This window comes from Burkholderia glumae LMG 2196 = ATCC 33617, from assembly GCF_000960995.1.
GTDB lineage: Bacteria > Pseudomonadota > Gammaproteobacteria > Burkholderiales > Burkholderiaceae > Burkholderia > Burkholderia glumae.
Window position 1 is genome coordinate 2,407,284 of the sequence record NZ_CP009434.1, and the last position, 230,686, is coordinate 2,637,969.

The following is a 230,686-nucleotide window of genomic DNA, read 5'->3' on the forward strand; positions in this document are numbered from 1 at the left end:
GCCGTGCTCGAACTGCGCCCCGACAAACCCGTGATCTGCGCCGGTCTGGACGAGGGCGCAGCGGTGCCGGCCGAGTACATCGAACAGATGCGCGAACTGGGCATCCCATACTTCCCCGGCACGGAACGCGCATTACGGGCGGTGGCCCGGCTTGTCGAGCTCGGAGGCCGAGACTTCAGCGAGGTAGATCACGCGCCGGTGGAGATTGGCCTGCCTTTGCAGGAAGGCGTGATCCCGGAGCACCGTGCGAAAGCGATGCTCGCTCCGCTGGGTATCCCGTTCGCACGCGGCGCACTGGCGGCCGACATCGACGATGCGCTCGCGATTGCCGGGCGCGTCGGTTATCCCGTCGCCCTCAAGGTGCAGTCGGGTGATATCAGCCACAAGAGCGATGTCGGTGGCGTGATGCTTGGCATCGATGATGCGCAGGCTCTCCGGGCGGCGTGGATGCAGTTGGGCAGCAACGTGAAGCGCCATGCACCGTCTGCCGTGATCGAAGGCGTACTGGTCGAAGCGATGGGCGATCGCGGCCTCGAGATGATCGTGGGCGCGCGTAACGATCCGCAGTGGGGCCCCGTGATTCTGGTCGGTTTCGGTGGCGTGGCAGCGGAGGTCATGCACGACGTCCGCCTGCTGCCGCATGACCTGCCAAGGGATGGCGTGATACGCGAGATCAGCCTGCTGAAGGGGGCTGCACTGCTGCGCGGCTTTCGCGGTGAGCCTGCACGCGATGTCGGTGCGCTCGCGGATATCGTCATGCGTCTGGGCGCGTTGCTGCAGTACGAGCCGGGCATCCGCGAGATCGACCTGAATCCGGTGGTCCTCTATCCGGAAGGACGCGGCGCGCTTGCGCTCGATGCGCTGATGCTGGTCGAACCCGCGTCGAACTGAGCGTTCTTGAACCGGCCGGGGCGCGGTCGAAGCCCCGGCCGGCTTCCCACCATTCAGCCGGCGAAAATTTTTGTCAGGAGGGATTTGAGTTGTTCGCGCCCGGCACCGGAAAGCATCTGCACGGCAACCTCGTCCGCCTTCTGGGCGGACTTGAGTGCCTGGCCATGCAGGCGCGTGCCCTGCGGAGTCAGCGAGACATGCTGAATGCGTCTGTCGTCGAGGCTGCGCTGTCGTGTCAGCAGGCCACGCGACTCGAGCCGGTCCAGCAACGTGGCCAGGTTGGGCGGTGCAATGGCCAGTGCGTCGGCAAGTGCCTTCTGGTTGATGCCTGGGTTATGGCGCAACGTAGACAGTACCGCGAAATCGGCCTGACGCAGTTCGAGCTTTTCCATCTGCGCGTCGAAGGTCGACTGGATGACGAGATAGGCGCGGCGGATGTTGTAGCCGAGAAGATCGAGCAATTCCGACTGGTCGACCCGATCCGCGAGATCGTCGGCGGAGTTATTGGAAACGGACTTGGTCGACATTGCAATGGGCCAATTCTCTGTAAGGGGCGTCTTGGATCATAGCACGTCGACGGAAGGTATTTTCAGGTGGAATTCCGGGCGGAGCACGCCGCCCGTATGCCCGCCCCTGCCCAGGAAAAGGCGCGAGCGGAGTTCGAAAAGCGCGGGATGGCGCGGTCTGCCGTCAACGCCTGCTCATGCGGCCGCTACCGCGATTCGAGACATTCGTTCGTCCCGTCCCACAGGACCGCCAGCGGGCTGCGCCGATTCATCGTTTCCCCCTAAGCGCTGATTGTTGCAATTTCCGGAAAACAAATTATTATAGATAACAAATATAACCAATAACAAATATTGGCCCATCAACAGGAGACACTCATGCAATCTCATTTATCCAACGAGCCAGCGCATCGCCTGAAACATGATTCGGCATACGAAATAAAAACGCTGGTCCTGCTGGGGCTCGGCTTCGGTCTGGTAGGCCTGGACCGCTGGATCGTCGCACCGCTGTTCCCGCACATGATGCGCGATCTCAATCTCAACTTTCAGCAGCTCGGCAGCCTGATCGGCATTCTGAGCGTTGCCTGGGGCATCTGGGCGATCGCAATGGGCTCGGTGTCCGACCGGATCGGTCGCAAGAAGATTCTGGTCGTCTCGATGGTCGCGTTTTCGCTGCTGTCGAGTTTGTCGGGCCTCGCTTCCGGGTTCGCGAGCTTGATGCTGATCCGTGCGGTGATGGGCGTGGCCGAGGGTGCGTTTACGCCCGCCAGTGTTGCTGCCACCGGCGAAGCGTCCCTGCCCTCGCGGCGCGGCTTCAACCAGGGCCTCCAGCTGAGCATGTTCTCGCTGCTCGGCCTGGGCTTTGCGCCCATTCTGGCGACGCAGTTGCTGCGCATCGTGCCGTCGTGGCACTGGGTGTTCATGATTTCGGCTGCTCCGGGCCTGATCGTCGCCGTCCTGATCTCGCGCGTGCTGCGCGACAAGCCCAAGAGCGAGCTGCAGGGTCCTGCATCGGCCCAGGCTCGCCCGCGCTGGACCGGGCTCTTCGGCAGCCGCAACGTGTGGCTGGCGATGCTGGCGATCTTGTGCGCGATGAGCGGCATTTTCGTGGTCAGCGCGATGGTGCCGACTTATCTCGTCGAGGTGCTGCATCTCGATACGCAGCAGATGGGGTTCGTCGTCTCGGCGATCGGCTTCGGTGGCTTCGTGGGCTCGTTCGGCGTGGCCGGCATATCGGATTCCATCGGCCGGCGCAACGCCGCGCTGATCGCGTTCATCGGGGCGGCGGTCTTCCTGTATCTGTTCGCTCGGACGGGCGCCAACCAGCTGGCGTTGTTCGGGCTGCTGTTCGGTGTCTCGGTTTTTGCACTGGGACTGCTGGGATTGCTCAGCGGACCGATTGCAACCGAGGCCGCGCCGGCCGGACTCGTTGCGTCGTCGATCGGCTTTGTCTCGGGTGCAGGTGAAATCTTCGGGGGAGGTCTGGCACCGGCCGTTGCGGGTTTCGTTGCTCAGCATTTCGGCCTGCCGTCCACGCTGACTTTCGCGCTCGGCGGACTCATCGCCGGCGCGGTGGTGTCGCTGTTCCTCGTCGAGACGTCGCCACGCCGGCGCGATAGCGCAATTCCCGTCGCTGCCGCCGGTGTGCCGGAAGACGTCGTCTAAGGCACCGGCCCGGGCGCCCGCCCCCTCCCCCCGGATCGATTCAATTCCTACACACAGGTGGCGTCGGCGTGACGCGAAACCTGGAACACCTCAAACAAGGAGATCGTCAATGAGATTGAAAAACCTCTGTTTTGCCGCGAGCCTGCTGTTCGCGTGCCATGCCAACGCCCAGAGCAGCGTCACGCTGACTGGCATGATCGACGGCGGCGTGTCCTATGTCAGCAATGCAGGCGGCAGCCACGCCGTCAAGTTCGACGACGGCATTGCCGTGCCGAACCTGCTGCGCTTTCTAGGCAAGGAGGATCTCGGTGGAGGTCTGCACGCCGTGTTCGATCTGACGAACCAGTTCCAACTGGGCTCGGGGTCGCTCATGCCGGGCGGCAGCCTGTTTACCCGCACCGCCTTCGTCGGCCTGGATGATGATCGCCTTGGCCGTCTGACGCTCGGCAACCAGTACGATTTCCTGATCGATTCACTGTTCTTCGGTCGCAATGATGGCGCGATGTATGCCCAGGGCATCTACGACTTCCGCAATGGGCCGTTTGCGAAACTCGCGCTGCCGAACAATCCGACCGGCGCCTTCGACTGGGATGGCATGGCGGGATCCAGGCCCATCAAGAACTCGGTCAAGTATGCGAGCCCCAGCTTCGGAGGCTTCTCCGCCGGCGCGATGTACGGCTTTGGCGGCGTGGCGGGATCGTTCGGCTCGGATAGCGCGATGAGTTTTGGCCTGAACTATGTCCACGGCGCCTTCGGTGCGAATGCAGCCTATACGCAAACGAAGACCTCGGTCGCCGGCGTTCAGGACAGCGTGCGCAACTGGGGGCTCGGCACCCACTACAGCTTCGGGCCGGTGACCGCCACCGCGCTCTACACGGCGGTGCGCAACGAGCTGAACGGCGCGGCCGTGTGGCAGGCCGAGCTGGGCGGAAGCTGGCTGATGGCGCCGGAGTGGGCATTGAGCGGCACGTACATGTACATGAAGGGCAACCAGGTCGTCGACAACAACCACGCGCACCAGCTCAGCACGATGCTGACATACTTCCTGTCGAAGCGAACCAGCGTGTATGTAGCCGGTATCTATCAACGCACGAATCAAGGCGCGAATGCCCAGATCAACGACGTGATGGTCGCCTCGAGCAGCCCATCGCAGTTCATTGGCCGGGTGGGCTTGCAGACGCGATTCTGAATGCGTCGAGCGAGTCCATGCAGATCGCGCCCTTCAGGCCGCTGGCCCTGGCGCGGGAGGTGAGGGAGCTGCTTGCGGCGAGCGCCGCAAGCGCCAAGACTCCGCCTGCGTCGCGAGTCGCTGCCGCTTACGCAAAGGCAGGGGGCGTGTGGGCGGATCGGAGCGAGGCGCGGCGGCGAGCCCGCGCCGGTGTCCGAGGGGCGTGAACCGGAAGCGCAGGGGCCGGCCCCGCCGATCCCGCGGTGCCGGCATCTTCGTTAGACACGACCGCGGAAAGCCAAGGCCGCTGGCCAGCGGCCGGCCGCGATGATCGGTATCGCAGGCATCGCACAAGCAGTTGGACGGCGCGGCGGCACTGCACGGGCACCAGCGCTTGTCGTCCATGCGCCGCTCGCGGCGGCCCGCTCATTCCCAAGGCATGTCTTACTGCAATTCGCCGGACCAGCTCTTGACCGTGTGGTTGCTGCTGTTGAATTCGAATTGCATCGTCTTGGTCTTGGTCGGCCCGGACGTGGCATCTACCATCTGTCCGGCGTTGGTCGCTTGGGCAAGCAGCCCGGCGCCGGGAATGAAGCCGGCGGCCATGCCGGCCATCGACAGAAACCGGCTTCGCTGGCCCGGCATATGGATGTTGGAGTACACCCACATGTCCAGACCCTGTTGCGGGAAGCTCTGCTTCTGGAAGGGCTCGCCGAACATTTGCGCGATGTCGCTTTCGGTGGTCTTGCCTGGAATGACATGGGACTTCAGATAGGCGCCATCGAATGGGGAGGGACGATTGGCATCGTCACCCCCCATCCCGGCACAGGCGGTCATCCCGACACAGAGGCTGATACATACGGCTTTGCGGAACATGATGTTTTCCCTGAATCAACGTACCTCGCGGCGTGGCGTTCGCGCGCTCGGACGAACCCGTGATGGTCCCGCCGCAAGATACGAACAAACACCTGCCGCAGCCGCTCCCGCGCGCAGCAGCAGGTTCGCATGGTCGGTTATCGTCCTGGAGTGTAAAAACTGGTTTGCAGTTGGGGGCCGACGTCCAGACTGGCGTTTTGCCAGATGAGCGCCATCGAACCGGCCGCATTGACGGCAAGCGCAGGCCACGACGACGACTGCGGGTTCTGACCGAAAGTCGTCGCAGTCCACGTCCCATTGCGATAGCTGCTCGCGATGACGTCCGATGAATTCACCGTGCCCATGTCCTGCCAGGCGGCGGTAACATTGCCGGCGCCATCGATCACCAGCGGCGGAAGCTGCCCCGCCAGCGAATTCAGATGCTCCGTGAGCGTCTGGAGCGGCCCCCAATTTCCAGCGGTGTCCGCCACGCTCGCCTTCAAAACGGCGCCCCCCTCCGCCCACATGACGCCGGCCGCGCCGTTCTCGCTGACAGCCAGCATCGGTTTGGCGATGAAGCCCGACGCTTCCGTGATTTCCGGGGCCACCGGCTTCGCGGTCTGCCATCCGGTGCCCGCCACGTAACGTTGCGACATGGTGGTCGTCATGATCTTGCCGTTGGCAACGTCGAGCTGTCCCCACACGAGCGTGATGTTGCCCTTTGCATCCATACCGGCTGTCGGCGCATCGATGTTCGTGAAAAGGCTCGTGTTCGTCACGGCCGGGGCGACGTTCGTCCAGCCGTTGCTTGCGTCATAGGTCGCCGTCCAGATCGCCGATTGCGTGCCGTTGGTTTGTCCCCACGCCAGCACCGCGCTACCGGACGACAGGACCGAAATCATGGGGCGCACGTTCGTGGTATCGCCCGTCACGGCTCCCGGTCCGGTCTGCGATGGCATCTGGATCTGCGCGGTGGCCGACCACGTTCCGTCCGGCGTGTATCGCGTCCACGCGATCCGGGAATCGAGAAGGCTGATCGACTGCGGGAACGCGACAAGGGCATTGCCCTGTCCGTCGATACCCGCCGTGTAGGTCGAACTCGTGACATCCGGCGCCACTTCATAAGGCGTTCCCCAACCGGCGCTCGGGCTAAACGGCCGCGCCCACAGCGCGTAAGTGTTCGGACCGGGCATCCATTCGGTCCAGAACGCAACCGCCTGGCCCGCTGCATTGCCGACCAATTGCGGCTGAATGGTGCCCGGCCCGGTCATCGCGTGCGTTCCATCACCAGTATCGAGCCGCGTCGCCGTGCTCCAGCCTGCGCCGGGCACGTACCGCGAGCCCCACATTTCATTGCCAACCCCGCCCGCAGGACCGTTGGTCATCCAGGTCACCAGGGTATCGCCGTTCGCATCGATCGTCGTGCTGGGCTCGAACGCGAGCGTCTTGCCGTCGAGTGCGGCCACCTGGCTCCAACCCGCCTGGGTCTGAGACGTCCCACCGCTCGTCGTTACCCCTCCTGCAGAAGACGAGGAGCCGGACGACGAGGCACTTCCCGTCGTCGAACCGTCGTCGCCGCCACACGCGCTAAGAGGCCAGTTCAAAAACTCCCGAGAGGGGCTGTTTACTTCCTCGGCAAGCTGTTAACCTTGGGCATCAGAACAACGGAAGTCCAAGGATGGAAGCGCCAATCATTGACGACGAACTGTGGATACTGATCGAACCATTGCTGCCACCTGCGAAGCTTCGAGCGAAGAGCGATCCTGGTCGCCCGCGCGTGTCCGACCGTGCGGCTCTCAACGGCATCCTGTTCGTGTTCAAAACGGGAATTCGTTGGAACCACTTGCCGACTCGTCTGGGCTTTGGCTCGGGCGCCACATGCTGGCGGCGATTGAGCGACTGGCAAAAGGCTGGTGTATGGGACCAACTGCACGAGTTGCTACTCGACAAGTTGCGTGCGGCCGGCCAAATCGATCTGTCATACGCTGCGGTCGATTCGTCGTCCGTGCGCGCCGTTGGGGCGGGCGAAAAACTGGCCCGAACCCCACCGATCGCGCGCGACCCGGTTCCAAGCACCACGTCCTCGTAGACGCCAACGGCGTTCCTCTCGTTGCGATCCTGACTGGCGCGAACACCAACGACGTCACGCAGTTGCTGCCGCTCGTTGATGCGATTCCACCCATTCGCGGCGTTCGTGGCCGACCGCTTCAGAAGCCCGGCGTCGTCTACGCCGATCGTGGCTACGATTCCACCCGACATCGTCGCGCGTTGCGCGAACGCGGTATCAAGCCCGTGATCGCCAAGCGCCGGACCGAGCATGGCAGTGGTCTGGGCAAGTATCGTTGGGTAGTCGAACGTACGCATTCCTGGCTCCACAATTTCCGGCGCCTACGCACTCGCTTCGAGCGACGTGCCTACATTCACGAAGCATTCCTCAAACTTGGCTGCTCGATCATCTGTTGGAACATCTTCAGACGAGCTGAGCAGGGTTTTTGAACTGGCCTCTAAGCGAGAGGCAGGCAGCCATGACCATCCATGCAATGGGTTTCATAAAAGTCCTTTTTTGAGTCGATCGCCGACCGGCGTTTCCATGCTCTTCAACCCTGCAAACACACCATCCAGCGTCGGGGCGTCCGCCACCCGGTACCGCTTTCCGACGCTTTACCTCACGCGACAAAACGCATCAGGCACGCCACATTGCATGGGTGCCTCGATATTCGATAAGGAATCCTCTTCTTCTTGTTGAAAAACCGACCGAATCTATCGCCCGACAGCGACTTCGTGGATGTCAGTGACTTTTCATCTATCGACGCGACACGACAACAACGTTCTTCTTACCGGACACAAGATTACCGGCGACAAAGACGCCTGTCGTCTCTCATTTGGGGGAGAAAGTGTTTTCCGCAGGTCGGAACAAGGCCACGCTTCGCGCCACCAGCACCGCCACTTCCGCCTGTCGGTTCGTGCCCGTCTTGGCAAGGACTCGTTTCAGACGAGACCTTACGGTTCCCATACCGATACCCTTGCGCCGGGCGATCTCTTCGAGCGAAAGCCCCATGGCGAGGTCGGCGGCAATGGCCGATTCGGTCGGGGTAAAGCCGAACAACTCTTGCAGATAGCGCACGCTCGCGGTCGGATATTCCGGATCGCGCAGCATCACGAGGGCAAGCGGTGTAGCCGTCTTGATCAGGCCGCTCGGCTTTAACGGACTGACGCTCAATGTCAGCGGCAGCCGGCCGGCACGCGGCACCCTCAACATCGGGCCCAGCGCCTTGGCCCGGCCCGACGCTGTTGACATCGACGCCTGGATCAACTGCACCAGCCGCTCATGCAATGCACCGTGATTGAGGCGGACACGGCCGGCGTGACTACGAATCGCCTGCCCCGAACCGAGCAGATATTCCGCCATCGCGTTCGCATACAGCACTTGGCACGATTGATTCGTGACCAGTACGCCGGTATCGACGCGATTCAGCACCTCCAGCGCGACATCGTGCTGGAGGGAAGACAGGCGCTGACTCAACTGGAAAGCGCGTCGGAGATGCGGAAGAAGGAAGGCGGCTCGATGACGGTCCCTGGTACTGAAATGCCGCGCCGCTTTGGGCCGGTGGACACCCAGCACACCAAGCGTACCGTTACCTACAGGAAACAGCGTGCCGACCACATGATAGATGTCGAGTTCGCGCAGCCACTCCCGATAGAAGCCGCTTTCACGCTGCTCGCGCGGCGTGACGAGATCGCGGTCCGTGAAAATCGTCTCGACGCTGCGGGCCACCGCGCGATGAACCCAAAGGTCGTTCTGGTGCCAATGCGTTGCCCAGTCCAGGCGCGCCGGTGGTACCTGCAGGTTATCGGTCGTCTCCAGCAGTTGCACGTTCGCGCCGTCATGGAGCTTCAAGACGGCGCTGTTGCCATTGAACGCTGCGGCGATCGTCGAGGCCATTCCCGCCCACTGTCGGCTATCGAGAGAGGCGTCGTATAGCTGACCAACCAGACTGGATAGATCGTTGTCGAGGTATGTCATATGCCTTGCTTGTCCGATGGGCTTGCGATCCGTTGCGTCGGGCTGCGCGAGCCTGGACGAAAACGAGTGCCGCCATGCCCACCGCACCCCAGACCGTTTCCTGTCAAATGGCTCGCAACGAATTCGTGCGTGTCACGCTGGCCCCCTACGGAATTTACCTGTGTCGATCATCCGGTGTATGAGTCGAATCCGCCTTCCATATTTACAGTCCAACCGGTGGCATTCCGCTCTTCCATGACGTCGGCGTCCGTGACTGTTGGCTAGGCGCTGACGCACGGCACAGCCGCGCTCGCCGCCCATGGGTGCCGAAGACCGCACGCCGAGATCGACGACCGTGCGGATAGGGCAGCGGAGGCATCTTAAGCCATAGCACTTTCAGGGAAGGCGGAGCGGCGTTTATATCCGGTGGATTTGTGTCTTAAATAACGAATTACATGTCATAAGGCACATTTTTTTGTGCAACCGATTGGAGCAGCCCCCTGAAACACCGGACACAGTCACCCACTTACAATAACGGGTAGGTATAAGACCGTGTTTTTGACTCACACCAGGCAGGAAGTGATGGACGTGTTGACGGGCCCGGAGCGTCGGCGGCGCTGGACGGCAGAGCAAAAGCTGGCGATGGTTCGCGAGAGTTTCGAGCCGGGGAAATCGGTTTCGATGGTAGCGCGCCAGCACGGCGTGAATCCGAACCAGCTCTTTCACTGGCGCAAGCTGTACCAGGATGGAAGCCTGTCGGCGGTCAAGGCTGGCGAGGAAGTGGTTCCGGCCTCGGAGTTGGCCGACGCGCTCAAACAGATTCGCGAGCTGCAGCGCATGCTCGGCAAGAAGACGATGGAGAACGAGATTCTTCGCGAGGCTGTCGAATACGGCCGGGCAAAAAAATGGATAGCGCACTCGCCATCGTTGCCGGAGGACAGCCAGTGAAACTGGTCTGCGAAGTCCTCGGCGTGTCGCGCTCGAACGTATCGGCACGCAGGTCGCGCGAGGCGACTTGGCGCGACGGGCGGCAGCCCAGATCGACCCACGATGCACCGGTGGTCGAGGCTATTGAGCGGGTTATCAGCGACTTGCCCAGCTACGGATATCGACGCGTATGGGGGACGTTGCGCCGCGAGCGTATCGCGGCGGGACAGGCACCGCTGAACGCCAAGCGCATTTACCGCGTAATGCGCACGCATGGCCTGCTGATGCAACGCAGAGCGGCACCGGTTCGGCCGCAGCGCCGTCACGATGGCAAGGTTGCGGTGGAGCGCAGCAATCAGCGCTGGTGTTCCGACGGCTTCGAGTTTCGCTGCGACAACGGCGAGCCGTTGCGCGTGACGTTCGCGCTCGACTGCTGCGACCGCGAAGCGATGAGCTGGGCGGCCACGACGGCCGGCCATAGCGGCGACATCGTGCGCGACGTGATGCTGGCTGCGGTGGAAAGCCGATTTGGGGATGTGCTGCATACCGAGTCCGAAATCGAGTGGCTGAGCGACAACGGCTCGGGCTATACGGCCGAGGAGACGCGTCAGTTTGCGGCGCTGCTCGGCCTGAAGCCGTTGACCACGCCGGTGTGCAGCCCGCAGAGCAACGGCATGGCGGAAAGCTTCGTGAAGACCATGAAGCGCGATTACGTCGCTATCATGCCGAAGCCGGACGCAGCGACCGCGGCCAGGAATCTGGCCATCGCATTCGAGCACTACAACGAAAAGCATCCCCATAGCGCGTTGAAGTACCGCTCGCCTCGCGAGTTTCGACGTTCGACGGATTCAGCAACCTAAGTGGGTGCCGTGTCCTGAGTTACGGGGGCAACTCCACCGATGCCGATTAACGCCGAGACGGAAATGAAATTTACGAAGCCGAAAGGTATAAGCTTTCCGCGAGGAGAGAGGTGGTCGCGCAAATCTGGACCGTGTGATAAGACAGCATGACCCGCAGTGAGGCGGGTGCCGGCCTGGGGAGGCAAACGCGGGTTAGCATCGCTGCCAGGAGCCATCGTCAGGACTGGTGTACGCGGGCCGGGCGGCATGATCGGGCGGTGCGCTGCTGATTACGGGAGTGCCGTCTTTGAAGGGGATGCCTTTCAGCAGCGGTTCGTTCTTGTCCGAGCCGCGGATCTTCCTCCAGTCTGCCCGGCCGTTTCGCTCAGCCAGTGTTCGGCCGGGAAGTCGTAAGAGCGCGAGCAGTGCGCTGCTGGCAGAGCCCTCCGCTCGATCCAATGTATCCGGTAGTGTGCTTCGACGCGCTGTGGGTCGAGTCCGCCACGACGGCGTGGTCAGCAACCAGGCCGTCTATCTGTCCTGGGCATCCAGGCCGACGGCCAGCACGACATGCTGGGCCTCCGAAGCTTCGACGGATCGTGCACACCGCGCGCCCCATGGAGAGCCTGAATAGGCACTCGCGCACGCTGATCAAGACGCGCAGCCGCTTTCCAAATGACGAGGCCGCGGTCAAACCGCTCTGGCGCGCGCTGCGCAACGGGCTGGCCAAGACCGTGCGGGCCGCCTTCGCCTGAAAATCAGCGATGCATCCGCTTGCTACCCTGCCCGGTGCGGACCTTACGCAGGCGCGCGGATAACCGGTGGTTCCCCCTCGCCCACCACGATGCGGATAGGTTCCACCTCGCCCTCGCCTCAGGGCGCGCCCTCGAACCGCGCCAGGATCCGCAGGTCCTCGCCTACCCGCTCGACTTCGTGAAAGCGCAGCTTCACGCGCGACTCCAGCGAGATCGGCGCGCTGAGCTCGAACATCGCCGCCGCATCGGCGCCCAGCAGGCTCGGCGCGACATAGACCAGCAACTCGTCCACCAGCCCCGCGCGCAGCAGCGCGCCGCTCAGCGTGCGCCCCGCTTCCACGTGCAGTTCGTTGTCGCCGCGCCCGCCCAATTCCGCCAGCACGGCGGCCAGGTCGACCGAGCCGCGTGCGCTGGCCAGCGACACCACCTCGGCGCCTCGCGCGCGCAGCGCATCGGCACGCGCCCGCGCCGATGCGTCGAGTTCGCCGCAAAACACCAGCGGCGGCGGGCCGGCCATCAGCCGCGCCTCGTGAGGCAGGTCGAGCCGAGCATCGATCAACACGCGCCGCGGCTGGCGCGGCGTGTCGATGCCGCGCACGTTCAGCTGCGGATCGTCGCGGCGCACGGTGCCGATGCCAGTCAGGATCGAGCAGGCCCGCGCGCGCCAGGCATGGCCGTCGGCGCGTGCGGCCGAGCCGGTGATCCACTGGCTCGCGCCGTCGGGCAGCGCGCTGCGGCCGTCGAGCGAGGCGGCCATCTTCATGCGCACCCAGGGCCGAGCGCGCGTCATGCGCGACACGAACCCGATATTGAGCTCGCGCGCCTCATCCTCCAGCACGCCGCCGCGCACCTCGATGCCGGCCTCGCGCAGCATCGCGTAACCGCGCCCCGACACCTGCGGGTTCGGGTCCTCCATCGCCGCCACCACGGTGGCGATGCCCGCCTCGACCAGCCCCTTCGCGCAGGGCGGCGTGCGGCCGTAATGGCTGCACGGTTCGAGCGTCACGTAGGCGGTCGCGCCGCGCAGTTCGTGGCCGCGCGAACGCGCATCCTTCATCGCGCGCACCTCGGCATGATCGTGGCCGGCCGGCTGCGTGTAGCCCTCGCCGATCAGCATCCCGTGCTTGACGATCACGCAGCCGACCCGCGGATTCGGCGTGGTCGTATAAAGCCCCCGCGCCGCCAACTCCAGCGCCTTCGCCATCCAGGCGCGATCGAGCGCGTCGCGCGATGCCTCGTCGTGCACCTCGATACTGCGCAGCGCCCCGTTCATCAGAGCGTCTCCGCGAGCCGGAAGCCCATCGCGTAGATGTCGCGCTGGTAGCGCCCGTGGCGGCGCGCGCAGCGCGCCAGGTCGCCGAAGCGCGTGAAGCTGCCGCCTCGCGCGACGCGATAGGCGCCCTGGGTCACGGCGAGATCGTCGTCGATCGCGTTGCCGCCGGGATAGGCACGATAGTCGTCGGCGACGTATTCCTCGACATTGCCGCCCATGTCGTCGATGCCGAACACGCTGCGGCCGGCCGGAAAGATGCCGACCGGCGTGGTGCTCAGCGGGCCCGCCTCGACCGTGTTCGCGGCGGCAGGATCGAACGCGTCGCCCCAGGGATATTCGCGCGCCGCGCCGCCGGCCGCCGCGTATTCCCATTCGGCCTCGCTCGGCAGCCGGAACGCGCGCCCGGTCTTCTGCGCGAGCCAGCGCGCATAGTGGTCGGCCGCCTCGGCCGATACCGACCACACCGGATGATTCGAACGCTCGGCCGGATAGACGCCGAAGGCCCAGGAACTGGGCAGCTCGGTCGAGCCGGTGTCCTCGAGGAACAGGCGGTATTCGAGGTTGCTGACCGGATAGCGCATCAGCGCATAGGCCGCCAGCTCGACGGTATGCGCCGGGCATTCCTTCGCGATCCACGGCTCGATCACGCCGACCCGCTCCCACTCGGCCAGCACGCGCCCGAGCGCGGCCGGATCGAGACCGATCCGCGCCCGCGCCGCCTCGATGCGTCGCATCGCCGGCTCGAACGGACGAATGCGGGGGTCGCCAAGCAGGCCGAGCAAGGCGCCCGCCGCGTGACGGCGCGCGAACGGCTGGGCGGGATCCTCGGCGATTTCGACCAGGCACGGCGCGCCGGCGCCGAGCAGGTCCTCGTGGCCGGCCAGCAGCGCGACCGGCGTGCGCGCGACGAAGGTTTCGGGCAGGCCCATTGCCTCGCGATCGGTGAGGCGGTTCGGATTGTCAGCCAACTTGATGGTCATGATCGGTAGCAGTCGATTGCAGGATCGGATGGGCAAATCGCGCGCAGCGCGTCAGCCGTCGCGCGCTTGAACGAAAGTCCGGCCGGCAGCCGCCGGCCGGACCGGCTTCAGCGCGGGATCGCCGGCACGCGGTAAACCTGGCCGTCGTAGGAGCTGGCGAGGAAATGCCCCGACAGCGGATCGAAGCTCAGCGAGGACACGCCCGCCGTGCTCACGCGCGCATCGAAGCTCCAGCGCCGCTCGACGCGGTCGTAGATCGCCACGCGCCCGTAGTAGCTGCCGGTGGCGATGTAACGGCCATCGCCGCTCGCACTCACGCACTTGATCGAATGCGTATGCGGCGTGTCGATCGATTCGACCTGCTGGTCGGGCGACCAGATCCGCAGCTTGAGATCGCGGCTGATCGAGGCGAAGTAGCCCTCGCCGAGACCGGCGCAGCCGTTGGCGATCTTGTCGTGCGCATCGGGCAGCGTGGCGACGATCTCCAGCGTCGAGCAGCGCACCCAGGTGGCCGAGGCATCGGCCGCCACCGAGAACAGCAGGTCGCCCGAGCGCGCCACGCCCTTCACCGCATTCGGATGCAGCGGCAGGTCGCGCACGTGGCGCACCTTGTCGCCCTCGATGCGCAGCACGATGCCCTCGCCGGTATAGGCGCCGACGATCGCATGCGTCACGCCCTCGTGCTCGAAGCTGGCCGCGCAGTTGAGCGGCGAGCGATGCTGGTAGAGCTCGCGCCCGTTGCGCGCATCGAACACCTTGCCGAGCTGGCCGCCGGTGAGCACCACGTCGCCCGCCACCGTGAGGAAGTTGCAGAGGCTGTGCGTGTTCGCATGCTCCACGCCGTCCACGCGCACCACGCCAGCATCGCCGACGGTCCAGACCTTGCCGTCGATCGCGATCGCCGCGTTGGCACCGTGGGTCGGCGCGATCTCTCTGGTGTCCCAGCGCGAGAGCTTCCAGTTGTAGCGGCGGTAGGTGGAATGGAAGGTCGAGAACACGATGTGGTCGTCGCCCTCGAACGAGCAGGAACGCGGCCATACCTCGGGCGGCAACTGCGTGCTGCCGCTGGCCTCGGGCACGCCCTCGCCGACCTTCCACAGCCGCATGGTGCGGTCGTAGGAGAGCGACACCAGCAGGCCGCGCCGGCCGTCCAGCACCAGCCGCTTCACGCCGGCGTCGTGCGCCTTGAGGGTGGTGCGCCGATCGCCGTCGATCATGATGATCTCGCCTTCGTCGTTGCCGGCGAAGATGCGGCTGTCCGGGGCGATCACGATGGTGTCGGTTTCGATGCCGTTCAGGTCGATGTCGCCGACCAGGCCGCCGGTGGCAAGTGACCAGCGCTTGATGGTGCCGTCGTCGCTCGAGGAGACCAGCTCGTCGGCATCGCTCATCCACTCGACCGAGATCACGTCGGCCGTGTGCCCCTCGAAGGTCTGCACCAGCCGGCCGGAGAAGTCATAGACGCGCACGCGATGGTCCCGTGAAGCGGTGGCCACCAGCGGCTTGGACGGATGGAACACGCTCATCTCGACGTCGTCCTCCTGGTCGGCGAACACCGCGACCAGGCGCAGGTTCGGCACGGTCCAGAGACGCGCGGTGTAGTCGGACGAGGAAGTCACCACGTAGTCGCCGTTCGGCGAGAACGCGCCCTGGTTGGCGAGATGATCGTGCATCGCGCGCGCCAGCGGCTGTTGCGTCTTCGCGTCCCACAGGATCACCTGATTGTCGTAGCCGGCCGTCAGCACGTACTGGTCGCGGTGAGCGGCGATGCCGCTGATCGGGCTGCGATGGGCAATCATTGCATTTCTCCGTTGAGCTTGATGGCATGCCGGTGCTGGGTCGCCTTCGCATGCAGATAACCAAAGTTGACGCTGTTGGCGAACACGCCGGTCGACTTCACCTGGCGCACCTTGATGCCGTGACGGGTCAGTTGCGCGGTCTTGTCGGGGTTGTTGGTGACCAGCGAGACCTCGCCGACGCCGAGCGCCTTGAGCATCTGGGCCGCCACGCGGAAGTCGCGCAGGTCGTCGGGGAAGTTGAGCGCGCGATTGGCAGCGAAGGTGTCGAGTCCCTGCGAGATCTGCAGGCGATAGGCGTCGAGCTTGTTGTAGAGCCCGATGCCGCGCCCTTCCTGGCGCAGGTAGAGCAGGATGCCGCCGCGCTCGCCGAACAGCGCGATCGACTCGTCGAGCTGCTCGCCGCAGTCGCAGCGCGCGGAGCCGAACACGTCGCCCGTCAGGCACTCGGAATGCAGGCGCACCAGCGGCGCCTCGCCGATCTTGCCGAACACCAGCGCGATATGTTCGGCGCTGTCGCAAAGACCGTTGAAGGTCACCATCTCGGTTTCAAATGCCGTCGCGCTCGAACGCGGACGAATCGGCACCTTGATGCGTGTGCGGATGCTCACACCGGAATGATCATCGGATTGATTCATGGCTCGGCCTCTCAGGTTCGGGAGATACGCGCGCATCGATAGACACGCTAACGGGCTGGTATGCCCTGGCGATTTGCGCAGAGTCTGGACGAATGGGGCGGATCGAACCGCCCCTGGCATATCAAGGCTTGCAGACCAGGCCGGTCTGCAGGCAGTTGTTCTGGAACACGTCCCAGAAGCCGGGCGGATGGGTGGCGATGTCGTCGGCCTCGAGCAGCGGCTTTTGCCATTCGAAGTGGCTGAAACCCGCATCGGCGATCGCGCTTTCGTAATCCGCGCGGCTCCAGCGGTAGAAGCTGAACTGGCTGGGCGGATCGGTCACGAACTCGGCATCGTGGCGATAGCCCGGCCCCCAGGCGCGCTCGTTGAGCACGTTCACGCCGTATTTCGCGAAATTGCCCTTGGCCAGCGAAAAATCCGGGTCGACGGTATAGGCCACCAGCTTGCCGTCCGGCTTCAGGCTCGCGCGCACCACCTTGAACATCTTGCGCAGATTCTCGACCGAATCCGCGTAATTGAAGAGCCAGGCGGCATTGACCAGGTCGAATTGCCCGAGCGGCTCCATGTTGGCCACGTCGCGCACGTGGAATTCGAGCGGATCGCCGTATTTGCGCGACTCCTCACGGGCCAGCTCGATCATCTTCTCGGAGATATCCACGCCGACCACCTTGGCCGCGCCGCGCCGATAGATTTCACGCCCGAAAAAACCGAATCCGCAAGCCAGATCCAGCACCGACTTGCCGGAAACGTCACCAATCATGTGGAAAATCGTGCGGACCTCGATGGCCCGCTGCGCGGCGGATTGCGTGAAATCCTCAAACAATCCGCCAATCGAATCGTATCGAGCTGTCGTACTCATTCGTAACCTTTCAATATCAACGGAATCACTATCGATGGGCCAATCGGCTGCTTATCCAGAACTATCGATATTCGCCTCCTCCTTTATCTAGCAGATTCATGATTCAGCAAGTTCGCCATGAATATTCATAACAAAATGCCACTATGTTCCCTCGGAATGGGCTGGAATTTTAATTATTTCATCCAATGGAAGCGGATTATATCCACGTGAATTGCACCCTTGAAATTCTTTGAATGAATTGCCGCCATTCATTTCGAGAATTTTCATAGCCAGCCATACTTTCACTATTCACGACGCGGATTTCCCCAATCGAATCCGGGGGTTCGCACCGGCATCGGCGTGAGATGCCGGATAGCCGCATTGCAATCCACCCACTCCCGACATCAACTCACGACGCTTGCGTCTTCATGCGAAATGCATAACAAAAAGCATGGCCCGCAAATATCCAATTCAAGATCAGAAATAATTAGAAATGGCAAAGCCCCGTGCAATTACCTCGCACGGGGCCGGCTATTCAATACGGCCCGGGAAAGCGGCCGCGGTGGAAAAGCGAAGGGAAAGCCCGCCCGCAGCGGCGGGCGGGAATCAGCGGTCGCGCACCACCCGCGCGATCATCTGGCGCAGCCAGCTGTGCGCGGGGTCGCCCTGCCGGCGCTGATGCCACATTTGCTGAAACTCGAAGGATTCGACCGGAAACGGCGGATCGAATACGCACAGCCGTGCGTCGTCGCGCACCGCGTCGAGGTTGCGCCGCGCCACCGTCAGCACCAGGTCGGTATCGACGACCAACTCGTTGGCCACGCCCCAGTGCGGCAGGATCACCGCGATGCGGCGCTCGGCGCGCAATTGCGCGCCGAGCGCGCGGTCGATCTCGTTGTCGGTGCCGGCGCGCATCGCCACCAGCGCATGCGGGCGCGCCAGCCAGGCCTCCAGGTCGAGCATGCGCGAGGCCGGCATGCTGGCCGCGTCGGCCAGGCAGGCGAAGGTCTCGACGAACAGCGTCTCGGTGTGCAGCTCGGGGGACGGCGGCGGGAACACGCCGAGCGCGAGGTCGACCTCGCCGTCCATCACCTGCATGCGCATCGCCTCGCGATTGGCCTGGCTGACCACCAGCTCGATGCCCGGCGCGTTCGCGCGCAGCATGCGCACCAGCTTGGGCAGCACGATGCGCGCGCCGTAATCGGACATCGACACGCGAAACACGCGCTGCGCCTGCGAGGGATCGAACTCGGGCGGCTCGAGCAGCGCGCTGAGCTGGTCCAGCGCGTCCGACAGCGGCTGCATCAGTTCGCTGGCGCGCGAGGTCAGCTCCAGCCCCCCGCCGCGCCTCACCAGCAGCGGGTCGTTGAAGATGTCGCGCAGATGCGCCAGCGCATGGCTGATCGCCGGCTGGCTCTTGTGCAGGCGCATGGCGGTGCGAGAGATGTGCTTCTCCGTCATCAGGGCCTGCAGGGTCACCAGCAGGTTGAGGTCGATCCGCTTCAGATTATTCATGATTTGAATTGCCAGGATGATTACTAAGAATTTTAATTCAGATAGCTAATATAAGAGAATCGGCCCGAACACAACCACTGCGTGATGGACGAACGATGCCAACCTCTCTTTCGCTCTCGACCGCCACCCTCGCCGGCGCCGCCCTGGTGGCGGGCGCCCTGGTGCCACTGCAGGCCGGCAGCAACGCCGCGCTGGGCCGCGCGCTCGGCCATCCGCTGTGGGCCACCGTCGCCTCCCTGCTGGTCAGCCTGCTGTGCGTGCTGCCGGCGCTGTTCGTGTTCCACGCGCAGGCGCCGCTGCTCGGCCGCGCGGCGCAACTGCCGGTGTGGATCTGGTTCGGCGGCGTCGCCGGCGTGATCTACATCACCTCGGCCCTGGTGCTGACGCCGCGCCTGGGCGCGACCAGCTTCATCGTCAGCGTGATCGCCGGCCAGATGCTGACCTCGCTGCTGATCGACAACTACGGGCTGATGGGGCTGCCCGTGAAGCCCGCCAATCCCGGACGGGTGGCCGGCGTGCTGCTGATCCTCGCGGGCATGCTGCTGGTGCAATGGTTCACGCCGGCGACGCGGCCGGCCGCCGGCCAAGCCGGCGCAGGCGCCCGCCCCAGCGCCGAGGCCGGCCCCCACGCCGCCCGCGAGATCGAGCCGAACGCGCATCCCCACACCTGATCCGGCCTGCGGGCCGATTTCCGCGTACTCGAGACACCCATGAAATCGTCACAACTGATTCTTGTCGGCACCGCCATGGCGGTGGTGTTCGGCGGCCTGTTCCTGTGGCACGGCCGCCGCGAGGCGGTCGCCAACGAGGCGCCGCCCCCTTCCCCCCCGATGAGCGTGACGGCCAGCAAGGTGCGCGTGGGCACCGCGCCCTCCACGCTCGACGCGGTCGGCACCCTGCTGGCGGTGCGCCAGGTGATGATCGCGCCCGAGGTGGCGGGCCGCGTCACCGCGATCCACTTCACGCCCGGCAGCCAGGTCCGCCAGGGCGAGCCGCTGGTGCAGCTCTACGACGATCCGGAGCGTGCCCAGCTCGCCAGCCTGCAGGCCAAGGCGGTATTCGCGAAGAGCCAGCTGGCGCGCTCGCAGACGCTCGCGCCGGTCGGCGCGGAGCCGCGCAGCGTGTTCGACCAGCACCAGTTCGACTATCGATCGGCCAGCGCCGACGCACGCCAGGTCGAGGCGGTGATCCGCCAGAAGCTGGTACGCGCGCCGTTCGCCGGCGAGATCGGGATCCGCCAGGTCAATCTCGGGCAGTACCTGAACGCCGGCGAGGCGATCGCCACGCTCACCGACCTCGACACCCTTTACGCGAACTTCACCCTGCCGCAGAAATACGTGGGGCAGCTGCGCGTCGGCCAGGCCGTGCATCTGGCCACCGATGCCTATCCGGGCCGCGATTTCGTCGGCAAGGTCACGACCATCGAGCCGCGCGTGGGCGACGCCACCCGCAACGTGACGGTGCAGGCCACCCTGGACAACCGCGGCCATCCGCTGCGGCCCGGCATGTACGCGCATGTCACCCTGGATCTGCCGTCGCGGCCCGACGTGCTGAGCGTGCCCGACACGGCCGTGCAGAGCTCCCAGGACGGCGATATGGTCGCGGTGGTCGAGAAACCGAACGCGCAGGGCATCGGCACCGTCGCGCTCCGCAAGGTGCGCACCGGGATCGCCGGCGGCGGGCGCATCGAGGTGCTCGAGGGGCTGCGCGCCGGCGAGGTGGTGCTGACGGCGGGCCAGGTGCGCGTCGCGCCCGGCGCGCGCGTGAAGATCGCCTACGACCGGCACGACGGCGACCAGGCCAGCCTGGCGGCGGGCTCCCGCGACGTCGCAGCGGAGACGGCGCAATGAACACCCACCGCTCGCAGCCGGCCTTCACCGACCTCTTCATCCGCCGCCCGGTGCTGGCCCTGGTGGTCAGCATGCTGATCCTGCTGGTCGGCCTGCGCGCGCTGATGTCCCTGCCGATCCGCCAGTACCCGACGCTGGAGAGCGCCACCATCAGCGTCGAGACCGACTACCCGGGCGCCTCGCAGGCGCTGATGCAGGGCTTCGTGACCACCCCGATCGCGCAATCGATCGCGACCGCCGACGGCATCGACTACCTGAGCTCGAGCACCACCCAGGGCAAGAGCGTGATCAAGGCGCGCCTGCGCCTGAACGCCGACTCGAATCTCGCCATGACGGAAATCATGGCCAAGGTGCAGGAGGTCAAGTACAAGCTGCCCGCCGACGCCTACGACTCGATCATCACCAAGCTGACCGACGCGCCGACCGCGGTGATGTACCTCGGTTTCGCGAGCGACACGCTGTCGATCCCGGAGATCACCGACTACATCGTGCGCGTGGCGCAGCCGCTGGTGACCACCGTGCCGGGCGTGGCCTCGGCCGACATCCTGAGCGGCCAGAACCTCGCGATGCGCGTCTGGCTCGATGCCGACCGGCTCGCCGCGCACGGCCTGTCGGCCGGCGACGTCGCGGCCGCGCTGAAGGCCAACAACGTGCAGGCCGCGCCGGGCCAGATCAAGGGCTCGCTGACGCTGGCCGACATCAGCGCCGACACCGACCTGCAGGACGCCCGCGCGTTCGGCAACCTGGTGGTGCGCGCGGCCGACAACGGCTACAGCCTGGTTCGGCTGCGCGACGTGGCCACCGTCGAGATCGGCGGCCAGAACTACGACTCCAGCGCGCTGATGAACGGCCGGCGCGCGGTCTACATCGCCGTCAACGCGACGCCCTCGGGCAACCCGCTGGAAATCGTGCGAGGCATCGACGCGCTGCTGCCCGCGATGGAGCGCAACAAGCCGGCCGGCCTGACCATCGCCGACGGCTTCGACGTCGCCCGCTTCATCCACGCCTCGATCGACGAGGTGCGCGCCACGCTGGCCGAGACGGTGCTGATCGTGGTGGTGGTGATCTTCCTGTTCCTCGGCAGCTTCCGCGCGGTGCTGATCCCGATCCTCACGATCCCGCTGTCGCTGGTCGGCACCGCCTTGCTGATGCTGCTGTTCGGCTTCTCGCTGAACATCCTGACCCTGCTGGCGATGGTGCTGGCGATCGGCCTGGTGGTGGACGACGCGATCGTGGTGGTCGAGAACATCCACCGCCATATCGAGGCGGGCGAGCCGCCGGTGCGCGCCGCGCTGATCGGCACCCGCGAGATCGTGATGCCGGTGATCGTGATGACCGGCACCCTGGTGGCGGTCTATGCGCCGATCGGCCTGATGGGCGGGCTGACCGGCTCGCTGTTCAAGGAGTTCGCCTTCACGCTGGCCGGTTCGGTGTTCGTGTCGGGCGTGATCGCGCTGACGCTCTCGCCGATGCTGGGCTCGCTGCTGCTGACCGCGCAGCTCTCCGAAGGGCGCATCGTCAAGCGCATCGAGCAGGTGATGGCGCGCCTGACCGGCTGGTACCGGCGCGGCCTGCGCGCCAGCCTCGGCGCGGGGCCGCTGGTGCTGCTGGTCGGCCTGGGGGTGCTGGCCGGCATCGTGCTGCTGTTCTCGGGCGTCAAGCGCGAGCTCGCGCCGCCCGAGGACCAGGGCTCGATCATGGCCGTCATGAAGGCGCCGAAGTACGCCAACCTCGACTACATGGAGCGCTACGCGCCCGAGCTCGAGCGCGCCTTTCGCGCCTTCCCCGAAGCCGATACCAGCTTCATCCTGAACGGCTACAACGGCAGCAACCTGGGCTTCGCCGGCGTCAACCTGGTGGACTGGTCCAAGCGCCAGCGCAGCGCCGCGCAGTTGCAGGGCATCGTGCAGAACGGCGCGAACGCGATCGAGGGCGAGCAGATCTTCACCTTCCTGCTGCCCTCGTTGCCGGCTTCCAGCGGCGGGCTGCCGGTGCAGATGGTGGTGCGCGCGCCGGCCGACTATTCCCAGCTCTACAAGACGGTGGAAAAGCTCAAGGCCACCGCCGGCAAGAGCGGGCTGTTCTCGACCGTCGACAGCGACCTCAGCTTCGACAGCCGCGCCGTCAGGCTGACGATCGACCACAGCCAGGCCAACGCGCTCGGCGTCACCATGCGGGACATTGCCGACACGCTGGCCGTGCTGGTGGGCGAGAACTATGTGAACCGCTTCAACTTCAAGGGCCGCTCCTACGACGTGATTCCGCAGGTCGCGCGCGGCGAGCGGCTCACGCCCGAGACGCTGGCGCGCTACTACGTGAAGACCCGCAGCGGCGCGATGATCCCGCTCTCGACGGTGGTGCGCGTCACCACCGGCAACCAGGCCAACATGCTGAACCAGTTCAACCAGATGAACGCGGTCACGCTGTCGGCCGTGCCGGCGGCCGGCGTGACGATGGGCCAGGCGGTCGACTTCCTGGCCGCGCAGTCGCTGCCGCACGGTTATTCGATCGACTGGCTGGGCGAATCGCGGCAGTACGTGCAGGAAGGCAATCGCCTGACCGTCACCTTCGTGTTCGCGCTGATCGTGATCTTCCTGGTGCTGGCCGCGCAGTTCGAGAGCCTGCGCGATCCGCTGGTGATCCTGGTGTCGGTGCCGCTGTCGGTATGCGGCGCGCTGGTGCCGCTCTACCTCGGTTATGCCACGCTGAACATCTACACGCAGATCGGCCTGGTCACGCTGATCGGCCTGATCACCAAGCACGGCATCCTGATGGTCAGCTTCGCCAACGATCTCCAGCGCGACGAAGGGCTGGACCGGCTCGCCGCGATCGAGCGGGCCGCCGCGGTGCGCCTGCGCCCGATCCTGATGACCACCGCGGCGATGGTGGCCGGCCTGGTGCCCCTGGTGTTCGCCAGCGGCGCCGGCGCGGCGAGCCGCTTCGCAATCGGCATCACCGTCTCCACCGGGATGCTGGTCGGCACGCTGTTCACGCTGTTCGTGCTCCCCACCGTCTACACCTTCCTCGCGCGCAATCACGGTGCCGCGCGCGCATCCGAGCGCGAGCGCCTGCTCGCCACCCAGCATTGAGACGCCTCGTGTCCGCCTTCGCTCGCCTATTCGTCCGCTGCTCCGTTCCCGCGCCCACCCTGAAGCGGTCCGTGCCGGCCGGCGCGGCGGCCCTGCTGCTCGCCGCCTGCACGATGGCGCCGCATTACCAGCGGCCCGCCGCCCCCGTGTCGGACCGCTTCCCGTCCGACGGCGTCTACGCGACGCAGCCGGGCGCGGACGCCGCGCACAGCGCCGATGGCCGGGCCGCCGCCGACCTCGGCTGGCGCGACTTCTTCGCCGATCAGCGCCTGCAGGCGCTGATCGAGATCGCGCTGAAGCACAACCGCGATCTGCGTGTCGCGGTGCTCAACATCGAGGCGGCGCGCGCGCAATACCGGATCACGCGGGCGGGGCTGTTGCCGAGCCTGGATGGCAGCGGCACCGGCAACATCCAGCGGCTGCCGGCCGGCGTGTCGACCACCGGGGCGGCGGACATGACGCGAACCTACAACGTCGGCGCGTCGGCCTCGTGGGAGCTGGACCTGTTCGGCCGGGTCCGGAGCCTGAAGGACGCGGCCCTGGCGCAGTACCTGTCGACGGCCCAGGCGCGCAAGGCGGCGGAAATCTCGCTGATCTCGCAGGTGGCGGACCAGTACCTGACGCTGCTGTCGACGGACGACCTGCTGAAGGTCACCGAGGACACGCTGAAGACGGCCCGGGATTCGTACCACCTGACCAAGCTGCAGTTCGACAACGGCACCGGCTCGGAACTGGACCTGCGCCAGGCACAGACGGTGGTCGAGCAGGCGCTGGCGAACCAGCAGGCCCAGGCGCGCGCTCGCGCGCAAGCCTTGAACGCGTTGGCGCTGCTGATCGGCCAGCCGCTGCCCGACGATCTGCCGGCCGGCCTGCCGCTGGATTCGCAGGGCCTGCTGGCCGACATCCCGGCCGGCCTGCCGTCGGATCTGCTGACGCGCCGCCCGGACATCATGGAAGCCGAGCAGACGCTGCTGGCAGCCAATGCGAACCTCGGGGCGGCCCGCGCCGCCTTCTTTCCGAGGATCTCGCTGACGGCGGCGTTCGGCACGGCGAGCCCGACCCTGGGCGGCCTCTTCAAGGCCGGCACGGCGGCCTGGTCGTTCGCGCCGAACCTCGCCCTGCCGATCTTCGAGGGCGGTTCGAACCTCGCGAACCTGGATCTGGCGCACGTGCGCAAGCGCATCGAGATCGCGAACTACGAGAAGGCGATCCAGACGGCGTTCCGGGAAGTGTCGGACGGGCTGGCGGCACGCGGCACGTATGACCAGCAGATCGCCGCGCTGTCGCGCAACGAAGCGGCGCAACGGCGCCGCTACGCGCTGTCGGATCTGCGTTACCGCAACGGCGCGGACAGCTACCTGGCGGTGCTGACGGCCCAGACGGATCTGTACACCGCGCAGACCACGCTGATCTCGGCGCGCCTGGCGCGCTGGACCAACCTGGTGGACCTGTATCGCGCGCTCGGCGGCGGCTGGATCGAGCACAACGGCGATCAGCCGCGCGAAGCCGATGCACCACCAGCAGGGGCGAGTGAAAAAGGCGCGGCGCCGGACGTGGGGCAAAATGATTCCGCCACGCCGGAGCGCCGCTGAATCGAGGCCCGCGGCCGGCTCACCGCGCAGAGTACGGTGACGGGGTGGCGCCCGTTCGCGGCGGGGTACGCATGGATCGCCGATCATCGCGAACCGTCCGGCGTCAACCGGGCAGGCCGGGCTCCGGGCGTTTCGCGCCGCGGATATTGCGTCAGGGCCGGCGAAGGCTGGCGATATCTCGCGGCGATTCTCGATCCGGCGAATCGGCGCCTGGCGGGCCGGTCCAGGTCCGGACGCATCGACGCCGAACGGGCTTGCCAGGCACTGCGCAGCGTGTGCCGGCAACGCAAGCCGGCACCGACCAGCGATGCGGGTCTGATACGGGTCTCGACAACATCCTCCCGAGCTACGTCCGTCACGCCTTCCCTGCCGTTCGAGGCCATGGAGACCGCGGACGGCCGGCGGGCCGGCGTCAGGCCGGCGCGTCGAGCACGCCGGCCGGCTCCTCTCGGTTCGCCGCCGGCGCATCGGCCGTGACGGCGCACGGCGCGGCCACCTCATGCGCCGTCACGGCTTCGGTCCGCACCACGCCGCCGCGATGCCTGGCGCCGCCCGCCGGGGCCGCGCGATGCCAGAGCATCGCCACGATGTCGCGCGCCTCGCGCAAGCTCACCTCCGGCATGTCCTGCTGATCCATGGCCCGGCTCTCCTGATCCTGATGATGGGGGTTGCGCGCCCGGCCGCGATCGCCGGACCGGGCGCCCTCGCGCCGCGGCGGGAGCCGCCGGGCGTGCCTGTCGACCTGCGCCGGCCCGGGCAAGCCCGCGCGGGGCACGCGCGGCAGCCCTCGTCCGGCCCGCCGCGCTCACGATTCGTCGAGCACCCACTTCACGAGGCCGTGGCGCCCCTTGAAGCCGAGCTTCGCCGCTGCCCGCTTGATGTACGTCTCGATCGTGCTGTGCTTGACGCCGAGCGCGTCGGCCATCTCGCGAAACGTGCTGCCGGTCAGCAGGCCGACGCACACCTCGATCTCGCGCTCTGACAGCACCACGGAGGCACTCGTCAGCCGGCGCTCGAACTCGCGGCGCAGCGACTCGTGACGCGTGCTGGAATCGCCCGCGCTGTCCGCCGACGCGGCCGGGCGGCCCGGCATCGCATAGCGGCGGTGCGAGGCGTGCATCTCGACGAGCGGCATCAGTATCTCCGCGCAGCTCTTGAGGAACGTCATTTCCTGCAGCGTGAAGTCGTAGGCCTGGTCGGGCCGGTACAGCGAGATCACGTAGCGGCGGTTCGCCTTGCGCGATACCAGATGACACTGGAAGCCGAGCCGGCCCGGCTGGATCGCGTCGAACGCGCCCTCGCCGGGGCGCGCCGTGTTCATGTGGATCAGCTGCGTGTCGGAGGCGGCCAGGATGCGCTTGGACAGCGGGTCCTCGGCCATGCCGCGGTACAGCTCGTCCTTCAGGACGGCGGGCGGCGGTGCCTGATTGGGGCGGATGTCCTGATCGTGGGACGCGAACGCGCCCAGCAGATGGACACCGACGATCTCGCCCTTCACCTCGTTGACGGACCAGGCGGTGATCCGGGTCGACTCTACGTTCACGGATCCGACGAGCAATGCGTGCAGATCCGAGGTAAAGCGCTCGGTACCGGTGCTGGATATGATTTTCCCAAGCTTGCCAAATATCTCGACCACGTCGTTTTCCTCGGAATGTGTTGTTGTTGAGTCCGGCGTGACACCGCCGGCCGCCGCCCTACCCGCGGCGAAGACCGCCTCACGCCGGCGCCCTGCGCCGGCCGCGGCGATCGTGCCCACGATCGCGACGGCTTGCGCCCGGCGCCGAATACGGCTACTGCCGCGCTGACCGGTCAGACCGCACGGCAAACGATCCTGACCCACGCGGCAATCGATGCGGGACGCGCCGGGCTCCATCGCCCGGCCCCGCCATGTCCTGCCATGTCCCGCTCGCGCCCCGCTCTCACAAGGCGCGCCGGAAGCCCGCCTGGCCGCTCGTCTCGGCGGCCGGTCCGGCACTCCCACCGGTGGCTCCTCTCAAAACCTCCGGCCCAAAAAAATCCTGGGTCCTGTCATGCGGCACCGATCCAGGCCGCGCCGCCCATCCAACGGCACAGGAGCGGCTCGCCTGTACCGAGCCTGTTGGTATCAGGACTCGACATGGCGAGAATGTACTGGATTTTCGGTGACAGCAACATTGCAATCAAACTAGCCCGCCTGAATCATACCGTTATGCACCAAGTGTGACAGCAAATGATCCACGCGGCGAAACAAAACGGAATTCTACAGAAGAATAAACGGAGATTTGCTGCCGTCGAAAATTACCGGCGTCGAATAGGGTCAATCGCGATGCGCTGCGGAGCCGCTAACGGCAAATGTCGGATCAAACGGCACGGCGGGATGCCGGATGGCGTGAAGCACGCAAACAAGAAATCGGGCGCGGCGCCCGCTGGGCGCCGGAAAGGCGCGTATCGGCGGCGCCGCGGGCGCGGCGAGCCAGCTAAAGAAAAATGCAAGCATCACCCGCCTGCCGGAGCGGGTGATACTCGTTTCAAACCGGTTTCATGAGGTATTTCGGTGCGATTTTAGCCGGCGCCGAATACATGCATTTACGGAATGCAGGTATTCGGCGTGGTAATGCCAAAAATCGGCACGCTTCGCGCCGATACCATTCGCGATTGCGCATCAAGGTTGGTTCAGCAGCCGGTTTGCGCAAAACCGGCTCGCTCGATCGGGCAAACGCCGCGGTCTTGCCGCGCACCGGCACCTTGCATGCCGGCATGGTTCGCCAACGCTTTACCGCCGCCGCGGCTTCGCGGCGGCTACCGGTCAATCCCGCCCCAGGTCGGCGAGCGGATGCGCATCGCGCTTCCACGGCGAGGACAGGAAGTGCCGCACGCGTTCGCCGCGCACCTCCGCGAGCGAGGCGGGCGCCCAGCGCGGCCGGCGGTCCTTGTCGACCAGATGCGCGCGCACGCCCTCGATGAAATCGCCGTCCTCGATCGCGCGCGTGGCGATCGACAGCTCCATCCGGAACGACTCGGCGAGCGTCATCTGCCGGCCGCGCAGCAGCGCGTCGCGCGTGACCAGCAGCATCGTCGGCGAGTGGCCGAGCAGCGCGTCGAGCGTGGCCTGCAGCCATTGCCGGTATTCGCGGCTGCTGTCCTCGCGGCCCAGGTCCTGGCGCAGCGTCGCGACGATGCGCTCGACCCCCGAGCGCCGGTCGAAGTGGCGCACGATCCAGGGCAGCTGGCCGTCCAGCATCGCATGCGGGACGATATTGCAGGGCGGCTCGAACAGCGCGCGCAGCGCGCCCGGTACGTCTCCCGCCGCCCAGTCGGTGCGCTCGAGCCGCTGCTCGAAGGTGTCGAGCCAGGCAGCCGGCACGCACAGGTCGGCGAGCCGCGCCACCAGCGCGTCGGCGCCCGACAGCGTGACGCCGGTCAGCCCGATGTAGAGCGCGAGCTCCACGGGCAGCGCCGACAGGAAATGCGTGGCGCCCACGTCGGGCACGAAGCCGATGCGCGTCTCGGGCATCGCGATCTTGCTGCGCTCGGTCGCCACGCGCAGCGCGGCGCCCTGCGCGAGGCCCATGCCGCCGCCCATCGTGATGCCGTCCATCAGCGCGACGAGCGGCTTGGCGAACGTGTGCAGCGCGTAGTCGAGCCGGTACTCGTCCACGAAGAAGTCGAGCCAGTCGCGCGAGCCGGCCTTCGCCCCGTGATAGAGCGCGCGCACGTCGCCGCCCGCGCAGAAGCCCTTGCCGCCGGCGCCGCGCAGCACCACGGCGACGATCTCGTCGTCGGTGCGGCAGCGCTCCAGCAGCACGGCCAGCTCGCGCACCATCGCGTGCGAGAGCGCATTGAGCGCGGCCGGACGATCGAGCGTGATCACGGCCACCCGGTTGACCACGCGCATCGTCACCTCGGGGCCGGACGGCGCCCCGGCTTGCGAGGCGGCCGCGCCGGCCTGGCCGGCCGGCGGCACGGCGGCGTCGCCCGACGCCTCGGGCAGCGTGCTCATCGCGTCTCTCCCTGGCCGCCGGCGCGCCAGTCCGGGCGCCGCTTGCCAAAAAACGCGGCCACGCCCTCGCGCGGCTCGCCGGTCTCGAACAGATCCACGAAGCGCTCGCGCTCGATCGCCACCGCCGCCTCGAACGGCACGCCGTTGCGCGCGAGCGCGATCAGCCGCTTGCTCGATTCCACCGCGTGCGGCGCGAGCCCGGCCACGCGGCGCGCCAGCGCGAGCGCCGCCTCGCGCGCGCCGCCGGTGTCCACCACCTCCTCGACGAGGCCGATGCGCAGCGCGGTCTCGGCGTCCACGCGCTCGCCCGCCAGCACGATGCGCTTGGCCCAGCCCTCGCCGACCAGCGCCGGCAGTGTCTGGGTGCCGAGCCCGCACGGCAGCAGGCCCACCGACGGCTCGGGCAGCGCCATCTGCGCATGCCGCTCGGCGATCCGCATGTCGCAGGCCAGCGCGCATTCGAGCCCGCCGCCCATCGCATAGCCGTTGATCGCGGCGATCGTCACGCAGCGCGCGGCGCGCAGCTTGGCGAACGCGGCGCCGAAGCGCGCCGCCATCTCGCGCGCCACGGCACGGTCGCCGCTCGCGAAGGTGTCGAGATCGGCACCGCCGCTGAAGAATTTCGGCCCGGCGCCGGTCACCACCAGCGCGCGCACGCGCGGCGCGGCGTCGAGCTGCGCCACGGTGCGTTCGAGCGCGGCGAGGCCGTCGGCATGGAACGCGTTGGCGGGCGGCCGGGACAGGGTGACGAGCGCGATCGCGCCGTCGTCGTGTTCGCTCAGTTCGATCATCGCGGCTCCTCGTTCGCGGGTTGCTGATAAAGGCGGATCACCGCCGAGAAATCGAGCTTGCCGTCGCCGCGGCTGCTGAGCGCCTGGTAGAGCTGCTGCGCGAGCGCGCCGAGATAGACCGGCTGGCGCGCCTGCTTCGCGGCGTCGCCGGCAAGGCCCAGGTCCTTCAGCATCAGGTCGGTGCCGAAGCCGCCGGTGTAGCCGCGCGAGGCCGGCGCGGTCTCGATCACGCCCGGGTAGGGGTTGTAGGTGTCCGCGCTCCAGCAGCGCCCGGTGGAGGTGCTGAGGATGCCGCCCAGCACTTTCGGATCGATGCCGAGCGCGGCGCCCAGCGCCATCGATTCGGCCACGCCCGCCATCGAGATGCCGAGCACCAGGTTGTTGCAGATCTTCGCCACCTGCCCCATCCCCACCGCGCCGCAATGCACGAGGTTCTTGCCCATCGCGCCCAGCACCGGGCCGACCCGCGCGAAATCGGCCGCCGCGCCGCCCACCATGAAGGTCAGCGTGCCGGCCGCCGCGCCGCCCGTGCCGCCCGACACCGGCGCATCCACGAACGCGCCGCCGCGGGCGCGCACCAGCTCGCCGAACGCCTGCGCGCTGGCCGGATCGATGGTGCTCGAATCGATCACCGTCGCGCCGGCCGCGAGGCCCGCCAGCACGCCGTCGGCGGCCGTCAGCGCGGCGCGCACGTGGGCCGCGGCCGGCAGCATAGTGATCACGAACGCGGCATCGGCGCTGGCCTCGCGCGCCGTGCGCGCCGGCATGGCGCCGCCGTCGGCCACCCGCCGCAGCGCGTCGCCGTTCATATCGAACGCCTGCACGTCGTGGCCCGCCTTCACCAGGTTGAGCGCCATCGGCGCACCCATGTGGCCGAGGCCGATGAATCCGATCTTCATGATGTCCTGTCCTCGTCGCGGCTCAGCGCAGGCTGATGGTGGTGTTCACGCCGTCGTTGACGGTCGCGTCGTCGAACCAGCGCGCCGTCACGGTCTTGGTCTGGGTATAGAACTGCACCACCTGCTTGCCGTAGGGGCCCAGGTCGCCGAGCTTCGAGCCGCGCGAGCCGGTGAAGCTGAAGTACGGCACCGGCACCGGGATCGGAATGTTGATGCCCACCTGGCCCACGTCGATCTCGCTCTGGAACTTGCGCGCCGCCGCGCCGCTCTGCGTAAACAGGCCCACGCCGTTGCCGAACGGGTTCGCGTTCACCAGCGCGATCGCCTCGTCGAGCGTGGCCGCCGTCAGCACCACCAGCACCGGCCCGAAGATCTCCTGCGTGTAGATCGACATGTCGGGGGTGACGTCGGTGAAGATGGTCGGGCCGACGAAGTTGCCCTGCTCGTAGCCGGGCACCGTCACCTCGCGGCCGTCCAGCGCGAGCGTCGCGCCGGCCGCGATGCCTTCCTCGATCAGCGACAGCACGCGCGCCTTGGCGGCCTTCGAGACGAGCGGGCCGACGTCGGTGCCGGCCTCCACGCCGGCGTTCACCTTCAGCGTCCTCGCCTTGGCCACCAGATCGGGCAGCCAGTCGCGCGCGGCGCCCACCAGCACCACCGCCGAGGTGGCCATGCAGCGCTGGCCGGCCGCGCCGAAGCCGGCGCCCGCCAGCGCGTTGAGGGTCTGCTCGCGGTGCGCGTCGGGCAGCACCACCGCGTGGTTCTTGGCGCCCATCATCGACTGCACGCGCTTGCCGTGCTCGCTGCCGAGCCGGTACACGTGGGTGCCCACCGCGGTCGAGCCGACGAACGAGATGGCCTTGACGAGCGGATGCGTGCAGATCGCGTCCACCACCTGCTTGCCGCCGTGGACCACGTTGAGCACGCCCTTGGGCACGCCGGCCTCGATGGCGAGCTTGACGAGCTCCATGGTGGAGAGCGGGTCCTGCTCGGAGGGCTTGAGCAGGAAGGTGTTGCCGCAGACCAGCGCCATCGGGAACATCCAGAGCGGGATCATGGCGGGGAAGTTGAACGGCGTGATGCCGGCGCATACGCCGAGCGGCTGGCGCAGCGTGTAGGTATCGACGCCGCCAGCCACGTTCTCGGCGAATTCGCCCAGCTGGAGCGTGCCGACCGAGCAGGCATGCTCGACCACCTCGAGGCCGCGGAAGATGTCGCCCTCGGCGTCGGGCAGGGTCTTGCCCTGCTCGGCGGTCAGCACCGCGGCGATGCGCGCCTGGTTGGCGCGGATCAGCTCCTGGTACTTCAGCATGATGCGCATGCGCGTGCCGATCGGGGTGGTTTTCCACTTCGCGAACGCGGCGTGCGCGGCGCGGGCGGCCGCGTCGACCTCGTCGACGGTGGCGAACGGCACGCGCGCGAGCACCGCCTGCGTGGCGGGGTTGACGACGTCGCGCCACTCGCTCGTGCTCGACTCGACGAACTCGCCGTCGATCAGCAGCTTGACGGTCGGCACGGCTTGCCCGGCACCGGGCATCGGCGTTGCATTCATGGTTCGGCTCTCCTTGAAGGCCGCCGCGCCGCGCGCGGCCGGCCGGTAACACGGAACCGCGCGCCGCGGCGCGCGGCGATCGATTACGACTGGCTCGGGAAATCCTCTTCCCAGTACTCGTGGGGCATGCGCGCGGCCGGATCGGCATCGCGCTCGATCTCGCGGCGCCGCAGCTCGACGCGGCGGATCTTCCCCGAGATGGTCTTCGGCAGCTCCGTGAACTGCAGGCGGCGGATGCGCTTGTACGGCGCGAGCTTCTCGCGCGAGAAGCGGAAGATGTCGCGCGCGAGCGCCTCGCCCGGCTCGAAGCCGGCGCGCAGCGTGATGAAGGTCTTGGGCACCGCGAGCCGCAGCGGGTCGGGGCTCGGCACCACGGCCGCCTCGGCGACGGCCTCGTGCTCGATCAGCACGCTCTCGAGCTCGAACGGGCTCAGGCGATAGTCGGACGACTTGAAGACGTCGTCGGCGCGGCCGATGTAGAGGTAGTAACCGTCGTCGCGGCGCAGCGCGATGTCCGAGGTGCGGTAATGGCCGTCGCGCATCGCCCAGGCGGTGGCGTCGGGGTGATTCGCGTAGCCTGTCATCAGCCCGCCGGGGCGCTCGCCGTCGAGCGGCAGCGCGATCTCGCCCTCCGTCACCGGCGCGCCGTCGGGATCGAGCAGCGCGATCCGGTAGCCCGGCATCGGCCGCCCCATCGAGCCCGCCACCACCGGCTGGCCCGGCGAGTTGCCGATCAGGCAGGTGGTTTCGGTCTGGCCGTAGCCGTCGCGGATCGTCACGCCCCAGGCGCGCCGCACGCGCTCGATGATCTCGGGGTTCAGCGGCTCGCCGGCGCCGATGATCTCGCGCAGCTTCACCGGGTAGGACGCGAGCGGCTGCTGCACCAGCATGCGCCAGACCGTGGGCGGCGCGCACAGCGTGGTCACGCCGTAGCGCACCAGCGCCTCGAGCGCCTGCTGCGGATCGAAGCGCGGGTAGTTGAACGCGAACACGCAGGCCCCGGCGTTCCAGGGCGCGAACAAGCAGCTCCAGGCGTGCTTGGCCCAACCGGGCGAGCTGATGTTCCAATGGATGTCGCCGGGCTGCAGCCCGATCCAGTACAGGGTCGAGAGGCTGCCCACCGGGTAGGTGAAGTGGGTATGCTCGACGAGCTTCGGCTTCGAGGTGGTGCCCGACGTGAAGTAGAGCAGCAGCGGGTCGTGAGCGTGGGTGGGCGCGTCGGGCGTGAACGCGGCATCGGCCGCGTAGCCATCCTCGAAGCGCAGCCAGCCGGCACGCTCGCCGCCCACGATCAGCCGGGTCAGATCGACGCCGGCCTGGTCGAACTTCTCGGCCTCGGCCGCGTCGACCACGGCGAAGCGGGCCTCGCCGATCATCACGCGGTCGCGGATGTCGTCGGCCGACAGCTGCGTGGTGGCCGGCAGCACGACCGCGCCGAGCTTCATCGCGGCGAGCATGGTTTCCCACAGCTCGACGCGGTTCGGCAGCATCAGCAGGATGCGCTCGCCACGGCCCACGCCGAGCGCGCGCAGGTGGTTCGCGATCCGCGAGGACTGCGCCGAGATGCGCGCGAACGATACCGGCTCGCCCTCGCCCGTGACCGCGTCGACGATCCACAGCGCGGGGCTCGCGTTGTCGCGCGCCATCACGTCGAAGTAATCGAGCGCCCAGTTGAACGCGTCCAGTTGCGGCCAGCGGAATTCGCGGTACGCCGTGTCGTAATCGGTGCGGTGCCGCAACAGAAAATCGCGTGCCTCGAGAAAAGCCTGCGCCGTCATCGTCTCGTCTCCTTCCGTCTCGCGCAGCGTGTGATCGTGCGTCGTGTGAGGGTGATCATACCGCCGTGGGAATGCGCACGGCGCGTCAGGCCAGCAGCTGCCGCGCGATCACCATGCGCTGCACTTCGCTCGTGCCCTCGTAGATCTGCGTGATGCGCGCGTCGCGGTAATGGCGCTCCACCTCGTAGTCGGCCAGATAGCCATAGCCGCCGTGGATCTGGATCGCGGCGCTGCACACGGCCTCCGACATCTCGGAGGCGAACAGCTTGGCCTGCGAGGCTTCCGACAGGCACGGCAGGCCCGCCGTGCGCAGCCGCGCGGCGTGATGCACGAGCAGGCGCGCCGCGTTCAGCTGGGTGGCCATGTCGGCGAGCTTCTCGGCGATCGCCTGATGCTCGGCGATCGGCTTGCCGAACTGGGTGCGCTCGGCCGCGTAGCGGCGCGCCTTGTCGAACGCCGCGCGCGCGATGCCCACCGCCTGGGCGGCGATGCCGATGCGCCCGCCCTCGAGGTTCGACAGCGCGATCTTGAGGCCCTCGCCGCGCGCGCCGAGCAGGTTCTCCTCGGGAATCTCGCAGTGCTCGAGCGTGATCGGGCAGGTGTCCGAGGCGCGGATGCCGAGCTTCTTCTCGGGCTTGCCGACCTGGAAGCCCGGCGTGTCGGTGGGCACGATGAAGGCCGACAGGCCGCGCTTGCCCAGCTCGGGATCGGTCATGGCAAAAACGATCGCCACCGCGGCGCGCGACGCGTTCGAGATGAACTGCTTGCTGCCGTCGAGCACCCAGCGGCCGTCCTTGAGCACCGCGCGCGTGCGCAGGTTGTTGGCCTCCGAGCCGGCCTGCGGCTCGGTCAGGCAGAACGAGCCGATCATGCGGCCCGAGGCCAGCCCGCGCAGCCAGCGGTCGCGCTGCGCGTCGGTACCGTAGGAAAGGATCGGACCGCAGCAGACCGAGTTCTGCACGCTCATCAGCGTCGAGCAGGAGGCGCAGCCGGCCGCGATCTCCTCCACCGCGAGCGCATAGGCGGTGTAGTCGGTATAGGAGCCTTCCCATTCGGCGGGCACCACCATGCCGAGCAGGCCGAGTTCGCCGAGCTGCGCGACCACGCCGTCGGGCAGCGCGCCGTCCTGGTCCCATTGCGCCGCGTTCGGCGCCAGCACTTCGGTGGAAAAATCCCGGACCGTATCGCGAATCATCCGCTGGTCTTCGGTATAGAGCGCATCCATGGCGGGCGAGTCTCCTGTCGGCGGCCGGGCGCCGCCGTCGTGGGACGACGCGGCCTGATCGTTGATGGCGCGGGTGCGCGGTGCAGCGATGCCCTCAGTGTAGGCAAGCGCGCGCGCCGTATCGATGCTCGCCGCACTCAATTACAATGATCGTTTTTGCCATACCGCCATCGCGCACCGCCACGCCGAGCCCCGCATGAAAGCCACCGACAAGGGAACCGTTTCCGCCCGCCTCGTCGAGACGAGCCTCGCGCTGGCGCAGCGGCGCGGCGCGGATCGCGACCGGCTGCTCGCGCAGGCCGGCATCGCGGCGGCGGCGCTCGCCGTGCCCGACGCGCACGTGAGCGCGCGCCAGTACGGCGCGCTCTGGAATGCGATCGCACGCACGCTCGACGACGAATTCTTCGGCCAGGATTCGCACCCGATGCGTAGCGGCACGTTCGTGGCGATGAGCCAGGCGGCGCTGGGCTCGCGCACCGGGCTCGGTGCGCTGGCGCGCGCGATCGGCGTGATGCGCGGCGTGCTCGACGACCTGCACGCCGAACTCGACGCCGACGCCACGCGCGTGCGCCTGCGCTTCGTGCATCGCGACGCCGCCGCGCCGCCGGCGTTCACCTACGCCACCTATTTCATCCTCGTCTACGGGCTCACCTGCTGGCTGATCGGGCGCCGCATCCCGGTACTGAGCGCGTGCCTGCGCAGCGCCGCGCCCGAGGTCCCGCGCGATTACCGGCAGATCTTCTGCGACGACCTGCGCTTCGGCGAGCCCCATTCCCACGTCGATTTCGATCCGGCCTTCGCGACGCTGCCGGTGGTGCAGACGCCCGCCTCGCTGAAGACGTTCCTGCGCAACGCGCCGGGCAACTTCATCGTCAAGTACCGCAATCCCGACTCGCTGGCGAGCCGCGTGCGCGCGATACTGCGCGCGCTGCCGCCCGCCGACTGGCCCGACGCGGCCGGGCTGGCCGCGCGGCTGCACGTGGCCGAGGCCACGCTGCGGCGCAAGCTGCGCCATGAAGGCGCGTCGTATCAGGACATCAAGGATGCGCTGCGCTACGAGATCGCCTGCGAGGCGCTGGCCGACCCGGCGCTGACCGTGGCCGACGTGGCCACGGCCGCCGGCTTCGCGGAGCCGAGCGCGTTCTACCGCGCGTTTCGCGGCTGGAGCGGATTGAGCCCGGCCGCGTGGCGCGAGCGCGGGGCGGCGGGACGCGGCTGAGCATGCCGCCAAGCGGCAAAGCAGGCGGCGCAACGCGCGACGCATCTGCCGTGGGAGGCAGGCTGCACGGCGCGCGCCGGGTGCGATGCAAGCCCGGGCGCGCGCCGCACGGGCGGCCGCGGCAAGCACGTCGCCGCGGGGCTCGCGGACAGGCCCGGAGCGCGGCGAGGCTCAGGTGCTGGTCGCCAGGCGCGGGCCGTTCTGAGCGCGCGAGGCCGGCGCCGCGGCCGACGTCGCGGATGCGGCAGGCGTGGCGGGCGTCACGCCCACCCAAGGCTCGATGCCTTGCTTTTCCACCTGCTCCAGGAACGAAACGCGGGTGCGCCAGTAGTCGGACTGCAGCTTCGCGTCGATCACGCGCTGCTCGGCGGTGAACAGTTCCATGCGGGCCGTGACGAGCATCGAGGCGGCGGTTTTCTCGGGGGTGGGCGCTTGCCGCATCACCCAACGACTGATCCAGTTCAACATGCTGACCTCCGTATCGACCGATGAATCGGAATGCGATGCCGGACCATGCCGGTCCGGCGACTGAGGATGTTGCAAGCTGCGCGCCGTGTCGTGCCCGGGCCCTGACGTCGTTCGACCCGCCTTGTCATCGTAGAGTCCCGACCTCGTTTCGGCGATGGCACCTTGCAATCTTTTACATCCGAAACCCATTTTTTCCGGCGCGGATTCGGCGCCATGCCCGCCGTGCGCGCCGCAAGGCCCCGCGGGACGGCGCTGCGCCGGGCCGGACCGGCAGCCGGGCACGGCAGCGGCAGGATAGCGGCGGCAGGAAGCATGCCCGGCGCGCGGCGAGCGCTTGCACAAGCGCGGTGCAATGCCTGCGGCCGCGATGCACGGCGCTGGCGAGCGCCGGCGCGGCGGGCCAGCGGTAGCCCTCGCGGGGCGCCCCGGGCCGGCCCGGCGCGTGTCACGGCGGCCTTGGCAAACGCGGCCGGCGGCGCCGGCCGGGCGTGATCGATGCGCGCGCAACGACCGGCGCATCGGCCCGGCCATTGCGGCCGACGGCACGCCGGCGGGCGCGGACGGGCCGGGCATGATCTCGCGGCTTTTTTGGCGACTTATCGTAGCGGAGGCCGGCGCGCGGGGCGGCCCGTGCGCCATCGCGGGCCGGCGCCGCGCCGGCCGCGGCATGCGCCGCATCAAGGCCGCGCGGCGGCAGGCGTGATGCGGTGCAGCGCGCCCGATAGGCGCGCGGTCGCACTGCGTTTACAATCCAGCCGCGCAATTCAGCCGTGCCGCCCTGCTCGTGCCCCGGCCCGAGGCAGCCGGCCATGCACGTCACGACACACCAACGAGCGTCGCGCACCACGACCAACGACCGGAGAATGCCCTTCATGGACTCGATCAAACGGTATTTCGGCTTCGCCGAGGCCGGTACCGACCTGCGCACGGAACTGCTCGCGGGCGTCACCACCTTCCTGACGATGGCCTACATCATCTTCGTGAATCCGGCGATCCTCGGCGACGCGGGCATGCCGAAGGAGTCGGTGTTCGTGGCGACCTGCCTGGTGGCCGCGCTCGCCTCGCTGATCATGGGCCTCTACGCGAACTACCCGGTGGCCTGCGCGCCCGGCATGGGCCTGAACGCCTATTTCGCCTACGCGGTGGTCAAGGGCATGGGCTTCACGTGGCAGGCCGCGCTCGGCGCGGTGTTCATCTCCGGCTGCCTGTTCCTGCTGGTCACGCTGTTCCGCGTGCGCGAGGCCATCATCAACGGCATCCCGAAGACGCTGCGCGTCGCGATCACGGCCGGCATCGGCCTGTTCCTCGGCATCATCTCGCTGAAGACGGCGGGCGTGATCGTCGGCAGCCCGGCCACGCTCGTCACGCTCGGCAACCTGCACGAGCCCACCACCCTGCTCGCCATCGTCGGCTTCTTCGTGATCGTCACGCTCGACGCGCTGCGCGTGCGCGGCGCGATCCTGATCGGCATCGTGACGGTCACCGTGCTGTCGTTCTTCTTCGGCGGCAACCAGTTCCACGGCATCGTCTCGGCGCCGCCGTCGATCTCGCCCACGCTGTTCCAGCTCGACATCCACGCCGCGCTCGCCACCGGCGTGATCAACGTGATCCTGGTGTTCTTCCTGGTCGAGCTGTTCGACGCCACCGGCACGCTGATGGGCGTGGCCAATCGCGCGGGCCTGCTGGTGGAAGGCAAGATGGATCGCCTGAACCGCGCGCTGCTGGCCGACAGCACCGCGATCGTCGCGGGCTCGGTGCTCGGCACCTCGTCCACCACCGCCTACATCGAAAGCGCCTCGGGCGTGCAGGCGGGCGGGCGCACCGGGATGACCGCGGTGACCGTGGCGGTGCTGTTCCTGGCGTGCCTGTTCATCGCGCCGCTCGCGGGCGTGGTGCCCGCCTACGCCACCGCGCCCGCGCTGCTCTACGTGTCGTGCCTGATGCTGCGCGACATGGTGGACGTGCCGTGGGACGACGCCACCGAGGCCGTGCCCGCCGCGCTGACCGCGCTGCTGATGCCGTTCACCTACTCGATCGCCAACGGCGTGGCGTTCGGCTTCATCGCCTACGCCGGGCTCAAGCTGCTGACGGGCCGCCTGAAGGAAGTGAAGGCGGTGGTCTGGATCATCGCGATCGTGTTCCTGTTCCGCTACTTCTACCTCGGCGCCGACTGAGTCCGGCGCGGCCGCTGCAACGGGTGCCGCGTTTTGCGGCCAGGCCGCCGCCGGGGTGGCTATACTGTACGCCCCGGCTGCCTTTCCCGAGACCCATGCGGCGCGTCCCCTGTTCGATCGTTCTCCTGCTCGGCTACGCCTGCGCGGCACCCGCGGCGTTCGCCGAGGCAGCCGTGCCCGCGCCCGCGTCGCTCACGCAGGCGAACGCGCCGGCCAGGGGGCCGGTGTCCGCCTACCTGATCCGCAAGTTCGGCGTCGCGAAGCGCAAGGCCGAGCAGATCTCCGATGCCGTCTCGCTGGCCGCGGCGAAGTATTCGCTGCCGCCCGCCGTGCTGCTCGCGATCATCTCGATCGAGTCGCGCTTTCGCGAAAAGGCAAGGGGCGCGAACGGCGCCACCGGGCTGATGCAGGTCGTGCCGTCCGCGCATCGCGGGCTGCTGCGCAGCGTGAAGGATTTGACCGAGCCCACCGCCAACATCAACGCCGGCTCCGCGATCCTCTACGGCTACATGCAGGCCGCCAACGGCGACCTCGACATCGCGATGCGCCGCTACGGCGGCTCGCAGGCCTATGCGCAGAAGATCCGGCTGCGCGCCGAGGAGTTCGACAAGGACCTGCGGCCCGCCGGGCCGGCCACGCCCGACGCGGACGCTGATGCGGATTCGAGCGAGCCGCGCGAGACGGTACCGCGCTCCCGCGCGAAATAGGGCGCCGGCGCCGTCAATCCAGATTCGCCTCGTAGAAGCGCACGTAACCGCTGCGCAGCGTCACGCAGCGCGCCCGCGTGTCGGCGAGCAGCCGCCGGGCGGCGGCCTCGATGCGCGGCCGGTGCGTCGAGAATGCCCCCACCATGTCCTCGAAACGCGGCGAGGCCGCACCGAAATGCGATTCGAGCGCCTCGGCCGTGATCTGGCACTGCACCGGTTCGCCATCGACCAGCGCCGTGAAGGCCAGCGTCAGCTCGCGCCCCGAGTAGGCGGGAGCTTCGTTCGGAAAGTGGATCTGCATGGGTGCGCCTTTGCCGTGACGGGAATGCCAAAGGCCGCGCAGAGCGCCGTCGGCCGCATCGGCCCGGCCTGCGCGGGACGGCCGGCGAGCGGCCCGCGCGGGCAGCAGGATCGCGCGGCGGGCGGCGCCGGTTGTCTCCACTGTAGACGCTTTCGCCGCACACGCAAGGCGCAAACCAGGCAACCGGCGCGCCGCCGGATGCGGCGCGCCCCGCACCGCGGCTCGTGCCGGCGCCCGCCACGCGGGCGGCCGGCATGGTGCGGTGCGCAAGACGCGTTGCCCGCAGGCGCGAGCCCGGCTGCGGACGGCCGGCCGGCGGCATCGGCGGAATTGCGGTCGCGCGAGGCGCCGCGCGCTTGTATCATGACGCGTGCCGGCGCGGGCCTCCCGCGCCGGCACCACAATCGGAGTGCCGCCCACGGCTCCCTGGAGACAGACATGCCGCAATCCACCGTGCTGCCCGCCGCCGACAGCCGTCTCGACCTGCTCGCGCAGGCGCATGCGCGTTCCACATCGGGCGGCCTGCGCGCCTCCGACCGCCCCGACTACGCTCCGCTTTCGCCGCGCGCGATGCGCGAGCTGATCGACGGCAACCGCTCGCTCTACACGCACGCGCTGCCCGTGATGGAAGCGCTGCATGCGCAGATCGCCGACACCGAGAGCCTGGTACTCCTGACCGATCGCGAAGGCCTGGTCCTGCACAGCATCGGCGACGCCGATTTCGTCGAGAAGGCGAACCGCGTCGCGCTGCGGCCCGGCGCATCGTGGGCCGAGGGAACGCGCGGCACCAACGCGATCGGCACCGCGCTGGCCGCGAAACAGGCCGTCACCGTGCATGGCAACGAGCACTTCCTGCGCGCGAATCACGTCTTGTCATGCTCGTGCGCACCGATCACCGACCCGTTCGGGCGCCTGCTCGGCGCGCTCGACGTGAGCGGCGACCCGCGCGGCTTCGGCCCGCACACGCTCGCGCTCGTGAAGATGTCGGCGCAGCTGATCGAGAACCACCTGTTCGCGAACGCCTGCGACGCCGCCCTGCGGGTCCGTTTTCACGCGCATGCCGAATTCGTCGATTCGCTGTTCGGCGGGCTGGTGGCGTTCCGGCCCGACGGCACGCTGCTGGCCGCCAACCGCAGCGCGCAGTTCCAGCTCGGCGCGACCCTCGACACGCTGCAGGACCAGGGCTGCAACGCGCTGTTCGGCGTGCCGTTCGCGCGGCTGGCCGACCACGCCGCGCGCGACGCCGGCGCGACGCTGGCCCTCACGCTCGCCTCCGGGGTGCGCGTGTTCGCGCGCTGCGAGTACGCCGACGCGCCGCGCACCGGGGCCGCCGCCGCGCGGCCGGCCGCCCCGGCCGCCCCGGCCACTCCGGCGGCGGCACGCCCGGCCGGCACCGTGCCCGCGCTGCCCGATGCCGGCGATGCGCCCCCGGAGGCGATCACCTTCGCCACGCTCGATACCGGCGATGCGCGGCTGGCCGCGATCCTGCAGCGGGTCGGCAAGATTCGCGGGCGCGACCTGCCGGTGCTGATCCTCGGCGAGACCGGCACCGGCAAGGAGTGGCTCGCGCGGGCGCTGCATCATGCTTCGCCGCGCCGCGACGGCCCGTTCGTGGCCGTCAACTGCGCCGCGCTGCCCGATTCGCTGATCGAGGCCGAGCTGTTCGGCTATGAGGACGGCGCGTTCACGGGCGCGCGGCGGCGCGGCAACCCGGGCCGGATCGTGCAGGCCGACGGCGGCACGCTGTTCCTGGACGAGATCGGCGACATGCCGCTCGCGCAGCAGGTGCGGCTGATGCGGGTGCTGCAGGAGCGCGCCGTGGTGCCGCTCGGCGGCGGCCGCGCACTGCCGGTGGACATCCGGGTGGTCTGCGCCACGCACCGCGACCTGCGCGCGATGATCGCCGAGCAGACGTTTCGCGAGGATCTCTACTATCGGATCAACGGGCTCGCCGTCACGCTGCCGCCGCTCGCCCAACGCAGCGATCAGGCCGAGCTGGTGCGGCGCATGCTGGCCCGGCTCGCGCGCAGCGAAACGCTGCCCACGCGCGTGTCCGACGCCGTCATCGAGGCGTTCGCGCGCTGCCGCTGGCCCGGCAACCTGAGGCAGATGGCCAACGTGCTGCGCACCGCCGGCATGCTGGCCGACGATGCGCCCGAGATCGACGTGGAGCACCTGCCGGACGACTTCTGGCTCGACTGCCCCGCGGAACCGGCCGGGCCGGCCGGCATCGCGGCGCGTGCCGCCGCGCCGGCCGCGTCCGCCTCGCCCGCCCCCGCCACCACGCTCGACGCGCACCAGGCCTCGTTGATCGACAGCACGCTCGCGCGCCATCGCGGCAATGTGTCGGCGGCCGCGCGCGAACTGGGGCTTGCACGCAACACCGTCTACCGGCACCTGCGGCGGCGCCGCGCCCAGCCCTGAGGACGGCGGGCGCTTCGGGTATGCTGACGGTCCCGCCGCCCGCGCGGCATCGACCGTTGCGCCGCCGATGACCACCGATCCGTCCGAACCCGCTTACCGCGTGCGTGTCGAGCCGCTTGGCGCGAGCTTCGACGCGCCCGACTCGCTGTCGCTGCTCGAGGCCGCCGGCTTCGAGGGCGTGTCGCTGCCGCGCTCGTGCCGCAACGGCACCTGCCGAACCTGCCTGTGCCGGCTGCGCGAGGGCAGCGTGCGATACCGGATCGAATGGCCCGGGCTCAGCGCGCAGGAGAAACGCGAGGGGTGGATCCTGCCTTGCGTGGCCGTCGCCGAATCGGATCTGGTGATCGAGTACGAGGGGATGGAGGCGTTTTCGCGGTAGCGGGCCGTCACTCGAACGGCACCACGGCCGCTCCCCATCCCCGCCCTCCTGTTTCGCCCGCCGCGCGAATCGGCGAGAATCGCGTGTCCACTCCCGCCCCTCACGCCCATGGATTTCGACGTCATCGTCCTCGGCGCCGGCATCGTCGGCGTCAGCGTTGCCGTGCATCTTCAGGATCGCGGCCGGCGCGTCGCGCTCGTCGATCGCCAGGCGCCCGGGCTCGGCACGAGCTTCGGCAACGCGGGGCTGATCGAGCGTTCGTCGGTCATGCCCTACGCGTTCCCGCGCAGCCCGCTCACGCTGCTGCGCTACGCGGCCAATCAGGCTACCGCGATGTACTGGCATCCGCCCTCGCTGCCCGGCTTCGCGCCATGGCTGCTGCGCTTCTGGCACGAATCCGCGCCGGCACGCCACGCCGCGGCGGCACGCGACATGCGCGCGCTGATCGAGCGCAGCGTGATCGAGCACGACGCGCTCACGGCACGCAGCGCCGAGGCCGCCGCCCTGGTGCGCGCGAGCGGCTGGATCGAGGCGTTCCGTTCGCCGCGCGCATTCGAGCGGGGCGCCGCGCAGGCAGCCGCGCTGGCCCGCTCGCACGGCCTGCGTTACGCGGCGCTCGACGGCGCCGCGCTGCGCGCGCAGCAGCCCTCGCTGCGCGCGGGCTTCGCGGGCGGCATCCACTGGCTCGATCCGAAGGCCGTGTCGAACCCGGGCGCGCTGGTCGGTGCCTACGCCGCGTTGTGCCGCCAACTGGGTGGCACGCTGCTCAGCGGCGACGCGACCACGCTGGCGCCGCTCGGCGACGCTCAGGGCAGCCGCCGCGGGTGGTGCGTGCAGACCACCGACGGCGAGGCGGTCGCACGCGACGTCGTGATCGCGCTCGGTCCGTGGTCCGACACCGTGTTCGCACGCTTCGGCTACCGCATTCCGCTGCGCGACAAGCGCGGCTATCACATGCACTACGCGCCGCCGGCCGGCGAGCCGGGGCTCTCGGCGCCCGTCGTCGACATCGAGCAGGGCTACGTGATCGCGCCGATGCAGCGCGGCCTGCGGCTGACCACCGGCGTCGAACTCGCCGCGCGCTCGCTGCCGCCCACCGGCATCCAACTCGCGCGCGCCGAGCGCATCGCGCGGCCCACTTTCGGTCTCGGCGAGCGGCTCGATCCGGCGCCGTGGCTGGGCATGCGGCCCTGCACGCCCGACATGCGCCCGGTGCTTGGCGCCGCGCCGCGGCACCCGGGCATGTGGTTCGCGTTCGGCCATAATCACCACGGCCTGACGCTGGGCCCGATCACGGGGCGACTGCTCGCGCAGGCGATCTGCGGCGAGCCTCCCGACATCGATCTCGCGCCGTTCGACGCGCGCCGTTTCGAGCGCTGAGCACCACGCCCGCGCGAAACCCGCGCAAGGCCTGCCGGCACCGGCCGGCTACCCGGGCGAGCGGCCTCGAGCACGGCCCCGCCGCCGAATGCCGATGCAAGTAAGGCGCCTGCCGTGCGGCCCGCGCCTTTTCGAGCCCAGGGCCGTCCCGGTTTTTTTCTTTGCACGGCCGCACGAAATGACTCGATTGTTTCTGAATCGACAAAATGTAATTCGATCCAGACAGGATGTTTTTTCTTGCCGCGGGCGCTTACATTTAGCCCCAGATTCTTATTGGAAACCGCTACGGAATCGACAAAACGCAGTTGCAAATACTGCCTAGGCCGATACCGCACGAGCTTTGGGAAACGGCAAATGAAATCCTCCAAATCAATGCCTGCGCTCGACTCCGACGATGTACACGTCGAAATCCTCGAGCGCTCCGATACGCTGCTCGTCGTCCGCTGGGTCGAACCCGGCCGCTGCCACTACGGCGAGCAACGCTGGCGGCGGCGCTTCGCGCAGCGCACCGGCACCTGTGCGCTGTCGCGCCAGGTGATCCAGCGCGGCGAGGAAGTGTTCCGCCCCGCCGAGCGCCCCGCCCCGGCCAACGCCAGCGCGATGATCTCGGCCGCGCAGGTGCTCGGCATGCAAGGCGGCAAGTAGGCCACACCCGAGGCCGCCGCGAGAGTTCGCGGCGTTTTTCGTGACACGCGCTGCCGGCGCGGCGGCGTCGCGCGAATGCGGCGGTGCCGCGGGCGCGCGGCGCGCTCGCGGCCGCGCGCGTCACCCGCCTGGGCGCCCCGCATCGGGCCGCCGGGCCACGTGCCGGCTGCGCCGGCCGGCTTCCCGGCGCGGTCCGCTCGCCGCGCAACAGGCGGCGCCATGCCGCTGGCGCGAAGTCCCCGCTCTCGTCTCCCTCCCCCGTCTGGCTTGCCGGCGTTGCAAAAGTTGCAATGCTTCGGCGATTGTTTCCGCTGAATTTGCTCGATTTCAGCAACGATCTATGCTCAAAACTAGTATTTACCCTAGGTCTTCGGGCGACTACGATTCACCTCAACCGCTGACGACAAACAGTCGCAGCGACAAACTAAGCAAGAAACGGAGGTCATCATGAAGTCGCTCATTACCGCAGTCGCTGCCGCAACCGCCCTGACCGCTTCGTTCGCCGCCTCGGCGCAGACGAACGGGCCGGTGACGCGTGCCCAGGTTCGCGCGGAACTGGTCCAGCTCGAACGCGCCGGCTACCGCCCGGGCGTCGCGAGCCCGTACTATCCGGACGACATCCAGGCGGCCCAGGCCCGCGTGGCCGGCACCGACACCAGCGGCTACGGTCCGCAGGCCGCCCCGACGGTGCGCTCGGGCAGCCCCGGCGCACCGGCGCCGGTCGCGCGTGATTCGATCTACCGCGGTCATTGACCGGCCAGGCTGCCGTGGCGGCAGCCCGGTCCGGCGGCGGGCCCTCGCGGGCTGACGCGCCCTTGGCAGCCCCCAACCTCCGCCGCCCCAGCCGGGACGGCTTAGCCCGGGCGCCTGGCGCCCGGGCCTTTTTCGATCCTGGCGTGAACCGGAATCGCGGTGCCTCGCTCGAAACGGATCAATAAGTGGCTTGTATTGCAACGCTCTGTTTCACGTAACGCGTTAATGGCGTGGAAAGGATTCAAGCCCTCGGTATTGAAAAAAACCGGCGCGGCCTCTCATGAGGTCGCGCCGGTTTTTATCGGTCGGCCGATAACGGCATTTCAGACCATTCGCCGCCGCGTCGCGCCCCGCAGATTCGCCAATCTGATTGCGATATTCAATAAGAGGCGTAATCGTGCTAATCGGCGATATTGCGCGCGATTATTCGGTTTTTCCGGCGCGGGCGCGCCGCGCTCGATGCGTGCGATCAGATTCGCGAGGCCGGCGGGCGCCGAGCTTTCGCCCTTGACCGTGCTGAGCATGTCGCCGGACAGCCCTACCGAGCCCATGCTGATGGTGGCCGCGCCCGTGAGCTTGTTGGCCCAGCCCGCGACATTGAGGCCACGCTCGCCGTCGAGCTCCGGTCCAGGCACGCTACGCCGGCACGCCCGAACCTCTGCCCGAGGTCGAGTGCGCGCCACGAAGCCGGCGGGCTGCGCCCCGCGGGCCATCGCCGCCCTCAGCGCACCGCGCGCGGCGGCGGCAGGCCGATCACGCGGCCGGCATGAGCGGGCGCCGGCCGGTTGCGCTGCGCGGCCACCAGGCCGGCCAGCCGCGCGGCCACGTCGGCGTCGAACGGCGCGCCGCGCGACACGCGCGTGTCGATATGCATCAGCATCTGCTCGCTCGCGGCGACGGCGCCGCCGCAGCCGTCCGCGAACATCTCCAGGTACAGATGCACGCGCTTCGCATCCACGGCCAGGACCCTCGCGTCGACGCGCACGGCCGTGCCGAGCCGGATCTCGCGCAGGTAGCTCACGTGTGCCTCCAGGGTGTAGACGGAACGCTGCCGAGCGAGCCGCGCCGCGCCGTCCAGGCCGATCCGCTCGATCAGCGCATCGGTCGCGAAGCTGAAGATCAGCAGATAGAACGCGTCGCGCAGGTGCCCGTTGTAGTCGACCCATTCGGCGCGCACGACGTCGCGATGGAGCGTCGGGCCGATAACGGGCGCGTCGGGGGTGCCGGTGGCCATCGTCAGTCCTCGTCGCGCATGCCGTGGCGCGCCTTCACGCGCGCGACCGCGGCGATCACCTCGGTGATGCAGTCGTCGCGATAGCGTTCGAGTGCCTTGATGCTGCGCTCGCCCTGCTGCCGGGCGGTGCCGTCCACCACGCGGTCGATCAGCGCGTCGCTCAGCGCCGGCGCCGCCAGCCTGGTCCACGGCAGTGCCAGCGCCGGCCCGAACTGCTTCATGAAATGGCGCATGCCGGGCTCGCCACCCGCGAGCGTATAGGTCAGGAAGGTGCCCATGAACGACCAGCGGATGCCGGCGCCGAAGCGGATCGCGTCGTCGATCTCGCCGGTGGTCGCCACGCCGTCGTTGACCAGATGCAGCGCCTCGCGCCACAGCGCTTCGAGCAGGCGGTCGGCGATGAAGCCCGGCACTTCCTTGCGCACCTTCAGCGGCCGCATGCCGAGCCCGGCGTAGATCGCGATCGCGGCGTCCACCGCCTCGGCCGAGGTGCGTTCGCCGCCGAGCACCTCGACGAGCGGCAGCAGATAGACCGGGTTGAACGGATGGCCGACCACGCAGCGCTCGGGATGGGTCGCGCGCGCGTAGAACCCGGTGGGCAGCAGGCCTGAGGTGGACGACGCGATGATCGCCCCGGGCCGCGCGGCGCGGCTGATCCGTTCGTGCAGGTCGAGCTTGAGCGCCTCGCGCTCGGGCGCGCTCTCCTGGATGAAGTCGGCGTCGGCCACGCAGGCCTCGACGGTGCGCGCGAAACGCAGCCGCTCGGGCGCGGCGCCGGGCTTCAGGCCGGCGCGCTCCAGCGCGGGCCACGCGTTCGCCAGGTTGGCGCGCAGCTGCGACTCGGCGCCCTCGGCCGGGTCCCACACCACCACGTCGAGCCCGTTCGCGAGCGCGCGCGCCGCCCAGCCGCTGCCGATCACGCCGGTGCCGATCACGGCGAAGGTCCTGATGTCGGTAAGCAAGGTCATGAATGATCGTCCTTCGTTGTCCCGATGAGGTGATGACGGATTGCCGGGCACCGCGAGCGGCGCCGCCCGGCGCATGCGTCACGCGTAGACGGCGGGCGCGCGCCGTTCGAGCGCGCGCGCCCCGCGCGGCGGCAGGCCCAGCTTCGCGCGGCCCTCGGCCGGCGTCAGCACGCGGCCGCCGAGCCGCTCGACGATTTCGCGCGCGCGCTGCACCAGCGAGCCGTTCGAGGCCGGTACGCCGCGCTCGAGCCAGAGGTTGTCCTCCAGGCCCACGCGCACGTGGCCGCCCAGCAGCATCGCCTGGGCCACCATCGGCATCTGCATGCGGCCGATGCCGAAGCCGGCCCAGTGCGCCCCGGGCGGCATGTTGTCGACCATCGCCTTCATGGTGCCGGTGTCGGCCGGCGCGCCCCACGGAATGCCGAGGCAGAGCTGGAACAGCGGCGGCGCGTCGAGCAGCCCTTCCTTGAGCATCTGCGTGGCGAACCACAGGTGGCCGGTGTCGAAGATCTCGAGCTCCGGCTTCACGCCGAGCTGCTGGATCCGCTGCGCGCCGGCGCGCAGTTGCGCCGGCGTGGAGACGTAGATGGTGTCGCCGTCGCCGAAGTTGAGCGTACCGCAGTCGAGCGTGCAGATCTCGGGCAGCAGCTCCTCCACGTGCACCAGCCGCGCGAGGCCGCCCACCAGGTCGGTGCCCTGCCCGAACTGCAGCGGCGCCTCGCCCGGGCCGATCTCGAGATCGCCGCCCATGCCGGCCGTCAGATTGATGATCACGTCGACGTCGGCCGCGCGGATCCGGTCCACCACCTCGCGGTACAGGTTCGGATCGCGGCTGCCGCGCCCGGTGCGCGGGTCGCGCACATGGCAGTGCGCCACCGTCGCGCCGGCCTTCGCCGCCTCGATCGCCGCCTCGGCGATCTGCCTGGGCGTGACCGGAATCGCGGGGTGCCGGCCGACCGTGTCGCCGGCGCCCGTCACTGCGCAGGTCACTATCACGTCATGGTTCATGGTGTTCGCCTCATGGGTTGCGTGGACGCCGCGCGTCCGTTCGCTAGGGAAAGGGCGGGCCGCCGGCGCCGGCCCGCGTCAGGGGCCGAGCGCGGCCTTCACGGTGGCGAGGCCGTCCCTGCCGTCGTAGCTCGTCACGCCGGCCAGCCAGCCGTCGAGCAGCTGCGGATGCTTGCGGATGTAGTCCTTGGCCGCCTCGGCGGGCCGCGTCCGGTTCATCACGGCGAGCATCAGCTGGTTTTCCATGTCGGTGGTGAAGCGCAGGTTCGACACCAGCCGGCCCGCGTTCGGGCAGCGCTCGGCGAAGCCGTTCGCGGTCAGCGTGTAGACGCGCGCCTCGCCATAGTTCGGGCCGAACGACGCGTCGCCGCCCGCCAGGTAGTGCATCGGCAGCTGGATGTTCATCGGGTGCGGCTCCCAGCCGAGGAACACCACCCATTGCTTCTCGCGCACGGCACGCGCCACCGTCACCAGCATGCCGGCCTCGCTCGACTCGACGAGCTTGAAGCCGGCCAGGCCGTACTGATTGGTGTCGATCATCTTCTGGATCGTCGCGTTCGCGCTGCTGCCGGCCTCGATCCCGTAGATCCTGCCGCCGAGTTCGGCGCGATGCCCGGCGATGTCGTTAAAGCGCTTGAGCCCGGCCTGATAGGCATAGTCCGGCACCGCCAGCGTGGTCTTCGCGCCGGACAGGTTCGGCGGCTGCAGCACCGTGATCGACTTCGCGTCGAGGAACGGCTGGATCTGCTTTTGCTGCACCGGCCACCAGTAGCCGAGGGAGACGTCGATCTGCCCGGACTTCAGGCCCGCGAACGAAATCGGCACCGAGGCGATGGTCGTGCTGGGCCGGTAGCCGAGCGCCTCGAACAGCACCGACGCGAGCGCCGTGGTGGACGTGATGTCGGTCCAGCCGATATCGGCGAACCGCACCGCTCGGCAAGCGGCGGCATCCCGGGCAAACGACGGCGACGGCAGCGCGACGGCCAGCGCCGCGGCCAGCACTAGGGTCTTGCACGGCTTCATGATGGCTCCCTGTTCGGCGGTTCCAGGCAGGCCGTCGTGAGGAGGGGGGATGCGGCCTGCACCGTGCAGGCAAGATAACGGGCCATATTCGCCGCGAGGCGACCGGCCGCGACGCTTTATTGACTGTCGGCGACCCCCGGGGGAAACCATGAGGCCGGGCGCCGCGCCAAACGGGGCGGCGATCTGCGTCGGATCGCGGGCGCCGCGCGCTTGCCTCGCCGCGGCGCGACGAACGGCGCGCGCGGCGAGTCCATCCGGAGCCGGGACGGCGCTTTTTCCCGTAACATCGCACTGGCGGAACGCCGCGACACCACGCGCTCGCCCTTTCCCTCACTTCCGAGACGAACCCCATGGCAAAAGCATACTGGCTCAGCATTTACCGCAACATCTCCGACACCGACAAGATGGCGGCCTACGCCAAGCTGGCCGCGCCCGCCGTGGCCGAAGCGGGCGGCCGCTATCTGGTCCGCAACACGCCGGCCGAAGTGTTCGAGGGCGGCCTGCGCGAGCGCGCCGTCATCATCGAGTTCGACAGCCTCGAAGCCGCGCTCGCCGCGCGCCACAGCCCGGCCTACCAGGCCGCCCTGAAGGCGCTCGACAACGGCGCGGAGCGCGACTTCCGCGTGGTCGAAGGCGTCTGACGCGCGGGGCGCGCGGCGGCGCCGCCGTCGCGACGCCCCCCGCTTCCACCATGAACGAGCGCAGCCCGCTCCGTGCGATTGCCCCGCTGATGCCGGAAACCTTCCACTTCCTGCTGCTGCCCGGCTTCTCCGCGCTCGGCTGCATGTCTGCGATCGAGCCGCTGCGCGTGGCCAACCGCTTTCGCCCCGAGCTCTATCGCTGGCAGTTGCTCAGCATCGACGGCGCGCCGGTGACGGCCAGCAACGGCGTCGCGCTCAATGCCGACGCCGCGTTCGGCGAGGTTGCGCGCACCGGCATGGTGTTCGTGATCGCCGGCTTCGAGCCGCTCGCCTGCTACACGCGCGCGCTCGGCGACTGGCTGCGCCGCCAGCACCACGGCGGCGCCACGCTCGGCGCGATCGATACCGGCAGCTTCGTGCTGGCCGAGGCGGGGCTGTTCGAGGCGGGCCATACGCTGACGCTGCACTGGGAGGCGCTCGCCGCGTTCCGCGAGCGCTATCCGCGCCTCACCGCCACGCAGGAGCTGTTCGAGACGGGCGCGCGGCGCATCACCTGTGCGGGCGGCACCGCCTCGATCGACATGATGCTGGAGCTGATCGGCCGGCGCCACGGTGCGGACCTGGCGGCCAGCATCTCCGAACAGTTCGTGGTGGGCCGCATCCGCGCGCATTCGGACCGCCAGCGGCTCGAGATCGCGGCGCGCTACGGCGTCCACAACCGCAAGCTGATCCAGGTGATCGGCGCGATGGAGCGCCATACGGAAACGCCGCTGTCCTCCGAGGCGCTGGCGCGGGACGTGGGCATCACGCGGCGCCAGCTCGAGCGCCTGTTCAGCGCGATGCTCGGCGACACGCCCACGCGCTTCTACATGAACCTGCGGCTCGACCGCGCGCGCGAGCTGCTGCAGCAGACCGACATGACGATCACCGCGATCTGCGTGGCCTGCGGCTTCGAATCGCCGTCGCATTTCTCGCGCAGCTACCGCATGCGCTTCGGCGCGAGCCCGCGCAACGATCGCCACGCGCTGCGCTGAGGGGCGCGGCGCGTCCAGGAAACGGCACGGGCCGGGGCGGCACCCTCGCGCCGCCCCGGCCCGCCCTTGCGAAGCGCTTGCCCGTGAATCAGAACGAATGGCGCATGCCGACCCGCAGGTCTGCCTGGGTCGGCGTGGTGGACGGCGTGAAGCTGTAGCCGATCACGGCGTCCACGCCGCGCGAGGCACGCAGGTAGTCGCCCGAGAGGTAGACGTCGGTGCGCTTGGAGAGCAGGTAGTGCAGGCCCGCCGAGCCCTGGTTCCAGTGATGGCCCTCGAAGCGCGTGTGCTGGTAGCCGCCGACGAGGCTCAGCGCCGGCGTGAACTGGTAGCTCGCGCCGCCTTCGTAGACCTGCATGTGCGAGGATTGCCCGAAGCCCTTGATGGTGGTGTAGGTGAGGTTGCCGATCAGCGTGAGCTTGCCGATCGCGTAGCTCGCCCCGGCGCCGAAGGTGCCCTGCTTGTCGATGGCCATCGGCGTGCTCGCGAACAGATCGGTGCGCGCGCCGCTGGCCGGATCGATGCGCACGGTGGGCTGACCGAGAAAGGTCCTGGTGCCGATCATGGCGTAGGGGTCGAACGCATAGATGCCGCTCGGGTCGTTCAACTGCGTGTAGGCCGCGCCGGCCGAGAAACCGCCACGCGCGTAGCTGGCGCCCACGCTGTAGGCGCTGTTGCGATGGAAGTTGCCGGCCACGTTGCCGAACGAGTACATCGCGCCGAGCCTGAAGCCGCCGAAAGGGTTCGACAGGAACTTCACCGAGTTCGGCAGGCGGTCGCCGTTGAAGCGGTCGAAGTCGCCCTGGTGGATCGCGTAGCCGCTCGCCCAGGCCGACACGTTGGTCAGATAGACCATTTCATCGGTCATGTCGAGCTGGTCGCCGAACGACAGCGTGCCCCACTCGTTCTGCAGTCCGACATAGGCCTGGCGGCCGAACAGCGCGCCGCCGAAACCGAGCTGCCCGTTGCCGAGCCGGAACCCCGTCTCCAGCGCGAACACGGCCTTCAGGCCGCCGCCGAGATCCTCGCTGCCGCTGAAGCCGAGCCGGTTGCCATAGGACACGCCGTCGTCGAACTTGGCGAGGTGCGCGCCGCCCGCATTGCTCGCATAGGTGACACCGGCATCGATGATGCCGTAGAGCGTCACGCTGCTTTGCGCGTGGCTGGCCGGCGCCGCGCCGGCCATCGCCAGCGCGGCGGTGCTCGCCGCGGCGAGCTTGATTTTTCTTTTCATCGTGACAACCCCAGACCTGCATCGTTGTTGGAAGATCGACCCACGCGACGCGCGAGCCGGACGCCTTGCATGAAACGGGTATCGCCGGCAGGGCCGTTTCGTTCCGGTTCACGATCGGCACCCGTCGAGCAAAAATACAAACCCAATTTTTTGCCCACTCGCCTGCAGACGACCTGGACTGGTCTGTGCGCGACGGTGCTGCCAAACACCGGGCAGCGTCGCGCCTGCCGCCGTGCCGGCAGGCATCGCTCTGCAATCGGTAGCGAAGCGGCGCTCGATGCAGCGCGGGCGCGGCCTGCGCGACATCGAGGAATGCGGTTCGAGCGCGGCGTCGTAATCGGCTACGAAACGATTCGCCGCTGGCTCGACAAGTTAGGGACGGCCTTCGCCTGTCGCGTCAAGGCTGCCCGGCGCAAGCGCGGCAGCAGCTGGCATTTCGACGAAATGGCGGTGGCCCTGCGCGGCGAACCCAATCTAATGCCGACATGGGACGCTTGGTTGCGGGACGATGATGGAATCACGGCGAGATGGGCCGGCGCATGAAACACAACTTCCAAGGATGGAACCTCCAATCATTGACGACGAACTGTGGAAACTGATCGAACCGTTGCTGCCTGTTGTGAAGCCTCGCGCGAAGAACGATCCGAGCCGTCCGCGTGTTCCCGATCGCGTGGCGCTCGGCGGCATCCTGTTCGTGCTGAAGACTGGCATTCGGTGGAACCACTTGCCGACCCGGCTGGGCTTCGGCTCGGGCGCGACATGCTCGCGTCGACTGGACGACTGGCAAAAGGCTGGCGTGTGGGACCGGCTGCACGAATTGCTGCTCGACAAGTTGCGGGCGACCGGCCAGCTCGACCTCTCATATGCAACGGTCGACTCATTGTCGGTACGCGCTATTGGGGCGGGCGAAAAACTGGCCTGAACGCCACCGATCGCGTGCGTCCCGGTTCCAAGCACCACATCGCAACCGACGCCAACGGAACGCCGGTCGCGGCAATCCTGAGCGGCGCCAATCGCAACGATGTCACCCAACTGGTTCGCTGATCGAGGCCATCGTGCCGATCGGTGGCAAGCGTGGACGGCCGCCGAGCCGTCCTAGCCGCGTCTATGCCGATCGTGGTTACGACCACGATAAATATCGACGCATCCTTCACGAGCGCAACATCCCCACCTGCATTGCGCGGCGCGGTCACCCGCACGGTAGTGGCCTTCGAAGAGTCCGGTGGGTCGTCGAACGTACTCACGCCTGGCTGCATCATTTCCGCCGTCTGCGCATTCGCTTCGATCGTCGCGTCGACATTCACGAAGCGTTCCTCAAACTCGGCTGTTGCTTGATCTGCTGGAATACCCTGCGGCGAGCACAACCGTCTTTATGAAACCGTTTCTTAGAGGCCAGTTCAAAAACCCTGCTCAGCTCGTCTGAAGATGTTCCAACAGATGATCGAGCAGCCAAGTTTGAGGAATGCTTCGTGAATGTAGGCACTTCGCTCGAAGCGAGTGCGTAGGCGCCGGAAATTGTGGAGCCAGGAATGCGTACGTTCGACCACCCAACGATACTTGCCCAGACCACTGCCATGCTCGGTCCGGCGCTTGGCGATCACGGGCTTGATACCGCGTTCGCGCAACGCGCGACGATGTCGGGTGGAATCGTAGCCGCGATCGGCGTAGACGACGCCGGGCTTCTGAAGCGGTCGGCCACGAACGCCGCGAATGGGTGGAATCGCATCAACGAGCGGCAGCAACTGCGTGACGTCGTTGGTGTTCGCGCCAGTCAGGATCGCAACGAGAGGAACGCCGTTGGCGTCTACGAGGACGTGGTGCTTGGAACCGGGTCGCGCGCGATCGGTGGGGTTCGGGCCAGTTTTTCGCCCGCCCCAACGGCGCGCACGGACGACGAATCGACCGCAGCGTATGACAGATCGATTTGGCCGGCCGCACGCAACTTGTCGAGTAGCAACTCGTGCAGTTGGTCCCATACACCAGCCTTTTGCCAGTCGCTCAATCGCCGCCAGCATGTGGCGCCCGAGCCAAAGCCCAGACGAGTCGGCAAGTGGTTCCAACGAATTCCCGTTTTGAACACGAACAGGATGCCGTTGAGAGCCGCACGGTCGGACACGCGCGGGCGACCAGGATCGCTCTTCGCTCGAAGCTTCGCAGGTGGCAGCAATGGTTCGATCAGTATCCACAGTTCGTCGTCAATGATTGGCGCTTCCATCCTTGGACTTCCGTTGTTCTGATGCCCAAGGTTAACAGCTTGCCGAGGAAGTAAACAGCCCCTCTCGGGAGTTTTTGAACTGGCCTCTTAGCGCAACACGTTCCTTCTCCCCGCTCGGTTTCACGCCGATGATCATCAGCAAGCACTGACCGTCGGCATCCTCGGTGCGCGCTTGCGTATGGATGCCTTCGGCCCACCAGTAGACCCAGCGCGACGCTGACAGGTCGCGCCTGTTCCACTGCGCGTACTCGTCCGACCACACGGCCTTCAGGCCGCTCACGGTGTTCGCCGACAGGCCCTTGGCCTGCTCGCCGAGCAGCTCGGACAGCGCCTCGCTCTTGTCGCCCGTCGAGACCCGCGCAGGTACAGCCACAGCAGCGATGACGATACGCGTGGCGACTTGCGCACGTAGGGCGGCACGATTGCCGAATTGAACTTCACACCCGAGCCCGAGCGATCGCGGACCTTGGGCACCTGGACCGGCACCGGACCGACGGCAGTGACGATCTGACGCTCCGGCACGTAGCCACTGCGCACGACCGCCCGTCGGTCGTCAATCGTTCTCTCGTTCGAATACTGCTCGAGCAACGTCGCCAATTCCGCCTCGATCGCCTGCTGGATGATCTGCCGGGCACCTTGCTGGATCAAATCGTCCAGGCCTGGTGCGCCCTTGATGTCTGTTTCTGTTGCTTGACTGCGGTTCGCTTCATGCGTACTTTTCGCCATGGTGGTGGGGTTCCGATTGTCGGGCTGTTACCTTGGAAAGCAACATTCTCCTTCAATCGCCACCGCCTTCTCCCGCTCCCTCCTGTACACCAGATTCGACAATAACTCGCTGGGAGCAGCATGTGACCGGTGTATTCATAGCAGCCGTGGTCATGCGTTGCTTCATCAATGTTCCGTGCCCAGTTCAATCTGGTTGCCCGTTACGATGAGCTTCACGGGATCCGTCTTCTTCCACTGCGACTTCGGAATTACCAGTTGCCACGAGGCGCCGCCCTGATCGCGAAAAAAACCCACGACGCCCACAGCCTGCACATCGTCCGCCATTGGCGCCGACAGCGTTACCGTTGCGCCGGGGCCGAGTATGGCCTCCATGCTGCCGGTGAGGTCGGCCTTTAGCAACGCGCGATCATCGTCAAGTAGCTGACCATAAGCCGCATTTTCAAAGGTCTTCGTATCCTTCAATTGATAGACGCGTAGTACGACCGGCAGTGACCGGCCCTGCTCGTTCGGGTTCAGCGCAGCGTGGCTTTCGATCACAAGGTTCATCTGTTTCACCTTCTCGACGAATACCGCGCGCGTGGCGTCGACGGTCGTTTCCTTGATCGACTGCCACATGCCGCAGCCGACAAGCAGTGCAGTGGCCGCCGCCAGTCCACCTGTCAGCCGGATTCCGCGCAGCGTCCGATGCGTTTGCCGTGTCACAACCAGTCTCCCGTCTTGAGTACGGGCGGATAACGCCGAACCGCCCCGCCTACACCCTGATATAAAACGAGCCGCACCGCGTAATGGAAGCAGGCATAGCGGCCAACGAAGCGGCTCAGCACGTCGCCGAAGAGTGCGACATCGCCGGGACCGGCAAAACCCGATGGCTCGATGCCGACGTTCACGTTCACGATCCTGTCGACTCGCGTACCGATGATTTCAGTGTCTTCGTCCAGCCAAACATAGTGGATCGCCTCGATGCGCCGCATGTTGTCGTCCTGCGGCGACCAGTCGTACAACGACAGCGCACCACGCAAGACGCTCGCATCCATCATGTTCAGTTCCGTCGAACCAGCCGCATTGAAGTGTGAGACTACCTTCCAGTCGTATTCGCCGCCGCGCGGTGGATACAGCGGCATCGTGGGAGCCGTGAGATTGCGCACCCGCTCGACGCCGGAGAACGCCGATACAGGCTCGGTAATCATCGATTCGCTTAGCGCCATGCGCGGCAGGCGGCCATTATTTGCCAGCACGCGGACCGTCACGTGCCCGTCTGGCACGCTACCAGGTTCATCCCATAGATGGCCACCTAACGTCACCCACATCTCACGCTGCCCCGTGACACCATGGCGGATGGATGAGTGGTAATAGCGCTCGGGCGACTCGTAGCGCATCATCCCGCCACGGTGCCGGAATTCCTTGAAAGACTGGTATTCGTGGTACATCGCGTTGCGGGGATCGGCTGCCACGACCGACTGTGCGTCATATGGCTCGATATGATCGCCGGCTGACGCGGGCGGACGTACCGGATAGTCCCGATCATGCGCGTTGGGTCGAATCGCCTGTGCGTCCAGCTCGAACAGGTTGATCACCGGCGTGCAGAACAAACGGATGTTGTTCGCGCCGAACGTCACGTCCCCGGCAATGCGGCCGTTAAGCACGATCTCGAATTCGATGCGAGTCTCGCCGGGCGGCACGCCCGCCGTGTTGAATCCGCAGAGGTCAACGAAGTGGAATTTTTCCGGGAACGCGAAATACTCAAGCATGGTCTGCTCGCGATCGAGTTCAGCGTCACGCGCGTCGCGGTCAACCGGCCACAGCCGAGTATCCGGCCCGAAACCGGCCGCCTCGAACCGCATGGCCGGTTGCGGCTGCAGCTGACAGTCGAGCAGGCGCGGCATCCGCATGCCGATCGACTCGACCTGTTGTGTGAGGACTGCGTACAGCGCCGACGCGGTAGGCCGATCTCCGTGGAGATACAGGCGGATGCGCGACAGGTCGTCCAGCAGGCGCTGTTCGCGATGCAGCAGATTGAACGCGAGCCGGATCACCGTGCGGCCGTCCTCGCGCATCCGCACGCCTGCCTCACAGACTTCGAGCGGCAGCAGACGCACCGGTTGGGTGGTGCGATAAACGCATACCGTGCCGTCGGAGCCGATCGGCGTCGAGCGCACCTGCAGGCCTGCTGGCAGGATGTCCAGAATCCGTGCTTCGCCCGTGCGAGGCTTGCACTCGAGAATCGCCAACGACGGGATGGTGCGGCCTGCATGTGGCCACAGGTGATCGATCAACGGGTCGGTGATTTCCGGCAGCGCGTCATCGAGTTTCATGCGCAGCCGGCTCGTCAGGAATGCGAAGCCCTCGTAGACCGCTGCGACGCGATCGTCCGGCGCGCCGGGTGTTGTCATCCCCAACTGCCGCGCGGCCTGCGGCTGCGCTTCGGCGAATTCTCTGCCCGCTTCGCGCAGGTAGCGCATTTCCGAATCGAAATACCGCAGGAACGGATCGTCTTGCGAGACCCTCCGCTCCTCATCCAGGCGACCTGTCATCTCATGGCCAACGGACACTTTCTGCGGAGCGTTGAGACTTCTGTCGGGCGCCAGCGGCCTGTTTCTGTTTTCGTTCATGGCTGAAGCTCCGGTGGCAGAGGCGGCAGTACCGGCACGACACCTGCCTTTCCGACGATAAAAATCCGCTCGGGCATCCGGAAGCCTCGCAGCTTCAGCAATTCGAGCGGTCCTGCGCCGATCTGCGTGCGCATCACGTAGGACAATGGTTCGGCGTTCGCCGTGTTCCACGTCACCTGGTAGCGGGTACTGTCGAGTTGCTTCATGTCGGCCTTGGCCAGAAGGCGCAGGAACGCCCAGTCGCCGGTCGAATCGAACGCTTGCCGAAGGCCGGCGTCGAGTGTCTGCCATGTCAGCCCCGCGTGCCCGTTCAGGCCGGTACCGGGCCACGCGAGCGGCGTCCAGTTTTCCTGCTGATTGAAGTAGACGATCTGCTTGCCGTCAACCGACAACTCCGAGCGTGTCACGTTGGGCGTCGGTAGTGCCATCATCTCGAAGCGCTCTCGCGCATCGCCCTGCACATATAGCTGCGCGCCAACGGTCGACAATTGCCGGATACCAGTCAGGAACGTCGGGTCGAACTGCAGCGCCTGCGGCGCCAGCTCGTTCGGCGTCCAGTGATCGCCCTCGAGCTTCAGCACGCCAGCAAGCTGCGTGGCAAAGAAGCGTGCGATCAGGCCCGTGTCGGGCCGCACATAGCGCCCGAGTTCGGCAAATGACGCATCGGCGTTCGTGTCGAAGAACGGATACCTGCCGCTCATCGCCGCGTTGAACGGCGCCGCCACGCTCGCCCGCCACGCCTCGTTCAGGCTTGCCGCAGCCGGCTGCAGGATCGTCTGCCAGGCGGCCTCGAGCGGTTGCGCGAATACCGCATCGCCGAAACCGGACCACGCCGTCCCGAGACTCGCGGCTGTCAGCGCCGCGTCGTCGCGTGCCTGTGACAGCTCCGAGAGCTTGCCCTGGAACACCGCCTGCGCGAGCGAGCGCGCCATCGTCTGCGCGTCAGGACTGCCTGCGATCTGCTGTAGCTTCAGGCGCATCGTCGTGACTGCGGTCAGGTACCGCGAGAGACTCACGCCGTTCAGCGCGATATTGGCCGCCGGGTTGCCTTTGCCGCCTGCAGCCGGTACGGCAGCGGTGTCGCCCATCAGCGCGAGCAGCGGGCCGAATGACTTGTCGAGCGGGTTGACAGTCGGCGCGGCCGCCTGATCGTCCCTGCCAATCAGGCTCTGCGCCTTGCGCACCAGCGTGTCGGCCAGGGCCTGCGACGGCCGTCCTGCCTGTGCCTGGTATTGAATCGCCTTCATCAGTGCGATGAGCGGCGATGTCTGTGCGTCGGCGAGGCGTGTCAGTTGCTCGATCGAGCCGTTCAGGTTCGCCGCCGGCTGCCAGCGGACGCTGTTGAGCATGCCCTGCCAGGCTGCCGTGTACTCGGCGAAGTACCGCGCTGTCAGGCGCTGTTTCAGGTCCTCGGCCGCATGCTTTTCGTCGATCACGGCTGCGGTTCTGATGGCACCCCGTGACAGCATATTGCCGATGGTTTGCGCCGGCGGGGCGCCGGTCAGCACCCAGTCGCCGCTCGTGCGACGCTCGCTCGCAGCCTTGTTGATCGCTGCGGCGATCATTCCGTCCCAGGCGGCACGGGTATAAATACCTGGCACGGTCTGCGAGGTCGTGAACAGACCTCGAGCGTCCGCGCCAGCGAGCAGCGTTTCAAGCGACGCGTCCGCGTACCTGCCTCTCGCCTCCTCGATGATGCCTTGATAGACCGTGTCGTCAGATGACGCGAGCCCCATCTGTGTGACCAGCATATTGCGGGTCGACGTCACGAGACCGTTGTTCAATCCGATGCGCCATCCAGGATGCGCCTTGAGGTGATCGGCATAGAAACCAGCAAGCCGCAGGCCGGTGTCATCGCGCTCGCCCAAGGGCATCTCGACCGGGCGCGGCCATTGGGATACCAGCATGCGTTTGAGGAACGCAGGTTCAGCACGCGACGGATCGCCGAGCATCAGGTACGTCTTGAGCGCGTTGTAGGTGCTGCTACGCGTATCCTGCGACTCGAGGCTGTCGGCCCGGGTCTGACCAGCAGCCTTGAGCAGGTCGCCAATCGTCTGCACGACGGGCGTCTGCAGGTTGCGGGTCGCCGCGATCCGGTATGGCGGCCAGAGCCCGGCGAGCACTTCGTCGTTGCGCGAGAGTCCGCCGCGTAAATACCACGGCGCACCGTGTTGCTGGCGATACTCAAGCTTTTCGATTAGCTGCTGCAACGCCAGTTGCGCGCGCCAGGCCACTGCGGTCTGAGGCCGGGCCTCGGCCGCGGCATTCGCCGTTGCGCGCGCTTCGCGCGCGAGCTGCCGGTTGCCGACGAACGAAACGGTCATCCACGCGCACCACGTGACCGCGGCGACAGTCACGAACCAGGCCAGCACATTGGGCCAGTAGAAGCCGACCCGCCGGCCGGTATCGCGCCGGCGCGCGATCGTGCGCCACGCGGGCAGCAGTGCGGCAGGCTGGTGCTGGAACATCACCGGTTGCTGCGTCCCCGTCGGCACGACAGCCGCCGCTTCTGCTCCGGCTGGCGCGATCGGTACCACCGGAACGGGCGTTGGCACTGCGGCGGAAGTCTCGAAAACAGGTGCGAATATTACGCCGGCCAACCGGGACCGATACCAATGCGAGGCGAATAGGGCATTCCAGCCCGAGATGATGCTTTCGCGCTGCTCGTCGATGTACTGGGAGATCTGGGCCAGATAGGTGATCCGCGTGGGCGTGACGCAGAGCCGCACGCCAGCGTCCGCCGTATGCCGCCCGATCACGGCGAGCTGCTCGCGCAATACCGAAGCCGGTTGCGTGCCGCCGAGCGACGGACCCGGGAACGCGCCGATTGCCTCGAACGTCTCGGGGTGGCCGCCCGTGGCCGGCACCGCGTGCAGGAGCGTGACGGGCGCAGCCCATCCCAGATCCGTCGCAAGCGTGGCCAGTGCGCGCGGTAGTTCGGTTTCGGGTGCGTTTGCGTCAGTGACATGGACGACGCTGTCGACGGGACGTCGGCGGCGTAGCTGCCGGATCTGGCGGCGCCATGCCCCGACATCGATGCCATCCGGTGCGGCATGCACAAGGATCGCGTCGGCAACGGGCATTACACCCGCGCGCTTCAGGCCGGGCGCGACATCTTCGATCAGAGCGTCCGTGCCGGTCAAAAGCAGCCAACGCGTTCGATAACGCCACCACCAGCCGCGCGTGGCGCGCAGTTCATCACAGACGGTCTGCAGGCGAGCGTCGCACTTGAGCGTTTTCGTCTGCGTTACTGCGGCGTCCCGATCGCCGACTTCGGCGCGAAACACCCTCCCAACGAGGCGGTATGCGCCACCGAACAGCAGCCCTATGTGCAACAGAAGCACCGCCACGAGCGCCAGGAAAATCCAGACCGATGCGCCGAGCTTCGCCTCGCGCGTGAGCACGCCAAACAGCGCACCCTTGAACCACACAAGCGCGAACGCGACCCCGGCCAGGATCAGTGCCAGAAATATGGGACCCCAGGCGAGCAGCCGGCTGGTTTCGGTCGTCTCAGCCTCGGCCGTCCCGAGAATCTGCATGTTATTGCGAGCGTTCATCATCAGGTTCTTTGTGATTCATTCGGTCGTTGACGTGCAGGATCGCGGCTTGCGCGATCGTCGTAAGCAACGGTGCATGGAGGATCAGTTGCGTTCCGGCGGCCGCCTCGAGCGCCGCAGCAACCGACAGCCACCCGCCGGCTGCGCCAGCTTGTCCGATAAGAGCATCGGGCCGGCGCTGGGCCTCCTGCTTTGCGATGCCCGCAAGGCCGGCAGCTCGCAACGCAGCGAGCAGTTTCGTGTCGTGCGAGCCGTCCAGGCCGCTGATCCACGCCGTAGCGACACTGGTCACATCGCTCTTGCCCCATAGCACGCCGTTCTGCAGTACTGCGTCCAGACCGTCGAGCTCGTCGGTGACCGGACGGTGCAGCAGGCCGAGCACGCTAACGGGTTTGGGCAACTGGAACATGCCCGGGCCGAGCAGCACGGCGACCGCGCCCTCGGTGCTGCCCGGCGATGGAGTGTCATGCCATTCCGCCGCGACGACCAGCAACGGCCGCTGTTCGCCCGCGTCGAGCCAGGCGTCAGCCACCATCAAGCCATCCGTCGCCGGCACGGCGAAGCACTCGAGATCCGGCAGACCATTTCGTTGCAGTGCCTGCCTGACCTGATCCACACGCACATCTGCCATTTCGGGAGCCGACAGTACGCGCACCGCAGGCGCATACTTCGCGCCGTACTGTGTGAGCGCGACCAGGCTTTCCACGAGAGGTGCCAGCGCCTGCGCGATCATGCGCACGGCGGGTGGTACAGGCGCACGCGGATCTGGCGCGTCGATCGGCGCGAAAGCCTCGACATGCTCGGCGTCGTCACCGTCTGGCAGATCTGTATCAAATAAACCGGGCGCATCCGGGTCTTCGCCGAGCATGGGGTCGTCATCGGCAAAACGGCTATGCAAGACACGACCGGTGCCGCTACGAGGCACGCGCGCCTCCAGCAAGGACGTCTTCCCGGCGAGTACTTCACCGAGCGGCTTGCCGTCCAATGGCAGACAGTAGCCGGCGCCGAGCACCTGCAGTGGCCGCTGCGCCGTAAGGATGCGGCCCCGGAGCCAGGCTGCGCGATGCCGGTTTCGGAACAGCGCGTGGAGGTAGTCCGCCTCGTAGATCGTTCGCGCAATGGCAAGCGCCGCGAAAAATACCGCGTTCGGGATGCCGAACAGGCAAAGCCAGAACCGCGCGCCACGCGCGGGCGTGCCCGTCGGCCACAGCAACAGCACCACCGCCGCGCCTAGCCCGCAGCACAACAGCCAGCCGAGCAGCCACGGCCAGAAGCGCGGCCCGTGCGCCGGATACGCCGATGGCAGTCCTGCTGGAGAAAGGTCGACGGGCATGCTCAGCCGATGTGTACGTTTTGCAGCGACGAGATCAACCGGCAGCCGCACGCACAGCGATGCAGATGCATCGCCACGGGTTTGCCGTCTTGGTCAGGAAACGATTCGTCGCCTTCATCGCTCACGGTTTCGCCGTGCAGGTCGCAGTGCGCGGCATCGCTCTTGCGCGCCAGCGGTCGGCCCATGAACTCCATGGTCGAAGAACCACCCGTGACCCGGCCGCCGTGCTCCAGTTCATCGTCTTTGCGAATGGGGGAATTCATTTACTCTCCAGACGATGTATCAGCGCCTTGCCGAGAAAAGCTCTCTCCACACCTAAATTTTTTTGATCTCGAAGAGGGGTCGCAAAAAATTCCGGTGTGCGCATCATAAAATAGATCAAACCACATATCATTCAGTGGACTATCATATGACTGCCTGATCTTCCCCTTAAATCTTATACTGGAGGATTTTCTATTAAATTCACCTGACGAACTGGAAAGCCAACAGAATGGCTGACCATTCACTAATTCAAAAACAGAATTTCCGATTTTTTCATAAATTGCGCACCCCGCGGATCTGCCTACCCCCTCGCGATCCGCGACGATCATTCCCGGCCCTGCCGCTCCGTCCCACGTAAAGACTTGCATCACCTTATTGTCTTTGGCATCAAAATCAGGTAGTTCCTTTAGCGCATGCTCTATTTCTCGACGAGCGGCGTTACTTACTCCTCTGCCTTTTTTGATATTCATATTGCCGGGAACTGTGGGTGTCGAGGCTGCGGCATCAGCAAATGCCGTGGTCGACAGCATGAGAAAAAATCCAAATAGTGATGCTGCCAAAATTCTCACCAAATTGCCGCCCATAGGAATCCTCTGAACAAAGTTATTCGATTTCCTTAAAATCAACCCTAATTGTACCGACCGGCGTATTTATGGTCTCTTCTCGCCCATTAATCGTCGAGTCGAGCAAAATATGGGCCGCAAACGCGGAATATGCTTGCCTTTCGATCTTTCCATTGCTACCTCCGTTTACACCGCGACTTATATTCTGAACGGTTTGGTAGCCCCACGCTTGGTCAGCCTTTCTGCTGATATTTATGCCTGTTTGAAAAGGCTTCGAAATCCAATAAAACCCTGCAGAGTTACATGCATGGAATGGATCATCAGCAACGACATTGGGATCGAACCTTGGAGCCCAAGTGATCTGAGTACCGTGATCCGATGGCGCAACCGTCCAATGCGTTGAGGTGCCGGTAATTCGGGGCGCGTTAGACAAGCGATCGGAATAAACTCCGACATGGTTTGGCAACCTTACGGTCCCGCAAAAATTTCCGTAGTCTCGATAATTTGCAGCCCAGGTCAATTGCATCGCACCGCGCCCATAAAAGGTCGCGTAAAATTGCGTCGCGGGATTGCCGGCGTTATAGGCGCCGTATCCCCACTCATGCATAATTGGATGAGCCGTGATATTTCTCCACTGCGCCGTTTCCCAATTTGCTTGCGCCAAGAATAAGGCGCGCCTATGCAATGGGGCCAGTCCGTACTTGATGATCGCTTGACTTAGATGATTAACAAAAGGTCGCTGCGCGGTCTTGATGCTTTCCCCATCCATGGTATAGATGGCACTGCCCTTTAGTGCAATATAAATATTCCCCTGCCTTCCGTAGAATGGGAATTTCGGCATTGTTTTTGCCAGTTCATTCGCACTTAGCCATCCACATCTTCTGAAATGTCGAATAAACGCGAGCGGGTGGAAAAACCAGACCTTCCCGCCTGCGGGCAAGCCGGTCTTGTCCCAAAACTGAAGCTTTTTGACGAAGTCCAGAAACTTGTTGTACGCGTCCTGGTTTCCCTCGAAATGCTCCCCTTCGTCCAGTAGGTTTCGATAGCGAGGATCCAGATTGGCACTGTCCCATTCACTCGGAGCTTCGCAGACGAAGCCATGTAGCAGCGCTTGCACGGCCTTGTGGTCCGGATCGCTGATGTAATGCCGCATGGCCTCGCTTTTCTGCTCTGCGGTTTGCTGTGCCGCCGCTGCGCCGCTCCCGGCGGCCTCGACATTCCCGATCGAAGTGCGGACCAGGGCTTTGAGCTTGTCGAGGTCCCAGAGCCCGTTCGGATCAACTGGCGCGGTCTGCGCCTGGATTTTCCGCCACCCCATAAAGAACGGGAAATCCGCGTCCGAAACTTTCTTGATGCTCGGTTTGCTGATGTCAATATAGCCCTGCTGTCCGCTAGCGAACGGAATGCAATACCATGTCGCGCGCGGATTCGGAGCGGCGGACGTTTCCTGATCTGGAGCGGGTGGCAGCGTTGCCGGTTGGCTCAGAATCCGCCCGAATCGCAACATCTCGTACCCGTCGCTTGCGCAAGTCGAGTACAGCGCACTCGCACGCTTGTACATCTCATATTCAAACTGTGGCTCACCCACCGGGTCAGGGGTGAGGAGTGTGCGGCTACCGTCGGTCGCGACGCTCCAGACGTTCGTGAATTTGTCCCCCTTGTGGAAGTACACTTCAACGTACAAGGGATGCTCATTCTGCCCCTCTTGTCTAGGAGCGAATTTAATCCCGTGCAATTTGCTGTGCGCGTCCACGCCGGGTGGCTGCGCGCGGAAAGTTTGGTTCGCGGGAATCACGTAGTAACTGTGGCCCCAGCAGTCGCTCCCCTGCGGCGTCTCGACATGCGGGTGCCCAAGCTGCGTCGCACCAAAATAGGCATCGAAATCGCCGGGTGTCATGAAGATCTCGAAGTGCAGATGCCGTTTCCCTTGGCAATCGCCCGTATACCCCAGGATATCCTTGCGCCGCACCTTCCTGCCACCGCCGGATACGGCCGCGCCGGTCGGATAACGCAGCCAATCGGGCATGCTGTGAGGCTCATTGACCGCCGGCGGCTGAATACCGTCGGTTGTCATCCCGGCCAAATCGAGCAGATGCATGTACAGCGAGTAGAACGTCAACTCGCGGTTTTCGCCTGTCTCGGTCGTGTGCCTGAGGAGCACAAATCCTGCATTGGTATTCTTGTCGTCGAACACATCGGCTACCGGTGTCTGGTACACACCATAGGCAGCAACCTCCCCGTCGGCGATGGCTCGCACGGGCAGCGAGGCGTTGCTTCGTGGAACGAGATGCAGCCCCGTATGCCAGCGGCGATCAAACGCGATCGGATAGATGCCCCCGCTATCGGTCATCTTGTCGAGTTCGTCCATCAACGGATCGTCCTTGGACCGAGCGTCCGGAGCCGAGCCGGTGGAGACAGGCAGCAGAAAAGGCGGACTGATAATCATGGGCTTCAGTGCGAAAGCGAGTAGTCGTCGGGGGAATTCAGATTACTTTTGGGCAGCACGGGCAATGGCGGATTGACATTACCAGGACCCTGGAACACGAACGAGCCGGCCTTGATCTTGAAGGCTCCCGGGCTGATGAATTCGAATGTGCCGTCTTCGATCTTGAGTGCGGCGCCGCCGCTGGCCAGCACGATCTTCTTGCGCGCAACCACCAGCACGTCCTCGTCCGCGCTTGCCAGCTTCAGCTGTTTTGCCGCAGCCAGCTCCATCGCATCGCTCTGCGACTGGATTTCGACCTTGCCATGCGTGGCAAAGATTTTCAGGCCGAGCTTATGTGCGCACAGCGAGATGAGCTCGCCGGCCGCTACGGTAAACCGCTTGAGCACGCTCACGTCCGCGTGCTGGCCAGCCGTCACGATCACGTTCTCGCCGGCCGCCTGCTGGATCGACTTCGATGTGACGAACGCCATGCCGGCCGGTGCGCTGGCAAGCAGTCCGGCGTTCTTCAACTGGTCGAGCACGTCCATCAGACTCGATTGCGTCGTCTTGTCGGCCGGGGTGGCACGTGCCTGCGCGGTCGCATTGGCCAGCGCGGTCACGCGCTGAATAGCGGCTTGCAGCTGCTTGATCGCCGCCTGCATTTCGAGATGCGGAGCGGTCGGGTTTACGGGGTCTGCCGACCAGAACAACCCCTTTGCCGCGCGCGTTACGCCCCAACCTTGCGTGGTGAGCTCGTAGCCTTCGCCGCGCTTGTTCTTCTCGCCGTCAACGAGATAGCCCATATTGAGCGCCGTCTTGCCGAAGACCGTTGCAAGCCGAATGCCCTCGTGGCTCTTCAAGTCCTCGAAGCGCAGCTTGTTGCCCAGCAGCGGCGAGCGGAACACCGCACGGCTGTACCAGCCCTCCTTGCCATGTACTAGATCCCGCCGCGCATAGTCATGGGCGGCACCGGCGATCAGTAACCGATCGCAATTGCCGTGGGTCGCAATGACGCGGACTTCCGTGTTCGGCAGCAATGGGACGTGCAGACCACCCTGATACGAGGCCGACGTACGCAGTAGGCGCAACGACATACTGTTCGTGCCGCGCTTGCCGGTGTGCCGTGTGAAGAGAAGCCTCACCCGGTAACCGCCATACTCGTCCATCCATGCATACGGCTGGTCGTCGCCGGATTCCACGATGCCGATAAGTGCACCGCCTATCCAGCGCCAATGCTTTTCCGGTACATACTCGGGCCGGTAGGTCAGATGCGACGGGATCGCCTCGAACTGATTGGTCACCGACTGCTTGCGGCTACCCGTCGTAACGAGCTTGGTGATCACGATGCCGTGTGGCGCTTCGGGCACGGTGTCGTTGATCACCCGCACCACCATGCCCGGCATCATGCCCATCACGTTGCTCTTGCCCGAGATCCGTGTCTGACGCGTGATCAGCTCGTCGCGTCGTGCATCGGCAAGCACCTGTCCCTCCTCGGCGGAGTGGAAATGCTCGATGCTACAGTTGACGCTGCCGTACACCGAGCGGTCCCCCTTCTCGGCCACGACCGATTCGACCTGCAACGGACCGTCCGGCTGCCGGTAGTTGTGGTCCCATTCACGCACGGTCTGCGGCACGAGCGAGCGCGTCACGTTCAGCTCAAGAATGGCCTCGTGCCAGCTGACGAGACCCGAATTCGGCAGCAGCGGCACCTCGAGCGCCCGCATGTAGCCGCGCGCGGTATTGCTGAACACCAGCGTGTCGCGCTGCGGTCCGTCTTCCTTCTTCGCATGTTTGAAGTAGTAGAAGACGCCAGCGCGCCTGCAATGCCTGTCGATGAAATTCGCGATCGTCTCCTCGTACATGACGGTTTGGTGCAGTTTCGCGTCGAGCCCGTCCAGTTCGAACTCGACGTCATAAGACTGGAACAGGTCGCGATCGACAATCGTGTCGGTGAGCAGCTCGCGAAACGAGCGGTCCAGGAATACGGCCGAATCATGTACCTGCTCGAGCAGTGCGAGTCGCGGCTTGAGATGCAGCTGGTAGGTCGCCTCGTCGCGCGACGTCTTGACCCGCGTCCACTGCGTCACAATGCCGTGCACAGTGCGTGTCGCCTGCTGGACCGGGTTGATCAGACCGGGCAACGACGGCACCGACGCGTGTTCCTCGATCGAGAAGATGGCCGGGCGCCCGATCACGGCCGCGCCGTCAATGTGCTTGTCCTTCGACGTAACGGTGATGTCCGCGACAAACGGTGTGTTCATTTCTTCCGTGAGGACAAACGAAAACACCGATATCGGTGACCGCAGCGTCGCTATCTCGAGATGGAGAGGCTGGGTGACGATCGCGCTTGGGTGCTTGAGCACATCCTGGAGAGTTTGCATGGTCGCCATAGGATCGAGAGTTTTCACACTGACAAAGTCGCCCACTCAAAGCTCGGGGACGATGCCTTCAGGTTCGCACAAGTAGATCAAGGCAACAGCGATGTCCATCAGACCGACCTGAATTTGATGATGTCTGACAGTGATGCCGCAGGGAGCAAGAAGTTCACGCAGAGAACTACGTCGCTTCTTAGAATTTTGCACAACGAATAGTACTGTCAGGTAATTCGGCAGCCATACGAGGAAGGTCAAGGTGAGCCCGCCAGCGATTCACTTACGTGGCCAAGCGGGCGCACGATGCCCGTTCCCAAGCCGCCTTCGCCTGGGCTCGGGCCACACGCTTGCGTTTCGCATCCCGATGATAGCGGTAGCCCATGAACAGATTGGAAACCTGGCCGTGCACGGACGCGAATCGCTGCAGCTGACACGCTGATTTGAAACGGCGCATCCCGTTCTCGCGCACGCGAGTCGGTTGGTGCGAATTCTCGGCGCGGTTATTCAGCCCCTTGCGCTGGCGGTGCTCGACGCTCAGGCCAAGTACGTTGTTGGCCGCCGCGTAGCTGCGCAATTTGTCCGTCACGATGACCCGCGGGCGCCCGTGGCGCTTGAGCAGCTTGCGCATCAGTCGCTTGGCCGCCGTGGTGTCGCGCTGGCGCTGAACCAGGACATCAAGCACGGCACCGTGTTGATCTATGGCTCGCCAGAGCCAATGCTTCACGCCGCGAATGGTCACCGCGATCTCGTCGAAGTGCCATTTGTCACTGCGGCTCGAGGCCGCGGAACGGATGCGCCGTGCGATCGCCAGACCAAACTTCGTGGCCCAGCATCGCACCGTCTCATAGGTCAGCTCGATGATACAAGCCTTCGCGCAGCAACCTGACAATACCAAGCCGGCGCGTACTAGAAAGCCTCTCCCCCACCTCACGGCGCTCGTCATCGGGTTGGAGTATTTAAAAAAATTCAATGCTTTTTAACTATATTGAGAGCCGCTAACATAACCTAGACATGACGTAGCAGAAATCGTATCGTCTGCGATCTGGCAAGACGCAAAATCAGCAACGAGTTGTGGGTGGAGCCGGAACCGCTGATTCCGGAATTCACCCCATCGCCCAAGGGCGGACGGCGGCGCACGGTCGATGACCGAGCTGCGCTCAACGGCATCCTGTATGTGCTGCAAACCGGCATCCCGTGGGAAGACCTCCCGCAAGAGCTGGGTTTCGGCAGTGGCATGACGTGTTGGCGACGTCTGCAAGACTGGCAAGCGGCCGGTGTATGGCATCGGCTGCATCTGGCGATGCTGCGTCGGCTGCGTGAGCACGACCAGATCGATTGGGAGCGTGCGAGCATCGATGGAGCCAGCGTCTCCAGCCCCCGGAGGGCCAGGAAACCGGCCCCAACCCGACCGACCGCGGCAAGCTCGGATCGAAACGACACATCATCGTAGATGCACGCGGCATTCCTCTGGCCGTCACGATCACGAGAGCCAACCGCCACGATGGCATTCGAGTCCACGCTCGATGCCATTCCTGCGGTACGCGGACTGAACGGTCCGCCACGCAAGCGCCCGAGCAAACTGCACGCTGACAAAGGGTATGACTTCGGGCGTTGCCGACGTTATCCGAGACAGCGCGGCATCAAGGCTCGTATTGCACGCCGCGGTATCGAAAGCAGCGAACGGCTGGGCAGGCATCGTTGGGTCGTCGAGCGTACGCATGCCTGGTTCGCCGGATTCGGCAAGCTTCGAATTCGCTTCGAACGACGCCTCGATATTCATACCGCTCTGCTTGTCCTGGCTGCCGCCGTCATCTGCTCCACACACAAGCGCTACGCGCGTGCCTTTATGGAAAACAGCTGGTAGCCCGCTTCGAGGCTTGGCGCTTGCTCACTGGTCTCGTCCAAAATCCGTCCGATGCCATCTGACAGTCTAGCTCCGCTGTTCTTGATGTCCGTCCGAACGGCAACGTGACAAAGCCGGAGCAAACGCTCGGCGCGCCGCTGTTCGAGCGCGGCCTGCGCGGCCTGAATCGGGCGGCCCCTTGGCGGCGGTCCGATCTTGCCGACGCAAGGGCCGGAGCCGGCCCCGCGCAGCCGGACGGCATCGCAAGCTGGCGCACAGATACCAGCATCTCGGCGTTTCGATTCTATCCACCGAGGCGCGCAACTGGTCTACTGGAAACCGGCCGCTTCGGTGCGGCCGCGTGCGGCGCGCCGCGCCGCCGTGATCCGAGGAAAGCATGACCGGCTCCGAACGCAATTCCCGATTCCTGCTGACGCTGTCGTGCCCGAGCGCGGCCGGCCAGGTGGCCGCCGTGGTCGGCGTGCTCGACCGCCACCAGTGCTACGTCGACGAGCTGACCGTGTTCGACGACGACCTGAGCGGGCGCTTCTTCGTGCGCTGCGCGTTCCATCCGGCCGCCGCGGGCAGCACGCCCGACATCGACGCGCTGCGCGCCGAGTTCGCGCCGATCGCGGCGCGCTTCGACATGCAATGGGCAATCCACGACGCCGGCGCGCGCCCGAAGGTGATGATCCTCGTCTCGAAGCTCGAGCACTGCCTAGCGGACCTGCTGTTCCGCTGGAAGATGGGCGAGCTGAAGATGGACATCGTCGCGATCGCCTCGAACCACCCCGATCTCGAACCGCTCGCGGCCCAGCACGGGCTGCCGTTCCGCCATTTCCCGATCACGCCCGAGACCAAGGCGCAGCAGGAGGCGCAGTGGCTCGACCTGTTCGAATCGAGCGGCGCCGAGCTGGTGATCCTCGCGCGCTACATGCAGGTGCTCTCGCCCGGCACGAGCGCGCGGCTGGCCAACCGCGCGATCAACATCCACCACTCGTTCCTGCCCGGCTTCAAGGGTGCCAAGCCCTACCACCAGGCGCACGCGCGCGGCGTGAAACTGATCGGCGCCACCGCTCATTTCGTGACCGACGATCTCGACGAAGGCCCCATCATCGAGCAGGTGGTGGAGCGCGTCGATCACGCCTATCGGCCCGAGCAGTTGCTGACGGTGGGCCGCGACGTCGAATCCATCACGCTCGCGCGCGCCGTGAAGGCGTTCATCGAGCGCCGCGTGTTCCTGAACGGCGACCGCACCGTGGTGTTCGGGCAGTAATTCGGGCAGCAAGGCCCCCCGCCTTCCGGCGGCCGTCACGCCGTGTGCCGGCCACCGGCCCGCGATTCACGATGTTTCCTCGTCTCTCACCCTGAAGGCCCGCGCGCAGCGATGCGAGCGGGCCTCTTTTTGAGCGGCGCGCGTCAGCCGTGGACGGCCGGGCAGGCCCGTGCGGCACCGCGGAACAGGCGGGCGAGCAGCGCGGCCACCGCGCGACGCCCGACGGCCCGGTTCGCGGCCGCCAGCGCGGCAGCCTGGGTGACGACGCGCAGCGCCGGGTGGCCGTGCGCATCGAGGCACGGCACCCACCGCGCGGTGATCTCGCCGTCCAGCACCCATGCGAAACCGGCGTCGGCGCCCAGCGCCGCCGGCTCGCCGCGCGCGAGCGCGGCGCCGATCGCGGCGTAATCGCAGTCGAACGCCTCGCGCAGCAGCAACGCCGCGCGCTCGTCGGGCGACAGCCGTTCGAGCAGCAGCATCAGGCCCTAGGGCTGATCGACGAGGTGCTCGCCACGCGGCACGCGCCGGCCTGACCCGGCAAGGCGTGGCGCGCGGCGCGCGCGGGCTCAGCCCCAGGCGAGCAGGTAGGAGATCGCGACGGTCAGTGCCGCGGCGATCAGCGCCGCATACGGCGCCGCGTCGTAGAGGCGGTGCCGGCTCGGCACGGCCAGCGCCATGTCGCGCTGCATCGGCGCCGGGAAGCGGCCGCGATCCTGCCAGTAGTGGCGGTAGAGGAACACCGGCACGATCAGCAGCATCGCGATCAGCCCGTTGCGCAGCGTGCCCTCGCCCTGCAGGTCCGCGCCCGCGCCCACATAGACGAGGTTCAGGTAGCCGCACACCGAGCCGGCCACCAGCAGCCAGGTCGGGCAGCGGAACGGGCGCTCCCAGCCGCCGCGATCCATGCGGTGTATCCAGCCCGACTGCAGGTTCAGGAACACGAAGATCATGTAGCAGACGTTCGAGATCGACAGCACCGTCATGTAGTCCGACATCATCAGCAGCACGAGGTTGAAGCCGAGGTCGGTCCACATCGCGCGCGTGGGCGCGCCGTGCTCGTTGACATGCGAAAGGTACCGGGGCAGCCAGCCGTCCACCGAGGCCTGGTAGAGCGTGCGCGACGAGCCCATCATCGAGGTCATCACGATCAGCAGGATCGACAGCATCAGCATCACCACGATCGCGTTGGCCACCCAGGCGCCGCCGCCCACCATGCGCGCCATCGCGGCGGCCACGCCGGTGCCGTCGCCGATCCTCGGGTCGAGCATCGCGCCGGTGCCGAGCGCGCCCTGGAACGCCATCGGCACGAGCGTCATCACCACCAGGCACAGCGCGCCGGACCAGAAGATCGCGCGGGCCGTGTCGCGGCGCGGGTCGCGAAACTCGCGCGTGTAGCAGACCGCCGTCTCGAAGCCGTAGGAGGCCCAGCCGGCCATGAACATCGCGCCGAGCGCCATCACCACGCCCTGCCCGTTCCAGGTGCCGAAGCGCGCGGCGGTGAGGTTGCCGTGCGCATCGTGGCCGAGCGGCAGCAGCGGCAGCAGGTGGGACATCGGCACGTCGCCCGTCACGAACGGGACGATGCCGACGATCAAAAGCGGCGTGAGCGAGGCGATGCCGAGGATGCGCTGGGTGCGGGCCGCCTTCGAGACGCCGCTGTGCTGCAGCCGGAACGTGATCAGCAGCAGCGCCGCCGCGATCACGAAGGTCGCGTTGATGCGCAGCGTGAGGCCGGGCTTGATGAAGCCGAGATTGGCGACGGTCCACTGCCAGTGCTGGATCGCCGCGTCGGCGGGGAACAGCGAGGTGAGCGCGTAGCTGGCGGCGAGCCCGCAGCCGAGCGCGAGCATCGGCGACCAGGCGAGCCAGTTGCACCAGACCGATACCGGCGCGATCAGCTTGCCGTAGCGCACCCAGCCGATCGCGCCGTACACCGACGCGCCGCCCGACTTGTGCGGAAACAAGCCCGAGATTTCCGCGTAAGTCGCACTCTGGATCAGGCCCATCGTGATCGCGCCGATCCAGACGGCCCACGCGGGCTGGCCGATCGTGGCACACACGCCGCCGATCGTGAACAGCACGCCGGCCGGCACGCCGCTCGTCACCCAGAATGCATCTTTCCAACTGAGGCCGCGGTGCAGCGTGCGGCCGTTTTCTTCATGCGAGACGGTCGTATCGACCTCGCTGGTGCTGCGCGCGCGCAGTCCGGCTTGACCCATCCAGAACCTCCTAGCAAGAGTCCGCACAAGGGGCGTAGTGTACCAACGCTTTCGCGAAAAGCCCGTCGAGCATGCGGTTTTTCAAAAAACGAAGCCCGTCCGACCCCCGGTCGGACGGGCATTTTTACTTCGCCTTCCTCAGCAGCGGCGCAATCGTGCCGCTTTGCGGCCTACTGCGCGCCGTCGGTCCAGGCCTTCACGCGTTCGCCATGCGCCGCGATCCACTTCCCGGCGGCCACGTCAGGCTTCGCGCCGCCCTGGATGGCGAGCATCACCGAATCGAGCTCGCCCGGCTTCCATTGGAATTTCTTCAGGAACGCCACCACCGGCTTGGCCTTGGTTTCCAGCGCCGGGTTCGCGACGCTGTCCACGTGCTCGGCATCGCCGTACACCTTCTTCGGATCGTCGAGGAAGCGCAGGTCCCACTTCGCGAACATCCAGTGCGGCACCCAGCCGGTCACCACGATCGGCTTCTTGGCGTTCTCGGCGCGCGCCAGCTCGGCCGTCATCGCGCTGCCGGAGCTGGCCATCAGCGTATAGCCGAGGCCGTAGGCCTTGATCGCATCGTCGGTCTTGCGCATCACGCCCGCGCCGGCGTCGATCCCAACGATGCGGGCGCCGAAGTCGGCCTTCTCGCCTTCCAGGTCGGCGATGCTCTTGGCCTTCACATAGGTCGGCACGATCAGGCCGATCTTCGCGCCCGGGTAGTTGGTGCCGAGATCGACCACCTTGGTCTTGAACTGATCCCAGTATGCGCCGTGCGTGACGGGCAGCCAGGCCGACAGCGTCGCGTCGAGGTCGCCGCGTGCCACGCCCTGCCACATCACGCCCGCGGCCACCGGCACCAGCTGCACCGGATAGCCGAGTTTCTTCTCGATGATCTGCGCGGCGACGTTGGTGGTCGCGACGCTGTCGTCCCAGCCCTCCACGTAGCCGATCTTCAGCGTCGGCTTGGTGTCGGCGGATGCGGGGGAACAAACCGTCAGCAGCGCGGCGAACGCGCCGCACCAGGCCAGCTTTCCGATGAACTTCATGGTCGATCTCCTTGGGGTGGTCGTGGGCATGCCGAGGGCATGTCTGATTGGGGTGTCTCTAGGTTCCGCGGCCACAATTCCCCGGTATCGTCGTTTTCCGACACGCGCTTGCCCATAAGCGACAGCCGCGTGCCGGCCCCGGAACGGCAGGCGTCACTTGTCGACCACGAGGTCCGACAGCGGCTTGCTGCAGCAGAGCAGCACCATGCCCTGGTCGATTTCGCGCTGGCGGATGCCGCCGTTGTGCTTCATCTCCACCTGCCCCGACACGAGCTTGACCTTGCAGGTGCCGCACATGCCCTGCGAGCACGAGGAGGGCAGCCGCACGCCGGCCTGGCGCGCCGCGTCGAGCACGTGCTGGTCGGCGCCGCAGCTGATCTCGCGGTGGCTCCTCGTGAAGGTGACGGTGTGATGCGTGGTGGCGGGCACCGGCACGCCTTCCTCGACCAGCGTCTCGACCACCTCGGGCGCGGCCTCGTCGAGCAGCGTCTCGAACGAGAAGCTTTCCTCGTGATACTGCCTGCGGTCGAAGCCGGCCTCGTCGAGCAGCTCGCGCACCGCCTTCATGTACGGCGCCGGCCCGCAGGTGAACACCTCGCGCTCCATGAAGTCCGGCGCGATCAGCTTGAGCAGCGGCAGCGACAGGTAGCCCGTCACGCCGTGCCAGTTGGTGCGCGTGCCGATCCGCTCGCAGACGAACGAGGTGCGGAAATTGGCCTGGCTCGCGGCCATCAGGTCGAGCTCGCGCGCGAAGATGATGTCGTCGGGCGTGCGCGCGCTGTGGACGAACACGATGTCGCGATCCTCGGCGAGATCGTAGTGCGCGCGGCTCATCGACATCAGCGGCGTGATGCCCGAGCCGGCCGACAGGAACAGGTACTTGCGCGCCGGGTGGCGCGCGCAGGTGAAGTCGCCGGCCGGGCCGAGCACGCGCACCGCGGCACCCGCCTGCAGGTTGTCGTGCAGCCAGTTCGACACGCGCCCGCCCGGCACGCGCTTGACCGTGATGGACAGCGTGTGCGGGCGCGCCGGCGACGACGAGATCGTGTAGCAGCGGTTGATCGTCTCGCCGTCGATCTCGAGTTCGAGCGTGACGAACTGGCCCGGCTCGAAGGCGAACGAGCGGCCGGTGGGCGAGCGGAAGAAGAAGCTCTTCACGTCGTGCGTCTCCTGCCGCACGTGGCAGCAGGTCAGCGTCTCCTCGGCGTCGCTGCTCCAGCGCTCGGGCAGCGCGCGCCAGAAATCGGGCTGCGTCACGCGGCTGTCCACCGGTTCGAAATTGGCGGCATCTCGCATCATGTCTCGCTCCGCGTCGCGTCAAGCGCCCAGATAGGCGGCCATGCGGCCGATGTACCAGGCCGAGAACTTCTCGACCAGCCCTTCCGTGTACGGCGAATACGGGCCCGGCTGGTAGGCGCTGCTGGCCGCGCCGCGCTGCGAGAACTCGACGAGCGCGCGGTCCTGGTCGTTGGTGGCGTTCCACACGGCGGTCAGGTTCTTCACGTCGTAATCGATGCCTTCCTTGGCGTCCTTGTGCACCAGCCACTTGGTGCGCACCAGCGTCTTGCCCGCCGACAGCGGGATCACCGAGAACGTCACGATGTGGTCGCTCATGAAGTGGTGCCACGAGTTCGGCTGGGTCCAGAACGACAGGCCGCCGAGGTCGGCGCGCTGGAATTCGCCGAGCAGCTTCTTCGAGGCGACCTTCGCGTCGAGCGTCTGCGATTCGCCGCTGCGGTCCAGCGGCAGGCGCTGGGTGCGAAAGCCGGTGACGTCGAGCAGGCGCTCGACCTCCACCGACGGCAGGCCCAGCTCGCCCCACTGCTGCTCGCGCTCCACGCAGGTGCGCTCGAACGCGGCCATGCCCTCGGCGGTGGCCGGCGAGGGCTGGTAGCCGAAGCCGTATTCGTACAGCGAGATGGTCAGCTCCGGATGGTTCGCGACGCAGTGATAGCACTCGCGATTGTTCTCCATCGTCAGCTTCCAGTTGCCTTCCTCGATGATGTCGACCTGCGCGGCGATCTTGGTGTTCGGCAGATCGTGCGGCAGCAGGTACGGCTCCATCGCCGCGCGCAGCGTCGCGAAATCGGCGGGCGGCTCCTCGGCGAGGCAGACGAACAGCAGGCCGCCCAGGTTCTGCAGATGCACCGGCTTCAGGCTGTGCTTGCAGCGGTCGAACTTCTCGCCCATGTGCTCGGCGAACATCAGCGCGCCGCTCAGGTTGTAGGTCCAGCTGTGGTACGGGCAGACGATGTTGCCCACCGAGCCCTTGTCCTCGTTGCACAGGCGCGCGCCGCGGTGACGGCACACGTTGTGGAACGCGCGGATTTCCATGTCGTCGTCGCGCACGATCAGGATCGAGTCGCTGCCCAGCTCGACCGTCACGTAATCGCCCGGCTCCGGCACGTCCGGCTCGATCGCGACCTGAATCCAGTGCCTGCGGAAGATCGCCTCCATGTCGAGCCGGAAGATCTCCTCGCTCAGATAGAACGGGGCTTCCAGGCTGTAACCCGCTTGGCGGCGCGCCACCAGCGCACGAATGTCTGCCGTTTGATTCATCGTTTGCTCCGGACTCTATCCTTGTTTCCTGCCGACCGGCACGGGCCGGATGTCAGTAATCGATCAGTTGATGCTCGCGCAAATACGCCAGGATCACTTGTGCTTTTTCGACCGAACTCCCCTCAATTACGACGTTCCCGCCACGGCTTTCGGTGGTGGTCGCCGACAGCATCCGCGCGTGCCCCGAGCGCTTCTCGGCGGCCGCCAGCCGGACCGGCTTGCGCTCGGCCGGCGCGCTGCGCCAGGCCTCGAGCCCGGCCGACGGCGAGGCCGCCGCCGGCCGCGCCTCGATGCGGCCCTCGCGCAGCCGCGCGTAGGCGTAGCGCGGCTCGACGCCGGCGAGCGGATGCACGGCCACCACCGCCGGCAGCTTCACCGCCACCTTGCGGCGCAGGCCCTTGGGCAGGAACTGCCGGATCTCGGCGCAGCCGTCGCGCAGGGCGACCGCCACGGCGGTGCCGGCCAGCCCGAAATCGAGCCGCGCGGCGATCTGATACGGCAGCATGCCGGTGTCGAACGCGCCTTCGGCGCGGGTGCCGGTCAGCACCAGGTCGCAGCCGGCCAGGCGCTCGGCGAGCGGGCCGATGGCGTCGTCGCCGGGGCCGCATTCGAGCACGTCCACCTGGCTCGCGCCGAGCGCGAGATAGTCGGCGAGCGCCGGATTCGCGGGGTCGCCCGCGTGCAGCACCTCCAGCCGCGCGCCGTGTTCGGCGGCCAGCGCGCGGCCGATTTCGAGCGCGGCCGCGTCGTTGCGGCTGTAGCGCGGCGCGCCGCTCACGGGATGGCGGCCCACCGACACCAGCACGGCGATGCGCGACGGCCTGCGGAAGCTGTTCATGCGGCCACTCCTTCCAGATGCCGTGCGCGCGGCTCGTCGGCATGGCCGCGGGCCGCGCGCGCGGCGTTGACTTGTTCGATCAGCGCGGCGATGGTCGCCTGCGCGTCGCCCACCACGGTCAGGTTCGCGCGCTTGGCGATCGGCGCGCTCGCGTCGAGGTTCACGGCGATCACGTGCCGGCAGTCCTTGATGCCCTGCAGATGCTGGACCGCGCCCGAGATGCCGAAGGCGATGTAGACGCTCGCCTCGACGGTCTTGCCGGTCGCGCCCACCTGCTTGTCGCGCGTGAAGTGGCCGTTGTCCACCGCCACGCGGCTCGCGCCGATCGCGGCGCCGAACGCGGCGGCCAGCCGCTCGAACGCGCCGATATCGGTCACGCCGTTGCCGGCCGAGACGATGAAATCGGCCTCCTCGAGCGCGACCTGCGCCGCGTCGATCTCCTCCACGCCGAGATCGCGATAGCGCCCGGCGCCGCCGGCCCGGCCCGCGGCGTCGGGCGCGAACGGCGGATCGAGCCGCTCGCCCGCGCCGACGAACGGCAGCTTCGGCTCCACCGCGTTCGGCGCCAGCAGCACCACGTCGGGCAGCGCGCGGGTGGCGAACTGGCGCTTCGCGTCGGCGTAGACGCCGACGTGCTGCGCATCGATCTCGACCACGTTGGCGGCCACGCTCGCGCCGAGCGCGGCGGCGTAGCGGCGGCCGAGGTCGCCGTCGCCGGTGGCGTTGTCGGGCAGGAACACGTGGCGCGGCGCGAGCGCGGCGGCACAGCCGAGCAGCGCGTGAAGTTCGTCGTCGGGCGCGAACGCGCGGCGGTCGAAGCCGCGCAGCTCGATGAGCCGGTCGATGCCGAGCGCGGCCGGGTCGTCCTTCAGCTCGCCGAACGACAGCAGCACCACGGCGGTGCGCGCGTCGGCGATCAGCGCCGCGGCGGCCACGGCCTGCCGCGCGTGATCGTCGAGCGCGCCGCGCTCGGGATGCGCCGCCACCAGCAGCACCTGGTCGGCCGCCTCGAGCGTGCGCCGCGGCTTGGCCGCCTCGCGCCCGTGGGCGTGGCCGGTCCAGCGCGCGAGATTGGCGCCCGCCGCGGCGGTCTCGCCGAGCGTGATGCGCTTGAGTCCGGCCGCCGTGACCACGAACGGCCGGCGCGGATCGAGTCGTTTGATCGGGTTCATCGATTCACTCCAGCGAGGCGGCGACCAGTTCGGCCAGGTCGAGCACGTCGGGGCGCGGCCCCACCACGCCCTCAAGCATCGCGGTGCAGTTGGGGCAGCCCACCGCGACGATCTCGGCGCCGATCGCACGCGCGTCGGCGATCCGGATGTCGGGAATCCGCGCCTTGCCGGGGATGTCGGTGAGCGGCGCGCCGCCCCCGCCGCCGCAGCAGCGCCCGCGCATGCCGTGGCGCTCCATTTCCACCACCTGGATGCCGACCGTCCTGAGCAGCCTGCGCGGCGCCTCGGTCTCGCCGTTGTAGCGGCCGAGATAGCACGGATCGTGGTAGGTGACGGTCTTCTCGCGCAGCGTCTCGCTCGCCTTCGGCGCGATCCGGCCGGCCTCGGCCAGCTCGGCGAGGAACGCCGTGTGATGCTTGACCGTGTAGCGCGCGCCGAGCGCGCGGTACTCGTTGCGCAGGCTGTGCATCACGTGCGGGTCGGCGGTGACGATCTGCTTGAACGACAGCGCGTCGAGCGTGGCGATCAGGCGCTTCGCCATCTGCTGGAAGGTGGCCTCGTCGCCGAGCCGGCGCGCGGTGTCGCCGGTGTCGGTCTCGGCGCGGCCGAGCACGGCGTAGTCCACGCCGGCCTTGTTGAGCACCTTCACGAAGGCGCGCAGCGTGCGCTGGTAGCGCATGTCGAAGGCGCCCTCGCCGGCCACGATCAGCACGTCCACCGGGCGGCCCGGCTGCGCCACCGGCGCTTCGAGATCGACCGACCAGTCGTAGCGCGCGGCGGTGTCGAAGCCGCCCATGGTGCCGGTCTCGCGCAGGTTCGCGATCACTTCCGCGCCCTTGCCGGGCACCGTGCCGTGCACCAGCGTCTGGTTGCGCCGCATGTCGACGATCGCGTCCACGTGCTCGATCAGCATCGGACACTCCTCCACGCAGGCACGGCAGGTGGTGCAGGACCACAGCGTGTCGGCCTCGATCAGCCCCGAGACGATCGGGCCGTCCGGGCGGCCGCCATGGCGGCCGACGGCGATGCCCGGCGTCGGGCTGCCCGCGTAGCCGGCATCGGTGCCGCCCGCCATGCCGGTCACCAGATCCTGGATCAGCTTCTTCGGGTTGAGCGGCTGGCCCGCGGCGAACGCCGGGCAGGCGGCTTCGCACTTGCCGCACTGCACGCAGGCGTCGAAGCTCAGCAGCTGGTTCCAGCGGAACTCCACCGGCTTGCTCACGCCGTACTCGCGCTGCTCGATGTCGGGCAGCTTCAGCGCGGTGGGCGGCACCGCCGTGCCGTTGCCGGTATAGCTCTCGCGGCTCGCCGCGAAGCGCTCCTGGCGCGGATGGAACGCCAGGTGCAAGAGGCCGGCGATGGCGTGCTTCATCGGGCCGCCGCGTGCGGCGCCGAACGTCATCGCGAACGCCCCCACGGCGATCAGCAGCGCGCAGAGCACCGCGAACGCGCCCGACATCGCCCCGGCCGGCACCAGCGCGAACAGCACCAGGCCGAGCGCGAACGAGCCGAGCAGCCAGGGCAGCGTATTCCAGGGCCCGCGCGACAGGCGCGCCGGCACCTCGCGCGCCGCGCGGCGGCGCCAGACGAACACCGCGCCCACCAGCATCGCCAGCGCGGCCAGGAAGATCAGCCGGTCGAGCCACGGCGAGTAGATCGCCAGGCCGTAGTTGACGAACACCAGCGCGAGCGCGGCAATCGCGCCGCCGGCGGTGGCCACGTGGGTCTTGGCGATGTACGGATCGCGCGCCACCACGTGGTGCAGGTCGACGAAATAGCGCTTCGGGATGGTGAACAGGTGGCCGATGCCGAACGCGCCGGGCGCCGTGGCGCGCCCGCCGCGCCAGTAGGCCGAGCGCCTGGCCACGGCGAACGCGAGCCCCGCCACCGACAGCCACAGCAGCGCGGTAATCAGGAAAGCCGGATTCATGGTCAGAAGTCCTTCACGAGGCGCAGCGCGTCGTAGATCGCGCCGTGGATGTTGTGCATCGAGATGCAGTCGCCGACGCGGAACAGCAGGAAGCGCCCGTTGCCGAGTTCTTCCGACAGGCTCGGCTGCGGCTCGGCGGCGAACAGCTTGTGGACGTCCACCTGCCCGCGGTTGACCGATTCGGGCTTGAGCGTCCAGTAGAGCTGGTCGTTCGGCGTCGAGCCGTTCTCGATCACCACCTGGTCGACCGCGCGCTCCTCCTGCTCCTCGGTGTACTCGTTGCGCAGCACGGCGATGATCTTGCCGTTGTCCTCGTAGACGCGATCGAGCCAGTAGTTCGGCGTATGGATCACGCCCTGCGCGTAGAGCCGGCGGTAGAAGATCGGGAAGGTGGTGCCGCCGCAGTCGTCGGCCACCTTCACGTCGGGCGTGACGATCTCCACCTGCGCGCCGCGGCTCGAGATGAAATCGGCCACGCCCGCACCCGCGTGCGTGCTCACGCCGTCGTAGACCAGCACGTTCTGCTTGGGCTCGACGCGGCCCGTGAGGATGTCCCACGAGCTGACCGCGAGCCCCTCGGCCACGCCCCAGGCCGGCACCTGGCCGGTGAAGCTGGCGCCGCCGGTGGCCAGCACCACGATGTCGGGCTTCTCGGCCATGATCTGCTTCTCGTCGGCGGCCACGCCGAGCCGGCGGTCCACGCCGAGGCGCTTGGTTTCCATGTCGAACCAGCGCACGATGCCGGCCATCTGCTCGCGCTGCGGTGCCTTGGCCGCGATCATGACCTGGCCGCCCACTTCCGTGTTCTTCTCGAACAGCACCACGTCGTGGCCGCGCAGCTTCGCCACGCGCGCGGCCTCCAGCCCCGCGGGGCCGGCGCCCACCACCACCACCTTGCGCTTCGGCCCGCGCGACTTCTCGATCACGTGCGGCATGGTTGCCTCGCGCGAGGTGGCCGCGTTCTGCACGCAGAGCACGTCGAGGCCGTTGTACTGGCGGTCGATGCAGTAGTTCGCGCCCACGCACTGCTTGATCTCGTCCTCGCGGCCGTCGCGGATCTTGATCACCATGTGCGGATCGGCGATCTGCGCGCGCGTCATGCCGACCAGGTCGACCATGCCGCTGGCCAGCAGCCGCTCGGCCTGGCCCGCGTCGCGAATGCTCTGCGCGTGCATCACCGGGATCTTCACCACCGACTTGATGCCGGCCGCCAGATGCACGAACGGCTCGGGCGGCAGCGCCATCGGCGGCATGCAGTTGGCGAGCGTGTTGTGGGTGTCGGCGCCCGAGCCGATCACGCCGAGATAGTCGATCAGGCCGGTCTCGGACATCGCCTGCGCGATCTCCCTGAGCTGCTCGTGGTCGAGCCCGTCCTCGTGGAATTCGTCGCCGCACATGCGCAGGCCCACGCAGAAGTCGCGGCCCACCGCCTCGCGCACCGCCGTGAGCACTTCCACGCCGAAGCGCAGGCGGTTCTCGAGGCTGCCGCCCCATTCGTCGGTGCGGAAGTTGGTGCGCGGGCTCCAGAACTGGTCGATCAAATGCTGGTGGGCGGCCGAGATCTCGATGCCGTCCATGCCGGCGTCCTTCACGCGCTTCGCGGCGGCCGCGAAATCGCCGATGATGCGGCGGATCTCCTCGACCTCGATGATCTTCGCGTTGCCGCGATGCACCGGCTCGCGCACGCCCGAGGGCGTCATCAGGTGCGGCCAGTGCTCGCCGTGGAAGGCCGAGCGGCGGCCCATGTGGGTGGCCTGGATCATGATCTTCGCGCCGTGCCGGTGCATTGCCTCGGCCAGCCGCGCGAGCGGATCGACGATCCGGTCGGTCGACAGATTGACCGACTTCCACCAGCCCTGCGGGCTGTCGATCGACACCGGGCTGGAGCCGCCGCAGACGGCCAGGCCCACGCCGCCCTTGGCCTTCTCTTCGTAGTAGCGGATGTACCGGTCGCCCGGCAGGCCGCCCGGCTCCGCATAGACCTCCGCGTGCGCGGTGCTGACGATGCGGTTGCGCAGCGTGAGCTGGTTGAGCGTCAAGGGCTTGAACAGGTTCGGATAACGCATCGCGGGCGACCTCTGGGAGGGGACTCTAGTCGGGTGGGGGATCGGGAATCAGGCCGCCAGCGGCGACACGTCGAACACGCAGTGGCCCTGGTGATCGGGATGCTCGCCGGCGCACTGCGTTTCCTGCGAAAACGCGCGCGGCGCGCCGCGGCCCTCCGGGGCGGTATCGTTGACCCAGTCCATCGCGCCGGCGAACCAGCCCGCGAACATGTAGCAGAGCTTGCCCACCTTCTCCGGCTGCTGCAGCACGAACGACGAGTGGCGCAGCTCGATGCGCGCGCGCGCGAGCTGCGGGTCGGCCTCGACCAGGCGGAACAGGCCCCAGCCGCGCTGCGAGAGCCGGTTCAGGTAATGCTCGAACACCGCCATGCCGGTGAGGCCGTGCTGCACGGCTTCCTTGTCGCACCAGTGGTAGGCGGACTTGTAGCCGGCCTGGTAGAGGATCTCGGCATAGGCCTCGCGGCCCAGCGCCTGCTCCACGGCCACGTGGTTGTTGGTGAAGAAGTGGCGCGGCACGTACAGCATCGGCAGCGCGTCGGTGGTCCAGACGCCGGTGTTCGGATCGACGTCGATCGGCAGTTGCGGTTGCATCGTTGACTCCAGGCAATGACGGGTTGCGCCGTGAGCGGGGCGCGACCCGGCCCGCGCGCCGCCGCCAGGCGGCAGCGCGGACCGGATGATATGAAGGGAGCGGGCCGGCTGGCCGCGGGCGGCGGGCGGCTCAGGCGCCCCAGACGTCCTTGAACACGCGCACCCAGTTCTCGCCCATGATCTTGCGGATGCGCGAGGCCTTCCAGCCGGCGCGCTCCATCGCGGCGGTCAGGTTCGGAAATTCGCCGATGGTGCGGATGCCTTCCGGGTTCACCACCTTGCCGAAGTTGGTCAGGCGGCGGTAGCGGCCCTTGTCGTGGGTGAGCATGTCGAAGAACTCGGTGCTGTAGCCCTGCGTGAAGTCGGTGCCGATGCCCACCGCGTCCTCGCCGATCAGGTTCACCACGTAATCGATCGCCTCGACGTAGTCGTCGATCGTCGCGTCGATGCCGCGCTTGAGGAACGGCGCGAACATCGTCACGCCGACGAAGCCGCCCGCGTCCGCGATCTCGCGCAGCTGCGCGTCGCTCTTGTTGCGCGGGTGCTCCTTGAGGCCCGAGGGCAGGCAGTGCGAATAGGTGACCGGCTTCTTCGAGAACGCGATCGCCTCGGACGAGGTGTTGCCGCCCACGTGCGAGAGGTCGACCATGATGCCGACGCGGTTCATCTCGGTGATCACCTCGCGTCCGAAGTCCGACAGGCCGCCGTCGCGCTCGTAGCAGCCGGTGCCGACCAGGTTCTGGGTGTTGTAGCAGAGCTGCACCACGCGCACGCCCATGTCGGCGAACGCCTCGATGTAGGACAGGTTGTCCTCGAACGCATGCGCGTTCTGGAAGCCGAGGATCACGCCGGTCTTGCCCTCGCGCTTGGCGCGCGCGATGTCGTCGGTGGTGCGCACCAGCGTGAGCAGTTCGCTGTTCTCGCGGATCTGCCGCTTCATCGTGCCGATATTGTCGACCGTCTTGATGAAGCTGTCCCACACCGACACCGTGCAGTTCGCCGCCGTCACCCCCCCCTTGCGCATGTCCTCGAAGACCGACCGATCGAATTTCGAAATGTTCAGGCCATCGATGATGATGCTGTCCTGATGCAGCGTGCTCATGCGTTTCTCCAGAATGTCGCGTGGGGTGGGACGACCCGGTCTCGAACCGGTGGGCGCCGTTGCCGCCAGACGCCCGCCCTGCAAGGCCTCTGAGCGGGTTTCACGGGCTCTTTTGCCGACGGCTCTATTCTTGTCGTTCGGATTTTTAGCCGATTGATGAATTCAGACGCTTTCTTTGCCTTTTCCGACATGCGCGTCCGTTTTGTACAAGTGCGCCATGCGCCCGGTGCCGGCGGCCCCCGCGAGGTGCAACCGGCCCGCACGCGGCGCCACCGTCACGCAAGCGAGCTGCCCGCCGCCGGCAGGCGCCCGCCCAGCGCGGGCGCCCCGGCACCGGCGCGGTGCCGGCCGCGCACGCGGCGGTGCAGTCCGGCCCCGGCACGGTGCGCTGCAGCATGAGAGGCGAGCCCCGAAAGCACGGCCCGCTCAGGGTTTAGCCGTATGGCACGCTTGTTGCGCACGATCCCACAATAGCCGTGCCGTGTTCCCCGGCCGCACAGAGTCCCGATTCAAGGAACGCTTCCCCATGTCACCCGACCGTACCGCGTCGCTGTCCCACTTCGCGTTCATTCCCCTGCCCAATTTCACGATGATCGCGTTCACGAACGCGATCGAGGTGCTGAGGATGGCCAACTACCTGAGCGGCCAGCCGCTCTACCGCTGGTCGATCGTGACGCCGGCGGGCGGCCCGGTGACCGCGAGCAACGCACTGAGCGTCGACACGGTGCCGGCCGACAGCATCGGCGCGCCCGACATGGTGTTCGTCTGCGGCGGCGTGGACGTGCAGCACGCCACCAGCGCCGAGCACCTTGCCACGCTGCGCCGCTTCGCGCGCGCCGGCGTCGCGCTCGGCAGCCTTTGCACCGGCACCTACGCGCTCGCCAAGGCCGGCCTGCTGGCCGGCTATGCCTGCGCGATCCACTGGGAGAACATGTCGGCGCTGAAGGAGGAGTTTCCCGACACGCGCTTCCTGAAGGAATTGTTCGTGGTCGACCGCGATCGCGTGACCTGCACCGGCGGCGTCGCGCCGCTCGACATGATGCTGAACCTGATCGCGCCGCGCGTCGGCACGGCGCGCGTCACGCAGATCGCCGAGCAGTTCATCGTCGAACACGTGCGCGACACCAGCGCCCAGCAGCGCATGCCGCTGGTGGCCCGGCTCGGCTCCGCGAACAAGTCGCTGTTCGAGGTGATCGCGCTGATGGAGAACAATATCGAGGAGCCGCTCTCGCGCGAGGAACTGGCGCGGCTCGCGAACATGTCGCAACGCCAGCTGCAGCGGCTGTTCCGCGAGCACCTGGGCATGACGCCCACCCATTACTACCTGACGCTGCGGCTGCGCCGCGCGCGCGAGCTGCTGCTGCAGACCGACATGTCCATCATGCACATTACAATGGCATGCGGTTTCCAGTCGGCCTGCCATTTCAGCAAGAGCTACCGCGACGCGTTCGGCACCGCGCCGACCCGCGAGCGCCGCAAGCAGGTCGCCCCACTCGCGCAACCGATGCTGCCGATCGGCGCATCGCAACCGGTGCTCGCGCTGCACGCCTGACGCTCCGCCGCGGCCGGACGCGGGGGCTCGGCAAGGCGCCCGAGGACAACCCACGTGTCAGACGACGCCGCGCTGGCGAGCGCCTATCTCGCCTACCTGCACACCCCGAACGACGACACCGGCCTGGCGCTCGCGCGCGGCCTGCGCGAGGCCGGCCATGCCGCCGCCGCGTCCGCGCAGGCCACGCGCTGCGCCGCCGATGCGGCCACGCCGCTCGCGCTCGCGCTGGCCGGCATCGAGATGAACCACCTGGGCCGCTTCGCCGAGGCCGAGGCGCTGCTCGCGCGCGCCGAGGCCGGCCTCGGCGGCGACCCGAACCGCTACGTGGTGCGCTTCGAGCAGACCATCGCGCGCTACGGCCAGGGCCGCTATCGCGACGCGCACCGGCTGTTCCGCGAGCTGCGCGACGCGCCGCACCGCGCGCGCGTGGTCGAGACGCTCTATCCGGGCCACGGCGGCAGCTTCGACTGGGCCGAGCGCAAGTTCCTCGGCCATCACGATCCGGTGGCCGGCAAGCGCGTGCTGGTGATGATGGAAGGCGGCGCCGGCGACCTGTTCATGCATTCGCGCTACCTCGCCTGCCTGCGCGAGGAAGGCGCGGCCTCGGTGGACGTGCAGGTTGCCGAGGCCGCGCGCGGCGTGCTGCGCGAGGACGGCTTCGTGCGCGAGAGCGGGCCGCATGTGGGTGCGCTGGCCGACCAGTGCGATTGCGTGACCTGGCTGTTCAATTTGTTCGCGCGCTACCAGACCAGCCCCTACCAGCCGCGCTTCGACACGCCCTACCTCGACACGCCGCCGCCCTCGGCGCTGCCCGAGGCCGTGCGTGCCGCGCTCGAGGCGCCGGGGCTCGCGCGCGTCGGCCTGGTCTGGCGCAGCCAGTCCGCCGTGCGCCACGAGCCCTATCGTTCGCTCGCGCTCGACGCGCTCGCGCCGCTTCTCGCGCAGCCGGGCTGCCGCTTCTATTCGCTGCAGGTGGGCGAGGCCGGCCAGGCGCGCGGCGAGGCCGAGCGCGCGGCGCTGGCCGCGCACCGCGTGGTCGATCTGGCGCCGGCGCTGCACCGCTTCGCCGACACGGCCGCCGTGCTCGGCCAGCTCGACCTGCTGATCTCGATCGACACCGGCACCGCGCATCTGGCCGCGGCGATGGGCCGGCCCGTCTGGCTGCTGCTCTCGCACGCGGGCGACAGCCGCTGGCTCGACCACGTCGATTTCACGCCCTGGTATCCGTCCATGCGGCTGTTCCGCCAGCCGGTGCTGGGCGATTGGCGCACGCCGGTGGCCGAGGCGGCCGCGGCGCTGGGCGCGGGGGACCATGCAGGGCGGGCAGCCTGAAGCGGCGGCCCGCACCCTCACCGCCGGCTCCAGCGCGGCCCCGCCTGGTTGCATCCGCAACAAAATGACGACGGCCCGCGCGCACGCGGGCCGTCGGCCTTGCCGCGCGGCCGCTCCGGGCCGCCCGAATCACGCTCAGGCCGCGATCAGCCCGTGCGGATCGATCACGAACTTGCGCGGCGCGCCGCCATCGAACTTGCGGTAGCCCTCCGGCGCCTGATCGAGCGAGATCACGGTGACGTTGACGATCTCGGCGATCGGCAGGCGGTCGAACAGGATCGCCTGCATCAGGTTGCGGTTGTACTTCAGCACCGGCGTCTGGCCGGTATGGAAGGTATGCGACTTGGCCCAGCCCAGGCCGAAGCGGATGCTGAGGCTGCCGTGCTGCGCGGCGGCATCCTTCGCGCCCGGATCGTCGGTCACGTACAGGCCCGGGATGCCGATCGCGCCGGCCGGGCGCGTGATTTCCATCAACGAGTTCAGCACCGTGGCGGGCGCCTCCTCGGCATGGCCCGAGGAGCCGTGGCCGTGTGCCTCGAAGCCGACGCAATCGACGGCGCAGTCGATCTCGGGGCGCCCGACGATGCGCGCGATCTGCTCGCCGAGCGGCGTGTCCTGCGAGAGGTCAACCGTCTCGAAGCCGACCTTGCGCGCGTGCGCGAGGCGCTCGGCGTTCATGTCGCCGACGATCGTCACCGCCGCGCCGAGCAGCCGCGCCGAGGCGGCCGCGGCCATCCCCACCGGGCCCGCGCCCGCGATGTAGACGGTCGAGCCCGGCTTCACGCCGGCCGTGACGGCGCCGTGGTAGCCGGTGGGCAGGATGTCGGACAGGCAGGTCAGGTCGCGGATCTTGGCCATCGCCTGGTCGCGGTCCGGGAACTTGATCAGATTGAAGTCGGCATACGGCACCAGCACGTACTCGGCCTGCCCGCCGATCCAGCCGCCCATGTCCACGTAGCCGTAGGCGCCGCCGGCGCGCGCCGGGTTCACGTTCAGGCACACGCCGGTGCTCTGCTCGCGGCACATCGGGCAGCGCCCGCAGGCCACGTTGAACGGCACCGTGACGATGTCGCCGATCTTCAGCGTCTCGACGTCGCTGCCGAGCTCGATCACCTCGCCGGTGATCTCGTGGCCGAGCACGAGGCCGACGGGCGCCGTGGTCCGGCCGCGCACCATGTGCTGATCGGAGCCGCAGATGTTGGTGCTGACCACCTTCAGGATCACGCCGTGGCCGATCTTGCGCCCGCTCGGGTCCACCATCCGCGGGTAATCGATCTTCTGCACCTCGACCTTGCCCGGCCCCTGATACACGACTCCTCGATTGCTGCTCATCGCTTCGTCTCCTGTCTGTCTGGCTTCGTGCTGCGCGTCGCCCGGCGCGGCCGCGCGCGGGTCGGGCAGCGAACCCTCAGAGGGTAGTCTGCGAAGCGGGGCGCCAGATGTCCAAAACCCGACACGCGGTTGACCAGCGCCGACACGCAGCGGCGCGCGAGTGCCGGCATCGCGTTACAGGCCGGTGGCACCGCCGTTCGTGTCGGTGTTCGTGCCGGTGTTCGTGACGGCCGTTCGTACTATCGCCACGCGCGCTCAGGACCGCTCATCTGGCGGGCTGCCGGACGGCAAGCGGGTTGGGCCGGACAAAGGCAACGGAACGACGCGCAGCCGCGCCGGTTCTCACCGGACCGGCGCCACGCTCCACGCAGCCCGGCACCGCTCACGCGGCGCCGGGCGGTGCCGGCGCATCGGCATCGCGCCGCTGCGCGCCCCGCCCCAGCGAGAACCCCAGGCCGGCGAGCACGAACACCAGCCCGGCGGCCGGCAGCACGAAACGCACCACCGGCAAGCCGAGGGCGCCGAAGCAGAGCGGCCACAGCGACGCGCCGACGTTGAGCAGGATCGTGCGCACGCCGATCAAGCGGCCGACGTCGCGCTCGGCGGCCACGTCATGGACCAGCGCGAGCAGGTTGGGCTGCGCGGTGCCGAGCGCCAGGCCCAGGCAGATCGCCAGCACGCACATGGTCTCGTAGCTCGTGTGCCACGGATAGACCGCGAAGCCGAGGCCCACCACGATTAACGCGCCACGGATGATCCAGATGCTGGACAGGAGCCGGACCAGCCCGGGCAGACAGACCCGGATCACGAACGTGGCGCCGGAAAAGAGCCCGAGCACGATGCCGATCTGCTTCGCCGACAGTCCAACGCTGCGGCTGATGAACGGCACGAGGAACGTGTGCAGGTCCCACGCCATCGCGAGCAGCGCGCCGGCCACGAGCACCTTGCGCACGTCGCGCTGGCGCAGCAGGCTCAGTGTCGCGCGATCGCGCGTGCGCGGCCGGCCGGCCTGCTCGGCGGCCGCGGCGCCCTCGGCCGCGGGCCGCGCCGGCCGACTCGAACGGAACACCCGCCGCCGTGCGGCGAGCAGCGCGAGCAGCACTGCCCCCATCAGCGCCGCGAGCCGCAGCGGCGCATGGACCCCCCATTGTCCGGACAGATAGCCGCCCAGCAGCGCGGCCAGCGAGGTGGCGGCCGACTGCGTCAGCGAGAAGAAACCGAAGCGGCGCACCCGTTCGCCCGGCGCCCCGCATTCGCCGATGTGCAGTTGTAATGCAATCTGCATCAAGGTGAAGCCGACCCCGCACAGCAGCGCCCCGGGAAACAGCAGCACGGCGGGTCCCGGCACCGCCTGCAGCAGCGCGCCGCCCAGCAGCACCGCCCCGCCGCCGACCAGCATCGAACGCGGGCCGAGGCGCGTTGCGACAGCGCCGGCGTGCACCGCGATCAACAACGGGGCGAGCGAATACATCGCCATCACGATGCCGAGTTGGATCGAGGGACGGTTTTCGCGCACGATCAGGATCGTCGCGCCGACGCGGCTCACGCCGAAGGCCAGATACAGGAAGAAGCCGAGCGCGAGCGCAACCACCAGCGGCCCGGCCGCCGCCGGCGGCTTCGCGAACGCGGCGTCGAGCCGCGCCGGCTCGCGCGCGGGGCGACTCACCGGCACGCGGCGCTCAATGCGACGCCTGCCATTCGATGCGCTCGCCGAGCCAGGCGCTGGCCTGCGCGACGCGCTCGCTCGTCTCGGCCTCGCTCTCGCCACTGACGATCACGCTCAGCACGTCGTCGGTATAGGACGCCGCGCGGCCGTTCACGACGCCCTGACGTCCGTTCACGTAGACGTTCGTGCACCACTCGAACGGCAAGGTCAACGGCAGCGCGCGCAGGACCGCCTCGCGAGTCGGGAACATCAGCGACGCCGAATAGCGTGCCGGGCGCCGCACCTCACCGATGCCGCTGTCGAGCCCGCACTGCGCGCGCACCCAGGCGCGGCTCAGGTTGAAGCCGTAGTCCTGCTCGATCAGCTCGATGATCAGCGAGCCGGCGGTACGGCTCGCGATTTCGTTGAGCAGCAGCGTACCGTCGGGCGCACAGAAGATCTCGGCATGGAACGCGAGCGGATCGGTGGCCGGCAGCGCCGCGATCACCCGCTTGCAGAACGTCACCAGCCGCTCGCCGAGCTCGGTGTCGGGCTGCATCGTCAGGCTGCCGTAACAGCCGGCGGCCTGGTAGTCGAGCGACGAATTCACGTAGCGGTAAGGCACGATGAACTCATAGCGCCCGCCGCGCAACAGCCCGTTGACATGGAACATCGTGCCTTCGACGAAGGTCTCCACCATGTATTGCCGCGCTGTCTGCTCACGCTGGAAATCATGCAGATCGCGCGCCTCGCGCAGCACGCGCACGCCGCGCGAGCCGGCGGCGTCCACCGGCTTGACCACGACCGGATAGCCGTGCTCCTCGATGAAGCCGGGCAGATCGGGCGCCAGCGCCAGGCGCCGGTAGCGCGCCGTCGGAATGCCGGCGGCCGCCATGTGGTCCTTCATCAGCACCTTGTCACGATAGGCGCGCGCGCTCTGCACCGATTGCCCCGGCAGGCCGAGCGCCTCGCGCAGCGCCGCGACGCGCAGCATGTCGTATTCGGACTGGGAAGCGATGAAACCGATCGGCGCGGTCCGGCCCAGCTCCAGGGCGAGCTGGTCGGCCAGCGGCGCGCCCAGGTCGTCGAACTTGCGGATCATCCGGTACTTGCCGGGCCGGTTCATCGGCTTGCTCGTCAGCGCATATACGTCCTGCTGCGCATCGGCAAGCCAGTTGTAGAAATCGAACTTGGTGGAACGGTTGAAGACCAGAAATGCCATGATTGTCATTGCCTCGGTTCGAACCTGTTGTGACGACTGCCAGCGCGAAACGAACGTGGACCTGGATCGCGCCCCCCCCCTTGCCTCGCGCCGCGCGCTCAGCAGACCTCGCGCACGATGCCGACCAGCGGCACGGCGGGCTCGATCACGCATTCGCCCGCCACGCGCCATGCGCCTGCGGACGGCGACACGACGAGGCGCGCGAGGCCGCAAGCGGGTCCGCCCTGGTCGATCACGACAGCGGCGCCGGCAGCAGTGCCCGCCTCGGCGAGGCGCGCGTAACGGACCACGGTGGGCGCGATGCCGCCGGTGGCCATGTCCTCCTGCGTGCCCACGCGATGCGGGAAATGCCGCGCGGCCAGCCGCGGCGCGACCCGGTCGCGGACGGCGAAGACATAGATGCCGGTGGCCCCCAGCCGCTCGCAAAGCGCATCGCGCTGCGCGGGGTCGATCGAGATCGCGGCCAGCAGCGCCGCATCGGGCAATTCGAGCAACAGCTTCTCGCGCGGCGCGCCGACCGAACGCGCCAGCGTCGCGCCGGCCGCACGCAGCGCGTCGATCCGCGCGATACCGAGCGCTCGCAGCGCGTCGTCGAGCAGCCCCGCATCCAGGGGTTCCGAGCCCCCTCCATCCTGCGCATAGGACCAGCGCCGCGCACCGTCGCCGAGGACCGACACCGGCTTGCCGCCGATCTCGAACACCCGGCTCGCGCGCGGGCCGTCGTGCGCGTCGGCCCAAGCGGCGGCGGCCAGCAGGCCGTGCCCGCAGAACGCGATCTCGCCGCCCGGGGTGAAGAAGCGCAGGCCGGCATCGGCCGAGCCGGCGCCGCGACGCAGCCAGGTGACTTCGCCCTGCTGACGCCGCGCCAGCGCCACGCATGCCTCGAAGTCGACCTGCGCCGCCGCCTCGGTAGCGAACACGAAGGCGGCATTGCCGTGCTCGCCATCGACCGTGAATGCCCTAGCGGGCGTGCCATGCCGGATCATCTGCCGTTGCCTCCCTGGCCCGCCAGTCCGTCAGGCCAGCAGCGGCGCCACCGCCGGGAAGGCGCGCTGGAACGCTTCCGCATGCGTGATCGTCTGCGTCGCACGACGGCTCGCCTGCGCACCGCGCTGCAGCGCGACCCGCTCGTAGTAGGCCCATACGCCCTGCTGCGACGCAATGCACTCGAACACTTGGCGCTTGCGCTCCCAGAGCTTCGAGATGTCGACGAACAGATTCGCCTGGAAGTCGCACAGCTCCGGCTGATGGGGTTCGAAATAAAACAGGCTCGACGGCGCCACCATGTCGGGCCCATGGCCCGGCGCGGTCGCGAACACGCGAGCCTGCTGCACCATCTCGCAGCTGTTGGCGTGATCGACGTTGCCGGGATCGACCGGGGGATGCGTGACGATGGCATCGGGACGGAATTGCCGGATGATCCGGTTCAGCCGCACCGTGCTCTCGCGCGTGACCTCGAGCGGATAGTCGTCGAGATCGAAGCATTCGAGTTCGACGTCGAGCAGTTCGGCCGCCCGCCGCGCCTCGGCTTCGCGCGCGCGCTTGACCGTGGCGTGCGTGGCGTGCGCTTCCTTCCAGAGCCTGCCGGCCTCGCCCATCACGCCGAACGACAGGCAGACGACCTTCACGTCGTGCCCCTCGGCGCGATGGCGAAGCATGGTGCCCGCGGCACGCCAGACGAAATCGCCCGGGTGCGCCGCGACGACGAGCAGACGGTTACTCATGGTGATCCTCCCTGACGAGATCGAAATAGCGGTCGACGAGCCGCCGTGTAACGGGTCGCGGAGCATGGTTGCGCAGCACGGACGAATCGACTGACGCGATCGGCGCGATCTCGAGCCCGGTGCCGCACAGAAACGCCTCGTCGGCCAAGTGCAGCTCGTGCGGCATCAGCCGCTCCTCCGAAATCGTCAACCCTTCCTGCGCGCCGATTTGCAGGATCGCCTCGCGCGTGATGCTTGGCAGGATCGCCTGGTCGAGCGCCGGCGTGCGCAGCCGCCGGCCCGTCACCAGGAACAGCGCGGCCGTCGGTGCCTCGCTGAGATAGCCCTCGTCGTTCAGGAATACCGGGAAATCGAAGCCGGCCGCGCGCGCGGCGTGATCGGCGACGAACGGGATCGAGTACGCCGAGATGCACTTCAACGCGGGCGGAAACACGTCGTGGCGCGCCTTGCGCCAGCTCGAGATCGTCACCTTCGCGGCCAGGTCCTCGCCGAGCCACTTCTTGCGGCCCATCGGCTTCACGTCCACGGTCAGCGCCGCCTCAAGCTTCGCGCCCATGTCGCCGACGTTGACGGCATGGATGCTCGGCCGGATGTAGCAGTCCTCGCGCAGACCGTTCGCTTCGATCAGCCGTTCGACGATTTCCGGAATCCGCTCGATGCCGGGGTCGGGCAAGCCGAGCGTGCGCGCCGAGCTGGCGAGCCGCTCGAGGTGCGCCGCCATTCTGAACGGCCGCAACCGGCCCTCACGCGACAGGTAGGCACGCACGCCCTCGAACACGGACAAGCCGTAACGCATCGCCAGCGACGAGACGCGCACCGTCGCCTGCGATGCGTCGACGTAATCGCCGGCATGGAAGATGATTTTTGCCAAACCGAATCTCCTCGTCCTGGCTCAGGCTGCGTAGCGGAACGGCTCGGCCGCCGGATCATGGAACTGCTCGTAGATCGCGTCGAAGTGCGCGTGGCGCCGGTCGATCGCGCGATCGAGATAGCGATGCGCCTGGATGCGCAGCTCGTCGGTCGTGCAGTAGGTATCGAGCAAGATCTCGGCCGTCTCGGCATGATCCTCCTCGAGGTCGCTGACGGCCGTGTGGTCGCCGCCCGCACGTTCGACCGCGCTCGCATGGTGAACGAAGAACTCGTAGCCCTCGGGCGGCAAGCGGTAAACGTCGCGCATCACCGACAGCATCGACTGGTTGCCGGCCGACACGACGGGCGGCTGGCCTTCCATCAGCAGCAGCACCGAGGCCACCCCGGCCGTGAAGTGGACCGTGGTGTTGCAGGCCTCGACGTTGTGGTCGATCACGGCCTGCGTCTGCGGCAGCATCGGCGCGGTGTCGATGTCGCGCTGCGTCACGCCGAGCGCCTTGCCGAAGTCGACGAAAGTTTCGAGGTGACGTTTCGAGTGGCTGAAATGGCCGGTCTCCTCCTCGAATACGTTCTCCACCAGTTCGACGCGCAACTGGTGGTCGGGAATGCGCGACGCGATGCCGAGAATGTTGCGCGTCCAGTGGTTCTTGATCGGGAAGCGGTGAATCACGAAATTCTGCAGCAGGTGCTTGCTCGCCTTGCCGGCCAGCACCGTCTGGTAGAGCCGGCTGGTCATCTTCTTTCGGCTGTTGATCTTGTCGCGCAGGGATTGAACGAATTCGCTCATGGTGCGGTTCCTGTCAGTGGGAGGGTCGGGACTCGAGGGACTTGATCTTGTCGATGTTCAGGTTGTTGCGGCCGTAAAAGACGTTGTCGAGGCGCTCCTTGAAACGCACCGGAAAGAAGTCGTGCGGAAAGCTCGCCGGCATCTGCGAGAATCCGGCGATGTCGATCGGCCGTGAATCGGCCTTCGCGAGCTCCGAGAGCAGCACCTCGATCGCCGCGTTGCCGCCACCCTTGCCGACTCCGCCGATCGTGCCGTCGACCCACGACGCGCCCGCGCGCATCGCGGCCAGGGCGTTCGCGAACGCCAGATGCAGCGAGTCGTGCGCATGAAAGCCGATCTGGCCGGTGAAATGACGGCGCATCTCGCCGACGATCGCGGCGACCTCGTCCGGGTAGAGCGCGCCGTTCGAATCGGCCGCGTAGACCGTGTCGAAGCCGGCCTCGGCCAGGGCGCGCGTGAGCGCGGCGAGCTGCGAGTGCGAGCGCTCGCTCACCCGCGTGATGTTGGCGCAGACCACGAGACCGAGCCGCGCGGCGCGCTCGCCGAGCGCGAGCACCTTCGGCAGGTTCTGGTCGGTGCAGGTGAAGCGGACCACCGAGACCGGCAACTCGGCGAGTTCGTCGAGATCGGCCGGCTCGGCGTCGCCGGGCGGCACCATCACCGCATAGCGGACAGCTTGCGTGCGCGCCAGCGAAGCGAGGAAGGCGGGCGGGCAGCGTGCGATAACCGTGGACGGGTGCCGTTCGACGTTGCGCCGCCGGAAATAGCCGACCTCGATCACATCCACGCCCGAGGCGAGCAGCCGCGTCAGGATCGCGTCGATCTGCGGCGCGGAAAAATCATGGCCATTGAGGTAACCGCCGTCCCGCAGGGTGCAGTCGAGCAGCGTGACGGCGCGCGCGCAATGCGCCTGATTCGACAGCAAGGTCATAGCCTGAACTCCACTATTCGAACGCGCGTATTACGCGCATCATCATGCATGCCGAGTGCAATACCTCACTCGCCGGCCGCAAACAGACGGAAAGTTGAGCACCTGACGCGGAAGATCATCATGCCGGCGAAAATGGTATTTCGCGACGACACCGGATCGGCCTGACACCGACCGAATTGACATTCACATTCGAACAGAGCAATAGACGCTATTGCCGATTAGGTTCCGAAACGACGCAAGACTTGCCGAACAAGCGTATGAAAAAGCCATGAAGCGCACCGGATGTGGGGCCGCGAAACAACGCGATTTGGTTTTCAACAGTGTGGCACAACCATCGATAAATATAAGAAAACAAAATAAATATTCCCGGATCATGGAATGCCATGCCCTTTCGGTCTATTTTTTGAATGATCTTTCCGAGATTTTCATATTCGAGGCGATTCCGCCATTCGCACCGCGCGCTCGATAAGACGTACGTCCTCATCTTCCGCGCCTGGCCAAATTGGGCAGCGGCAAGGCACACCGCCATCCATCTCACCGACGAGACGTCATCCATGTTTGGCGAAAGGCAATGCGCGCCGGCCGGCATCGGCGGTCCGGAGCGCGCTGCCGCTCAGAGGCCGAGCGCGGAGATGAAGCGGTTCGTGAAGCCGAGCGTGCCGGCCTGGCCGTAGCTGTTGCAGGTCGGCGAGGCATAGCGCTGCGTGCAGTCGTTGTCGCGATCGAGCGACCAGAAATGCACGCCGGCCAGGCCGTTGCGCTGCACGAACGAGGCGACGGTGTCGACGTCGGCCAGCGTGAAGGTCTCGTCCTGCGTGTCGTTGCCGCCGATCATCGGGGTCAGCTCGATCTGGCTGTACGGCACGCCCCAGTAGTCGTGCAGGCTGTTGGCCGCGGCCACCGCGGATTGGCCCATCTCGCAGGCGCCGTTCACCACCGTGCAATTGCTCGCGATCGCGCTGCCGTAATCCATCACCATCAGGTTGATGATGTAATCCTTGAGGCCGGCCGCCTGGATCGCGTTCATCACCGACACGCCGGTCGAGCCGAGGCTCTGGGCCGCGTTGCCGCCGAGCGTCGCGATCGTGAAGCTGAAACGCAGGTTCGGGAAGCGGGCCTGCGCCGCCTTCACGCGCAGCACGAGGTTGTTGATGTCGGTCTGGCTCTGGCCGGCCTCGATGTCGAAATCGATGCCCTTCAGGCTGGCCGAGCGGTAGGTGTTGATGAACTTCGTGAAGTTCGCGTCCGAGCCGCAGGTGAACGAGCCGGCCGCGCCGCCCGTCGAGATGATGTAGTTGCGGCCCGCGGCCACCCAGCTCTGCACGTTCGCGCTCGCGACCTGCGCGGCGCTCAAGCCCGACCAGGTCTCGCTGCCGCATTCGCCGGTGGCGAACGCCCAGGTCACCGTCTTGTCCCTCGCCGGCAGCACGTTCAGCAGCGGCTGCAGCGACCCGGTCACGGCCGTCGAGATGAGGTTGGTGTTCCAGTTCAGGCTGATCGTGAGGTCCTTGTACGGACCGAACACGAAGTTGGCCGGCAGCGCCGCGGCGGCGGGCACCGGCTCCTGGGCGCCCACTCCGGCGGCCAGTGCATGACCGGCGCTGCACAGCGTCAGGACGGCACCGCACAGCGCGGCGCCCAGGCCCTTTATCATCGTGGTTTTCAAAGTGAACTCCCGAGAGTAGGGAAAAATCCTTCCTTGATTATCGATTCGACTTGCCGCGCCACCGGCAATTTCGCGAGTCGATTCGGCACCCCGATTTCGAAATCACCGGATTCGCGGCATCAACACCTCGCTCCGAACGACTCGTCACCAGGCACCGGCGCTGCGCGCTGTTCAATCACAAGCCACATGCAATGAGCCGGGCGAAGCGGGCGCGGCGGCACGCACGGCAACGCGGCACACCGCAAGCAAGCATAGTATGTTCGACGGGGAATACACCTGTCCGGACTGATAGGGAATTCAAAAAATCAGGATTCTTGATTTTAAAGATAATTTATGTAGTTACACCAAAATACGTTTATCGAATCGAAATAGCGAATTGCAATGACCGGAGGCATGCCATGCGGCAGCCTGCTTGCGCTTGGGCCGCGGCGCCTCCTGCAACACGATTCGGCACCGCGCGGCGCGGGCCGGATGGAAATCGCCGGGAACGACGCAGCTCGCGCGTGCCCGGCGAGCGGGCACGCGATGCGAGGCGCGGCCGCGCTCGCCTACCGGTTCGCGCGGATTACCGCGGCGGCGGCCGCGGCGGCTTCGGCCGCCACGTCGTCGTGCACGCGCGTGCTCTGTCCCGGCAGCGGCTGCTCGTTGTCGAGCAGGTGGCCGCCGCGCTGGTGCGTGTCCACCACCACGCGCATCGACAGCCCGATGCGCAGCGGATGCGCGGCGAGATCGGCCGCGTCGATCGACACCACCACCGGCACGCGCTGCACCACCTTGATCCAGTTGCCGGCCGCGTTCTGCGACGGCAGCATCGAGAACGCGCTGCCGGTGCCGGCCGAGAAGCCCTCCACGCGCCCGTGATAGACCACCTTCGCGCCATAGATGTCCGACACGATGCTGACCGGCTGGCCGGCGCGCATGTTGCGGATCTGCCCTTCCTTGAAGTTCGCCTCGATCCACAGCGCGTTGAGCTGGATCAGCGACAGCAGCGGCACGCCCGGGCCGACCTGCGCGCCCACCTGCACCGAGCGCTGCGCCACCGTGCCGTCCACCGGCGCGACGATCGCGGTGCGCTTCAGGTTGCGCCAGGCGAGCTTGAACTGCGCGGCGGCCTGCACCACGGCGGGGTCGTCCTCCACCGCGAGCCGGCTGCCGAGCGCGCGCGCCGATTCGAGCTGCGCGCGCGCCGCCGCCAGTTGCGCCTGCGCGCCGATCATCTGAGCCCGCGCGCGCGCGAGTTCCTCGGGCGAGACCACCTCGACGCTGGCATTGGCGCGTGCCTCGTAGGCACGCCGCGCGACTTCGAGATCGGCCTCGCGCGCGCTGACCGCGTCGGCATACATCGCATTCGACACGCGCGAGCTGGCGGCCTGGCGCACCGCCTGCGCGAGCTGGGCCCGCGCCTGCGCGAGCGCCACCGACGCCTCGGCGTCGTCCAGGCGCACCAGCGTCTGGCCCGCGCGCACGCGCTGCGTGTCGCTGACCAGCACGTCGACCACGGTGCCCGGCACCTGCGCGGCCACCTGCACGATGTTGCCGGCCACGTAGGCGTCGTCGGTCTCCTCATGGTAGCGGCCGCTCAGATACCAGTCGGCGGCCGCCGCGATCGCGGCCACCGCGACCACGCCGAAGAACAATGCGAAATGGCGGCGGCGCGCGGCGCGCCTGGCCTGCAGCCCGCCCGCCTCGGGCGTGGCGCTCGCGCCGTGGCGGGGCGCCTCGTGGTTGTCGTCGTGCATGCGCTCAGTCGAAATGCGAATCGGTCGGTCGGTCGTGGGGGGCAGAAGCGGGGGCGGAGCCGACGATGGCGGGCCCCGGCAGCTGGCTCGCGTCGAAGCCGCCGCCGAGCGCGTCGATCAAGCCGATGCGCAGCGCGCGGCGCCGCGCGAGCAGGTCGATCATGCGGGTGCGCTCGTCGGCCAGCGTCAGGCGCGCGTTGTTGACGTCCTTCTCCATGCCGAAGCCGCGGCGGTGGCGCTCCTCGGCGATCCCGACGATGCGCTGCGCGGCGTCCACCGCCTTCTGCTGCCCGGCCAGCAAGGTATCCATGGTGCGCAGTTGCGTCAACTGCCGCGCGACCTGGCCGAGCGCCTGGTCCACGGTCTGGTTGTAGAGCGCGATGGCCACGTCGGCGTTGGCCACGTTGCCGGCCAGCTTCGCCTTCAGCCGGCCGCGCTCGAAGATCGGCAGCGACACGGCCGGCCCGATCGAGCCGCCGAAGGCGCGGCCGCGCAGCAGCCCGGCCGGCGTCAGCGCGAACAGGCCGCCGATCGCCGAGAGGTTCACGTTCGGGTAGAAATCGGCGCGCGCGCCGTCCACCGAGGCGAACGCGGCCTGCACGCGCAGCCGCGCGGCGACGATGTCGGGGCGCCGCCCCAGCAGCTCGGCGGGCAGCTGCGCCGGCAGCGGCGCGTCGACGAGTTGGCCCGGATGCGGGCGCGCGAGCGCGAGCCCGCGCTCGGGGCCCTTGCCCGTCATCACGCCGATCTGCACCTCGATGAGCCGGATCTGCTCGTCGGCCGAGGCGATCTGGGCCAGCAGCCGGCTGCGCTTGATGGCGGCGTCGCTGGCGTCGTAGGCGTTGTCGATGCCGCGCGCGGCGCGCTCGCGCAGCACCGCGTCGATCTGCTCGCTGGCCGCGCGCTTCTGCTCCAGCTGATCGCGCTGCGCGTAGACCTGGTCGAGCTCGCAATAGAGCGTGACGAGCGAGACCGCCAGCGTCAGGCGCGCCTGCTCGGCATCGACGCGCGCGGCGTCGCGATTCGACAGCAGCCCGCGCGTGGCGGCAGCGTGGGCGCCCCAGAGATCGAGCTGGTAGTTGAGCCCGGCGTACAGCGACGACGACGAGATGGCCGGATCGCCGAACAGCTCGACCGGCACGTTGAAGCCGCCGGCATTGACGTTGGCCACGCCGTCGCTGCGCGGCACGCGCGCCTTGGTGACCGAGGCGCCGGCCGTGCCGACCAGGCCGGTCATCGCCGAATACTGCTGCAGTTGCGCCTGCGCGATCGCGATGCGCGCCTTGGCCGCCTGCAGCGTCGGGTTGTTCTCGTAGGCCTCGGCCACCAGCGCGTCGAGCTGCGCGTCACCGAGCTGGCGCACCCAGTCCGGCGCGGGCCACGCGCCGCCCTCGGCCACCGGGCCGGTCACGCTGGCGAGCGCATCCGCGCCCGGCGTGCGCGGCGTCACGGTGGTCCGGAAACCGGACGGCACGCAAGCGCCCAGCAGGATGCCGGCCGCGAGCATGCCGCCCGCCAGTGCCGCGCGCGCCGGCCGCGCGAATCGAATCCCTCGGCTCATCCGTGGCGCACCCGCTTCGGGTTCACGCGCGCGGCCCAGCCGGGGCGCGCCTCGTCGAGCGGGCCGAGGCGGCCGAACAGGCCGTCGGCCACCCCGAACGCGATGCCCTTGAGCTTGGCGCGCTTGTCGTCCTCGCACAGCACGATCTGGATGATCTGCCAGAGCGTGAGCAGGTTCGGCACGATCGCCACCGGGAAGCGCAGGCCGTACTGCATGCCGAGCTGCACGGCGTTGCGCGCGCTGTAGTAGCGGCGATACCAGGGGTGGTGCATCGCCGAGATCTCGAACGGCCCGACCCGGTGGCGCCGCTTCGAGCCGATCCGGTGCGCCAGCACCAGCGACGGCACGAGATAGACGGGCACGCCGCGCGCCAGTGCGCGGAAGCAGTACTCGGTATCGACGTGATCGATGAAGAGGGACTCGTCGAAGCGGCCGAGACAGGCGAACGCCTCGCGCGAGATCACGCTGCCCGACGAGATCAGGAACGCGCAGCGCAGCGCCGGGGCGTCCGGCGCGATCGCCAGCCGCCGCACGGTCACGCCGTTGCTGGCGAGTTCGGGCAGGTAGCGCCGCTCGTTCTCGTCGAAGATGCGCGGGCCTGCCAGGAACGGCTGCGCGCCGAGGCGCCCGCACAACTCGCGCATGGTCGGAAAGAACGGCTCGGGCACGGTCGAGTCCTGGTCGAACAGCGCGACCGCGTCGACGCCGCGCGCGAACAGCGCGGCCAGCCCCGCGTTGTAGGCGCCCGCGATGCCGCGGCGATTGCCGTGATGGATCAGCTCGACGCCGGCGCGCAGCGCCGCCTCTCGCGCGCGCGGGTCCGGGGCCGGCGTGTTGTCGACCACCACCAGCGCGTCGCAGGCGCGCGCCACCTCGCCGATCCGCGCGAGCTGCTCGTCGCGCGCGTGATAGAGGATGATCAGTGCCCCGAGCCTCATCGCCTTGCTCCGCATCTCATGCCACCAGGGTTGGCCCGCGCCGCGGCGGGCATGTGTTCCGGCAGGGTCCGGCTGCTCACCTCGCCTCCCCGCCTCAATGTCCGATCGTCATGGCCGCGCCGCGCCTGGGCCGCGTCAGCCACATCAGGCAGGCCAGCGTCAGGCACGTCATGCTGGCCATGAAATACATGTCGCCGGTGGCCATCATGTAGGCCTGCTTCTGCACCACGTTGCTCAGCGAGACCAGCTCGCGCGTGCCGGTCATGCCCATCGCGTGCAGCGCGTCGACATAGCGCTGCGTGTTGCCGTCCGACTTCGTCACCGCCTGCGAGACCACGTCGTAATGGTAAGTGGCGCGGTTCTGCCATAGCGTCACGCTCATGGCGGTGCCGAACGCGGCCGACAGCGTGCGCAGGAAGTTCGACAGGCTGGAGGCCGCCGCGAGCTTGTCGTCGGGAATCCGCGACAGCGTGGCGGCCGTGAGCGGAATGAAGAAGCACGGCAGCCCCATGCCCTGGATCAGCCCCGGCGTGATGATCTGCGTGAAGGTCATGGTCAGCGTGAAGTGGGCGTTGTTCCATTGCACGCCGGCGAACACCAGGAAGCCGAAGGTGGCCAGCACGCGCGCGTCGAAGCGGCTCGAATAGAGCCCCACCAGGATCGAGAACACGAACGCGAGGATGCCGAGCGGTGCGGCCGCGAGCCCGGAATGGAACGCGTTGTAGCCCATCACGGTCTGCAGCCAGAGCGGGAACACCACCCCCACCACCGAGAACGCCATCATGCCGAGCGAGATGATCAGCACGCAGAACGAAAAGGTGCGGTCGCGGAACAGGCTCAGGTCCACCACCGGATGCGCCTCGCCGCGCTCCCAGATCAGCAGCGAGGCGATCGCGATGCCGGCCGTGACGGCCAGCGCGCAGATCAGCGTGGAATCGAACCAGCCGCGGTCGTGGCCCAGGTCGAGCATGGCCTGCAGCGCGCCCACCCCGATCACCAGCAGCACGATGCCCACCACGTCGATCGGGCCGGCGTGGCCGCCCTCGCGGGCCGGCTTGAGCAGGGTCACGCAGACCGTGAACGAGAACAGCCCGATCGGCAGGTTGACGAGGAAGATCCATGGCCAAGAATAGTTGTCGACGATCCAGCCGCCCGCCACCGGACCGAGGATCGGCGCGAGCAGCACCGTCATCGCCCACAGCGCGAGCGCGAGGGTGCGCCGCTCGGGCGGGAACGCACGCATCAGGATGGTCTGCGAGAGCGGCACCATCGGCCCCGAGAACAGGCCCTGCAGCGCGCGGCAGGCCACCAGCACGCGCAGGTCGCCGGCCAGCCCGCACAGCAGCGAGGTCAGCGTAAACAGCACGATCGAGGTGACGAACAGGCGCCGCTCGCCGACCCGGCGCGCGAGCCAGCCGGTCAGCGGCACCGCGATCGCGGCGGCCACCGAGTACGAGCTGATCACCCAGGTGCCCTGGCTGTTCGACACGCCGAGACTGCCCGAGATCGACGGCACGGCGACGTTGGTCACGGTCGAATCGAGCACCTCGATGAAGGTGGCGAGCGACAGCGCGAAGGTCAGCAGCGCGAGCCGCGCGCCGCGCATGGGCGGCGCGGCGTCGGCGGGCTCGGGCCCGGCAGGCGGCGGCAGCGCGGCGTTCATGCCGCTCACGCCGCCGATGGCGCCGGTGGCATCGGGCAGGGCCGCTTCGGGCGGGGCGCTATCGGCAGCGGCCAGCGGGGAGACACTCATGCGCCCGACGCCTCCGGTGCGGCCAGGCCGGGGCCGGTGGCACCGCGGCAGCCTCGCGGCGCAGGTTCGCCGTCGATGCCGCCGCCCGGCGCGATCCGCTCGGCCGGCGCGGCCGGCTCCGGAACGAAGCGCTCGATGAAGCGCGCGGCCTCCAGGCAGCCGTCGGGCGCGGCCGCCAGCGCGGCGGCGAGCTGCGCGCAGCGCAGCGCGACACCCTCGTCGCGGAGCACGTAGCCGAGCGCCGCGGCGAGCGCCGCGCTCTCCACCGGCGCGTCCAGGCGCACCCCGCAGCCGCTGTCGGCCACGCGCTGCGCGTTGTCGAACTGGTCGTGCGCCGACGGCATCACCACCTGCGCGATGCCGGCCTCGTAGGCAAGCGAGGCCGTGCCGATGCCGCCGTGATGCACCAGCGCGCGGCAGCGCGGCAGCAGCCGGCGCAGCGGCAGGTAGCGGCGCGTGAGCAGCCGCGGCATGTCGCGGCCGTCGTGGTGCTCGGCCGGATCGTGCGGCGCGGCATCGGGCGTGATCAGGATGCCGCGCGTGCCGGTCACCCGCATCGCCTCGGCGGTCGCACGCGCGAAGCCGGCACCGTCCACGCGCGTCGAGCCGGCCGTAAACACCACCGGCGGCTCGCCCGCCGCGAGGAACGCCTCGAGTTCCGGGTCCGGCAGCGGATCGTCGATGTCGTTGAACAGCGGAAAGCCGGTCTGCCGATGATTGGCCGGCCAGTCGGGCTGCGGCGCCGCGAACCAGTCGGGAAACAGGCACAGCACGCCGTCGGTGGAGTGCAGCCAGCGGCCGAGGATGCGGCGCGCCGGCGCGAGCCCGAGCTCCGCGCGCAGCGCGTTGAGCGCCGGCCCGCAGATCCGGTCGAGCACGCCGCGCTCGATCAGCGTGATGAGCCCGGCCTTCAGCGCGAGCGGCAGCCGGCGCGGCACGGTCAGGCGCTTGTGGGTGGGCGGCGCGTGCGCCGAGAGCAGCGTGGAGGGCGACACCTGCACCGACACGTAGGGCGTGCCGTTGCGCTCCTGCAACAGCCGCGCGGAGAACGCCCAGAGCGTGCCGATCAGCACCGTGTCGCCGTCCACCAGCGCCGAGAGCTGCTCGAAATGCGGGCGCAGCGACGGCGCGATCACGCTCCAGAGCGTGCGCAGCGAGGTGCGCGGATTCCACAGCGCCGGGTTCGCCATCGCCTGCGCGTACTCCTGCGCGGTGCCGATCGGCACGAACGCGAAGCCGCAGCGCCGCGCGCTCGCCTCGAATTGCGGATGCGTGCAAAACACCACCTGGTGCCCGCGGGCCGCGAGCGCGCGGCCGATACCGAGCAGCGGGTACACGTCGCCCGCCGACCCGATCGCCGTGATGATCATCTTGGACATCGATACCGCCTCTGATGGGCTCGAAAGAGATAGGCGCCGCGCGCCGCGCGATCCGCAGATGGCGCGCGCGGCGCATGCCTTGCCGCCGGCATCGCCGCCTGGCGCGGCGGCGCGCGCCGCACCGGGCGCCGGGACGGCGCGGTTACGACATCAGCGGCATCGGCGACAGCGAATCGAACGATCCGTCGGACGGGGACGCGCTGCGCGCCTCGTCGCAGAAGTAGCCGAGGATCGCCGCGCGCACGTTCTCCTGCTGCTGGCGCCCTTCCAGGTCGAGGAAGTGGCCGGTCTTGGCGATCGTCTCGAACTCGGCGCGCCGCACGTAGCTGCCGAGCCGGCGCACGTCGGCGGGGGTGGTGTATTCGTCGAGCTCGCCGTTGATGAACTTCACGCCGCATTGGATCCGCGTGAACTCGTCGAGATAGGCCTCCGGCTTCATCTCCAGGATCTGGTTCACGTGGAAGGCCACCTGATCCTGCTCGTCACGCGGCAGCTTGGTCAGGTAGCGGTAGTTGTAGAGCTTCATGATGCGCGGCAGGTAGCGGCCCACGGTGTCGTTGAGCAGCTGCGCGGCGTGCAGGTTCTCGCCCGCCGCGATGTGGTCGCGCGCGCGCGTGACGTAGTCGATCATCGCGTCGTTGAGAAACGGCGAGAACGAGGCCACCACCGCGCGGCGGATGCTGGTGCAGCCGCGCGAGAGCGCGAACAGCGACGCCACCCCGCCCCACGACACCGACAGCAGGTAGCTGGGCCGAAAGCGCTCGGTCAGGTACAGCAGGATGTCGACCTCGTCGTCCTTGGTCAGTACGAACTTGCCGGGATTGTGCTGGCGCGACTGGCCCGCGTAGGGCAGGTCGAAGCAGATGGAATTGAGCCGCTCGCCGAGGTAGCGCACGGTCTGGCCGAACGAGGCGGTGGTCGCGAGCGCACCGTTGATCAGGATGACCGTCTCGAACGAAGGATCGTAGACGTGATGTTCGACGTAGACCTGCAAGCCATTCGGCAGCGGGACGACCTGTTTTTCGATAGGCATGGCGTACTCCGGCAGTGACCCGGCAATCAATGCGACACACGCTCGCTCACGCGAAGCGCTCCCCATAGCCCGCCCGCGAGCCAACATCCCCGTGGCGGCTACCCTGCGCGCCGGAAATCCGCGGCCCTCTGCCGACGGATGCAGCCGCCATGAGTGCGCGACGCAACGCGTTGCGCGCCCCACCCTACGACCCCGGCCCTCTAAAAATGACACGCGATGCTGTCGTTATTTCCGATTTCAGCGTTGTGCCGCAACTGCATGACACATCGCGGCTCGCTTGCGCATGGGTATGAATACTAATACGCGGTATCGCAGAAACTCAACCAATTCGATTTAATTTTCGACATCTAAAAATTTGGCTTGCCTTTTTCGTGATCCTCAAAATTGCCAAAAAATGCTTGCCGAAAAGGCAGCGTCACATTAGCGCCATGCTTGCCGTGATATAACGCACCGCTTGCCCTGTCAGTTCTATCAGGCGCAGCATGGCGGACCGGATTCCTCAGCAAAATATCTTTCCTTTCAATGATATCGCGGCATGATGCACGACAGCAGCCGGACGCCCCAAGATAGTGCCGCGCCGTCCGCGCCGGGGCGGCCAGGGTCTCGCGCGAGGCGCCAGCGCAGCGGCGCGCTGCAATTTCGTCATTGATAGCGCATTTAAAACGGGAAAAATTCCAGGCTTTAAAGATCTTAAAAAATAATTAACCGTTTTACCAGGCAAGACGGTATCGGGAATTGAACAGGAACGAGTAATGCCGACCGCCGTCGGCGCGCGGTCGCCGGTAAAAATTTCAGCGATCGCACTCTCGTGCCCGCCCCTTCCATTGGCCGCGCGTTGCTGCCCGAGCGATTATTGATTGAACGATCAATAAAAAACCGCTACCCTGCCTGCTTTCCCGACCTCGCCGACGTGCCATGCCCAAACTCGGAATGCGCGAAGTGCGCCGCGCGCAGCTGATCGACGCGACGCTGCGCGCCATCGACGAAACCGGCCTGCCCGGCACGACGCTCGCGTCGGTCGCGCAGCGCGCGAACATCTCGACGGGCATCGTGAGCCATTACTTCGGCGACAAGGACGGCCTGCTCGAGGCCACCATGCGCCACGTGCTGCGCGACCTGTGGGCCGCCACCGCGCGCCGCCGCGCCGCCGCGCGCCGCGAGCCGCGCGCCCGGCTGCGTGCGATCGTGGCCGCGAACTTCGACGCCACGCAGGTCAGCACGCCCGTCATGAAGACCTGGCTCGCGTTCTGGTCGCAGAGCATGCATGCGCCGGCGCTCGGCCGGCTGCAGCGCGTAAACACGCGGCGGCTGCACTCGAACCTGTGCGCCGAGTTCGCGCGGGCGCTGCCGCGCGAGCGCGCCCGCCACGCGGCGCTCGGCCTCGCCGCGCTGATCGACGGGCTCTGGCTGCGCGGCGCGCTGGCCGGCGCGCCGGTCGACACGCGCTCGGCGCAGCGGCTCGCCAACGACTACATCGACCTGCAGCTCGCGCACGGCGCGGCTGGGGGCGCCACCGATTGATCGATCAGGAGGATTGAATGACGGCTTATGGTCTGCAACGGCTTTACATCGGCGGCGGCTACGTCGACGCGACGAGCGGCGCCACCTTCGACAGCCTCGACCCCGCCACCGGCGAGACGCTCGCCGTGGTCCAGCAGGCCGCCGCGGCCGATGTGGACCGCGCGGTGGCGGCGGCGCGCGAGGGCCAGCGCGAATGGGCCGCGCTCACGGCGATGCAGCGCTCGCGCATCCTGCGCCGTGCGGTCGAACTGCTGCGCGAGCGCAACGACGCGCTCGCCGAGCTCGAGACGCGCGACACCGGCAAGCCGATCGCCGAGACGCGCGCCGTGGACATCGTCACCGGCGCCGACGTGATCGAGTACTACGCGGGGCTCGCCACCGCGATCGAGGGGCAGCAGATCCCGCTGCGCGAGGATTCGTTCGTCTATACGCGGCGCGAGCCGCTCGGCGTGTGCGCCGGAATCGGCGCCTGGAACTATCCGATCCAGATCGCCTGCTGGAAGAGCGCGCCCGCGCTCGCGGCCGGCAACGCGATGATCTTCAAGCCGAGCGAGGTCACCCCGCTCACGGCGCTCAAGCTCGCCGAGATCTACACCGAGGCCGGCGTGCCGGCCGGCGTGTTCAACGTGGTGCAGGGCAACGGCGTGGTGGGCGCGCTGCTGGCGGGCCATCCCGGCATCGCCAAGGTGTCGTTCACGGGCGGCGTGGAGACCGGCAAGAAGGTGATGTCGCTGGCCGGCGCCTCGTCGCTGAAGGAGGTGACGATGGAGCTGGGCGGCAAGTCGCCCTTGATCGTGTTCGCCGACGCCGATCTCGACCGCGCCGCCGACATCGCCGTGACCGCCAACTTCTTCAGCTCCGGCCAGGTCTGCACCAACGGCACGCGCGTGTTCGTCGAGCGCGCCGTGAAGGACGCGTTCGTCGCGCGCGTGCTCGAACGCGTGGCGCGAATCCGCGTGGGCCACCCGGCCGATCCGGCCACCAACTTCGGCCCGCTCGCGAGCGCCGCGCAGCTCGCCAAGGTGCTCGACTTCATCGAGAGCGGCAAGGCCGAGGGCGCGACGCTGCTGGCGGGCGGCACGCGGCTCGTGGGCGGCGATCTCGCGCGCGGCCAGTACGTGGCGCCGACCGTGTTCGCCGGCTGCCACGACGGCATGCGCATCGTGCGCGAGGAAATCTTCGGGCCGGTGATGAGCCTGCTCGACTTCGCCGACGAGGACGAGGTGGTCGCGCGCGCCAACGATACCGCCTTCGGCCTCGCGGCCGGCGTGGTCACCGAGAATCTCGCGCGCGCGCACCGCGTGATCCACCGGCTCGAGGCCGGCATCTGCTGGATCAACACCTGGGGCGAATCGCCGGCCGAGATGCCGGTGGGCGGCTACAAGCAGTCCGGCGTCGGCCGCGAGAACGGCATCACCACGCTCGAGCACTACACGCGCATCAAGTCGGTGCAGGTCGAGCTCGGCCGCTACCACCCGGTGTTCTGATGTTCCGACGACAGGAGGCAAGGCGATGACGACCACGCTCGAATACGACTACATCATCTGCGGCGCCGGCTCGGCCGGCAACGTGCTCGCCGCGCGGCTGACCGAGGACCCCGGCGTGACCGTGCTGCTGCTCGAGGCGGGCGGCCCCGACTACCGTTTCGACTTCCGCACCCAGATGCCGGCCGCGCTCGCCTATCCGCTGCAGGGCCGCCGCTACAATTGGGCCTACGAGACCGATCCCGAGCCGCACATGGACAACCGCCGCATGGAATGCGGACGCGGCAAGGGGCTCGGCGGCTCGTCGCTGATCAACGGCATGTGCTACATCCGCGGCAACGCGCTCGACTACGACAACTGGGCGACGCACGCGGGACTCGAGGACTGGACCTATCTCGACTGCCTGCCCTACTTCCGCCGCGCCGAGACGCGCGACGCGGGCCCCAACGACTACCACGGCGGCGACGGGCCGGTGTCGGTCACCACCAGCAAGCCCGGCGTGAATCCGCTGTTCGAGGCGATGGTGGAGGCCGGCGTGCAGGCCGGCTACCCGCGCACCGACGACCTGAACGGCTATCGGCAGGAAGGCTTCGGGCCGATGGACCGCACCGTCACGCCGCGCGGGCGCCGCGCCTCCACCGCGCGCGGCTACCTGGACCAGGCACGCGCGCGGCCGAACCTGGAGATCGTCACGCACGCGGTGGCCGACCGCGTGCTGTTCTCGGGCAAGCGCGCCTACGGCGTGGCCTACCTGCGCCGCGGCCAGCCCGTGACGGCGCACGCGCGCCGCGAGGTGCTGGTATGCAGCGGCGCGATCGCCTCGCCGCAGCTGCTGCAGCGCTCGGGCGTGGGTCCCGGCCAGTGGCTGCGCGAGCTCGACATTCCGGTGGTGCACGAGCTGCCCGGCGTGGGCCAGAACCTGCAGGACCATCTGGAGATGTACATTCAATACGCCTGCAAGGAGCCCGTGTCGCTGTACCCGGCGCTGAAGTGGTGGAACCAGCCGAAGATCGGCCTCGAATGGATGCTCAACGGCACCGGCCTCGGCGCGAGCAACCATTTCGAGGCGGGCGGCTTCATCCGCACCCGCGACGAAGACCTCTGGCCGAACATCCAGTACCACTTCCTGCCGGTGGCGATCAACTACAACGGCTCGAACGCGATCGAGATGCACGGCTTCCAGGCCCACGTCGGCTCGATGCGCTCGCCGAGCCGCGGCCGCGTGAAGCTGACCTCGCGCGATCCGAACGCGCATCCGAGCATCCTGTTCAATTACATGTCCGAGCCGCTCGACTGGCGCGAGTTCCGCGACGCAATCCGCGTCACGCGCGAGATCATGCGCCAGCCCGCGCTCGACCGCTTCCGCGGCCAGGAGCTGAATCCCGGTGCCGAGCTGAAATCGGACGCACAGCTCGACGCGTTCGTGCGCCAGCGCGCCGAGACGGCCTTCCATCCGTCGTGCTCGAACAAGATGGGCTACGACGCGATGGCGGTGGTCGACAACGAGGGGCGCGTCCACGGCCTGGACGGGCTGCGCGTGGTGGACGCGTCGATCATGCCGATCATCACGACCGGCAACCTCAACGCGCCCACCATCATGATCGCCGAGAAGATCGCCGACCGGATTCGCGGGCGCGTCCCGCTGGCGCGCGCGACGGCGAAATACTTCGTCGCGAACGGCGCGCCGGCGCGCGGCAAGCCGCTGCGGGAAGCGCAAGCCGCCTGACGCGCGCGGCGGCGCGGCAGCCGGGCGCCCCAGCGCGCGGCATTGCCGGACGCCGCGCCGTCGTCACACTCCAGCCCCCCCCTCGCGGGGCGGGACGCGCGCCGCACGACGGCCGCGCCTCCCCGCCACGCCAGCCAGCCAGCCGGTTTTACAGGCGCGCCGGGCTCGATCTGAAAAAACTACAAAAAAGAACGAGCCGGCCGGCCAGGCGCGCCGCATCGAGGCGCGCGCGAGCCCCGCCGCAGGCGCGCGTGCCGTCCGCGCCGCAGGCACGACCCGCATGGCACGAAACATGCTTTCTATAGCGCCGACGATGCCGTCGGTGCGGCGCGCGAGGCGAGCCTCGCCGCACCAGCCGCGGCGTCGAATCCGGCCGGCGCGCCCAGGCGACACACCCGGCCTCAACGATTTGGAGAAGCCAGCTTGGCAGGTCTTACCCATTACTCACGCCGCGAGTCGGGCCACCGGGGCGCCATCGAGCTTCACCGCGATCAATCGCCCTGGATCGGAATTGTCGAAATGAACAAAGCTGCCGGAAACATCTTGCTGGTCGAGGATTCACCGCTGGACGCCGAACTGACGGAAACGGCACTGTGGTCGATCGGCGTACACAACCCGCTCGTCACGGTCGGCGACGGCGAGGCCGCGCTCGACTATCTGCTGCGCCGCGGCGCCTGGTCCGCGCGCGCGCCGGGCAACCCCGACTTCGTGCTGCTGGACCAGGGCCTGCCGAAGCTGGACGGCTTCGAGGTGCTCGCGGCGATCCGCGCCGAGACCGCGCTCGACAGCCTGCCGGTGATCATGCTGACGGCCTCGACGAGCGAGGGCGACCTGAACCGCTGCTTCGAACTCGGCGCCGACGCGCACATCATCAAGCCGCTGAAGCTGGCGAACTTCCTGGCCGCGGTGGAGTGTGTCAGCGGCAAGTGGGCGCTGCCGAACTATCTGTTCCCGGCCTTTTTCGGCGGCAGCGCGGCCTGACGCGCGCGCCGGCGGCGCGGGCGGCGACGATTCGCGCCATGCCACGAACAAAGCGCGCGAATCGGCCGGGATTGTTCGCCTGCGGCCGCGCCAAGCGCCCCCGCATCGGCCGGCGTGCCGTGCACCTGACGGCCGCCGGCCGCATCGCTATCCTGTTTCACGCATAGGCTTAGCACGATTGCTACCATAGCGTTCCCGAAACCGGCCGGCATCGGGGTGCCTCGCGGGTCGTTCCGCCCGGGTTCCTGCCACCGCGCCGCCGCCATCCGATCAGCCGACCCGTGACTCCAGAACCGATCCTCACCGTCTCTCATCTGTCGAAAACCTACGCGTCGGGCTTCAAGTCGCTCGACGACGTGAACCTGTCGATCCGGCCCGGCGAGATCTTCGCGCTGCTCGGCCCGAACGGCGCCGGCAAGACCACGCTGATCAGCACCATCTGCGGCATCGTCACGCCCACCGAGGGCAGCGTGACGGTGGGCGGCCACGACATCCGGAGCGGCTTTCGCGCCGCCCGCGAGATGATCGGCCTGGTCCCGCAGGAGCTGACCACCGACTCGTTCGAAACGGTCTGGGCCACCGTCTCGTTCAGCCGCGGCCTGTTCGGCAAGGCGCCGAATCCCGCGCATCTCGAGAAGGTGCTGAAGGACCTCTCGCTCTGGGACAAGCGCGACAACAAGCTGATGACGCTGTCGGGCGGCATGAAGCGCCGCGTGCTGATCGCCAAGGCGCTCTCGCACGAGCCGCGCATCCTGTTCCTCGACGAGCCGACCGCCGGCGTGGACGTGGAGCTGCGCCGCGACATGTGGAAGCTCGTCGATCAGTTGCGCGCGAGCGGCGTGACGATCGTGCTGACCACCCACTACATCGAGGAAGCCGAGCAGATGGCCGACCGGATCGGCGTCATCAACGGCGGGCGGATCGTGCTGGTGGAGGAGAAGTCCGAGCTGATGCGCAAGCTCGGCCGCAAGCAGCTCACGCTGCAGCTCGACACGCCGCTCGCGGCGATTCCCGACGCGCTGGCCCGGTTCCGGCTCGAACTGGCCAAGGACGGCGCCGAGCTCGTCTACACCTACGAGGCCGAGCGCGAGCAGGCGATCGCCGCGCTGCTCGGCGCGCTGGCCGAGGCCGGCATCCGCTTCCGCGACCTGCAGACCTCGCAGAGCTCGCTCGAGGAAATCTTCGTGAGCCTCATCGACGGCGGCCGCCCCGCCCCGACGAGCGCCGCTTCCGCCTGACCCGAGACAGGACCCCGCATGTTCAACCTGCACGCAGTTCGCGCGATCTACCGCGCGGAAATGGCCCGCACCTGGCGCACCCTGACCCAGAGCATCATCGCGCCGGTGATCTCCACCTCGCTCTACTTCGTCGTGTTCGGCTCGGCGATCGGCTCGCGCATCAGCGCCGTAAACGGCATCAGCTACGGGTCGTTCATCGTGCCGGGCCTCGTGATGCTGTCGCTGCTGTCGCAAAGCATCTCGAACGCCTCGTTCGGCATCTACTTCCCCCGCTTCACCGGCACCATCTACGAGATCCTCGCCGCGCCGGTCTCGTACTGGGAGATCGTGCTCGCCTATGTGGGCGCGGCCGCCACCAAGTCGGTGCTGGTCGGCTTCATCATCCTCGCCACCGCCAGCCTGTTCGTGCCGATGCACATCCTGCATCCGGTCTGGATGGTGCTGTTCCTGCTGCTCACCGCGATCACGTTCAGCCTGTTCGGCTTCGTGATCGGCATCTGGGCCGACAGCTTCGAGAAGCTCTCGCTGGTGCCGCTGCTGATCGTCACGCCGCTCACGTTCCTCGGCGGCAGCTTCTATTCGGTGGACATGCTGCCGCCGTTCTGGCGCGTGGTCACGCTGTTCAATCCGATCGTCTACCTGGTGAGCGGCTTTCGCTGGGCGTTCTTCGGGCTCGCCGACGTGCATATCGGCATCAGCCTCGCGATGACGGCGCTGTTCCTCGTCGTGCTGCTGTTCGTGGTGGCGTGGATCTTCCGCACCGGCTACCGCCTCAAGAAATGAAGCACTGAAGGCGCATGCAAAGGCCGGCGCGGCGCCGGCCTGCCGCCTGCCGATGGCGTGCCTGTTCCAGCCCGATGCCGGATTCGTTCTATGGCGACGATTAATGGTCGCATCTACTGACCGCGTACCGCCTCGCCCCGAGGCGGGCCTGCCCAGAGAACGCCTTGCCCGCCGCCGCCCCCACCCCGTCCGCCGCCCCCGCGAGCGCCGCCGCGCGCCTCGAACGCCTGCCGTTTTCCGGCTACCACGCGCTGATCTGCGCGGTCATCGCGATCGCGTTCTTCTTCGATTCGGTCGATCTGGGCACGATGACCTTCGTGCTCGGCTCGATCCGTCAGGAGTTCGGACTGTCGAGCGCGACGGCCGGCCTGGTCGCCAGCGCGAGCTTCTTCGGCATGGTGGCCGGCGCGGCGCTGGCGGGGCTGCTGGCCGACCGCTTCGGCCGCCGGCCGGTGTTCCAGTGGAGCATGGTGCTGTGGGGCGCCGCGTCCTATCTGTGCTCGACCGCGCAGAGCGTCGAGGCGCTGATCGGCTGGCGCGTGCTGCTCGGCGTCGGCATGGGCATGGAATTCCCGATCGCGCAGACGCTGCTGTCCGAATTCGTGCCCGCCGCCAACCGCGGCCGGCTGATCGCGCTGATCGACGGCTTCTGGCCGCTCGGCTTCATCTGCGCGGGCGCGGTGTCGTACTTCGTGCTGCCGGCGCTAGGCTGGCGCGCCGTGTTCGCGCTGCTCGCGATTCCCGCGGTGTTCGTGCTGGTGGTGCGCCGCGTCGTGCCGGAATCGCCGCGCTGGCTCGAACACCACGGCCGCCGCGACGAGGCCGCGCGCGTGCTCGAACGCATCGAGGCGAAGGTGATGCGCTCGGCCGGCCTCGCCTCGCTGCCGCAGCCGTCGCGGCTCGCCGAGCCGCCCGTCACGCGCGGCCGCGGCGCACTGCGCGAGATCTGGAGCGGCCCGTACCGGCGCCGCACGGCGATGGTCTGGCTGCTCTGGTTCTTCGCGCTGCTGGGCTTCTACGGCCTCACCTCGTGGCTCGGCGCGCTGCTGCAGCAGGCCGGCTACGCGCTCACGCAGTCGGTGCTCTATACCGTGCTGATCTCGCTCGGCGGCGTGCCCGGCTTCCTCTGCGCGGCCTGGCTCGTCGAGCGCTGGGGCCGCAAGCCCACCACCATCGCCTCGCTGGTCGGCGGCGGCGCGCTGGCCTACGTCTACGGGCAGAGCGCGCTGCACGGCCACAGCATCGCGCTGCTGATCGGCACCGGGCTCGCGATGCAGTTCTTCCTGTTCGGCATGTGGGCCGCGCTCTATACCTATACGCCCGAGCTGTACGGCACCGGCGCGCGCGCGACCGGCTCCGGGTTCGCCTCGGCAATCGGCCGGATCGGCTCGCTGATCGGCCCCTACGTGGTGGGCCTCGTGCTGCCGCGGTTCGGGCAGGGCGGCGTGTTCACGCTCGGCGCGCTGTCGTTCGTGATGACAGCGCTCGCGGTGGCCTGGCTCGGGATCGAAACCCGCGGGCTCGCGCTGGAGGCACTGGCGGGCGACGACGGCGAGGCCGCCGGGCAGGGGCGCTACGCGGCGGGAGCGGCGGCCGAGTGAGGCTCGCGAGGCCGGCGCTTGCCGGCCGCGCGGTTCGCGCCAGACATGAGCGGATATGTGAGCGGATATCGCGGCCAGCCGGCCCGACCTCATGCACCTCGCGGCGGCATGGGCACGTGGACGCGTGCGGGCCGCCGGGCGGACCCGGCGCCCGCCCGCTCGCCACCCGGCTCGCCGCCGCCCTCGGCGTTTACACCGATTTCCGTCCCTTCATGATTGCATCGGGCTTTCGCGAAGTTATATGATGACGTAACACTTACCCGGCCCCGTGCCGTCGTCCGCCCGCACCCGGCGCCTGCCCCGGCGACGCCGCGGCGCCCCCGCCTCACGAACCGATCCGCGATCCCGATGAGCACTCCGCTGTCCGCCTCCCACGTCGTCTACGTCTCGAACTCCGAGGACGGCGACCTTTCCGTCTACCATCTCGACGCGGCGCAGGGCCGGCTCGAGCCGTTCGCCCGCACGCCGGCCGGCAGCGTGGTGATGCCGCAGGCGCCCACGCAGGACGGCCTGCGTCTGTACGTGGCCACGCGCGGCACCGAGCCGGCCATCGTCGCCTACGAGATCGGCGCACAAGGCGCGCTGACGCAGCGCTTCTCGACGCCGATCGACGCAAGCCTCGCCTACCTGTCGGTCGACCACGCCGGGCGCCTGCTGTTCGGCGCGTCCTACGGCGGCAGCCGCCTGTTCGTGTTCGACGCAAACCGCCTCGCGCACGGCGACGGCACGCCGCTGCAGTTCATCGACCGGATTCAGAACGCGCACTCGATCATCGTCTCCGACGACGACCGCTATGCCTACGCGGCCTCGCTGGGCCTCGACCGGATCCTTTTCTACGGCATCGCGCGCGCCGGCGACGAGGCGGCGCTGATCGCGCGCGGCGAACTCGCGACGCCGGCCGGCTTCGGCCCGCGCCACCTGCGCCTCGCGCCGGACGGCGCGACGCTCTACGCGATCGGCGAATTCCACGGCACGGTACTCGCGATCGCACGCGATCCGGTGACGGGCGAGCTGGGCGAGGCGACCGTGTCGGACCTCGCGCCGAGCATCGCGCACCTGCCGCACGGCGCGCCGCGCCCGCCCGCGCCGACCGCGCCCTGCGTCTGGGCGGCCGACCTGCAGGTCTCGCCGGACGGCCGCCACGTCCACGCGACCGAGCGCACCACCAGCCGCATCATCACGTTTCGCGTGGGCGAGCAGCGTGCGCTGCATTATGCGAGCTGCATCGAGACCGAGAAGCAGCCGCGCGGCATCCGCCTCTCGCCCGACGGCACGCTGCTGGCCGCGAGCGGCGAGCTCTCGCCGTTCATCTCGCTGTACCGCGTCGATGCGGCGAGCGGCGCGCTGACGCCGGTGGCGCGCGTGGCGGGCGGCAAGGGCGCGAACTGGATCGAGATCCTGCCGCTCGGCAGCGCCTGAACCGGCGACGCCGGCGCCGGCATCACGCGCCGCCGGCCCGGTTGCACCTGGCACGCACCACCGGCCTGGCGATACCGATGCCAGCCGGCGCCCCCGCCCCGGGCCGCCCGCCGCGCCCCTCCGCGCCCCTCCGCGCCCGCGGGCCGGCACCGAAGCCGCCCACCTGCGCCGCGACGCCCCCGCTCGCGCGCGACTCCTGAGCAGGCACGTCCGTCTCGCCTGCCGCCCCTCCCCGTCGCCGCCATGCCCACCGGGCCGGGCCCAATGGCGCGGCGACGAATCCGTCACGCCCCGTCACGCTCGCATGAGGCTACCCGGGCCGGCTCGATGCCGGCTGCCATGCGCGGCCGCCATCCGATGCGGAATTTTTTTCCGATTTCTCTGTGATATTTGTCTGACGTCGTGCGGCACATCTGGCCCCGACCGGGGCATCCGAAGCCGCGCGCGGCGTCCGCCCCGCTTTCCCGTCCTCTCGCCTGGAGACCACCGCCATGTTTCAGCCACGCCTGCGCGCCGCCCTCGCCGCCGCGTGCCTCGCCGCCTTCGCGACAGCCGGCCACGCGCAATACACGACCGACTGGATCGCGAACACCTACGGCACGATCGCCTCGCACGTCGGCAACGATGCGCGCTCGATGTGGGTAGCGCCGGAGGGCGTGATCTACACGGCGTCGTTCTGGGACGAGAACGCGGGCGCGGTAGGCATCTACCAGAACGGCCGGACGCTCGGCTCGATCGGCACGCACGCGGAATTCCAGGGCGGGGCGATCACCGGCAACGCCACCTCCATCTTCACGCCGCTGCAGGGCAAGAACCTGAGCGGCACGGTGGGCCGCTACAACCGTGCCACCGGCCAGCGCGACCTGTCGATCAACGTCAGCATCTGGAACAACGTCAGCAGGGCCGACGTGATCACGGGCCTCGCCACGGCCGGCGCGCTGCTCTACGCGAGCGACTTCTTCGGCAACCGCGTGCGCGTGTTCAGCACCGACGGCGTCTGGCAGCGCGACATCCCGGTGGCCGGCCCCGGCGCGCTCGCGCTCGACGCGTCCGGCAACCTGTGGGTCGCGCAGCAGGCCAGCGGCACGATCCTTCAATACAGCGCGGCCGGCGCGCTGCTGAACACGATCCTGATGGGTCCCGGCGCGCGCCCGTCGGCGCTCTACTTCGACGCACCGACGGGCCAGCTGCTGGTGGGCGACCAAGGCCCGGACATGAACATCAAGCGCTACTCGCTGAACGGCACGCCGGCCCTGGCCGGCACGTTCGGCGTGCAGGGCGGCTACCTCGACACCACCACCGGCACCAAGGGGCAGGTGGGCGACAAGCGCTTCACGCGCGTGGTCGGCATCGGCCGCGACGCGGCGGGCGTGCTCTACGTGCTGAACAATCCGTGGGGCGGCGGCTGGGACCTCGGCCGCAACGGCGCAACCGACCTGCACGCCTACGACGGCAGCGGCAACCTGATCTGGAAGCTGCAGGCGCTGAACTTCGAGGCGGGGGCCGCGCCCGACCCGCTCACCGACGCCGCGCTCTACTACAGCGGCATGAACCTCTACTCGGGCAGCGCCGGCGGCACCTTCGTGGCCAACACCGTCGATCCGTTCAGCTATCCGAACGACCCGCGCCTGTCGACGACCGACTATCAGCGCGGCCAGCACTTCGGCCAGCTGGCCAGCGTCGGCGGCAACCGGATCCTGGTGGCCACAGGCCAGAATCCCAACATCTACAACTTCTACCACTTCAACCCGGCCGCGAGCGGCTACATCGCGATCCCCGACGGCTCGCTGCCGGGCAAGCTGTTCGGCACCTCGGCGATCGTCACGGGCGGCTTCTGCCTGGACGAGAACGGCGACGTCTGGGCCGGGCTCGACGGCTCCAGCCAGATCACGCACTGGCCGTTCGCCGGCTTCGACGCGACCGGCACGCCGTCGTGGGGCAGCGCCGCCGCGATGCCGGTGCCGGCCTCGGTGCAGCCGCGCGCGCGGGTGGTGTACCAGGCCTCGACCGACACCATGGTGCTGGCGCAGGGCATCGCCGGCTCCTGGGACTGGACGGCGATGAACGGGCATCTCGAGGTCTATCACGGCTGGAAGGCCGGCAGGCGCACGCCGGATCCGGTCATCGACCTGCCGAGCCCGAACCCGAAATCGATCGCCGTGGCGGGCCGCTACCTGTTCGTCGGCTATGTCCACACGGTGCCGAACATCGACGTCTACGACCTCTCCACCGGCAGCCTCGTGACGACGCTGATCAACAGCAATCCGGGTGCGATGGACGTGGGCAACGACGTCGATTCGATGTTCGGCCTGCGCGCATACCTGCGCGCCAACGGCGAATACGTGGTGACCAAGGACAACTACAACGGCTCGAGCCTGGTCGTCTATCGCTGGACGCCGTGATGCATGGCGCGGCACGCGGCCGTGACGCCATCGATGCGCACGCAACCATGAAAAGAAAGACGCGTGCCGCATGACGCGTCACGCGCTTTGCGGGCGCGATGCAGGCGGGCCTTCGCGAAGACCGCGCCCTGCCGGGCGAACGCTCAGCCGGCCGCCGACACCAGCTGGCAGAACTTCTCGAGATCGATGTTGCCGCCGCTCACCACCACGCCGACGCGGCGCCCCTTCAACTGCGCCTTCATGCGGCGCGCCGCGGCAAACGCGAGGCAGCCGGTGGGCTCGACCAGCATCTTCATGCGCGAGGCGAAAAAGCGCATGCAGTCGACCAGTTCGGCATCGCTCGCGGTCAGGATCGCGTTGACGTCGCGGCGGATGATCGGGAACGTGAGCGTGCCCAGATGCTGCGTCTGCGCGCCGTCGGCAATCGTCTTCGGCGTCTCGATATGGACGATCGAGCCCGAGGCGAACGACTGCTGGCCGTCGTTGCCGGCCTCGGGTTCGACGCCGTAGAGTTCGGCGCCCGGCGCCAGCGCGCGCGTGGCGAGCGCGGTGCCCGACAGCAGCCCGCCGCCGCCGAGCGGCGCGAACACCGCCTCGAGCGGGCCGACCTCATCGAACAGTTCGGCCGCCGCGGTGCCCTGCCCGGCGATCACGTGCGGGTGGTCATACGGCGGGATCAGCGTAAGGCCCTGCTGCTCGGCAAGCTCGCGGCCGATCTGCTCGCGGTCCTCGGTGTAGCGGTCGTAGATCACCACCTGGCCGCCGTAGCCGCGCGTGGCCGCGACCTTCGCGGCCGGCGCGTCGTGCGGCATCACGATCGTGGCCGGCATGCCGAGCAGCTTGGCCGACAGCGCGATCGCCTGCGCGTGGTTGCCCGACGAGAACGCGACCACGCCGGCCTTGCGCTGCGCCGCGCTGAACTGCGAGAGCGCGTTGAACGCGCCACGGAACTTGAACGCGCCCATGCGCTGGAAGTTCTCGCACTTGAAGAACACCTGCGCGCCCAGCGCCTCGTCGACCGTGCGCGACGTCAGCACGGGCGTGCGGTGGGCGTGGCCGGCGAGGCGTTCGGCGGCGGCGGCGACGTCGTCGTAGGTCGGAGGATTCGGCTGGCTCATCGTGGCTGGGCTGGAACGGATCGGTGGGAAGGATCGATGGGGCGCGGCGCGCAAGGGCGGATGCTCGATCGCCGTGCCGGCGAGCCGGTCGCCGGCACGGCGATCGAGACATTGTGTCCAGAGCGATACAGCTTGTCAAACCGACGGGACGGCACGCCGTCGGCGGCAGCCGTGCGATCCTTCGCAGCCGGCACGGCGCCTGCCGTTTGCCGCGCTGGGCCCGCGCGCGAGCCAGCCCCCTCACCTTCACCACGGCCAGGCCACCCGCATGCCGAGCCGCGCCGCCCCGGCCCGCTCGAACAGCATGCGCGCCACCGTCAGGTCCTGCAACGCGAGGCCCGTCATATCGAACACGGTGATCTCGTCGGGGCCGCGTGCGGGGCACCGCGGCGCGGCCAGCAGTTCGCCGAGTTCGACGCAGTCGAGCTGCGGCGCCCATTGCGCCTCGCCGATCTGGCGCGCCTGGACGCGATCGTCGACCACCAGCCGAGCGCGTTCGAGCAGCCCCGCCGGCAACTCGCGCTTACCCCTGGTATCGGCACCGACCGCGTTGACGTGCGTGCCCGGCCGCACCGCGCCGGCCGCGAACAGCGCACCGCCGCCCGGCGTCGCCGTGATTACGACGTCGCTGGCGGCCACCGCCGCGTCCGCGTCGCGCGCGTGCGAGATCGCACAGCGCTCGCAAAACCGCGCCTCGAAGGCCGGATCGGCCTCGCCGCGGGCCGTCAGGTACTGCACCGTGTCGAGCGAGGGCAGCATGCGCAGCGCGAAATCCAGCTGCACGCGCGCCTGTACGCCGCTGCCGAACAGCGCGACGCGCCGGCTGTCGGGCCGCGCCAGCGCGCGCAGGCCGAGGCCGCCGGCGGCACCGGTGCGCATGGTGGTGATGGCGTTGCCGTCGATCAGGCAGCGCGGGCGCCCGGTGGCCGGATCGACCAGCATCACGGTGGCCTGATGCGGCTCGCCGCCAAGGCCGCGATTCGCCGGCCAGAAGCCGGCCGCCTTGAAGCCGAGCAGCGCCTCGCCCTGCACGTCGCCGGCCTTGATGCCGAACACGCCGCCCGTGGCCAGCGGCTCGCGAATCACCGGAAACACGCGGCCCTCGCCGCGCCGGTGCAGGTCGAACGCCGCGGCCACGGCATCCAGCACGTCGTCCGGAGCCAGCAGCCCTTCCACCACGTTCTTGTCGAGCAGCACCAGTTCGGCATCGTTTCTCATCGTCGTTCCGTGGTCGTGAGCGGTTTCGAAACCCGCGTCACGTCGGCGCGATTCGGCCGGCCGGCGTGCGAGGCTGGCCGATAGTGTACATTTTTTCCAAATCGATATATTTCGTCCAAAAAAAAGCGGCGCGACGGGGCCGGTTTCATCGCTGCGTGAGCAGGCGGCAGGGACCGCGCGGGCCGCCGCGCCCGCCCCGGCAGCGCCGGCGGCCGGCCCCACGCTCAGATCAGCAGATCCTCGTAGAACGCGCCGAACGGCCGCGTCGGATGCGCGATCTGGATCTCCAATACCCACCGGCCGCCGGCCGGTGCGCCGTCGAAGTCGGCGAGCTTGCCGGCCTGGTAGATCGCGTGCGGGAAATCGCTGACGCGGTGGCCCCGCATCTCGAGGTTGAGGCGCCAGCCATGCGCCTCGGCACGTTCGGCCGCGTAGCGATAGAGCGCGATGCCGCCGCAGCCGGTGGTGCGCCAGCGTTCGGCCACCTCGTCGTGGATGGTTTTCGCGGCCTGCGCGCAGGCCCGCATTGCCGCGTCGTCGCCGACCACGTAGGTCGCGCCCGCGTCGCCCTCGTGGCGCCCCCAGACCACGCCGAGATCGATGAAGAAGAGGTCGTCGGCGGCCAGCACCGGGTCGGCCTCCGCTCGCTCGCCGAACGTCTTCAGGGTGTTCCGGCCGAAGCGGATCAGCACCGGGTGCCAGATCCGGTCCATGCCCATTTCGGTCAGCAGCGTGTTGCAGCGTGCGTTCGCCTCCGACTCGCGCATGCCCACCCGGATCTCGTCGCGCATCGCCGCCACCGCGCGCCATGTCATCTCACGCGCATGCCGCATGGCGTCCAGCGAAAAACGCTCGCCCACCGCTTCTCTACGATCTTGCATCGATCCCCTCGCTGTCGCCGCTTGTATTGCGGCATATTACGCTCGGTCGTTTCCGCCTCGTTATGCTCTGCGGTATATTGCGGCATTCATCGAGATTCGTTCGGCAACCCGACTCACAGGATGGCGAGGCCGACGCGGCGGCCCCGGGCCATCGCGCCGGCGCGGGCCAACAGGCGTATGAACAAGTCAATCCCATGGATGGACGATGCGGTCCGGCACGGCGAACTGGCGGCACGCATCGTGCCGGTGCGGCGCCGCGAGGACACCGAACGGGCGATGCTGATCGTCGACGTGGTGGAGGCGTATGCGCGCCTGCGCGGCAGCCTCGTGCGCTTCGTCGCGCTGTTCGCGGACGGCTCGGCCGCGGGCCATGCCGCACTGTCGCCGTGCGCGCTCGACACGCGGCGCCTCGACGTGCTGCTGGCCGCACTCGCGGCCGGCGCCGAGCGCGCGCGCTTTCACCGCCTGCCGGATCTGCGCCGGCTGATCGAGCGCGTCGCGCACGCGGAAACGCTTCGCGAGATGATCTTCGCGCCGCCCCCGGCGGCCGGCCCGGCCGCGCTGCGCGAAGCGGCGCGGTCGCTGGAGCGGCTCGACGCCGAGCTGATCGGGATCTGCGTCGAGCACGTGCTGGAGCGCCGCGCGCTAGCCGCGCCCGCCGCCGCATGTCCAACGGCGGCGGCCGAGCATGGCGCCCGCGTCGAACCGCCCCGCCGGCCCGTGCGGCGCAGCCCGGCCCGCACCGCGGACCTCGATCCGGACCGCGAGATTCGCGTCGCCGCCGGACCGCCGCGCTGAACCCGCCATGACGCCCGCCGCCCCGCTTTCCCCCTCGGACGAACCGGCCCGGCGGCGGCGCGCGCGGGATCGAACTGGAGTGAGAGTGCGGGCCGCAGGGCGCGAACCGGCATGGCGCGCTCGTTGCGCGTGCGCCGTCGGCATGCCTGGCGTGACGTTCTGGCGATGCCGACGTTTGCCCCGCCCAGGGATTTGGCCCGGCCTGCGCCGGGCGATGCATCAGGCGAACCGCAGCGGCCGGCCGAGCCGGCCGGCGGCCCGGCTCAGGGCTGCATCATCGCGGTGAGCGCGGCGATCTGCTTCGCGCAATGCCGTTGCGCCTCGTCCTCGATCTCGCGATAGAGCGCGACGATCGATTCGCCGACCGGCGTCAGCGTGCAGCCGCCGCCGCTCGCGCCGCCCTGCTCCGAATGCGTGGCCGGCGCGCGCAGCGAGCGGTTCAACTCGTCGATCAGCAGCCAGGCGCGTCGGTACGACATGCCGAGATGGCGCGCGGCCGCCGAGATCGAGCCGTGCTCACGCACGGCTTCGAGCAGCGTGACCTTGCCGGGACCGAGCGCGACGGTTTCGCCGCGGCGGATGCGCATGCGGAAGTGGACGCGAGGCGCGCCGGCAGGTGCGGGCGGCGGTGCGACGTCGGACGGGGAAGCGGCAGGCTTGGTCATGCGCGCAAGCATACACGAACGCCCGTGCCGCCAGACGGCCGCGGGCGCGCCAGGCTGCCGCGCCGCCCGGCCCACGCCGGCACCCGCGCGTGCTCAGGGGGCGATCACGCGCGCCACGAGCGAGGCGAGCCGCTTCACATGGCGCGGCGCGGGCGAGATGTCGGCGCCCGAGAACAGCAAGGGGCCGCCCGCCTCGGCCGTCAGCGGCCGGCCGCCACATTCGTGGGCGACGATCGCCTGCTCGCCGACCGCGGTGTTGAACAGCTCGTGCCACGAGAACGTGACGGCATAGCCGTCGTGACCGATCGCGAGGAAGATGGTGCGCTTGAAATCGCCGCTGGCCGGATCACGCAGCCCGGCGCGCGTGATCAGCTCGGTCAGCCGCACGCCGCGATAGCGCTCGACGTCGCGAATATGGCGCCCGCTCGTGAAGCAGCGCAGCGCGAACGGCTCGCAGACCGTCGACGGCAATTCGACCAGTTGAGCGAGCGACAGCGCGGCCGGGCGCAGCATGTCGCCGGCCACGTGGACCACGCCGGCGGCCGGCGCGGCGCAGGGGGCGGGCGATGGCGCGGCCGGAGCCGCGCGGTCGGGCGTGGCCACCGCGGCTCAGCCGTCGACGCCGATGATCACGCTCGAGGCCTTGAAGACCGCGCTGGCCGGCTGGCCGACGGCGAGCCCCAGCCGATCGACGCTGTCGTTGGTGACGATCGCCACCACCTGCGCGCCGCCCGCCGCCGTGATCGAGACCTCGGCGTTGACGGCCCCCTTGGTCAGCGCCGACACCGTGCCGGCCACGCAGTTGCGCGCCGACACGCGGCTGGCCTCGACCTCCACCATCACCAGCACCGACGAGGCCTTGACGAGCGCGAATGCCTCGACGCCAGCCGCGAGCCCGAGCGCCTCGGCGCTGCCGTGCGTGACGATCGCCACGATCTCGAGGCCGTCCGCCGTGCGCAGCGTCACCTCGTCGTTGACCGCGCCGGGCTTGACGCCGGCGATCCGTCCGGCGAAATGATTGCGGGCACTGGTACGCATGCTCAAGTCTCCTGTCCGATTGCCGCCGGCCAGGGCGGCCGGCGCAGCTAGTGCAGTGTAAACATGACGCATGATCGATGCGAGCGCATGCGATCTCCCGAATTGCGCCGGACCACCGTAATATACCGACCTTTACAACGCTACGGAGAACACCATGCTGCGCAAGCTGCTGGTCACTGCCGCGGTGGTCGCGAGCGCCCTCGGCGCCCGCGCGCAGGCCGCCGACACCAATACCGTGAACGTGCTGTACGCAGGCTCGCTCGTCAACCTGATGGAGCGCAGCGTCGGCCCGGCGTTCGAGAAGGAGACCGGCCTGCAGTTCCGCGGCTATGCGGCCGGTTCGAACAAGCTGGCCAACGAGATCAAGGGCAAGCTGCGCCGCGGCGACGTGTTCGTCAGCGCGAGCCCGAAGGTCAACGCCGGCCTGATGGGCGAGGCGAACGGCAACTTCGTGACATGGTATGTCAACTTCGCCGAATCGCCGCTGATGATCGGCTACAACCCGCAGAGCCGCTTCGCGACGGCGTTCAAGACGAAGCGCTGGGACCAGGTGCTGCAGGAGCCGGGCATCCGGATCGGCCGCACCGATCCGAAGCTCGATCCGAAGGGCGCGTTCACGGTGGAAATGATGACCCGGGCGGCGAGCTTCTATCACGAGCCCGATCTGGTCCAGAAGACGCTCGGCGCGCCCGGCAACCCGGATCAGGTGCTGCCGGAGGAAGCGCTGGTGGGCCGCCTGCAGTCGGGCCAGCTCGACGCCGGCTTCTTCTACTCGACCGAGACCTCGGACCTGAAGATCCCGGCCGTGGCGCCCGCGCCGGAGTTGCAGGCCAAGGCGAGCTACACGCTGACGATCCTCTCGGACGCGCCGAACCGGGACGGCGCGGCGCGCTTCGCGAACTTCCTGCTCAGCGCGAAGGGGCGTGCGCTGCTGAAGGAACACGGCGTGGACGTGGTCAGGCCGAAGGTGTCCGGCAATGCGCAGGCGCTGCCGCCGTCGCTGCAGGCCGTCATTGACGCCGCGCAGTAAATGACGCGACGCGTCGCCGGACCGCTGCGGCTGCTCGCGCTGCTGTTGGCCGCGTACCTGTGCGCGCCGTTCATCGCGAGCCTGCCGCAGATCGGGCGGGCCGACTGGGCCAACGTCGACTGGGCGCAGGCCTGGTCGGCGGTCGGCGTGTCGGCCGGCAGCGCGACGCTGGCCGCACTCCTCACGCTGGCGGGCGGCGTGCCGCTCGGCTACTGGCTCGCGCGCTCGGGCTCGCGCCTGGCGGCCCCGCTCGGCTTCATCGTGCAGCTGCCGCTCGCGTTGCCGCCGCTCACGAGCGGCGTGCTGCTGCTGTTCCTGCTCGGGCCGTACAGCCCGGTCGGCCGGCTCACGGGCGGCGCGCTGACCGACTCGTTCGCCGGCATCGTGCTGGCCGAAACCTTCGTGGCCGCGCCGTTCCTGATCATCGCCGCGCGCTCCGCGTTCGCGGCGCTCGACCCGGTGTTCGAGGACGTCGCCGCCACGCTCGGCCACCGCGCCGGCAGCCGCTTCTTGCGCGTCGCCCTGCCGGCCGCGTGGCCCTCGATCCGGGCCGGGCTCGCGCTGGCCTGGCTGCGCGCGTTCGGCGAATTCGGCGCGACCGTGATGGTGGCGTACCACCCCTACTCCCTGCCCGTCTATACCTACGTCGTGTTCGGCGGCCAGGGGCTGCCGGCGATGATGCCGCTGCTGCTGCCGACGCTCGCGATCGCCGTCGCCTGCGCGGCCCTGTCGATCGCGCGGCGCGGCGCGCGCGCCGACGCCGACGCACCGCCGCCGCTCCACGGCGACGAGCCGCCGCTCGCGCCCACCGGCACGCCGCCCGGCGCGCTCGCGCCCGACGCGCGCCTCGCGATCCGGCTGCGCCGGCGGCTCGGCGCGTTCCGGCTCGCGGTGGACTGGGCGCCGGCCTCGCGCCGGCTCGCGATCGTCGGGCCGTCGGGCTCGGGCAAGTCGCTCGCGCTGCGGCTGATGGCCGGGCTCGAGGCGGGCGACGACGGCAGCATGATCATGCTCGGCGGCACCGACCTCGGCGCGCTGCCGCCCGAGCGGCGCCAGATCGGCTACATGCCGCAGGACTACGGCCTGTTCCCGCACCTGACGGTGGCCGCGCAGCTCGCGTTTCCGGTCGATGCCGACCCGGCGGCCGCGCGCTACTGGGTCGAGCATCTGGGGCTCGGCACGCTGACGCAGCGGCTGCCGCGTCAGCTGTCGCTCGGCCAGCGCCAGCGCGTCGCGCTCGTGCGCGCGCTGACGCGGCATAGCCACCTGCTGCTGTTCGACGAGCCGTTCTCGGCGCTCGACACGCCGCGCCGGCGGCAGCTGCGGCGCGCGTTGCGCGCGTTGCAGCGCGAGATCGGCGCCGTGACGGTGCTCGTCACGCACGATCCCGACGAGGCGGCGCAGCTCGCCGACGACGTGCTCGTGATCGACCAGGGCCAAACGCTGCAGGCAGGCCCCGTCGCCGAGGTGTTCGCGCGGCCGGCGAACCGGCGCGTGGCCGAACTGCTCGGGCTGCGCAACGTGGGCGACGGCGTGCTGCGGGATGCGACGCGTGACGGGGCCCGCATCGAGATCGGCGGCGGAGTCGTGCTGCGGGCCGCCGCTGCGGCCGGCCTGCCCGACCCGGGACGCGCCGTGATGTGGCGCGTCGCGCCGCATGCGATCCGGTTCGATGCCGAGGGGCCGTTCGAGGCCCGGATCGAATCGATCGCGTTGCGCGACGGCCAGCGTTGCGCACGCATCGAGCTTGGCGAGCACGCCTTCGACGTCGTGCTCGACGCAAGGCAGACGGATGCGCCCGCGGCCTGCCGGATCGCGATCGACCCGGCAGGCGTCACGGTCTGGCCGCGGGCGGATTGACGACGCACGCCGGCGCGGGCGCTTCGCGTCATGTCTGGCGCAACGGCGCCCGGCGCGCTCGGTCCGACCGGCCCAATCGACGCGGGCCGGCATGCCGACCACGGCACGGCACCTTCATTGCATGCGAATGAGTCGCCGCTCAATGCGTGGTGGCCCAGGTCCAGGCGCGAGGACCAGGCCTGGGCCATCACCCGGTCCAGGTCGGCGGCAGACGGGATGGGGTTGTCCCATGCGCACGCGAGCCGCAAGATCGAGCGGGACAACAAGACGAGAGTCGTGGCGACCATCAGCGGGGCCACCGCCGCGCGTAACGCTTTCGGCTCATTGCCGCCCCGGTGCCCAACCGTCTGCAGCGTGGCTTCATCAATCTGATTCCCGTTACGGCTGGTGGGAATCAGATTGCCCGAGCCCTAGCCTCATGAGCGGACAGGACGTGTCGAGCGCTCGTGCGGCATGGCGCTCGACCTATACGGCCGAGATCTGCCACATTTCCTGAGCGGCTTGATTGAACTCGTACTGATTGACGGTCGCTCCGGTGCTGGGGGAACCATCCTTCACGTTCAGCGACAGGAAACTCAAGCGGTTCAACAGCATGAAGTTGGCACTGCTGAGGCGAGTCACGGACCACTCCTGCTGCGGAGCGGTCGCGTCATCCCATACCTGAGCCACGGCATTGTTCGCCCTGGACAGGTTGCCAATCTCCAGCAGCTTGTTGGACGACACGTTGCGAATCTTGAAGTAACCGCTGACGTCGCGCTCGAACGTCCAGTACTGCGTCGGCGAGGAAGCGACCGGGTTCTGCACGACCGGCGTGGCGTTCGAGACCTGCCCATCGCCCACATCCAGCGCCTTCATGCTGTTGGCGTTGATGATCCTGTATTGCTTGTTCGCAACCGGGAAGGTGGTGTCGGCCACGAGTGCCGGCTTCGTTGTCCGGCCGCCGACTCGTAGATTATTGATGTTGCAGTAGCCGCCCGTTCCCGCCTGCGCTTCTATCCGCACATAGGCGGCATTGGCAGCCGGCCATTCGACATATTTCATGGTGTGGTCGGCATCCCAGTTTCCGGATGCGACCTGGGTGAAGCTGACGCCGTCGGTGCTGGTGAGAATCCGGAACGAGGTAATGTCGCCGTCGGTCGAGTTGTTGCGATTGAACTGCTTGGGCAGATACTCCAAGGCGCCAATGCCGCTATACGTGCCGCCGAGATCTATCGTGATCGACTGCGGCAGGGTGAGACTGCCGTCACTGGACCAGGTCGACCAGCAGGTTTCGGCGTCCTTGTCGGAATAGCCGTCGATCGCGCGCATCGGACCTTCCCCGCTGTGCCAGGCACTCGCATAGGCAGCCACCGGCGTGACGGGATGCTCGCATCGATTGGGCTGGGTGGGAAGCTTGGGACGACTGGAGTTGGGCGACCAGGCGGCCCCCACTTCTTGAAGCCTGGTGACGATATTATCGTCGAGCAGGCCGGAGCGGTTCGGCGGACAGTTCAACAGGAATGACGTCCATCGCGGCTCCAGAGTGGTGAGATGGTTGACGATGTCGGCCTGGCTCATCGGGTCCGTAGTCGGGTCCTGCGGATGCCAGAACCAACCGGCAGGCGTGATGGTCGTTCCCTGCGCCGACGCATAGGTGTTGTTGGCCGGCGACGTCACGCCCATCGGCTCCTCGAAGTAGATGGCATCGCCAAGGAACGGAACGGTCAATGCGCCGTGGTCGATCATGATGATGTTCGGCTGCAGGGATTTGACGAGTTCTCGTACCTGCTGATACGGCACCTGCTGCTGGCCCATCTGCCAGGCATACCCATCATTCACCCAGATATCGATCTGCCCGTAATTCGTAAGCAACTCGCGGATCTGATTGAGGATGTAAGTGATGTTCGACGGCTGGATTGCCTGGGTCGTGTCGCTGACGTGTCCGCCGTAGGCCTGCACCGGGTAGGTGCGATCCCATATCGAAAAATACAGGCCGACCTTGAGTCCGGCCTCGCGGAATGCGGTGACGTACTGACTGACGATGTCGTGCCGATACCCGCTGTTGGCAACGTTGTAACTGTTGTATTTCGAAGGCCATAAGCAGAAACCGTCGTGATGCTTGGTGGTCAAGACGCCGTAGCTCATCTTGGCCGATTTCGCGGCTGCGGCCCATTGGGCGCAGTTCACGCTCGGCGGCGCGAAAGTCATGGGATTCTGGTTCGGGGTCGCCCACTCCTCGTTGGTGAATGTTCCCATATTGAAGTGGTTGAACATCCCGAAGCGCAGTTCGGCAAATTGCTCCAGGTTGAATTGCGGAGAGTTCGCCGTAGCAGTTGCCACGGCTGCCGCCAGGCTCCTGCGCATCAGAGGCGGAACCAAACCCATTCCGGCCACCGCACCTCCTGCGGCAAGAAGGGCACGTCGAGACATTTTGAAATTATTCATTCTCTCTTTCCTCGAAATTTTTTCGATTTGATATTGCCGTTACCAATGTGGTGCGGAACGTCGAAGGCCGGCGCCTGCCGGCATGGCGTTGTGCGCCAGTGCGTTGCACGCTGCTGTTCTGGTTCGGGTCCTCCTTCTCTCGATTGGAAAAACTGAGAAGCACATGCGTGGCGAAGACATCGATCGACACTCGATGTCGCGCAGCGCATTTCACAAAAAATTTCGACCAGCTTTCCAAATGACGCCAATCGTGGCGTCACCATGATTCATGCTTAGTTATGCGAATAATAACCATGTCAACTCGGCGAACCGTGTCACCGGGTGAACCGCGAATTCGATTATTCGGTTACTGCCGACTGTTTTTCTGACAATGCCCTTAGGCGCTCGCGAGCCGGACTCTCTGCCGCGGCGCGATCGGGAGCGCCCCGCCCTGCACGGAAGGCGCCCCGGTCAGGCCGGTTCGCGCAAAGCGCGGCCCGGTGCATGTCGACGCAGCGACCGCGCTTGGGCGCGCGACGCAGATCGCGGTTTTTCGCCCCGCGCCGATGCAGCACGAAGTTGAGTTCCTGGTGGTGGATTGCAATGCCGGGCGCCTGCTCCGGCGCGCGAAAGCGCGCGTAAAAAGGCATGCCGTCAAGCGTCGTGAGGCAGGGCAAGCGTTTGCCTAGGCCTCGGAGCAAAGGGATCTGCGCCGCCGGTGGCCTGACGGGGGCCGCCGCGTCGGACAGGCTGCGGAACATGCTCATCGCGTCTCCTTCGATGTGGCCGACCTGGCTCGCGCTGGTCAGTCCGATTGCGGCAAATTAGACCGCAGGACGGCAACTTGGTCAAGCCAATATGAATATATTGTACAGGCCTGACCAATAGGAGAAACCCTGAGGCATGCAAGCGCTGACTGGCCGTGGGGGTGGTTTGCATGGCATGCCGGGGCCGGCCGCCGAAGGGACGTCGCCACCTTTCGCGCTCGATTGGGAGCATGCGCTCGAGCCGTTCGCTGCCATCACCGCGAAGTGTTCGGCTTCGGACCGGTCGCCGGGTTCAAGGGAAACAGGATCGATATGGGGGCGTGCCGCAGGCGCGACAGCCGCGCCTGGGGAACCCGTGCTTGCCGCCTCTTCGCGCTGAACAACGGTTCGTTGTCGCCACCCCGGCCTAGCATCGGCCTGCTTTTGCGCGATCTCGGGCGCCTGCAGCGTGCAGGACGGACAGCGGTATTTCAACGGCCTGTAAGGTACGCCTCAAAAAAGCGTATCGCCCGACCGAATCGGCACGGATCGGCACCGTTCCTGATCGGGCAACCGCAGCAGGGGAATCAATTACGCTTGTAGATGCTCAGCTTGCCCGCCTTCGCCATCATCCGGATCTTGTCGACGATCTTGACTTTCGGCGTCGCTTTGCATTCCTCAGTGACTTGCTCGGCGACCGGATGCGCGGTGTCGATCGTAATCTGGTCGGTTTCGCGCACGCCCAGCTTGTCGACGCCCGTTGCCCAGTAAATGACCGCTGGTTTGTAAGCATCGTCAAGGGTTTCGAAATCAGCGCAAACCATCTTCGCGGGGGAGATCGTCTTGGCGGCCGTTTGCGCGAATGCCACGTTGGCCGTCGCGATGCCGGCGAGCGCCGCTGCCATGTACCACATGGTGATCTTTTTCATCGTTATCCTCATAAGTTGGGTAAGCATGCCATCATTGCGCACCGAATCAACCCTTAGCGCAGCGTCGGCCCGACGGCACTGCCGACCGGGCAACCGCTTGAAGCCCCATGTCGTCTCGCGCTGCTGCTGCGTTTATCGGCTTACGGATGCTAGGCCCGCTCTATTAACCGGAAATTAAAGCGTGCCTGGAATGAATGGCGCGCAACGGGATGCCGATTGTGTTCGGATCTGCCGGTGGTCATGCCGCTCCGCCCGCACGGACGCAGGGCATGCCGCCGTTTTCACGGCGAACGCCGGCTGCAGCCCGCAATAAAAACGCGGCACGCGTCGCTCAAACGGGTAAGAACGTTCTGCTATCCTTCGCCTCTCAATCTCGCTGGCCAGGAGTCGCGACATGCGTTGGATGGTGACGCTTGTACTGACAATCATATGTACCTGTTCCTTGCTGGCTGCCCCCGCCGCCTTCAACGCAGGCGTCGTTCGTCTCACCGTGGCGGGCGAGGCGGCACCGTTCGACGCGATGGTCTTCTACCCCACGCGTGAGCCCGAGGTTCCATGGCAAGCGGGCCCGTTCACTGTCGAGGCGACGCGCAACGCAGCGCCGGCCCCGGGCGGCCGTTTTCCGGTTGTATTGATTTCACACGGCCGAGGCGGCGGCCCCCTCGGCCACCGCGAATTGGCCAGGGCGCTGGCCCGAGCCGGATTCATCGCGATCTTGCCGACGCATGTCGGTGACGCTTCGGGCTATCCCCGAGCGTCGTCGCAAGCCCGGATTCTGATCGATCGTCCGCGCCAGGCGGAGGCCGCACTGAATACGGTCCTTGCCGACCCGCGGTTTTCGGCGAGCGCCGACCCAGGCAGGATCGGCATGATCGGATACTCGGCTGGCGGCTACACCGCGCTGATTCTGGCGGGAGCGAAACCCGACTTCGCGTTCGCCAGCGCCTACTGCGCGAGCCACGACGACCCCGGCTCATGTCCGCGTTCGGTATCCAGCGATGGTGCGAACGGCGCTCGAAGCCAAGCGGCCGTACCGGCGGAACTGGCAGACTGGCAGCCGCCCGTCGACCACCGCCTGAAGGCCCTGGTGTTGATGGATCCACTGGCCGTGATGTTCGAGGCGCCCGGCTTGGCCGCCGTGCGCGTCCCGACGCTGCTGTATCGCCCGCAGGACGACAGCTATCTCGGCGCTGCGAGAAACGCCCTTGCCGTCGTGGCGGGCTTGCCCACCCCACCCGCCGTCCATGTCGTGCCCGGCAATCACTTCGTTTTCATCGATCCCTGTCCGGACTCGGTCGCAGCCGGCGTGGCACTGATCTGCCGGGATGCGCCCGGCGTCGATCGCGTGGAGATCCACCGCCGCATCGATCAGGAGGTCATAAACTTCCTGCGAGCCCGGCTATGACGGCGGGAAGCCAGAAGCCGCAGCCTGCTCACGGGTATCGCTCACGTCCCGCCCCCGAGGCCCGGCTCTCGGGCCCATCGCTTCATGCGGACGACTGCTTTGCGCGTCTCAAGAACCGCCACCGGACGCGCCGGGGCTCGAATTCGCGCGCGGCGAGGTAGCGCTAGGCGCGGGCGAAATGCCGTTGCCGGGCGCACTCGCGCCGTTCGGTCCGCTGGTTGAATCATCGGGCTTCGAGCAGGCCGGCAGCAGCGCCACGCCTGCCAGCAGTCCCGCCGCCAGTGCTCGTCTCATCGAGTGTCGGGTTCGTCGCATCATCGTTCTCCTTCTCCGTGTTCTAGCTCGGCCTTGCCGATCCACCCTTGCAGGCGCGCACGGCCTCGGCTGTGCGCCAGGCGCGCGGGCGTCCTGCACCGCGCTGCGCGCGCGGCGCGTGCCCGCGTCACTTGACTGCGGGCCTGGCCGCGATCGCCGTGGCGCCGCGCTTCACCGACGCGCGGGTCGACGTCGCGCCGGCCTCACCTTCCCTGCGGGCGCAGGCTGCCGCGCGGCACTTGCTTGCCAGGTGGCAGCAGATCGTCGTCCTCGAGCGGCACGCCGGCGGCACCATGCGCCGCCGGCTGCGCATCGAGCTCCGCCTGAGCCCGATACCAGTAGGCATCGGCCAGTCCCTCGGGCGAGCCATCGGCACGCCACAACGCGTAGGCGCGCTCGCGCACGCGGTCTTCACGTTCATCGCTCATGTTCACGTACTCCTGATAGTGGGGTTGAGGCCGCCCGCAGCAGCTATCGCGAACGCGTTCCCGACAGCGGAATACGGTCGCGACAGCAGCGAGAAGCCGGGCGGACCCGCAAGGTCGGCACCGCGCCGCCGGCTGGCGGCGGCCACCACCGGCGTCTGTCGGCCCTTCGCTCGTCTCGAAATCGAGGAGAAGACGCGCGACCCTGATCGTCCCGCCGCAGCGCGGACGCGCTCCGCCTCGCGGCAGCGGGGCCACGCCGATCGTGCGCAAGCGCCGTGCCGGCCCGCAGCCGCGAGCCCGGGGATCGCGGCCAGCGCGGTCTTCAGCCGCGACGAGGGGAACGCGCGACGGCATGCGCGGGTGGGGAAGCGTCTTCATCATTGGGCGCCTTGCTAGGCAGCCCCGATCACTACCACTGCCGTGCCCACCATCGGACTGCCGCGGCCATCCCGTCACGGCGGAAGCGACGACTGCGGCACGACCTAACAGCGCATGCGTGTAAAAACCGCCCGGTGGGGCCGGCAGCAACGCGAGGAAGGACGGGTACGAACGGCACGAACGGCCGGCGCACGCGTGGCCCAACCCGGCCGGGCTCGTGCAGCAGGCCGTCCGCCCGGCGCGGCACGTGCCTTGCAATATGAAAGCAGGCGGCGGGGGCCGCCTGCGTCCGCTCCCCTGCGCGGACGCCCGCCCTCGCCTCCCATACCGGAGACCCGACATGGACACTGCCCTGCGCGCCGTGGATTTCCTGAAGGCCAACGAGATCGTGCTGACCACGGCGGAATCCTGCACCGGCGGACTGATCGCGGCGACCCTGGCGTCGGTGCCGGGTTGCGGCGGCTGCCTCGACGTTGGTTTCGTGGCCTATTCGCCGCGCGGCAAGGCCGGATTCCTGGGCGTGCGGCACGAGACGATCGACCGCCACGGCCTCACCAGCGAGGCCGTGGCACGCGAGATGGCCGAGGGCGCACTCGCCGCTCCCGGTTCGATCGCCACGCTCGCGGTTGCCAACACCGGCCTGGCCGACGGCGAGCACGACGGAAGCCCGCCGCACGGCACGCAATGCTTCGCCTGGTCGCTCCGTGCCACCGACGGCAAGCTGAGCACGTTCAGCGAGACGCAACGCTTCTCGGGCTCGCGCAACGAGATACGCCAGGCCGCGGCGGACTACGCCCTGGCCCGCCTCGCCCACTATCACGCCCTGGTGCAAGCCAGCCGTTCCGAGGCCGGCTGAACACGGGCGGGTTCGCGCCGGCCCATGCCCGGGCAGGCCGCAGTCGGACACCGCCGCATGCGGGCCGCGGCCAGCCACCGGCGCCGGCTTCACGCGTCATCACGGTGCGAGCGGCCAGACCCTGGCATTCGCACCGGCCGCCGCGCGGGCGCGAGGCGTCATGCGGCGGCTGCCATGCGGCGGGCTCCCAACGGCCCGGCGGTCGGATTGGCTGGCTTCGGCTCACGCTCCCGTCCGAACCAGCCGGCCGTGCCGGATCGTCCCGTCACGCCGCCGCGCTAGGTGTGGTTCATGTGCGTGCGGGTATGCAATGCGCGCCAGGCGCCAGGCGTCATTTCCTGGTAGCGAGAAAAGATGCGTCGAAAATAGGCCGGATCGCTGAACCCGCACAATTGTCCGATTTCACCGATGCTCTTTCCGGTCTCCGCGAGCAGCATGGCGGCATGGCGCACACGCCGCGCGTGCAAGGCCTCGGTGAGCGTTCTTCCATAGGCGCGGCGGAACACGCGCCCCAGATAGTCGGGATTGCAGTGCAACTCGTCGGCGATGGTGGACGCCGAGATGTCGCCGGCGAATTTGTTCTGGATGACCATTTCGGCCTTGGCCGCGAGTGCGGAAGCCGCACCGGCCTGTTGCGCCACGGCATTCTCCGAGCGCGCCAGCTCGCAGAGCATCAGCGCAATGATGGGCGCAAGCGTGGACGACCGGGCGCCGAACAGTTCTTGGTCGTTCACCAACTGGCGGAACAGCGCGCTCATCTGGTCAGGGCGCGCGACGCGTGTGTGCTGGAGCACCTGCAACGGGTCCGGCAGGTCGTCTTCCGTGCCGGACGCCAGCGTGAAATGCACCCAGTAGAACTTGAGCCCGCGGCCGGCCGCGCGGGTGCCCCCATGGCGCCGATGCGGCCAAAGCAGCAGCGCCTCGCCCGGCTGGACCTCGAACTCCGTGTCGTCTTCACGCAGGTGCAGCACGCCCTGGCGCACGAACACCAGCTCGTATGACTCGAGCCTGCGCTGCGGATGGACCCAATCGGCACTTTTCGAAACGAAAAGTCCGCCGTTCTGCGCGCGTATCGACGACTGCACCGAAACCCTGAGTTGCATACTCCCGCTCCATGCCGCATGCCCGGCCGATGGTCATCGACCGGCGACGAGAGGGATGATAGTCGGAATCGTCTCCATTGATGTTGATTTGTGGCTTGTGCGTCCAGTCCGCCCAGGTAGGATTGCCATCGGCAATCCAAGCCGGGCGCGCGAGACGACGCGCGACCCCATTCAAAACAAGCATGGAGTGGAGACGAATATGGCGGACGGCACGACAATAGCGGGAGAAGACGGCAGCCTCGGAGCCGGCGCGCCGGCGCTGGCCGGGCTGTCCGCCAGCGAGAAGTTCGGCTACGGACTCGGCGATGCGGGCGGCACCGTCATCACGGCACTGATCGGTAATTTCCTGACGTTTTTCTACACCGACGTGTTTGGCCTCGCACCCGGCATCGTCGGCACGATCTTCGTCGTGCTGCGCGTTTTCGACGCCGCCGCCGATCCCTTGATGGGCGCGCTGGCCGATCGCACGCGCAGCCGATGGGGACGGTTCCGACCGTGGCAGCTCTGGGGCGCGTTTCCCATCGGCATCGTCGCGATCGCGACTTTCGCCTCGCCCTCGCTGTCTTACGAATGGCGAATCGTCTATGCATTCGCGACCTACCTGTTGCTCTCGGTTTGCTACACGGCGGTGAATGTGCCGTATTGCGCCATGATCAACGCGATGACGACCGACCACAAAGAAGTCATGTCCTGCCAGACGTATCGTTTTGCGCTGTGCGGCCTGACGGGCTTTCTGGTATCGACGGGCGTGCCTTATTTCGTGAAGCAGTTCGGTGGCGGCGACGCCGCGCGCGGCTATCGCCTGACCATCGCCGTGGCGGCTCTCGCGGTCGTGGTCATGCTGTTGTGGTGCTTTGCGGCAGTGCGCGAGCGCGTCCCGCTGCGCACGGAGGGGCAAGCCAGGCTCGGCGAGCAGTTCCGCAGCATGCGCCGCAACGACCAGCTGATCGTCATGCTCGTGATGTCGTTCCTGCTCATCACGATCTTCAATACGAAAGGCGGCGCGTACATGTACTTCATCACCTACGTGCTGCACGGCGATACCGCGTACACATCGCTGTTTTTCGGCGTGGCGACCTTTTCGGCGATCCTCGGGACACTGATCGTCAACCAGTTGAGCAAGCGCTTCGACGCCAAGCACCTCTACTTCCACACGAACGTTTTTCTCGGCCTGATGTCGATCGCGCTCTACTGGGTGCCGGCCTCCGCTCAGACGCTCTGGCTCGTGCTGATTCTGGTGTATTGCACGGTGCTTGGCTTCACGCTGCCGCTGCACTTCGCGATGATGGCCTACGCTGACGACTACGGCGACTGGAAAACCGGCATACGTGCGTCCGGCATGAATTTCGCGTTCAACCTGCTGTTCATCAAGCTCGCCTGGGCGGCGAGCGCCGGCATCATCACCTGCGTGCTGGTGGCCGTCGCTTACAAGGCGGGCCTGGAGAACCAGACAAGCGCCTCCGTACACGGCATCACGCTGCTCGCGACGGCGATCCCCGGCGTGATTCATTTGCTGCTGGCGGCCGTCTCGCGCAAATTCTGCATCGACACCGCCCTGCTCGCCCGCATTCAGGCCGATCTCAGGCTACGGCGCGCGGGCCATTGAGGGCCGCGCCACCAAGGTCCCGGCCCTGCCGACATCCATCCACGACCGTCGAGAAACCCGCTCATGAATCAGCTCAATCATGCCGCATCGCGGCAGGTCAGCATCGAAGATACTTTCTGGCGCGCCTACCGGCATCTGGTACGCGGCGTGGTCGTGCCGTATCAATGGGAGGCGCTCAACGACCGGATCGCCGATACCGAACCCAGCGGCGCCGTTCGCAACTTCCGCATCGCCGCCGGTGAAGACGAAGGCGCGTTTACGGGAATGGTGTTCCAGGACAGCGACATCACGAAGTGGCTCGAAGCGGTGGCGTATCTGCTCGCCGAGCAGCGAGACGCCGAACTGGAGCAGATCGCCGACGAAACCATCGATCTGCTTGCGCGGGCGCAGCACGACGACGGCTACCTCAACACCTACTTCACGATCAAGGCCCCGGGGCAGCGCTGGACCAATCTGGCAGAATGTCACGAACTGTATTGCGCGGGCCATCTGATCGAAGCCGCCGTGGCCTATTGGCAGGCCACCGGCAAGCGCAAGCTGCTCGAGGTCGCCGAGCGTTTCGTCGCTCACATCGACACGGTGTTCGGCACCGAAGCGGGCAAGCTCAACGGCTATCCGGGTCATCCCGAGATCGAACTCGCGCTGATGCGCCTGCACGAGGTGAGCGGCAACCCGCGCCATCTGGCGCTCGCCCGCTACTTCGTCGAGCAGCGAGGCGCACGGCCGCATTACTACGATATCGAATACGAAAAGCGCGGGCGCGTGTCGCATTGGGACGTGCATGGCCGCGCCTGGATCACCACGCACAAGGCCTACAGCCAGGCACACAAGCCCATCGCAGAGCAGGACGCGGCCGTCGGACACGCGGTCCGGCTGGTCTATCTCTACGCGGGCGTCGCGCATCTCGCGCGCGTGAGCGGCGACGCGGCGAAGCTGAACGTCTGCAAGGCCGTCTGGCGCAATATGGTGACGCGGCAGATGTATGTAACGGGAGGGATCGGCGCGCAAGTGTGGGGCGAATCGTTTACCTGTGACTACGAACTGCCCAACGACACCGCGTACACGGAGACTTGCGCCTCCGTGGGCCTGGTTTTCTTTGCCCGCCGCATGCTCGAAGCGTCCCGCGAAAGCGGCTACGCCGACGTGCTGGAACGCGCGCTATACAACACCGTGCTCGCGGGGATCGGGCTCGACGGCCGCTCGTTCTTCTACGTCAATCCGCTGGAAACGCATCCCGCCGGCATACGCGGCAACCACAAGTACGAGCATGTGAAGCCGGTGCGGCAGCGCTGGTTCGGTTGCGCATGCTGCCCGCCGAATGTGGCCCGGCTCATCGCCTCGCTCGATCAGTACGTTTATCTCGTCGACGATTCGATCATCTACGTGAACCTCTACGTGGCGGGCGAAGCACGGCTTAACGCCGGCACGTCGCGCGTCACGCTGCGTCAGCAAGGCAACTATCCATGGCGGGGCGACCTGCGGATCGTGGTCGAGCAGGCCGACGGCTTCGACGGCACGATCGCGGTGCGGCTGCCGGACTGGTGCGCCGCGCCGGAGGTTCGGGTGAATGGCGATACGGTTGCGTGTTCCGCCGCCGTGGACGGTTATTTGCACTTGCCGCGCGTCTGGCACGACGGCGACACGATCGAACTCGTGCTGCCGATGACGGTGCGCCGCCTGACCGGCCACGGCAAGCTGCGGCACGCCGCAGGCAAGGTCGCCGTGCAGCGCGGGCCGATCGTCTACTGCATCGAGCAGGCGGACAACGGCGCCGACCTGCATGCCCTGTATCTGCCGCGTGACGCCGGGTTTGAAGTGGTCGACGGCGCGCAAATCGATGCGAGCCTGGCCGAAAAAGTCGTTCTGCAGGCGCGCGGCTATCGAATTTCGCATCACGAATCCGATGACGCGTTATATGAATTCGATGCCGAGGCTGGCGATCGCGTCCCGCAGACGCTGACCTTCATTCCGTATTTTTGCTGGGCGAATCGCGGCGAAGGAGAAATGCGCGTGTGGGTGAACAGCGACTGATCCGCTTTCGCGGCATTCCCGTTTTCGCGGCATGGCGTGAGGCAGCCGGCCCTGGCGCCTGGCGCTGCGGGTCGACCATGGGGCATGCCCGGCCCCCGGTTTGCGTCCGCACCGCAGCGTGCGTTCGAGCCTGGAAGCCGCTGCTTCGCGTGATGCGCCCGGGCGTACCACGCGAGGCAGCGGGCTCGGGCACCGAAACCATCGCCCCTAGTCCGGCGCGTCAGTACGCTGGCCGCGGCAGTCGTAGTCGAACGCCCTTGCAGTCCCGGCCAGCCGAGATGGCAGACGGCGTGGACAGCGCCCGCATCCGGACCATCCTGTCGAGCCGATTCTCCCGCGCCGCCCTTCTGCCGCCCCACCGGCTACGGCGAAAGTACCGCGCATAAGCGGTCATTGATCCAGCCATTGAATGGCTTAAACAAAAAAAAGGATGATCCAGGTACGGATCATCCAATAAAAACACCTTGCGGTAGGCACGAGGCTCAAAGCGATACCCCGTGAACCCATCGTACAGCCTCGGCGGCGTAAACCGTGACGCAGGTATGAACAGTATGGCGAAAGTGTATCGGCAAGTGCCGCATCGACCGTAGCGCGGCGTGGGATCACGGCCGTCAGGCAGGAATCGTGGCCTCGAACCGCTGCGATCATTCATGCGATGGAGCAAGGCAGACCTGGAATCGAGAGAATTCATGGAACTGCACGACGAACCAAGGAGGCGCATGCGCGCCGGATGCCGACCATCCCGGATTTCGAAGCTTAATTATATTAATAATATAATTAAGCTTGATTATATTCGTGAATTCCCTTCAAGTCCTATGTCCCGATGCCGTTATCGTGAGCTGGGATCCCGGGCTGGTCGCGCAGTGGCAAGCAATGCCTCCAATCCCGGGCAGGCGAAGGGAAGGCGAAAGCGGTGGTTATTGAAAATTAACACGAGCGGAAGAATTCTGTCGGTCTTTGATTTTCAATCATCAAAGCGAATTGACGAAGTTTATCAAGGTTGCAAAAATCCCACGGTATCGTGCGCGGTGTTGCAGGCTGGTTTTTATTAATTCAATGGCTCTGGCGTGCCGAGCCTCCGGTTTCGCTTGCCGTTTTTTGCTCTGCCCGGCGGCTGGATTATCTGCTCCGCATTGCGTGACGGGCATGGAGCATTGTGTCGAGCACCGCGTCAGCTGCTACGCATTCTTCTGATAAATGATGGGAAAAGGGTGGTCATCAATGAGCCATAAGACGTTTCGCTTGCGCACTCAGTTCATGCTGCTGATCCTCGGGTTCTCGTTCTGTTTCATCGCGTACAGCCTGTGCTCGCTCTTCGTGTTGAAAGAGCTGCGCGTCAACGGCCCCTTGTATCAGAAGATCCAGCTGAGCAACGATCTGGTCTCCGATATCCTGCCGCCGCCCGAATACGTGATCGAGTCGTACCTGCTGTGCTTCCAGCTGCTCGACGCGGACGCCGTGCAACAGCCGCGCTTGATCGACCGTCTCGCCTCGCTGAGAAAGGACTATGACGATCGCTATCGATTCTGGAGCGAGCAGCCGCTCAATCCGGACACGCGGCGGGCGCTGATCGACGCATCTCACCCTCCCGCCGTCGCGTTCTACCGGATCGTCTTCGACGACTTCATTCCCGCGGTGCAGCGCGAGGACAAGGTCGCGGCGCGCGACGCACTGGGCCGCATTTCCCAGCAGTACGATCTGCAGCGCAAGGCAATCGACAGCCTGGTGCAACTGGCCACGCGCGACACCTCGGCGGTCGAGGCCGATGCGCAGCGAGGCACCCAGTCCAGCTTCTGGCTGCTGGCCGGCGTATGAGGGCTCGCGCTGGCGGTGAGCATACTGATGACGCATTTCATGGCGAGACGGCTGCAGTCCCAGCTGGGCGGCGAGCCCGCGCTCGCCACGCATGTGGCCAACCATATCGCCGCGGGCGACCTGACCGTCGACATCGGCTCGGCACCCGCCGTCTCGCGGAGCCTGCTGGCGGCCATGCAGGCCATGCAGGCGAACCTGACGAGAATGGTGGCCGACGTGCGCGCCGTCACCCAGAGCGTGGCGGACGCGGCCGGCGAGATCGTCGGCGGCAACAGCGAGCTGTCGACGCGTTCCGGCCAGCAGGCCGCCTCGCTCGAGGAAACCGCGGCCAGCGTGACGCAGCTGACCGAGACGGTCAAACAGAACGCCGACAACGCGCGTCAAGCCAATGCGCTGGCCACCCAGGCCACGAACATGGCCGATGTCGGCGACACCGCCGTGCAGCGCATGGTCGGCTCGATCGAAAAGATCAGCGGCAGCTCGAACAAGATTTCCGAGATCACCGGCGTCATCGAGAGCATCGCGTTCCAGACCAATATCCTCGCGCTGAACGCCGCGGTGGAAGCGGCACGGGCCGGCGAACAGGGACGCGGGTTCGCGGTGGTGGCCAGCGAGGTACGCAGCCTCGCGCAGCGCTCGGCGGCGGCCGCCAAGGAGATCAAGGCGCTGATCGAAGCCTCGGTCACGACGATCGAGGACGGCGCCCGGCAGGCGAACGACGTCGGCACGACGGTGGGCGAGGTCAGGCAGGCGATCAAGCGCGTCTCCGATCTGATCGGCGAGATCGCGGCGGCCTCCGACGAGCAGAGCCGCGGCATCGAGCAGGTCAACCAGGCAGTCAACCAGATCGAGGACATCACGCGTCGCAACGCGGATCTGTTCGAGCAGGCCACCGGCTCGGCCCAGTCGCTCGAAAGGCAGGCGGTCCGGCTCACGACTGCCGTGTCGGCCTTCAAGCTGATGGCTTGAGCATGGGGCACGATCGGGCGGAGCCTGCGGGGGGCATTGCGTGGTTGATCCGAATCCGCGCGCAATGAGGCCAGCCGGCAGCGGCTATGCGGATTTCGGGCCGACGCCGGCTTGCGAGACGTTCAGACAACGCCACGGCATTCGGCTGGCCGGGGAATCTCCCGGCCGCGCCGAGGACGGATGCCGATGTGCGGGTGCCGCCATGGCCACGCCTGCCGAGGATTGATCAGCCGCGAGCGCTTCGCTCATGCCTGGCTCAGCGTCCGAGGCTGTGCTGGAAGGGATGGCGCGCCAGGCGACGTTGCGATGTCAGCGAAGGCGAAGGGAAATGGGCCGGCGCGTTTTCAGCTGTCCGAGCCCTGGGGCTGACGGATCGCGGACTTCTTCGGCGTATCCGCGGCGGGCTGCGTCACCGCCAATCCGCTGCCCGTGGCGTGGGCCACCAGGCCGGTTCCTTGCAGCAGCTTGGTCAAGGCAGGCAGAGGGCGGTAGCGGCCATGGAGCGCATGCGCGTGCTTGCCCGCAAGCAGCTCGGGGCTGACCTGGATGAAACAGCCGCTTCGATGCGCGAGATCTTGCAGGGCCTGATCGAGCCTTTGCGGCTGATAATCGTAGTGCACCGGCCCGGGCTGGCAGGCAGCCTCCACGGTGACCGGCAGCGCAGCGCAGATAGACAAGACAGCCAGAATCCGAAACATGACGACCTCTCGAGAAGAGCCTGTGGCGATTATGCCGCAGTGTCAGCCAGTCCGAAAACCATCGCGTGCCTCGTTCACACCGGGCAGGAGGCGGACTCCCGCGATGGCTACGTCACACATTCGCCATAGTGCTGACAGTCCGGCCACAATTCGATACGCCATTTCGTTACGATTTGGTTACGGGGGCCCGCTTTGAACCTCGTGCCTTACACCTCCTGGTGCTCGCCGATGAATCTTCTCTGTCGATTCATCGGCGCTTTTTTTTGTGCAGACGAAAACAAAAGAAGCCGCATCGCGGCGGCCCCGGGTAGAAACGGTTCAAGCGTGGCGTGATTCCACCTGCCTTGGCCGGAGAATCCGCACGCGCGCACACGACAGCGATGTTCAGCAACGCGCCGCCACCATCCTAGCTTCACTTCGGATGGCGGCGGCGTTATGCGCCCGCGTAACGCACTGCTCGGCAATCCAGCCGGTTCGGGCGTTACGACGATGCAGGAATCGGCACTCCCCGCCCTGACGGCGGCCGCTGCGGATCTGCGCTCGCGTCACTTTGGTCACTCTGGGCACTCTGGTCAGGCGTTTGTACCGCTGACCGCGTGCAAGCCAAGGCAGCCACGCCACTGATCGTGCCGGTGGTTGGTGCATCGAATGTGTACGACAGGAGCCAGTAAGGCGCATTCTCGTCCTTGCCGACCATGCGCGTCACGATCGTGTAGCCACCAGAGCGGCTTGTCATATAACCCTGAGCGCCGATACTAGTGGTATGAATCTCGAACGACCGCTTGGCGTCCTGACCGATCGAATAGCCGAGATTGAGATCGATATCCGTATTCAATATCGAATCACCCTTCGCTTGAGCCACTCGAGCGCTGGCCGTTGCCGTCTCGAGTTTGCCAGGGGCCGTGTTGCCGTTGAGAGCGACAGGACTCGTCGCGGCCTCGAGATGGCAGTTTAATGGCCTGTCAGCCGTCAGTTCGATATTCAGCGGTGTTCCTACTGCCCACATCCGCCCCTGGTTCTTGTTGTAAACCGCTCCCGACGTATCGGTGCCGTCAGTCCAGCGGCCAATCGCATATTGGCCGTTGCCAGCCAGATCGGTCACCACCCCCCGCGTCAACTCGAATCCCTTGTCCGACTTGAAGCCGGTGTATGCACCCGGCGCTGCCTCGCTCAGGGCAGAAGCTGCCAGCTTTGCCATCGACAGCCCGGTTTGCGAGACTTCCCCGTACTTGTTGTCGGGCATCGGCGGCGCCATCACGGCAACTTCATTGTTTTGATCGGCAGCCACCGTTTTCGACGTACCGTCCACCGTGATTCCTGCTGGCGACTGCCCACCACTATTGCTGCCGGCAGTAGCGGCCGGTGCATCGTCGCCGCCACATGCGGCCAGCCCGAGCACCACGAATGCCGACATCGCCGCCGCCGCTCCGGTACGCCAAACCCGTCCCTCTTCTTTGCGCTGCATGATTCCGCCTCTTCTCATGAATGGTTCGACATCCCGTCATCAAAACGGCGAACCGATACCGGGCTGCGATACAAACGCATAGCGCCCAGGAATATCGATTCATGCGACAGGATGGATTGATTGGCGACGCCAGTACTCAACCGATGCAAAATATCGCAACGGCCTCCGCAGCCAGCAGTCACCTGAAACCAATTTTAAAGACAATTATTTTATAGATTGGAAAATATAAAATAAACAAGTAATCAAATCAAACATCAATCACTATCCAATATATCCGATAGCTATTTTTAAATTTTTATTATCCGGATTCCTTTGACGTCGTTCTCATGGGCGGCTTCGCATCCGATCGTCCGCCCCTGGACATGGCAAGCGGCTGCTCCGGCACAAGCGAATGAAACGGTATCCGGATAGCTGTCCGAACGGCCGAGTCACCGTTCGCACCGGCTGCCAATGAGAGTGTCATGCGATTTGGCATAGCCTGAACGGCAAATTTTTATCTTTACTCGAAACCCAACCCGGCCATTTCCAGCGGCTTTTTCAAGATGGTCGATCTGCGTCGATCCACTTCTTCCGCGCGGCCATCCCCCGCATCGGTCCAGCCGTCTTCTCGCCGATCCGCGCCTGGAAGATCAGGCCCGGATCCGGCGGCCCGTCGGCGGGAAACGCCGACTATTCGAGGTCGATCGAGCCGAGCATCGGGGGCTCGATGCATTTCACGACGTCGCTTTCGCCGTGGTTCAGCACGTCGTTGTCGCGTCTCGGCGCGGCGAACTCCGCGCTCGCGCCACCTAGTTCGTCCGCCAGCACGGCCGCGCCGGTGGCGAATCCAGCGCGCGCGGGGGCGGCACGACGCGCCTCACCACGAAGCGCGCCACGGTATTCCAATCGCGCCGCTTGGCGCGCGCCGCTCGACGGTCCCGGTGCCGGCCTAGCCGTTGAGATGCGTCATCGTAAAACCGGGAGACATCGTATTGACCAGGATGCCGCCCGGCCCCAGCTCGATCGCCGCCGTCTAAGCGTTGAGCGCCGTCTTCGAGGCCGGATAACCCGGGCCGAAAATGCGCGATACGGAAAGGCCGGATCGAGGTTGGTGGCGAGCGAGCAGACGAGTGCCACGCCCTCCGACCGGCCAGGGCCGGCCGCATGTCGTCCGTATCGCCCCTCACAGGCGCAGCATGTTGCGCGGCGCGCCGCCATGCCGATGAAGCGACGGAGGAAACCCGGGCCACCGGGTTCGTCATCGGCGTGTTCCCGTGGCGATCCATCCCGATTACCGGGAACGGCTCGTGCTGAAGCACGGCCCGTTCGACCGCGCGCGTCGCGCCGTCCATTTCGGCGGCGTTCCACGGTGCCTCCGACTACCCATGCGCATGTCCGGCCGCGAGCAGCGCCACGTTGCACTCGCTCAGCGGCACGGTCGCGCCGGGAGCGCGGCAGATCGCCAAGGTCGCTCGGCGGCGCTGTCGAGGCCCAAGTCGTCGCGCTCATCGGTGTTCCAGGAGGCGAGAGCCAGGATCACGCACCCCGCCAGCGGAAGCGGCCACACGGCCCGCTCGCGGCGTCGTGGCCGTTCCCGAACCGCCACCGGCGCGCTGCCCGACGCATATCGGTCAGGTCCCGAAGTGCGCGCGCCGGGCCAGCCGGCGCGCGCCGACGGCTGCGTTCCCGCGTTATGCCAGCGTTCTGCCCGCGGTCCGCTGCGGCGCTAGCATGGGAAAGACTCTCGATCCGGCACCGTGCCGACTGCCGCGGCGCGGCCGCGCCCCTTCGACTTTTTCACCCGCTTCGATCCTCTCGTCCCCGCCCATGCCCAGGAAAAAAGCCAGCGTCTGGTTCAGCGGCCTTGATCTACTTGCCAGACTCGCGACAGTCCGGCCGAAACCGCCGCGCATGGCGCGCAAGCCGAAGCCCAAGCCGAAACGCGCCAAGCCGCGCCATCCGGCGCGCGCCGCCCCACTGGGCCCGCGCCACGCGCCGCCGGCGCGCGCGCCGGGCCGCTGGACCCGTTCGTTCCACTCCGCGCCGCCGCTGGCCGGACAGTTCGTCAACCATCTCGCCTACGCGCTGTATCTGCCGGCGTCGGCAACGTCGGCGGCCGGCCTGCCGCTCCTGGTGATGCTGCACGGCTGCCGGCAGACCGTGGAATCGTTCGCGGCCGGCACGCGCATCTGCCGGCTCGCCGAGCGCGCCGGCTTCGCGGTGCTGCTGCCCGAGCAGGCGAAGACGGCGCACGCCCACCGCTGCTGGCATTGGCACCAGCCGCCCGCGCATTCCGAGGCGCCCGCCATCGCGTCGCTCGTCGCGGCGATGGTCCGCGAACACGGCTTCGACCACGAACGCATCCATCTGGCCGGCATGTCGGCGGGCGCCGGCCTCGCCGCAGTGCTCGCCGTGCATCACCCGGCACTGTTCGCCGCGGTGGGCCTGCACTCGGGCCCGGTGTTCGGCGCCGCGAATTCGGCGCTGAGCGCCATGCGCGTGATGCGCGACGGTAGCCGCGAGGAACCGCTGCGCCTGATCGACACAGCCGTCGAGGTGGCCGACCATCCCGGCATGCCGGCGCTCGTGATTCACGGCGAACTCGACGCGGTGGTCGCCAACCGCAACGCCACGCAGCTCGGCACCGAATTCGCGCGGCTCAATCGCCTGCTGGACGCGCAAGGCGGGCTGCGCGCCGGCGAGCGCCGCACCGGGCGGCGCGACGACGTCGAATACCACGACTACCTGAAAGCGGGCCGGCTGGTGGTGCGGGTGGCCATCGTGCGCGGCCTCGGCCACGCCTGGAGCGGCGGCGATCCGCGCGAGCCGTTCCACGCCGATTGCGGCCCCGACGCGAGCCGCATGATGTGGAATTTTTTTCGGCGTCAGCGGCGCACCACGGCCGGCGCGGCCGCGCCGGCATGACCCCGCGGCCCGTGCCGGTGCGTCAATCGCGCATGGTGCTGCGCTGCCGCCTGGCGGCTTTGACACCCGTCATCCAACTCGAACAATTACGATTGATGGTGAGGCGCTAGCTGTCTAATAGTGAAAAATTTCCTGGAATCCCGGCCTGCCGCCAGGCAGCCCGCGGCCCGCGCGGCGCAGCCGATGGCTACGCCGATGCGCGGTGCCGCTTTCATTTTGGTATGCAAATCAATGACATCGCTAAAACCTGCCCGTGTTGAAGACAAGCGCGTCGTCAACGGCGCCGGCGACATCAACCAGCTCGCGCCGTTCCGCTACGCCTGGGCATGGGAGTGCTTTCTCTCGGCCAACAAGAACCACTGGACGCCGCTCGAAATCTCGATGAGCGACGACGTGCACGACTTCCACCACCGCCTGAGCCCGGCGGAAAAGCATGTGTTCGAGAACGTGCTCGCCTACCTGACCACCTCCGACATCCTCGCCATGCGCAACATCGGGCTGGCCGTGATGGAGAAGATGACGGCGCCGGAGCTGCAGATCTACCAGGCCCGGCAGGTCTATGAGGAAGCGCTGCACACCTGGACCTACCAGCACTGCATCGAAAGCCTCGGCCTCGACCAGCAGGAAATCTACAACCGCTACCGCGTCGTGCCGCAGATCCACGCGAAGATCGCGCTGTCGAACCGGCGCCTGAACCGGATGCTGGAGCCGGGCCTGGACCTGCACGACCGCGACACGCTGCACGAGTTCGCGCTCGCCTACCTGTTCTTCGCGGCCGTGTTCGAGGGCACCTGGTTCTACAACGGCTTCTCGCCCGTGTTCGCGCTGCAGCGCCGCGGCCTGATGAAGGCCACCGCCCAGCAGTTCCAGTACATCATGCGCGACGAGGTGCTGCATTGCGGCTTCGGCATTCGCGTGATCCGGCAATTGCTCGAGGAGGAACACCTGCGTCTCGACCCGCACGCCGTGCAGCAGATCTGGGAGGAAGCCGAGGCGGCCGAGCGTGCCTATGCGCAGTACATCCTGCGCGATCCGATCCTCGGCTATTCGGCGGAACTGCACTGCGAGCAGTTCCGCTTCATCGCGAATCGCCGCGCCACCCAGTTGTCGATGCCGGCGCCGTTCCCCGGCGCGACCAATGCACTGCCCTGGCTCGACGAGCAGGCCAACCTGCGCAAGGAGAAAAACTTCTTCGAAACGCGCGTGACCGACTACCAATCGGGCGGCGCGCTGGACTGGCGCTGACGGGGGCGCGCTCCCCGCACGGCCGCATGCCGGCTTCGGCGCCGGCCGCGCTCCAGGCGGGCATCGCTCACGCTGCGATACCCGCCTACCTATAATCAGGAGCAGCGTCCGCCTTCGCGCGCTGTCATCCGTGCCGCCCAACGATCCGACCGCAGGGAGAGCCCATTGAACATCGACCGGAAACGCCGCGCCTCGGTGCTGCCCGCGCTATGGCTGCTGCTCGGGGGCGGCGCGAACGCGTTTGCACAGGGCGCCGGGACGTCGGCCGAGCAGGTGTTCGCGGCCGTGTCGCCGAAGGTCTGGACGGTCAAGGCCGCGCAGCCGCAAGGCAGCTAGTTCATGATCGGCAGCGCGGTGCTGATCGCGCCGGGCCGCTTCATCACCGCCTGCCACGTGGTGGAGAAGTCGGTCGGCGTCACGCTGAGCAACGGCAACGCCACGCTGAAGGTGGACGAGGTGCTGCGCGACCCCGACGATCGCCGCGACCTGTGCCTGCTGCGCGTGGCGGGCCGGCTCGACGCGGCGCCGGTGCAGATCGCGCCGATCAGCACGCTGAAGGTGGGGCAGCGCGTGTACGTGATCGCGAGTCCGCGCGGGCTCGAACTGTCGCTGACCGACGGGCTGATCTCGTCGCTGCGCCGGGAACCCGAGAGCCAGGTGCCGATCATCCAGTCGTCCACGCCCGTCACGAGCGGCTCCAGCGGCGGCGGCCTGTTCGACGAGCACGGGCGGCTGGTGGGCGTGGTGCGCTCGGTGGCGACCGCCACCGAGAATTTCGCGTTTTCCTATCCGGCCGAATGGGTCGCCCAGCTGCCCGAGCGCTATGCACGCGAGATTGCCGCGTGGCAGAACGAGATGAAGGCCTCGGGCGTGCGTTTCTCCGGCGACGGCAACGTGGTGGGCAGCGGCTTCGCCGCGCTCGCCGACCTCAACGCGCTACCGGTGCCGGCCGCGCAAAGGGAGCCGGTCGCGCTGGCCTACCGGCAGTTCCTGCTGCTCGCCGCGCCGCGCGCGTTCGTGTTTACGAGCGACGGCAAATTCGGCACGTTTTCGAACGCGGCCGAATTCTCGAAGTTTCGGGCGCAATGCCGGCAGGCCGGCGTGACGTTCAAGCTCTACGCGGTGGACAACGCCGTGGTGTGGCAGGCCGCGGCTGCGGCCGCGAGGTGAACGGCAACGCGCGGCCAGCCGCTCGCGGCCTGCTCGCCCGCGAGGGCCAGCGCGAGCACGCGGGCGATCTCCGGGGCCGCGTCGCATGCGCCAGCCCGAGCCGCCGCCGCGGCCATTGCTTCGTGAAACAGCGGAGAAGCCCGACTCCGGCAGGCGATTATCGCCATTCCCGTACATATCCGATCGTTAATTTCATAACAAAAAGCATGGACCGGGCCGACGCCTTGACCGCCCGCGCCGCGCTAACGTATCGTCGTGCGACGTTAAGGAAATGCATCCCGATCCATGCACGCCCGCGTTGACCGCTTCCGCGCCACGCCGATCGGAACGCCACTCGAAGCCGTGATCGACCTTCCCGAGCGCTACCCGGAACACGCGGTGCCGTCGCGCGTCGGCATGGCCGCGATCGCGGCGGTGGCCGGCGAGATCGCCGGGGGCCGTCCCGAGACCCGAACCGATGCGGCCGCCCGGCCGCGCCGCGCCGCGCTGGTGGCCGACGCCGCGCGCGTGCCGGCGCGCGGGCATGGCGGCGGCCGGCGGCTTGGCCGGGGCGCCGTGTTCGGCGCGCGCCAGGCGCCGCCGTTGCCGAGCGTGAGCGACGTGCGGGGTGCCAAGCGAGCGCGGCCCGCGCTCGCCGAACCGGCCGCCGAAACCGGCGCCGGGCTCGCCGCGTCCCTGCCTCTCCATTCACCCGCGAGACGATCCGCATGAGTCACCGGCCCCCCGTCATCCTCATCCAGGGCTTCATCGGCAGCCTCGATGCGATCGCCTCCGGCCACCCCGACCTCCTCCGGGCCGCGCCGGACCTGCTCGGCTACGGCGCCTATCGGCATGTCCCGTTCGAGGCCATCTCGCTGCCCGAGCAGGTCGAGCACATTCGCGCCTTCATCGCCGCGCGCACCGATGCGCCCACCGTGGACCTGGTCGGCCATTCGACCGGCGGCGCGATCGCGATGCTGTTCGCGCATGCCTACCCCGACCGCGTGCGCCGGATCGTCAATGTCGAAGGCAACTTCACGCTCGACGACGCGTTCTGGTCGGCGCCGATGGCGCACCTGACGCCGGCCGAGGCGGACGCGCGGCTCGCGTCGCTGCGCGCCCAACCGGCTGCCTGGCTGCGCTGCGTGGTCCGCGACGTGACGCCGGCGATGGCCGACACGGCCGCGCGCTGGCTCGACCGTCAGCCGGCCTCGACGCTGCGCGCGATGGGGCAGTCGGTGATCGCGGTGACCGGCAACGCCGGCTATGCCGGCAAGCTCAGGCAGGTGTTCCAGCGCCATCCGGTGTACCTGCTATCGGGCGAGCGCTCGCACGACAACTGGCACCTGCCGGGCTGGGCCGTCGAGCTGTGCGCGGGCCGCGAAGTGCTCGCGGACTGCGGGCACCTGATGATGCTCGAGGCTCCCGCCGCCTTCTCGGCCGCGATCGAGGGCTTCCTGAGCCGGCCCGAGGCCTGAGGCGCCGCGGCCGGGCGCGCCCGCAAGCCGAACGGGTCGGGAGGCCCCCCGTCGAATCGGGTGGGCGGAGCGGAAATCACCGCGCCGCTTGCCGATCGCGCGGCGGCCGGGCTGGCCGGTGACGGGGCCGGCGCGCCGCCCGCCTTCAGGCTCGGATACGTTTGCCGCAGGCCCGGCGGTTCGACGAACGGGTTTCGGGTCATCGACGAGCCGCCGGCGGTCTTCACGCGTGCGACCGGCGGGTCCGCTCAGCACGCGGGCTGCAGTGCGCCGATTGCGACCGGCACCAACGCGCCCCCCGCCTGCCCGCCGAACGTCGCGCGGCCCTGCGGCCCGACGCGAAACACCGCCACCGCGTCGCTCAGGCGCTGCGTCTGATCCACCAGCGAGGCGGCCGCCGCTGCGGCCTGCTCGACGAGCGCCGCGTTCTGCTGCGTGACCTCGTCCATCTGCGCGATCGCGATGTTGATCTGGTCGATGCCGTTGCTCTGCTCGCTCGAGGCCACGGCGATCTCGTTCATGATCCCGCTCACGCGGCCGATCGCGGTGACGATCTGGTTCATGGTCGAGCCCGAGCGCTCGACGAGTTCGGCACCCGTCTCCACGCGCTGCGTCGATTCCATGATCACCCCCTTGATCTCCTTGGCCGCCGTCGCGCTGCGCTGGGCCAGCGAACGCACCTCGCTGGCCACCACCGCGAAGCCGCGCCCCTGTTCGCCCGCACGCGCCGCCTCCACCGCCGCGTTCAGCGCGAGGATGTTGGTCTGGAACGCGATGCCCTCGATCACGCCGACGATGTCGCCGATGCGGCGTGCGTTGTTGACGATGTCCTGCATGGTGCCGCCCACGTCGCGCGAGAGCCGGCCGCCTTCGTCCGCGAGGTTCGCGGCGCCGTTGGCGAGCGAGCTGGCCTGGCGCAGGTTGTCGGCGGTCTGCTTGACCGTGGAGGTCAGTTGCTCGATGCTCGCCGCGGTTTCTTCGAGCGAGGCCGCCTGCCCCTCGGTGCGTTGCGACAGGTTGGTGTTGCCGCTGGCGATCTCGCTCACGCCGAGCTTGATCGATTCGGTACTGGCCCGCACCACGCCCACCGTCGCGATCAGCGACTCCTGCATCGTCAGCAGCGCCTCGCTGAGCTTGCCCATCTCGTTGCGGCGGCCCACCTCGACCTTGCCGGTGAGGTCGCCCTTGGCGATGCGGCCGAAACTGTCGACGGCGGCATTCACCGGCTTCACGATCGCGTCGACGAGCCAGGCCCGCGCGAACCACGCCAGCACCAGCGACAGCGCCAGGCCCACCGCCACCGCCGCGATGACCATCGAGAACCGGTGCTGCGCCGCCTCGTAGCGCGTCCGGCCAAGGCCCACCTGGCGGTCCTCCAGCGCCAGCATCGCCTTTTCATAGGCCGAATAGAGCGGCGAGAGCCGGTGGCCCTGCAGTTCGCCGAAGCCGGCCTTGTCGCCCGCCTTGAGCGCGGCCATCGCGGGCTCGATCCCCTGGTGGAGAAAGTCGTCGCGCTTGTTCCGCATGTCGTCGATCAGCTCGCGCGCGGCGGGATCGTCGCCGACCTGCGCGAGATACGCCGCAAAGCGCTCGTTCGACAGCTTGAGGTACTGATCGGCGCGCTTGACCGCGGCCTGCGCGCCGTCGGTGTCGCCGATGTTCGTCAGCGAATCGTAGGTGGCCAGCGTCAGGCGCAGGCGCAGCAGCTGGCTCGAGCTGCCTTCGAGGTTCGCCACGGCCGGCGTGTCGACCGTGTACATCTGCTCGAGCTCGTGGTTTACCGAGTTCAGGGACAGCACGCCGAGCAAGGCACCGGCGATCAGCGCGCCGCTGAACAGGCCGATGATCGCGTTCACACAATGACGAATCGAGAGATTTTTTAACATGTGTTTTGATCGGTGATTCGAGCGAAACCCAAGTGCCTGTCCCGCGCGATTCTCATGATTTGGACGTAATGTTTTGACATACGCGCCGCCGTCTCCAAGTTCCGGCGCACGGCATTGATTACGACCGAAAAAAATCAGACTTTATTCAATTTCGCCGCAAATCCTGATAAAAAAACGAATGCCCTGCGCGAGCCGCAGCCAGAGCCGGTTCGTGCAGGGCAGGCGCCGCACGGCAAGGGCCGGCGACGCGCCGGAATCGGCCAACACCCGGGCGGGCGAAATTCACCATTTCAAAATGAATCGATGGTGCGCGGCGCCGATTACGCCAAGTTTTAGTTACCAATCTGAATCAATGGCAATACATCGACATGCGAATATTCGTCCAGCATTTCAAAGAACGCCGCAATCACACAATGCGCCCGGCACGCAGGCAGCGCGCGAACATCTGCCGCAGTGAGAGAAAAACTTGCGGCTGCGAAGCGAACCATCGCGCAGCCGGCGCCCCGCGCCACTGGGGTGCATCAGGCGATGAACAAGAAAAACTGGCTCACACGTTAGAAAATGCCTCTACCTCGTTGCTGCATTGCATCGATATCATTCGGCTGGAGATGAATCTCGCCGCTTCCAGGTGCGACCGGCCGGTTCGCCACACGAGCCGCGCACCGGCGATGCGGCGGTGGCGGGCGGGATGGCGAGGCAGACACTCGCCGTGTGACTTCGTCGCAAAATCGAGCAAGGGTATCCCGATGAATAATGCCTTGAGTAATGTATCGCGCGGCCGGTTCGAAGCCGCGATGGCGCGGTGGTTGCGACAGCAGGACGCCGCACCGTCGTTCACGCGCGACCGCGCCGGCTGCGGCCTGCAACAGGCGGCCCGCGCCGCCCGGCACGGCGGGATCCGGGCTCATGCCGCCATCGCGGCCACGCTGCTGGTCGAGACGAAACCGGTACGCGCGCGCGCCCCTCTATTCCGGCGACAGACGGAACGGCCCGCGGCACCGGACATCCGTCCGGCCGCCGCGCGCCGCGCATCATGACGGCGCCGGCCTCGCGGCCGGGCTCGCCGAGCAGCGCGACGGCCCGCCGCTCGGCCTGGCGCTCGCCGCAGGAGCCACCCGCCGCCGCCAACGGCCGCGCCAGCGTCGCGGTACTGGCCGTGATCGACGATCCGCGGCTCGTCGGCAGCGACGAGGCGCCGTTCGTCGACGTCGCGACCTACTGGCCCGCCACCGGCTGCTGGACGGTGACGCTGCAGTGCCGCGCCTCCGACACCGCCACCGATTCGCCGGTGCGCGTGGCTCTCTGGCAGCCCCTGCCGGTGGTGCCGTCCGCCTTGCTCGGCGCGCCCGGCCGCAAGCGCTTTGCCGCGGCGAAGCGCTCCTCGGCCTAGATCCGGACCGCGGCCACGGCCGACCACCGGCCCGGGTTCCGTGCCATGCGCCGGGGCGCCGGACGCGCCCCGGGTCGAGCCCGCCGCGCGCGGACGGCACGGCGCCCCCGCCGGGCGACAGCACGAGAGCCACGCGCCGCGCGTCGCGTCACGACGCGGCCGCCGCCGTGGCTCGGCGACAATGGCTCGGCGACAATGGCGAAGCGGCAACGGCGAAGCGACAAACGGCTAAAATACCGGCGCCTCATCCGCCCGCGCGGCCTCTCCCGCCCGCGCCTCCGCCACCCCGCCCGTTCCCAATCCTGAGCATGTCATCAACGCCGGACGCCACCCCGACCTCGGTTCCGCTGGGCCGCTTCGAGATCGATCTGGTCGGCCGCGAGCTGCGGGAGAACGGCAGCGCGGTACGGCTGGGCGCGCGCGCGTTCGCGATCCTGGAAATGCTGGCCGCGGCCGATGGCCGGCTGGTCACGAAGGACGCGCTGCTGGACGCGATCTGGCCCGACACGTTCGTGGAGGAAAACACGCTGCAGGTGCATCTGTCGGCGCTGCGCCGCGCGCTCGGCGACCAACGCGACTGCATCATGACGGTGCCGGGACGCGGCTACCGGCTGGTTCGGCGCGCCGCCGCCGAGCCGCCGCGCGGCGCGCAGCCTGCCGCGCGCCTGCCTCGGCACCCGGACGTGATCGGCCGCACCCACGCCGTCGCGGCCGTGCGCGAAGCGCTTGGCCAGACGCGCGTGCTCACGCTGACGGGCGCCGGCGGCATCGGCAAGACCACCTTGTCGATGGCCGTGGCGAGCGCGATCGAGGCCGGTGTGCCCGGCAGCGTGCATCTGATCGAGCTGGCCTCGATGCAGGGCGCGGCCGAGATCGTCGCGGCCGTCGAGGCCGGCGTCGGCCTGCGGCTGCCGCACCCCGCCTCCGCAGGCGGCCCGCTGCCGGCGCCGGCCGGCACGCCGCGGCTGCTGCTGCTCGACAACGCCGAGCACATGATCGTCGAGGTCGCGCGCGTCGTGGAATGCCTGCTCGCCGCCGTGCCGGCACTGCGCATCCTGGTGACGAGCCGCGAGCCGCTGCGCATCGCCGCCGAGGCGGTGTTCGCCGTCGAGCCGCTCGACGTGCCGCAGCGCGACGCCGACGAGGCGGCCATCCTGCAGCGCTCCGCCGTGCAGCTGTTCCTCGCGCGCGTGCAGGCGATGCGCGGCGGCCTCCATGAAAAGCGCGGCAGCGCGGCCGAACTGCGGCTGATCGGCGAGATCTGCCGCCGCCTCGACGGCATTCCGCTCGCGATCGAGCTGGCCGCCGCGCGCGTCGTCAGCTTCGGCGTCGACGGCGTCCACCAGCGGCTGTCCGACCGGCTCTCGCTGCTGTCGGGCGGTTTTCGCACCGCGCTGCCGCGCCACCAGACGCTGCGCGCCGCGTTCGACTGGAGCTTCGCGCTGCTCGATGGCGAGAGCCGCGCGCTGTTGCGGCGGCTCGCGCCGTTCGGCGGCACGTTCTCGCTGGAAGCGATGTGCGCCGTGGCCTGCGACCGCGAGCTGACGGTGCGCGCCGTGGTGGACGGGATCGGCGAACTGGTGGCGAAGTCGCTCGTCGGCGTGGAGTTCGACGGCCCGGTGGCACGCTACCGCCTGTCCGAGTCCACGCGCGCCTACGCGCTCGAACAACTGCACGCGGCCGGCGAGGCGCAGGCGCTCGCCGCACGCCACGCGCGCTACCTCGCCTCGCTGTTCCGCGGCGACGCGGCCGCCTCCGGCTTCTCCGGCGTGGACGACGCCCCCGGCATGCGGCAGGCGCTGGCCGATGCGCGCGGCGCCGTCGATTGGGCCTTCTCGCCCGACGGCGACACGCAGCTCGGCGTCGAGCTGTCCGCCACGCTGGTGGTCTCGCTGCTGGAGAACGCGCAGATCGAGGAATGCGGCCGGCGCGCCGCACAGGCGCTGGCCGCGCTCGAGGCGCTGCCCGCCGGATCGATCGCGCCGATCGACGTGCTGCGCCTCAAGCTCGCGCTCGCCGCGGTGCTGCCGAACCTGACCGGCCCGATCCAGCGCGCCGAGGACCTGTGGCTCGAGGTTCATGCGCACGCGGAGCGCAGCGGCAACGACGCGTTGCTCGCGCGCGCGTTCTGGGGGCTCTGGAACGTCACGCTCTCGGCCGGCAAGGTCCACGAGGCGCTGCATTACTCGCGCCGCTTCGAGCGCTTCGCGAGAGAGACGGGCTGCGTCGCGCACCAGGTGCTGGCGACCCAGCTCACGGCGGTGGCCGAGCATTGCCGAGGCGACCACGAGATCGCGCGCGGCAAGCTCGAGCAGGGGCTGCGCCACATGGCGGCCCATCCCGAGCATGCCGAGTCGGTCCGGCACTTCGCCGTGGACCCGCGCGCCATCGCCTATTCGGGGCTCGCGCGCATCCACTGGCTGCGCGGCGATACCGACGAGGCCGCGAAGCTGACCAGCCTGGCGCTCGGCCTGATCCCGGCCGAGACCATGGAGCCGTGGTTCACGCACGTGCTCGGCGTCGTGGCGGTGCCGCTGGCGCTGATCTCCGGCGATCGCGCGCGCGCCGCGCACTACCTCTCGATCATGAAATCGCAGACCACGCTGCACCGGCTCACGCTGTGGCGCGAGTTCGGCGACTGCCTCGCCTGCATCCTCGCGATTCGCGAAGGCCGGCCCGACGCCGGCCTGCCCCAGCTCGAAAGCGCGCTCGACTCGCTGCAGGCGCGCGGCTTTCACCGCCTGACCATGCCGCTCGTGGTCGAATGCGCGCTGGCGCTCGTCGCCGCCGGCCGCATCGGCGATGCGCTCGCCCGGCTGCACGCGGCCCAGGCATCGTGCGAGAAGCACGGCGCGCTGTACTTCATGCCCGAACTGCTGCGCGCGCTCGGGCTGGCGGCCCAGGCGCAGGCCGCCGCGCTCGCGGCCGGCAGCCCGGAACAGCGGCGCGGCACCGCGCGCGCCCTGGCGTACTTCTCGGACGCGATCGCCATGGCGCGCTCGCAAGGAGCCCGCATGTGGGAACTGCGGGCCGCGCTCTGCCTCGCGCGCCTGCCCCAGTCACCCGAGGCGATGGCCGACGCGCGCGCCGCGCTGCATGCGCTCGCCCCGCATTTCGATCGCCGCAGCAGCGTGCCGGAGATTCGCGAGCTGCTTGCGGCGCTGCCCGCAGGAGCGTGAGCGCGCCCCGGACTCCGCCGCGCTCCGGCGCCGCCCGTGCGGAATCAATCGCGGCGCGTGTGCCAGTCCGGCAGCGGCGTCGCGCCGGGCATCCGCGCGCGCTTGCTGCGCCGCCCGAGCGCGGGGGAACGACGCGGCTGATCGCACCAGGTTCCGGCCGCGCGGCGCACGGCGGCATCGAACGAGGCATCCTCGACGGTGTGGTGCCCGTCGATCGTCAGTTGCCAGCCGTTGCGCGTGCGCGTGCAGGCGACGCGGTCCTCTTCCATCAGGTCGGCGTACCAGCGCCAGACGCGCGCGTCGTCCAGGTTCGCGCGCACCGCCGCGGCGAGTCGGACGAGTTCAAGCTGCTGTTGCGTGCCCTGCTGTTGCGTACCCATGTGGCTCCCCGTCGATGCCTGCGTTCACCAGCCGAATTTCGCCTCGACGCCGAGGTAGTCGCCGTTGCGCGCGCCGAGCGCGCGCAACGAATCGCCGACCTCGAAATGGACCGCCTCGAAGGCGAGCGCGAGATGGTCGTCCACGATCCAGTCGGCGCGCAGCTGCCCGTACATGCCGCTCCAGCGGCTGCCGCTGCCGGCCGTGCCCGGCACCGCCGCCATGCCCTGCCCGTACACCGCGTCGGCCGTCGTCGCGCGCCACTGCAGCCCCAGCGCCGTCGTCAGCGTGAGCTGGGGAGTGACGTGGAAGGTCACCGACGGCTTCAGGTGGATCAGGTTGCTGTAGCCCGCGTAGCCGGCCAGCGTGAAGTAGTAGCCGTTCGGAAACAGCGGATTGAAGGTGCCGACATGCCCGTCACCGGGGTGGCGGTCGCCCGAGGCGCCGTCCAGCTGCAGGCCCAGGCGCGGCGCGCCCGGCAGCGCGGCCAGGGTGTAGCCGGCCAGCGCGCCGAAGGCCCAGGCGCCCACCGTGGCGCGACCGACGTGGCCGGTCTGCGCCATCGCCTCCACGTCCCAGTCGAACGGCGCCTGCCTGCCGGCGTAGCGCGCGTCGAACACGTCGCGCAGCTCGGTGCCGCTCGCGTCGGCGAAGCGTGCGCCGTCGCGCGCGTAGCGCGACCAGTAGGCCGACAGGTCGCCGGGGCCGACGCCGCTGCGCTCCACGCGCACGCCGCTGAATGTCAGGTGACGGTTCGAGGTGTCGTCGAAAGCGTCCAGGTCGCGATACTGCACCGGCCGCGTGACATAGCCGATGAAGCGCCATCGGCCGATTTCATAGTCGGCCCAGATCGCGTCGAAGGCCTGACGCACGTTCGGGCCGTCGCGCACCGAGACGAAGCGCTGCAGGTCGAAGGCCATCTCCTGCCGGCCGATGCGCGCCTTGAAGGTGCCGGGGCCGAGCCGGTGCACATAGGCGACGAACGCCTGCTCGAGATCGAGCGGATTGCGGTCGACGGGCGACACGGCGTCCTTGCCGAACGCGCGCGCGTCCTCCACCTGCGCGAACGCCTGCAGGTGCTCGCCGAAACGCGCGTCGAGATGCAGCTCGGCGCGCTGGATCAGGTAGCTGTCGGGCCGCGCGGCGCCGAGCCCGAACAAGGGCGTGTGGTTCAGCTCGAAGCGCTCGCGCAGGTTCGCGCCGAGCGACAGATACCAGCTCGGGTCGCTGCCCAGCGGCAGGTACTTGAGGCCGTCCAGCGGCCGGCGCGGCAGGCACGGATCGGCCAGCGCCCCCCAGTGCTCCTGCCAGCGGTTGAACGAGGGAATCGGCCGCGTCGCCGTACAGGCCGGCGCGGTGTCGGCGGCGGCGCACACCCCTTGCAGCAGCACGAGCGCCGCCGCGCCGAGCGCGACGCGCCACGCGGCCCATCGCGCGCGTCCGGCTCGCGGCATACCGCCCATCGTCTCGGCCGGCATGCGCTCAGTTCGCCGCGGCGGCGTCGAACTGGTGCAGCTCGGCCACGTAGCCGCCCGGGAACGCGACCATCGCCGTGCGGCCTTCCAGGTTGGCCGCCGGCTCGACCAGCACCTCGACCTTGGCGGCGCGCGCCTTGGCCAGCGTCGCGTCCAGGTCTGCCACGCGATAGCCGGTGGTTTCCAGGCCGTAGGGATAGGGCAGCTTGCCGTCGGTCACGAACACCAGCATGTTGCCGAAGCCCGACTCGATGCGCACCCGGCGGATCGATTCGCCCGGCTTGCCGACTTCGGCGCCGTCGGCATGACGCAGGTCCGACACGATCCGGCCGTGCGAGAAGCGCAAGAAGCGCTTGATGAAGTTCGACGCTTCGTATTTCGACACATAGACGCGGTTGTCCGGCACCAGCGTGAGCGGCGCATACGCAGGCGCCTTGGTGTGCCAGTAGAGCTGCATCGTCAGGCCGCCCGGCCACTGGATGATCGCGTCCTTGCCGATCGGATCGTCGAACGGCTCGACCAGCACGTCGGCGCCCGCCGCGCGCGCGGCCCGCACCGCGCGGTCGATGTCGGTGACGAGGTAGCCGGTGCGTTCGCTGCCGAACGGACGCGGAATCGGCGTCTGGAACGCGAACACCGACAGCATCCCCACCGGCGTCTGCACGTACTGCGAGGCGGTCTTGCTCGGCGTCGGCGTCACCGTGAACACGGCGCGCGGCGAGGCCTTGCCGCCGAAGGTCGCGACGAAGCTGTCGACGAACGCGTCGATGTCGGCGCTCGCGACGTAGACATGGGTGGTGTCGTATTGCGGGCCGACCGATACCACCGCGGCGCCGGCGGCCGACGACGCGTAGCGCGCCTCGTCCGCGAACGAAGGCGTGGCGGACCACATCAGGCCGACGGCGGCGAGCGCGACGGCAAGCACGCGCGCCGGGCGCGAGAAGGCGGAGTAGTTCATGTGGGGCTCCTGTTTGAAGAAAGGAAAGCAAAACGGATCGCCGGGCGGCCGCGCAGGCGCGCCGCCGACGGCAAGGCAGGGCCGGGCCGCGTCATCGGGCAGGCGCCGCTGCGGGCCACCCACCGCGCAGCGCGGCCAGCGCGAGCGCGGCCAGCAGCACGAGCGGCACGCCGAGCGCCCAGAACGAGGCGGCGCGCCAGCCCAGCGCGCCGCCGCCGGCGCCGAGCGCGAACGCGGCGATCGGCGGCAGCATCCGCGCGAGGCGGCCGCGCGTGTCGCGGCGCCGCGCCGGCGAGCTGCCCGGCGCGACCAGTTCGCAGACGTCGAGCACCGCCTGCGTGACGTTGCCCGTCATCACGGTATTGGCCGCAAGGCCGCGCGTGGCGAGCTTCGCATGCGCGTTCTGCACGCCCATCGCGGCCGCGCCGAGCAGCCCGCAGGCGATCGCGAGCGGTGCGTCGATGCCGACGACCGGCGCGGCGCCCACCCCCGCCAGCATGAACGCCGCGAGCAGCGCGAATTGCAGGCCGTACAGCGCGCCCGCGTGCCGGGCCATCGCGCCGCCGCCCGCGGCCGGCTCCGCCGTCGCGCCGGCCGTGATGCGGGCGCCGACGATGCCGGCCACGAACGCCGGGAACGCGAGCAGCTTGACGAGCACGCCGCCGCCCGCGCCCGCGATGCCGGCGCCGATCAGGATGAAGTTGCCGGTGACGTGCGCGACGAACAGGCCGAACAGCGCGACGAAGCCGAGCGTGTCGACGTAGCCGGCCACGAACGCGAGCAGCACGTTCTCGTGACGCAGTGCGACGCGCATCCAGCCCGCGCCCGGCGTGTCGGGGGACGCGCTCATGGCTGGCGCTCGGGGCGAGCCGGCGCATCGGCCGAAGCCATCAGCGCGTGCTTCGCGGCGGGGTCCGGCGCGGCCGGCGCGCTCGCGCGCCGCGCCTGCTGGGCCGGCTGCCCCCATTGCGCCTGCACGAACGGGATCGCATGCTCGCCGATCACGATGCCGAGCAGCCCGGCCAGCGCGACGAGCGGCGGCGCCGGCGACTGCACGCGCGAGAAGTAATAGAGCAGCCCGACCACGATGCCGGCGCCCAGCGAAATCAGATATGACATGTCGATGCTCCTAGCCTGGCCGCGATCCCGCCGCGCGCCCCGTGCGCCCGGCTCGGCCCGCGGCCGTTCCTGTCCCGTGTTGCCGGCCGGCTCGCGGCGTTCGGCCGGACGTCTTCAATCGCGCCACGGCGAGCCCAGAATCCGGCCGCAGAAGTTCTCGCGGCAGTAGTCGGGATCGATGCGGTCGAGCACGTCCGCCCCGTTGGTGCCGGCCGCGGTGCGCGGCCGGTGCGCGAGGCCGCGGCCGAACGCGCCGATCACCGCCTCGCCGAAGCCCGCGCCGCGCGGGTAGCGCGCCAGCACGCCGGCGCGCTCGTGCGGCGTATACGCGTGGTAGTGCGAACCGGTCAGATCGGTGCTGACCGCCTGCGCCAGCACCCGCGCCAGCGGCGATACGCGTGCCGGCAGCCCCGGCGTGGTATGCAGCGCGATCGCGAGCCACACCTGGTCGCGCCACTGCTGGCTCGCGCCGTGCAGCCGCAGCAGCCCGCACGCGGCGTCGGCGCTGTCGAGTTCGTAGCGCGCCGTCGAGCGCGCGTAGGCCGCGCTCAGCCCCATGTTCGCGTACAGCGCCGTGACGAACAGCGCGCCGCCCTCGCAGGCCAGCCCGGCGCGCCGCGCGCTCAGCGCCGCGAACACGAACACGCGGCGCGCATGGCCGAGCAGCACCGGAGGCAGCGCCGCGCGCGCGCTTTCGGCGGCGGCCACGGCCACCGGCGTACTCGGGATGCGCACGCCCGCCACCTCGCCGCCCACGCTCGACCCCGCTGCTCGCATGCCCTTCCCCCGCGATGTCCGTGTGGTGTGCGCCACGCCTGCGGCGCGCGGGACCTTGCCGCACGCCGCGGGCGTCAGCGCACCCGGCGCCTGCCCCACGGCAGCGCGATGCGGTAGCGCCCCGGCCCGCCGATCGCCACCGTGCCGAACAGGATCAGCAGCATCCAGGCGAACTGCCCCTGCCCGAGCGACCAGTCGGGATGGACCAGCGTCAGCGCGACCACCGTGATCACCAGGATCGGCAGGGCCGCGAGCCGCGCGGCGATGCCGGCCATCATCAGCAGCGGGCACAGCACCTCGGCGAAGATCGCGAACCCGAGCGTCAACGGCGCGCCCAGATGCAGCGGATCCTCGATCACGGCCAGCTGCGCGCTCGGATGCAGTGCCTTCGGCAGCCCATGCACGAACAGCAGCAGCAGGCTCGCGGCCACCCGCAGGAACAGCAGCGCCGCGGCGGTGGTATCGAGGCGGCCCGCCCCCAAGGCGACAGCGGGCGAAGCGTGGGCGCCACGCGGCGCGTCGGACTTCATCGCGGCGCCCCGTCAGAACGCGAAGCAGCTGCAACCGAGCGCGCCCCAGAACGCATTCGGGTCGCCGGCCGGTGCGTTGCGGCCCCAGGCCAGCCCGTGCGCGTGCCGGTGAACGCCGCACCGATTCGCGCAGCCGTCCGCGCAGGCACGTTCGGGCGCGCCGACCGGGCGATAGCGCGCGTAGCCGCCGAACTCCGCCACCGGCGACCAGCTCGGGCTGACCGGCAGCGCGGGCGGCCCGTAGGCGCCGAACTCGCCGTCGGCGTACACCACGCGGCCGTTCACCACCGTCAGCACCGACTCCAGATGCTTGATCGCGTCTTCCTCGATCGTGAAGAAGTCGTCGGTCAGCACCGCGAAGTCGGCGTAGTGGCCCGGCACGAGCGCGCCCTTGCTGGTTTCGTCGTTCGAGAACCAGGCGCTGCCCACCGTGTAGCGGCGCAGCGCTTCCATGCGTTCCAGCCGGTCGCGCGCCGCGTAGATCGGCGTGCCGCCCACGGTGCGCCCCGAGACCAGCCAGTACAGCGAGACGAACGGGTTGTAGCTGGCCACGCGCGTCGCGTCGGTGCCGGCGCCCACCGGCAGGCCGGCCTCGAGCATCCTGCGCACGGGCGGCGTCTGCGCGGCGGCCTCGGCGCCGTAGCGCGCGATGAAGTACTCGCCCTGGTAGGCCATGCGGTGCTGCACGGCGATCCCGCCGCCGAGCGCCGCGATCCGGTCGATGTTGCGCGCCGAGATCGTCTCGCAGTGGTCGAAGAACCAGCGCAGGCCGTCGAACGGCGTGTCGGCGTCGACGCGCTCGAACACGTCGAGGAAGCGTGAAATCGATTCGTCGTAGGTCGCGTGCAGGCGGAACGGCCAGCGATTCTCGACCAGCAGGCGCACCACCGCCTCCAGTTCCTGCTCCATTGCATCGGGCAGCTCGGGGCGCGGTTCGAGAAAGTCCTCGAAGTCGGCCGCCGAGAACACCAGCATCTCGCCCGCGCCGTTGACCTTGAGGAAATCGTCGCCGTCGCCGGGGCGGGTGGCCTTCACCCATTTCGCGAAATCCTCGATCTCGCGCTTCGCGTTCTGCGTAAACAGGTTGTAGGCGATCCGGATCGACAGCTGGTCGCGCCGGGCCAGCTCCATGATCACGGCGTAGTCGTCGGGGTAGGCCTGGTAGCCGCCGCCCGCGTCGATCGCGCTCGTCACGCCGAGCCGGTTCAGCTCGCGCATGAACTGCCGCGTCGAATTCATCTGGTCGTCGGGCGCGAGCTTCGGCCCCTTGGCGAGCGTCGCGTAGAGCAGGCCCGCGTTCGGCCGCGCGATCAGCATGCCGGTGGGGTTGCCGCGCCGGTCGCGCTGGATCTCGCCGCCCGGCGGATTCGGCGTGTCGCGGTCGTAACCGACCGCGCGCAGCGCCGCCGCGTTGAGCAGCGCGCTGTCGTAGAGGTGCAGGAGGAACACCGGCGTATCCGGCGCGATCGCGTTGATCTCGTCGAGCGTCGGGCCGCGCTTCTCGACGAACTGGAATTCGTTCCAGCCGCCCACCACGCGCACCCATTGCGGCGCCGGCGTGCGCGCCACCTGCGCGCGCAGCATCTCGAGCGCGTCGCGCAGCGAGGGCACGCCGTCCCAGCGCAGCTCCATGTTGAAGTTCAGGCCGCCGCGAATCACGTGCAGGTGGGAATCGTTGAGGCCCGGGATCACGGTGCGGCCGTTCAGGTCGATGCGGCGCGCGTCGCCGCGCGCCCATTGCATCACGTCGGCGTCGCTGCCGGTCGCGACGATCCTGCCGCCGGCCGAGGCCAGCGCGGTGACGAACGAGCGGCGCTCGTCCTGCGTGGCGATCTTGCCGTTGTAGATCACCAGATCGGCAATGCGTGCCGGTTGCTCGGGGGTGCTCATCGTCGCCCTCCTTCAGGCTGGATGGATTCGCATGCGGCGGACGCGCTGCCGCCGGATTCGGTGGCCGCGCCGCGCGCGCCCGTCGGGGCGCCGCCGCGGCCGGCTCAGGCGCGTGCCCGAGGCGCGCGCCACGCGGGCTCAGCCCGCCTCGCTCGCGTGCTCGCCGAGGATCTGCTTGGCGTAGCGCACGCCGATGCCGTAGGCGCTGTGCGCCTTGAAGATCTCCATGCAGCCGTCGTAGGTCTCGCCGCGCGCCCAGTCGCGCTGCAGCTCGCACATGAACTGCAGCGAGGTGGTGGGCACCGCGCCGGCCTGGATCACGCGCTGCACGGCGCGCTCGTGCGCCTCTTGCGTGACGTCGCCGCAGGCATCGGTCGGCACGTAGATCTCGAAGCCCTCGGCCAGCATCTGCACGGTCGGAAACGCGACGCAGACTTCCGTCCACAGGCCCGCGATCACGATCTTCCTGCGGCCGGTGGCCTTGATCGCCTCGCGAAATCCGGCGTCTTCCCAAGAATTCATCGAGGTGCGGTCGATCGGCCGGGTGTTCGGGAACACCGCCTGCACTTCGCTGAGCAGATGGCCGCTGAAGGTCTCCGAGGCGATCGTCGTCAGCACGGTGGGCACCTTGAACAGGCGTGCCGCCTTGGCGAGGATCTGCACGTTGTGCAGCACCGTGGTGCGCTCGTGCGAGTGCGTGCCGAAGAACATCTGCGGCTGGTGGTCGATGAGCGCGAGCGCGCAGTTGTCGGGGGTCAGCAGTTCGTAGGCCATCGGAAGCTCCATTGAGGGGGGCGAAGAATCGGCTCGCGGTCCGCGCGGCGCGTGGCATCTCGCGCGGCGCCGGGCTTGGCGATTGGCCTGCAGATTACGCAGGCACGACCTGAAAGTCCTGACGTTTATCTGAAGCAGGCCGGACCCTGGTGCCGGGCCCGCCGCACCGGCCGCACGGCGCACGAAAAAACGCCCGGCCCCAACCGGGCCGGGCGGCCTCGCGCGACGGCGGACGGCGCGTACTACCCGCGCCCGGCGGCCCGTCAGCCCTTCAGGAACGCCAGCAGGTCGGCGTTGACCTGATCCACGTGGGTGCTGCACATGCCGTGCGGCGCGCCGGCATAGACCTTCAGCGTGGCATGGCGCACCAGCCTGGCCGACAGGCGCGCCGAATCGTCGATCGGCACGATCTGGTCGTCGTCGCCGTGCAGGATCAGCGTGGGCACGCCGATCTTCTTCAGGTCCTCGGTGTAGTCCACTTCCGAGAACTGCTTGATGCACTCGTACTGGCCTTTGATCGAGCCGGCCATGCCCTGGCGCCAGAAGTCCTGCACGAGCCCCTGCGAGAGCTTCGCGCCGGGCCGGTTGAAGCCGTAGAACGGCGTGGCGAGATCCAGGTAGAACTGCGAACGGTTCGCGGCCACGCCGGCCCGGATGCCGTCGAACACCGACATCGGCAGCCCGCCCGGGTTGGCGGCCGACTGCAGCATCCGCGGCGGCACCGCGCCGATCAGCACGGCCTTCGCGACGCGCGCCTCGCCGTGGCGGCCCAGGTAGTGCGCCACCTCGCCGCCGCCCGTCGAATGGCCGACCAGCATCGCGCCATGCACGTCGAGCGCGTCGAGCACGGCGGCCAGATCGTCGGCGTAGCTGTCCATGTCGTTGCCCGCCGACGGCTGGCCCGAGCGGCCGTGGCCGCGCCGGTCGTGCGCGATCACGCGGCAGCCCTGGTTGACGAGGCACAGCATCTGCGCGTCCCAGGCGTCGGCCGACAGCGGCCAGCCATGCGAGAACACCACCGGCGTGCCGCTGCCCCAGTCCTTGTAGTAGATCGGCGTGCCGTCCTTGGCCGCCACGTAGCCGCCGCCGTCCGGGCGGCCCTTGGCGTGCGCCTGGGCGTGGGGCGCCGTGGCCGTGCCGGCGGCGGCAGGCAGGCTCGACATCGCCGCCATCGCGCCGGCCACGCCCGCGCCGGCCGAGAGCAGGCGGCGGCGCGTCATGAGGCTGTACTGGGTCGTCATCTCTTCTCCTTCGATACCTCGCCGCGGACCGGCCGGGCGAGCGGTTGGCGTCGTGCTGGATGGGATCGCCGCCGGGCGGGCCGCCCGCGCGTGTTGCGCGGCCGCGCGCCGGTCCGGGACGCGAAGGCAGCCTATCGGGGAGCAACGCCCAAGTCCTTTGGCAAACCTGAAGCGTTCTGAAGCACGGGCGGCGGGCACCGGCTGCAGGGAGGCTGCGGACGCCGCGAGGCGCACGCATCGGCCGGCGCGGCACGGCACGCCGATGCCGGGCAAGCGCGCCGCCGCGGCATGGGGGTGGCGTTCCCGCACCGGGCCGGTGGGCGCGAACGGCGGCCCGGCGCATCATGCGGCGTGAGCTGGCGGCGCGAACGGCAAACCTGAAGCGGCCGCCCGGCAGGGTCCGGCCGTCACGGCGCGCGACGCCGCGGGCGGCGCCGCGTTCGCGCCCGCTCAGGCCGGTTCGACGGCCTGCGCGTCGTGCGCACGCAGCGCGTCGCACAATGCCGCCAGCCGCGCCGCCTCGGGCACGCGCAGCGACATGCCGGTGCGCGCCAGCAGCGCGCGGAACGGCAGCAGCCACTCACGCATCTGCTGGCCGAAATCGGGCGCGTCGCGCAGCGATTCGCCGAGGTCGAGCACCGCGCGCAGCTCGAACAGATGCGCGCCCTGCTCGCGCGCCAGCTCGCGCGCCTCGTGCAGGTGCCGCCGCGCTGCCGCCACCGCGGCCGGCGTGCCGTGGCGGCGCGCGCGTGCGATCTCGACCAGGCCGCGCGCGCGCAGCAGCTCGGCCGCGAACCCCTGGTCGCCGTACACCTCGCCGTGACGCTGCGCCTGGTCGAGCCACTCGCGCGCCGCCTCGAACCGGCCGGCCGCCGTGAGCGCCTCGGCGCAGGCCGCCACGAGCGGGGCCATCAGCCGCTTCATGCCGCGCGTCGCGAGCCGGCCAAGGCACGCTTCCAGCCGCGCGAGCCCTTCGCGCGGCTGGCCCGTGCGCATTTCGAGCAGGCCGGCCAGGCATTCGCCGTAGTCGCGCCAGCCGTCGAAACGGTTCAGCGCCGCCTGCGAGCGCAGCAGTGCGAGATGGCGCGCGGCCGCCTCGATTTCACCGCAGGCGAGCGCGAGCGGCACCACCACCACCGCGAGCAGGTGACAGAGCGAGGGCTCGGGCAGATCGGCGCGCACATGGCTCAGCGCGCGCTCGGCCAGCCGCCAGGCGAGCGCCGTCTCGCCCTGGATCCACGCGATGCGCGCCAGCGTGCCGGTGCCGACGATGCGCGGATCGACGGCCGGCCCGCCCTCGGCGCGCTCGCCGTCGCCCAGCGCGTCGAGCTGCACGAGCAGGCGTTCGAGCCGCTCGCGCGCCTGGCGGTGTTCGCCGAAACAATGCAGCGAGGCGGCCAGCGTGGTGCCGGCGCAGAGCACCTGCCAGCGCGAGCCGCTGGCGAGCGCGCGCGATTCGAAATGCGTCGCGAAGCGCAGCGAGGCGTGAATGTCGCCCGCCGCCATTGCCGCGTTCCAGAGGCCCCACAGCGCGCGCGTGGCGAACCCCTCGTCGCGGTGCGACTCGGCGCGGGCCAGCACGCGGCGCCAGAGCGAGGCCGCCTCGCCGGCCTCGCCGCCCGTGAGCAGCAGCGTCGTCGCATAGGCCGAGCACACGCGCATCTCGCAGAGCGGATCGACGGTGTGCTCGGGCAGCGCGTCGAGCGCGGCAAGCGCACGCGCCGCGCGTTCACGGCACTCGGCGACCAGCGAGGCGTCGAGCAGCTTGCCGACCAGCGAGCCCGCCAGCGACACGCCGAGCACCGGATCGCCGTCGGCCGAGAACGCCCAGTCCCAGATGCCGCGCGCGGCGTCGAGCGGCGCGGGGCCGGCCGTGCACCATCCGGCGCAGGGCGCGTGGCGGCACGCGTGGTCGCCAGCTCGCGCCTCGCAGCAGGACTCGTCGATACGGCGTTGCAGGTAGCGCAGGTGACGGCGCGCGGCGCGCTGCACCTCGCCCTCGTCGCGCAGCTTCTCCATCGCGTAGGCGCGCGTCGATTCGGTGAGCCGGTACAGCGCGATCGCATCATGAAACTCCACGGCGATCAGCGACTTCGCGCTCAGCTCGGCCAGCGCCTTGATCGCGGTGGCGATCGGCATGCCCGGCTCGGTCGCCACCGCGCACACGGCGTCGAACGTGAAGCTGCCGGCGAAGAAGGCGAGATGGCGGAACAGCGTGCGCGCGTCGTGATCGAGCAGCGCGTAGCTCCAGTCGAAGGTCGCGCGCAGCGTCTGATGGCGCGGCAGCGCGAGCCGCAGCCCGCCGCTCAGCAGGTCCAGGCGGTCGTCGAGGCGTGCCGCCACGCCGTCCACGCCGAGCGTGGCGACACGCGCGGCGGCCAGCTCGATGGCGAGCGGCAGGCCGTCGAGCCGGCGGCAGATGTCGGCGACGAGGCGCAGGCTGGCGTCGTCGCCGGCGCAGGCCGCGGCGCCGTCAGGCGCGCTGCCCGGCGCGATCGCACGGGCACGCTGCACGAACAGCGCCACCGCCCCGTAGTCGGTCAGCGTGGCGAGGCTCGCGTCGGCGGGCGGCACCGCGAGCGGCTCGACGCGGTGCACGGCCTCGGCGCGGATCGACAGCGGCTCGCGGCTCGTCACGAGCATGCGCAGGCCGGGCACGGCAGCCGCCAGCGTCTCCACCAGCCACGCCACCACGCCGACCACCTGCTCGGCGTTGTCGAGCACCAGCAGCGTGCCCTCGCCGAGGCCGGCCAGCAGCGGCAGCGGATCGTGCGGGCCCGGCTCGGCGCTCGGGTCCAGCGCCACCGCGAGCGTGGCGAGCACCGCCTCGCGCGAGTCGGCCGACGCCAGCTCGACGAACACCACGTGGCGCACGCGCGGCTGCGATCGCGCGCGTGAATCCGCGTCGCGCAGACATTGCGCGACGCGCAGCGCGAGCGCCGTCTTGCCGATGCCGCCCGCGCCCACCAGCGTGACGACGGACGACTGCGCGAGCCGCGCCAGCACGTCGTCGAGGTCGCCGTCGCGGCCGATCAGCGGCCCCGCCCCGGCAGGCAGTTCGCCCGAGGCGGGCAGCAGTGGCGCCGGCGGATTCGCCGGGCCGGCCGGCACCGCCAGCCGGTAGCCGCGCCCGGTGATGGTGCGGATCAGCTCGCGGTCGGCATGCAGCGCCTTGCGCAGCGCCGCCACGTGAACCTGCAGCCGGTTTTCCTCGACGATCTGATTCGGCCAGACGGCCTCGAGCAGCGCGTCCTTCGACACCACCGCGCCGTTCGCGCGAAACAGGACGTCGAGGATGTCGAACGCGCGCGCGCTCAGGCGCAGCCCTTCGCCGTGCCGCCGCACCTCGCGCCGCTCGAAATCGACGTGCAACGCGCCGATTTGCACCATGACCGTCTCCAAATGGCGCCTGACCGCGGCGCGGGATGGACGCGCCCCGGGCGTGGCACACACGGGGGGCGATGGAGGAAGTGCGCGGATGGTAAGCGAGCCGCCGGATCGCGTCTTGAAGAAAAATCCGCTCGGCGCGCCGCTGACACGCCGCCTCAACGGGCTGCGGCGCGGCTTTTGAACAAAAGGCCAGTGCGCCGTCGCGTGCGCGAGGCGGCGGCTTCGGCGCGCACGGCGGATCGATGACATGTCGCTGACAGACACGGCAGCGACCCGGCCCGGCGCGATCTCGCGAGACGCGGCGCATCCGGTCCTTCGGACTTGAATCCCCGGCGATGAGGGGGACGCCTTTCGGCCGATGACACGCCGATTCGGGAATCGCCGGTTTTCCGCATTTTGCATGGCGCAAAATCCCGGTCTTTCATCCAGCTTGTGGCCGTGTTTTCGCGATGGTATAACCCGAACGCACCCTGGCGGCCGCGTGCCGACGGCCGCCGCGCGCCGGCCTCGCGCCATCGCCATGCCAGCCGGCACCCGTCACGCCCGCGCCGCCGCGGCGGCGCCCACGTCTGGCGCCGCCCCGCGCGCGCCTTTTCTGCGGAGGAAACCGCCCGATGTCGCCTGTTGCCGATACCGTCAGCGCCGCCGCTGCGCCGGCCCCGAGGGATACGCTCGGCTGCCTGTCGAGCAAGCTGCGCAAGAATCTGCAGTTCCAGAGCGGCGATTTCATGTTCCATCGCAAATGCATGGACACGCCGCAGCTCGAGCGCGTGACGATGCCGGCCAGCGACCGCGGGTTCCTGGTCGGCATTTCGCTACGCGCGGGGCACCATCGCAGGAACTTCCGCGGCCCGCGCGCGGAGGATTGCCACTTCGATCGGCATTCGATTTATATTCGCGATTTTTCAGAGAATTACGTCGCCGATCTTTACGGCAATTTCGATTTCCTGCTGCTCGAATTATCGTCGCGGTTTCTGGTTCGGCTCAGCGACGAGCACCAGGCCCCCGCGATCGACGGCCTGCTCTGCGCGGCCGCGGTGGCCGACCCGGTGCTCGGCCACCTGGGCGCCGCGATCGCGGCCGGCATCGAGACGCCGGGCGAACTCGGCGCGCGCTTCGTCGAGCAGGTCGGGCTGGCGATCGGCCTGCATCTCGCGCAGCGCTATGGCAGCCTGCCGCCGCGCGAGGCGCGCCTGAAGGGCCGGCTCAGCGCCGCGCAAGAGGCGCGCGCCAAGGAGCTGCTGATGCTGCGCGACCACCCCCGCTCGTCGCTGGCCGACATCGCGCGCGAATGCAAGCTGTCGCGCAGCTACTTCATCCGCGCGTTCGCCCGTACCACCGGCCGCACGCCGCATCAGTGGCTGCTGGAACAGCGCACCGCGCAGGCGCGCGGCATGATCGAGAGCACGCGCCTGCCGCTCGCCGACATCGCGATCGCCTGCGGCTTCTCGGACCAGAGCCACCTGAGCCGCGTGTTCGCGAAGGCGCTCGGCGTGACGCCGGGCGCATGGCGGCGCGGCGGGGGGCACTGACGCGGCGGGCAGTCCGCCGAAGCCGGCACCGCGGCCGGGCGCGCCGCGCCCCCCGAACGGGCCAGCGGGCCGCGCGGGTGCGGCAGCAGGCGTGGCGGTAGCGGGGCAGCCCCGGATACGCCGTGCCGCGGCGGCGGGGCAGCGCCGTCGGGCTCAGCCCGCGGGCGGCTGCGGTGCGTCCGCGGGAAGGTCGTCGTCCTCGGCCGGATGCGCGTCGAGCCACGCGACGATCTGCTGGGACGCCTGCAGCGGCGTGACCGTCTCACCGGTTGCGAGTACATCGAACTTGTCCGGGTCCATGCCGTCGGGGTTGTCGAGCTGCGCGATCGAGATCGTCCAGCGCCAGTCGATCTGATCGGCGATCGGCGAGGCGATGCCCTCGATGCAACAGCGGCAACCGTCGATCTCGGCGACGAAGCCCGTATGGGTCGGATCATAACTCGCAAACACGGCGGCTCCTCCGGTGGCTGGCTCCGCGACGGCGGACCAAGCGGCGAGTATCGCACGGCGCCATCGCGACCGGCGAGATGCGCGCGCCTGCGCGCCGGCACGGCATCCGCGTGACCGGCGCCCGGCAGGGCCGCGGCGCGCGCCTCAGCGGGTAGCGCGCGGCTTGCCGGCCCCCTTGCCGCGCGGCTTGCGCACACTGAACGGACTGCCATCGGTGACGTTCCCGGCCGCGCCCGCACGCGGCGCCGCCTTGCGCTTGCCCGGCGCGCCCGGCGCACGCGGTTTGGCGCCGGCCGGCGGCACACCGCCCGGCCTGGCTTGCGGCGTCTTCGGCTGCTTGGGCTTTTTCGGCTTCTTGATGAGCTCGCCGGCGGCGCTGGTTTGCGGCACGCGGTGCTCGGCTTCGAAACCCGGCTCCTCCTCGCGCCGCAGCGTTTGCCGGATCAGCGCCTCGATCGCGGCCAGTTGCGGCGCCTCGTCGGCACATACCAGCGACACCGCCACGCCGCTCGCGCCGGCGCGGCCGGTGCGGCCGATCCGATGCACGTAGTCCTGCGCCACGATCGGCAGATCGACGTTGATCACCAGCGGCAGATCGTCGATATCGAGGCCGCGCGCCGCCACGTCGGTGGCGACCAGCATCCGCACCTCGCCGCGCTTGAAGCGCTCCAGCGCGCGCAGGCGCGCGGGCTGCGGCTTGTCGCCATGGATCGTATCGACCGCGTGGCCCGCCGCCTCCAGCCGGGCCGCCAGATAATCGACGCCGGCACGGGTCCTGGCGAACACCAGCGCGTGCTGCCAGCCGTGCTCGGCCAGCAGGTGCATGAAAAGCTCGGGCTTGTTGCGTTTGTCCACCGTCACCACCCACTGCCGAACCCGGCTGGCCGTGGCATTGGGCGCGCTGACGCTGATCTGGACGGGCTCGTGCAGGCGCTTCGCGGCCATCGCGCGAATCTCGTCGGGGAACGTGGCGGAGAACAGCAGCGTCTGGCGCCGGGTGGGCAGGGCGGCGAACACGGCATCGAGTTCGCGGGCGAAGCCGAGGTCCAGCATGCGGTCGGCTTCGTCCAGCACCAGGGTGCGCACCTGGTCGAACTGCACCGCGTTCTGCCGGTTCAGATCGAGCAGCCGGCCCGGCGTGGCGACCAGCACGTCCACGCCCTTGCGCAGCTTCATCATCTGCGGGTTGATGCTGACCCCGCCATAGGCGGCCAGCATGCGCAACTCGAGGCCGCAGCCGTAGTCGGCGAAGCTTTGCAGCACCTGTTCGGCCAGTTCGCGGGTGGGCACCAGCACCAGCACGCGGGCACGATTGCTGGACACCGCGGGGCCCTGCTGCACCAGCCGCTGCAGCAGCGGCAGCGCGAAGCCGGCGGTCTTGCCGGTGCCGGTCTGCGCCGCGGCCAGCACGTCCTTGCCGCCGAGCACGGCCGGAATTGCCCTGGCCTGCACCGGCGTGGGCTCCGCGTAATTGAGTTCGCGCAGGTTACGCAGCAACGGTTCGATCAGGCCAAGCGAGGCAAAGGACATGGACGTGTTCCGGACTAAAACCGCGATTCTAACGGTTGCCGCGCCTCGGCCCGCGGCCGGCGCGGCTCGCCCGACGGCGATCCGGCCGGCATCGGTCAGCGCGCGGCGAGCGCCGGGTGCTGCATCAGCGCGGCGGCGGCCGGCGCCGACGAGGCCGGATTCTGCCCGGTGACCAGCAGGCCGTCGGTGACGACGTGCGGCGCCCAGTCGTCGGTCTTCGAATACAGGCCGCCCTTGGCCTTCAGCTCGTCCTCGACGAGGAACGGCACGACCTGGGTCAGCCCCACCGCGGCCTCCTCGGCATTGCTGAAGCCGGTGACCTGCTTGCCCTGGACCAGCGGCAAGCCGGCCGGCGTGCGGACGTGGCGCAGCACGCCGGGCGCATGGCAGACCAGTGCCAGGGGCTTGCCGGCCGCGATGAACGCCTCGATCAGCGCGATCGAGGCGCGATCCTCGGCGAGATCCCACAGCGGGCCATGGCCGCCGGGGTAGAACACCGTGTCGAAGTCGGCCTGCGAGACGCTGTCGAGCCGCACCGTGGCGGCCAGCTGCGCGCTGGCCTGCGGATCCTGCTCGAAGCGGCGCGTCATGTCGGTCTGGCTGGCCGGCTCGCTGCTCTTGGGGTCGAGCGGCGGCTGGCCGCCCTTCGGCGAAGCCAGCACGATTTCCGCGCCGGCGTCCTTGAACGCATAGAAGGGGGCGGCCAGCTCCTCGAGCCAGAAGCCGGTCTTGCGGCCGGTGTTGCCGAGTTCGTCGTGCGAGGTCAGGACCATCAGGACTTTCATGTCGTTGCTCCGTGGGGTTGAGAGGGGAAGTCGGTCGAGCCGCGAACCGGCCGAGCGTGGCCAAACCGGCACACCGCAAACCAGGCTGGCGGGCTGACGATGGCCGCGGTGCGGCGGCTCAGGATGGCGCGCACGACGTGCGACAAGTCCGCCACCCCGGCGCCCGGCTCGACCGCCAGGCATTGCCGCGGCAGACCTGGGGCGGCTGCGTTTCGCGCCGGACCCGCCGCTAGCCCGTCAGCCCTTGCGCCATGGGCAGGCCCGACACGGACAGCGTGCGGCCGGGCTCGGCCAGGGAGTCGTCGAACTGGCATTGCGGCAAGGTCATGCCGAACGCATCCTTCGAACCGACGCCGCGCGGGCGCGCCCGCTTCGGCACGCCGCCCGGCGGCGGCAGCTCGTTCGAGCCGACGCCGGCACCGCCCTTGGCGCCGATCCGCCGCCGACCGACGGCAATGCGGTTCTCGCATACGCCGCTCGATCGAGATGGGTTCGCGGCCACCATGGGCGGACGATACGCAGGAATAGACCCGTCGTCCAGCGAGCCTCGATTGTCACGTTGCGCACCGGCCGGCCGCTTCACTCGCGCGCCTGGGCGCGCCGCGCCGGCGCAGCCGTGTTGCGCCGGCGCCGCATCGCGACCGAGGTATTTCGTCACGCGCCTCTCTCGAAGCATTTCGAGAACGAGCGCCGCCGATCGGGCGCGGGTGCCCGCCGGGCGGTGCGCGCGCCGATCGCGGCGGCGCACACGATCCCATCCCGGGACTTCGCCTGAAACAATCTATTCGCATCGTTCCAGTTAACTGGCACCACGCCGGCTCCTACCATGCGCGCATGGAGGCGGGCCAGACGGTCCGCGTCGGCGCGACACCGCGGTTCATCCGCCGCCCGCGCGCCGGCCGGACCCGGCAGCGGCATCACCCGGCCGCATCGCCGGCGTCGTCTCCATACTCGCACGCGTTACCGGGCGGCCTCGCCTCCCGGCCACACGCCACAACGACCCACCAAGCTCGGATCAGAAGATGAAAAAACATTTCGCCGCGGCCTCGCTGCTGCTTCCACTCGCCACCGCCGCCTGGGCACAAAGTTCGGTCACGCTTTACGGCATCGTCGATGCCGGCCTCACCTACCGCAGCAATGAACGCACCGGCACCGGGCCGGCTGCGGTCGGCCATTCGAATCTCGCGCTCGCGGGCGGCGCGCTGTCGGGCAGCCGCTGGGGCATCCGCGGCACCGAAATGCTCGGCGGCGGCTGGCGCGCGATCTTCACGCTCGAGAACGGCTTCGAACTCGCCAACGGCACCTCGCAGCAAGGCAACCGCCTGTTCGGCCGGCAGGCCTACGTCGGGCTCGGCCACGCGCGCTACGGGACGCTGACGCTGGGCCGCCAGTACACCTCGCTCGACGATTTCGTGAGCGGCGTGTCGCCCGCGGGGCTCCTGGGCGGCTACGCGGCGCACCCGGGGGACATCGACGATCTCGATCAGACCGTGCGCGTCGACAATGCGGTCAAGTACACCAGCGTCAACTACGACGGCCTCTCGTTCGGCGCCATGTACGGCTTCGGCAACCAGGCGGGCAGCATGAAGCGGCGCAGCACCTGGAGCGTGGCCGCGGCCTACGCGAACGGGCCGCTCAAGCTCGGCGCCGGCTTCGAGCGCGCCGACAACGGCCGTGGCGGCCCGTTCGCCCCGGGCGGCGCCGGCTGGGACAGCAGCGACGACGGCACCTTCGGCTCGTCGATCAGCGAGGGCTTCGCGAGCGCGCAGACGCAGCAGATCGCCGCCGCCGGCGCGACCTGGGACTTCGGCCCGGTGCTGGTGGGCGCCAACTACAGCAACGTGCAATACCGCGCGGGCGGCAATTCGCTATACCACGGCCACGCCACGTTCAATATCGCGGGCCTCTTCACGCAGTGGAAGGTGGAGGCCAACACGCGCCTGTTCGCGGGCTACAGCTACACGCGGCGCGGCAACCTGGACGGCCTCGATGAAAGCGCGACGTACCACAACGCCACGCTCGGCGCGCTTTACGACCTCTCGAAGCGCACCACGGTCTATCTGCTCGGTGCCTACCAGCACGCCTCGGGCATGACGCTCGACGTGTTCGGCCGGCCCACCGCCGCCACCGCGTCGGCCTCCGACAAGGCGAACGGCCATTCGGCGGCCACCCGCTCGCAGACCCTCGTCAGCATCGGCCTGCGCCAGCGCTTCTGACGAACGCGGGCCGCGCCGGCCGCCCGAGGCCGGCGCGTGCCCGGCCGGCGCGCGTTCAGCGGGACAGCGGCGCGCCCATCTGCTCGCGCCCGGCCGGCGTCAGGTCGTCGGCCGTCGCACGGCCGACGAAATCGGTCTCGAAGTGGTCGGCCGGAAAATCGGGCGGGCTGCGGCCGTCGACGAAATGCGGCCACTGCCGCCGCAGATAGGCGTCGTTCTTCGCGCAGCCCGGCGCCGCTGCGATATACATCACGTTGCTGTCGCCGCTGCCGCGGTGCTCGTCCTCGACCGCGTGAATCACGTCGCCGTGCCAGAACACGGTGTCGCCCGGCTGCATCGGCGGAATCGACGAGAGCGCGTCGAACAGCGGCGCGTGGTACTCGGGCCGGATCGACAGCGCGCGGCCCGCCATCGCACCGCACAGGTCGTCCTCGGCCACGTCGTCCTGCAGCGCGCGCAGCAGGATGTACGCCATCGCGTTGGCGATCGGCACCAGTTGCAGCGTGCCGTCGCCGGGGCCTTGCGGCGTCAGCGCGGTCCAGCCCTGGAAGGTGCGGAACATCGAGCAGACGGCCGGCGAGGCGATCTCCTCCACCTCGGTGCGCCAGGCCGCGTCGAACGGATCGTAGTCGCGCCAGTTGCCGGCGAACACGTGCCGGTAGACGCGGCGGAAATTCGCCTCGATCCAGCGCTCCACCGAGCCGCCGTCGCAATGCGCGGACAGCCCCAGCGCCTCGGAGCCGGGCGGGCGCCGGCGCAGCCGGTCCGCGTAGGCCGGCACCCGCTCGGGATCGAAGTGGCGCTCGCCGCCCTCGCCGGTCGAGCGCCACAGCCGGTTCAGGAACACGCGCGCCTGGGTGAGCGCCGGCGACTGGCGCGCGGCCACCTGCGGCGCCGACCAGTAGACGCCGTAGATCTGCGGCCGGCTCGACGCGAGCTGGCCGAAATAGCGGTCCTCGGCGCGGTGCGCGAGCCGCGCGTCCAGCTCGTTGCGCGCGACGTAATCGGCGATCTCGCGATCCCATCGTTCGGCCAGCTCGCGCGCGAACACGCCGCGGATCACGCAGGCACCGCGCTGCTTCACGAGCGCGATCGGCCCGGCCTCGACGCGCCCGGAGGCGATGTCCTCGAAGCGGAGCTCCGGAATCACGGCGGCGCCGCGTTCGCGCAGCGCGACGATCTCGCGCGCCGCCGCGCGCATCGCCGCCTCGACCTCGGTGAATACCTCGCGATAATTCGGCAGCGCCGCGCGCAGCTCGCGCTTGGCCGCGCGGATGGCGGCCGGCATGTCGTCGATGTGCAGGGCCATGATGTCGTCTCCGAATGGTGTTGGGTGCTGCGCATCGTATGCCGGCGCGGCCCGCACCAGTGATACGATCCGGCCATTGTCACGATGGATACGGCCATGAAGCCAGCCTACGAGCATGTCGATTTCGGCGCCGGCTGTTCGGTGCGGATCTACCACCGGCGGCTGCCGCGCATTCCGTTCGAGTGGCACCACCATCCCGAATACGAGCTGACGCTGACGATGAACAGCCGCGGCAAGCGCTACATCGGCGATTCGGTGGCCGCCTACGGCGACGACGACCTGGTGCTGGTGCCGCCCAACCTTCCGCACACCTGGGCGTCGAACCGCTCGATCGAGGCAGGCAGCCCGCAGGTGGCGATCGTGATCTGGTTCGACGGTGCCTGGCTGCACCGGCTCGCCGACCTCTGTCCCGAACACAATGGCCTGCGCGACCTGCTGCGGCGCGCCGCCTGCGGGCTGCGCTTCGAGGACGGCGCCGGCACGCGCATGCGCGAGCGGCTCGACGCGCTGCTGGCCGACGCGCCGCGCGAACGGCTCTGCGCGGTGCTGGACCTGCTGCATGCGCTGGCGGCCACGCCGGCCGAGCCGCTCGCCACGCCGAGCGCGTTCGGCGCGGCGGCGGGCACGCTCGGCACTCACGCGCCCGAGCGGCTCGCGCGCGTGCTCGCGCTGATCGACACGCAGTATGCAAGGCCGCTTCGGCTCGCCGCGCTCGCGAAGGCGGCCGGCCTGTCGGAACGCACGCTGACCCGCCAGTTCGCGCGGCATCTGGGCGAGAGCGTGGGCCGCTACGTCACGCGCGTGCGGCTCGGCCACGCCTGCCGGCTGCTGGCCGATACGACGCTGCCGGTAGCGGTGATCGCCGAGCGCTCGGGGTTTCCGAGCGCCGCGCATTTCAACCGGCAGTTCAAGGCTGCCCGCGGCGCGACGCCGGTGGCCTGGCGCCAGCAGTTCGCGCAGGCGCGCCGCGCCGAGGCGCCGGCGCTGACCGAGCGCCCGCCGTCGCTGCGAACGCGCCCCCCCGCGCGCCCGGTAAAAGCGGTGCGGACGCGCTAGCGCGGGCACGCGCCGTTCCTGGCCCGGGCGCGGGCCGCCCTGGCACGCACCGCCCATGTAGGAATTACAAGCGCACGCGCCGCGCGGGGGTATCGACCCTGCCCGCGAGCCGCCCGCCGCCTGCCCGCCTTCGCGATGCTGCATCGGCCATCCGTGCCGCCCCCCGCGCTGCGGCTCTTCTCGATTCCGCGCCGAGCCCCGCCACGCATGGCCGGCGCACGGATCGGGCGGGCCGCCGCGCATCGCCTCGCGGCGGCGCGCGGCGCGCACACCGGCGAACGGGCACGGGATCTGCTTGAAGACGAGGCGCACCGGCCCGTTCCATCCGGCCGGTGCCGCATCGATACGAATGCGTCGGGCGCCGCCCGCACGCCGCGCGCGGCGGCACACGATGCCGCCGCGGCCGCGCCGGCCGCCGGCCCGATTCTTCTTCGACGAACGAATAAAGAGGATTGCGATGACCCACAGCACGAAACTGACCGATGTCCAGACCCTGCGCGAGCGCGCCCGCAAGCATGTCGATGACGGCGCCGTGACGGCCGGCTATGGCGCCGACCGCGACACCGTCCTGCGGCTGCTCAACGAGGCGCTCGCCACCGAAATCGTCTGCATGCTGCGCTACCGGCGCCATCACTACATGGCCAAGGGCATACAGTCGTCGGCGATCGCCGACGAGTTCCTCGCGCACTCGAACGAGGAGCAGAGCCACGCCGACATGATCGCCGCGCGCATCGTGCAGCTCGGCGGCAGCCCCGATCTCGCGCCGGACGGGCTCACCGCGCGCAGCCACGCGGAATACGTGGAGGGCTCGTCGCTGGTCGACATGATCGTCGAGAACCTGGTGGCCGAGCGGATCGCGATCGACAGCTATCGCGACGCGATCCAGTACCTCGGCGACAAGGATCCGACCACGCGCCGCCTGTTCGAAACCATCCTGGCGGTGGAAGAGGAACACGCCGACGACATGTCCGACCTGATGCAGGGCCTGCCGCCCGAGCTCAAGAAGCAAGGCGCGAACGGCAAGATGAACTGAGCACCGCGCGCGCAGCATCACGGCGCGCGGCGCGCACCGCACTGCATCGTCAGGCGGCACCGGCCGGCATGGCGTGTGCCGCGAGGCGAGGCGTTCCCGTGACGGCGGGATTCGATCCGTCTGCAGCGAGCACGATCGACCAGAGGAGAAAGATCATGAACAAGGATCAGGTGAAGGGTATCGCCGAGCAGGTGAAGGGCAAGATCAACGAGGTCGTCGGCAAGGCGACCGGCAACACGAAGCAGGAGGTCAAGGGCGATCTGCAACAGGCGGCAGGCGAGGCACGCAAGGGCCTCGGCGACGCCAAGGACGCGCTGAAGAAGTAAGCGGCGCACCGCGTCCGGAGCGCCCCCGCCCGCACCGCGGCGGGCGGCGGCTCCGGCCCTGCTCGCCGCCCGCCGCGCGGCGCCGTCCGACGCCAAACCAGGAGTACGTGATGAGTTCCACCTCCATCGACGGCAAGCTATCGGCCCTCGAGCAGCTGATCGACTGCCTCGCCACCGGCGAGCCGGCACCGCTTGCCCACTGGCGCGGGCGCCTCGAGGCGATTCTGGCCAGCGACGGCCTGCAGCCGGCGCAGCGCGCGCAGCTGCATGGCATCCTCGCCCGCATCGTTTCGCTCGAAGCAGGACGCGGCGCGCTGCTGACCCACTGAGCGCGCCGCCCGCCTCGGCCGGAAGGCGGTCCGGGGCCTGGTGCGCCGCGCGCGTCAGTGCGTGGCCATTTCCCCATACCCGCCGAGCGCCGCCGTGGCGAGCCCGGGCTCGCGTGCCTGCACGGACGCGCGCCAGGCCGCGTAGTCGGCGCGCGTCCAGTCCAGCTCCACGCCGACGCGCCGCGTGCCGGGGCGGATCTTCGGCTTGTGCAGCGCGAGCGTGATCGCTTCGAGCGCCGGCCATTCGGCGAACGACAGCGCGGCCAGTTCCACCACCAGCGTTTCGAGCAGCCGCGTGTGGGGCTTGCGCGCGAGCCACGCCGCCACGCGCGCGCAGTAGCCGTCGTAGTCGATATAGCCGCCCGGCCCGTGTTCGGTAGGCTCGCAGCGGTAGCCGAGCCGCGCGTCGATCACGATCGGCTGCGGCGCCGCATGCTCGTGCGGATGGATGCCGATGCGCGCCGGCACCTGCAGCGCGTCGATGAACACGCTCCAGCCGCGCCCGCGCGGCGGCTCGAGCGGCGCGAACGGACCATCGACGGGCTTCATGACTGGAGCGGCGCCGCGGCGTCGAGCATGATGCGCACGAAATAGTCGGCGAAGCTGCGGCGGATCACCAGTTCGTAGCATTGCTCGCCGGTGGGCACCAGCGTCAGCGAAGCCTTGAAGTAATGGCTCTGCGCGCATTGGCCCACGCCGAAGCCGCGTGGATGCAGGTCGAGCGGGCAGCCGCGCGCGATCACGTCGCGCACCCGCTCGCCGCTGATCTCGAGCACGGTGTAGCCGCTGCCGACATCCACCGCCGCCGCATAGAGCCCGGCCAGCGCCGGCACGAGCCGGCCTTCGAGCTGCCCGGCCGCCACCGGGCCATGCGAGCGCACCAGCCACTCGTCGGGGCCGAGCCACAGCACGTCGTATTCGGCGCCGCGCGCCACCGTGTTCGGCTTAACGGGCGGCCGGCAGCCGACCACCTGCTCGAACGCGGCGACGAAGGCCGGATCGGCCGCCTCGCCGCGCACGTTGACGAGATCGAGGAACGGCCGCTCGCGCAGCTGAAACTTCTGCGAGGCGCGGCCCTGATGCGGCTTCAGCACGTCCTGCGCGCCCACCAGCGGCGATTCGAGCCGCAGTCCCGCGCCCTGCACGGCCACCGAAGGCTGATTTCTCGTTTCATTCCACATTCTGACGTACCCCTTCGGTGTCGTAGAAAACCGGGCTCGTGATCTTCGCGACCACGCGCTTGCCGTTCGCGAGCGAGATCGCCACCGGCTGCCCCATCTTGTTCAGGCCGCCCTTCACCACGGCCAGCGCGATCGAGCGCTTCAGGATCGGGCTGTAGTAGCTCGACGTGACGTGGCCGATCATCGGCGTCAGACCGTCGGCGTTCGCGCTCGCGTCGGGCTCGACGATCTGGCCGCCTTCTTCCAGCACCAGCGCCGGGTCCTCGGTCAGCAGGCCGACGAACTGCTTGCGGTTCTCGCGCATCGTGTCCGAGCGCGACAGCGAGCGCCGGCCGAGGAAGTCCTTCGATTTCGCCACCAGGCCGCTCATGCCGAGATCGTGCGGCGTGATCGAGCCGTCGGTGTCCTGGCCGACGATGATGTAGCCCTTCTCGGCGCGCAGCACGTGCATCGTCTCGGTGCCGTACGGCGTGATGTCGTACTCGGCGCCGGCCGCCATGATCGCTTCCCAGACCGCGCGGCCCGCGTTGGCCGGCACGTTGATTTCATAGGCCAGCTCGCCCGAGAAGCTGATTCGCATCACGCGCGCTTTCACGCCCGCCACCGTGCCTTCGCGATAGCTCATGAACGGGAACGCGGCGTTCGCGAAATCGATGTCCCGGCAGACCTTCTGCACCACCTTGCGGCTGTTCGGGCCGACCACGGCGAAGGTCGCCCAGTGGTCGGTGACCGACGACAGGCGCACCTTCAGGTCGGGCCATTCGGTCTGCAGCCAGCGCTCCAGCCAGGTCAGCACGCGCGCGGCCCCGCCGGTGGTGGTGGTCATCATGTAGTGCTGCTCGCCGAGGCGCACCGTCACGCCGTCGTCGAACACCATGCCGTTCTCGTCGAGCATCAGGCCGTAGCGGCACTTGCCGACTTCCAGCTTGTTCCACGGGTTGGTGTAGACCCAGTTCAGCAGCTTGACCGCGTCGGGGCCCTGGATGTCGATCTTGCCGAGCGTGGAGGCGTCGAGGATGCCCACGCTGTTGCGCACCGCCAGGCATTCGCGCGCCACCGCCGCGTGCAGGTCCTCGCCGGGCTTCGGGAAGTACCAGGGGCGCTTCCAGTTGCCGACGTCCTCGAACAGCGCGCCGTGCTCGACGTGCCACTCGTGCACGCAGGTCTTGCGGATCGGGTCGAGGAAATCGCCCAGCTCGCGGCCCGCGAACGCGCCGAACGTGACCGGCGTGTAGTTCGGGCGATAGGTGGTGGTGCCGGTCTCGGGGATGGTCTTGCCGAGCGCCAGCGCGAGGATCGCCATGCCGTTGATGTTGCCGAGCTTGCCCTGGTCGGTGCCGAAGCCCATCGCGGTGTAACGCTTGACGTGCTCGACCGACTCGAAGCCCTCGCGCGCGGCCAGCAGGATGTCGGCCGCGCCGACGTCGTTCTGGAAATCGACGAAGCGCTTCGGCCCGCGCGTGACCTGCTCGCCGCGGCCCACCAGCCAGAGCGGCTCGAGCGGCGCCTCGGCCAGATCGGTCGCCTGCGGCGCGACGGGGCGCTGCGCGGCGCCGAAGCCGGCGGCCCGCGCGGCCTCCGCGCCGGCATCGACGGCCAGCCGCAGGCCGCGCGCCAGCGAGAATTCGCCGGCCGCCGCGCCCACGCTGGTCTCGCGCTGCAGCGCCTTGCCCGGCACGAAGCAGGCCTTCTCGTCGTGCCAGTGCGCCTTGCCGCCCGACTGCGCGAACAGGTGCAGCACCGGGCTGAAGCCGCCCGACATCGCCAGCAGGTCGCAGCCGAGCGTGGCGGTGGTGGCGCCCATGGCGCCGTTGGCGTAGGAGGCGATCTCCACCGACTGCACGTGCTGCCTGCCGTTGGCGGTGCTCACCACCGAGCCGTTCATCACGGCCACGCCATGCTTCTTCGCGGCGGCGGGCAGCGCGCCGTTGCTGTCCTGGCGCGAATCGACCACGGTGACCTTCGCGCCGTGCGCCTTCAGGTCGAGCGCGGTCTGGTAGCCGCGGTCGTTGTTGGTGAACACCACGGCGTTGCGGCCCGGCAGCACGCCGTAGCGATGGATGTAGGCCGACACCGCGCCGGCCAGCATCACGCCGGGCAGGTCGTTGTTGCCGAACACGAGCGGCCGCTCGTGCGCGCCGGTGGCGAGGATCACGTGCTTGGCGCGGATCTTCCACAGCAGCTCGCGCGAGCCCTTGCGCATCGACACCGGCTGGTGCTCGGTCAGGCGTTGCGCGACCGTGACGAGATTGTGGTCCTGATAGCCGAACGCGGTGCTGCGCGTGAGGAGCTTCACGTCGGGCAGGCGCGCGAGCTCCGCCTCGATCTTCTCGACCCATTGCAGCGCCGGCCGGCCGTCGATCTCGGCGCGGCACGACAGCAGGCTGCCGCCGAGTTCGCGCTGGTCGTCCACCAGGATCACGCGCGCGCCCGAGACGGCCGCCGCGTGCGCGGCGGCGAGCCCGGTCGGCCCGCCGCCCACCACCAGCACGTCGCAATGCGCGAACTGCTTGTCGTAGCGGTCGGCGTCGAGCTGCTCGGGCGCCCTGCCGAGGCCGGCCGCCTCGCGGATCTTCTCCTCGTACTTCGGCCAGAACTTGCGCGGCCACATGAAGGTCTTGTAGTAGAAGCCGGCCGGCATGAAGCGCGCGAACTTCTGGTTGATCGCCATGCGGTCGTTCTCGAGCGACGGCACGGCGTTGACGCTGCTGGCCACGAGGCCCTGGTACAGCTCGATCTCGGTGGCGCGCGCGTTCGGCACCGTGTAGGCGCCCGTCTCCAGCTGCACGATGGCGTTCGGCTCGGCCACGTCGGCCGTCACGATGCCGCGCGGGCGGTGGTACTTGAAGCTGCGCGCGACGAAATGCACGCCGTTGGCGAGCAGCGCAGAGGCCAGCGTGTCGCCCTGGAAGCCTTGGTAGGTGCGGCCGTTGAACGTGAAGGAGAGCGGAATCGCGCGGTTGATCCGGCCGCCCGCGCTCAGGCGGTCTTTCTGGCTCATTTCGTGTTGCCCTCTTGTGCGTCTTGTCCGTCGTGCGCGGGTGCGCCGAACGTCTCGTAGCCCTGGATGTCGTAGCTCACCGTGTCGCGCGTGGCCTTGAACCAGCGGCGGCAGCCCTGGGTGTGCAGCCATTGCTCGCGATGCACGCCGCGCGGGTTCTTGCGCATGAACAGGTAGTCGCCCCACTCGCGGTCGGAGAGCGCGTCGGTGTCGAGCGGGCGCATGATGTCGGCTTCCCCGCCGCAGGAAAATTCGGATTCGGCGCGCGGCCCGCACCACGGGCATTCGATCAGCAGCATGTTGGGGTTCCTCGTGGCGTGGGTCAGTGGGCGACGGCGGCGGCGCCGTGCTCGTCGATCAGGTGGCCGCTGTAGAAGCGGTCGAGCGCGAACGGCGCGTTCAGCGGATGCGGCTCGTCGCGCGCGATGGTGTGCGCGTAGGTCCAGCCCGAGCCCGGAGTGGCCTTGAAGCCGCCCGTGCCCCAGCCGCAGTTGAAGTACAGGCCCTTCACGTCGGTCTTGCTGATGATCGGGCAGGCGTCGGGCGAGACGTCGACGATGCCGCCCCACTGGCGGTTCATGCGCACGCGCGAGAACACCGGGAACATCTCGACGATCGCCTCCAGCGTGCCCTCGATGATCTGGAAGCTGCCGCGCTGGCCGAACCCCGTGTATTGATCGATGCCCGCGCCGATCACGAGGTCGCCCTTGTCGGACTGGCTGATGTAGGCATGCACCGCGTTCGACATCACCACCGTGTTGACCACCGGCTTGATCGGCTCGGACACCAGCGCCTGCAGCGGATGGCTCTCGATCGGCAGCCGCACGCCGGCCATGTCGGCCAGCGTCGAGGTGTTGCCGGCCGCCACCACCGCCACCTTCTTCGCCTTGATGAAGCCCTTCACGGTATCCACGCCGGTCACGGCGCCGCCGTCGCGGCGGATGCCGATCACCTGGCAGTTCTGGATGATGTCCACGCCGGCGCGGTCGGCGCCGCGCGCGAAGCCCCAGGCCACCGCGTCGTGGCGCGCCACGCCGCCGCGCCGCTGGATCGAGGCGCCGAGCACCGGATAGCGGCTGTTGAGGTTGATGGTCGGCTCGATCTCCTTGATCTGCGCCGGCGTGAGGAATTCGGCATCCACCCCGTTCAGGCGGTTGGCGTTGACGCGGCGCTGCGTGTCGCGCACGTCCTGCAGCGTGTGCGCGAGGTTCATCACGCCGCGCTGGCTGAACATCACGTTGTAGTTGAGTTCCTGCGAGAGCCCTTCCCAGAGCTTCATCGCCTTCTCGTAGAGCCCGGCCGACTCGTCCCACAGGTAGTTCGAGCGCACGATGGTGGTGTTGCGCGCGGTGTTGCCGCCGCCGATCCAGCCCTTCTCGAGGATCGCCACGTTGGTGATGCCGTGCTCCTTGGCGAGGTAGTAGGCGGTGGCCAGCCCGTGCCCGCCGCCGCCGACGATCACGACGTCGTACTCCTTCTTCGGCTCGGGGCTCTTCCACTGTCGTTCCCAGTTCTCGTGGTACGACAGGCCGTTGCGGAACAGGCTGAATATCGAGTAGCGGCTCATGTGCGATTACCTTGGTTTAGCATTCGATGACGTTCACGGCGAGGCCACCGCGCGACGTCTCCTTGTATTTCGTCTTCATGTCGGCGCCGGTCTCGCGCATCGTCTTGATCACCGAATCGAGCGACACGTAGTGCTGGCCGTCGCCCTTGAGCGCCATGCGCGAGGCGTTCAGCGCCTTGATCGCGCCCATCGCGTTGCGCTCGATGCAGGGAATCTGCACCAGGCCGCCCACCGGGTCGCAGGTCATGCCGAGGTTGTGCTCCATGCCGATCTCGGCGGCGTTCTCGACCTGGTCGGGATTGCCGCCCATCACGGCGGCGAGCGCGGCGGCGGCCATCGAGCAGGCCACCCCCACCTCGCCCTGGCAGCCCACCTCGGCGCCCGAGATCGAGGCGGTTTCCTTGTAGATGATGCCGATCGCGGCGGCCGTCAGCAGGAACTCGACGATGCCCTGCTCGTCCGAGCCCGGCACGAACTTCACGTAGTAGTGCAGCACCGCCGGGATCACGCCGGCCGCGCCGTTGGTGGGTGCCGTCACCACCCGGCCGCCCGCGGCGTTCTCCTCGTTCACGGCCATCGCGTAGAGGTTGACCCAGTCGAGCATCGACAGCGGATCGCGCAGCGATTCCTCGGAGCGGCTGCGCAGGCGGTTGTAGAGATCGGCCGCGCGGCGCTTGACGCGCATCGGGCCCGGCAGGTCGCCCTCCACCTTGCAGCCGCGCTCGACGCAGGCCGCCATGGTCCGCCAGATCGCCAGCAGCCCGGCGCGCACTTCCTCGGCCGGGCGCAGCGCGCATTCGTTGCGCAACGTCAGCTCGGCGATCGACAGGCCGCTCTCGCGACAGGCACGCAGCAGGTCGCTGCCGGTGCGGAACGGATACGGCACGTCGACGGCCGCGCGCACGCCGTTTACGCGGTCGCCGTCGCGGTTCACCACGAAGCCGCCGCCCACCGAGTAATACTCCTTCTCCACCAGCAGCTGGCCGTGCTCGTCGAACGCCTGGAAGCGCATGCCGTTCGGGTGCACGATGCCGGTGCAGGCCATCATGCGGCGGTAGAAGCCCAGGTCTTCCTTCTCCTCGAAGCGCACCGCGTGCCGGCCCAGCAGGTTGAGCGTCCTTTCGGCGCGGATCGCCTTCAGGCGCGGCTCGATCAGGTCGGGGTCGATCAGGTCGGGCAGATGGCCCTCCAGGCCGAGCAGCACCGCCTTGTCGGTGCCGTGGCCCTTGCCCGTCGCGCCGAGCGAGCCGTACAGCTCGACCCGCACGCGGCGCACGAACGCCAGCAGGTTGGCGTCCTCCACGTGCGAGGCGAACCGGCAGGCCGCGATCATCGGACCGACCGTATGCGAGCTCGACGGACCGATGCCGATCTTGAACAGATCGAAAACGCTGACGTTCATCTGACTGCTTCTCCGGTGGATACGCAACGGTTGGACACTGGGCGTCAGTACATCAAAGCGTAAAATCCGCCGATAGAACAAAAACGGCATCGACGTGGGATGGCGCCGCCACCGGGGCGGCGCCATCCCCGAAAACAGCGCTTTGACGATGATTGGCGACGGAAAAACGCAAGTCCGCCCCCGCTCGATCGGCGACGCTCGGTACGTGGGGCGCCGCCGTCCGGCGCTCTCCCGGTTTTCCCTGACTACGCTGCAATGACGCCCGACCTGCCCGCCTCGCTGCTGTCCGCCGATGCCGCCCCCACCCGGCTGCGCTTCGGCATCGTGCTGTTGCCGAATTTCACGCTCACCGCGTTTTCCGGTTTCGTCGACATGCTGCGGCTGTCGGCCGACGACGGCGACCACAGCAAGCCGGTGCGCTGCGCCTGGACCGTGATCGGCGACACGCTCGCGCCGGTGCGCGCGAGCTGCGGCATCCAGATCACGCCGTGGCAGACCTTCGACGAGGCCGAGCCGTTCGACTACGTGGTGGTGGTGGGCGGGCTGCTGCATTCGGGGCCGCAGGCCGGCCCCGAGACGCTGCGCTTCATCCGCGATGCGGCGGCGGCCGGCGCGAACATGGTGGGCATCTGCACCGGCGTGTTCGCGCTGATGCGCGCGGGCGTGCTCGACGCGCACCGGATCTGCGTGAGCTGGTTCCACTACTGGGATTTCATCGAGCGCTTCCCGAACGTCGACCCGCAGCGGCTGATCGCCGACCGCCTGTTCGTGATCGACCGCCGCCGCATCACCTGCTCGGGCGGGCGCGCCTCGATCGACGTGGCCGCCGCGATCCTGCTGCGCCACTTCGATCACGCCACGGTGCAGAAGGCGCTGCGGATCCTGCTGGTGGGCGAAATGCAGAAGGGCAACGCGCCGCAGCCGCACCCGCCGGGGCTCGAGCCCGCCACGCATCCGAAGGTCAAGCGCGCGATCCTGCTGATGGAGCAGCATGTGGGGCGCGCGCTGCCGCTCGAGGAGCTGGCCTGCAAGCTGGATCTGTCGGCGCGCCAGCTGGAACGGCTGTTCAAGGCCGAGACGGGCAGGAGCCCGCAGGCTTACGCCAAGCAGGTGCGGCTGCGCACCGCCGCCTGGCTGCTGACGAGCTCGGACCGCACGGTGGCGGACATCGCGTCGAGCTGCGGCTTCGCCGATGCCTCGCACCTGGGGCGCGAGTTCCGCAAGCAGTTCGACGCGACGCCCGCCGCGTATCGGGACAAGGGCGGGGCCGCAGCGGCGGTGCCGGGCGAGACGGCCGAAGACGCCGGGCCGGCCCCGGACGCGGCCGGCTGCGAGGCGGGCGACGCCGCGCGCACGGCCACCGGCGCCGCCGAGGCGCCGTGAGGCAGGCTGCCGTCGATGCGAGCCGGGCTTGCGCCCGGTCCCGAACGGATCGAAGCTTGCCCGCCGAGGCAGCGGGGCAGGATGAGCCGGTCCGCGCGGCAAGCGCGCGAGGCCGGCCTGCTTGCGCGGCGCACCGGCATGGCGCGTGCCCCGAACTGCGGCCCGCTGTCCGGACCGAGGCGACGCGGTGCGCCATGCGGGCCGACCGGCCCTGACGCGCGCTCGATCACGCGGCGCGGGCGAGTCGAGTTCGCTGCCTCGACGGCCAAGCCTGCGCGCGTGTCTTCGTCGCCCACCGTCAGGCACTCCCGGTGCTGACGATTGGCGCAGGCATCGAACACGAACTCATGGGCCCGGGGCGTGCCGCGCCGACAGGCCACGCGCTTTGGCACGCAAGCTACTGACGGCGAGCGCGCTCAGGCATAGGTGTCGACATTCGACCCGACATGGCTCGATCCGCTCGCCCGCGCCGCCGCGGTGAGCGTGCCGAGCGCCTGCTGCAACGCACCGGAGATGGTTTGCACCTGCTGCGCGGCCGCCTCGCGCTGCGCAGCGGTATGCGCCTGCGCGAGCTGCTGTTCGGCCTTCGCGAGTTGCTGCTCGAGGCGCTTGACCGTCTGTTGGAGCTGCGCGAGCTGGCCGGACGACGTGCTTTGTCCCGACGTTGCTCCGCCGCCGCCGCCCGATCGAGGCTTGGCCGACGTGCTCGTCGTGCCCGAATCCGCCGGGGTGGCGGCGGTGCCGGCAGCACTCGACGCGTTCGGCGCACCGCTGCCGGCCGAGGCATCGGCGCCCGTCGCGCCCGTCGCGCCCGTCGCGCCCGTCGCGCCCGTCGCGCCCGTCGCACCCGTCGCACCCGTAGCGCCAGCAGTCGCCGCGGCGCCACTGGCCGGGGCCGCGGTGCTACCCGCCGCGCCCGCCGCCGGCTGGGCGCGCGACAGGTTCGCTGCGGACGCGGGCCCCGTCGTGCCGGCCGCGCGCGGCGGCGCCGCGGCAGCGGCGGTGTCGGCCGTGCCGGCCGCCGTCTGCGCGCTGCGCTGGCGGTCGCGGTTGCCGCGCTGCGAGGCGGACGACGACAGGTCCAGCGCGGTGCTGGCGCTGCCGGCGCCTGGCTGAATGATCATGCGAATTCTCCTGGTGATTGAATGAGGCGGCGCCGCGCCGAACCGCCGTGCTGCCGGCTCGATCGGGGCCGGCGCCCGCGGCCCGCCGTGGCCATGCCTCGGGCGGCCGCGCCGCAAGCCCGCCGGGGGCATCATGCGCCGCGGCCGAGGCCGCCGCGGTTGCCCGCCGTCCGCGCTGCCTTCGCGTCGGCCGGCCAGCCGACCCGCTCGCCGCCGTTCGGGTTATCGGCGGCCGGCGCTGAAAATTGAGCGCGGCCCGACAAACGGGAAGCCTCCGATCGTCGTCGCGCCACACGCCCTCACGGATGGCGGCGGCTCAGTAGCCCACCGCCGCGCCGGCCGGCCGGCGCGGATCGTTCGCGCCGTAGATGAAGCCGGGCCGCACGATGTCCGACACCGACGCATCGTTGCCCGAGCTGGCGCGGCTCGCCACCTCGGTGCCGGGCAGCCCGACCAGCACCAGCTCGGCGGCGCCCCAGGGCGTCTGCTCGACCATCTTGTAGCCCATCCTGCGCAGGATCGCGAGCGTGTCGGGCGACAGGCCGCGCGTTTCGTAATAGACCTCGTCGGGCAGCCACTGGTGATGGACGCGCGGCGCATCCACGGCATCCTGCGGCGGCATCGCGTAGTCGATCACGTTCAGCGCGGTCTCGAGCGTGATCGTGATGATGCGCGAGCCGCCCGGCGAGCCGATCACCATGAACACCTTGCCGTCCTTCGTGACCACCGTCGGCGCCATCGACGAGAGCGGCCGCTTGCCCGGCGCGATCGCGTTGCGCGAGCCCTGCACGAGGCCGAACAGGTTCTGCGCGCCGATCTTGGTGGTGAAGTCGTCCATCTCGTCGTTGAGGAAGAAGCCGGTGCCCGGCGCGATCACCACGGCGCCGAACCGGCCGTTCACCGTGTAGGTGGTCGATACCGCGTTGCCGTCGGCGTCGATGATCGAGTAATGCGTCGTCTCGGGCTTTTCGTGGACGCCGAAGCCCGGCACGACCTGCTTCGACGAGGCGGCCCGATCGTCGCTGATGGTCTGGCGGATCTGGTCCGCATAGGCCTTGCTCGTCAGGCGCTCGACCGGATTGTCGACGAATGCCGGATCGCCGAGCAGCGTGTTGCGGTCGAGATAGGCATGGCGCATCGCCTCGGTCATGTAGTGGACCGCCGCGGCCGAGTGATAGCCGAGCGCGCGCATGTCGTAGCCCTCGAGGATGTTCAGCGTCTCGCAGAGCGTGACGCCGCCCGAGCTCGGCGGCGGCGCCGAGATGAAGGTGTAGCCGCGATAGCTGCATTTGAGCGGCTCGGTGTCCTCGGCGCGGTAGGCCGCGAAATCGGCCGCCGTGATCACGCCGCCGCCGCGCCTCGAGGCGGCTTCCACGGCCTGCGCAATCCTGCCGTGGTAGAACGCGTCGTCGCCGTGCTGCGCAATGCCCTCGAGCGTCGCGGCCAGATCCTTCTGCACCAGGCGGTCGCCGGGCTGCAGCGGCGTGCCGTCCTTGCGCAGGAACACGCGGGCCGCGTCGGGATCGTCGCGCAAGCGGTCGGTGGTGGTGTCGAGGATGTCGGTGTCGCCGCGCGTGAGGACGAAGCCGTCGCGCGCGAGCCGGATCGCAGGCGCCATCACCTGGCGCAGCGTGAGCCTGCCGTACTTGCGCTCGGCGAGGTTCAGGCCGGCCACCGTGCCGGGCACGCCGACGGCCAGATAGCCGTACAGGCTCGCGCCCTTGCGCACGTTGCCGGCCTCGTCGAGGTACATGTTCGCCGAAGCGCCGGCCGGCGCCTTCTCGCGGAAATCGATGAAGCGGTCGCGCCCGTCGGCCAGATGCAGCGTCATGAATCCGCCGCCGCCGATGTTGCCGCAACAGGGGTTCGTGACGGCCTGCGCGTAGCCCACGGCCACCGCCGCGTCCACGGCGTTGCCGCCCTGCTTGAGGATCTGCACGCCGATCTCGGAGGCCAAATGCTGCGACGACACCACCATGCCGTGCCGCGCCTCCACCGCTGGCTCGGAGGCCGCATGGGCGATCGGGGCAAGGCAGACGGCCAGTACGCTGGCGGCGGGAAGGAAGCGCCTCATGTCGCGAAACTCCTGGATGGGCAGTGGAAGGAAGGCGGCCCGCGGCGGCCGGTGGCGCGCCTGAAGCGCGCTGGAAGCCGGCCCGAAGCCGGGCCCGCGGCTTGCCGCGGGCCGAGGCGATCGTAGCACGCATGGCCGCGGGCCGTGGTCCGTCCCGGCGGCCCCGCACCGCCGCCGGGACGGGCAGGCCGGCACGCGCTGCGTGTTCACCGGCGCATGCGCGGCGGCGGCAGGTTCGACCCGCGCGCGAGCTCGACGAACGAGCGCAGATAATCGACCGATTCGTCCGCCTCGCGCATGCCGAGGAAGATCTGCTTGGCGATGCCGTGCTTGCCGAGCTTCACGGCGGCAACCGGCATGCGCTGGACGTATTCCTCGGCAAGCCAGCGCGGCAGCGCGGCCACGCCGCGATTGCTGGCCACCATCTGCAGCATGATGTCGGTGGTCTCGATGGTCTTGTGGCGGCGCGGCGCGATGTTGGCCGGGCGCAGGAAGTGGTTGTAGATGTCGAGCCGGTCGGTTTCGACGGGATAGGTGATGAGGGTCTCGTCCGCCAGTTGCGCGGGCTTCACGTAGCGCACGCCGGCCAGCGGGTGCCGGTCGGCCACCACCAGCACCTGCTCGTAGTCGAACACCGGCTCGAAACGCAGCCCCGGGCGCGCGAGGGGATCGGGGGTAACCAGCACGTCGATGTCATAGCCGAACAGCGCGCCGATGCCGCCGAACTGGAAGCGCTGCTTGACGTCCACGTCCACGTCGGGCCAGCGCGCGAGGTAAGGCGACACCACCTTCAGCAGCCACTGATAGCACGGGTGGCACTCCATGCCGATGCGCAGCGTGCCGCGCTCGCCGTCGGCGTACTGCTTCATGCGCGCCTCGGCATGCTCGAACTGCGGCAGCAGCCGCTCGGCCAGCGACAGCAGGTATTGCCCGGCCTGCGTGAGCCGCAGGCTGCGCCCTTCACGATCCCAGATCGGCGTGCCGAGCTGCTGCTCGATCTTCTTGACGGTGTGGCTCAGCGCCGACTGGGTCAGGCACAGCACGTCGGCGGCGGCCGTCAGCGAGCCCTGCCGGGCGACTTCGCGAATGATGACGAGATGGATGCGTTCGAGCATGAAGGGCGCCCGGCGGCGGGGCCGGGATGGAATTCGAGCATGAAGAATTCTAATCGATCAATGAAAACAATCCATTTTTCTTCATGAGCGGCGGCCCCTATCATCGCTGCCAGCCCTCCCCTTTCTCCTTGACGACGACGAACCAACATGGTCACCACTCACAACCTCGGCTTCCCTCGCATCGGCGCGAAACGCGAACTGAAATTCGCCCTCGAGCGCTACTGGAAGGGCGAGTCCTCGCGCGACGAGCTCAAGGCGCTGGGCGCCGAACTGCGCGCGCGCCACTGGCACCACCAGGCCGGGCTCGACCTCGTGCCGGTCGGCGATTTCGCGTTCTACGACCAGGTACTCGACATGAGCTTCACGCTCGGCAACCTGCCCGAGCGGGTGCGCGACTTCCACGGCGATGCGCTCGACAACAGCTTCCGCGTGGCGCGCGGCCGGTCGGCGGCCCCTCATGCCGCGTGCTGCGGCGGGGTCGCGGCCGGCGAGATGACGAAGTGGTTCGACACCAACTACCACTACATCGTCCCCGAATTCACGGCCGATACCTCATTCACGCTCGATGCCTCGCGCCTGACGGCGCAACTCGCCGAGGCGCGCGCCCAGGGCACGAAGGCCAAGGCCGTGATCATCGGCCCGGTCACCTACCTGTGGCTCGGCAAGACCAAGGACGCGTCGGACAGGCTCGCGCTGCTGCCGCGCCTCCTGCCCGCCTACGCGGCACTGCTCGACGCGCTGGCCGCCGACGGCGTGGCGTGGGTGCAGATCGACGAGCCGGCGCTCGTCACCGAGCTCGACGACGCGTGGCGGCAGGCGTTCATCACGGCCTACGAGGCGCTGAAGTCGCGCAGGGTCAAGCTGCTGCTGGCCACCTACTTCGGCCCGCTGCTCGACAATCTCGATCTGGCCGTGAAGCTGCCCGTCGACGGCCTGCATCTCGACGCGATCCATGCCCGCAGCGAAGTGCTGCTGGCGGCGGACCGGCTGCCGGCCGCGAGCGTGCTGTCGGTGGGCGTCATCAACGGCCGCAACGTCTGGAAGACCGATCTGACGGCCGCGCTCGACTGGCTCGAGCCGCTCGCCGGCCGCCTCGGCGAGCGCCTCTGGATCGCGCCGTCGTGCTCGCTGCTGCACGTGCCGGTCGATCTCGCCGGCGAGACGAAGCTCGACGCCGAGATCCGGTCGTGGCTCGCCTTCGCGCTGCAGAAGCTCGACGAACTGCAGGTGCTGGCCGCCGCGCTGAACCAGGGCCGCGCCGCCGTGGCCGACGCGCTGGCCGCCAACGCCGCCGCCGTCGCGGCGCGCCGCGCGTCGCCGCGCGTGCACAACCCGGCCGTGAAGGCCGCCGTCGCGAAGCTCGACGCGCGGCTCGGCCGGCGCGCGAGCGCCTATGCCGAGCGCGCCGCGAAGCAGGCCGCGCGCCTGCGGCTGCCGAGGTTCCCCACCACCACGATCGGCTCGTTTCCGCAGACGGCCGAGATCCGCCAGGCGCGCAGCCGGTTCAAGGCCGGCACGCTCGACCTGGACGGCTACCGCGCCGCGATGCGCGCCGAGATCGCGCGCAGCGTGCGCGAGCAGGAACGCCTCGGGCTCGACGTGCTGGTCCACGGCGAAGCGGAGCGCAACGACATGGTCGAATACTTCGGCGAGCAGCTCGACGGCTACGCGTTCAGCCAGTTCGGCTGGGTGCAGTCCTACGGCTCGCGCTGCGTGAAGCCGCCGATCCTGTTCGGCGACATCAGCCGCCCGAAGGCGATGACGGTCGAGTGGATCGCCTATGCGCAGTCGCTGACGCCAAAGCCGATGAAGGGCATGCTGACCGGCCCCGTCACGCTGCTGAACTGGTCGTTCGTGCGTGACGACCAGCCGCGCTCGGTGTCGTGCCGCCAGCTCGCGCTGGCGATCCGCGAGGAAGTGATCGATCTCGAGAAGGCCGGCGTGAGCGTGATCCAGATCGACGAGGCCGCGCTGCGCGAAGGCCTGCCGCTGCGTCGCGCGCAGTGGGCCGACTACCTGGGCTGGGCAGTCGACGCGTTCCGCATCAGTGCCAACGGCGTGCGCGACGAGACGCAGATCCACACCCACATGTGCTATTCGGAGTTCAACGACATCATCGCGTCGATCGCCGAGATGGACGCCGACGTCATCACGATCGAGACATCGCGCTCCGACATGGAGCTGCTCGACGCGTTCGACGACTTCAAGTACCCGAACGAGATCGGGCCGGGCGTGTACGACATCCATTCGCCGAACATCCCGACCGAGCAGCAGATCGTCGCGTTGATGAAGAAGGCGGCCGAGCGCGTGCCCGCCGAGCGCCTGTGGGTCAACCCGGACTGCGGCCTGAAGACCCGCCAATGGGCCGAGGTGATTCCGGCGCTGACCAACATGGTGTCGGCGGCGAAGGCGCTGCGCAGCCAGAGTCGGTAGGGCGCGATGTCGTCCACTACCGTGTACACTCGGCCCGATTCAATGGATAGCCCGGGGAGGCTGCGATGGAGATCCGCGACGCGCGCGAGCAGGATGTGGCAGGCATCACGGCAATCTACAACGATGCCGTGATGAACACGCTGGCGATCTGGAACGAGACTGCCGTGGACACGGCGAACCGCACCGCCTGGCTGGCCGATCGCGGCCGCGCCGGCTACCCGGTGCTGGTGGCCGTGGACGCTGCGCAGCAGGTACTCGGCTACGCGTCGTTTGGCGACTGGCGCCCGTTCGACGGCTTCCGCGCCACCGTCGAGCACTCGATCTACGTGCGCGCCGACCAGCGCGGCAACGGCATCGGCCGGCAGCTGATGGTGGCGCTGATCGAACGCGCGCGCGCGATCGGCAAGCACGTGATGGTGGCCGGCATCGAAGCCAACAACGCCGGCTCGATCCGGCTGCACGAAACGCTCGGCTTCCGTGACACCGGCACGCTGCGGCAGGTGGGCATGAAGTTCGGCCAGTGGCTCGACCTGACGTTCATGCAACTGACGCTCGACACGCGGGCGACGCCGCAGGCGAAGCTGCCTTGAGACCGGCGCGCCGGCGGCCACCGTCCGCCGGCCGGCTAGCCGAACCGCCCCCGCCAGGGCCAAGCGCCCCTGCCGCCTGAGCGCGCGCCGCGCCCCGGCCCCGCCTGCTCGCCCCTTCCCGTGCGCCACGCCTCGCCGTTGCGGGTAACTCCCGATGCCGGTGCATCCCTCGCAATTTGTATGATGACCACATCACCCGACAAATCCGCTTGCTTCATGTTCGAGAAAATCCCGGCGCGCGCGATGAGCGACGCCGTCGCGCAGCAGTTGCTCAGGCAGATCGAGATCGGCGGCTTCGCCGGCACCGGCAAGCTGCCGACCGAATCCGTGCTGGCGCAGCAGTTCGGCGTGAGCCGCACGGTGATCCGCGAGGCGATCTCGCGGCTCAAGAACGAAGGCGTGGTCGAGCCGCGCCAGGGCAGCGGCGTGTTCATCGCGCAGCACGGCGCGATCCGGCCACTGCGGATCGACTACGCGGAGGCGGTGGGAACGGGCTCGCTCGTGCACCTGCTCGCGCTGCGCCGGGCAATCGAGGCCGAGGTGGCCGCCGAGGCCGCGCAGCGCCGCACCGACGCCGACCTGCAGCGCATCGACGCAGCCCTCGCGAAGATCGACGCGGCCGTGGCCGCGGGCCGCGACGGCGTGGCCGAGGACATCGCGTTTCACCGCACGATCGCCGCCGTCACCGGCAACCCCTATTTCCTGAAGACCCTGAGCTTCCTGAACCAGTACCTCGAAGCGGGCGTGATGGTCACGCGCCGCAACGAGGCGACGCGCGAGGATTTCTCGCGCCAGGTGCGCGAGGAGCACGCGGCGATCGCCGCCGCGATCCGCGCCGGCGACGCGCCGGCCGCCGGCAACGCGGCGCGCATCCATCTGGTGAACGCCGCGCGGCGCCTGGCGCAGGCGGGCCTGGGCTGATCCATTCGTCCGGCGAAGCCGGGCATCCGTTCGATACAAGGATTCACATGTCACGACAAGTAGGCGTCATCGGGCTCGGCGCGATGGGACTCGGCGTGGCGCGCTCGCTGCTGCGCGCCGGATTCCGCGTCCATGCCTGCGACGTGCGCCACAGCGTGCTCGACGCGTTCGCGGCCGAGGGCGGCATCCGCTGCGCCACCCCCGCCGAACTGGGCGCGCGGTGCGAGGTGGTGATCACGCTGGTGGTCGACGCGGCCCAGACCGACACCGTGCTGTTCGGCGAGCACGGTGCGGTGCCGGCCATGCGGCCCGGCACGGTGGTGATCTCGAGCGCCACGGTCGCGCCGGAATTCGCGCAGCAGCTCGGCGCGCGCGTCGAGGCGGCCGGCCTGCTGATGCTCGATGCGCCGGTATCCGGCGGTGCCGCGCGCGCGGCCTCGGGCCAGATGACGATGATGAGCTCGGGGCCGGCGGCCGCCTACGCGGCCTGCGAGGACGTGCTCGCGGCGATCTCGGCCAAGCTCTACCGGCTCGGCGCCGAGCATGGCGCGGGCTCGAAGGTGAAGATCATCAACCAGCTGCTGGCCGGCGTGCATATCGCGGCGGCCGCCGAGGCGATGGCGCTCGGACTGCGCGAGGGCGTGGACGCCGACGCGCTCTACGAGGTGATCACGCACAGCGCCGGCAACTCCTGGATGTTCGAGAACCGCGTGCCGCATATCCTGAACGGCGACTACGCGCCGCTTTCCGCCGTCGACATCTTCGTCAAGGATCTCGGCCTGGTGCTCGATACCGCGCGCCGCAGCAAGTTCCCGCTGCCGCTGTCGGCCACCGCGCACCAGATGTTCATGAACGCGTCGAGCGCCGGCCACGGCGGCGAGGACGATTCCGCCGTGATCAAGACCTTCCCCGGCATCACGCTGCCACCGGCGCGCTGAAGCGCCGAACCGCGCCACTCGTGCTCATCGTCATGACCGACTCCGCCACCCCCGCCCGTCCGCTGCTCGGCTGCATCGCCGACGATTTCACCGGCGCGACCGACCTCGCGAACATGCTCGTGAAGAGCGGCATGCGCACGATCCAGACCATCGGCGTGCCCGAACCCGGCGCGCGGCTCGACGCCGACGCGCTCGTCGTCGCGCTGAAGTCGCGCACGATCCCGGCCGCCGACGCCGTGGCCCGGTCGCTCGCCGCGCTCGCCTGGCTGCGCGGGCAGGGCTGCCGGCAGTTCTATTTCAAGTATTGCTCGACCTTCGATTCGACTGACGCCGGCAACATCGGCCCGGTGGCCGACGCGCTCGCCCGCGCGCTCGGCGCCGACGATGCGCTGGTGATTGCCTGCCCCGCGTTTCCCGAGACGGGGCGCACGATCTATCGCGGCCACCTGTTCGTCGGCGACGCGCCGCTCGACGAATCGGGCATGGAGCAGCATCCGCTCACGCCGATGAGGGACGCGAACCTGGTGCGCGTGCTGCAGCGGCAGACGCCGTCGAAGGTCGGCCTGGTGCGCTACGACACGATCGCGCGCGGTGCCGGCGCGGTGCGCGAGGCGTTCGCGGCGCTGCGCGCCGACGGCGTGCGCTACGCGATCACCGATGCGCTGTCCGACGCGGACCTGCACACGGTGGGCGAGGCCTGCAGCGATCACCTGCTCGTGACGGGCGGCTCGGGCCTCGCGCTCGGCCTGCCGGCCAACTTCCGGCGCGCGGGCCTGCTGCGCGAGCGCGGCGACGCGGCGGCGCTGCCGCGCGTGGCGGGCGGCGCCGTGGTGCTGGCCGGCAGCGCCTCGAAGGCGACCAACGCGCAGGTGGCCGAGTGGCGCGCGAGCCGTCCGGCGCTGCGCCTCGATCCGCTCGCGATCTCGCGCGGCGAACCGGTGGTGGCCGACGCGCTCGGCTTCTTCGACGCGCAGCGGGGCGAGCCGGTGCTGATCTACGCCACCGCCGCGCCCGACGAGGTGAAGGCGGTGCAGCAGCAGCTCGGCGCCGAGGCCGCGGGCGCGCTCGTCGAGCTGACGCTGGCCGAGATCGCGCGCGGGCTGCTCACGCGCGGCGTGCGCCGTTTCGTGGTGGCGGGCGGCGAAACCTCCGGCGCGGTGGTGCAGGCGCTCGGCGTAAGGGCGCTGCAGATCGGCGCGCAGATCGACCCCGGCGTGCCCGCCACCGCCACGCTCGACGGCCAGTTCGCGCTGGCGCTGAAGTCGGGCAATTTCGGCGCCGTCGATTTCTTCGCCAGGGCGCTGGCACGTCTGGAGAACCTCGCATGAGCACCGAACAGCAGCTGCGCGAAACCCTCTGCGCAGTGGGCGCGAGCCTGTTCGCGCGCGGCCACGCGGTAGGCACCGCCGGCAACCTCAGCGCGCGGCTCGACGACGGCTGGCTGATCACGCCCACCGACGCATGCCTGGGCCGGCTCGACCCGGCGCGCATCGCCAAGGTGGACCTGAACGGCCAGCCCGTGTCCGGCGACAAGCCCTCGAAGACGCTCGCGCTGCATCGCGGCATCTACGCGCGCAATCCCGAAGCGCGCGGCGTGGTCCACACGCACTCGACCCATCTCGTCGCGCTGACGCTCGCGGGAGTCTGGCGCGACGAGGACGTGCTGCCGCCGATCACGCCGTATTACGTGATGAAGGTCGGCCATGTGCCGCTGATCCGCTACCGGCGCCCGGGCGACCCCGCCGTCGCGGCCGAGGTGGCCGCGCTGGCCGACCGCGTGCGCGGCGTGCTGCTCGAACGGCTCGGGCCGGTGGTGTGGGCGCCGTCGGTCGAGCAGGCCTCGGCGGTGCTCGAGGAGCTGGAGGAAACCGCGCGGCTGTGGCTGATGACGAACCCGAAGCCGGCGCCGCTCGACGAGCCCGCGCTCGACGAGCTGCGCCGCAGCTTCGGCGCGCGCTGGTGAGGCGCGCCGACACCGCCGGCGTGAGCGCCGCGCCGCCCTGATTCACCGACGGCGCGTCCGCCATGCGGCGCGCGCAACCTGCCGGAGACTACGATGATCCCGTACCGAGCCGCGGCTTCGCCCGCCACCGCCCGGGCCGCTTCGGGCGCGCTCGACGCCACCTGCCGCAAGCTGTGCGGGCGCCTCGCGCCGTTCCTGATGCCCTGCCACGTGGTAACCGACCGGAACCGCGCCGAGGTCGGCTTCGCGAAGCGGCAGATGGCGCGCGATCCGGCGTTCAGCGCGACGGTGTTCGGGCTCGGTGCAGGCCTCTTCCTCGGCTATTTCCTGTTCGCGCTGCCGAGCAAGCTGCGCATGCGCAAGGCCGGTGCGAAGGTCTGGATCGCGAGGATCATCGCGGTGCTCAGGTCGGCGCTCCCGGAGCCGATCACGCGCGCCCGGCAGCCCTGATGCGTTTTTTCCGCCGCGCGCCGGGCCAGCCCGTGCGCGGCGCCGCTCCTCCTTCTGATGGAACCGCCGCCATGCCACGCTTTGCCGCCAATCTTTCGATGATGTACCAGGAGCACCCGTTCCTCGAGCGCTTCGCCGCCGCGGCGCGCGACGGCTTCCGGGCGGTCGAGTACCTGTTCCCCTATGCGTTCCCGGCCGCCGAGCTGAAGGCGCGGCTCGACGGCGCCGGGCTCGTGCAGGCGCTGTTCAACGCCCCGCCCGGCGACTGGGCGGCCGGCGAACGCGGCATCGCCGCGCTGCCGGGCCGCGAGGACGAATTCCGCCGCGCCGTGGAGACCGCGCTCGACTACGCGCGCGTGATCGGCAACGACAAGCTGCACGTGATGGCCGGCCTGGTGGCGGCCGATGCCGACCGCGCGCGCCACCGCGACGTCTACCTGCGCAATCTCGCCTATGCGGCGCAGGCCGCGCGGGGCGCCGGGCTGCAGGTGCTGATCGAGCCGATCAACCCGCGCGACATGCCCGGCTACTTCCTGAACCGCCAGGACGACGCGCAGGCGATCTGCCGCGAGGTGGGCGCGCCGAACCTGCGCGTGCAGTTCGATTGCTATCACTGCCAGATCGTCGAGGGCGACCTCGCGAAGAAGCTCGAACGCGACTTCGCCGGCATCGGCCACATCCAGGTGGCAGGCGTGCCCGAGCGGCACGAGCCGGACCTCGGCGAACTGAATTATCCGTACCTGTTCGCCCTGCTCGACCGGCTCGGCTACGACGGCTGGATCGGCTGCGAATACCGGCCGAAGGCCGGCACCTCCGACGGCCTCGGCTGGCTGCGCCCGTACCGGTGAGCCGTCGCGCCCTCGCTTCGCGCCGCGTCGCGCGCCTCTGAACCGACCCACGCACAACGCCCATGAAAGTCCTGATCACCGGCGGCGCCGGCTTCCTCGGCCGCCGCCTCGCCACCCGGCTGCTGGCGCGCGGTGAACTCGCCGGCCCGGGCGGCAGGCCCGAGCCCATCGACGAACTGCTGCTGCTCGACGTGGCGCAGGCCGCCGGCTTCGACGACGCGCGCGTCACCACGCGGGTCGGCGACATCGCCGATCGCACCGTCCTGGAGCGCGCGATCGACACGCGCACCGGCGCGATCTTCCATCTCGCGGCCATCGTCAGCGGCCAGGCCGAGGCCGATTTCGAACTCGGCATGCGCATCAACCTCGATGCGTCGCGCACGCTGCTGGAGGTGTGCCGTGCGCTCGGCCACCGCCCGCGCGTGGTGTTCACGAGCTCGGTGGCCGTCTATGGCGGCGCGCTGCCGCAAATCGTGCAGGACGACACCGCGCTCAATCCGCAATCGTCGTATGGCACGCAGAAGGCGATCGCCGAACTGCTGCTCTGCGACTACACGCGGCGCGGCTTCGTGGACGGCCGCGTGCTGCGCCTGCCCACCATCAGCGTGCGGCCGGGACGGCCGAACGCGGCGGCCTCGTCGTTCGCGAGCGGTATCATCCGCGAGCCGCTCAACGGCGTCGAATCGGTCTGCCCGGTGCCGCTCGACACGCGGCTCTGGCTGCTCTCGCCGCGCCGCGCGATCGACGCGCTGGTGGCCGGCTGCGAGCTCGACGGCGAGCAACTCGGCAGCCGCCGCATCGTCAACCTGCCGGGGATCTCGGTCAGCGTCGGCGAGATGATCGACGCGCTGCGCGAGGTGGCCGGCGACGCGCCCGTGGCCAGGATCCGCCACGCGATGGACCCGCGCGTGGCGGCAATCGTCGGCAGCTGGCCGGGCCGCTGGGACGTGTCGCGCGCCGCGTCGCTCGGATTCGTCGGCGACGCGGGGTTCGCCGACGTGATCCGTGCCTATCTCGAGGACGAGCGCGGCTGATACCGCACCCGCGTGCCGCCGGCATGGAGCGCGCCCAAGCACACCCCTCGCCGCCGGGCCACCGGCGGCGAGCTGATGTCATGACGCGGCTATACGGCGAAGCGCTCGCTCGCGAACTGCGCGTCGGGCACGCCGGCCGCGAGCGCGGCCTGCCGCGCGGCCTGCACGAGCGGCGGCGGCCCGCACACATAGAGATCGGGCGGCGCGCCGGCCTGCGCGAGCGCCGCGCCCAGGGCCTCGGCCGGCGTGCCGCGAAAGCCGGCCCATGCCTCGCCGGCGCGCCACACGCACAGCTCGACGCGCAACTGCGGCAGCGCGGCCCGCAGCCGCTCCAGTTCGTCGAGCATGAACAGCTCGCTTTCGTGGTTGACGCCGAAGAACAGCCGCGCGTCGGCCATCTCCTGGTAGTCGGCCATCCGCCGCAGCATCGACAGGATCGGCGCGAGGCCGGTGCCGCCGGCCACGAACCAGCGCGGGCGCAGGCTCTCGGCGCACAGGCCGAAGCCGCCCATCGGCAGGTGGACGGTCAGCGCGTCGCCCGGCCGGGCCCGCTCGCGCAGGTAGGTCGAAAACCAGCCGCCGGCACGCAGCCGGATCAGGAATTCGAGGCGCCCGTCCCAGTTGCTGGTATTGGCGAGCGAGTACGGCCGGCGCCGGCCGCTGCCCGGCACCTCCAGCTCCGCGAACTGGCCCGGCTCGAACTCCACGGCCGATCCGGACACGTCGTCGGGCGCCACCTGCAGCTCCAGGCGCAGCGTGTGCTCGGCGATCGCGTCGAGCGCCGCGATCGTCGCGGCGCGCGCCGGCACCGGATGCAGCAGCACCTTGGCCGCGTCATAGGGCGCCGTGAGCCGCAGATCGCCGAGCGGCACGGTCCGGCACAGCAGCACCGCGCCGCGCTGGCCGGCCGGCAGCGCGTCGGCGCTGTAGTCGCGCATCGTGTAGCCGCCGTCGACGGCGTTCGCCTGGCACGCGCCGCAACTGCCGCGCCGGCACTGCGACGGCAGCGTGATGTCGGCCTCGGCCGCGGCTGCGAGCACGTCCTGGCCGGACTCGCAGCCGAAGTCGAAGCGTGCGCCGTCGCGCGTGGTCAGCTCGATTCGATAGCGCATCGCACCGCCCCGCTCACGCGGCCGCGCGCGTCAGCGCCGCCGCCAGGTCAGCGCCCGCCTCGCCGATCGGCCGGATGCCGAACTGCTCCACCAGCACGGCCAAGGCCGCCGGCGTGAGGAACGCCGGCAGCGACGGCCCGAGGTGGATGTTGCGCAGGCCGAGCGCGAGCATCGTCAGCAGCACCGCCACCGCCTTCTGCTCGAACCACGACACCACGAACGACAGCGGCAGCTCGTTCAAGCCGCAGCCGAGCTCGCCCGCCAGCGCGGTCGCGATCAGGATCGCCGAGTAGCTGTCGTTGCACTGGCCCAGGTCGAGCAGGCGCGGAATGCCGCCGATCTCGCCGAACGCGTGCCGGTTGAAGCGGTACTTGTTGCAGCCGAGCGTCATCACCACCGTGTCGGCCGGCGTCTGCTGCGCGAACTCGGTGTAGTAGTCGCGGCCGGGCGCGGCGCCGTCGCAGCCGCCGATCAGGAAGAAGTGACGGATCTTCCCGGCCTTGACCGCGGCCAGCACCTGGTCCGCCACGCCCAGCACGGCGTGCCGGCCAAAGCCCACCGTGATGGTCTGCTCGGGCGCGCTGGCCGGGAAGCCGGGCAGCGCCTGCGCCGCGCGGATCAGCATCGCGAAGTCGTGATGTTCGAGGTGGCGCACGCCGGGCCAGCCGACCGGCCCGGTGGTGAAGATCCGTTGCCGGTATTGCGGCAGGGGCTCGATGATGCAGTTGGACGTCATCAGCACCGGCCCGGGGAAACGCGCGAAGTCGCTCTGCTGGTCCTGCCAGGCGCCGCCGTAGTTGCCGGCCAGGTGCGGAAACGCTTTGAGCACCGGATAGGCGTGGGCCGGCAGCAGCTCGCCGTGAGTGTAGACCTGGATGCCGGTGCCGGCCGTCTGTTCGAGCAGCGCGTGCAGATCGCCGAGATCGTGGCCGGACACGAGGATCGCCTTGCCCGCCACCGGCGCGACGCGCACCACGGTGGGCCGCTGCGTGCCGAAGCGGCCGGTGTTCGCGTTGTCGAGCAGTTCCAGCACCATCAGGTTCAGGCGGCCGAGTTCGAGCGCCTGGCCGAGCAGCGCGTTGACGTCGGTGGGCGCGCCTGCCAGCGCGGCCAGCGCCGCCCCCACGCCGGCGAAGACCTCGTCGCGCTCGTAGCCGAGCACGCGCGCATGATGCGCATAGGCGCACACGCCTTTCAGGCCGTACAGCACCAGCGCGCGCAGGCCGATCACGTCCTCGCCCAGCTCGTCGGCGCCGGCCTCGATGCCCACCGCCGAGGCCTGCGCCAGCAGGCCGGCCAGCTCATCGGCCGGCTGCCAGGCGGCCGGCCCCTGCAGCGCCGGCGCGGCCTGCCCGGCGGCGCGCGCCTTGGCCTCGCAGGCGGCCTTCAGGCGGTCGCGGATCAGGGCCGCCTCGCGCAGCATGGCGACGAAGCGCGCCGCGTGAAAATTCACGTTGGTCAGCGTCGTGAACATCGCGTACAGCACGAAGCGCTCGGCTTCGCGATCGGGCTCGCCCAAGCGGCGCGCGAGCGCGCCGTACTGGGCGATGCCCTTCACCGCATGGATCAGCAGGTCCTGCAAATCGGCCGTCGCCGCATCCTTGCCGCAGTTACCTTTCGCCGACGCGCATCCGGGCCGCGCGCCGGTCCGGTCGGTCTGCTCGCATTGGTAGCAAAACACGTTGCACTCCTTGTTCGATCGTGGGGATGCGGGTCGACGCGAGCGGCGGCGCATGACGTGTCCGGCCACCGGGGGCATCCTGCCGCTTCAAGATGCGTCATTCATGCATCTTTTCCATGATGTTGCCCGGCCAGGCTTGCCGTCTTGATGCAGATTAAGAAAAAAGAGATACCGCGCCGGCTCGGGCGGGTTCAGGGCTGGCGGCCGTCCCCGGCCTGCGCGCCGGCGGCTTCGGTTTCGGTTGGCGCGTCGCCGTCATCGGTCTCGATGCCCCAGTCCCCGTACCGGTACCAGTCGTCACCGAGCAGTTCGCACGGGTGCTGGGTGCGGCTGGAACCGTTGCCGCAGCGCATGGCCCGGGTGGGGCAATAGTTGTCGCATCCCCAGCAGATCCGTTCCGGACGCAGGGGATGAAGCGGAAATTTCTTGGCCATGGTGGGATCGTCCGTGGGAGTTCGGCACCGTCTCGTGCGTCGCCCTCCGACTCTAGTCCACGATCCGCTGCGCGCGGATACGACATTCCTTCGCACCGGCAGCGCCGCGCCGCCCGCCGCCGCCAGTCAAGCTTTCGTCAGCGGGTGTAACCTGCCGTAACCTGAAATCCTTCCGGATTGGGGCAGTATGTCTGCAGATGCCCCGACGTTACAGGATCATGTCAGCTGTTTACGACTACGCCACCGTTTTGCTTCGCTCGCTGTACGACCGCCACATCGAAAACGGCGCGGTGCTCGACAGCGCGGTGTTTCCCGACGCGGCGCGCTTTGCCGGCGCGTGGCGCGAGATTCGCGCGGAGGCGTTCGAGGTGGCGCGCGAGCTGCCGCGCATCCCGCGCTTTCACGACATCATGAGCGAGCAGGCCGACATCTCCGCGAACGACAACCGCGACTGGCGGATGTTCATCATGCAGGCCTACGGCGTGCGCTTCGCGAAGAACCGCACGCGCTGCCCGCGCATCACCGAGCTCGTCGACGCCTCGCCCGACGTGCTGTCGGCCTCGCTGTCGTTTCTCGCGCCGGGCAAGCACATCCCGCCGCATCGCGGACCGTTTCGCGGCGTGCTGCGCGGCTACCTGGTGCTGTCGATGCCCAAGCGCGAGGACGGCACGCCGGCGGCCGTGCTGAAGGTGGACGGCCGCAGCTACCGGCTCGACGACGGCCAGTTCCTGCTGTGGGACGACACCTTCGAACACGAGGTCTGGAACGACAGCGACCAGGTGCGGATCGTGCTGCTGCTCGACATCCGCCGGCGCGACCTGCCCTTGCACCTGCAATGGCTGTCGGCCGGCATCGTGCAACTGATCCGGCTCGGCATCCGGCTGCGCGGCGGCTCGATTCCGGTCTGACTCGCGCGCCGGGCGAGACGGGCCAGGCCTCGCGCTCAAGGCAGGCCCAGATAGCGCCTCACGGCCGGCAGCCCCGGCTTGCCGTCGAACGTCGTGACGCCGGCCAGCCACTTGTCGAGCACCTGCGGATTGGCCTTCAGCCAGGCGCTCGCGGCCTTGTTCGGATCTTCCTTGCTCATGATCGGCACCATCACGCGGTTCTCGATCTCGGTGGTGAACTGCAGGTTCGACACGAACTTCGCCGCGTTCGGGCAGCGCGCCGCGTAATCGGGCGGCGTGGCCGTCAGCACGCGCGCCTCGCCGTAGTTCGGGCCGAACACGGCGTCGCCGCCCGTTAGGTAATCCATCTTGAACTGCACGTTCATCGGGTGCGGCTCCCAGCCGAGGAACACGATCCACTGCTTGTTGCGGATCGCGCGGTTCACCTCCACCAGCATGCCCGCCTCGCTCGATTCCACCAGCTTGAACTTGCCGAGCCCGTACTGGTTGCCGTCGATCATCTTGCGGATCAGCGCGTTGCCGTCGTTGCCGGGTTCGATGCCGTAGATCTTGCCGTCCAGCTTGTCGGCGTACTTCTGAATGTCGGAGAACGACTTCAGGCCGCCCTGGTAGACGTAGTCGGGCACCGCCAGCGTGTATTTCGCGCCGGTCAGGTTCGGCGTGGCGAGCACCTTGATCGTGCCGGCCTTCGTGAAGGGCGCGATGATCGGGTCCATGGTCGGCGACCAGTAGCCGAGGAACACGTCGATCTGCTTGCTCTTGATCCCCGCGAACGTGATCGGCACCGAGGCGATGGTCTTGGTCGGCGTGTAGCCGAGCCCGGCCAGCACCGTCGAGGCGAGCCCGGTGGTGGCCGCGATATCGCTCCAGCCGACGTCGGCGAAGCGCACCGTCTTGCAGGCCTGCGGATCGGCCGCCCGCGCGGCCGTCCACGGTGCCGCGGCCAGCCCGAGCCCGCAAGCCGCCGCGATCAGGAATCGTTTCATGTGCTTCTCTCCTCTCAGCTGTGGGTTCGATATGAGACAGGGTTCGGTACGAAGCGGCGCGGCGTCAGCGCCCTGCTTTACCCGGGCCGGCTGCGTGCGTCTGGTGCAGCGTCCGGCGGGTGGATTTCAGCGCCCCGGCGTGCGGCGCTCGTAGCTCGGTGCGTGGCCGAACTGCGCGCGGTAGGCCTTGCTGAAATGGCACGGCGAATGAAAGCCGCAGACGGCCGTCACGCGCGCGATCGACGCGTCGGTGGTGCGCAGCAGGTCGCGCGCGCGCTTCAAGCGCAGCGTCAGGTAATAGTGGGTGGGAGAGACATGCAGGTAGATCTTGAACATGCGCTGCAGATGCCGCTGCGAGAGCCGCACCAGGCGCGCGAGTTCGTCGAGCGAGAGCGGCTCCTCGATGTTGGCCTCCATCAGCCGCACCACCTCGACCAGCTCGGCACGCGAAAAACCGACGCGCGCGTCGACCGGGATCGGCTGCGGATCGCTCGCGCCGCGGATCCGCTCGAGGATGAACTGCTCGGAGACCTGCGCGGCCAGCGGCTGGCCGAGCCGCGCCCCCACCAGGTTCAGCATCAGGTCGAGCGGCGCGGTGCCGCCGGTGCAGGTGAGCCGGTCGCGGTCGACCACGAACAGCTCGTCGGCAAAGGCCACCTGCGGGAACTCCGCGTGCAGCGCCGAGAGGTTTTCCCAGTGGACCGTGCAGCGATAGCCGTCGAGCAGGCCGGCGGCCATCAGCGCGTAGGCGCCGGTGCAGATCCCGCCGAGCGGCACCCCGCGCGCGGCGAGCGCCGCCAGCGCCTCGCGCGTGCGCGCGTCCACCACCTCGCGAATCCGGATCCCGCCGCAGACGATCATCACGTCGGGCAGCGGGCCGTCGGCGTCGAGCGGCTCGGTGGGCCGCACCGCGATGCCGTTGCTCGCCTGCACGGGGCCGCCGTCGAGCGAGTGGATCGACCAGCGGTAATGCTCGGCGCGGCCCACGTAGTTCGCCATCCGCAGCACCTCGACCGCGCTGGTGAAGGCGATCATCGAGAAATGCGGCAGCGTCAGGAATCCGAAATGCGCGAGCGGCCGCGCGGCCGCGATGCGAGCGGCAGGCGCGGGATCGACTGCAAGGCGACTCATGATCGCTCTCCCGACATGAGCAGGTTGCACGAAGCCGGTGCCGGCGGCGCGTGGCCACCGGCACCGGCAACAGAAACGAAACGGATCAGACGAACCGGGGCGGCAGGCTCAGGCCTGCGCCGCGGCCTTGCTGCCGAACAGCTGCCGGAAGCCCGCGAACAGCGGCGCGCGCGCGGCACCGGGGGCGCGGCCGAAGCTTTCCGTGATGCGGTCCAGGATGATGGCGAGCAGCACCACCGACAGCCCGCTCTCGAAGCCGAGGCCGATGTCGAGGCGCTGGATGCTGGCGAGCACGTCGTTGCCGAGGCCGCCCGCGCCCACCATCGAGGCGATGATCACCATCGACAGCGCCATCATGATGGTCTGGTTCACGCCCTGCATGATCGACGGCAGCGCGTTCGGGAACTGCACCTTGTAGAGCAGCTGCCATGGCGTGCAGCCGAACGCCTGGCCGGCCTCGACGATCTCGCGGTTGACGTGGCGGATGCCGAGGCTCGTCAGGCGCACCGCCGGCGGCATCGCGAAGATCACCGTGGACAGGATCCCCGGCACGCGGCCGAGACCGAACAGCATCGCGGCCGGGATCAGGTAGACGAACGCCGGCATGGTCTGCATCAGGTCCAGGATCGGCCGCACGATGGCCGACACCCACTTGCTCTTGGCCGCCCACACGCCGAGCGGGATGCCCAGCACGAGGCTGATGATGGTGGACGACAGCGTGAGGCCGAGCGTGACGACCGTCTGGTCCCAGAAGCCGGTGGCGAAGATCAGCAGCAGCGAGAGCGTGGTGAAGATCGCGAAGCGCCAGCCCACGCGCCACAGCCCGATGCCGATGAAGATCGCCATCAGCAGCCACATCGGAATCGCCTGCAAGCCGTGCTCGACCAGCGCGGCGAGGCTTTCGATCACCCGGCCGATCGCGTCGAACGTCTTCGCGTCGTGGTCGAGCAGGTAACGGACCGACTGGTCGACCCAGCTGCCGAGCGGAATCAGTTCAGACATGGGAGCCTCGCGAACGCGTAATGGCCTTCAGGAGCACGGCCCGATCGACGGAGCCGCAGTAACGGCCGTCGCCATCGACGACGGGCAGTGCATTCGGGCTCGCGACGACACGCTCGACCACGTGATCGAGTGTGGCGTCGTGAGGAATGCATTCGACGTGACGCACGCTCGGCGCACTCGCGCCGAGCGCCTCGCGCGTGACGAAGCCGCGGATCTTGCGCGACTCGTCGAGCACGAACGCGTAGTCGGCGCTGCCGTTCAGGGTGGCCGCGACGTTGGCCGCGTCCAGGCGCGACATGGTCGGCACCGCGCCGGTCTGCATCAGGTCGCTCGCCGTCAGATAGCGGCTCGTGTCGATGCCTTCGAAGAACGCGCGCACGTAGTCGTCGGCCGGGTTCGCGATGATGTCCTGCGGGGTGCCCACCTGCACCAGCCGGCCGCCTTCCATGATCGCGATGCGCGTGCCGATGCGCAGCGCTTCCTCCAGGTCGTGCGAGACGAACATGATGGTGCGGCGCTGCTCCTTCTGCAATTGCAGCAGCACGTTCTGCATTTCCTTGCGCTTTAGCGGATCGAGCGCCGAGAATGCCTCGTCCATGATCATCAGCGACGGGTTCACGGCCAGCGCGCGGGCCAGGCCGACGCGCTGCTGCATGCCGCCCGACAGTTCCGACGGCAGCTTCTTCGCAAACGCGGCAAGGCCGACCTGCTCGAGCACGTCCATCGCGCGGCGCTCGCGATCCTTGCGGCCCACGCCGGCCACTTCCAGGCCGAACGCGGCGTTCGACAGCACGGTGCGCTGCGGCATCAGCGCGAACGACTGGAATACCATGCTCATATCGGTGCGGCGCAGCGCCGTCAGCTCGGCGCGGCGCACGGCGGCCACGTCGCGGCCGTCGATCAGCACCTTGCCGGCGGTCGGTTCGACCAGCCGGTTGACGAGGCGGATCAGCGTGGACTTGCCCGAGCCGGACAAGCCCATCAGCACGAAAATCTCGCCCTCCTGCACCTCGAACGACACGTCGTGTACGCCGACCACCTGGCCGGTGCGCTTGAAAATCTCATCCTTCGTCGACCCGGCTGCGAGCAAATCGAGCGCCTGCTTCGGGTTGTTTCCAAAAACCTTGCACAGACCTTCGACCACGACCTTGGGGGCATCCATCAAAACCTTCTCCTCGTGTAGCAGGGGCTCACACCATCAGAGCGTGCCTCAATGGTTGCCAGAAAAAACTGCCGTGGGCCGACGAATTCCGACAGACGCTTGCGCAAATACGACACCGGCATTGGTCCTGCTCCGCCAGCACCGGCGCGGCCCGGCCGCCGCCGGCGCCCCACTTGCGGCATCGCAGCACGGCAAAGCTCGCCACCGGCAAGGCTTTCGGTTCCGGATCATGCGCCGCGTCAACGCACGATGCGGCGCCGACGCGCGACGGAAAACCACAAAACGCGAAGTCGTAACGGGACAAGATCGTGTCCAATCGCCGATGCGCGCATGGGGTATTCGGCGCACGGTCGTTCGATGCCGGCGTGACACCGTGCCGGACCGTCGGTGCAACCCCGGTCGCACCAGGTTGCGCGGGCCACGGGCGGCGCGCTGCACCGTCGCCCGAGCGGACCATCGGCATGCCGGCGGCATCGTTGCGGGCGCAGGTATCGCGGCAGCGGCGCCGGCCTGCATCGATCGTTGCGGCCCTGCCTGGACGCCCGTCCGCTTCATGAGGATCGCCAAGCGTTCGCGCGAGATCGCGGGCCCCGCCCCGGCGCGCGCGCGGCCCCGCATCCGTAACGAAAAGACACGACGCGAGCGGGCCGCCATGCGCCGCCGATGGCGGCCGGGCGATGCGGGCCTCGCCGTCGGGCATAACGATAGAACGAAAAGTCGTTTCCTGCCCCGCGCCGGCCCCGTTACCATGCCGGTTCGAGCCTGAACATCAGGCACTGCCTTCCCGGGAGCGCATCTTGACTGCATTCGACCAACACCGCCGGCCGTTCATCGTCGGCATCGGCGGGACGACCCGCGCGGCCTCGTCCACCGAGCGGGCGCTGAACTTCGCGCTGCGCGGCGCCCAGGCCGCAGGAGCCCGCACCCGGCTGTTCGACGGCCCGTTCCTGCACTCGCTGCCGCACTACGCGCCGGAACAGAAAAGCCTGAGCGCCGCGCAGATCGAGCTGATCGAGGCCGTGCGCGACGCCGACGCCGTGGTCATCGCGACGCCCGGCTATCACGGCGGCGTATCCGGCCTCGTCAAGAACGCGCTCGACACGCTGGAGGAACTGCGCGCCGACCCGCGCCCCTACCTCGACGGCCGCGCCGTGGGCTGCATCGTCACCGCCTACGGCTGGCAGGCAGCCGGCACCGTGCTGAGCTCGCTGCGCTCGATCGTCCACGCGCTGCGCGGCTGGCCCACGCCGTTCGGCGCCGCCGTCAACACGCTCGAAACACGCTTCGACACCGCCGACACCTGCTCCGACACCAAGGTGGCCGGCCAACTGGAAACCGTCGGCGCGCAGGCCGCCGAGTTCGCGCTCGCGTTCGCCTCGCACCGGGCCGCCACGGCGGTCGTGGCCGACGGCGGCGAGTTCGCGCCGGTGCTGAAGTTCGCATCGAACTGAGCCGCCGCTCAGCACCGAACCGCCGGGCCGGCCGGACGCGCCGGACTTTGGCGGGCGTGCCCGGTCGTTCCCGCCGGCTCGCGTCCGTGCTCGCCCGGCGCCAAGCCGGCTGGCGGACTCGCCGGTCCCACGCCGACGCCCCCTCTCATCCGAACCCATGCGGGATGCCGCGGCGCCGGCTCGCTTGCGCCGGCCGGATCGTGCACGCCGCGCATGCCTGCCGCGATATGCATTGGTCGGCCGCCGCCCATATGCTTCGCCGGAAAGATTGGTTCCGCCGCGCAGCGCGGGCGCTTACGCTGCGAACTCCACCGTCTCCTTCACACACCATGATTCGTCCGATCCGCTACAAAGGCTACGAAATGGCGCCCGCGGCCGCCCAGCAGCCGAACGGGCTGTTCGCCGCGAACCTGACGATCGAGCGGACGACGGCCGGGCCGCCCCGCGCCTATTCGTTCGATGCGATCGACTTCTTCTTCGATGAAGCGCACGCGCTCGCCTATGCCTCGCGCTGGGGGCGCATCTGGATCGACGACCATAGCTGAGCCACCCATGCCGGACGGGAAGGATCGACCTGGCTCGAAAAATACCGAAATCGCCTGCCCATGCGACGATAGGTAGATCACGATGTCAGGCCAGATCCCAAGCCTGTTTTCATGTCCGACACGCTACAGCACGAGCCGGCGGCCGACCACGCCATAGCGGCTCACTTCGCTGCCGATCTGGGACATCGCGGTGCAGACGGAAGGCCGCCACATCCTGTTCTTCGTGAACTGGTATGCCCGGTACTGGCGCAACCTGCCGTGGTGGAAGCGGCCCAGGTTCTTCCGGTGCGTTGCCGCCATCTGGATCAAGCTGATTCGCGACCGCATCAGCATCGCACGCGGCCTCGGTCCCGACGGCGTGGCCCACGACGCCAACTTTCCGGCCAACGCCGCCGCCACCATGGGCGACTCGCTGAAGCCGCGCGAACCGTTCGAGCTTTGCCTTGCCGAGAACGAGCAGCACATGGCCGGCTACGTTCCACGCCTGCTGCGGCCGAAATTCGTGCCGCGCATGGCACGGCTCGCGCTCAAGCTGATGCGCGAGTGAACACCGCCGCGAAGCGGCGTGTCACGCATCGCGGGCCGCTCGAGACGGCGCCTTCGGCGTCAGACCGCCCGCGCCTTCCTTCGCCGGCCGCCACTGCAGCGCACCGGGCAAAGCGGCGCTAGCGGCAATTCATGGCAGCTTTGCTGCGATGCGGCCGACGATCCGGAAACATCGGCCTGTCGAATTCGCCCGGGAATTTCGACATCATCCGCGCCTGATTCGGCATTAACTACCCAATCATTACTCCCCTAATTACCCGATTCCGGCAAATTATTTACGTTAACCAGATTAACCATAAAACAGTTTTCGTTTCTCGAACCATCGGTGCGATCACCACGGCGCATTTATCATTCTTACGAGCAAGACGCGCGGCCGCCACGTCCAAATTTGACGATTTGTCAAACCACCCCGCCCCACACGTCAAGTAATTAAACTGTAAAGCAATGATAAAATCCCGTCCCATCAATGCCCAACGTGCTTTCCTATGATGCAGGCGCGGCGCAAAATCCGCGCCAGGCAAGCCTTCCGCGCAGAAGTTGAAAAAACTTAACACCCTGCCAAACCGCGATCGAACACAATGGTTTGCAGTTGTGAATTTTCAGTTTGCAGTTGTTTTGATTGGGCATTAGCCACCTCCAATAAGATCTGCGCAATTGACCGATTTCCCCGCACCTCATGGAGAAGCGCCCGAGATTTCATGGCGTGCGCGCGGCCCCGTGGAGAACCGCCATCATGAACCGTAGCTACCGATCGATCTGGAACGAATCTCTCGGCGCGTGGGTGGCCGTGTCGGAAATCGATTCAGCGAGGGGTAAGCCGAACAAATCGGCGGTGACCAAGGCGGTAACGACCGCGGTGCTGATGGCAGGTGCAGGCAACAACGCGGTGCAGGCGCAATACGCGACCGGCGGCGGCGCGACCACCAGCACGTCAGCCATCGCCATCGGCGGCAACGCGGCCGTGCTGGGCGTGTATACGCCTAGCAACACGATCGCCACCGGCACCGGCGCGGTCGCCATCGGCTCGAATTCCACTTCGACGGGCGCCGCCTCGATAGCGCTCGGCTATGGCGCGACCGCCACGGGCGTCACCTCGATGGCGCTCGGCAACGGCGCGACCGCCACCGGCCTCTACTCGACCGTGTTCGGTCACAATTCGTTCGCCACGGCATCGAGCGCCGTCGCCCTCGGCTCCGGCTCCGGCGCGAGCGGCCTGGGCGCGAGTGCGATCGGCAACGACACGCGCGCGATCGGCAACAGTTCCATCGCCATCGGCGGCGGCGACAGTTCCGGCACCGGCGGCGCCACCGCGTCCGGCGCCACCTCGATCGCGATCGGGCGCTTTTCGGTGGCCACGGCGACCTCATCGCTGGCGGCCGGCGCCGGCGCGACGGCTTCCGACTCGTTCGCGGTGGCAGTCGGCCCGAACGCCAGCGCGCAGTACGCCAACAGCGTGGCGCTAGGCGCGGGCAGCACCACCGCCGCTGCCGCGCCCACCGCCACCGGCTTCCTGACCGGCCAGGCCGCGCCAGGCTCCGAAGTGTCGGTCGGCTCCGCATCCGCGCTGCGCCGCATCACCAATGTCGCCGACGGCTCGGCCGCCACCGATGCCGTGACCGTCTCGCAACTCAGCACGGGGCTGAGCACGACCACGAGTTCGATCACGAGCCTTTCGACGACCACCTCGAGCGGCCTGTCGACCGCCAACAGCCGCGTGACGTCGATTTCCACCGGGCTGAGCGCCACCAACAGCAACGTGGCGTCACTATCGTCCTCGATCTCGACCGGTGTGGGATCGCTGTCCACCGGCTTGTCGAGCGCGAGCAGTTCGGTGACCTCGCTTTCGTCCGGATTGTCGGCCACGAATAGCAGCGTCGGTTCGCTTTCCTCCGGGCTCTTAACGGCCAACAGCAACGTGGCGTCGCTGTCCTCTTCGACGTCGACCGGAATCAGTTCGCTCTCGGCTGGCATCGGCTCGCTCTCAAGCGGCCTCAGTTCGACCAATAGCGCGGTGACGTCGCTGTCGTCTTCGGCTTCGACAAGCGTCGGCTCACTGTCTACCGGGCTGTCGGCAACGAACAGCAGCGTCTCGTCACTATCGTCCGTGACGTCGACAAGCATCGGCTCTCTCTCGACCGGGCTTGCGGCGACCAACAGCAACGTTTCTTCGTTGTCGGCGGGATTGAGCGCTACCAATAGCAGCGTCTCGTCGTTGTCCTCTTCGACCTCGACCAGCGTGGGCTCGTTATCCAGCGGACTCTCGACGACCAACAGCAATGTCACTTCGGTGTCTTCCTCGGCGTCGACCGGGATCAGTTCGCTCTCGACTGGCATCGGCTCGCTTTCAACCGGCCTCAGTTCGACCAATAGCGCGGTGACGTCGCTGTCGTCTTCGACTTCGAACAGTATCGGCTCGTTGTCTACCGGACTATCCACCACAAGCAGCAATGTCACGTCACTGTCGAGTGGCTTGAGCACGAGCAACAGTAACGTAAGCTCGCTGTCGTCTTCCGTATCGGTGGACTTGCCCCCGCATAACCGGACACTCGGTCACGCTTGAGTTGGAGAACTGGCTCGCTGGCGAAACTCGCGTGGCGAGTGGTATTTCAAGGCGCTGTGCGGATGCGACTCGTTGTAGTGGTCGAAAGCGATGGCCAGATTCTGCAGTGCCGTCCTCGCGTCGGGCTTGGGCATCCACGACACGTAATCACGCTTCATCGTCTTCACGAAGCTTTCGGCCATCCCGTTGCTCTGCGGACTCCGGACCGGTGTCGTAACCGGCGTCAGACCGATTTCTCTCGAGAACGTCTGCGTCTCGTCGGCAATGTAGCAGGAGCCGTTGTCGCTCAGCCATTCGATTTCATTGTCCGCTTTCAGCTTGCCGGCGAAGCGGTTTTCGACGGCCTGAAGCATCACGTCGCGAACCATGTCGCCGGTGTAGCCGCCCGTGCTCGCGGCCCAGCTCATGGCCTCCCGGTCGCAACAGTCGAGCGCGAAGACCACGCGCAACGGCACGCCGTCGTCGCAGCGGAATTCGAATCCATCCGAGCACCAGCGCACATTGCTTTTGTCCACGGCAACCTTGCCCTCGTGTCGACGCGTGGACGCCGCGTGACGTCGGCGTTCGAGCAGCAGCCCGTGGCGATGCATGACGCGGTACACCCGCTTGACGTTGACACGCGCCTGGCCCAGCGCGTCCCGGCTTCGCCGGAGCAATGCCCAGACGCGCCGGTAGCCGTAGGTGGGCAACTCGCCAACCAACGCCTGCAGTTCGTTGACGAGCGGCATGTCGTCCAGCGCGGGCGTCTTGCGCCGGTCGACCCATTCGGCGGTGCGATTCAACTTGACCGTGAGATTCGAGCGCGACACACCAAGGACATCGCAGACCGTCTTCAACGGTCGTCCCCCGGCAGCAAGGGTGAGCGCGCAATCAATTTTTTTGCTCGACCGTACTCCACGGCCTCACGAAGAATTTCCACTTCCATCGTCTTCTTGCCCAGCAGCCGCTGCAACTCGCGAATCTGCTTCAAGGCCTCGTTCAGGTCCGAGGCCGGCACCACCTGCTCGCCGGCACTGACTGCCGAGAGGCTGCCGTCCTGATAGAGCTTGCGCCAGGCGAAGACCTGGTTGGCATTGACCTGATGACGACGGGCAACCCCGGAAACGGTGGCGCCGGGCTCGAAGGTCTCGCGCACGATGGCGAGCTTCTCGTCGACGGAACGCCGGCGACGTTGCTCGGGCTGGGTCAGAACCTCGACGGGTTCGACGTTGTGACTGGGCTTAAACTGTAGAAGTCGCGACCCGATCTGACAGTTACCCGTTCCGACGGTGCGTGACTGTCAGATCAGATTCAGGTGGCTCACTTTCTCCTTCCACACCTCCTTGCCCGCGATGAGCGTTTGCAAAGGCGTGCGACCACAACACATCTTACCTTGATGCGTTCGCTCGCCGTTGTAGTACATCAGCCAAGTATCGAGATCGACCTGCAGTTCCGCCAGCGTCAGATAGAGCTTGTGGCGGAACGCGACCTGATAAAACTCCTGCAGGATGGTTTTATGGAACCGCTCGCAGATGCCATTGGTCTGCGGATGTCGCGCCTTGGTTTTGGTGTGCTCGATGTCGTTCAGCGCCAGGTACAGCTGATAATCGTGCGATTCCGGCTTGCCGCAATACTCCGTGCCTCGATCGGTCAGCATGCGGATCACACCCATGCCGTGCTCCTCGAAGAACGGCAACACCCGGTCATTGAGCAGATCGGCCGCCGTGATCGGTGTCTTGGTCGTGTACAGCTTGGCCATCGCCACTTTGCTGTAGGTGTCGACGAAGGTCTGCTGGTAAATCCGGCCTACGCCCTTGATCGTGCCCACGTAGAACGTGTCCTGCGAGCCCAGATAGCCGGGATGAGCGGTTTCGATTTCGCCATGAGCCACATCGTCGTCCTGCTTTCTTTCCAGCGCGGCCACCTGGTCCTCGCTCAGCACGATGCCTTTTTCAGCGACCTGCTTCTCCAGCGCCACGAGCCTCAGCTTGAAGGACGACAATTCGTGACGCAGCCAGATCGAACGAACGCCGGATGCAGACACGAAAATACCGCGCCGGCGTAATTCGTTGCTGACCCGAACCTGCCCGTGGGCGGGCTGCTCGATGGCATAGGCCAGCACGGCGATTTCCGTCGCTTCATCGACTCGATTCTTGGGATTCGGCTTGCGCCGATTGCTGTCGAACAGGGCATCGACGCCGCCCTCGGCCACGGCATTCTGATAGCGGTAGAACGTATCGCGCGACAGCCCCATCACCTTGCAGGCCTTCGACACGTTCCCGAGCTCGGTGGCCAGATTCAGCAGACCGATCTTGTGGCGGATGACATTTTGGTTGAGACTACTCACGGGGTTACTCCTTGGCGCTTGCGCGCTGTTTTGATGAAGATTCGCACCTCTATCAAAACGGGTAACCCCGCCTCTTGGCAAGGTCTTACTGTCAGATCAAGTCTGAACTTCTACACTTAAACATAGGCGTAAGACTACCTCATCATTTAAGCGTTACCTCGTGTCCGGCTTTCGAGGGGGCCAGCCCAATCGGCAGGTCTGTCCACGACCAACAGCAATGTTTCGTCGCTCTCGTCCGGCCTGAGCACCACGAATAGCAGCGTCGGATCTCTGTCGACCGGCCTGTCCGCCACAAACAGCAACGTCAGTTCGCTATCGTCTTCAACCTCGACCAGCGTCGGTTCGCTATCTACAGGCCTTTCGACCACGAACAGCAACGTCACGTCGTTGTCATCAGGCCTCAGCAGCACCAACAGCAGCGTCGGCTCGCTGTCCACTGGACTCTCGACTACCAATAGCAACATCGGCTCGCTGTCTTCGTCGGTGTCCAGCGGCCTTTCGACTGCCAACAGTAATGTATCGTCGCTCTCGTCCGGCCTCAGTACCACCAACAGCAGCGTCGGCTCTCTTTCGTCGTCGGTATCGACCGGGTTGTCCACGACGAACAGCAACGTTTCGTCCCTGTCGTCCTCGACTTCGACCAGTGTCGGTTCGTTGTCCACTGGTCTTTCGACCACCAGCAGCAATGTGTCGTCTCTCTCGTCCGGACTGAGCACCGCCAACAGTAGCGTCGGTTCGCTGTCTACCGGACTCTCGACGACCAATAGCAATGTCTCGTCGCTGTCGAGTGGATTGAGTACCGCCAACAGTAGCGTCGGCTCACTCTCGTCGGGTCTATCCACGACGAACAGCAATGTCTCATCCCTGTCGTCCTCGACTTCGACCAGTGTCGGTTCGCTTTCCACCGGTCTTTCGACCACCAACGGCAATGTGTCGTCGCTGTCATCCGGCCTCAGCACGACCAATAGCAACATCGGCTCGTTGTCTTCGTCGGTATCGACCGGGCTCTCAACGGCAAATAGCAACGTAACTTCGCTATCTACCGGGCTGAGCACCGCGAATAGCAGCGTCACCTCACTATCGAGTGGCCTTAGCACCACCAACAGTAGTGTCGGGTCACTGTCCACCGGGCTCTCGACGGCCAATAGCAGTGTCTCGTCGCTGTCGAGTGGATTGAGCACCAATCAAAGTAGTATCGGCTCACTCTCGTCGGGTCTTTCCACGACGAACAGCAATGTCTCATCCCTGTCGTCCTCGGCTTCGACCAGTGTCGGTTCGCTGTCCACCGGTCTTTCGACCACCAACAGCAATGTGTCGTCGCTGTCATCCGGACTCAGCACGACCAATAGCAACATCGGCTCGTTGTCTTCGTCGGTATCGACCGGGCTCTCAACGGCAAATAGCAACGTAACTTCGCTATCTACCGGGCTGAGCACCGCGAATAGCAGCGTCACCTCACTATCGAGTGGCCTTAGCACCACCAACAGTAGTGTCGGGTCACTGTCCACCGGGCTCTCGACGGCCAATAGCAGTGTCTCGTCGCTGTCGAGTGGATTGAGCACCAATCAAAGTAGTATCGGCTCACTCTCGTCGGGTCTTTCCACGACGAACAGCAATGTCTCATCCCTGTCGTCCTCGGCTTCGACCAGTGTAGGTTCGCTGTCCACCGGTCTTTCGACCGCCAACAGTAATGTGTCATCGTTGTCGTCCGGCCTCAGCACGACCGACAGCAACGTCGGTTCGTTGTCTTCATCGGTATCGACCGGGCTGTCCACGGCAAACAGCAACATAACTTCGCTATCTACTGGACTGAGCACCACCAATAGCAATGTCGGCTCGCTTTCCACCGGGCTCTCGACGGCCAATAGCAACGTCTCGTCGCTATCGAGTGGATTGAGTACCGCCAACAGTAGCGTCGGCTCACTCTCGTCGGGCTTGTCCACGACGAACAGCAATGTCTCATCCCTGTCCTCCTCGACTTCGACCAGTGTCGGTTCGCTTTCCACCGGTCTTTCGACTACGAACAGCAACGTGTCGTCGTTGTCATCCGGCCTCAGCACAACCAACAGCAGTGTCGGCTCACTGTCCACCGGCCTTTCGACTACGAACAGCAGTGTCACCTCCCTATCGAGTGGCCTGAGCACCGCCAACAGTAGCGTCGGTTCGCTGTCTACCGGACTCTCGACGACCAATAGCAATGTCTCGTCGCTGTCGAGTGGATTGAGTACCGCTAACAGTAGTATCGGCTCACTCTCGTCGGGTCTTTCCACGACGAACAGCAATGTCTAATCCCTGTCGTCCTCGGCTTCGACCAGTGTCGGTTCGCTGTCCACCGGTCTTTCGACCACCAACAGCAATGTGTCGTCGTTGTCGTCCGGCCTCAGCACGACCGACAGCAATGTCAGCTCGTTGTCTTCATCGGTATCGACCGGGCTCTCAACGGCAAATAGCAACGTATCTTCGCTATCTACAGGACTGAGCGCCACCAACAGCACTGTCGGCTCACTGTCCACCGGCCTTTCGACTACGAACAGCAGCGTCACCTCCCTATCGAGTGGCCTGAGCACCGCCAACAGTAGCGTCGGTTCGCTGTCTACCGGACTCTCGACGACCAATAGCAATGTCTCGTCGCTGTCGAGTGGATTGAGCACCAATCAAAGTAGTATCGGCTCACTTTCGTCGGGTCTATCCACGACGAACAGCAATGTCTCATCCCTGTCGTCCTCGACTTCGACCAGTGTCGGTTCGCTTTCCACCGGTCTTTCGACCACCAACAGCAATGTGTCGTCTCTCTCGTCCGGCCTCAGCACGACCGATAGCAACGTCAGCTCGTTGTCTTCGTCGGTATCGACCGGGCTCTCAACGGCAAATAGCAACGTCTCTTCGCTGTCTACCGGACTGAGCACCACCAACAGCACTGTCGGCTCACTGTCCACCGGCCTTTCAACCACAAACAGCAATGTGTCGTCTCTCTCGTCCGGCCTCAGCACGACCGATAGCAACGTCAGTTCGTTGTCTTCGTCGGCATCGACCGGGCTCTCAACGGCAAATAGCAACGTCTCGTCGCTATCTACAGGACTGAGCGCCACCAATAGCACGGTTGGCTCGCTGTCTACTGGTCTATCTTCGACCAACAGCAACGTCTCGTCTCTTTCGTCGGGTCTCAGCACGACCAACAGTAGCGTTGGCTCGCTTTCCACCGGACTCTCGACTACGAACAGCAGTGTCACCTCCCTATCGAGTGGCCTGAGCACCGCCAACAGTAGCGTCGGCTCACTCTCGTCGGGCCTATCCACGACGAACAGCAATGTCTCATCCCTGTCGTCCTCGACTTCGACCAGTGTCAGTTCGCTTTCCACCGGTCTTTCGACCACCAACAGTAATGTGTCGTCGTTGTCGTCCGGCCTCAGCACGACCAACAGCAATGTCAGTTCGTTGTCTTCATCGGTATCGACCGGACTCTCAACGGCAAATAGCAACGTATCTTCGCTGTCTACCGGGCTGAGCACAACCAACAGCGCTGTCGGCTCGCTGTCGAGTGGATTGAGTACCGCCAACAGTAGCGTCGGCTCACTCTCGTCGGGTCTTTCCACGACGAACAGCAATGTCTCATCCCTGTCGTCCTCGACTTCGACCAGTGTCGGTTCGTTGTCCACCGGTCTTTCGACCACAAACAGCAATGTGTCGTCGTTGTCATCCGGCCTCAGCACAACCGATAGCAACGTCGGCTCGTTGTCGTCATCGGTATCAACCGGGCTCTCCACGGCAAATAGCAACGTCTCTTCGCTGTCGACAGGACTGAGCGCCACCAATAGCACGGTTGGCTCGCTGTCTACTGGTCTATCTTCGACCAACAGCAATGTCTCGTCTCTTTCGTCGGGTCTCAGCACGACCAACAGTAGCGTTGGCTCGCTTTCCACCGGTCTTTCGACCACAAACAGCAATGTGTCGTCGTTGTCATCCGGCCTCAGCACGACCGACAGCAATGTCGGCTCGCTGTCTTCATCGGTATCGACCGGGCTCTCAACGGCAAGTAGTAACGTCTCTTCGCTGTCTACCGGGCTGAGCACCACCAACAGCACCGTTGGCTCACTGTCCACCGGTCTTTCGACCACAAACAGCAATGTGTCGTCGTTGTCATCCGGCCTCAGTACAACCGACAGCAATGTTGGTTCGTTGTCTTCGTCGGTATCGACCGGACTCTCCACGGCAAACAGCAGCGTGTCTTCGCTTTCTACCGGGCTGAGCACCACCAACAGCACTGTCGGCTCACTGTCCACCGGCCTTTCGACCACAAACAGCAATGTGTCGTCGTTGTCATCCGGCCTCAGCACGACTGACAGCAACGTCGGCTCGTTGTCTTCATCGGTATCGACCGGACTCTCCACGGCAAACAGCAACGTATCTTCGCTGTCTACAGGACTGAGCACAACCAACAGCACCGTCGGCTCACTGTCCACCGGTCTTTCGACTACAAACAGCAATGTGTCGTCGTTGTCGTCCGGCCTCAGCACGACCGATAGCAACGTCAACTCGTTGTCTTCATCGGTATCGACCGGGCTCTCAACGGCAAGTAGCAACGTATCTTCGCTGTCTACCGGGCTGAGCACCACCAACAGCACCGTTGGCTCACTGTCCACCGGTCTTTCGACCACAAACAGCAATGTGTCGTCGTTGTCATCCGGCCTCAGTACAGCCGACAGCAATGTTGGTTCGTTGTCTTCGTCGGTATCGACCGGACTCTCCACGGCAAACAGCAGCGTGTCTTCGCTTTCTACCGGGCTGAGCACCACCAACAGCACTGTCGGCTCACTGTCCACCGGCCTTTCGACCACAAACAGCAATGTGTCGTCGTTGTCATCCGGCCTCAGCACGACTGACAGCAACGTCGGCTCGTTGTCTTCATCGGTATCGACCGGACTCTCCACGGCAAACAGCAACGTATCTTCGCTGTCTACAGGACTGAGCACAACCAACAGCACCGTCGGCTCACTGTCCACCGGTCTTTCGACTACAAACAGCAATGTGTCGTCGTTGTCGTCCGGCCTCAGCACGACCGATAGCAACGTCAGCTCGTTGTCTTCATCGGTATCGACCGGGCTCTCAACGGCAAATAGCAACGTATCTTCGCTATCTACAGGACTGAGCGCCACCAACAGCAATGTCGGCTCGCTTTCCACCGGCCTTTCGACTACGAACAGCAACGTGTCGTCGTTGTCATCCGGCCTCAGCACAACCGACAGCAACGTCGGCTCTTTGTCTACTGGTCTATCTTCGACCAACAGCAATGTCTCGTCTCTTTCGTCGGGTCTCAGCACGACCAACAGTAGCGTTGGCTCGCTTTCCACCGGCCTTTCGACTACGAACAGCAGCGTCACCTCCCTGTCGAGTGGGCTGAGCACCGCCAACAGCACCGTTGGCTCACTGTCCACCGGTCTTTCGACCACAAACAGCAATGTGTCGTCGTTGTCGTCCGGCCTCAGCACCACCGACAGCAACGTCGGCTCGTTGTCTTCATCGGTATCGACCGGGCTCTCCACGGCAAATAGCAACGTATCGTCGCTATCTACCGGGCTGAGCACAACCAACAGCACTGTTGGCTCGCTTTCCACCGGACTCTCGACTACAAACAGCAATGTCGGCTCCCTGTCTACCGGACTCTCGACGACCAATAGCAATGTCTCGTCGCTGTCGAGTGGATTGAGTACCGCCAACAGTAGCGTCGGCTCACTCTCGTCGGGTCTTTCCACGACGAACAGCAATGTCTCATCCCTGTCCTCCTCGACTTCGACCAGTGTCGGTTCGTTGTCCACCGGTCTTTCGACCACAAACAGCAATGTGTCGTCCTTGTCGTCAGGCCTCAGCACCACCGACAGCAATGTCGGCTCGTTGTCTTCATCGGTATCGACCGGGCTCTCAACGGCAAATAGCAACGTATCTTCGCTATCTACAGGACTGAGCGCCACCAACAGCAATGTCGGCTCGCTGTCCACCGGCCTTTCGACCACAAACAGCAATGTGTCGTCGTTGTCATCCGGCCTCAGCACGACTGACAGCAACGTCGGCTCGCTGTCTTCATCGGTATCGACCGGACTCTCCACGGCAAACAGCAACGTATCTTCGCTGTCTACAGGACTGAGCACAACCAATAGCACCGTCGGCTCACTGTCCACCGGTCTTTCGACTACAAACAGCAATGTGTCGTCGTTGTCGTCCGGCCTCAGCACGACCGATAGCAACGTCAACTCGTTGTCTTCATCGGTATCGACCGGGCTCTCAACGGCAAATAGCAACGTATCTTCGCTATCTACAGGACTGAGCGCCACCAACAGCACTGTCGGCTCACTGTCCACCGGCCTTTCAACTACGAACAGCAGCGTCACCTCCTTGTCGAGTGGGCTGAGCACCGCCAACAGCACCGTTGGCTCACTGTCCACCGGACTCTCGACTACGAACAGCAACGTGTCATCGTTGTCGTCCGGCCTCAGCACCACCGACAGCAATGTCGGTTCGTTGTCTTCATCGGTATCGGCCGGACTCTCAACGGCAAATAGCAGCGTGTCTTCGCTATCCACCGGGCTGAGCAACGCTAATAACACCATTGGCTCACTGTCCACCGGTCTTTCGACCACAAACAGCAATGTGTCGTCGTTGTCGTCCGGCCTCAGCACCACCGATAGCAACGTCGGCTCGTTGTCTTCATCGGTATCGACCGGGCTCTCCACGGCAAATAGCAGCGTGTCGTCGCTGTCTACCGGCCTGAGCACCACCAACAGCACCATTGGCTCGCTGTCTACTGGTCTATCTTCGACCAACAGCAATGTCTCGTCTCTATCATCCGGCTTGAGCGCCACGAATAGCAACGTCTCCTCGCTCTCCACCGCGGCCGGATCGCTGTCCACCGGGCTGGCCACCACCAACAGCAGCGTCGCCTCGCTCTCGACGGGCCTGACGGCCACCACCAGCAGCCTCTCGTCGCTTTCCACCGTCACCGGCTCGCTCTCCAGCAGCCTGGTGACGACAAACAGCAACCTGACCTCGCTATCCACGTCCACGTCGTCCACCGTCAGTTCGCTGTCCACCTCGGTCAGCTCGATCGCGAACTCGTCGGGCCAGGTCGGCAACGGCATGGCGGCCGCGCTCGGCGGCGGCGCGACCTACGATCCGGCCACCGGCACGATCACGCCGCCGAGCTACACGACCTACAAGGCGAACGGCACCACCGCGAGCGTGGACAACGTCGGCGCCGCGCTCGACAGCATCAACGGGAGCGGCGCCAGGTATTTCCACACCAATTCGGCGGGCGTGGACTCGACCGCCACCGGCGTGGACAGCGTCGCGATCGGCCCGAACGCCATCGCCAACCTGGACAACTCGGTAGCGATCGGCAGCGGCTCGGTCGCCACCGCGGCCACGCCGGTGAGTTCGGCCGCGGTCGGCGGCATGACGTTCGGAAACTTCGCGGGCAGCACGCCGGCCGGCACCTTCAGCATCGGCGGCCCGGGCTTCGAGCGCCAGCTGACGGGCCTCGCGGCGGGACGCGTCTCGGCAGCCAGTACCGACGCCGTGAACGGCAGCCAGCTGTTCCAAACCAACGCGGCGGTGGCCTCGCTGTCCACCAGCATCAACAACGCGTCGAATTCGATCTCGAGCTCGGTTGCCTCGCTGTCGACTTCGACGTCCACCGCGATGAGCTCGCTGTCGTCCTCCACCTCGACGGCGGTCGGCTCGCTGTCCACGGGCGCCTCGGCAACCACCAGCAGCGTGGCATCGCTGTCGACCTCGGCCTCGACGACCACCGGCTCGCTGTCCACCGGCCTCTCCACGACGAGCAGCAGCGTGGCCTCACTGTCGACCGCCACCTCCACCAGCCTCGGCTCCCTGTCCACCAGCCTGTCGTCCACCAACACCTCGGTCGCCTCGCTGTCCTCGGGTCTCGGCGCGGTCAGCACCACGGTGGCCTCGCTGTCCGCGACGGTCGACAACAACACCACGCGCTCGCTCAGTTCCGGCGGCTACGCGGCGGACATGTCGAGTCCGGCCGCCCAGGCGCCGTCGGTCACGGCCGGCTCGAACTCGGTCGCGCTCGGCCAGGGCTCGAACGACGACGGGCGCTCGAACGTGGTATCGGTGGGCAGTGCATCGCAACAGCGCCAGCTCACCAACGTGGCGCCGGGCACGCAAGGCACGGACGCGGTCAACCTCAACCAGCTGAGTGCGCTGTCGACTTCTATGTCACAATCGTTCGCCGGCCAGCAGAACCAGATCAATACGCTGGGTACGCAGATCACGCAGACCCAGCAGGCTCTGCGGCAAACGGATACGATGGCGCGCCAGGGCATTGCCGCCGCCACCGCGCTGACCATGCTGCCGCAGGTCGAACCGGGCAAGACGATCAATGTCGCGGTCGGCGTGGCGCGCTTCGCCGGTCAGTCGGGCATGGCGTTCGGCGCAAGCGCGCACGTGACAACCAACGGCATTCTGAAACTGGGCATCGGCGTCTCGGGCCAGAACAAGACGTATGGTGTCGGATATGGATACAGCTGGTGATCGATACTTCTCACGCCACGCCGAGCCACGGCGCTGACCGGCGCCTGACCGTCGGCATTTCGCTGTTCGCGAGGGACGGCCAGGCGATCTGGGAGAACGGCATCCATCAAAACATCGCGTTCCTAGCGATGATGCTCAGGCGATCGGAACGCATCGCCCGCATCGTGTTCCTGAACGGCGGCGACGCGCGGCAGATCCCTGCCGGCCTCGATTTCACCGATCTGGACATCGCGCTGGTGAACCCGCGCGACGTCTCGCACGAGCTCGACGTGGTGATCGAAATGGGTGCGCAACTGCCGGTGGACTGGCTGCGCTACATGAAGACGCTCGGCAAGAAGCTGATCATGTGCTTCGTCGGCAACGTCTACGCCGGCCTCTGCGAAACGCCGATCTTCAACCAGCCCTCGGGCCACATCTTCAACGGCGGCCCCTATGACGAAGTCTGGATGCTGCCGAAGGACGACAAGACGGCCAAGCCGCTGCTGCGCACGCTGATGCGCGTGCCGGTCCATTCGATGCCGCACATCTGGTCGCCGCACTTCATCGACCGGCGCATTGCGGCGCTCGCCGGCGAAGGCATCCGCTTCGGCTACCAGCCGGGCCGCGGCGCCTGGCGGCTGGCGATCCTCGAGCCGAACATCTCGGTGGTCAAGAGCTGCTATTACCCGATGCTGGTGGCCGATGAATGCTACCGCGCGGAGCCGGCAGCGGTGCAGCACCTCTACGTCGTCAACACGATGCACATGAAGGAACATCGCACCTTCCTGCACTTCGCGAACAGCCTCGACCTGGTGCGCCACCACAAGGCCACCTTCGAACCGCGCCTGGAACTGCCGTCATTTCTCTCGCAACACGTGGACGCGGTGATTTCGCACCAGTGGGAGAATCCGCAAAACTATCTCTACTACGACGTGCTCTACGGCGGCTATCCGTTGATCCACAATTCGCCCATGCTCGGCGACGCCGGCTACTACTATCCGGAATTCGATTCGGCCACGGGCGGCCGTGTGTTGCTCGAAGCGTGGCGCGAACACGATGCGAACCTGGCCGGCTACCGCGAGAAGGCCGACGCGATGCTGCGGCGCGTCTCGATCGATAATCCGGCGAATCTCGACGCCTACGTCGAACGCCTGTTGGCCTGAGCGATTTCAGCGGGAGAACCTGCATGTCCGATATTCCCGTCCGTGACGTCCAGAACGGCAGCAAGCGTCTCGTGGTGGGCGTCTCGCTGTACGTGCGCGGCGCCGGCCAGTCGCTGTGGGAAAACGGCATCTTCCAGAACTGTCTGCTGCTGGTGCTGCTGCTGCGGCAGTCGCCGCTGGTGGCCGAGGCGGTGATGGTGAACGGCGGCGGCACCGAGCCGGCCGATCCGCAGATGATGCTGGATGAATGGAGCGTGCCGCTGATCTCGATGGACGAGGCGATGGCGCGCTGCGACGTGCTGATCGAGATGAGCGCGCTGTTCAACGCCGACTGGCTCTCGGTATTCCGCAAGCGCGGCGGCAAGGTGATCACGATGCGGGTGGGCAACGACTACGTGATCGATATCGAGCGTGCCATGTTCGACAAGCCGTCGGGCTTTCTGTTCTCGGGCGCGCAGTACGACGGCGTCTGGACGATTCCGGAATTCGAGCACTCGTGCCGCCACTATCTGCAAACGGGGCTGCGCCAGAAGGTGACGATCGTCCCGCACATCTGGCATCCGATGCTGTTCGACAAGGCGCGCGGCGCGCTCGAGACGGGCCGCGCGTTCGGCTATCGCCCGGGCCGCTCGCGCTGGCGCATCGCGATGTTCGAGCCGAACATCTGCATGGTGAAGACGAGCATCATCCCGATGCTGGTGGCCGAGGAAGCGTATCGCGCGCAGCCGTCGTTCGTGGA

Annotated in this window: 187 protein-coding genes and 11 pseudogenes (2 of these 198 only partly in view); 82 read left to right on the forward strand and 116 right to left on the reverse strand. The window is 68.1% G+C overall.

Going from position 1 to position 230,686, the window contains the following annotated elements; genetic code table 11:
• Nucleotides 1-891, forward strand: partial view of an acetate--CoA ligase family protein gene (locus KS03_RS10860; protein ID WP_012733483.1) — the end only. The gene continues 1,269 nt to the left of window position 1, outside the view; 891 of the gene's 2,160 nt are visible here — the last part of the coding sequence; its start codon lies beyond the left edge, outside the window; it ends in the stop codon at nt 889-891.
• A gap of 53 nt (nt 892-944) precedes the next feature.
• Here KS03_RS10860 and KS03_RS10865 read toward each other — a convergent pair whose 3' ends face one another.
• Nucleotides 945-1,418: a MarR family winged helix-turn-helix transcriptional regulator gene (locus KS03_RS10865; protein WP_012733482.1), complete on the reverse strand. Its 474-nt coding sequence runs from the start codon at nt 1,416-1,418 to the stop codon at nt 945-947.
• A gap of 354 nt (nt 1,419-1,772) precedes the next feature.
• On the opposite strand from KS03_RS10865, the gene KS03_RS10870 reads away from it, so the two are divergent.
• On the forward strand, nt 1,773-3,059 hold the full coding sequence (locus KS03_RS10870) for an MFS transporter (RefSeq protein WP_045678769.1): 1,287 nt from the start codon (nt 1,773-1,775) through the stop codon (nt 3,057-3,059).
• A 109-nt stretch (nt 3,060-3,168) separates the two neighbouring features.
• Nucleotides 3,169-4,248, forward strand: a complete 1,080-nt coding sequence (locus KS03_RS10875; protein WP_012733480.1) for a porin — start codon at nt 3,169-3,171, stop codon at nt 4,246-4,248.
• 423 nt (nt 4,249-4,671) lie between these two features.
• Here KS03_RS10875 and KS03_RS10880 read toward each other — a convergent pair whose 3' ends face one another.
• Nucleotides 4,672-5,103: a hypothetical protein gene (locus tag KS03_RS10880; protein ID WP_012733479.1), complete on the reverse strand. Its 432-nt coding sequence runs from the start codon at nt 5,101-5,103 to the stop codon at nt 4,672-4,674.
• A gap of 137 nt (nt 5,104-5,240) precedes the next feature.
• A complete protein-coding gene (locus KS03_RS10885; protein ID WP_012733478.1) occupies nt 5,241-6,686 on the reverse strand; it encodes a hypothetical protein in 1,446 nt (481 codons plus the stop codon).
• Between the two features lie 74 nt (nt 6,687-6,760).
• Here KS03_RS10885 and KS03_RS29875 point away from each other — a divergent pair.
• A protein-coding gene (locus tag KS03_RS29875) for an IS5-like element ISBugl2 family transposase (protein ID WP_085962356.1) occupies nt 6,761-7,578 on the forward strand; the annotation gives its coding sequence in 2 pieces (ribosomal slippage) (nt 6,761-7,109 and nt 7,109-7,578; 819 coding nt in all).
• A gap of 382 nt (nt 7,579-7,960) precedes the next feature.
• Here the strand turns inward: KS03_RS29875 and KS03_RS10890 are convergent.
• Nucleotides 7,961-9,106, reverse strand: coding sequence for a LuxR C-terminal-related transcriptional regulator (locus KS03_RS10890; RefSeq protein ID WP_012733477.1), 1,146 nt, complete (start codon nt 9,104-9,106; stop codon nt 7,961-7,963).
• A gap of 561 nt (nt 9,107-9,667) precedes the next feature.
• Between KS03_RS10890 and KS03_RS10900 the strand changes: the two genes are divergently transcribed.
• From KS03_RS10900 to KS03_RS32020, 3 genes and pseudogenes are all read left to right on the forward strand, one after another.
• Nucleotides 9,668-10,872 (forward strand): IS3-like element ISBugl1 family transposase gene (locus KS03_RS10900; RefSeq protein WP_085962364.1). Its coding sequence is split into 2 segments (ribosomal slippage): nt 9,668-9,983 and nt 9,983-10,872, totalling 1,206 coding nucleotides; the frame shifts between segments, so codons are not numbered across the junction.
• Between the two features lie 404 nt (nt 10,873-11,276).
• Nucleotides 11,277-11,433 (forward strand): annotated as a pseudogene (locus KS03_RS33350) (transposase); the annotation flags it as partial.
• A pseudogene (locus KS03_RS32020) lies at nt 11,430-11,669 on the forward strand (IS256 family transposase); the annotation flags it as partial. The pseudogenes KS03_RS33350 and KS03_RS32020, both read left to right, overlap by 4 nt.
• Before the next feature lie 55 nt (nt 11,670-11,724).
• Here the strand turns inward: KS03_RS32020 and ribD are convergent.
• The 6 genes from ribD to KS03_RS10930 form a co-directional block, all read right to left on the reverse strand.
• On the reverse strand, nt 11,725-12,810 hold the full coding sequence (ribD, locus tag KS03_RS10905) for a bifunctional diaminohydroxyphosphoribosylaminopyrimidine deaminase/5-amino-6-(5-phosphoribosylamino)uracil reductase RibD (RefSeq protein ID WP_039200734.1): 1,086 nt from the start codon (nt 12,808-12,810) through the stop codon (nt 11,725-11,727).
• A 68-nt stretch (nt 12,811-12,878) separates the two neighbouring features.
• Nucleotides 12,879-13,859 carry a formylglycine-generating enzyme family protein gene (locus KS03_RS10910; protein WP_012733474.1) on the reverse strand — a complete coding sequence of 327 codons (981 nt, stop codon included), beginning with the start codon at nt 13,857-13,859 and terminating at the stop codon, nt 12,879-12,881.
• Between the two features lie 107 nt (nt 13,860-13,966).
• On the reverse strand, nt 13,967-15,658 hold the full coding sequence (locus tag KS03_RS10915) for a WD40 repeat domain-containing protein (protein WP_012733473.1): 1,692 nt from the start codon (nt 15,656-15,658) through the stop codon (nt 13,967-13,969).
• The gene (locus tag KS03_RS10920; protein WP_042967738.1) at nt 15,655-16,293 is read right to left on the reverse strand and encodes a GTP cyclohydrolase II; all 639 of its coding nucleotides are present in this window, start codon (nt 16,291-16,293) and stop codon (nt 15,655-15,657) included. The genes KS03_RS10915 and KS03_RS10920 overlap by 4 nt, the downstream gene beginning before the upstream one ends.
• A gap of 121 nt (nt 16,294-16,414) precedes the next feature.
• Nucleotides 16,415-17,152, reverse strand: a complete 738-nt coding sequence (locus KS03_RS10925) for a class I SAM-dependent methyltransferase (RefSeq protein WP_012733471.1) — start codon at nt 17,150-17,152, stop codon at nt 16,415-16,417.
• Between the two features lie 585 nt (nt 17,153-17,737).
• Nucleotides 17,738-18,646: a LysR family transcriptional regulator gene (locus KS03_RS10930; protein ID WP_017432861.1), complete on the reverse strand. Its 909-nt coding sequence runs from the start codon at nt 18,644-18,646 to the stop codon at nt 17,738-17,740.
• Nucleotides 18,647-18,741: 95 nt separating this feature from the next.
• Between KS03_RS10930 and KS03_RS10935 the strand changes: the two genes are divergently transcribed.
• From KS03_RS10935 to KS03_RS10950, 4 genes are all read left to right on the forward strand, one after another.
• Entirely contained in the window at nt 18,742-19,317 is a 576-nt protein-coding gene (locus KS03_RS10935; protein WP_012733469.1) for a DMT family transporter, read from the forward strand.
• 39 nt (nt 19,318-19,356) lie between these two features.
• The gene (locus KS03_RS10940) at nt 19,357-20,496 is read left to right on the forward strand and encodes an efflux RND transporter periplasmic adaptor subunit (protein ID WP_012733468.1); all 1,140 of its coding nucleotides are present in this window, start codon (nt 19,357-19,359) and stop codon (nt 20,494-20,496) included.
• Nucleotides 20,493-23,585, forward strand: a complete 3,093-nt coding sequence (locus KS03_RS10945) for an efflux RND transporter permease subunit (protein WP_045678770.1) — start codon at nt 20,493-20,495, stop codon at nt 23,583-23,585. The genes KS03_RS10940 and KS03_RS10945 overlap by 4 nt, the downstream gene beginning before the upstream one ends.
• A gap of 113 nt (nt 23,586-23,698) precedes the next feature.
• Nucleotides 23,699-25,177 carry an efflux transporter outer membrane subunit gene (locus KS03_RS10950; protein ID WP_230674341.1) on the forward strand — a complete coding sequence of 493 codons (1,479 nt, stop codon included), beginning with the start codon at nt 23,699-23,701 and terminating at the stop codon, nt 25,175-25,177.
• Between the two features lie 412 nt (nt 25,178-25,589).
• Here the strand turns inward: KS03_RS10950 and KS03_RS10955 are convergent, their stop codons facing one another.
• The 8 genes from KS03_RS10955 to KS03_RS10990 all read right to left on the reverse strand — a co-directional run bounded on the left by KS03_RS10955 (nt 25,590) and on the right by KS03_RS10990 (nt 35,401).
• Nucleotides 25,590-25,814, reverse strand: a complete 225-nt coding sequence (locus KS03_RS10955) for a hypothetical protein (protein ID WP_035981433.1) — start codon at nt 25,812-25,814, stop codon at nt 25,590-25,592.
• A gap of 168 nt (nt 25,815-25,982) precedes the next feature.
• Nucleotides 25,983-26,813 (reverse strand): helix-turn-helix transcriptional regulator, encoded by an 831-nt coding sequence (locus KS03_RS10960; protein ID WP_012733464.1) that lies wholly within the window; start codon nt 26,811-26,813, stop codon nt 25,983-25,985.
• Nucleotides 26,814-27,962: 1,149 nt separating this feature from the next.
• Nucleotides 27,963-29,156 (reverse strand): enoyl-CoA hydratase/isomerase family protein, encoded by a 1,194-nt coding sequence (locus KS03_RS10965; RefSeq protein ID WP_012733462.1) that lies wholly within the window; start codon nt 29,154-29,156, stop codon nt 27,963-27,965.
• Entirely contained in the window at nt 29,153-29,947 is a 795-nt protein-coding gene (locus KS03_RS10970) for an enoyl-CoA hydratase (protein WP_012733461.1), read from the reverse strand. Before KS03_RS10970 ends, KS03_RS10965 begins: the two co-directional genes overlap by 4 nt.
• Nucleotides 29,944-30,846, reverse strand: a complete 903-nt coding sequence (mmsB, locus tag KS03_RS10975) for a 3-hydroxyisobutyrate dehydrogenase (protein ID WP_012733460.1) — start codon at nt 30,844-30,846, stop codon at nt 29,944-29,946. Before mmsB ends, KS03_RS10970 begins: the two co-directional genes overlap by 4 nt.
• A 22-nt stretch (nt 30,847-30,868) precedes the next feature.
• The gene (locus tag KS03_RS10980) at nt 30,869-32,398 is read right to left on the reverse strand and encodes a CoA-acylating methylmalonate-semialdehyde dehydrogenase (protein WP_012733459.1); all 1,530 of its coding nucleotides are present in this window, start codon (nt 32,396-32,398) and stop codon (nt 30,869-30,871) included.
• 83 nt (nt 32,399-32,481) lie between these two features.
• Nucleotides 32,482-34,176, reverse strand: coding sequence for an AMP-binding protein (locus tag KS03_RS10985; RefSeq protein WP_012733458.1), 1,695 nt, complete (start codon nt 34,174-34,176; stop codon nt 32,482-32,484).
• Between the two features lie 85 nt (nt 34,177-34,261).
• Nucleotides 34,262-35,401, reverse strand: a complete 1,140-nt coding sequence (locus KS03_RS10990; protein WP_012733457.1) for an acyl-CoA dehydrogenase family protein — start codon at nt 35,399-35,401, stop codon at nt 34,262-34,264.
• A 124-nt stretch (nt 35,402-35,525) separates the two neighbouring features.
• Here KS03_RS10990 and KS03_RS10995 point away from each other — a divergent pair, with 124 nt between their 5' ends.
• Nucleotides 35,526-36,620, forward strand: a complete 1,095-nt coding sequence (locus KS03_RS10995) for an AraC family transcriptional regulator (RefSeq protein ID WP_012733456.1) — start codon at nt 35,526-35,528, stop codon at nt 36,618-36,620.
• A 171-nt stretch (nt 36,621-36,791) separates the two neighbouring features.
• Here the strand turns inward: KS03_RS10995 and KS03_RS11005 are convergent, their stop codons facing one another.
• Both KS03_RS11005 and KS03_RS31270 read right to left on the reverse strand, forming a co-directional pair.
• Nucleotides 36,792-37,088 carry a hypothetical protein gene (locus tag KS03_RS11005; protein ID WP_012733455.1) on the reverse strand — a complete coding sequence of 99 codons (297 nt, stop codon included), beginning with the start codon at nt 37,086-37,088 and terminating at the stop codon, nt 36,792-36,794.
• A gap of 445 nt (nt 37,089-37,533) precedes the next feature.
• The gene (locus KS03_RS31270) at nt 37,534-37,962 is read right to left on the reverse strand and encodes a hypothetical protein (RefSeq protein WP_127913865.1); all 429 of its coding nucleotides are present in this window, start codon (nt 37,960-37,962) and stop codon (nt 37,534-37,536) included.
• Between KS03_RS31270 and KS03_RS11015 the strand changes: the two genes are divergently transcribed.
• Both KS03_RS11015 and KS03_RS11020 read left to right on the forward strand, forming a co-directional pair.
• On the forward strand, nt 37,961-39,262 hold the full coding sequence (locus KS03_RS11015; protein ID WP_012733454.1) for an NCS2 family permease: 1,302 nt from the start codon (nt 37,961-37,963) through the stop codon (nt 39,260-39,262). The two genes, KS03_RS31270 and KS03_RS11015, sit on opposite strands and share 2 nt — an antisense overlap.
• Before the next feature lie 95 nt (nt 39,263-39,357).
• The gene (locus tag KS03_RS11020) at nt 39,358-39,969 is read left to right on the forward strand and encodes a transglycosylase SLT domain-containing protein (protein ID WP_012733453.1); all 612 of its coding nucleotides are present in this window, start codon (nt 39,358-39,360) and stop codon (nt 39,967-39,969) included.
• Nucleotides 39,970-39,982: 13 nt separating this feature from the next.
• Here the strand turns inward: KS03_RS11020 and KS03_RS11025 are convergent, their stop codons facing one another.
• Nucleotides 39,983-40,270 carry a DUF1488 family protein gene (locus tag KS03_RS11025; RefSeq protein ID WP_012733452.1) on the reverse strand — a complete coding sequence of 96 codons (288 nt, stop codon included), beginning with the start codon at nt 40,268-40,270 and terminating at the stop codon, nt 39,983-39,985.
• Nucleotides 40,271-40,708: 438 nt separating this feature from the next.
• Here KS03_RS11025 and KS03_RS11030 point away from each other — a divergent pair, with 438 nt between their 5' ends.
• From KS03_RS11030 to KS03_RS11050, 5 genes are all read left to right on the forward strand, one after another.
• The gene (locus KS03_RS11030) at nt 40,709-42,694 is read left to right on the forward strand and encodes a sigma-54-dependent Fis family transcriptional regulator (RefSeq protein ID WP_012733451.1); all 1,986 of its coding nucleotides are present in this window, start codon (nt 40,709-40,711) and stop codon (nt 42,692-42,694) included.
• Between the two features lie 67 nt (nt 42,695-42,761).
• Nucleotides 42,762-43,073 carry a 2Fe-2S iron-sulfur cluster-binding protein gene (locus KS03_RS11035; protein WP_012733450.1) on the forward strand — a complete coding sequence of 104 codons (312 nt, stop codon included), beginning with the start codon at nt 42,762-42,764 and terminating at the stop codon, nt 43,071-43,073.
• Between the two features lie 108 nt (nt 43,074-43,181).
• The gene (locus tag KS03_RS11040) at nt 43,182-44,453 is read left to right on the forward strand and encodes an NAD(P)/FAD-dependent oxidoreductase (RefSeq protein ID WP_012733449.1); all 1,272 of its coding nucleotides are present in this window, start codon (nt 43,182-43,184) and stop codon (nt 44,451-44,453) included.
• Between the two features lie 354 nt (nt 44,454-44,807).
• Entirely contained in the window at nt 44,808-45,098 is a 291-nt protein-coding gene (locus KS03_RS11045; protein ID WP_012733448.1) for a DUF3331 domain-containing protein, read from the forward strand.
• A 447-nt stretch (nt 45,099-45,545) separates the two neighbouring features.
• Nucleotides 45,546-45,851: a DUF4148 domain-containing protein gene (locus KS03_RS11050; RefSeq protein ID WP_012733447.1), complete on the forward strand. Its 306-nt coding sequence runs from the start codon at nt 45,546-45,548 to the stop codon at nt 45,849-45,851.
• 323 nt (nt 45,852-46,174) lie between these two features.
• Here KS03_RS11050 and KS03_RS32480 read toward each other — a convergent pair whose 3' ends face one another.
• The 5 genes from KS03_RS32480 to KS03_RS11070 form a co-directional block, all read right to left on the reverse strand.
• Nucleotides 46,175-46,486 carry a hypothetical protein gene (locus tag KS03_RS32480; protein ID WP_080569380.1) on the reverse strand — a complete coding sequence of 104 codons (312 nt, stop codon included), beginning with the start codon at nt 46,484-46,486 and terminating at the stop codon, nt 46,175-46,177.
• A gap of 86 nt (nt 46,487-46,572) precedes the next feature.
• Nucleotides 46,573-47,085 carry a thioesterase family protein gene (locus tag KS03_RS11055; protein ID WP_039200730.1) on the reverse strand — a complete coding sequence of 171 codons (513 nt, stop codon included), beginning with the start codon at nt 47,083-47,085 and terminating at the stop codon, nt 46,573-46,575.
• Nucleotides 47,086-47,087: 2 nt separating this feature from the next.
• Nucleotides 47,088-48,053, reverse strand: coding sequence for an L-carnitine dehydrogenase (locus KS03_RS11060; RefSeq protein ID WP_035984700.1), 966 nt, complete (start codon nt 48,051-48,053; stop codon nt 47,088-47,090).
• Nucleotides 48,054-48,131: 78 nt separating this feature from the next.
• On the reverse strand, nt 48,132-49,061 hold the full coding sequence (cdhC, locus tag KS03_RS11065) for a 3-dehydrocarnitine:acetyl-CoA trimethylamine transferase CdhC (protein WP_012733444.1): 930 nt from the start codon (nt 49,059-49,061) through the stop codon (nt 48,132-48,134).
• 78 nt (nt 49,062-49,139) lie between these two features.
• Complete coding sequence (locus KS03_RS11070; RefSeq protein WP_012733443.1) at nt 49,140-50,084, reverse strand: choline ABC transporter substrate-binding protein; 945 nt, start codon at nt 50,082-50,084, stop codon at nt 49,140-49,142.
• Nucleotides 50,085-50,434: 350 nt separating this feature from the next.
• Between KS03_RS11070 and KS03_RS11075 the strand changes: the two genes are divergently transcribed.
• Nucleotides 50,435-50,725 carry a DUF1330 domain-containing protein gene (locus KS03_RS11075; protein ID WP_012733442.1) on the forward strand — a complete coding sequence of 97 codons (291 nt, stop codon included), beginning with the start codon at nt 50,435-50,437 and terminating at the stop codon, nt 50,723-50,725.
• Between the two features lie 89 nt (nt 50,726-50,814).
• Nucleotides 50,815-51,759, forward strand: coding sequence for a GlxA family transcriptional regulator (locus KS03_RS11080; protein WP_039204057.1), 945 nt, complete (start codon nt 50,815-50,817; stop codon nt 51,757-51,759).
• Between the two features lie 88 nt (nt 51,760-51,847).
• Here the strand turns inward: KS03_RS11080 and KS03_RS11085 are convergent, their stop codons facing one another.
• Nucleotides 51,848-52,993: a porin gene (locus KS03_RS11085; protein WP_012733440.1), complete on the reverse strand. Its 1,146-nt coding sequence runs from the start codon at nt 52,991-52,993 to the stop codon at nt 51,848-51,850.
• A gap of 295 nt (nt 52,994-53,288) precedes the next feature.
• Between KS03_RS11085 and KS03_RS33475 the strand changes: the two are divergent.
• Nucleotides 53,289-53,473: pseudogene (locus KS03_RS33475) on the forward strand (IS6 family transposase); the annotation flags it as partial.
• Nucleotides 53,474-53,552: 79 nt separating this feature from the next.
• Nucleotides 53,553-54,369, forward strand: a pseudogene (locus tag KS03_RS29885) (IS5 family transposase).
• Between the two features lie 21 nt (nt 54,370-54,390).
• Here KS03_RS29885 and KS03_RS29890 read toward each other — a convergent pair.
• The 11 genes and pseudogenes from KS03_RS29890 to KS03_RS11140 form a co-directional block, all read right to left on the reverse strand.
• Nucleotides 54,391-55,208, reverse strand: a protein-coding gene (locus KS03_RS29890) for an IS5-like element ISBugl2 family transposase (protein WP_085962362.1) whose coding sequence is annotated in 2 segments (ribosomal slippage) — nt 54,391-54,860 and nt 54,860-55,208 — 819 coding nt in all. Because the reading frame shifts where the segments join, the coding sequence is not laid out codon by codon here.
• Nucleotides 55,209-55,272: 64 nt separating this feature from the next.
• Nucleotides 55,273-55,934 (reverse strand): annotated as a pseudogene (locus KS03_RS11100) (transposase); the annotation flags it as partial.
• A 165-nt stretch (nt 55,935-56,099) separates the two neighbouring features.
• A complete protein-coding gene (tssJ, locus tag KS03_RS11105) occupies nt 56,100-56,636 on the reverse strand; it encodes a type VI secretion system lipoprotein TssJ (RefSeq protein WP_012733438.1) in 537 nt (178 codons plus the stop codon).
• The gene (gene tssF / locus KS03_RS11110) at nt 56,633-58,465 is read right to left on the reverse strand and encodes a type VI secretion system baseplate subunit TssF (protein ID WP_080569378.1); all 1,833 of its coding nucleotides are present in this window, start codon (nt 58,463-58,465) and stop codon (nt 56,633-56,635) included. Before tssF ends, tssJ begins: the two co-directional genes overlap by 4 nt.
• 74 nt (nt 58,466-58,539) lie before the next feature.
• Nucleotides 58,540-62,103 (reverse strand): ImcF-related family protein, encoded by a 3,564-nt coding sequence (locus KS03_RS11115; protein WP_012733436.1) that lies wholly within the window; start codon nt 62,101-62,103, stop codon nt 58,540-58,542.
• Entirely contained in the window at nt 62,084-63,433 is a 1,350-nt protein-coding gene (locus KS03_RS11120; RefSeq protein WP_012733435.1) for a hypothetical protein, read from the reverse strand. The genes KS03_RS11115 and KS03_RS11120 overlap by 20 nt, the downstream gene beginning before the upstream one ends.
• Before the next feature lie 2 nt (nt 63,434-63,435).
• The gene (locus KS03_RS11125) at nt 63,436-63,696 is read right to left on the reverse strand and encodes a PAAR domain-containing protein (protein WP_012733434.1); all 261 of its coding nucleotides are present in this window, start codon (nt 63,694-63,696) and stop codon (nt 63,436-63,438) included.
• Nucleotides 63,697-64,224, reverse strand: a complete 528-nt coding sequence (locus KS03_RS31280) for a hypothetical protein (protein ID WP_127913866.1) — start codon at nt 64,222-64,224, stop codon at nt 63,697-63,699. It lies immediately after the preceding gene.
• Between the two features lie 73 nt (nt 64,225-64,297).
• Nucleotides 64,298-66,625: a M23 family metallopeptidase gene (locus tag KS03_RS11130; protein WP_232252184.1), complete on the reverse strand. Its 2,328-nt coding sequence runs from the start codon at nt 66,623-66,625 to the stop codon at nt 64,298-64,300.
• Between the two features lie 83 nt (nt 66,626-66,708).
• A complete protein-coding gene (locus KS03_RS11135) occupies nt 66,709-69,063 on the reverse strand; it encodes a type VI secretion system Vgr family protein (protein WP_169511653.1) in 2,355 nt (784 codons plus the stop codon).
• 271 nt (nt 69,064-69,334) lie between these two features.
• Nucleotides 69,335-69,913, reverse strand: a pseudogene (locus KS03_RS11140) (IS6 family transposase); the annotation flags it as partial.
• Between the two features lie 183 nt (nt 69,914-70,096).
• Here KS03_RS11140 and KS03_RS29900 point away from each other — a divergent pair.
• Together KS03_RS29900 and purU are read left to right on the forward strand one after the other, a co-directional pair.
• Nucleotides 70,097-70,918 (forward strand): annotated as a pseudogene (locus KS03_RS29900) (IS5 family transposase).
• A 376-nt stretch (nt 70,919-71,294) separates the two neighbouring features.
• Nucleotides 71,295-72,173 carry a formyltetrahydrofolate deformylase gene (gene purU, locus KS03_RS11145; protein WP_012733431.1) on the forward strand — a complete coding sequence of 293 codons (879 nt, stop codon included), beginning with the start codon at nt 71,295-71,297 and terminating at the stop codon, nt 72,171-72,173.
• A gap of 143 nt (nt 72,174-72,316) precedes the next feature.
• On the opposite strand, the gene KS03_RS33360 is transcribed toward purU, so the two are convergent.
• From KS03_RS33360 to KS03_RS11200, 11 genes are all read right to left on the reverse strand, one after another.
• The gene (locus KS03_RS33360; protein WP_035977724.1) at nt 72,317-72,652 is read right to left on the reverse strand and encodes a hypothetical protein; all 336 of its coding nucleotides are present in this window, start codon (nt 72,650-72,652) and stop codon (nt 72,317-72,319) included.
• Between the two features lie 87 nt (nt 72,653-72,739).
• Entirely contained in the window at nt 72,740-74,392 is a 1,653-nt protein-coding gene (locus KS03_RS11155; protein WP_012733430.1) for a trimethylamine N-oxide permease, read from the reverse strand.
• A 170-nt stretch (nt 74,393-74,562) separates the two neighbouring features.
• Entirely contained in the window at nt 74,563-75,426 is an 864-nt protein-coding gene (locus KS03_RS11160) for a glycine betaine ABC transporter substrate-binding protein (RefSeq protein ID WP_012733429.1), read from the reverse strand.
• Nucleotides 75,427-75,579: 153 nt separating this feature from the next.
• A complete protein-coding gene (locus KS03_RS11165) occupies nt 75,580-76,725 on the reverse strand; it encodes an FAD-binding oxidoreductase (RefSeq protein WP_012733428.1) in 1,146 nt (381 codons plus the stop codon).
• Nucleotides 76,726-76,743: 18 nt separating this feature from the next.
• The gene (locus KS03_RS11170) at nt 76,744-77,985 is read right to left on the reverse strand and encodes an aromatic ring-hydroxylating oxygenase subunit alpha (RefSeq protein ID WP_012733427.1); all 1,242 of its coding nucleotides are present in this window, start codon (nt 77,983-77,985) and stop codon (nt 76,744-76,746) included.
• 52 nt (nt 77,986-78,037) lie between these two features.
• The gene (locus KS03_RS11175) at nt 78,038-78,823 is read right to left on the reverse strand and encodes a drug:proton antiporter (protein WP_012733426.1); all 786 of its coding nucleotides are present in this window, start codon (nt 78,821-78,823) and stop codon (nt 78,038-78,040) included.
• Entirely contained in the window at nt 78,820-79,995 is a 1,176-nt protein-coding gene (locus KS03_RS11180; protein WP_012733425.1) for an electron transfer flavoprotein subunit alpha/FixB family protein, read from the reverse strand. The genes KS03_RS11175 and KS03_RS11180 overlap by 4 nt, the downstream gene beginning before the upstream one ends.
• Before the next feature lie 4 nt (nt 79,996-79,999).
• The gene (locus KS03_RS11185; protein ID WP_012733424.1) at nt 80,000-81,925 is read right to left on the reverse strand and encodes a (Fe-S)-binding protein; all 1,926 of its coding nucleotides are present in this window, start codon (nt 81,923-81,925) and stop codon (nt 80,000-80,002) included.
• Between the two features lie 2 nt (nt 81,926-81,927).
• Nucleotides 81,928-83,991, reverse strand: a complete 2,064-nt coding sequence (locus KS03_RS11190; RefSeq protein ID WP_012733423.1) for an NADH:flavin oxidoreductase — start codon at nt 83,989-83,991, stop codon at nt 81,928-81,930.
• Between the two features lie 48 nt (nt 83,992-84,039).
• The gene (locus KS03_RS11195; protein WP_012733422.1) at nt 84,040-84,582 is read right to left on the reverse strand and encodes a DUF5943 domain-containing protein; all 543 of its coding nucleotides are present in this window, start codon (nt 84,580-84,582) and stop codon (nt 84,040-84,042) included.
• A 130-nt stretch (nt 84,583-84,712) separates the two neighbouring features.
• Nucleotides 84,713-85,684, reverse strand: a complete 972-nt coding sequence (locus KS03_RS11200; protein WP_012733421.1) for a dipeptidase — start codon at nt 85,682-85,684, stop codon at nt 84,713-84,715.
• A gap of 526 nt (nt 85,685-86,210) precedes the next feature.
• Here KS03_RS11200 and KS03_RS11205 point away from each other — a divergent pair.
• A complete protein-coding gene (locus KS03_RS11205) occupies nt 86,211-87,236 on the forward strand; it encodes a GlxA family transcriptional regulator (RefSeq protein ID WP_012733420.1) in 1,026 nt (341 codons plus the stop codon).
• Between the two features lie 54 nt (nt 87,237-87,290).
• Nucleotides 87,291-88,568, forward strand: coding sequence for a glycosyltransferase family 9 protein (locus KS03_RS11210; RefSeq protein ID WP_012733419.1), 1,278 nt, complete (start codon nt 87,291-87,293; stop codon nt 88,566-88,568).
• A gap of 135 nt (nt 88,569-88,703) precedes the next feature.
• On the opposite strand, the gene fdhA is transcribed toward KS03_RS11210, so the two are convergent.
• From fdhA to KS03_RS11285, 15 genes are all read right to left on the reverse strand, one after another.
• Nucleotides 88,704-89,900, reverse strand: a complete 1,197-nt coding sequence (gene fdhA, locus KS03_RS11215) for a formaldehyde dehydrogenase, glutathione-independent (RefSeq protein ID WP_012733418.1) — start codon at nt 89,898-89,900, stop codon at nt 88,704-88,706.
• A 382-nt stretch (nt 89,901-90,282) separates the two neighbouring features.
• Nucleotides 90,283-91,572, reverse strand: a complete 1,290-nt coding sequence (locus tag KS03_RS29910) for an MFS transporter (protein ID WP_230674467.1) — start codon at nt 91,570-91,572, stop codon at nt 90,283-90,285.
• A gap of 7 nt (nt 91,573-91,579) precedes the next feature.
• Nucleotides 91,580-92,767, reverse strand: coding sequence for an ATP-grasp domain-containing protein (locus tag KS03_RS11225; RefSeq protein ID WP_012733415.1), 1,188 nt, complete (start codon nt 92,765-92,767; stop codon nt 91,580-91,582).
• A 98-nt stretch (nt 92,768-92,865) separates the two neighbouring features.
• Nucleotides 92,866-93,753: a PhzF family phenazine biosynthesis protein gene (locus tag KS03_RS11230; protein ID WP_012733414.1), complete on the reverse strand. Its 888-nt coding sequence runs from the start codon at nt 93,751-93,753 to the stop codon at nt 92,866-92,868.
• A gap of 30 nt (nt 93,754-93,783) precedes the next feature.
• Nucleotides 93,784-94,491, reverse strand: a complete 708-nt coding sequence (locus tag KS03_RS11235; protein WP_012733413.1) for a PIG-L deacetylase family protein — start codon at nt 94,489-94,491, stop codon at nt 93,784-93,786.
• Nucleotides 94,484-95,362: an aminotransferase class IV gene (locus KS03_RS11240; RefSeq protein ID WP_012733412.1), complete on the reverse strand. Its 879-nt coding sequence runs from the start codon at nt 95,360-95,362 to the stop codon at nt 94,484-94,486. The genes KS03_RS11235 and KS03_RS11240 overlap by 8 nt, the downstream gene beginning before the upstream one ends.
• 21 nt (nt 95,363-95,383) lie before the next feature.
• A complete protein-coding gene (locus KS03_RS11245; RefSeq protein ID WP_012733411.1) occupies nt 95,384-96,148 on the reverse strand; it encodes an iron-containing redox enzyme family protein in 765 nt (254 codons plus the stop codon).
• Nucleotides 96,149-96,161: 13 nt separating this feature from the next.
• Nucleotides 96,162-97,079, reverse strand: a complete 918-nt coding sequence (locus KS03_RS11250) for a beta/alpha barrel domain-containing protein (protein WP_012733410.1) — start codon at nt 97,077-97,079, stop codon at nt 96,162-96,164.
• A gap of 613 nt (nt 97,080-97,692) precedes the next feature.
• Nucleotides 97,693-98,745 (reverse strand): glycoside hydrolase family 18 protein, encoded by a 1,053-nt coding sequence (locus tag KS03_RS11255; RefSeq protein ID WP_012733409.1) that lies wholly within the window; start codon nt 98,743-98,745, stop codon nt 97,693-97,695.
• A gap of 548 nt (nt 98,746-99,293) precedes the next feature.
• Nucleotides 99,294-100,484, reverse strand: coding sequence for an HlyD/EmrA/EmrK family protein (locus tag KS03_RS11260; protein WP_012733408.1), 1,191 nt, complete (start codon nt 100,482-100,484; stop codon nt 99,294-99,296).
• 4 nt (nt 100,485-100,488) lie between these two features.
• On the reverse strand, nt 100,489-102,045 hold the full coding sequence (locus tag KS03_RS11265; protein ID WP_012733407.1) for an efflux transporter outer membrane subunit: 1,557 nt from the start codon (nt 102,043-102,045) through the stop codon (nt 100,489-100,491).
• A complete protein-coding gene (locus KS03_RS11270; RefSeq protein WP_012733406.1) occupies nt 102,042-102,983 on the reverse strand; it encodes a glycosyltransferase family 2 protein in 942 nt (313 codons plus the stop codon). Before KS03_RS11270 ends, KS03_RS11265 begins: the two co-directional genes overlap by 4 nt.
• A 94-nt stretch (nt 102,984-103,077) precedes the next feature.
• Nucleotides 103,078-104,646 (reverse strand): DHA2 family efflux MFS transporter permease subunit, encoded by a 1,569-nt coding sequence (locus tag KS03_RS11275; RefSeq protein ID WP_035979719.1) that lies wholly within the window; start codon nt 104,644-104,646, stop codon nt 103,078-103,080.
• An 86-nt stretch (nt 104,647-104,732) separates the two neighbouring features.
• A complete protein-coding gene (locus KS03_RS11280; protein ID WP_012733404.1) occupies nt 104,733-106,115 on the reverse strand; it encodes a glycosyltransferase in 1,383 nt (460 codons plus the stop codon).
• Between the two features lie 142 nt (nt 106,116-106,257).
• The gene (locus KS03_RS11285; protein ID WP_012733403.1) at nt 106,258-107,148 is read right to left on the reverse strand and encodes an alpha/beta fold hydrolase; all 891 of its coding nucleotides are present in this window, start codon (nt 107,146-107,148) and stop codon (nt 106,258-106,260) included.
• 915 nt (nt 107,149-108,063) lie between these two features.
• Between KS03_RS11285 and betI the strand changes: the two genes are divergently transcribed.
• The 9 genes from betI (at nt 108,064) to KS03_RS11330 (ending at nt 120,303) form a co-directional block, all read left to right on the forward strand.
• A complete protein-coding gene (gene betI, locus KS03_RS11290; RefSeq protein ID WP_012733402.1) occupies nt 108,064-108,669 on the forward strand; it encodes a transcriptional regulator BetI in 606 nt (201 codons plus the stop codon).
• A 17-nt stretch (nt 108,670-108,686) separates the two neighbouring features.
• The gene (betB, locus tag KS03_RS11295; protein WP_012733401.1) at nt 108,687-110,156 is read left to right on the forward strand and encodes a betaine-aldehyde dehydrogenase; all 1,470 of its coding nucleotides are present in this window, start codon (nt 108,687-108,689) and stop codon (nt 110,154-110,156) included.
• 25 nt (nt 110,157-110,181) lie between these two features.
• The gene (gene betA, locus KS03_RS11300; protein ID WP_012733400.1) at nt 110,182-111,879 is read left to right on the forward strand and encodes a choline dehydrogenase; all 1,698 of its coding nucleotides are present in this window, start codon (nt 110,182-110,184) and stop codon (nt 111,877-111,879) included.
• Between the two features lie 519 nt (nt 111,880-112,398).
• Entirely contained in the window at nt 112,399-112,860 is a 462-nt protein-coding gene (locus tag KS03_RS11305) for a response regulator (protein ID WP_012733399.1), read from the forward strand.
• 281 nt (nt 112,861-113,141) lie between these two features.
• Nucleotides 113,142-114,098: an ABC transporter ATP-binding protein gene (locus KS03_RS11310; RefSeq protein WP_012733398.1), complete on the forward strand. Its 957-nt coding sequence runs from the start codon at nt 113,142-113,144 to the stop codon at nt 114,096-114,098.
• Nucleotides 114,099-114,116: 18 nt separating this feature from the next.
• On the forward strand, nt 114,117-114,881 hold the full coding sequence (locus KS03_RS11315; protein ID WP_012733397.1) for an ABC transporter permease: 765 nt from the start codon (nt 114,117-114,119) through the stop codon (nt 114,879-114,881).
• A gap of 164 nt (nt 114,882-115,045) precedes the next feature.
• Complete coding sequence (locus KS03_RS11320) at nt 115,046-116,482, forward strand: MFS transporter (protein WP_012733396.1); 1,437 nt, start codon at nt 115,046-115,048, stop codon at nt 116,480-116,482.
• A 348-nt stretch (nt 116,483-116,830) separates the two neighbouring features.
• Nucleotides 116,831-117,901: a lactonase family protein gene (locus KS03_RS11325; RefSeq protein WP_012733395.1), complete on the forward strand. Its 1,071-nt coding sequence runs from the start codon at nt 116,831-116,833 to the stop codon at nt 117,899-117,901.
• 491 nt (nt 117,902-118,392) lie between these two features.
• The gene (locus KS03_RS11330; protein ID WP_012733394.1) at nt 118,393-120,303 is read left to right on the forward strand and encodes an NHL repeat-containing protein; all 1,911 of its coding nucleotides are present in this window, start codon (nt 118,393-118,395) and stop codon (nt 120,301-120,303) included.
• 143 nt (nt 120,304-120,446) lie between these two features.
• Here the strand turns inward: KS03_RS11330 and KS03_RS11335 are convergent, their stop codons facing one another.
• From KS03_RS11335 to KS03_RS11345, 3 genes are all read right to left on the reverse strand, one after another.
• Nucleotides 120,447-121,421, reverse strand: coding sequence for a threo-3-hydroxy-L-aspartate ammonia-lyase (locus KS03_RS11335; protein WP_012733393.1), 975 nt, complete (start codon nt 121,419-121,421; stop codon nt 120,447-120,449).
• A gap of 246 nt (nt 121,422-121,667) precedes the next feature.
• Nucleotides 121,668-122,639, reverse strand: a complete 972-nt coding sequence (locus tag KS03_RS11340; protein WP_012733392.1) for an ornithine cyclodeaminase family protein — start codon at nt 122,637-122,639, stop codon at nt 121,668-121,670.
• 224 nt (nt 122,640-122,863) lie between these two features.
• Nucleotides 122,864-123,520 (reverse strand): M24 family metallopeptidase, encoded by a 657-nt coding sequence (locus tag KS03_RS11345; protein WP_012733391.1) that lies wholly within the window; start codon nt 123,518-123,520, stop codon nt 122,864-122,866.
• A gap of 177 nt (nt 123,521-123,697) precedes the next feature.
• Between KS03_RS11345 and KS03_RS11350 the strand changes: the two genes are divergently transcribed.
• Nucleotides 123,698-124,318: a hypothetical protein gene (locus KS03_RS11350; protein WP_012733390.1), complete on the forward strand. Its 621-nt coding sequence runs from the start codon at nt 123,698-123,700 to the stop codon at nt 124,316-124,318.
• Nucleotides 124,319-124,581: 263 nt separating this feature from the next.
• On the opposite strand, the gene KS03_RS11355 is transcribed toward KS03_RS11350, so the two are convergent.
• The 3 genes from KS03_RS11355 to KS03_RS11365 all read right to left on the reverse strand — a co-directional run bounded on the left by KS03_RS11355 (nt 124,582) and on the right by KS03_RS11365 (nt 126,021).
• A complete protein-coding gene (locus tag KS03_RS11355) occupies nt 124,582-124,983 on the reverse strand; it encodes a winged helix-turn-helix domain-containing protein (protein ID WP_230674363.1) in 402 nt (133 codons plus the stop codon).
• A 93-nt stretch (nt 124,984-125,076) separates the two neighbouring features.
• Complete coding sequence (locus KS03_RS11360; protein WP_012733388.1) at nt 125,077-125,586, reverse strand: molybdopterin-dependent oxidoreductase; 510 nt, start codon at nt 125,584-125,586, stop codon at nt 125,077-125,079.
• Nucleotides 125,587-125,592: 6 nt separating this feature from the next.
• Nucleotides 125,593-126,021, reverse strand: a complete 429-nt coding sequence (locus tag KS03_RS11365) for a TOBE domain-containing protein (RefSeq protein ID WP_012733387.1) — start codon at nt 126,019-126,021, stop codon at nt 125,593-125,595.
• Nucleotides 126,022-126,175: 154 nt separating this feature from the next.
• Here KS03_RS11365 and KS03_RS11370 point away from each other — a divergent pair, with 154 nt between their 5' ends.
• Nucleotides 126,176-127,051 (forward strand): extracellular solute-binding protein, encoded by an 876-nt coding sequence (locus KS03_RS11370; RefSeq protein ID WP_012733386.1) that lies wholly within the window; start codon nt 126,176-126,178, stop codon nt 127,049-127,051.
• Nucleotides 127,052-128,911 (forward strand): ABC transporter ATP-binding protein/permease, encoded by a 1,860-nt coding sequence (locus tag KS03_RS11375; RefSeq protein ID WP_012733385.1) that lies wholly within the window; start codon nt 127,052-127,054, stop codon nt 128,909-128,911.
• A gap of 465 nt (nt 128,912-129,376) precedes the next feature.
• Here the strand turns inward: KS03_RS11375 and KS03_RS11380 are convergent, their stop codons facing one another.
• The 3 genes from KS03_RS11380 to KS03_RS11390 form a co-directional block, all read right to left on the reverse strand.
• Complete coding sequence (locus KS03_RS11380; RefSeq protein ID WP_230674364.1) at nt 129,377-131,335, reverse strand: alpha-L-fucosidase; 1,959 nt, start codon at nt 131,333-131,335, stop codon at nt 129,377-129,379.
• Between the two features lie 338 nt (nt 131,336-131,673).
• Nucleotides 131,674-132,081 carry a hypothetical protein gene (locus KS03_RS11385; protein ID WP_017432547.1) on the reverse strand — a complete coding sequence of 136 codons (408 nt, stop codon included), beginning with the start codon at nt 132,079-132,081 and terminating at the stop codon, nt 131,674-131,676.
• 566 nt (nt 132,082-132,647) lie between these two features.
• Nucleotides 132,648-132,989, reverse strand: a complete 342-nt coding sequence (locus KS03_RS11390; RefSeq protein ID WP_012733383.1) for an HdeA/HdeB family chaperone — start codon at nt 132,987-132,989, stop codon at nt 132,648-132,650.
• Nucleotides 132,990-133,383: 394 nt separating this feature from the next.
• On the opposite strand from KS03_RS11390, the gene KS03_RS11395 reads away from it, so the two are divergent.
• Nucleotides 133,384-134,394 carry an alpha/beta hydrolase family protein gene (locus tag KS03_RS11395; protein WP_012733382.1) on the forward strand — a complete coding sequence of 337 codons (1,011 nt, stop codon included), beginning with the start codon at nt 133,384-133,386 and terminating at the stop codon, nt 134,392-134,394.
• A gap of 518 nt (nt 134,395-134,912) precedes the next feature.
• Here the strand turns inward: KS03_RS11395 and KS03_RS11400 are convergent.
• Nucleotides 134,913-135,137: a DUF2934 domain-containing protein gene (locus KS03_RS11400; RefSeq protein ID WP_012733381.1), complete on the reverse strand. Its 225-nt coding sequence runs from the start codon at nt 135,135-135,137 to the stop codon at nt 134,913-134,915.
• 718 nt (nt 135,138-135,855) lie between these two features.
• On the opposite strand from KS03_RS11400, the gene KS03_RS11405 reads away from it, so the two are divergent.
• Complete coding sequence (locus KS03_RS11405) at nt 135,856-136,371, forward strand: CinA family protein (protein ID WP_012733380.1); 516 nt, start codon at nt 135,856-135,858, stop codon at nt 136,369-136,371.
• A 278-nt stretch (nt 136,372-136,649) separates the two neighbouring features.
• On the opposite strand, the gene KS03_RS11410 is transcribed toward KS03_RS11405, so the two are convergent.
• Nucleotides 136,650-137,474, reverse strand: a complete 825-nt coding sequence (locus KS03_RS11410; RefSeq protein WP_012733379.1) for a helix-turn-helix transcriptional regulator — start codon at nt 137,472-137,474, stop codon at nt 136,650-136,652.
• A 55-nt stretch (nt 137,475-137,529) separates the two neighbouring features.
• On the opposite strand from KS03_RS11410, the gene KS03_RS11415 reads away from it, so the two are divergent.
• The 5 genes and pseudogenes from KS03_RS11415 to KS03_RS28935 form a co-directional block, all read left to right on the forward strand.
• Nucleotides 137,530-139,080, forward strand: a complete 1,551-nt coding sequence (locus tag KS03_RS11415; protein WP_230674367.1) for an MFS transporter — start codon at nt 137,530-137,532, stop codon at nt 139,078-139,080.
• 63 nt (nt 139,081-139,143) lie between these two features.
• Nucleotides 139,144-141,111 (forward strand): glycoside hydrolase family 127 protein, encoded by a 1,968-nt coding sequence (locus tag KS03_RS11420; RefSeq protein ID WP_012733377.1) that lies wholly within the window; start codon nt 139,144-139,146, stop codon nt 141,109-141,111.
• 1,000 nt (nt 141,112-142,111) lie between these two features.
• Nucleotides 142,112-142,252 carry a hypothetical protein gene (locus tag KS03_RS32025; protein ID WP_155296962.1) on the forward strand — a complete coding sequence of 47 codons (141 nt, stop codon included), beginning with the start codon at nt 142,112-142,114 and terminating at the stop codon, nt 142,250-142,252.
• Nucleotides 142,253-142,332: 80 nt separating this feature from the next.
• Entirely contained in the window at nt 142,333-142,926 is a 594-nt protein-coding gene (locus KS03_RS28930) for a hypothetical protein (protein WP_012733376.1), read from the forward strand.
• Nucleotides 142,927-143,154: 228 nt separating this feature from the next.
• Nucleotides 143,155-143,895: pseudogene (locus KS03_RS28935) on the forward strand (methyl-accepting chemotaxis protein); the annotation flags it as partial.
• 344 nt (nt 143,896-144,239) lie between these two features.
• On the opposite strand, the gene KS03_RS11430 reads toward KS03_RS28935, so the two are convergent.
• The 3 genes from KS03_RS11430 to KS03_RS31300 form a co-directional block, all read right to left on the reverse strand.
• Nucleotides 144,240-144,593: an STN domain-containing protein gene (locus KS03_RS11430; RefSeq protein WP_012733375.1), complete on the reverse strand. Its 354-nt coding sequence runs from the start codon at nt 144,591-144,593 to the stop codon at nt 144,240-144,242.
• A 481-nt stretch (nt 144,594-145,074) separates the two neighbouring features.
• Nucleotides 145,075-146,058 (reverse strand): hypothetical protein, encoded by a 984-nt coding sequence (locus tag KS03_RS11435; protein WP_230674397.1) that lies wholly within the window; start codon nt 146,056-146,058, stop codon nt 145,075-145,077.
• Between the two features lie 669 nt (nt 146,059-146,727).
• A complete protein-coding gene (locus KS03_RS31300; RefSeq protein WP_127913868.1) occupies nt 146,728-146,943 on the reverse strand; it encodes a hypothetical protein in 216 nt (71 codons plus the stop codon).
• Between the two features lie 921 nt (nt 146,944-147,864).
• Here KS03_RS31300 and KS03_RS11440 point away from each other — a divergent pair.
• The 6 genes from KS03_RS11440 (at nt 147,865) to KS03_RS11460 (ending at nt 152,834) form a co-directional block, all read left to right on the forward strand.
• Nucleotides 147,865-148,962 carry an extracellular catalytic domain type 1 short-chain-length polyhydroxyalkanoate depolymerase gene (locus KS03_RS11440; RefSeq protein ID WP_012733373.1) on the forward strand — a complete coding sequence of 366 codons (1,098 nt, stop codon included), beginning with the start codon at nt 147,865-147,867 and terminating at the stop codon, nt 148,960-148,962.
• A 231-nt stretch (nt 148,963-149,193) separates the two neighbouring features.
• Nucleotides 149,194-150,207, forward strand: coding sequence for a ribonucleotide-diphosphate reductase subunit beta (locus KS03_RS11445; RefSeq protein ID WP_012733372.1), 1,014 nt, complete (start codon nt 149,194-149,196; stop codon nt 150,205-150,207).
• Between the two features lie 165 nt (nt 150,208-150,372).
• On the forward strand, nt 150,373-150,543 hold the full coding sequence (locus KS03_RS32030; RefSeq protein WP_017433519.1) for a hypothetical protein: 171 nt from the start codon (nt 150,373-150,375) through the stop codon (nt 150,541-150,543).
• 3 nt (nt 150,544-150,546) lie between these two features.
• Entirely contained in the window at nt 150,547-151,377 is an 831-nt protein-coding gene (locus KS03_RS11450) for a S1 family peptidase (RefSeq protein ID WP_012733371.1), read from the forward strand.
• A gap of 285 nt (nt 151,378-151,662) precedes the next feature.
• Nucleotides 151,663-152,088 carry a hypothetical protein gene (locus tag KS03_RS33365; RefSeq protein WP_052231217.1) on the forward strand — a complete coding sequence of 142 codons (426 nt, stop codon included), beginning with the start codon at nt 151,663-151,665 and terminating at the stop codon, nt 152,086-152,088.
• Nucleotides 152,085-152,834: an alpha/beta fold hydrolase gene (locus tag KS03_RS11460; protein ID WP_012733369.1), complete on the forward strand. Its 750-nt coding sequence runs from the start codon at nt 152,085-152,087 to the stop codon at nt 152,832-152,834. The genes KS03_RS33365 and KS03_RS11460 overlap by 4 nt, the downstream gene beginning before the upstream one ends.
• Nucleotides 152,835-153,082: 248 nt before the next feature.
• Here KS03_RS11460 and KS03_RS11465 read toward each other — a convergent pair whose 3' ends face one another.
• The gene (locus tag KS03_RS11465; RefSeq protein ID WP_012733368.1) at nt 153,083-154,720 is read right to left on the reverse strand and encodes a methyl-accepting chemotaxis protein; all 1,638 of its coding nucleotides are present in this window, start codon (nt 154,718-154,720) and stop codon (nt 153,083-153,085) included.
• 114 nt (nt 154,721-154,834) lie between these two features.
• On the opposite strand from KS03_RS11465, the gene KS03_RS31310 reads away from it, so the two are divergent.
• The 4 genes from KS03_RS31310 (at nt 154,835) to KS03_RS11480 (ending at nt 159,289) form a co-directional block, all read left to right on the forward strand.
• Nucleotides 154,835-155,056, forward strand: a complete 222-nt coding sequence (locus KS03_RS31310) for a hypothetical protein (RefSeq protein WP_124837411.1) — start codon at nt 154,835-154,837, stop codon at nt 155,054-155,056.
• Between the two features lie 32 nt (nt 155,057-155,088).
• Nucleotides 155,089-155,757 (forward strand): hypothetical protein, encoded by a 669-nt coding sequence (locus KS03_RS32035; protein ID WP_153478576.1) that lies wholly within the window; start codon nt 155,089-155,091, stop codon nt 155,755-155,757.
• Nucleotides 155,754-156,110 (forward strand): hypothetical protein, encoded by a 357-nt coding sequence (locus KS03_RS32040; RefSeq protein ID WP_017433039.1) that lies wholly within the window; start codon nt 155,754-155,756, stop codon nt 156,108-156,110. The genes KS03_RS32035 and KS03_RS32040 overlap by 4 nt, the downstream gene beginning before the upstream one ends.
• Nucleotides 156,111-156,418: 308 nt before the next feature.
• Nucleotides 156,419-159,289 carry an ATP-binding protein gene (locus KS03_RS11480; RefSeq protein WP_012733367.1) on the forward strand — a complete coding sequence of 957 codons (2,871 nt, stop codon included), beginning with the start codon at nt 156,419-156,421 and terminating at the stop codon, nt 159,287-159,289.
• A 44-nt stretch (nt 159,290-159,333) separates the two neighbouring features.
• On the opposite strand, the gene KS03_RS11485 is transcribed toward KS03_RS11480, so the two are convergent.
• The 11 genes from KS03_RS11485 to KS03_RS11535 all read right to left on the reverse strand — a co-directional run bounded on the left by KS03_RS11485 (nt 159,334) and on the right by KS03_RS11535 (nt 171,821).
• Nucleotides 159,334-159,669 (reverse strand): hypothetical protein, encoded by a 336-nt coding sequence (locus tag KS03_RS11485; RefSeq protein ID WP_012733366.1) that lies wholly within the window; start codon nt 159,667-159,669, stop codon nt 159,334-159,336.
• Nucleotides 159,670-159,693: 24 nt separating this feature from the next.
• Nucleotides 159,694-161,121 (reverse strand): alginate export family protein, encoded by a 1,428-nt coding sequence (locus tag KS03_RS11490; RefSeq protein WP_012733365.1) that lies wholly within the window; start codon nt 161,119-161,121, stop codon nt 159,694-159,696.
• A gap of 28 nt (nt 161,122-161,149) precedes the next feature.
• Nucleotides 161,150-162,100 carry a VOC family protein gene (locus KS03_RS11495; RefSeq protein WP_012733364.1) on the reverse strand — a complete coding sequence of 317 codons (951 nt, stop codon included), beginning with the start codon at nt 162,098-162,100 and terminating at the stop codon, nt 161,150-161,152.
• Nucleotides 162,101-162,191: 91 nt separating this feature from the next.
• The gene (locus KS03_RS11500) at nt 162,192-162,950 is read right to left on the reverse strand and encodes a YoaK family protein (protein WP_035982103.1); all 759 of its coding nucleotides are present in this window, start codon (nt 162,948-162,950) and stop codon (nt 162,192-162,194) included.
• Entirely contained in the window at nt 162,947-163,219 is a 273-nt protein-coding gene (locus tag KS03_RS11505) for a DUF1427 family protein (RefSeq protein WP_012733362.1), read from the reverse strand. Before KS03_RS11505 ends, KS03_RS11500 begins: the two co-directional genes overlap by 4 nt.
• A gap of 114 nt (nt 163,220-163,333) precedes the next feature.
• Nucleotides 163,334-163,996, reverse strand: coding sequence for an HD domain-containing protein (locus tag KS03_RS11510; RefSeq protein ID WP_012733361.1), 663 nt, complete (start codon nt 163,994-163,996; stop codon nt 163,334-163,336).
• Nucleotides 163,997-164,070: 74 nt separating this feature from the next.
• Nucleotides 164,071-164,526, reverse strand: coding sequence for a DoxX family protein (locus KS03_RS11515; protein WP_371821524.1), 456 nt, complete (start codon nt 164,524-164,526; stop codon nt 164,071-164,073).
• 12 nt (nt 164,527-164,538) lie between these two features.
• Nucleotides 164,539-166,416 (reverse strand): amidohydrolase, encoded by a 1,878-nt coding sequence (locus KS03_RS11520; RefSeq protein WP_012733359.1) that lies wholly within the window; start codon nt 166,414-166,416, stop codon nt 164,539-164,541.
• 138 nt (nt 166,417-166,554) lie between these two features.
• Nucleotides 166,555-167,190, reverse strand: a complete 636-nt coding sequence (locus tag KS03_RS11525) for a hydrolase (RefSeq protein ID WP_012733358.1) — start codon at nt 167,188-167,190, stop codon at nt 166,555-166,557.
• A 263-nt stretch (nt 167,191-167,453) separates the two neighbouring features.
• Complete coding sequence (locus KS03_RS11530) at nt 167,454-168,431, reverse strand: alpha/beta fold hydrolase (protein ID WP_012733357.1); 978 nt, start codon at nt 168,429-168,431, stop codon at nt 167,454-167,456.
• 450 nt (nt 168,432-168,881) lie between these two features.
• On the reverse strand, nt 168,882-171,821 hold the full coding sequence (locus KS03_RS11535) for an ATP-binding protein (protein WP_012733356.1): 2,940 nt from the start codon (nt 171,819-171,821) through the stop codon (nt 168,882-168,884).
• A 614-nt stretch (nt 171,822-172,435) separates the two neighbouring features.
• Between KS03_RS11535 and KS03_RS11540 the strand changes: the two genes are divergently transcribed.
• Nucleotides 172,436-173,353 (forward strand): helix-turn-helix domain-containing protein, encoded by a 918-nt coding sequence (locus tag KS03_RS11540; protein WP_012733355.1) that lies wholly within the window; start codon nt 172,436-172,438, stop codon nt 173,351-173,353.
• Between the two features lie 153 nt (nt 173,354-173,506).
• On the opposite strand, the gene KS03_RS11545 is transcribed toward KS03_RS11540, so the two are convergent.
• The 4 genes from KS03_RS11545 to KS03_RS32045 all read right to left on the reverse strand — a co-directional run bounded on the left by KS03_RS11545 (nt 173,507) and on the right by KS03_RS32045 (nt 176,866).
• Nucleotides 173,507-173,803 carry a hypothetical protein gene (locus tag KS03_RS11545; protein ID WP_012733354.1) on the reverse strand — a complete coding sequence of 99 codons (297 nt, stop codon included), beginning with the start codon at nt 173,801-173,803 and terminating at the stop codon, nt 173,507-173,509.
• Between the two features lie 144 nt (nt 173,804-173,947).
• Nucleotides 173,948-175,333, reverse strand: coding sequence for a DEAD/DEAH box helicase (locus KS03_RS11550; RefSeq protein ID WP_012733353.1), 1,386 nt, complete (start codon nt 175,331-175,333; stop codon nt 173,948-173,950).
• 95 nt (nt 175,334-175,428) lie between these two features.
• Nucleotides 175,429-176,118, reverse strand: coding sequence for a type 1 glutamine amidotransferase domain-containing protein (locus KS03_RS11555; RefSeq protein WP_012733352.1), 690 nt, complete (start codon nt 176,116-176,118; stop codon nt 175,429-175,431).
• A gap of 229 nt (nt 176,119-176,347) precedes the next feature.
• Nucleotides 176,348-176,866, reverse strand: a complete 519-nt coding sequence (locus KS03_RS32045) for a hypothetical protein (protein WP_158335148.1) — start codon at nt 176,864-176,866, stop codon at nt 176,348-176,350.
• A gap of 274 nt (nt 176,867-177,140) precedes the next feature.
• On the opposite strand from KS03_RS32045, the gene KS03_RS11570 reads away from it, so the two are divergent.
• The gene (locus KS03_RS11570) at nt 177,141-178,334 is read left to right on the forward strand and encodes a porin (protein WP_012733351.1); all 1,194 of its coding nucleotides are present in this window, start codon (nt 177,141-177,143) and stop codon (nt 178,332-178,334) included.
• Nucleotides 178,335-178,389: 55 nt separating this feature from the next.
• Here KS03_RS11570 and KS03_RS11575 read toward each other — a convergent pair whose 3' ends face one another.
• Entirely contained in the window at nt 178,390-179,643 is a 1,254-nt protein-coding gene (locus KS03_RS11575; RefSeq protein ID WP_012733350.1) for a DUF1479 domain-containing protein, read from the reverse strand.
• A gap of 96 nt (nt 179,644-179,739) precedes the next feature.
• Between KS03_RS11575 and KS03_RS11580 the strand changes: the two genes are divergently transcribed.
• From KS03_RS11580 to KS03_RS11595, 4 genes are all read left to right on the forward strand, one after another.
• Entirely contained in the window at nt 179,740-180,699 is a 960-nt protein-coding gene (locus KS03_RS11580) for a helix-turn-helix domain-containing protein (RefSeq protein WP_012733349.1), read from the forward strand.
• A gap of 457 nt (nt 180,700-181,156) precedes the next feature.
• Nucleotides 181,157-181,732, forward strand: coding sequence for a ferritin-like domain-containing protein (locus KS03_RS11585; RefSeq protein ID WP_012733348.1), 576 nt, complete (start codon nt 181,157-181,159; stop codon nt 181,730-181,732).
• Between the two features lie 155 nt (nt 181,733-181,887).
• Nucleotides 181,888-182,058: a CsbD family protein gene (locus tag KS03_RS11590; protein ID WP_012733347.1), complete on the forward strand. Its 171-nt coding sequence runs from the start codon at nt 181,888-181,890 to the stop codon at nt 182,056-182,058.
• Between the two features lie 110 nt (nt 182,059-182,168).
• Nucleotides 182,169-182,387, forward strand: a complete 219-nt coding sequence (locus KS03_RS11595; protein WP_035981938.1) for a hypothetical protein — start codon at nt 182,169-182,171, stop codon at nt 182,385-182,387.
• A gap of 54 nt (nt 182,388-182,441) precedes the next feature.
• Here the strand turns inward: KS03_RS11595 and KS03_RS11600 are convergent, their stop codons facing one another.
• From KS03_RS11600 to KS03_RS11625, 6 genes are read right to left on the reverse strand one after another with little or no spacing between them, the layout of a single operon-like run.
• A complete protein-coding gene (locus KS03_RS11600) occupies nt 182,442-182,936 on the reverse strand; it encodes a dihydroneopterin aldolase (RefSeq protein WP_012733346.1) in 495 nt (164 codons plus the stop codon).
• On the reverse strand, nt 182,933-183,568 hold the full coding sequence (locus tag KS03_RS11605) for a sarcosine oxidase subunit gamma (RefSeq protein ID WP_012733345.1): 636 nt from the start codon (nt 183,566-183,568) through the stop codon (nt 182,933-182,935). The genes KS03_RS11600 and KS03_RS11605 overlap by 4 nt, the downstream gene beginning before the upstream one ends.
• On the reverse strand, nt 183,558-186,569 hold the full coding sequence (locus tag KS03_RS11610) for a sarcosine oxidase subunit alpha family protein (protein ID WP_012733344.1): 3,012 nt from the start codon (nt 186,567-186,569) through the stop codon (nt 183,558-183,560). Before KS03_RS11610 ends, KS03_RS11605 begins: the two co-directional genes overlap by 11 nt.
• Entirely contained in the window at nt 186,566-186,868 is a 303-nt protein-coding gene (locus KS03_RS11615; RefSeq protein WP_012733343.1) for a sarcosine oxidase subunit delta, read from the reverse strand. Before KS03_RS11615 ends, KS03_RS11610 begins: the two co-directional genes overlap by 4 nt.
• Before the next feature lie 23 nt (nt 186,869-186,891).
• The gene (locus KS03_RS11620; protein WP_012733342.1) at nt 186,892-188,136 is read right to left on the reverse strand and encodes a sarcosine oxidase subunit beta family protein; all 1,245 of its coding nucleotides are present in this window, start codon (nt 188,134-188,136) and stop codon (nt 186,892-186,894) included.
• A 16-nt stretch (nt 188,137-188,152) separates the two neighbouring features.
• Nucleotides 188,153-189,538, reverse strand: a complete 1,386-nt coding sequence (locus KS03_RS11625; protein WP_026051753.1) for an L-serine ammonia-lyase — start codon at nt 189,536-189,538, stop codon at nt 188,153-188,155.
• 255 nt (nt 189,539-189,793) lie between these two features.
• On the opposite strand from KS03_RS11625, the gene KS03_RS11630 reads away from it, so the two are divergent.
• Entirely contained in the window at nt 189,794-190,921 is a 1,128-nt protein-coding gene (locus tag KS03_RS11630; protein ID WP_012733340.1) for a GlxA family transcriptional regulator, read from the forward strand.
• Between the two features lie 416 nt (nt 190,922-191,337).
• Here KS03_RS11630 and KS03_RS28945 read toward each other — a convergent pair whose 3' ends face one another.
• From KS03_RS28945 to KS03_RS11645, 3 genes are all read right to left on the reverse strand, one after another.
• The gene (locus KS03_RS28945; RefSeq protein ID WP_050811440.1) at nt 191,338-192,045 is read right to left on the reverse strand and encodes a hypothetical protein; all 708 of its coding nucleotides are present in this window, start codon (nt 192,043-192,045) and stop codon (nt 191,338-191,340) included.
• Nucleotides 192,046-192,361: 316 nt separating this feature from the next.
• Nucleotides 192,362-194,119, reverse strand: coding sequence for a gamma-glutamyltransferase (gene ggt, locus KS03_RS11640; RefSeq protein WP_012733339.1), 1,758 nt, complete (start codon nt 194,117-194,119; stop codon nt 192,362-192,364).
• A 206-nt stretch (nt 194,120-194,325) separates the two neighbouring features.
• Nucleotides 194,326-195,234, reverse strand: a complete 909-nt coding sequence (locus KS03_RS11645) for a LysR family transcriptional regulator (RefSeq protein WP_012733338.1) — start codon at nt 195,232-195,234, stop codon at nt 194,326-194,328.
• 147 nt (nt 195,235-195,381) lie between these two features.
• On the opposite strand from KS03_RS11645, the gene metE reads away from it, so the two are divergent.
• The 9 genes from metE (at nt 195,382) to denD (ending at nt 204,411) form a co-directional block, all read left to right on the forward strand.
• A complete protein-coding gene (gene metE / locus KS03_RS11650; protein ID WP_012733337.1) occupies nt 195,382-197,667 on the forward strand; it encodes a 5-methyltetrahydropteroyltriglutamate--homocysteine S-methyltransferase in 2,286 nt (761 codons plus the stop codon).
• A 65-nt stretch (nt 197,668-197,732) separates the two neighbouring features.
• Nucleotides 197,733-198,257 carry a GNAT family N-acetyltransferase gene (locus KS03_RS11655; RefSeq protein WP_012733336.1) on the forward strand — a complete coding sequence of 175 codons (525 nt, stop codon included), beginning with the start codon at nt 197,733-197,735 and terminating at the stop codon, nt 198,255-198,257.
• 216 nt (nt 198,258-198,473) lie between these two features.
• Nucleotides 198,474-199,178 carry a FadR/GntR family transcriptional regulator gene (locus KS03_RS11660; protein ID WP_012733335.1) on the forward strand — a complete coding sequence of 235 codons (705 nt, stop codon included), beginning with the start codon at nt 198,474-198,476 and terminating at the stop codon, nt 199,176-199,178.
• Between the two features lie 47 nt (nt 199,179-199,225).
• Nucleotides 199,226-200,116: an L-threonate dehydrogenase gene (gene ltnD / locus KS03_RS11665; RefSeq protein ID WP_012733334.1), complete on the forward strand. Its 891-nt coding sequence runs from the start codon at nt 199,226-199,228 to the stop codon at nt 200,114-200,116.
• 32 nt (nt 200,117-200,148) lie between these two features.
• Nucleotides 200,149-201,444: a 3-oxo-tetronate kinase gene (otnK, locus tag KS03_RS11670; protein WP_012733333.1), complete on the forward strand. Its 1,296-nt coding sequence runs from the start codon at nt 200,149-200,151 to the stop codon at nt 201,442-201,444.
• Nucleotides 201,441-202,079, forward strand: coding sequence for a 3-oxo-tetronate 4-phosphate decarboxylase (gene otnC, locus KS03_RS11675; protein ID WP_012733332.1), 639 nt, complete (start codon nt 201,441-201,443; stop codon nt 202,077-202,079). Before otnK ends, otnC begins: the two co-directional genes overlap by 4 nt.
• A gap of 93 nt (nt 202,080-202,172) precedes the next feature.
• Entirely contained in the window at nt 202,173-202,529 is a 357-nt protein-coding gene (locus tag KS03_RS11680; protein ID WP_012733331.1) for an MFS transporter, read from the forward strand.
• Between the two features lie 71 nt (nt 202,530-202,600).
• Nucleotides 202,601-203,377, forward strand: a complete 777-nt coding sequence (gene otnI / locus KS03_RS11685) for a 2-oxo-tetronate isomerase (RefSeq protein ID WP_012733330.1) — start codon at nt 202,601-202,603, stop codon at nt 203,375-203,377.
• A 62-nt stretch (nt 203,378-203,439) separates the two neighbouring features.
• Nucleotides 203,440-204,411 (forward strand): D-erythronate dehydrogenase, encoded by a 972-nt coding sequence (gene denD, locus KS03_RS11690; RefSeq protein ID WP_012733329.1) that lies wholly within the window; start codon nt 203,440-203,442, stop codon nt 204,409-204,411.
• 89 nt (nt 204,412-204,500) lie between these two features.
• Here denD and KS03_RS11695 read toward each other — a convergent pair whose 3' ends face one another.
• From KS03_RS11695 to KS03_RS11705, 3 genes are all read right to left on the reverse strand, one after another.
• Nucleotides 204,501-205,523: a 2Fe-2S iron-sulfur cluster-binding protein gene (locus KS03_RS11695; RefSeq protein ID WP_012733328.1), complete on the reverse strand. Its 1,023-nt coding sequence runs from the start codon at nt 205,521-205,523 to the stop codon at nt 204,501-204,503.
• 13 nt (nt 205,524-205,536) lie between these two features.
• Nucleotides 205,537-207,204: a hydroxylamine reductase gene (gene hcp, locus KS03_RS11700; protein WP_045678772.1), complete on the reverse strand. Its 1,668-nt coding sequence runs from the start codon at nt 207,202-207,204 to the stop codon at nt 205,537-205,539.
• Nucleotides 207,205-207,395: 191 nt separating this feature from the next.
• The gene (locus KS03_RS11705) at nt 207,396-207,638 is read right to left on the reverse strand and encodes a DUF3079 domain-containing protein (RefSeq protein WP_012733326.1); all 243 of its coding nucleotides are present in this window, start codon (nt 207,636-207,638) and stop codon (nt 207,396-207,398) included.
• A 218-nt stretch (nt 207,639-207,856) separates the two neighbouring features.
• Here KS03_RS11705 and KS03_RS11710 point away from each other — a divergent pair, with 218 nt between their 5' ends.
• Nucleotides 207,857-208,546: an aspartyl/asparaginyl beta-hydroxylase domain-containing protein gene (locus KS03_RS11710; RefSeq protein WP_012733325.1), complete on the forward strand. Its 690-nt coding sequence runs from the start codon at nt 207,857-207,859 to the stop codon at nt 208,544-208,546.
• A gap of 35 nt (nt 208,547-208,581) precedes the next feature.
• Here the strand turns inward: KS03_RS11710 and KS03_RS11715 are convergent, their stop codons facing one another.
• The 5 genes from KS03_RS11715 to KS03_RS32775 all read right to left on the reverse strand — a co-directional run bounded on the left by KS03_RS11715 (nt 208,582) and on the right by KS03_RS32775 (nt 213,131).
• Nucleotides 208,582-209,532: a choline ABC transporter substrate-binding protein gene (locus KS03_RS11715; RefSeq protein ID WP_012733324.1), complete on the reverse strand. Its 951-nt coding sequence runs from the start codon at nt 209,530-209,532 to the stop codon at nt 208,582-208,584.
• Between the two features lie 126 nt (nt 209,533-209,658).
• Nucleotides 209,659-210,663 (reverse strand): GlxA family transcriptional regulator, encoded by a 1,005-nt coding sequence (locus KS03_RS11720; protein WP_012733323.1) that lies wholly within the window; start codon nt 210,661-210,663, stop codon nt 209,659-209,661.
• A gap of 108 nt (nt 210,664-210,771) precedes the next feature.
• Nucleotides 210,772-211,665: a choline ABC transporter permease subunit gene (gene choW, locus KS03_RS11725; protein ID WP_012733322.1), complete on the reverse strand. Its 894-nt coding sequence runs from the start codon at nt 211,663-211,665 to the stop codon at nt 210,772-210,774.
• Complete coding sequence (locus KS03_RS11730) at nt 211,658-212,827, reverse strand: quaternary amine ABC transporter ATP-binding protein (RefSeq protein WP_012733321.1); 1,170 nt, start codon at nt 212,825-212,827, stop codon at nt 211,658-211,660. Before KS03_RS11730 ends, choW begins: the two co-directional genes overlap by 8 nt.
• Nucleotides 212,828-212,855: 28 nt before the next feature.
• Nucleotides 212,856-213,131, reverse strand: coding sequence for a hypothetical protein (locus KS03_RS32775; protein WP_230674558.1), 276 nt, complete (start codon nt 213,129-213,131; stop codon nt 212,856-212,858).
• A gap of 493 nt (nt 213,132-213,624) precedes the next feature.
• Here KS03_RS32775 and KS03_RS11735 point away from each other — a divergent pair, with 493 nt between their 5' ends.
• The 4 genes and pseudogenes from KS03_RS11735 to KS03_RS33370 form a co-directional block, all read left to right on the forward strand.
• On the forward strand, nt 213,625-214,278 hold the full coding sequence (locus KS03_RS11735; RefSeq protein WP_012733320.1) for an NADPH-dependent FMN reductase: 654 nt from the start codon (nt 213,625-213,627) through the stop codon (nt 214,276-214,278).
• A 329-nt stretch (nt 214,279-214,607) separates the two neighbouring features.
• Nucleotides 214,608-214,823: a hypothetical protein gene (locus KS03_RS11740; protein WP_012733319.1), complete on the forward strand. Its 216-nt coding sequence runs from the start codon at nt 214,608-214,610 to the stop codon at nt 214,821-214,823.
• A 190-nt stretch (nt 214,824-215,013) separates the two neighbouring features.
• Nucleotides 215,014-215,370: pseudogene (locus KS03_RS11745) on the forward strand (ferritin-like domain-containing protein); the annotation flags it as partial.
• 675 nt (nt 215,371-216,045) lie between these two features.
• Nucleotides 216,046-216,177: pseudogene (locus tag KS03_RS33370) on the forward strand (ESPR domain-containing protein); the annotation flags it as partial.
• Here the strand turns inward: KS03_RS33370 and KS03_RS33060 are convergent.
• Complete coding sequence (locus tag KS03_RS33060; protein WP_373419922.1) at nt 216,114-216,314, reverse strand: hypothetical protein; 201 nt, start codon at nt 216,312-216,314, stop codon at nt 216,114-216,116. The pseudogene KS03_RS33370 and the gene KS03_RS33060 overlap by 64 nt on opposite strands.
• Here KS03_RS33060 and KS03_RS29915 point away from each other — a divergent pair.
• Nucleotides 216,232-217,929, forward strand: coding sequence for a hypothetical protein (locus KS03_RS29915; protein ID WP_373429770.1), 1,698 nt, complete (start codon nt 216,232-216,234; stop codon nt 217,927-217,929). The two genes, KS03_RS33060 and KS03_RS29915, sit on opposite strands and share 83 nt — an antisense overlap.
• On the opposite strand, the gene KS03_RS11760 is transcribed toward KS03_RS29915, so the two are convergent.
• Nucleotides 217,920-219,175, reverse strand: a protein-coding gene (locus tag KS03_RS11760) for an IS3 family transposase (RefSeq protein WP_374215805.1) whose coding sequence is annotated in 2 segments (ribosomal slippage) — nt 217,920-218,812 and nt 218,812-219,175 — 1,257 coding nt in all. Because the reading frame shifts where the segments join, the coding sequence is not laid out codon by codon here. The genes KS03_RS29915 and KS03_RS11760 overlap by 10 nt on opposite strands.
• A gap of 33 nt (nt 219,176-219,208) precedes the next feature.
• Nucleotides 219,209-220,255 carry an IS481 family transposase gene (locus KS03_RS11770; RefSeq protein WP_012734099.1) on the reverse strand — a complete coding sequence of 349 codons (1,047 nt, stop codon included), beginning with the start codon at nt 220,253-220,255 and terminating at the stop codon, nt 219,209-219,211.
• A gap of 321 nt (nt 220,256-220,576) precedes the next feature.
• Between KS03_RS11770 and KS03_RS33495 the strand changes: the two are divergent.
• Nucleotides 220,577-222,424: pseudogene (locus KS03_RS33495) on the forward strand (beta strand repeat-containing protein); the annotation flags it as partial.
• Between the two features lie 116 nt (nt 222,425-222,540).
• On the opposite strand, the gene KS03_RS33390 reads toward KS03_RS33495, so the two are convergent.
• The gene (locus KS03_RS33390) at nt 222,541-222,909 is read right to left on the reverse strand and encodes a hypothetical protein (protein ID WP_232252189.1); all 369 of its coding nucleotides are present in this window, start codon (nt 222,907-222,909) and stop codon (nt 222,541-222,543) included.
• On the opposite strand from KS03_RS33390, the gene KS03_RS33185 reads away from it, so the two are divergent.
• The 3 genes in view from KS03_RS33185 to KS03_RS11790 are tightly spaced (at most 23 nt apart) and all read left to right on the forward strand, a layout consistent with a single transcriptional unit that may run on beyond the window.
• Nucleotides 222,899-228,805, forward strand: coding sequence for a YadA-like family protein (locus KS03_RS33185; RefSeq protein WP_447085921.1), 5,907 nt, complete (start codon nt 222,899-222,901; stop codon nt 228,803-228,805). The two genes, KS03_RS33390 and KS03_RS33185, sit on opposite strands and share 11 nt — an antisense overlap.
• Nucleotides 228,802-229,947, forward strand: coding sequence for a DUF2827 domain-containing protein (locus KS03_RS11785; RefSeq protein WP_012733312.1), 1,146 nt, complete (start codon nt 228,802-228,804; stop codon nt 229,945-229,947). The genes KS03_RS33185 and KS03_RS11785 overlap by 4 nt, the downstream gene beginning before the upstream one ends.
• A gap of 23 nt (nt 229,948-229,970) precedes the next feature.
• Nucleotides 229,971-230,686, forward strand: the 5' portion of a protein-coding gene (locus KS03_RS11790; protein WP_012733311.1) for a DUF2827 domain-containing protein. The gene runs 436 nt beyond the window's last position; the window shows 716 of its 1,152 coding nt (coding positions 1-716); its start codon is at nt 229,971-229,973; its stop codon lies off the right edge, out of view.

Excerpts from the sequence above, each read along its gene's own strand:
- KS03_RS10865 (WP_012733482.1), bottom strand. The coding sequence starts at position 1,418 with ATGTCGACCAAGTCCGTTTCCAATAACTCCGCCGACGATCTCGCGGAT.
- KS03_RS10870 (WP_045678769.1), top strand. The coding sequence starts at position 1,773 with ATGCAATCTCATTTATCCAACGAGCCAGCGCATCGCCTGAAACATGAT.
- KS03_RS10875 (WP_012733480.1), top strand. The coding sequence starts at position 3,169 with ATGAGATTGAAAAACCTCTGTTTTGCCGCGAGCCTGCTGTTCGCGTGC.
- KS03_RS10880 (WP_012733479.1), bottom strand. The coding sequence starts at position 5,103 with ATGTTCCGCAAAGCCGTATGTATCAGCCTCTGTGTCGGGATGACCGCC.
- KS03_RS10890 (WP_012733477.1), bottom strand. The coding sequence starts at position 9,106 with ATGACATACCTCGACAACGATCTATCCAGTCTGGTTGGTCAGCTATAC.
- ribD (WP_039200734.1), bottom strand. The coding sequence starts at position 12,810 with ATGGCGAAGGCGCTGGAGTTGGCGGCGCGGGGGCTTTATACGACCACG.
- KS03_RS10910 (WP_012733474.1), bottom strand. The coding sequence starts at position 13,859 with ATGACCATCAAGTTGGCTGACAATCCGAACCGCCTCACCGATCGCGAG.
- KS03_RS10915 (WP_012733473.1), bottom strand. The coding sequence starts at position 15,658 with ATGATTGCCCATCGCAGCCCGATCAGCGGCATCGCCGCTCACCGCGAC.
- KS03_RS10920 (WP_042967738.1), bottom strand. The coding sequence starts at position 16,293 with ATGAATCAATCCGATGATCATTCCGGTGTGAGCATCCGCACACGCATC.
- KS03_RS10925 (WP_012733471.1), bottom strand. The coding sequence starts at position 17,152 with ATGAGTACGACAGCTCGATACGATTCGATTGGCGGATTGTTTGAGGAT.
- KS03_RS10930 (WP_017432861.1), bottom strand. The coding sequence starts at position 18,646 with ATGAATAATCTGAAGCGGATCGACCTCAACCTGCTGGTGACCCTGCAG.
- KS03_RS10935 (WP_012733469.1), top strand. The coding sequence starts at position 18,742 with ATGCCAACCTCTCTTTCGCTCTCGACCGCCACCCTCGCCGGCGCCGCC.
- KS03_RS10940 (WP_012733468.1), top strand. The coding sequence starts at position 19,357 with ATGAAATCGTCACAACTGATTCTTGTCGGCACCGCCATGGCGGTGGTG.
- KS03_RS10945 (WP_045678770.1), top strand. The coding sequence starts at position 20,493 with ATGAACACCCACCGCTCGCAGCCGGCCTTCACCGACCTCTTCATCCGC.
- KS03_RS10950 (WP_230674341.1), top strand. The coding sequence starts at position 23,699 with ATGGCGCCGCATTACCAGCGGCCCGCCGCCCCCGTGTCGGACCGCTTC.
- KS03_RS10955 (WP_035981433.1), bottom strand. The coding sequence starts at position 25,814 with ATGGATCAGCAGGACATGCCGGAGGTGAGCTTGCGCGAGGCGCGCGAC.
- KS03_RS10965 (WP_012733462.1), bottom strand. The coding sequence starts at position 29,156 with ATGAGCACGCTGCCCGAGGCGTCGGGCGACGCCGCCGTGCCGCCGGCC.
- KS03_RS10970 (WP_012733461.1), bottom strand. The coding sequence starts at position 29,947 with ATGATCGAACTGAGCGAACACGACGACGGCGCGATCGCGCTCGTCACC.
- mmsB (WP_012733460.1), bottom strand. The coding sequence starts at position 30,846 with ATGAAGATCGGATTCATCGGCCTCGGCCACATGGGTGCGCCGATGGCG.
- KS03_RS10980 (WP_012733459.1), bottom strand. The coding sequence starts at position 32,398 with ATGAATGCAACGCCGATGCCCGGTGCCGGGCAAGCCGTGCCGACCGTC.
- KS03_RS10985 (WP_012733458.1), bottom strand. The coding sequence starts at position 34,176 with ATGACGGCGCAGGCTTTTCTCGAGGCACGCGATTTTCTGTTGCGGCAC.
- KS03_RS10990 (WP_012733457.1), bottom strand. The coding sequence starts at position 35,401 with ATGGATGCGCTCTATACCGAAGACCAGCGGATGATTCGCGATACGGTC.
- KS03_RS10995 (WP_012733456.1), top strand. The coding sequence starts at position 35,526 with ATGCTCGCCGCACTCAATTACAATGATCGTTTTTGCCATACCGCCATC.
- KS03_RS11005 (WP_012733455.1), bottom strand. The coding sequence starts at position 37,088 with ATGTTGAACTGGATCAGTCGTTGGGTGATGCGGCAAGCGCCCACCCCC.
- KS03_RS11015 (WP_012733454.1), top strand. The coding sequence starts at position 37,961 with ATGGACTCGATCAAACGGTATTTCGGCTTCGCCGAGGCCGGTACCGAC.
- KS03_RS31270 (WP_127913865.1), bottom strand. The coding sequence starts at position 37,962 with ATGAAGGGCATTCTCCGGTCGTTGGTCGTGGTGCGCGACGCTCGTTGG.
- KS03_RS11020 (WP_012733453.1), top strand. The coding sequence starts at position 39,358 with ATGCGGCGCGTCCCCTGTTCGATCGTTCTCCTGCTCGGCTACGCCTGC.
- KS03_RS11025 (WP_012733452.1), bottom strand. The coding sequence starts at position 40,270 with ATGCAGATCCACTTTCCGAACGAAGCTCCCGCCTACTCGGGGCGCGAG.
- KS03_RS11030 (WP_012733451.1), top strand. The coding sequence starts at position 40,709 with ATGCCGCAATCCACCGTGCTGCCCGCCGCCGACAGCCGTCTCGACCTG.
- KS03_RS11035 (WP_012733450.1), top strand. The coding sequence starts at position 42,762 with ATGACCACCGATCCGTCCGAACCCGCTTACCGCGTGCGTGTCGAGCCG.
- KS03_RS11040 (WP_012733449.1), top strand. The coding sequence starts at position 43,182 with ATGGATTTCGACGTCATCGTCCTCGGCGCCGGCATCGTCGGCGTCAGC.
- KS03_RS11045 (WP_012733448.1), top strand. The coding sequence starts at position 44,808 with ATGAAATCCTCCAAATCAATGCCTGCGCTCGACTCCGACGATGTACAC.
- KS03_RS11050 (WP_012733447.1), top strand. The coding sequence starts at position 45,546 with ATGAAGTCGCTCATTACCGCAGTCGCTGCCGCAACCGCCCTGACCGCT.
- KS03_RS11055 (WP_039200730.1), bottom strand. The coding sequence starts at position 47,085 with ATGGCCACCGGCACCCCCGACGCGCCCGTTATCGGCCCGACGCTCCAT.
- KS03_RS11060 (WP_035984700.1), bottom strand. The coding sequence starts at position 48,053 with ATGACCTTGCTTACCGACATCAGGACCTTCGCCGTGATCGGCACCGGC.
- cdhC (WP_012733444.1), bottom strand. The coding sequence starts at position 49,061 with ATGAACCATGACGTGATAGTGACCTGCGCAGTGACGGGCGCCGGCGAC.
- KS03_RS11070 (WP_012733443.1), bottom strand. The coding sequence starts at position 50,084 with ATGAAGCCGTGCAAGACCCTAGTGCTGGCCGCGGCGCTGGCCGTCGCG.
- KS03_RS11075 (WP_012733442.1), top strand. The coding sequence starts at position 50,435 with ATGGCAAAAGCATACTGGCTCAGCATTTACCGCAACATCTCCGACACC.
- KS03_RS11080 (WP_039204057.1), top strand. The coding sequence starts at position 50,815 with ATGCCGGAAACCTTCCACTTCCTGCTGCTGCCCGGCTTCTCCGCGCTC.
- KS03_RS11085 (WP_012733440.1), bottom strand. The coding sequence starts at position 52,993 with ATGAAAAGAAAAATCAAGCTCGCCGCGGCGAGCACCGCCGCGCTGGCG.
- tssF (WP_080569378.1), bottom strand. The coding sequence starts at position 58,465 with ATGACAGGTCGCCTGGATGAGGAGCGGAGGGTCTCGCAAGACGATCCG.
- KS03_RS11115 (WP_012733436.1), bottom strand. The coding sequence starts at position 62,103 with ATGATGAACGCTCGCAATAACATGCAGATTCTCGGGACGGCCGAGGCT.
- KS03_RS11120 (WP_012733435.1), bottom strand. The coding sequence starts at position 63,433 with ATGCCCGTCGACCTTTCTCCAGCAGGACTGCCATCGGCGTATCCGGCG.
- KS03_RS11125 (WP_012733434.1), bottom strand. The coding sequence starts at position 63,696 with ATGAATTCCCCCATTCGCAAAGACGATGAACTGGAGCACGGCGGCCGG.
- KS03_RS31280 (WP_127913866.1), bottom strand. The coding sequence starts at position 64,224 with ATGCTGTCGACCACGGCATTTGCTGATGCCGCAGCCTCGACACCCACA.
- KS03_RS11130 (WP_232252184.1), bottom strand. The coding sequence starts at position 66,625 with ATGGACGAACTCGACAAGATGACCGATAGCGGGGGCATCTATCCGATC.
- KS03_RS11135 (WP_169511653.1), bottom strand. The coding sequence starts at position 69,063 with ATGCAAACTCTCCAGGATGTGCTCAAGCACCCAAGCGCGATCGTCACC.
- purU (WP_012733431.1), top strand. The coding sequence starts at position 71,295 with ATGACCGGCTCCGAACGCAATTCCCGATTCCTGCTGACGCTGTCGTGC.
- KS03_RS33360 (WP_035977724.1), bottom strand. The coding sequence starts at position 72,652 with ATGCTGCTGCTCGAACGGCTGTCGCCCGACGAGCGCGCGGCGTTGCTG.
- KS03_RS11155 (WP_012733430.1), bottom strand. The coding sequence starts at position 74,392 with ATGGGTCAAGCCGGACTGCGCGCGCGCAGCACCAGCGAGGTCGATACG.
- KS03_RS11160 (WP_012733429.1), bottom strand. The coding sequence starts at position 75,426 with ATGAAGTTCATCGGAAAGCTGGCCTGGTGCGGCGCGTTCGCCGCGCTG.
- KS03_RS11165 (WP_012733428.1), bottom strand. The coding sequence starts at position 76,725 with ATGATGCGAGATGCCGCCAATTTCGAACCGGTGGACAGCCGCGTGACG.
- KS03_RS11170 (WP_012733427.1), bottom strand. The coding sequence starts at position 77,985 with ATGAATCAAACGGCAGACATTCGTGCGCTGGTGGCGCGCCGCCAAGCG.
- KS03_RS11175 (WP_012733426.1), bottom strand. The coding sequence starts at position 78,823 with ATGAACAGCTTCCGCAGGCCGTCGCGCATCGCCGTGCTGGTGTCGGTG.
- KS03_RS11180 (WP_012733425.1), bottom strand. The coding sequence starts at position 79,995 with ATGAACCCGATCAAACGACTCGATCCGCGCCGGCCGTTCGTGGTCACG.
- KS03_RS11185 (WP_012733424.1), bottom strand. The coding sequence starts at position 81,925 with ATGAATCCGGCTTTCCTGATTACCGCGCTGCTGTGGCTGTCGGTGGCG.
- KS03_RS11190 (WP_012733423.1), bottom strand. The coding sequence starts at position 83,991 with ATGCGTTATCCGAACCTGTTCAAGCCCTTGACGCTCAACCAGCTCACG.
- KS03_RS11195 (WP_012733422.1), bottom strand. The coding sequence starts at position 84,582 with ATGCAACCGCAACTGCCGATCGACGTCGATCCGAACACCGGCGTCTGG.
- KS03_RS11200 (WP_012733421.1), bottom strand. The coding sequence starts at position 85,684 with ATGAGCACGCTGCATCAGGACAGCATCATCATCGATGGCCTGAACATT.
- KS03_RS11205 (WP_012733420.1), top strand. The coding sequence starts at position 86,211 with ATGTCACCCGACCGTACCGCGTCGCTGTCCCACTTCGCGTTCATTCCC.
- fdhA (WP_012733418.1), bottom strand. The coding sequence starts at position 89,900 with ATGAGCAGCAATCGAGGAGTCGTGTATCAGGGGCCGGGCAAGGTCGAG.
- KS03_RS11225 (WP_012733415.1), bottom strand. The coding sequence starts at position 92,767 with ATGGCATTTCTGGTCTTCAACCGTTCCACCAAGTTCGATTTCTACAAC.
- KS03_RS11230 (WP_012733414.1), bottom strand. The coding sequence starts at position 93,753 with ATGATCCGGCATGGCACGCCCGCTAGGGCATTCACGGTCGATGGCGAG.
- KS03_RS11235 (WP_012733413.1), bottom strand. The coding sequence starts at position 94,491 with ATGAGTAACCGTCTGCTCGTCGTCGCGGCGCACCCGGGCGATTTCGTC.
- KS03_RS11245 (WP_012733411.1), bottom strand. The coding sequence starts at position 96,148 with ATGAGCGAATTCGTTCAATCCCTGCGCGACAAGATCAACAGCCGAAAG.
- KS03_RS11250 (WP_012733410.1), bottom strand. The coding sequence starts at position 97,079 with ATGACCTTGCTGTCGAATCAGGCGCATTGCGCGCGCGCCGTCACGCTG.
- KS03_RS11260 (WP_012733408.1), bottom strand. The coding sequence starts at position 100,484 with ATGCACGACGACAACCACGAGGCGCCCCGCCACGGCGCGAGCGCCACG.
- KS03_RS11265 (WP_012733407.1), bottom strand. The coding sequence starts at position 102,045 with ATGAGCCGAGGGATTCGATTCGCGCGGCCGGCGCGCGCGGCACTGGCG.
- KS03_RS11270 (WP_012733406.1), bottom strand. The coding sequence starts at position 102,983 with ATGAGGCTCGGGGCACTGATCATCCTCTATCACGCGCGCGACGAGCAG.
- KS03_RS11275 (WP_035979719.1), bottom strand. The coding sequence starts at position 104,646 with ATGAACGCCGCGCTGCCGCCGCCTGCCGGGCCCGAGCCCGCCGACGCC.
- KS03_RS11280 (WP_012733404.1), bottom strand. The coding sequence starts at position 106,115 with ATGTCCAAGATGATCATCACGGCGATCGGGTCGGCGGGCGACGTGTAC.
- KS03_RS11285 (WP_012733403.1), bottom strand. The coding sequence starts at position 107,148 with ATGCCTATCGAAAAACAGGTCGTCCCGCTGCCGAATGGCTTGCAGGTC.
- betI (WP_012733402.1), top strand. The coding sequence starts at position 108,064 with ATGCCCAAACTCGGAATGCGCGAAGTGCGCCGCGCGCAGCTGATCGAC.
- betB (WP_012733401.1), top strand. The coding sequence starts at position 108,687 with ATGACGGCTTATGGTCTGCAACGGCTTTACATCGGCGGCGGCTACGTC.
- betA (WP_012733400.1), top strand. The coding sequence starts at position 110,182 with ATGACGACCACGCTCGAATACGACTACATCATCTGCGGCGCCGGCTCG.
- KS03_RS11305 (WP_012733399.1), top strand. The coding sequence starts at position 112,399 with ATGAACAAAGCTGCCGGAAACATCTTGCTGGTCGAGGATTCACCGCTG.
- KS03_RS11315 (WP_012733397.1), top strand. The coding sequence starts at position 114,117 with ATGTTCAACCTGCACGCAGTTCGCGCGATCTACCGCGCGGAAATGGCC.
- KS03_RS11325 (WP_012733395.1), top strand. The coding sequence starts at position 116,831 with ATGAGCACTCCGCTGTCCGCCTCCCACGTCGTCTACGTCTCGAACTCC.
- KS03_RS11330 (WP_012733394.1), top strand. The coding sequence starts at position 118,393 with ATGTTTCAGCCACGCCTGCGCGCCGCCCTCGCCGCCGCGTGCCTCGCC.
- KS03_RS11335 (WP_012733393.1), bottom strand. The coding sequence starts at position 121,421 with ATGAGCCAGCCGAATCCTCCGACCTACGACGACGTCGCCGCCGCCGCC.
- KS03_RS11340 (WP_012733392.1), bottom strand. The coding sequence starts at position 122,639 with ATGAGAAACGATGCCGAACTGGTGCTGCTCGACAAGAACGTGGTGGAA.
- KS03_RS11345 (WP_012733391.1), bottom strand. The coding sequence starts at position 123,520 with ATGCAAGATCGTAGAGAAGCGGTGGGCGAGCGTTTTTCGCTGGACGCC.
- KS03_RS11350 (WP_012733390.1), top strand. The coding sequence starts at position 123,698 with ATGAACAAGTCAATCCCATGGATGGACGATGCGGTCCGGCACGGCGAA.
- KS03_RS11355 (WP_230674363.1), bottom strand. The coding sequence starts at position 124,983 with ATGACCAAGCCTGCCGCTTCCCCGTCCGACGTCGCACCGCCGCCCGCA.
- KS03_RS11365 (WP_012733387.1), bottom strand. The coding sequence starts at position 126,021 with ATGCGTACCAGTGCCCGCAATCATTTCGCCGGACGGATCGCCGGCGTC.
- KS03_RS11370 (WP_012733386.1), top strand. The coding sequence starts at position 126,176 with ATGCTGCGCAAGCTGCTGGTCACTGCCGCGGTGGTCGCGAGCGCCCTC.
- KS03_RS11375 (WP_012733385.1), top strand. The coding sequence starts at position 127,052 with ATGACGCGACGCGTCGCCGGACCGCTGCGGCTGCTCGCGCTGCTGTTG.
- KS03_RS11380 (WP_230674364.1), bottom strand. The coding sequence starts at position 131,335 with ATGAATAATTTCAAAATGTCTCGACGTGCCCTTCTTGCCGCAGGAGGT.
- KS03_RS11385 (WP_017432547.1), bottom strand. The coding sequence starts at position 132,081 with ATGAGCATGTTCCGCAGCCTGTCCGACGCGGCGGCCCCCGTCAGGCCA.
- KS03_RS11390 (WP_012733383.1), bottom strand. The coding sequence starts at position 132,989 with ATGAAAAAGATCACCATGTGGTACATGGCAGCGGCGCTCGCCGGCATC.
- KS03_RS11395 (WP_012733382.1), top strand. The coding sequence starts at position 133,384 with ATGCGTTGGATGGTGACGCTTGTACTGACAATCATATGTACCTGTTCC.
- KS03_RS11400 (WP_012733381.1), bottom strand. The coding sequence starts at position 135,137 with ATGAGCGATGAACGTGAAGACCGCGTGCGCGAGCGCGCCTACGCGTTG.
- KS03_RS11405 (WP_012733380.1), top strand. The coding sequence starts at position 135,856 with ATGGACACTGCCCTGCGCGCCGTGGATTTCCTGAAGGCCAACGAGATC.
- KS03_RS11410 (WP_012733379.1), bottom strand. The coding sequence starts at position 137,474 with ATGCAACTCAGGGTTTCGGTGCAGTCGTCGATACGCGCGCAGAACGGC.
- KS03_RS11415 (WP_230674367.1), top strand. The coding sequence starts at position 137,530 with ATGATAGTCGGAATCGTCTCCATTGATGTTGATTTGTGGCTTGTGCGT.
- KS03_RS11420 (WP_012733377.1), top strand. The coding sequence starts at position 139,144 with ATGAATCAGCTCAATCATGCCGCATCGCGGCAGGTCAGCATCGAAGAT.
- KS03_RS28930 (WP_012733376.1), top strand. The coding sequence starts at position 142,333 with ATGAGCCATAAGACGTTTCGCTTGCGCACTCAGTTCATGCTGCTGATC.
- KS03_RS11430 (WP_012733375.1), bottom strand. The coding sequence starts at position 144,593 with ATGTTTCGGATTCTGGCTGTCTTGTCTATCTGCGCTGCGCTGCCGGTC.
- KS03_RS11435 (WP_230674397.1), bottom strand. The coding sequence starts at position 146,058 with ATGCAGCGCAAAGAAGAGGGACGGGTTTGGCGTACCGGAGCGGCGGCG.
- KS03_RS11440 (WP_012733373.1), top strand. The coding sequence starts at position 147,865 with ATGCCCAGGAAAAAAGCCAGCGTCTGGTTCAGCGGCCTTGATCTACTT.
- KS03_RS11445 (WP_012733372.1), top strand. The coding sequence starts at position 149,194 with ATGACATCGCTAAAACCTGCCCGTGTTGAAGACAAGCGCGTCGTCAAC.
- KS03_RS11450 (WP_012733371.1), top strand. The coding sequence starts at position 150,547 with ATGATCGGCAGCGCGGTGCTGATCGCGCCGGGCCGCTTCATCACCGCC.
- KS03_RS33365 (WP_052231217.1), top strand. The coding sequence starts at position 151,663 with ATGCACGCCCGCGTTGACCGCTTCCGCGCCACGCCGATCGGAACGCCA.
- KS03_RS11460 (WP_012733369.1), top strand. The coding sequence starts at position 152,085 with ATGAGTCACCGGCCCCCCGTCATCCTCATCCAGGGCTTCATCGGCAGC.
- KS03_RS11465 (WP_012733368.1), bottom strand. The coding sequence starts at position 154,720 with ATGTTAAAAAATCTCTCGATTCGTCATTGTGTGAACGCGATCATCGGC.
- KS03_RS32035 (WP_153478576.1), top strand. The coding sequence starts at position 155,089 with ATGCGAATATTCGTCCAGCATTTCAAAGAACGCCGCAATCACACAATG.
- KS03_RS32040 (WP_017433039.1), top strand. The coding sequence starts at position 155,754 with ATGACGGCGCCGGCCTCGCGGCCGGGCTCGCCGAGCAGCGCGACGGCC.
- KS03_RS11480 (WP_012733367.1), top strand. The coding sequence starts at position 156,419 with ATGTCATCAACGCCGGACGCCACCCCGACCTCGGTTCCGCTGGGCCGC.
- KS03_RS11485 (WP_012733366.1), bottom strand. The coding sequence starts at position 159,669 with ATGGGTACGCAACAGCAGGGCACGCAACAGCAGCTTGAACTCGTCCGA.
- KS03_RS11490 (WP_012733365.1), bottom strand. The coding sequence starts at position 161,121 with ATGCCGCGAGCCGGACGCGCGCGATGGGCCGCGTGGCGCGTCGCGCTC.
- KS03_RS11495 (WP_012733364.1), bottom strand. The coding sequence starts at position 162,100 with ATGAACTACTCCGCCTTCTCGCGCCCGGCGCGCGTGCTTGCCGTCGCG.
- KS03_RS11500 (WP_035982103.1), bottom strand. The coding sequence starts at position 162,950 with ATGAGCGCGTCCCCCGACACGCCGGGCGCGGGCTGGATGCGCGTCGCA.
- KS03_RS11505 (WP_012733362.1), bottom strand. The coding sequence starts at position 163,219 with ATGTCATATCTGATTTCGCTGGGCGCCGGCATCGTGGTCGGGCTGCTC.
- KS03_RS11510 (WP_012733361.1), bottom strand. The coding sequence starts at position 163,996 with ATGCGAGCAGCGGGGTCGAGCGTGGGCGGCGAGGTGGCGGGCGTGCGC.
- KS03_RS11515 (WP_371821524.1), bottom strand. The coding sequence starts at position 164,526 with ATGAAGTCCGACGCGCCGCGTGGCGCCCACGCTTCGCCCGCTGTCGCC.
- KS03_RS11520 (WP_012733359.1), bottom strand. The coding sequence starts at position 166,416 with ATGAGCACCCCCGAGCAACCGGCACGCATTGCCGATCTGGTGATCTAC.
- KS03_RS11525 (WP_012733358.1), bottom strand. The coding sequence starts at position 167,190 with ATGGCCTACGAACTGCTGACCCCCGACAACTGCGCGCTCGCGCTCATC.
- KS03_RS11530 (WP_012733357.1), bottom strand. The coding sequence starts at position 168,431 with ATGACGACCCAGTACAGCCTCATGACGCGCCGCCGCCTGCTCTCGGCC.
- KS03_RS11535 (WP_012733356.1), bottom strand. The coding sequence starts at position 171,821 with ATGGTGCAAATCGGCGCGTTGCACGTCGATTTCGAGCGGCGCGAGGTG.
- KS03_RS11540 (WP_012733355.1), top strand. The coding sequence starts at position 172,436 with ATGTCGCCTGTTGCCGATACCGTCAGCGCCGCCGCTGCGCCGGCCCCG.
- KS03_RS11550 (WP_012733353.1), bottom strand. The coding sequence starts at position 175,333 with ATGTCCTTTGCCTCGCTTGGCCTGATCGAACCGTTGCTGCGTAACCTG.
- KS03_RS11555 (WP_012733352.1), bottom strand. The coding sequence starts at position 176,118 with ATGAAAGTCCTGATGGTCCTGACCTCGCACGACGAACTCGGCAACACC.
- KS03_RS11570 (WP_012733351.1), top strand. The coding sequence starts at position 177,141 with ATGAAAAAACATTTCGCCGCGGCCTCGCTGCTGCTTCCACTCGCCACC.
- KS03_RS11575 (WP_012733350.1), bottom strand. The coding sequence starts at position 179,643 with ATGGCCCTGCACATCGACGACATGCCGGCCGCCATCCGCGCGGCCAAG.
- KS03_RS11580 (WP_012733349.1), top strand. The coding sequence starts at position 179,740 with ATGAAGCCAGCCTACGAGCATGTCGATTTCGGCGCCGGCTGTTCGGTG.
- KS03_RS11585 (WP_012733348.1), top strand. The coding sequence starts at position 181,157 with ATGACCCACAGCACGAAACTGACCGATGTCCAGACCCTGCGCGAGCGC.
- KS03_RS11590 (WP_012733347.1), top strand. The coding sequence starts at position 181,888 with ATGAACAAGGATCAGGTGAAGGGTATCGCCGAGCAGGTGAAGGGCAAG.
- KS03_RS11595 (WP_035981938.1), top strand. The coding sequence starts at position 182,169 with ATGAGTTCCACCTCCATCGACGGCAAGCTATCGGCCCTCGAGCAGCTG.
- KS03_RS11600 (WP_012733346.1), bottom strand. The coding sequence starts at position 182,936 with ATGAAGCCCGTCGATGGTCCGTTCGCGCCGCTCGAGCCGCCGCGCGGG.
- KS03_RS11605 (WP_012733345.1), bottom strand. The coding sequence starts at position 183,568 with ATGTGGAATGAAACGAGAAATCAGCCTTCGGTGGCCGTGCAGGGCGCG.
- KS03_RS11610 (WP_012733344.1), bottom strand. The coding sequence starts at position 186,569 with ATGAGCCAGAAAGACCGCCTGAGCGCGGGCGGCCGGATCAACCGCGCG.
- KS03_RS11615 (WP_012733343.1), bottom strand. The coding sequence starts at position 186,868 with ATGCTGCTGATCGAATGCCCGTGGTGCGGGCCGCGCGCCGAATCCGAA.
- KS03_RS11620 (WP_012733342.1), bottom strand. The coding sequence starts at position 188,136 with ATGAGCCGCTACTCGATATTCAGCCTGTTCCGCAACGGCCTGTCGTAC.
- KS03_RS11625 (WP_026051753.1), bottom strand. The coding sequence starts at position 189,538 with ATGAACGTCAGCGTTTTCGATCTGTTCAAGATCGGCATCGGTCCGTCG.
- KS03_RS11630 (WP_012733340.1), top strand. The coding sequence starts at position 189,794 with ATGACGCCCGACCTGCCCGCCTCGCTGCTGTCCGCCGATGCCGCCCCC.
- KS03_RS28945 (WP_050811440.1), bottom strand. The coding sequence starts at position 192,045 with ATGATCATTCAGCCAGGCGCCGGCAGCGCCAGCACCGCGCTGGACCTG.
- ggt (WP_012733339.1), bottom strand. The coding sequence starts at position 194,119 with ATGAGGCGCTTCCTTCCCGCCGCCAGCGTACTGGCCGTCTGCCTTGCC.
- KS03_RS11645 (WP_012733338.1), bottom strand. The coding sequence starts at position 195,234 with ATGCTCGAACGCATCCATCTCGTCATCATTCGCGAAGTCGCCCGGCAG.
- metE (WP_012733337.1), top strand. The coding sequence starts at position 195,382 with ATGGTCACCACTCACAACCTCGGCTTCCCTCGCATCGGCGCGAAACGC.
- KS03_RS11655 (WP_012733336.1), top strand. The coding sequence starts at position 197,733 with ATGGAGATCCGCGACGCGCGCGAGCAGGATGTGGCAGGCATCACGGCA.
- KS03_RS11660 (WP_012733335.1), top strand. The coding sequence starts at position 198,474 with ATGTTCGAGAAAATCCCGGCGCGCGCGATGAGCGACGCCGTCGCGCAG.
- ltnD (WP_012733334.1), top strand. The coding sequence starts at position 199,226 with ATGTCACGACAAGTAGGCGTCATCGGGCTCGGCGCGATGGGACTCGGC.
- otnK (WP_012733333.1), top strand. The coding sequence starts at position 200,149 with ATGACCGACTCCGCCACCCCCGCCCGTCCGCTGCTCGGCTGCATCGCC.
- otnC (WP_012733332.1), top strand. The coding sequence starts at position 201,441 with ATGAGCACCGAACAGCAGCTGCGCGAAACCCTCTGCGCAGTGGGCGCG.
- KS03_RS11680 (WP_012733331.1), top strand. The coding sequence starts at position 202,173 with ATGATCCCGTACCGAGCCGCGGCTTCGCCCGCCACCGCCCGGGCCGCT.
- otnI (WP_012733330.1), top strand. The coding sequence starts at position 202,601 with ATGCCACGCTTTGCCGCCAATCTTTCGATGATGTACCAGGAGCACCCG.
- denD (WP_012733329.1), top strand. The coding sequence starts at position 203,440 with ATGAAAGTCCTGATCACCGGCGGCGCCGGCTTCCTCGGCCGCCGCCTC.
- KS03_RS11695 (WP_012733328.1), bottom strand. The coding sequence starts at position 205,523 with ATGCGCTATCGAATCGAGCTGACCACGCGCGACGGCGCACGCTTCGAC.
- KS03_RS11705 (WP_012733326.1), bottom strand. The coding sequence starts at position 207,638 with ATGGCCAAGAAATTTCCGCTTCATCCCCTGCGTCCGGAACGGATCTGC.
- KS03_RS11710 (WP_012733325.1), top strand. The coding sequence starts at position 207,857 with ATGTCAGCTGTTTACGACTACGCCACCGTTTTGCTTCGCTCGCTGTAC.
- KS03_RS11715 (WP_012733324.1), bottom strand. The coding sequence starts at position 209,532 with ATGAAACGATTCCTGATCGCGGCGGCTTGCGGGCTCGGGCTGGCCGCG.
- KS03_RS11720 (WP_012733323.1), bottom strand. The coding sequence starts at position 210,663 with ATGAGTCGCCTTGCAGTCGATCCCGCGCCTGCCGCTCGCATCGCGGCC.
- choW (WP_012733322.1), bottom strand. The coding sequence starts at position 211,665 with ATGTCTGAACTGATTCCGCTCGGCAGCTGGGTCGACCAGTCGGTCCGT.
- KS03_RS11730 (WP_012733321.1), bottom strand. The coding sequence starts at position 212,827 with ATGGATGCCCCCAAGGTCGTGGTCGAAGGTCTGTGCAAGGTTTTTGGA.
- KS03_RS11740 (WP_012733319.1), top strand. The coding sequence starts at position 214,608 with ATGATTCGTCCGATCCGCTACAAAGGCTACGAAATGGCGCCCGCGGCC.
- KS03_RS29915 (WP_373429770.1), top strand. The coding sequence starts at position 216,232 with ATGGCAGGTGCAGGCAACAACGCGGTGCAGGCGCAATACGCGACCGGC.
- KS03_RS33060 (WP_373419922.1), bottom strand. The coding sequence starts at position 216,314 with ATGGCGATGGCTGACGTGCTGGTGGTCGCGCCGCCGCCGGTCGCGTAT.